Below are 227,234 nucleotides of genomic sequence, written 5' to 3'. Positions count from 1 at the left end.
ACGGCCACCCAGCCATGACTCCAGACCAGCCTGCCCTGCACGAAATAGGCGGCCATGCCGAGATAATGCGTCGCCGCAATCCCCATGCCCAGCACCGTGCCACCTGCTTCCACCAGAAGGCCTCGCCCGCCATAGGTGGCAATGGCAAAGCCCGCAAGCGAGGAACAAACCGCCACCACGAAGGCGAAAGCCGTCAGATAGGGATCGAACCCCACGACGCCCTCGACATAATATCCCAGCATGAAAAAGAAATGGGTGGACCACATGGTAGCGCCGCTGATGACAGCGGCGAGAAACAGCCAGTGCAGCCTCTGCAACAGCCCGGCCTGGCGCGCGCGGGCAAAAAGGTGGATGGTCAGAAAACATCCCATGGCGCATAGAACCAAGGCTGCAAGAACATAACGAATGTCATGTTGCACAACCAGACAGTTCCAGAATGTCGCCATTGCACTACCCTGCTTGATAATGATTTTCGACTATAACCAAGCTCTCTTTTCATCGGGTTTATCGAAATGGATAAAAATAGCTTAAGCCAGACATAACAAGACGATGAATAAGGTCGATGAACTTGAAATCATCATATTTATGCTGACCTATACGTGAGGTATGGAAGTATATCTCTGAGAAGAGCGACACACTCACCTTAAGCACCGCGACCAGTCAGAGAAATTGCGAAACGGGCGGTAAAAACGCCGCTGCCCTTGCGTTTGCGCCCTGTTTGCCTTATAGCGCGCGCATCCGTGTAGACACCCTTGGAGGCAACGCGGTCGAGTAGGCTTTTTTCAAGCCGCTCCAGTTCCTGTCCGGCAAGCCGGTTTGAACTCTCCATATAACCTCGAAAAGGAAATGCCATGAGCAAAGAAACTTATGAGCTCAAGGCCGAGGCGCGCGAACGAGTTGGTAAGGGGTCCTCTCGTGAACTTCGCCGCAACGGTTTGATTCCCGCTGTCATCTATGGTGACAAGCAGGCCCCGATTTCTATCGCGATTTCGACCAACGAAATCACCAAGCGCATCCACGGCGGCGGCTTCATGACGACGATCGCAACGATCGACGTCGACGGCAAGAAGTACAAGGTTCTGCCGAAGGACTACCAGCTGGACCCGGTTCGTGACTTCACGATGCACGTGGACTTCCTGCGCGTTTCCGGCAACTCCACGGTTACCGTTGAAATCCCGGTTCACTTCATCAACGACGACAAGTCCGAGATCAAGAAGGGCGGCGTTCTGAACATCGTTCGTCACACGATCGAAGCTCACGTTCCTGCAAACGAAATTCCCGACGCGATCACCGTTGATCTCGACGGCCTGAAGGTTGGCGACAGCATTCACATTTCGCAGATCAAGCTGCCGAAGAACGTTGTTCCGACCATCACCGACCGCGACTTCACCGTTGCAACCATCGTTCCGCCGGTTGTTGCAGTTGTTGAAGACGAAGCTCCTGCCGCTGAAGAAGCACCGGAAGCCGACAAGTCGGAGTAATTTCTCCCACTGTTTGAAAAAGCCTCGCATCGCAAGAAGCGGGGCTTTTTTTGTGCCTTGAGCCGGCTACCTTAGATGCAACTTAAGCGACAGTTTTTAAAGCTGATTAAGCATTCTCCGAAACGATACTTCAAACCTTTGGCTCTAAAACCAATTGCTGAATAGGGGGAAGTCTCTCAAGCTCCTTCCAGTTTTTTAGAAACAGAAGCAGTTCATTCGGGCATTACCCGCATGGATCGGGGAACTTGAGCGACAGGGGCGGTAGCAGAGGCATATGACTCATTCCGTAGAAAGGCGTTTCATAGCGATCGTTTCCGGCGTCCTCCTGGCCGTTGTCGCTCCGCTTTTCACCATCCTGCTGACGCTTTCCTATAACGAATCCATCTCAAGCCAGCGCGACAGACTGGAAATCCTCATCATCGCCAACGCGCAAGCTCTGGGCCGTCCTTTGTGGGACCTCGATGACGAGACAATCAACCAGATCACCGGCACGCTGGTTGCCGATCCAGCCATCTACATGGTCAAGGTGAAGGACAGTTTTGGCCAGCTGGACGTGACGCAGACCACCGGCACCGGCCAGCCGGACGATACGTCCTTCCTGACCCGCGATATTCTCTACAAGAATCTGGACGGCGAGACCAAGGTCGGCACGATCACCATCTTCTTCCGGAATGTCGGGCTGTTCTCCTCTCTCAGCCGCATCGAACTGTCGTTCCTCTCCATTTTCGTCCTGTCGATCCTGACGATCTTCCTCTCGGCCATCATCGGCAACCGCCTGATGATCATGAAGCCGCTTCTCCGCCTCACTGCCGCCATCGAGGCAACTCGGCGGCTCGGCTCACGCCACCATGTAGACTGGCGTTCCAGCGACGAAATGGGCCGTCTCGCGCGAAGCTTCAACGAAATGCAGATCCAGCTGGAGCGTGAGGAGCACGAGATCAAGCGCGCGCATCGCCGCACCACCGAGATTTACAATCGCACCCCGGCCATGCTGTTCTCGCTCGATGTGCGGGATCGCATCGCCGCGGTCAGCGATTACTGGGTCGAGGCCACGGGCTATAGCCGCCGGGATGCGCTGGCCCGCAACTTCGAAGATCTGCTGCACGCGAAGGACCGCGAAAGCTTCCGTCAGCGCCGCAAGCATCACGCAGCAATGGATGGCAAATCCACAGACGCCGATCTGACAGTCCGCTTCATCTGCGCCGATGGACGGTTGATGGATGTGCTGATTTCCGAAAAGGCGCTGAACTCCGCAGACGAAAAAGACGGCTCCGAAGTCCTCAGCATCATGACGGACGTGACCGAGCTTCGCCGCTCCGAAAAGCGTAACCGCCTTCAGGCCATTTCCGATCATCTGACCGGGCTCCTCAACCGTCAGGGCTTTGAATCCATGCTCGATCAGCAGATCATGGAAGCGGATGCGAGCCAGACCGAGCTTGCCTGCCTTTTCATCGATCTCGACCGCTTCAAGGGCATCAACGATAATCTCGGCCACGCCGCAGGCGATGCCGTTCTCAAGGAATTCGTCGTTCGCCTCAACCGCATGCTGACCCCCATGGATAGCGCCTCGCGCCTCGGCGGCGATGAGTTTGCGCTTCTGCTGGCCGGGCCCGACGTGCAGGAGCGCGCGCTTGCGCTCTGCGATCAGATCAGCGCCATGTTCGAAGAGCCCTTCCTCGTCGCCTCGCAAAGCGTGCGCCTCAGCGCCAGTATCGGCCTCGCCATCTATCCCGAACATGCAGGCAGCGCTTCCGAATTGCTGCAGAATTCCGATCTGGCCATGTACACCAGAAAGCGCGCGGGCAAGAACGGCGCGCAGGTCTTCGATCCCGCCATCATGAACGAGGCGCGGGAGCGTGCCGAGATCGAGCAGGATATCGAACAGGCCATCGAAGGCGACTGGTTCGAGGCGCATTTCCAGCCAATTCAGGAACTGGACAGCGGCGTGACCCGTGGTTTCGAAGCGCTGATGCGGCTCAACCATCCCCGTAAAGGCATCCTGCCACCCGGCCCCATCATCGGCGTTGCCGAAGAAAATGGCAGCATCGCGCGCATCGGCAATGTCATTCTCGAGCATTCGCTGCACAACCTTGCCGAAGTCTCGAAATTGCCCGGACTGGAAAAGGCCTATGTCGCGGTCAATTTCTCGGCGCAGCAATTCGAACCGGGCCTGCCGACCCGCATCGCCGGGCTGCTTTACCGCCATGGCATCATCCCGCATCGCCTGATCGTAGAGATTACCGAAGCCGTTCTGATGCATGACGACCCGCAAATCCGGGCCGTGCTGAACGCCATACGCCAGCTGGGCTGCCGCATAGCGCTGGATGATTTCGGCACCGGCTATTCGTCGCTGAGCTATCTCAACCGCTTCCCGGTGGATATCGTCAAGATCGACCAGTCCTTTACCCGCTCCATCAGCGATGACGTATCGGATGTCAGCACCCGCAGCCGCATGCTCGTGGAAGGCATCAGCGCGATTTCACACAAGATGAACTGCATCGTCATTGCAGAAGGCATCGAAACGGAACAGCAGAAGGCCATGTTGCGAGACATCGGCGTGGATTGCGGCCAAGGATATCTTTTCGCCAGACCGCAGCCGATCCGCACTCTGATGGCAAATTACATCATGCCGGTCGAAGACGAGAGAATGGAAAAAGTCGGAACATAAGCTTGGGGGAGCGGAATGTGGCGATGGTTTTTTTGTGCAGCACTGCTTTTCGCGTCGGCACCCGCCAGCGCGGAAAAGCTTATTCTTTCAACGGAATATTACCCGCCCTATAATCTGCGCGATGCCGATGGCAATCCAACCGGCGTCTATATGGACCAGTTGAAGATCGTCTTCGAGCGCACAAATATTTCCTATGAAGCGACCGTCATGCCATGGGCACGCGCCATAGCGCTTGCCGAAAACGAGCCGATGCATTGCGTCTTTGCCGCCGCGCGCACGCCGGAGCGCGAAAACCGCTTCAAATGGGTGTCGCCTATCCACACCGACCGCAACGTGCTGGTCGCTCGCAAGGATTCCCATTTCGGCATCACGTCGCTGGATGACGCCAAGGCATACACGGTCGGCACGCAGCGGAACGACTATACGGAGGCCCTGCTCCATGCCCTGAATTTCCCGCGCATCGATATCAGCGCGGATTTCAACAACACGCTTTCCAAGCTTGCTGCCGGTCGCATCGACCTGATGCCCATGTCCGAGAGTGCCCTTAAAAATCTGCCGAATGGCATATTCGCGGAAGTGATCACCTTCAGCCACCAAAGTCTTGGCATGGCCTGCCACAAAAGCGTGCCTGACGAGCTGATCGAGAAAATGCAGAAAGCGCTGGATGGGCTGATTGCCGATGGCACGCAAAAGCGCATCTACCAGAAATACGGCCTCATCATCCACGAGTGAGTGTCCGTTCTGCTACAAAAAAGTTGACACCCGCCCCGTTTCGCGTTGGTGAAGAGCAACGAGAATTTGCGGAAAGCGGAATACGTCCATGATCATCATTGCAGGCCTTGGCAATCCCGGCAGTCAATATGCCGGAAACAGGCACAATATCGGCTTCATGGTGGTCGATGCCCTGCAACGCCTGCCCTCGTTTGCGCCGTGGTCCAAAAAATTCAAGGCAGAGATTTCCGAGGGCGAGATTGCCGGCGAGAAAGTTCTGCTGATGAAGCCTTTGACCTTCATGAACCTCTCCGGCGAATCCGTCGGCGAAGCCATGCGTTTCTACAAGCTGAAGCCCGGCGACATCATCGCCATTCACGACGAACTGGACCTGCCCGCAGGCCGCGCCCGTATCAAGATCGGCGGCGGCCATGGCGGCCATAACGGCCTGAAATCACTCGACGCCCACTGCGGCAAGGAATACCGCCGCCTGCGCCTCGGCATCGGCCACCCGGGAGACAAGGAGCGCGTGCACGGACATGTCCTTGGTGATTTCGCCAAGTCCGACAAGGTCTGGCTGGAACCTCTTATCGACGCCATCGCCGACAATGCCTCTATGCTGGTGAAGGGTGAAGATTCCCAACTGATGAACAAGCTGGCGCTCCCGACCGGTGCCAAGCCCGAAGCGGAGAAACCCGCGAAAACTGCCAAACCCGCCGCCCAATCCCACATCCATCAGGCCCGCAACAGCGCACAACCGAAGAAGCTGCCGGAGACCGGGCCCATGGCCGAAATGCTGAAGAAGATGTTTGGGAAGACGGACTAAGGCACGCTTTGTGTTTAGATTGTTATAAAGTTCATTCAGGAGTTTGGCATGACCGAAACAGACGCGTTGTTAGAAATCCCTGTTGAGCAGATCAAATATCAGCTGACCGAAGAAGAATTTGCCCGCGGATACGAACATTATTTGAGGCAAAACAAGAAGGCTTACATCGGCGTCGCTGTCCTGGCGCTCATGATCCTTCTATTCGTCAACCTGAAGGTTTTCACACCAGATTCACCTCATGTGGCTGATTATATCCAGTTCAATAGCGCTGTTATTCTAGCTATCGGATTGGTTCTTTTTTCCTTAGAAAGCTGGCAATCTACAACACCAAGAAGAATTTGAGAATTTCACCTTTCCACAATGCCAATCTCGCAGTTACCTGGAACGAAGACACCTTGTCTATACTCAATGACACAGGCTTTCAGCGTTACGAATGGCCAAAATTTAGAATGTGGACGCAGGACGACCTAATTTTTACGCTCTTCTTCGGTCCTCATCTGTTTTTACCATTGCCGAAACGCGCCTTCACCGAACGCCAGCAGGAAAACCTGACGGCCCAACTCAATAGGGCAAATATCCCTCTCGCGACGCTAATGCCGTTCTAAGTAGGGCATTTCCCCCGCTGCAGACCGATCTTGAAACAAAGCTGGCGGTCACCACTTCTTCGCCATGAACACTTCGATCTCCCTTAATTCTGCACACTTTGGGGTAATGCAATATGATGGATGACAAGACGCGACATCATAGCATGGCTGTGGCCTTGAAGAATCTTCCTCTTGGCCTTCCCGAACGCGTCTCGCTAGACAATCTGCTAGATCAACTCGGTGACAAGGCCATCGCCTTCGTCCTGCTGGTCTTCGCCATCCCCGCCATCATCCCCACACCCGGTATCCCGGCAGGCATGATCTTCGGAACGGCGCTGGCGATCCTCTCGCTTCAGATCATTTTCCGCGCAAGAAAGCTGGTGCTCCCCGGTTTCATTGGTCGCCTTTCGGTCTCCCGTTCGATTATCGAACTGACTGCAAACAAGGCCGCGCCGCGTCTGGAGAAGCTGGAAAAACTGCTGAAACCGCGTGGCCATGTGCTCGCTCGCTTTGCCGGGCCTGCCTTCATCGGCATCGTTATCTTTCTGATGGCAGTTCTCATTGCCCTGCCCATTCCCTTCGGCAACACGCTGCCGGGCATCACAATTCTGATCATTGCCCTGGCGCTTGCACAGCGAGATGATCTCGCCCTTCTCGGCGGCCTGGTGCTGGCAATTCTTTCGGTGCTTTTCAGCATCGGCATCGTCTATGGCGGCTGGGCGCTGATTTCCGCCTGGTTCGGCTTTGGCCAAACACCTGTTTGACGTTAGTTTCGGGCGGAATCGGCGTGGTTTGCGCCGACAAGACTTGACCTTGCCCGGTGCATTCCGCAAAAGGCTGGCAACAGAATTCCAAGAGATAGAGACAGGTTCAAGCCATGGGCTTCAAATGCGGTATCGTTGGCCTGCCGAATGTCGGCAAGTCCACCCTTTTCAACGCGCTGACGAAAACGGCGGCGGCTCAGGCAGCAAACTATCCCTTCTGCACCATTGAGCCGAACACCGGCGAAGTGGCCGTGCCGGACCCGCGCATGAAGGTGCTGGCCGATATTGCCGGTTCCAAGGAAATCATCCCGACACGCATTTCCTTCGTGGATATTGCCGGTCTCGTGCGCGGCGCATCGAAGGGTGAAGGTCTGGGCAACAAGTTCCTCGCCAACATCCGCGAAGTCGATGCCGTGGTGCACGTCCTGCGCTGTTTCGAAGATGACGACATCACCCACGTCGAAGGCCGCATCAACCCGGTTGGCGATGCAGATACCATCGAGACCGAGCTGATGCTTGCCGACCTCGAGAGCCTCGAGCGCCGCGTCGAGCAGACCCGCAAGCGCGCCACCTCCAAGGACAAGGAATCGCTGGCCCAGCTTCCCGTCATGGAAGCGGTCATCAAGCTGCTGAACGAAGGCAAGCCTGCCCGCCTGCTCCTGAAGACGCTTGCGGCAGACGAGATCGGAGTCCTCAAGGGCCTCAACCTCCTGACCTCGCATCCTGTACTTTACGTGTGCAACGTGGCCGAAGCCGATGCTGTCGATGGCAACGAGCACACCAAGGCCGTGGCCGAAATGGCGAAGGCGCAGGGCGCGGAATGCGTCATCATCTCCGCCGCCATCGAATCCGAAGTCGCGCAGCTTCCTGAAGAAGAATCGAAGGAATTCCTCTCGGCCCTCGGTCTGGAAGAAGCCGGTCTCGACCGCCTCATCCGCGCCGGTTACCACCTGCTCGACCTGATCACCTATTTCACCGTCGGCCCAAAGGAAACCCGCGCCTGGACCATCGTGCGCGGCACCAAGGCCCCGCAGGCCGCTGGCGTCATCCACACGGATTTCGAACGCGGCTTCATCCGCGCCTTCACCATCGGCTATGACGACTACGTCGCCTTCAAGGGCGAAGTCGGCGCCAAGGAAGCCGGCAAGGGCCGCGACGAAGGCAAGGAATATGTTGTGAACGACGGCGACGTCATTCATTTCCGTTTCAATACGTAATTCAGGCTGGGCAGTCCAGTGTTGGATAGCTAGAGCATCGTATCTTCCAACACCGCCCTGCCCGGCGCATTTCTCTTTCCTGTCTGGCGTCCCATTGGGTGAAGTGGATTTTGCCCAGAGCGCTCTTAGGCTCTGGGCTGGTGCAGTATCACCCTTGCGTCAGCTCGAAAGTCCGCCCGCCATGTCGATCATACTGCCGGTAATGTACCCCGCACGCGGACCGGCAAGAAAGCAAACCATCTCGGACACTTCCTCCAGCGTCGCAATTCGCCGGATCGCATGCATATCAAGGAAGGCGTCGGGTGCAGTCGTGCTTCCTAGCGCTTCAACCATCATATCGGTCGGCATCGCGCCGGGTTGGATGACATTCACAGTAATGTTGCGCGAACCGAGGTCACGAGCGACGCCTCTGGCATAGCCATTGATCGCCGACTTGGTTCCCGAATAGTCGGCCACACCGGGAATGAGCGCCACATCGCCATTGATCGAGCCGATGAAGATGATCCGCCCGCCATCAGAAATCTGTCGCGCTGCGGCTCGGGTGGTCGCGACAGCGCCCATGACGTTGATCTGCCACTGTCGATCCAGCGCGACCGTGTCCAGCTGCGGATCGTCAACCTTCTGCCCCTTGGCAACCACCGCCGCGTTGTTGACGAGAATATCCAGCTTTCCGAAATGTCCGATGACCTCATCGATCATCGGCTGTGCCGCGGTCATATCGGCCTGATCGCACCTGATCGCGATTGCCTTCACACCCTTGGCGTGAAGTCGATCAACGACTGCTTTCGCCTTATCCGAAGATGCGACATAGCTGATGGCGACATCTGCGCCATGGTCTGCCAACGCCTCGGCAGTCGCCGCCCCCAATCCGCGTGATCCTCCTGTAACAAGCGCCACTTTTCCCGTCAGCAATTTTGCCATGAAAAACCCCTCATCTGGGCGACCTCACCAACGAGGATCAGACCCAATTAATAATGATCATTACGATAACAACCGTTATTAATTGTAGCCCGGTCCTGTCAAGTGATTTAATAAGGCTCGTTACAATTCGAAAAGGAGGCAGTTCGTGGGTCGTCATCGGCAATTCGATATCGACAAAGCGCTGGACGAGGTGCTCTGCGTTTTCTGGCGCAAGGGTTATGAGGGCGCGTCGTATTCGGACCTCGTCGACGCTGCGGGCGTGGAGCGTCCAGCGCTCTATTCAGCCTTCGGCAACAAGGAAAGCATGTTCCGAAAGGCTCTGACGCGGTATTCGGAACGATATATGGATTTCATCCCGGTCGCGCTTGGCCTGCCCACTGCCCGCGAAGCGGTAGCTCATTTCCTGTATGAAACGGTCAATCTCAACACCCGCTACGCCGGGCACACTGGCTGCCTTGGCGTCAATGGCGTCCTGGCCGGATCGGACGATGCAGAACCCGTCCGGCAAGCGTTGATCGATTTTCGTGCTGCAGGACAGAGGCATTTTCGCGAGCGCTTCGAACGCGCAAAATCCGAAGGCGACCTGCCAGTAACAGTCGACCCTGATGGCCTCGCCACATTTGTCCTAACCATTGCGCACGGCATTGCCGTGCAGGCAAAGGCAGGGGCGGATAGCGATGCACTTCGCGCGGTCGTGCAGCAGGCACTCGCTGGATGGCCGCGTTGAACGATGCAACGCATCGACACCTCGGAAAATTCTTTTTCGCAATACCGCCATTCCAATGAACTAATACCTACTTCGGACAACAATCACCCAATCCCAATCAGAGCTATCCAGCTCCAGTTTCAAAAGAGTTCAATTAGGGCAATAGCGGAGAGGTAGAGTTGCAGCAGGACGCAAAGGTAACGCCGGATCGACCCATCCGAGTTTTCAAAAGGCTCTTAAAGTGTCATTCCGCCCCATACCGCAACCGACACCTCTCAGAGCAATCCCCTCCTCCGTGGCACCCATAACCTCCCATCACCCAATTTCATCCACCGATCAAGAATTTGACCTTTACGTAAAGGAAATATTCGCGTTAGCTTGAAAGCTGGATCACGGGACGGAGGAGTAAGCTCGTGAAATACAGTTTCGAAGATTTTACGCCGGGGCGCAGCTTTGCGCTGGGGCCGAAGGTGGTGACGGCGGATGAGATCATCGAGTTCGCATCCGAGTTCGATCCGCAGCCCATGCATCTCTCGGAAGAAGCAGGCAAGGCCAGTATTCTCGGTGGGTTGGCCGCATCCGGCTGGCACACATGCGGCATACTGATGCGTATGACGGTGGACAGCTATATCAGTAAATCCCCCTCGCAAGCCGGCCTCGGCGTCGATTTCGTGGAGTGGAAAAAACCCGTTCTGGCAGGCGACACCCTCAGCGGCACATCCACCGTCATCGAGCAGCGCGTTTCGAAATCACGACCGGGCATGGGCGTCATCAAGCTTCGCCATGAGTTGCAAAACCAGCGCGGCGAGACCGTATGTGTTGCCGAACTGAATGCCATGCTGTCCACTTCGGCGGAGAAAGCCGCATGAAGTTCACAGAACTCTACCCGCTCGGCCAGCGTCTGGAACTCGGCACCGTTCATTTCTCAGCCGAATCCATCACCCGCTATGCAGAGAAATTCGATCCCCAGCCGTTTCATCTCAGTGAAGAGGAGGCCAGAAGCTCGGTTTTCGAAGGCCTGTGCGCCTCCGGTTGGCAGACCAGTGCGACATGGATGAGATGCTTCCTCGATTACTGGGTCAAAGAGGTGAAACGCTTGCAGGCGGAAGGAATCGCGCCCCCCAAGCTCGGCCCTTCCCCCGGCTTCAGCAATCTGAAATGGCTCCGCCCGGTCTATGCGGGAGATGATGTGATATATTACGCCACGCTTCTCGCGTCACGCCCGCTCGCATCACGCCCCGGACTGCTGCTGAACACGACGCTGAACGAAGGCATCAATCAACACGGCCAACCGGTCGTGAGCTTCGAAAGCAAGGTTCTGGAGTTCGAGTAAAAATCGCCTCTCAAGCCTCGCCCGTCCAGAGCGGCAACCCTGTCGCTTTGGCAACCTCTGGATCCGCAGTGTAGACCGGTAAGCCAAGTTTCTGCATATGGCGCAAAGCATCCATATCGGGTCCGCTATGCTTTCGATGCAGGTTTTCGGCGTTATAGATATGACCAGTCGATGCGGGATTGATGCCGGAGATCACAACCCGCTGCGCGCCACTGTGAAGCGCCAGCATTACGCCGATAATACCGTTAGAATACTTCGATTCAGGGCCAATCTCGAAATTCAGCTTACCCGTCATGGCGCGCACAAGTGCGACTCGGCTGTAGCGGTCGACAATCGACAACTGATCATAGCCGTAGTTGATCCGCTTCAGGCCTTCTTTCAGCCGCTTGAGATCGTGCCGCCATAAAAGCAGATAGAGATGCCCGGTTCTTTCGCCGTTCAAAACCCGGCGAACTTCCTGTGCGTTCTTGTACTTGCCCTCGATCTGGTGGAACATCATCAACGTCATATCAGGCTTTTCGACGCCCCATTCCCTCGCAACGATCTGCGAAGCATTGATCGAAATGACCAGATAGGAAGGACCGAAGTCAGCTGGCTTTGTAGACTTGGGCGCCGAACCGACGACCATAACGCTGCGCCCATTGAGAGCAGGATCGCTCCAAGGTTTGGGCTGTGTGACGGTGTATCGAACAAGGCGAAACAGCCAGGTCTTGAAATCTTTCAGCTTTTGCACAGGCAATCTCTCTTCCGCTCTTCAGCAAAGCCAGAGCAAGGACTTCAGTCTCAATATTGGCTATTAGTGCCCCGAAAATTCAACCAGCGTGCGCACTTCCACGCCCAGATCTTCCAGCTTCTTGCGCCCGCCCAAATCCGGCAGGTCGATGACGAAGCAGGCGGAGACGATTTCGGCACCCATCTGGCGCAGCAGCTTGACGGCGCCTTCCGCCGTTCCACCCGTTGCGATCAGATCGTCCACCAGAATGACCTTTTCACCGGGCTGCACGGCGTCGACGTGCATTTCCATTTCATCCACGCCGTATTCGAGGCTGTAGGCGACGCGAACCGTGGTGTGCGGCAGCTTGCCCTTCTTGCGGATCGGCACGAAACCAGCCGAAAGCTGGTGAGCGACGGCACCGCCCAGAATGAAGCCACGCGCTTCCATACCCGCAATCTTGTCGATCTTGGTGCCCGCATAGGGCTGTACCAGCTCATCGACAGCGCGGCGGAAGGCGCGCGGATTACCGAGAAGGGTTGTGATATCGCGGAAGATGATTCCCGGCTTCGGATAGTCGGAAATGGAACGAATGGCAGCAGCAAGCTCCGAAGCAATAACGGTCATAAGAGGTCCAGATGTGATGGAGTGGATTGAATGTCAGCCGACCTTATCAACTCGGTCACTTCATACCAAGCAAAAACACCGTCATCAGCAACTGGTTGACGCGAGCGCAAATCTTAAAACAACAAAATGCTGTTGAATAAGCAAAAAGGCCCCCGCGCGGAAACGCGGGAGCCCATCATTCAGTCCAAAAGCTTTCGCTCAATGTTCCTTGCGAGCGTAAACCGACTTTTTCGTCAGGTAGAGTAGCCCGGTGAAGATAAGCAGGAAAACGATGACCATGAAGCCGGTGCGTTTGCGTTCTTCCAGATGCGGCTCGGCGGCCCACATCAGGAAGGCGGCGACGTCGTGCGAGTACTGCTCGACCGTCTGCGGTGCACCATCGTCATAGGTCACCTGATCGGCGCTGATCGGCGGGGCCATCTTCAGGGCGGATGCGCTGACGAAATAAGGGTTGAAGTGCGTGCCTTCAGCCACTTCGACACCGGCTGGCGGGTCCTGATATCCGGTCAGCAGCGCGTGGATGTAATCCGGGCCGCCTTCCTGATAACCGCCGACAATGGGGATCATGTCGAAAACGAATTGCGGGAAGCCGCGTTCGACGCCACGTGCCTTGGCAAGCAGCGACATGTCCGGAGGAGCCGCGCCGCCGTTTGATGCTGCCGCCGCTTCCTTATTGGGGAACGGCGACGGGAAGTGGTCGGACGGAACCGCCTTGCGGGTGAACATTTCACCATCGGCGTTAGGGCCATCCTGCACTTCATATTCCGCAGCGAAAGCCTTCACCTGATCTTCCGAGTAGCCGAGATCTTCCAGCGTGCGGAAGGAAACGAGGCTCATGGAGTGGCAGGCGGAACAGACTTCCTTGTACACCTTGAGGCCGCGCTGAAGCTGGGCCTTGTCATACTTGCCGAATGGACCGGCAAAGGACCACTTTTCCTCATGCGGCTTCAGAATGGGAAAGTGCCCACCCGCAATCGCATGTTCCGTCTGGGCTGCAAGATCGCCATGACCTTCCTGCGCCGACGCCGCAGTAAACCCGCCGAGAGCGGCAATGAGCGCGATGCCCGTTACAAGCTTCTTCATTGTCATTATCCTCTCTCGCACTCAGATCTTGACGGCCGCAGGCGCGGCAGTCCCGGCCTTGGCCTTGTTCTTTTCAAGAACGGCCTCGGTGATCGAATTCGGAATGCGCCTTGGCGTCTCGAACAGGCCGAGAAGAGGCATGATGATGAGGAAGAAACCGAAGTAATAGAGCGTACCCAGCTGCGACATCGTGACGAACAGATCGGAAGGCTGACGCGAACCGAGCCAGCCAAGCATGATGGCATTGGCCACGAAAATCCAGAAGAACAGCTTGTACCATGGGCGATAAACCGCGGAACGAACCTTGGACGTATCGAGCCAGGGCAGGAAGAACAGCACCACGATGGCACCGAACATCACCAGAACGCCGCCGAGCTTGGAATCGATGGGGCCGACATTGAAGGTAATGGCGCGCAGCATGGCGTAGAACGGCAGGAAGTACCACTCAGGCACGATGTGCGCCGGGGTCTTCAGCGGGTCCGCCATGATGTAGTTGTCCGGGTGGCCAAGGAAGTTCGGCATGTAAAACACGAACCACGCATAGGCGAGCAGGAACACGGCAACGCCGAGCGCATCCTTGAGCGTAGCATAAGGCGTGAACGGAACCGTGTCCGTCTTGCTCTTCACTTCGACGCCCGTCGGGTTCGTCTGGCCCGTGACGTGCAGCGCCCAGATGTGCAGGATGACGACACCGGCAATCATGAACGGCAGCAGGTAATGCAGCGCGAAGAAGCGGTTCAGCGTCGGCTGGTCGACGGCAAAGCCACCGAGCAGGAACTGCTGGATCCACTCACCCACAGCAGGAAAGGCCGTAAAGAAGCCGGTGATAACCGTCGCACCCCAGAAGGACATCTGGCCCCAGGGCAGAACGTAACCCATGAAGCCCGCCGCCATCATCAGAAGGAAGATGACGCAGCCGAGAATCCAGAGGATTTCCCGCGGAGCCTTATAGGAGCCGTAATAGAGACCGCGGGCGATGTGCAGATAAACCGCGATAAAGAAGAAGGACGCACCGTTGGCATGCATGTAGCGCAGAAGCCAGCCGTGGTTCACGTCACGCATGATCTTTTCGACGGAGACGAAGGCGACGGTGGTTTCGGCGGCATAATGCATGGCCAGCACGACGCCGGTCAGGATCTGCACGATCAGCATGACGGCAAGCATCGCGCCGAAGGTGTAGGCGTAGTTCAGATTGCGCGGAACCGGGTAAGCTATGAAGCTGTCATAGATCATGCGCGGCAGCGGAAGCCTGGAATCGACCCATCTTTCGATACCGGTCGAGGGCTGGTAACTGGAATGACCACTCATTTCATATGTCCCCTTATCCGATTCTGATCACGGTATCGGATGTGAATGCGAAGGTCGGAATATGCAGGTTTTCCGGCGCCGGACCTTTGCGAATGCGGCCCGCCGTATCGTAGTGCGAGCCATGGCAGGGACAGAACCATCCGCCGAAATCGCCGGACTGGCCGAGCGGAACGCAGCCGAGATGGGTGCAGGAGCCGATCATGACGATCCAGTTTTCCTTGCCCTGTCCGGCAGAACGGTCGATATCGGTCGCCTTCGCGTCATCCGCCAGGTTGGCATTGCGGGCAACGGGGTCCTTCAGATCGGTCAACTGAACGGCGTTGGCCTCCTGAATTTCCTTTTCGGTGCGGTTGCGAATGAAAATCGGCTTACCGCGCCACTTCACGGTCAGGGACATGCCAGGTTCGACACTGGCAACGTTGACCTCGATGGAGGCAAGCGCAAGCGTGGAAGCATCGGGACGCATTTGGTCAATGAAGGGCCAGGCCACGGCAGCAGCGCCGACAGCACCCGCCATACCCGTTACAAGATAAAGAAAATCGCGACGAGTGGGTTCACCCGAAGCGTCATGGTCATTTACGTGCTCGCTCACCGCTACACCATCCTCTGCGCTAATTTTGTTGAAAATCGCATGAGTCCTCCCGCTATGATTTGATCCAAGACAAACTCCATCCCCAAGGTCTCGGTCATACTGCGCGAAGACGAAATCGCGCTTGATATGTGTGATCGCAAAATATGCCCGACCTTGGCAAGAGGAAAGCTCACAAAGCTGCCGTAATTTCGCCTTGCTCGGCAATTTTTTCGTCCCTTTTCCCGCCCGGCTGGCCATCGTGCAACATTGTGCGGCACGCAGCCGCGTGCTAATCGACACGCGGGAGAGCGAAGAGACGGGAATTTAAGCGTGAAAGCACGGCTCACCTGCATCGCCTCAGCTGCGCTCATCGCAGCACTTTTTTCCATAAGCGTCCGATATTTAAAAGATTTCTGGCTGCTCGCCTTCGTCAACAGCTTCCAGCTTCACATCGCGCTTGCCGCAGGCACGCTCTCTCTTATTTGCCTGCTGGCGCTGCGTGCGCGCATTTTCGCAGTGCTGTTCGTCTGGTCGTTTCTGCTCGGCGCACATGCCATTTACATGCACCACGAATTTTCGACGGACGGTCAGTTTTCAGAAAGCGCCAAATCCTTCCGGCTTCTGTCCTTCAACGTGCTGATGGAAAATCGCGCCAATGCCGAATCAATCGCGGATACGATTCTCGCATCGAATGCGGACGTGGTTTACGTGATGGAGGCTGCGGCATTGATCGATGTTCTGCCCCGGCTGCAACAAACCTACCCTTATCGCCTCGGCTGCGGCACCGGTACGCCATCCTGCGATCTCCTGATGCTTTCAAAGCGCCCGCTGAACGATGCAAAGATCGGCAGCCTCAGCTATGTCAGCCGCGACCGCATCGGCGTTGCGACAATCGATTTCGATGGCGTGCCGATGACGCTCGCCCAAGCGCATCTGGCAAAGCCCTATTTCGATGAATACCACAACAACGAATTGCGCCGTCTTGCCCGAACCCTGAACGGCACGACCGGCCCCCTCATCCTCGGCGGCGACTTCAATTCCGCAAGTATCGTGCCGGACATGCGCAATTTTCTCCAGACCACAGGCCTGATGAAAGCGCAATGGGAGCCGGCGACATGGCCGGTAGAGGCCGGAAAATTCGGCATCGCCATAGACCATGTTTTTGCGCGAAAGCCTGCGACACTGGTTAAGCTTGAGCGATTGCCGGAGGCTCTGGGGTCGAACCATTATGGGCTGGTTGCGGATTTTATGATTTCGGCGCGGTGATGTTGTTGCGAGGGAGACCGCACCACTTGCGTCTTTGCGCAATACCGTGCGGTTTAAATCGACAGGCATTCCTGTACAATTTCCACGTCGGGTAGTTCAGCGGTTCCACCCTCCTCGGGCGTGTCCCGCTGCTGTTTAGTTTAAATGTGCGGATGCGGGGCAAGGCTTTGAATGCATTGAAGTTCCATCCTTGAAATCCGCTTGGCACGCCCTTTGACCGCGTTTGGAGCAGGGTGGCGACGGCGCAACCCCACTTCCGTCATACCGGGCTTGACCCGGTATCCAGTCAGACCAAGTCCTTGGTCTGAAAGAACTTTCTTCGACGCGCAGACGCGCGTCTGCTGGACCCCGCATCAAGTGCGGGGTGACGGGTGGGGGAGCTGTTCTCGCCCCAAACTAACCTATAAGTTTAAACCAGACAGCAGTGGCACAAGCCCAGGATGGCGGAGTAAGAAGCAACACCCCCTACTGCGCCGCCTCATCTGCATCCAGAAACCCGCCGGACTGGCGTGCCCAAAGCTCCGCGTAAAGCCCGCCGCGCGAGACAAGCTCGCCATGCGTGCCCTGCTCCACGATGCGGCCCGCATCCATCACCACCAGCCGGTCGAGTGCGGCGATGGTGGAGAGCCGGTGTGCGATGGCGAGCACGGTCTTGCCGTGCATCAATTCATCAAGATTGCTCTGGATCGCGGCCTCGACTTCGGAATCCAGCGCAGATGTCGCCTCGTCGAGAATGAGGATCGGCGCGTCCTTCAGCATCACGCGGGCAATCGCGATGCGCTGGCACTGGCCGCCGGAGAGTTTCACGCCGCGCTCGCCCACATGCGCGTCGAAACCTTTGCGTCCCCGCTGGTCTTCCAGCCGGGCAATGAAGTCATCCGCCTTGGCGCGGCGCGTTGCCTCCCGCAGCTGCTCTTCGGTGGCATCCATCCGCCCGAACATGATGTTATCGCGAATGGAGCGGTGCAGCAGAGAGGTATCCTGCGTCACCATGCCGATATGCGCGCGCAGCGTCTCCTGCGTCACATGCGCGATATCCTGCCCATCGATGAGAATACGCCCCTGCTCGACATCGTAGAAACGTAAGAGAAGATTGACCAGCGTCGACTTGCCCGCGCCGGACCGCCCGACGATGCCGACCTTTTCGCCCGGTGCAATCGCAAGATCGAGATGATCGATGACACCCTTGCCGCGTCCGTAATGGAAGCTGATATTCTGGAAATGAACGCTCGGCGTCTTTACCGTCAAGGGTCGCGCGTCGGCAGCATCCACAAGACCGATCGGCTGGGAAATAAGCTCGGCGGCATTCTGCACCGTGCCGAAATTGCGCATGATGCCGTTGAACTGCGTCATCAACCGGCCAAGCAGAAAGTTGAGGCGCAGCACCAGCGCCAGCGTGAAGGCAACCGCCCCCGAGCTGATCTTGCCCGCCAGCCAAAGATCGATACACAGCGCCGCCATGGACGTGATCATGACGCCTGAAAGCAGCGCCATGGATGCCCGGACCCCGGTAATGAAGCGGGTAAAGGTCATCGTCGCATGCTGGAAAATGTCGAAGCCCTGCCGCATGTAGCGGTCATTGGCATCGTCGCGGCCGAAAAGCCTCAGCGTCTGAATGTTGCTATAAGCATCCACCATGCGCCCGGAAAGCATGGAGGCGGCTTCCGCGGTTTCCTTGGAATGGAAGCGGATGCGCGGCACGAAGTAGCGCGCCAGCATCGCGAATATCCCGACCCAGACAACCACCAGAACCGCAAGCCGCCAGTCCAGACCACCGATCAGGAAAAGCATGGAAACGGAGTAGATGCCGACAAACCAGACGCTTTCCATCAGCGAGGTCACAAGGTCGCCCGCCGCCTGCCCGCCCGACCATACCTTGGTGACGATGCGCCCCGAAAAATCGTTCTGAAAGAAGGTCAGCGATTGCCGCGCCACATGCATGTAGGACTGCCAGCGCACAAGATTGTAGAAGCCGGGCGTGATGATCTGCTGATCCACCAGCGCCGTTATCATGGTCACGATGAAGCGGACGACAGCAATCAGGAACAGCATCCCGATCAGCTCATAGCCATGGCTCGCCAGAAGCCCGGACCAGCCGTCACCCGGTTTGACGGTCGAGAGAATATCCACCAGCCGCCCGACGAACCAGAACAGCGCAGCTTCGATGGCAGCAGTCAGGCCACCCAGAACCAGCATGGCGAAGAACGGCGCTTTGGCCTGTTTCAGATAGAACCAGATGAATGCAAACGTATCTTCCGGCGGCCTCAAATCGTCCTTGCGGGCGAAGGGCTCGATCCAGTTTTCAAAATAGCGGAAAACACGGGTGATTATCATATTGAGGGTATAGGCGGATTCTCGAAGGTCGCAAAGAACGCGGCGGATTATATTTTGGTAATGGGCTTCAAATGAAAAAAGGCGGGAGATGTTCCCGCCTTTCCACACGGTACTCCTTTGAACCGATCAGAATTCCGTCCAGCTATCCTGCGAAACGGCAACCGCAGCCGATCCCTTCGAGGTGAAGGCAGAAGCCAGCCGCTGACCGAGCGCGCGTGCAGGCGATGGCTTTGCGGTTTCCGAAGTGCGGTGGCCTTGCGATGACACCGCGCGGATCTGTGCGCCACCCTCCAGCTTGAACTGTCCCAGCAGCGCCATGAGAGAGGCTGCCTGTGCAGCGAGGCTGTGGGTTGCAGCACTTGTCTCTTCCACCATGGAAGCGTTCTGCTGTGTGCCCTGATCCATCTGGTTGACGGCGGAATTGATCTCCGAAAGACCCGTCGACTGCTCCTTTGCCGAACCTACGATGGCGGTCACATTGCGGTTGATTTCCTGAACCTCGGATACGATGGATTGAAGCGCACGTCCGGTCTCGCCAACCAGTTCCACGCCATCGCGAACCTGCTCGCCCGATTTGGTGATCAGGGTCTTGATTTCGCGCGCAGCACTTGCCGAACGCTGGGCCAGTTCACGCACTTCCTGCGCAACCACGGCAAAGCCCTTGCCCGCCTCACCCGCACGCGCCGCTTCGACACCGGCGTTCAGCGCAAGAAGGTTGGTCTGGAAGGCAATATCGTCGATCACACCGATGATGCTGCTGATCTCGGTCGAAGACTTCTCGATCTCTTCCATCGCAACCACGGCCTTGCGCACCACCTCGCCAGAACGCTCGGCACCGGCACGGGTCTGCGTCACCAGTTCACCGGCCTCGCCAGCTTTCACTGCGGAATCCTTTACCGCAGTCGTCACCTGTTCCAGTGCTGCCGCCGTTTCCTCGACGGATGCCGCCTGCTGCTCGGTGCGCTTGGAGAGGTCCTCCGTTGCCGAACGGATTTCATTCGCACCAGCATCGATCATCCGGGCATTCTCGCCAACCGAGCGCAGAACCGTCTGAAGCTTCTCGACCGATTCATTATAGTTCAACCGAACGCCATCCAGCTGACCAACGAAAGGCGTATTCAGGCGGAAGGTCATGTCGCCATCGGCAAGATGGCGCAGGCCATCGGCCAAACCATCCACCGCAAACTGAACATCGGCTGCTTCCTGTGCCTTCTGCTCTTCGCGCGCGATGCGGCGCTGTTCGCTCGCATCGCGGCTTTCTTCCGCTTCCTGCTCCAGACGCTCACGCTCCAGCGCATTTTGACGGAACACCGCGACGGCAGCGGCCATATCGCCGATCTCGTCCTTGCGTGCGCCGTGCGGAATTTCACTGGCCGTATCGCCCGAAGCCAGCGCGTTCATGGAACGCGTAATGTCCTCGATTGGGCGCGCTATGCGGAAGAAGGACAGGAGCGTGGCAATGATGGCAATGGCTGCAACCAGCACCAGTGCGATGGAGGTGGAGATGAATGCAGACTTGGCGGATCCCTTGGCTGCCGCCTCCGCAGCGTTGCCCAGTTCTACGTTCATGGCAATCATCTGCGCCATCAAAGACGCTGCCTTGGCACCTGTCGGCGTCATTTCTTCGGTGGTGACACGCTTGGCTTCGGCATTATCACCTGCCAGCTTGAGATCGATGACCTTGTTTCCGGCACTCTCATACTCGGCAATGGCAGTCTTCACCTGATCGAAAAGGGCACGCGTCTTGGGAAGCGTAATCGTGCGATCATAGGCATCGAACTGAGCCTGCTTGCGCTGGGCAGCATCCTTCGCCGCCTGAACCAAAGGCCTTGCCTCCTCTGGCGTCTGCGCGGCAAGTATCAATGTAAACTGGCGCCGTACATCCGAGAAACTTCCTTCCATCTCGCCAATCTGAACCGTGCGATCCAGACGTTTGGAAATATTGCCGACCTGCGTGTCGATAGTATTGATCGCAAACAGAGCCAGAACACCCTGCCCGACACCAAAGACGACGAGCAGGCTGAACAGGAGTGGCAGAAGCACCCGGATTTTCATATTCATATCGGCAACCTCAAAACAAAACGAGAATAGATTATGTGATTGAACAATCTAATCATCCGGATTCGCTAAATATTTAATTAAAATCCCAAGAGTAACACACAAAATAGCATAGTATTGAATGAACATATTCGTGATTAGTAACGGTATACATGAGATAAAATGCGAGATATCGACGAGATATTGCGTGCAAAATATTGAGTGGGTTCTTCACATCTGCTTAACCACGCAGCCCTCGCGAAACGAGGCAGAAAGCCCGCTTCGATACAGCAACACCAGTGAAATCATCCAAACAAAAAGCCCGCACTCCGACGAGCACGGGCTTTGATCTGTTTAAGGATGGTGCCGCTGCCTTTTACTCGCCAGCGGCCTTCATTTCCTGTTCCTCATCGGCAATGAAGCCGCCGGACTGGCGGTGCCAGAGATCGGCATAGATACCACCCTCCGCCACAAGCTCCGAATGGGTGCCCGCCTCCACGATCCGGCCCTTGTCGAGAATGATCAGGAGATCCATCTCGGTCAGCGTCGAAAGGCGGTGCGCAATCGCAATCACGGTCTTGCCTTCCATCAGCGCGAACAGGTTTTCCTGAATGGCCTGCTCCACCTCGCTGTCTAGCGCAGATGTCGCTTCGTCCAGAACGAGGATCGGAGCGTTCTTCAGGAACACGCGGGCAATGGCGATACGCTGGCGCTGACCGCCGGAAAGCTTCACGCCACGCTCGCCCACCTGCGCATCCAGCGCTTCGCGGCCATGCATATCCACCAGCGATTCGATGAAGTCCCACGCATTGGCACGCTTGGCCGCCGCAATGATTTCCTCATCCGTCGCCCCGGGATGACCATAGGCGATGTTATCGCGGATCGAGCGGTGCAGCAGCGATGTATCCTGCGTCACCACGCCGATCAGGCTGCGAAGACTGTCCTGCGACACCTTCGAAATATCCTGACCGTCAATAGTGATCCTGCCGCCCTCCAGATCGTAGAAGCGCAGCAACAGGTTCATCAGCGTCGTCTTGCCAGCGCCGGAGCGCCCGACCAGACCGACTTTTTCACCCGGCTTGATATCCAGCGTCAGGCCATCGATGACACCCTTGTTCTTGCCATAGTGGAACCGCACGTCGTCGTAGCGGATAGAGCCTTTGGGAGCCGCCAGCACTGGCGCATTGGCAACATCCACGATGTCATGCGCCTTCGTCATCATCGACATGCCGTCATAGACCGTGCCGATATTTTCGAACAGCGCCGTCACTTCCCACATGATCCACTGCGACATACCGTTGACGCGCATGGAAAGGCTGATGGCAATGGCAACGGAACCCGCGCTGACCGAACCCTGCATCCAGAAATACAGGCCGAGACCGGCAGTCGAAAACATCACAATCGCATTGTTGATGTCGATCATCATGTTGAAGCCGGAAATCTTGCGCATCTGGCGATGAACCGTTCCAAGGAACACATTCATCCCGTCACGCGCATAGACCTCCTCGCGACCGGCATGCGAAAACAGCTTGATCGTGGAGATGTTGGTGTAGCTGTCCACGATACGGCCCGTCATCATGGAGCGCGCATCCGCCTGCTCTTGCGCCAGACGGCCAAGTTTCGGCACGAAATAGGTCAGAATGCAGATGTAGATGCCGAGCCAGACGAGCAGCGGTATCACCAGCCGCCAATCCGCAGCCGCCACCATGAACAGCATCGAAATGACGAAGCTGATGGCATAGACGAAAACATCGATGATCTTCAGCGCCACTTCGCGGATTGCGAGCGCCGTCTGCATCACCTTTGTCGAAACACGTCCGGCAAACTCGTTGGCAAAGAAGGTCATGGAATGGCGCAGCAGGTAACGGTGCATCCGCCAGCGCGCAATCATGCCAAAGTTGCCGGCCAGCGTCTGGTGCATGGTCATGGTGTGGATCGCGCCCATCAAAGGCAGCGCAATCAGCACCAGCGCACCCATGCCGATCAGGTGCATGCCCTCATCCGCAAAGAATGTCTCGCGGTTGGCGGTAGACAGCCAGTCCACGATATTGCCCAGGAATTTATAGAGCATCGCTTCCGCAACCGCGATGCCCATGGACATCAGGCCAAGTAGCAGCAGCCACGGCCATGCGGGCTTCACATAGTGCCACATGAAGGCAATCAGCGTCTTCGGCGGCGTGGACGGCGCAGAAGAGGGAAATGGATCGAGTCTTTTTTCAAACCAGCCGAACATTTGGCCAAGCTCCGGATAGAATACCCCGAAAGAACGATGCGGCAGGAGGAAGGCTCCCACAGCCAGAACGGGAAAACACATGGAACGTGGCCGTAACAGCCACATGACGATTCTTTAAATAGGAAGATTGCGGAAGCTCCGCAGAGATACACCTAGGCCTGATTGGGCACTACAAAGGCTGGGAGGCGATATCGAACGTGAATATTCATCTGAACCTCCTGAGGCTGGTGTTGAAGATGCGCTCTTGTAGCTTAAAATATGAGCATTGACCAGCCGGAAACGGCTGCAAATCAAAGATTGCGCCGCGCAGCCAGAACTTGTGGCCTTTAAGTGACAGGCGGGAAACCGCAGCGTCTATTCATACGGCGTCTCCCATGCTAACCGCCTCGGCCTCACCAATAAAAGGAAGCCCTAATGCCGGATATCAGGATCGCCCTTTATCAGCCCGATATTCCTGGCAATACCGGCACCATTCTGAGACTGGCCGCCTGCCTCGGCATCGGCGTGGATATTATCGAGCCCGCTGGCTTCGATATTTCCGACCGCAACCTGAAGCGCGCAGGCATGGATTATCTCGCCATGGCCTCCCTCACCCGGCATATGAACTGGGAACGTTTCGAAGAATGGCGCGCCTCCACCGGGCGACGTCTGGTGCTGGCTTCCACCAAGGCGGCCCTGCCCTATACCAAAATCGATTACCGCGCCGACGACATTCTTCTCTTCGGGCGGGAAAGCGCTGGCGTGCCCGATAACGTCCATGAAAAATCGGACGAACGCGTCATCATTCCCATGGTCGAAGGCCAGCGCTCCATCAACGTCGCCATGTCTGCCGCAATGATTGCCGGGGAAGCCCTGCGGCAGACTGCCTGGGAGTGAAATCACTTCCGCTTTGGAAGGAAAAATGTCGCAAACGGCCCTGTACGCCGCAACCAGCGGCGCCTATATTTGTTTAGCCAACTAAGATGTTTCCTGCCCGTAAACTTTTCGCATTGTAGAATGCCCTGAAGCATTTCCAGCAAAAGTTTGAAGCAGGAACTCTACTTGAAACGGCTTCGGGTAAGGCTCTTCTGATAAAAAACAGAAAAGACGGAAAGGAGTGGCCGCAAAATGGAATCCACGATCGTTATCGTCAATCTGCTGGGAGCGGTTGCCCTGCTTCTGTTCGGCCTTGCGCAAGTCAAGGACGGCGTGACGCGCGCCTTCGGCGTCAAGCTTAGAACCGCCCTTGCCACCGGCACCAAGAACGGCCCGCGCTCCTTCCTTTCCGGCTTTTTCGCAACGATTGCGCTTCAGAGTTCCACCGCAACGGCCCTCACCGTGGCATCATTCGCGGAACGAGAACTGATCCGCCCGCGCATGGCGCAGATCGTTCTTCTCGGTGCCAATGTCGGCACCGCCGTCACAGCATGGATTTTCGCGACAGGCGTCGCTTGGCTCTCCCCGCTCCTCATCCTTTCCGGCATCGTGCTGCGCAAAGGCACATCGAATGCCCGCCAAGGTGGCGGCACGGCGCTGGTCGGCGTCGGCCTCATGCTGCTTTCGCTGCATCTGCTCAGCAACGCCACCGAACCGATGCGCGCCTCTCCCGCACTCGGAGCCTTCATCGGCCTTCTCGATGATGCATGGCCGGTAGCACTGCTGCTTTCCGCCGCCATGGCCTTTTTCTCATCCTCCAGCCTTGCGATGGTGGTGCTGATCCTCTCGCTCGCCTCGGCGGATATTCTTTCCACCGGCCTCATCATAGTGCTGATCCTCGGTGCTAATCTCGGCGGCGCAATCCCGCCGGTCATCGCAACGCTCAGCGCCCCGGCCTCGGCACGGCGCATCACGCTCGGCAACCTCATCATCCGCGCGGTCGGCTGCGCCATCGCACTTCCGCTTGCCTCCTATGGCGCAGAAGCCCTGCAAAAACTGCCGCTTGCGGAAAGCATGCTGCCGGTGGATGCGCATCTCATCTTCAATATTCTGCTCACCATCGTTGCATGGCCGCTGTCCGGTTTTGTCTCGGATATGATGGCGAAAATCGTGCCAGCCGATGTTCAGGCCGATGACGGCCCGAAATTTCTCGATGCGGATGCTCTGGATACGCCGGTCGTGGCACTCGCCAACGCCACCCGCGAAGTTCTGGTCGTCGGCGACGCCATCGAGCGCATGCTGATCCGCACCGAGAACGCCTTCAAACACAATGATCTCGCCCCGCTCGCCGAAATCACCACGCTGGAAAAGAAGGTGGACCGGCTGCAGCAGGAGGTGAAAATCTATCTCTCCCAGCTGGGCCGCAAAGGTCTGGACGAACACGACGCCCGCCGCTCGATCACCATCATCGATTACGCCATCAATCTCGAACATATCGGCGATATCATCGAGAAAGGCTTGTGCGAGCAGATCCGCAAGAAGGTTCTGAACGGCTTCAAATTTTCCGATGAGGGCTATGACGAGCTGAAGACCCTGTTCGACATGACGATAGAAAACCTGCGCTCCGCGCAGAGCATTCTCGTCACCGGCGATTTCGCGCTCGCCCGCCGCCTCATGGAAATCAAGATCGACATCCGCCGCCTCGAAAAACGCTCCTCCGGCCGCCATCTGGAGCGCCTGCGCGACGGCCTGATGGAAAGCCTCCAGACCAGCTCCCTCCACCTCGACATGCTGCGAGACCTCAAGCGCATCAACGCCCACATCGTGTCGGTAGCGCATCCCATTCTGGATGAAAGCGGCGTGCTGGGTGAAAGCCGGTTGCGGGCGGCGGAAAGTAGAAGCTGAGGCTCTTCACGAGAAGTACGCGCGATCAGGTGTAACCAGCTTCATTTTGATGACGCACGGCCAAAACCACGGCCAGATCACCATCCAAACGGTAAAGCGCGACATAGCCGCTCTCACCAAACGGAATAAGCAATTCCCGAAATTCCGGGGCCATCTTGTCGACGGGGCGGCCAATGGCCGGATGCGTCACGATCATCCGCATCTTTTCGCGAATGGACTTTATCGCCCGAGATGCAGCATCTGGATTTTTCGGGGCAAGAAAACGATAACAGCGCTGAACGTCCCTGAGTGCTTCTGGCGTCCAGATCAGTTGTGGCATTCAGGCGGTTCCACGTCCTGCCCGGCCTCAAGCTTGGCCAACCACTCATCGGCTTCTGTCTGATTGAGATGCGATCCACTCGCCTGATAAGCAGACCACGCCTCCAAAGCATCCTGCCGAAACGCCGCACGCTTTTCCTCACGCTCAACATATTGCGCGATAGCCTCGCGCATCAGGTAGTGCGTGGAACGGTGCTGCGCCTGCGCAAGCTTCCGCATCCGGGCGTGGACCTCCGGATCGAGCTTCACCGCAACTGGATGTGGTCCCGGCATTGATTTTCCTTGAGGGTATACAAAGGTAATACCATTATTGGTTCAGGCCAATCCGCTGTCAACTCGGTGTCGCCTTATCAGTCCGCCGAGGGCAACCGCCGCATGGTAAACTCGATCCGGTCACCTTCCAGCTGCCGCCAGCTCTCGACCTCGGTCCAGTAGGCGGCCTTGGGGTATTCGTCGAACCATTCTTTCGCCTTGGCGCGCGCTTCCGTCCGCGTCATGCAGAATGTCTGGCGCACGAACATGCCGTTCTTGTCGTTCTTGGGAATCGCGCCATCGCGGTCGCGGCGATGGGCGGCGATCCTGCGTTTCAGGCCTTCAAGCGGTGGCGGTCCGGTAAATTTCGTCATGCCAATCCCTCGTGATATTCAAAAGATAGTGTCTCCACATCTGCTTGGCGAGTCGAAATTGTAACCGCGCCGCACGGCTGCTACACCCGAATTGCACGGAACGAATCGCATCAAGGAGACCGGATATGGAACGCCCCGTTTTGCCAAAGGGCCTGCCGGACGACATTGAGGACAAGAAGGCGCTTGCCAAGGCCTGGTTCGAGAGCCTGCGCGACACCATCGTCGCCTCCTTCGAAACCATAGAGGATGAGCTGCAAGGCCCGCTGTCGGATCAGGAGCCTGGTCGCTTCACCCAGAAGGAATGGCTGCGCGACGGTGGCGAAGGCGGTGGCGGCAAGATGTCGATGATGGAAGGCCGCGTGTTCGAAAAGGTCGGCGTTCACACCTCCACCGTCCATGGCGAGTTTTCCGAGGAGTTCCGCCACCAGATCCCCGGCGCGGATGAAGATCCGCGCTTCTGGGCCTCCGGCATTTCTCTCATTGCCCACCCGGTCAATCCCAATGTTCCCGCCGTGCACATGAATACGCGCATGGTCGTCACCTCCAGCCACTGGTTTGGCGGCGGCGCGGACCTGACGCCGGTGCTCAACCGTCGCCGCACCCAGGAAGATCAGGACAGCCAGATTTTCCATCGCGTCTTCGAAATTACCTGCAATCGCCATACGGTGGCGGATTATCCGCGCTACAAGCAATGGTGCGACGAATATTTCTTCCTCAAGCACCGAAACGAGCCCCGCGGCATCGGCGGCATCTTTTTCGACTGGCTGCACCCGGATGAGGAGAAAGGCGACTGGAACGCCAACTTCGCCTTCGTGCAGGATGTCGGTCGCGCCTTCAATCTGGCCTATCCCAAGATCGTGCGCGGCAACTTCAACCAGCCCTGGACGGAAGAGGATCGCGATGAGCAGCTGGTCCGCCGTGGACGCTACGTGGAGTTCAACCTGCTCTACGACCGCGGCACTATTTTCGGCCTGAAAACCGGTGGCAACGTGGACTCGATTCTCTCCTCGCTTCCGCCAGTGGTCCGCTGGCCGTAATACCAAGGCTCAATGATAGGAGCCTTGGTATAAAACATTCTCCAGAAATCACGAAAAGTTTGACTTTCGTCAGCGAGATTCACGATTTTTTGGAAAATTAGCTCTTATGAAATTACAAAGGCAGTGATAGTCTCCAGCCCGTAGATGGACTGGAGGAGCTATCGTCATGATTACTTCGAACAGCATGCCCATTTCTGCGGCTGGCAACACGCAGCCGCACACCTTGCCCACCAATGAACTGATCGACCGACTGGCCACTGAAATGCGGGCCACCGGAGACCGCGAACTGCCATTGTCATTTTATGTCGAACAGGTAAAGCGCAAGCTCGCAACCGAAGCGGCAGCGAATGACGACAAGGCAGATACCGGCTCGCACCCCGCCGCCGCCACGTCTTCCGTTTTCCATTGCTGGGCAATGCCTGAACACAGCTAATAGCTCTGTTGATACGATTTCCAAACGCGCCCCTCCTTATCAGGTCGGGCGCGTTTTTCGTGAGGAACCTATCCCCTCCCCACCCGTTTGAACGACAAGACCGGTCTGCTGCCTGCGGGCCAGCGTCTGCTATTCATACAGGGAGGCTGTTATGAGATTGTTTGAATGTGGAACCCTCGTGCCCGGCTGCGCCTGGCACACCCGCGCAGATGAAGACGCAGAGGTTGTACGCCGCGCAGTAGAGCATATGCGTCAGGCCCATGGAGAAACGCTTATCCGCGAGAATATGGTCGATAATATCAAGGACCGTATTCGGGATGAGAGCCAGGTTCAGGCCTGAGATCGGGCTGAGGTTAGAACCCCTCACTTGCAATTTCTAACACTTAGCTAAAGCTAAGATGTTGAAATTGCTTTGTCTCCCACAGGGGAGAGATACCCACACGCGCCCTCGCGATTAGCCGGACGAAAGCGGTGCGGCACTTCCTCTCCCCTTGTGGGAGAGGATAGAAAACCTCGATCTTCGCAAAGCGAAGTCCTAGGTTTTCTTGGTGAGGGGTCTCAACCCAGACTTAAATCATCCCCTTCAATCGCCCCAAAAGCCCCTCCCGCTCCAGCGCGAAATTCCCCTCCACCCACTTATCCTCAAGCTGCCCGAGTATCTCCCCAACCCTCGGCCCCGGCGTCACACCTGCTGCCAGAACATCCGCCCCGCTCAACGGAAACACCGGTTTGTGAAACCTCTCCGCCCGCGCAAGCAGCGTAGAAAGCCGCGCAATCTTCTGCATCGAAGCCTCACCGCCTGAAACATCCGCCCGCGCGGAACTCAGCGCCAGCCGCAGCCGCATCTTCACGCCCTCCGGGCTCTGCCGATACAGCAGCCGGTCCAGCGCGGTTTCCGCCATGGCAGGGTCGATAGCGGGTGCCTTGGCCCACTGTTCCAGCCGCGACGCCTCGTTCTTCGACATGCGAAGCCGGGTGGCAACCGCCGCAAGGCGCTCCACATCCGGCGGAATGATTGAGGCCAGCCGCAGCATCGCATCGGGCTTCCAGCCCAGCGCCTGCTCCGCCGCCACCAGACCGTGAATTGCGTCGATGCCCCATTTTTCCGTCTCGGGCAGAATTTGCGTCAGCACACCGGCCTGCCGCATCCAGAGAAGCGCGCGCGATGGGTCATCGGCGGAAAGAAGCTTCTTCATCTCGCTCCACACCCGCTCGGCGGAAAGCGTGGAAAGCTTGTCCTTGGCGCGCGCGCTTGCCCGCAAACCATCGGCATCGGGACGGCCAGAGCCATAATAGGCGAAGAAACGGAAGAAGCGTAAGATCCGCAGATAATCTTCGGCAACCCGCGTCGCCGCATCGCCAATGAACCGCACGGTGCGCGTTTCGATATCCGCCAGCCCGCCGATCAGGTCGATGACTTCGCCGGAGGCATCCGCATAAAGCGCATTGATCGTCAGGTCGCGGCGCTCGGCATCTTCTTTCCAGTCGGTGCCGAAAGCCACCTGTGCATGGCGGCCATCGGTCTCCACGTCGCGGCGCAGCGTGGTTACCTCGTAGCCCTCGCCATCGACAACAAGCGTTACCGTGCCATGTTCGATACCGGTCGGCACTGCCTTGATGCCAGCTTCCCTGGCGCGCTCAACCACATCCTGCGGCGGCAGCGTCGTGGCCAGATCGATGTCACCCACGGGCAGGCCCATCAGCGCGTTGCGCACCGCACCGCCCACCACCCGCACTTCACCGCCATCTGCATTCAGAAGCTCGAAAATACGCGTGAGACCGGGTTTGGAAAACCAGCTCTGCCCGGCAATGTTCATGAATAAAACCTCTCGTAAATGCTGCGCACGATGCCCGCCGTAATGCCCCAAATGTAGCGCTCGCCATAGGGCATTTCGTAGAAAAACCGTTCCTTCCCCTGAAACATGCGGCTGCCGCGCCTGTGATTGGCCGGGTCCATCAGGAACGACAGCGGCACTTCGAAAACCTCATCCACTTCGGTTGGGTTCGGCACCAGCGTAAAGCCACGCTTCACCACAGAAAGCACCGGCTTGATGCGAAAGCCCGTGCCGGAAATATAATCCGGCATCCGCCCCACGGTCTCGATGAAGTCCCGCGAAATGCCGATTTCCTCCTCCGTCTCGCGCAGCGCCGCCTCTTCCGGCGAGCGATCTTCCGCGTCGATCCCGCCACCGGGAAAGGAGATTTGGCCGGAATGCTTGCGCAGCGTCGATGTCCGCTGAGTAAAAATCACCCGCGCATCCCGTCCATCCTCGATAACCGGCACCAGCACCGCCGCATCTTTAAGGCGGATACCCTCGCCCGACAGACGAACACCGGGGTTCAGCACATGATCTCCATGGTCCGCATCTTCCCGCTCCGCCACACCTTCGCCGTGCTGGAGGACACGCCGCCGGAAGTCGGCGGCTGAGAAATTCTGGAGGTCATTCGTCGCAGAAAGCATCACCGCAAACCTCCCTCATTCCTGTTCCCCGGATCAAGTCCGAGGGCGTCACAGGAATCCAGCCGGCCCAGTCTTGGGCTGAAAGACTCTTCCCGCCGCGCGGACGCGCGTCGACTAGATTCCTGTGACAAGCACAGGAATGAGGGGCGCTCTATAACTTCTAAAGCAGTTCTCATCTCGACAATTCACTTAATTCATCCGCAGGCATTACCGGAAACACCTCCCCGCCTGATCGAACGGAAAACATCTCCCGGCCATCGATCTCGATAACCTCACCCAATTCCACCAGATCATACATAACAGCACGCGAAACCAACGCCTCCAGCCGCCCGCGCACAAGCAGATAGGGCTTCAGCTCGTCATTGCCATCACCCGTCACAAAACGAAGCGGATGATCGACACCGGCCTCCACCACATCACCAACATTTGTGCGGAAGGTCAAAAGCGGCTCGCCATCCTTCTCGCTCACATTCATCTCCACAGCGATGAAGGGCGCGTCCACAACGCGGATGCCAACCTTTTCCACAGGCGTCACGAGATAGGTCTTGCCGTCCTCATCCTTGCGCAAAACCGTGGAAAACAGGCGCACCAGCGGGGCGCGGCCAATCGGCGTGCCCATGTAGAACCACGTGCCATCCGCCCGGATTTCCATGTCCAGATCACCGCAGAAGGGCGGGTTCCATTTCTCGACAGGGGCAGGTCCCCGGCGTTTTTCACTCGCCTGTTCCCCGGCCTGCTCGCTGGCACGGGAGATGAGCGCGGCAAGCCCCGCCGCGTCTCCCGCTGAATTTATCCTGTCATCTGCCATATTCGAGCCCTGCTTTGCCAATTATTGAATAACTAAGCATGGGTAACGAGATAGTCATTCAAAGGATGCTTGTCAGCCGCCCCAATGGCAATAAGCTATATGCAGCGCGAAATCCGTCCTGTATTCGGTAAGTATCGATAGCGACGGAAACTTCGGCAAGGTCTTGAGGAGAGCGATATGGGCATTATGAATACCAGCGAAACCCTCGACGAAAAGGCGATCATCGCCGCTGCCGAAAAAGCGCTGTCGGATATCGCAGCCATTCGCGGCGAAGTCTCCAAGGTCATCTTCGGTCAGGAAAAAGTGGTGCAGAATACGCTTCTCGCCATCCTGTCCGGCGGCCACGCGCTTCTCGTCGGTGTTCCCGGCCTTGCGAAAACCAAGCTCGTCACCACGCTCGGCACGGTTCTTGGCCTCGATGCCAACCGCATCCAGTTCACCCCGGACCTTATGCCATCGGATATTCTCGGCTCGGAAGTCATGGATCAGGATGAGAGCGGTCGCCGCTCCTTCCGCTTCATCAAGGGCCCGATTTTCGGCCAGCTTCTGATGGCGGATGAAATCAACCGCGCCAGCCCGCGCACGCAGTCTGCACTTTTGCAGGCCATGCAGGAATATCACATCACCGTTGCCGGTCAGCGTTTCGATCTGCCGAAGCCTTTCCATGTTCTGGCAACCCAGAACCCGCTGGAGCAGGAAGGCACCTATCCGCTTCCCGAAGCCCAGCTCGACCGCTTCCTGCTTCAGGTGGATGTCGATTATCCCGATCTTGCCGCCGAACGCCAGATCCTGCTCGACACGACAGGCACCGCATCCGGCGAAGCCCGCAAGATGATCGATGCGGATCGCCTGATGGAAGTCCAGACCCTCATTCGCCAGATGCCTGTCAGCGACAAGGTGGTAGATGCGATCCTGTCTCTCGTCCGCTCCGCACGCCCCGGACAGGGCAACAAACTGACCGATAAGAACGTTGCTTGGGGGCCGGGTCCACGCGCTGGCCAGTCCCTGATGCTGACGGCTCGCGCCCGTGCGCTGTATGAAGGCCGCCTCGCACCGTCACTGGATGATGTCTATGCGCTGGCCGAACCCGTGCTGGAACACCGCATGGCGCTCACCTTCGCGGCCCGTGCGGAAGGCATGTCGGTCCGCGATGTCATCGCCGGTCTCGTGGAACAGGCAAAGCACTAACGCCTTATAGGTCTCGTCAAGCAGACAGGAGCGCATGTGGCATCCATCGGCCAGATCGTAGAGCAGACATCGGGCAGCGAAGTGCTCGCCCGCGCGCGCCAGCGCGCCGCTCTGGTGCCGGATTGCATGGTGGAAGCCAAGCGCATCGCCAACACCGTCACGGCTGGCTGGCATGGCCGCCGCAAGCGCGGCATCGGTGAAAATTTCTGGCAGTTCCGGCCCTATGCGGACGGCGAGAGCCTGTCGCGCATCGATTGGCGGCGCTCCGCCCGCGACGATCATACCTATGTGCGAGACCGTGAGTGGGAAGCCGCGCACACCATCTGGCTCTGGGCTGACCTGTCCCCTTCCATGATGTTCAAATCCACGCTCGGCACCGTCTCGAAGGAAAGCCGCGCGCTTGTCCTCATGCTGGCCCTGGCGGAAATACTCGCCCGCTCCGGCGAGCGCATCGGCTGCCCCGGCATCATGGAGCCGGTTTCCGCCCGCAATGCGGCGGAGCGTCTGGCAACCGCTATCATGCACGCCCCGGCAACCACCGGCCTTCCCGATACGCGCATGATCCGTGGCTCCAGCGATATCGTGCTGATCGGAGATTTTCTCGATGATGCTGCAAGCGTCATGGAGCGATTGACCCCACTCGCCCGCCGTGGCCTTCGCGGCCATGTGGTGGAGATTGCCGACCCGGCGGAAGAAGTCTTCCCCTATAGCGGTCGCACCGAATTCTCGGACCCGGAAACCGGTGAAAAGCTGACCTCGGGCCGCGCCGAAACCATCCGCGATGACTATACGCGCGCCTATTTCGCACGGCGCGAAGCCCTCTCTTCATCACTGCGCCGTCTCGGCTGGAACTTCGTCTTCCACAGAACGGATCATCTGGCCTCCGAAGCGCTGGTCGCAATGCACATGTATCTCTCCGGCGCGCCTGCCGGTGGACGAAACGGAGGCCGCACATGAGCGCGCTGCCTTTCGTCTTCACCAGCCCCTATATTCTGCTTGGCCTGCTTGCACTGCCCGCCATCTGGTGGCTGCTGCGCCTCACGCCGCCGCGCCCGAAGACGGAAGTCTTCCCGCCGCTGCGCATTCTGGCAACGGTTCTGAAGCGTGAGGAAACGCCGTCCAAAAGCCCTTGGTGGCTCACACTTCTGCGTATGTTGCTCGCCGCGGCCGTCATTCTTGCGCTGGCCGATCCCGTCATCAACCCGCGCAACAACACGTTGGCTGGCAACGGCCCGCTGGTGCTGATCGTGGATAATAGCTGGGCTTCCGCGCCGGATTGGGAGCGCCGCGTTCACACCGCAGAAGCCCTGATTGGCGATGCGGAACGCGCCGAGCGCCCCGTGTCCATCGCCTTCACCGCAGATCGTGATCACGATGCCGAGCCCGGCACGACGGCGGCAGCGCTGGAAAAACTCGCCGCCGCCAAGCCGCAGCCGCTGATGCCGGATCGCGTTCGCGCCGCAGAAGCCGTCCATGAAGCCCTGAACGGCACCACCCCCGGCACGCTCGCCTATATCACCGATGGCGTCGCCACGCCGGAAGACCGCGCCGCACTCAGCAATCTTGCCAGCATGCAGGCATCCGAATTCCGCGTCATCGAAGGCGATGGTCAGGCCGTTGCCGCCATTACCGGCGCTGAAAACGGCGCCGAAACCATGACCGTTTCCCTCTCGCGCCTCAAAACCAGCGGCGCTGCGAATTACACCATCAACGCACAGGATAGTCAGGGCCGCATTCTCGCCAGCGATGGCGCCACCTTTGCGCCCGGCGCTGCGGAAACCACCGCTACACTCAGCGCGCCCTTCGAACTGCGCAACGATTTCGCTCGCCTGTCCATCGACCGGCTCGCTACCGCAGGCTCCACCCATCTGCTGGATGATGGCTTCCGCCGCCGTCGCGTCGCACTTCTGGCCGGCGAAACCGGCAATGATTTCCAGCCGCTACTCCAGCCGCTCTATTATATCAGCCGCGCACTTCAGCCCTATGTCGATCTCGTGCCGCAGCGGCAGGCCGATCTCGCCGTCGCCATCCCCGAGCTGCTTCAGTCCAACCCCTCCGTCATCGTCATGGCCGATATCGGTCGTCTGCCGCAGGAAACTTATGCGCCGCTGGAACGCTGGCTATCGCGCGGCGGCACCCTTATCCGCTTCGCAGGCCCACGCCTTGCCGCCGCACCGGCTGAAGACCCGCTTGTGCCCGTCACACTGCGCCAGGGCGAGCGCGCCCTTGGCGGCGCGCTGTCATGGGCAGAACCGCAGCCGCTGGCCGACTTCCCCAAATTCGGCCCGTTCGCAGGCATGCCAACAGCCGAAGGCGTGCACATCAAGCGGCAGGTTCTGGCCGAACCGACGCCGGACCTTGCCGAACGCACATGGGCAAGCCTTGCCGATGGTACGCCGCTCGTCACCACCCGCAATGTCGATGCGGGCCGCATCGTGTTGTTCCATGTCAGCGCCGAAGCCAGCTGGTCCGATTTGCCGATTTCCGGCCATTTCGTGGAAATGCTGCGCCGTATCGTGCAGCTGTCGCAGGTCGGCGGCTCTTCTGCCTCGGCCAACGCTCCTGCCGCGGCACTCCCGCCTTACCGCGTTCTGACCGCCACCGGCTCGCTTTCGCCAGAAATCGGCACCGCCCGCCCGCTGGAAGCACGCCCGGGCCAGAACCCGCTCGCCAGCTTCGATAACCCGCCCGGCCTTTACGGCACGGAATCCGGTTTCGTCGCGCTCAACCTGCTGCCGCCCGGCGCTACGCTACGCCCCATGGATACCGCGCTGGCAGGCACAGCGGTCGCCACGGAAGGCCTCGTCGGCGAAGCGGCAAAGTCGCTGCGCCCTGCCCTCTTCATCGCAGCTTTGCTCATGCTCTTTGCCGATAGCCTCATCATGCTCTTCATGAACGGCGTCTTCTCACGTCTGCCCCGCGCCCGCTCGTCTGCCGCCGCCATCCTCATCGCAGTCGCCAGCGCCTTTGCACTGATGACGCCCAATCCAGTGCAGGCCGATGATACCAGGCCCGGCGATGAAGCCATTCTCAACAGCCTCGACACAACCCACCTCGCCTATGTCCGCACTGGCGAGGACGATGTCGACCGCATTTCCCAGCAGGGCCTGCAGGGCCTGACCGAGTTCCTCACATGGCGCACCACGCTGGAACCCGGCGCGCCGGTTGGGCTCGATATTTCCAAGGACGAGCTGTCCTTCTATCCCATTATCTACTGGCCGATTTCCGCCACGGCCCCCATGCCCTCGACAGCGGCCATCTCCCGCATCGATGCCTATATGCGCGCAGGCGGAACCGTGCTTTTCGATACGCGCGACCAATTCTCCTCGCTCGAAAGCGGCAGCACCAGCGCAAACGGCCAGCGCCTTCAGGAAATTCTCGCCAATGTCGATATTCCGCCGCTGGAACCCGTCCCGCAGGATCACGTCGTCACGCGCTCCTTCTATCTGCTGAACAACTTCCCCGGTCGCTATAATGGCAGCCCGCTCTGGGTCGAATCGCGTCAGGATGCCGCCCGCTCAACCTCCGGCGTGTCGTCGCAGGGCGATGGCGTCTCGCCCATCATCATTACCGGCAATGATTTCGCCGGTGCATGGGCCATTGATGACAATGGCGCACCCGTGCTGCCCACCGTACCGCCGGATGAGGTGCAGCGCGAACACGCCTTCCGTTCCGGCGTCAACATCATGATGTATATGCTGACCGGAAATTATAAGGCCGATCAGGTGCATGTGCCCGATATCCTCCAGAGATTGGGGCAGTAACGCATGAACCTCTCCTTCGCGCCATTCCTTCCTTGGACCGTCCTTGCCGTTCTCGCCGCTGCTGCCCTCATCCTCGCCATCATCGGCCTGCTGCGCGGCGTTCGCGGTGCGTGGTTGCGCGGGCTGGCGCTGGCCGCCTTACTGCTCGCCATCGCAAACCCGCTGCTGACGAATGAAGAGCGCGAGCCACTCTCGACCATCGTCCCCGTCATCGTGGATCGTTCGCAAAGTCAGGACGTACAGCAACGTCATGAGCAGACCGATCAGGCACTGGCAACGCTGCGCGAACGCCTCGCTCGTTTCCCGCGCATCGAGCCGCGCGTCGTGGAAGTGGAGAACGATCCCAACAGCGATTCCCCTGCTACCAACCTCTTCTCCAGCCTTGCCGCAGCCGTCTCGGATGTCTCACCCTCACGCGTCGGCGGCGCGATTTTCCTCAGCGACGGCCAGATCCACGATATTCCCAACGCCACGCCAAATATCGAACAGACCCTCGGCTTCAAAGCCCCCGTGCACGGCCTCATAACAGGCCGCGCCGATGAGTTCGATCGTCGCATCGAGGTCGTCCGTGCCCCCCGCTTCGGCATCGTCAATGAAGAACAGCAGCTGACGCTGCGCGTCTTCGATGAGGGCCGCACGCAGAGCGGATCGGCCAACGTCACCGTCAAGATGAACGGTCAGGAAATTGCCAATCTGCAAGCCGTTCCGGGTCGCCCCATCCCGTTCAGTTTCAAGGTGCCACGTGGCGGCAACAACGTCATGGAATTTTCCGTGGCGGAGCTTCCGGGCGAAGTCACCACAGCCAACAACCGCGCCGTCCACGTCATCGAAGGCATCCGCCAGAACCTGCGCGTGCTGCTGGTTTCCGGAGAGCCCCATGCCGGTGAACGCGCATGGCGCAACCTGCTGAAATCCGACACCTCGGTCGATCTGGTGCACTTCACCATTCTGCGCCCGCCGGAAAAGCAGGATGGCACGCCGATCAACGAGTTGTCGCTGATCGCCTTCCCGACGCGCGAACTCTTCGTTGAAAAAATCAATGATTTCGACTTGATCATCTTCGACCGCTACCAGCATCGCGGCGTGCTGCCGATCCTCTATTACGATTACATCGCCCAATATGTCGAAAAAGGCGGCGCGCTTTTGATTGCCGCTGGCCCCGAACATGCGGGCCAAGACTCCATTGCCATGACGCCGCTCGCCTCTGTCCTGCCAGCGCAGCCGACCGGCCAGATGAACCAGGCGCCCTTCTACCCGCGCCTTTCGGATGCCGGAAAGAAGCATCCCGTCACGCGCGGGCTGGAAGGTTCCGGCGATGAGCCGCCCCATTGGGGCCGCTGGTTCCGCACCGTCGGCGTCGAGCAGCCGCAGGGGCAGACGGTCATGCTCGGTGCAGGTCAGGACCCGTTGCTGGTGCTGAACCGACAGGGCGAAGGCCGCGTTGCCATGCTGCTTTCCGATCAGGGCTGGCTCTGGGCCCGCGGCTTCGAAGGCGGCGGCCCGCATGTGGCACTCTATCGCCGCATTGCCCACTGGCTGATGAAGGAACCGGAACTAGAAGAAGAAGCACTCACAGCGCGCGCCAATGGCCGCATGCTGGAAGTGACCCGCCAGACCATCGGCGACAACCCCGGCAACGCCACGGTGAAATTCCCCTCCGGCAAAACGGAGACCATGAATTTCACGCAGACCGAACCCGGCCTCTACAAGATCGAGCGCCGCATGGACGAAACCGGGCTCTACGAAATCGCCAATGGCGAATTCACCACGCTGGTCCATGTCGGCGCGGTCGATGCGCCGGAATTCAAGGCGATGATCTCCACGACGGATACGCTCAAACCCGTGACCGACGCGACGCGCGGCAGCATCCACCGCGTGGTCAACGACAATGGCAGCGTCGTGCTACCGGATATTCTGCCCGTTCGCGGCGATGTCCGCGTGGCAGACAATGACCGCATGCTGATCCGCCTCACCGATGAAACCGTCCTGAAAGGCGTCAACACCCTGCCACTCTTCGCCGGTTTCGCAGGCCTCGCCGCCCTGCTGCTCGCCTTCTCCGCGCTCTGGTGGCGTGAGGGCCGTTGAGCATGAACTATGAGATCGAACTCAGCGATGGCACGGATGAGGATGCGAAAGCCGCGATCTTCAACGGACTCAAGAGCTATAATACCAACCGCTTCGGCCCCGCCGAATGGAAGGACCTCGTTATCGCGCTGAGAAATGATGACGGCCAGGTCATCGGCGGCCTTTCAGGCCACACAGCGCGCGGCTGGCTCTACACCGCCCTCCTCTTCATCCCCGAGGAACTTCGCGGCCAAGGGCTCGGCCCAAAGCTGCTCGGCATGGCGGAAGATGAAGCCCGCAAACGCGGCTGCAAGGGCGCCTATATCGACACCATGAACCCGGAAGCGCTCGCCCTTTATCAAAAATGCGGGTATACGACATTTGGCCAGATTGAAGATATCAACGATGGTTTCGCTCTGACCTATTTGAAGAAATCACTTATTTGAGATTGTTTTTCAGCGAGGCTCCAAAATGACCCAAGCCGAGATTGCCGCGGCAGACAAGGTGAAAGCCGATATAGCGGCTGGCCGTGATGAACTTGTTCCGTCTGAAATCGTGGAACGTCTCATCTCCGGCGAAAACCCGGTGAAGGTTTGGCGCTCTCATCGTGGTCTATCGGCAACAGCCCTCGCCGCCAAAGCCGGGATCAGCGCGCCTTACCTCTCGGAAATCGAGGGTGGCAAGAAGGAAGGCAGTCTTTCCGTCATGAAGAAGATCGCCGAAGTCTTGAATGTCGACCTCGACGATCTCGTGTAAAGCAATTTAGGACAACGCCACCTGCCGCGTCTCGGCATTGATCATGCTCGCAGCAATCGCCGCGATCACCAGCAGACCGGCAAAAATTCCCACCGCGAAACCAAAGCCCTGCGCGATGGCATAACCCAGCAGCGACGGCGCCAGCAGGCCGCCGAGGCGGGCCATGGCACCCGCTGCACCCATGCCGGTCGCGCGAGATTCGGTGGGGTAAAGCTCTGGTGTATAGGCATAAAGCGCGCCCCATGTGCCGAGCAATGCAAAGCTCATGAGCAGCAGCGAGGTTGCAATAAGCGCACCGCTACCAGCCAGCGTGAAGAGCAGGCATCCCAGAGCGGAAAGCAGGCAGAAGCCGACGAGCGTCGGTTTACGCCCCCATTTTTCCACGCCGTAAGCGGCAAGTGCATAGCCCGGAATCTGCGCAAGGGCCACGAGGACGAGGAAACCATAACCGCGCACGAAGCCGAAGCCATCCCCCGCGAGCTTTGCTGGCATCCATGTGAAGACGCCGTAATAAGAGACGGAAACGAGGAACCAGATTGCCAGAACCATGATGCTGCGCTGGCGTAGCGCCGGTGAGAATATGCCCTGCCCCTTGGCTCCATTGGCATTGGCAAGCCCGGTTTTCGCGTCCAGCGTTGCCCGGCCATTTACGCGCAGCATGGTGTTCACCACCACCTTGGCCTCATCCGAGCGTCCATTCTTCAAAAGATAAAGTGGCGATTCCGGCACCATGAAACGCAGGCCGATACCGATCAGCGCCGGAAAAGCGGTGACGGCGAAAATGTAGCGCCACGCATCCTGCACGCCGGAAAGGCTTGCACCCCAGGCCGCAAGTGCCACCACCAGTGTTCCCACGGCCCAGAAGCCTTCGAGAATGACGAGCCAGCGACCGCGGTTCTTTGCAGGCAGAAACTCCGCCATCATCGCATAATCCACCGGCAGCGTGCCGCCCACGGCAGCGCCGGTCAAAAAGCGAAGTACCAGCAGAATGCCGAAGCTGGGCGCGAAGATAGACAGCACGCCGAACACGGCATCGCAGGCAACGGTCACGATCAACACGCGCCGACGCCCGTAGCGGTCCGCAAGACGCCCGAATCCAGCGGCACCTAAAAGCATGCCGAAGAAAAAGGCCGTGCCCGTCTGCAAGGCCTGCGGCACCGTCAACCCAAAGGTGGCGGCAATTGAGGCGGCGGTGAAGCCGACAGCCAGAACCTGCATGGCATCTGCCGCCCAGACAAGACCGAAAATTCCCATCAACCGTCGCTGATAGGCACCCGCACCTGCGCGATCCAGCGCATCATTCATTGTGATTGCAGTCATTCTCGCTCCCCTTGAGAAATCAACCTGTGCCACTGCTGCGGCACAAGTGCTAGGAGCCTTGAGAGGATGCTGTCAAGCCTTGTTTACAAGGCTTTTGTCAGCTGGCCGCCAGTAAAATCGGTTCAAAAGCGATTTCCTGCGTGTCGCCAACAGATAAAGCGATGTCGCACTGGCGCCATCCGATAACGCCCCTCAACCGGGCATGCACATCCTCACCCAAGGGAACAACGAGAACGCGATTCATATCGACCGGGCCGGGAAAATCCAGCGCGCCATAAGCAACCTTCTCGAAGCCGAGCGGGATGTAATAAGGCGGATCGCCGATCAGGATCACCGCTTCCGAGCCCTTGCGCTTCGCAGCCGCAATCGCAATCCGCACCAGTTCCCGCCCAATGCCCATATTCTTGTGTGAAGGCCGCACGGCCAGCGGCCCAAGCATATGGCCCTTCACGCCACCCGCCAGAACCGGCGTCATGCGCACGGATGCAATCGTCTCGCCATCATCCGCGCAGATGTAGGAGAGCGAACGATCATGCGGCCCCTGCTCGCGAATGCGCGCTGCGGCACGCGTATGCCGACCGGGACCGAAGGCTTCTTCATTGATGAGTTCGATAACGGCGTCATGCGACGCGTCTTCGGTAAGGTAGACAAGTTCGTGCTTGGACATGAGGAGACCGGAACGTTGGATACGGACATGACGATATGCGACGGTGCACCTGACATTGCCTGACAGGGCTTATAAGAGCGTCAGCGTCGTCGGAGCGTCCGTGGTGCGGTCATAGATCAGAATTTCCTCAGAATTGTGAAAATCGCAGATATCAGGAAAATCCTGAACCGTAAAGAACAAAACGTCCCTCCGCAGCATTCACGGACGAAGAACGCATTGTTCATCAATGGCAGGGTTCGCTTTAGCAAAGCCCTGCCCTAGATTGAGCAAGGTACATTAAGGAGATGGCAGATGGGTATGCTGGTTGAAGGCGTTTGGAAGGATGTTTGGTACGATACCAAGGAGACCAAAGGTCACTTCAAGCGCAGCGCCTCCCAGTTTCGCAACTGGGTGACCGCGGATGGCGAGCCCGGCCCCTCCGGCAATGGCGGCTTCAAAGCGGAGAAAGACCGCTATCATCTCTATGTTTCACTCGCCTGCCCATGGGCGCACCGCACGCTGATCTTCCGCAAGCTGAAGAAGCTGGATGACCTCATCTCGGTCTCGGTGGTCGATCCGCTGATGCTGGAAAACGGCTGGGAATTCAGACCGGATGAGGAACGCACACCGGGCGCGACGGAAGACCACCTCTTCGGCTCCTCCGCTCTCTGGCAGGTCTATACCAAGGCAGATCCGAAATACTCAGGCCGCGTGACCGTGCCCGTGTTGTGGGACAAGCAGCAGAACACCATCGTCTCCAATGAATCGGCGGAAATCATCCGCATGTTCAACAGCGCCTTCAACGGCCTGACGGGATCGGAAACGGATTACTACCCGGAGCCACGCCGCACCGAAATCGACAAGCTGAATGACCTGATCTACGACACGGTCAATAACGGCGTCTACAAGGCGGGCTTTGCCACGACGCAGGAAGCCTATCAGGAAAACGCGATCAAGGTCTTCGAAACGCTGGATATTCTGGAAGAGCGACTCGAAAAACAGCGCTTCCTTCTGGGTGCTGAACAGACGGAAGCCGACTGGCGGCTATTCACCACGCTCGTTCGTTTCGATCCGGTCTATGTCGGCCACTTCAAATGCAACATCCGTCGCATTCACGATTACCCCAACCTGACCGGCTATCTGCGAGATCTCTTCCAGACGCCCGGCGTGCCGGAGACGGTGGATATGCGCCACATCAAGGAGCATTATTACCGCAGCCACAAGACCATCAATCCCACCGGCATTGTTCCGGTCGGGCCGGAGCTTGAGCTGGAAAAGGCGCATGACCGCGCGCGACTTGGTTGATATCAGACTTACCAGTAATCGTCGGGCGAAACCTCGCCCGCCAGTTCCGCAAGCCGCCTGCGCGTGGCTGCCGTCGTGCCTTCCGGCAGGGCATCGAGGGCAAAGAACCCGCTTTCGCTGATCTCACGGTCGGGCGCTTTGATTGCCATCTGCCGCACATCAAGGCGATAGAACAGCACGTGGTCACGGTCGCTGGTGCGATTGTTGAAGTAAACGTGGAAGAGTTGCGGCGTAGAGGTCGCAACGAGATTGCCCTCCTCCCGAATTTCCTTGTGCAGCGCCTGAAGCCCGGTTTCCTGCCGCTCCACCCCGCCGCCCGGCATATGCCAGCCAGGAACGTAGGTGTGGCGCACCAGAAAAACCCTGCCCGCCTCATCGAAACAGGCCGCCCGCACCCCAAGCGTCATGCCCCTTCGCATGAAGAAGAACAGGTGCAGAATGCGTTTTGCGACTTTCGCAAATATCCGCCGGAACCCTTGGCCCCATTCACTGTTTTCACCCAATGCTCAACTCTCCTTTATCCCATTGAAAAATCGGGGTTTCGCATTGGACGCTCACTGCATGATACGTTATGGCTGGATGCATGTTTAAGCTCGCACATATATCCGATATCCACCTTGGCCCGCTACCGAAGCTCACCTTCCGCGAGCTTGCATCGAAACGCATCACCGGCTTTGTGAACTGGCGGCTCAATCGCCGCAAGCACCTTTTCACCGATACACTCGAAAAGCTGCTGGACGATATGGAAAGCAAGGTGCCTGACCACACCGCGATCACCGGCGATCTGGTCAATCTGGCCACCGGCATCGAAATCCGCGCCGCCGCCGACTGGCTGGAAGAGGTTGGCGATCCGCTGAAGGTCTCAGTCGTGCCCGGCAATCACGATGCCTATGTTCCCGGCGCACACGATAAGGCTATGGCCGCCTGGTACCCTTACGTGCGCGGCGATGGTGACGAAGATCATTGGGACGAAGACCGCAAGATTTTCCCTTATATGCGCGTCCGTGGCCCCGTAGCGCTGATCGGCTGCTCCACATCCATCGCGACCCCGCCCTTTTCCGCCACCGGCTATTTCGGTCGCCGTCAGGCCCGCGCCACCGCAGACCTGCTGAAGAAGGCGGGCGAACAAGGCCTGTTCCGCGTGGTCATGATCCACCACCCCCCGATCCGCGGTGCCGCCGCCACCCACAAACGCATGATCGGCATCCGCCGCTTCGCCGCAGCCATGGGCACGGGCGGCGCGGAACTCGTGCTGCACGGCCACACGCATCTCAACACGGTCTATTGGCTAAACACCCATCGCGGCCAGGACCACATCCCCGTCGTCGGCATAGCCTCTGCCAGCCAGGGCCCCGGCGGCGCAAAGCCCCGCGCCGGCTACAACCTCTTCCACATCTCCGGCAGCCCCGGCAGCTGGAACGTTACCTGCGAACGCTTCAGCCTAAACGAAAAGGCCACCGGCATGGAGTTGGAAGACGTCCGCGTTTTCTATGACAATGGTAGGCCGCTTGGTTTCGGTAATCCTGTGGAGCAGGCGCCGGAGGAGTGACTGGAGGCCCAACAACCGGGTCCTGACAGTATCACTCCGTCATCCTCGGCCCTGTTGTAAAGACCGGACACATCCCTGACAGATGTTCGGAGACATCCCTGACAGTGCGGCCTAGCTTTCAAGGTTGATTTTTGCGACCTGGGTTGCGCCGAAGAAGACGCCGTAGAGGCCTGTGCGGTTGAGGGATCGGATGGCCAGGCGTTCGTTTCTGAAGGCGTTCGGCACCCGCCAGGTCTTGCCCTTGAAGCTGACATAGCCCTTGGTCGAACTGACGCAGCGAACGATCTCGCTTCTGTCGTAGATGGGCTCTGGAAGCTGGTTGGGAAATGCACGTGAGGAAGGCCGATAGCGGCTTGCGGGCACGGCCATGCCGAGCGCTTCGTGCGGGCGATGGTGATTGTAGATACGGCGCCAGCGGTCGAACGCTTTTTGGGCGTGGGCCTGATCCAAGAGCGTTGTGAAGTCCGTCACTTCCGCCTTGAGACTACGATGAAACCGTTCGTTCTTGCCACGACCCTGCGGATGATAAGGCCGGGAATGGATCAATTCGATGCCAAGCTTCAACAGCCAGACCCGCAGCCGCGTCCATTGATTGGGCACGCCCGCACCCCATGGATTGCCATTGTCGCAGTAAATGGCCATCGGCATGCCATAGCGACGAAAGATCGCCTCCAGCCTGGCCCGAACGGTCTCCAGCTGCTCGTTGGGGCAGGCTTCGATGGCAATGGCGAAGCGGGAGTGGTCATCGATGATGGTTAGGGGATAGCACCAGTTGCCACAGGCCATCTGGATGCGCCCTTTGAAGTCCATTTGCCAGAGGAGGTTGGGCGCCTCGCGCTCGAAGCGACCGTTTGCCATGCGCTCACTCGGTCGCGCCCCGATCCTGCCATGGCGGGAAAGAACGGCATGCACGGTGGAGACGCAAGGCGGCTCCATACCAAGGTCGCGCATTCGCCTTGCGATCTTGCGGGCACCCCAGGCCGGGTGCTCGTCACGAATATCGACGACACTGCGCTCCAGATCATCGGGGGTTCGAAAAGGGCTTGAATGCGGACGACGGGAGCGATCCTGCACGGTCTCTCCCGCCTTTGCCCGCCGCAGCCAAAGATACCCCGTCTGCCGACTGATGCCGAAACGCTTGGACAAAGCCGAAACATTGGCCCCCTCCAACGACGCAAGCATCACAAATTCGCTTCGCTGATCCACGACAGACACCTCCCGCCAAGCCATCCCGACCTCCTTTGCCACAGAGCAAAACTGTCAGGGATGTCTCCGAACATCTGTCAACTATGTCTCAAGGCTGTACACCTGTGCCGAGGATCTGCTGACGCTGCACAAAATTCCAAGTAGCAGATGCTCGGGACAGGCCCGAGCATGACGATCAGAGGGCGACTGATTACTTCGCCCGCTCTTCCAACACCCTGTTCGCCGCCGACACAATCGCCTCCAGCGAAGCCGCGACGATATTGGTGTTGACGCCTGCGCCGAACAGCTTGCCACCCGGATGCTCCATCTCGACATAGGCGATGGCCGAGGCGTTGGAGCCGTGTTGGAGGGAGTGTTCGGAGTAGTCGTTCACCGACAGGTCGATGCCGAGATAGGTGGACAGGGCGTTGATGAAGCCATCGATCGGGCCGGTGCCCTTGCCTTCGATGCGCTTGATCTCGCCATTGTCGGTAATCTCGGCGGCAACCACGCGCACGCCCTTGAAATCCCCCGCCGGATAGGTGTGGTGATCCACGAACTTGATGCGCGCATTCGGCTGCGTCACGTAACGCTCGATGAAGCGTTCGTGGATGCGCTTGGCGGGCAGTTCCACGCCTTCCTCATCGGTGATGCGCTGGATGTCTTCGCGGAATTCCACCTGCAGGTTGCGCGGCAGGTTGATGCCGTAATCCTGCTGCAGAATGTAAGCGATGCCGCCCTTGCCCGACTGCGAGTTGATGCGGATGATCGCCTCGTAGGAGCGGCCGACATCCTTCGGGTCGATGGGCAGATACGGCACTTCCCAGACCGGGTGGTTGGCGACCTTGATGGCCTTCATGCCCTTGTTGATCGCATCCTGATGCGAGCCGGAAAACGCGGTGTAGACCAGTTCGCCCACGTAAGGATGACGCTCGGGAATGGTCATTTCGTTGGAATATTCATAGACCGATTTGATGCGCTCGATATCGGTGCAATCCAGTTCCGGGTCGATGCCCTGCGTGTACATGTTGAGCGCCAGCGTCACCACGTCCACATTGCCGGTGCGCTCACCATTGCCAAACAGCGTGCCTTCCACGCGGTCGGCACCCGCCATCAGGCCCAGTTCCGTGGCGGCAATGCCGGTGCCACGGTCGTTGTGCGGGTGCAGCGAGATGATGACGTTTTCGCGGTTGTCGATGTTGCGGCACATCCACTCGATCTGGTCCGCATAGATGTTCGGCGTCGCCATTTCAACGGTCGAAGGCAGGTTCAGGATCAGCTTGTTATCCGCCGTCGGCTTCACGACCTCGACGACTGCATTACAAATCTCAAGCGCCACTTCCAGCTCCGTGCCGGTGAAGCTTTCCGGCGAATATTCGAAGCGATAACCGCCGCCAGCCTTGGCCGCCATATCGGTAATCATCTTGGCGGCATCGACGGCGATCTGCTTGATGCCTGGCACGTCCTTCGCAAACACCACGCGGCGCTGCAATTCGGAGGTGGAATTGTAGAAGTGGATAATCGGGTTCTTGGCGCCTTCCAGCGACTCGAACGTGCGGGTGATCAGTTCCGGACGGCACTGAACCAGCACCTGCAAGGACACATCTTCCGGCACTCCGCCCTGCTCCACGCACCAGCGGGCGAAATCGAAATCCGTCTGCGAGGCGGATGGGAAACCGATCTCGATTTCCTTGAAACCCATGTCCAGCAGCAGCTTGAACATGCGCGCCTTGCGATCATGCCCCATGGGGTTGACCAGCGACTGGTTGCCATCACGCAAGTCGACCGAACACCAGATCGGTGCCTTGTCGATTGTCTTGCCCGGCCATGTGCGGTCAGGAATGTTGATGGTTGGGTACGGGCGGTACTTTACGCCCGCTTCCGGCATGCCCTTGGAAAAATTGGTCTTGGCGTCCATAGTCTTGCTCCTTGCGGCATCTGCGGGCTGAAAAGCCTCTGGCAGATGCTTGGCCTATTTGGGCCTAAAATCCAGTATAAGGTGAGATTTCGAGTTGAGGAGCATTCGCGCCAGCGGGCTTTCGGCCGCCGGGCGCTCCTCACTGGACCCGGCAACCGCGTGTAAGGTCGAGGCTAAGAAGCGAGAGTGCACCGCACGGCGAAGCGTTCGCAGAAATCTGCGCGCTCATGCCGGAAAAGGTTTCGGTGCAAGTGGTCATGCCAAAGCTTATAAGCGGCGAAATATTCTGTTGCAAGTCATCCCCTCAATCGTTCCCAAATTTCTTTCCGTTGGCATTTTTCAGCGTCGACACCAAAATGCTCCAAAACCTGCTCAGAACATCCACCCACTCAGCCCCTCTTATCAGTTGTGGCGTTTCGCGGTCGTTCTTGCCATTTTCGCGCGACTTTTCAGACAAATTACTTTTCCTTTCTAGCACTGACCACCCGCTGAAGACCCATCATCACCCCGCCGCCGATCAGTCCCCAGAATGCGCCGGAAATGCCCGCAAATGACAGGCCTGACGCCGTGATGAGGAAGGTTATGGCGGCGGCTTCGCGTGTTTCCGGTTCTTTGAACGCTGCCACGGCTGAGCCGGAAAAGGCGCCCACCAGTGCAAGTCCGGCTACGGCCTGAATAAGGATCGGCGGGGCGAGTGCCACGAAGGCGGTGACGACGCCAGCGAGCAGGCCGAAAATGATGTAGCCCACGCCGCCGATGATGGCGGCCCAATAGCGGCGCTTCGGATCGGCATGGGCATCCTCGCCCGCGCACATGGCAGCGGTGATGGCGGCAAGGTTGACCGCGTGCCCGCCAAAAGGCGCGGAAAGCAGGGAGAAAAAGCCGGTTGTCGCAAAAAGCGAGCCGGGCTGCGGATCGTAATTATGAACTTTCAGCACGGCGATGCCGGGAATATTCTGCGAGGCCATGGTGACGATGAAAAGCGGCAGCGCAATCGAGACGACGGCATGAAGGCTGAATATCGGCGTTACCCACTCCATCGGCGGCGCGAGCGATTGAGATAACGAATCGAGTGCGCCTGCGGGAATATCGACGCCGAAAATCATGACCAGCACGAAAGCAGCCAAGGCAGCGGGCACGGCAAACAGGCGCTTGAAGGCACCGACAATGATCCAGGCAAGAATGATCGGCAGGCCGAAGGCCGGGTTGAAGCCGATGGCCTTGATCGGCGCAAAGCACAGGCCGATGATGACGCCGGATAGCATGGCATTGGCCAGTGGTGCCGGAATGGAGGCCACGGCGCGGCCCAGCGGCTTGAACAAACCCGCAATGATGATGAAGACCGCGCAGATAATGAACGCGCCGACTGCTGCCGGAAAACCGCCGTCGATGACGCCAGTCGTTGCCAGCAACGCGGCGCCGGGCGTGGACCAGGCGATGCTGACCGGCAAGCGCGTTGCCGCCGACAGCACGATGGCGCAAACGCCCATGGCAACAGACAGCGCCATGATCCCCGAAGCCGCCTCAAAATCCGTCGCACCAACCGCCTTCAACCCTTGCAGAACGACGGCAAAGGAACTGGCAAAACCGACGAAAGCGGTTAGGCAGCCCATGAAAAGGGATTGAACGGAAAAATCTTTCAGCATGGCGAGACTCGGATGATGTGAAGCCGGAAAGGCAATGAAGGCAGATCAAAAAAGCTGCACGCCCGCAAGTAGCAGCCAGCAACTGATAGTACGCGCGAACGATCAGTCATCGAAATTCTCGCCCGCTGGCAGGCTGTACGCGTCCCACTTGGCTTCCGGTATCTCATCGCCCAGCGCGAATTCAAACGCATCGACCGCCTCCATGCTTGCGGCGACCTGACAGGAATATTTGAGATTGTACCAGTGGCCTTTGCTCCTGACGGCGGCTCCATCTGCGGTGATTTTCTGCCCGTTACGGCGCGTATCTGCCATGGCATAGGACACGAGGAAGTCTGCCTTGATGCGGGTTTTCCAGCGGCTGACCTGCTCCATTGCTTCCAGATTGCACAACTGGATCATCCGCTCCTCTGGGCTGAGTTTTCGCAAATCGCTGGCGGTGCCTTTGCTTTTCGAATTCTTCAAAACCTCCGATGCATAGAAATGACTGGCGCGAACAAAGGTGCTGGATTTGGTTTCGGTCTTCGGGGCGCTTGAAGTTGGAGACCCTTCCTCGGTCTGGTCCTTCGTCGCAGGACTTTCTGGGGAAAGCGGCTTCGCCACATCGGCTTCCCGCGTAACGTTTTCGGCTCTGGCATCGACCTTCGGCTCTTCGGAAGGCTCAGCCGTATTTTTGTCGTCAAAACTATCCGCAGGCAGCAACTCGACGGAAACCGTGCTTTCAGGCGCGGCAGGCTTCAGCGGGGTGAAATGCAGGAAGATGAGAGCGAATATCGCCGCGAGATGGAAAATAGCGGATGTGCCCAAAGGCCCCAGTCCATTCCAGCTCTGTGGTGCGGTTGCCTGCATGGTGAGACTTCACGGTTCGAGCATCGGAGGGCAAGCGGATTTCGCGCGATGATTGTGCAAAGTTTCGATGCAAACTCTCTTTGTCTTTCTCATGGCATCAACACCGAAATCTTTCCCAAGCTTCGCCGTTCACGCGGCAGCACCTGCCCGTGGCTTGAACTTCTCATTCTCTCCATCGCTTCACCTTTGAGGACGAGGCCATGGCATTTCGGACGGGGCGCAGAAAGCTGCCTCGTTAAGTAGTTTAGTATGTGGCACCTCTCAGCGCCCCGTTCGGCTCTTTAGGCAGAGCCGCAATCCTCTTGCCATGGCTGGCAGAACCCGGATGGCAAGGGTTAAAAACCTTGCCGGAGAACCGGTCGGACTTGATCAAGGTCCAACCCTTTCCATCCGGGTGCGATGATGGTTGCCCGCCATCGCCCTGCCAGTTCGGCCACACCTGCCTTCGAAGGATACGACGCCCGATCTGGCGAGCGCCGCCTTGCCTTCGATCCGTTGCTCGCCAAGCCCCACCTGCCCGTCACGGCGAGGCAGCGCCTTGCGATCCGTCCGCTCCCCTTTTCGGGGTGAACGGGGCAGATGCAGCGTCTTCCTGTGTACCGCCTGACTTTCGCCTCTCATCCTTTTGGCCGCGTTCGGCCAGAAGGATGATCAACTGTCGGTACACCCGGCGACAGTTGATTCTGTCGGGCATCGGGAGGGTCATGCCAGCCGGTCCGCAACCGGCATTTCCCTCCTCCCGTTGCCGCCGGGGGGATTGCTGCTCGACCCTGGGAATGGAGAGGCCGCGTAACCTCTTCACCCCCAGCACCGACCCCGCCTCGCCGCAACGCCTTGCGGTGTATCCGAGGGCGGGATGAGGGGAGTGTACGGGCGGTTTTGGGGGTGGGGAAAAATGTTGGGGATTTTTTTTAAAAAAATTCGCCGTGCTCGGGCTTGTCTCACTGCTGTCCGGTTTGAACTGAGTGGGTAGTTTGGGGCGAGAACAGCTCCACCACCCGTCACCCCGGCCCTGAGCCGGGGTCCAGCAGACGCGCGTCTGCGCGTCAAAAGAGTCTTCCAGACCGCGGACTTGGTCTGGCTGGATCCCGGATCAAGTCCGGGATGACGGAGGTGGGGAGTGCCGTTGCCGCATTCACAGCCAGCGTTGCACTGGCGAGTCCGAGTTCGTGCAGAGTGCAAAAACGAAATGCGAGGTTGCGGGTGTTTCGACGTGCGTGGATCCTCGGGTCAGGCCCACTGCTGTCCGGTTTAAATTTTCGGAGTAGCCTTAAGCTATTGATCCCGTTCTATTTTGGATGTTTTTCTGCGATTTTGACGTCGCTACGAGAGAACGATATGTGCCGGGGGGGACGAAGAGCGTCGCAAAGCCCACCTCCGTCATCCTCGGGCTTGTCCCGAGGATCTGCAACCGATTGATTTTGTTGACGTTGGTAGATCCTCGGCACAAGGCCGAGGATGACGGTTGCGGGCGGATTTACCGTCTCTCCTCAAGCCTCTGGCCTTGCATAAAGCGCTAAGGAATCTAAACCGGACAGTAGTGGGTCAAGCCCGAGGATGACGGAGGGTGGGGTGTGCGTTGGTGGGGTAAAGGGACACCCCTCACCAAGAAAACCTAGGACTTCGCTTTGCGAAGTCGAGGTTTTCTATCCTCTCCCACAGGGGGAGAGGAAAATGTGCCGCACCGTTTCGCTCTTTCTCAAGCCTTCTTGAGAATAGGAACGGTGCCTCGGGTTACCTCTCCCCCTGAGCTTGTCGAAGGGGTGGGAGAGGACGAAAATCATGATCTTAGCGCAAGCTAAGTCATAGATTTTTCAGGTGAGGGGTCAGCTTTTCCTCGCAGTTTTTCAAAACAAAAACGCCCGGACTTTCATCCGGGCGTTCTGATATTCTATCGATCTCTATCAGCCGCGCTTGCGACCGCGACCGGCGTTGCCGGCGGGGCGACCTTGACCGGCTGGTGCGAAAGAGCCGGACTTGCGGGCTGGGCGACCCTGGCCGCCGCGATGATTGCGGTTGCCGGCGGGCTTTCCGGCTGGCGCGCCGTCGACCTTGGTGCGCTTGAAGTCCGACGTGACTTCGAGATCGTTGTCACGTTCTACAGGAGCGAATTCACCGGCGCGCTGGCCACGGAAATCTCCGTTGCGACGTCCGCCCTCACGATGGCCGCCTTCACGGTGACCGCCCTCGCGACCACCTTCTCTGTGGCCACGAGCCGGACGATCGCCATGGGAGCGCTCACCGCGCTCGCCACCCTGACGACGACCGCCATTGCCATTGCCATTGCCGTTTCCACGACCGCCGCGATTGCCGCTGCCGCGGGTCGGGCTTGCGAGGCCTTCCGGGCGCTCGCCGGAGAGGACAGGAATTTCGATCTTCATCAGCTTTTCGATATCGTGCAGCAGGCGGGTTTCGTCCGGGGCGCAGAATGCGATGGCGATGCCATCACGGCCTGCGCGGGCTGTACGGCCGATACGGTGAACATAAGCATCCGCCACTTCCGGCAGATCGTAGTTGAAGACGTGCGTCACGGCGGGAATATCGATACCGCGCGCGGCAACGTCCGTTGCCACCAGCACCTTGATCTCACCATCCTTGAAGCCCTTCAAGGCGCGTTCGCGCTGGCCCTGGCTCTTGTTGCCATGGATAGAGGAAACCTTGAAGCCGACATGCTCGAGATGCTTGTAGAGCTTCTCGGCACCATGCTTGGTGCGCAGGAAGACGATGGCGCGACCATCGGGATTTTCCGTCAGGGACTTCTTCAGGAGATCCGTCTTGTCGTTCTTGCCGCCAACGAAGTGAACATACTGCTCCACCTTATCGGCAGCCTTGCCCGGAGGCGTGACTTCGACCTTGGCAGGCTCGGTCAGGTAGCTGTGCGCGAGCTCGGAAATCGCCTTCGGCATGGTGGCCGAGAAAAGCAGCGTCTGGCGCTTTGCAGGCACCATCTTGGAAATCTTGCGCAGATCGTGAATGAAGCCGAGATCCAGCATCTGGTCGGCTTCATCAAGCACGAGATGCGTGACCTTGGAGAGCGAAATCGCGTTACGGGCAATCAGGTCCAGCAGACGACCGGGGGTGGCCACCAGAATATCCGGGCCCTTTTCCAGCTGAAGCTGCTGCTTGTTGATGGATGCGCCACCAACGACCTGGTTGATGCGCAGAGGCGTCTTGCGAACGAAGGCGCGCAGGCTCTCGCCGATCTGGTTTACCAGCTCGCGCGTGGGCGCAAGGATGAGGCAGCGCGTCGTGCGGTTTGCCGGACGCTCGCCGTGCTTCATCAGCATTTCGATGATCGGCAGGCCGAAAGCGGCAGTCTTGCCGGTGCCTGTCTGTGCAAGGCCGATGACATCGCGGCCTTCCAGCAGAAATGGAATGGCTTTTTGTTGAATGGGAGTAGGAGTTGTATATCCAAGAGCCGTAACAGCAGCCACGAGCTTTTCGGAGAGGCCGAGTTCGTTAAAACTGGTCAATTATATCGCCTTTCGGGGCGCCAAAACGCTTCTACCCGGTTCAGCCATGCTGCCCGGTTGTTCTGGCGTCAAGAACCCCGCGTGAATTGGGAACTTGTAGGTTGAAATGACTTTCTGCGCTCAAGAGCTGGCGACCCGCGCCAAGCTCCGTATCAAATGCGCTTTTCCTTCATGCGTGCGTATATTTTCAGTGGACGCTACAGCTCACGCGGCTGTCGAAGGTGAAAGCTTGGAGTGGCATGTGGTCGCTTTATGACGGAAAGTCAAGCAAATCTTTGGATTTGGCACCTTAGCCCGTGCATTTTCATAGTTAAAAAAGCGTGAAAAGCCACCCCGACCCATGGTTTTTCATCATCTTCTCTCTTAGCCTAGCAACAATATAAAGGCATTGATTCCACGTATATTACCTTGAAGCTTTGGAGCGCGGTTTGAGTAACGAAGGCGGTTTGCTGGAAAAAGCTTGCGAGGGTGTGCTCTCGCTGGATTTGCCCGCCTGCGTCAAAGACAGCCAGTTGCGTTACGTCTGCGTCAATGATGCCTATGCGCGCTTCGCAGGCAAAAGCGCAAAGGACATGCCTGGGCGCACCAGCCGCGTGATCTTCAACAAGGCCGAGGATGTGGACCGGGAAGACAAGGAACGCCGCTGTCTCGTTTTCGCCACCGATGAAATTGCCACTTGCAAAAGCAGTCTTCTGGCCGAGAGCCACGCCATTCGTTGCGAACGCTTCATCGACGAAGAAGGGCAGATCTACCTCTACGAAGTCTTCGAAACGATGCCGCGCTTCGAGCCAAGTGGCGAAGCATCCTCGATTGCCGAGCCATCCGGGCCACAGGCTATGGCGGGCGAAGGCGCGAGTCTGCCGGATGGCACGCTCCATGTTCTTCAATCCCTGCCCGTTGGCGTCATGCTGCTGAGCCCGGACCTGACGATTGAATATGCCAATCAATGCTTTTACGACCTCTGGGAGCTTCCGGAACAGCCGGATCTGGCGGGCAAGCCCTATCGCGATTATCTCCAGCTTGGATATGAAAGCGGTCTCTACGATCTCGGCTCCATCACCTTCGAGGAGATGTATCAGGATCGTCTCGCCAAGCTAAAGTCGATAGAGGGCCGCACCTCGCGGGAGGTGGAAAGCAAGAGCGGCAAATGCACCCTGCTGTCGAAAACGCGGATCGCGGGCGGGCGCATTCTGATCACCTTTTCCGACAGAACCGCAGTCCGCGCCCGCGAGCGCGAAATTGCCGAGGCGCAAGAGGAAGTTCAGCGCCTTGGCGAATATATGCGCGATGCGACGACAGCCATGGCGCAGGGGTTGGCGCTTGTAAAAGACGGAAAGATCATTCTTTCCAATGAAGCGATCACCCGCATGTTCGATGTTCCCGCCGCCTCGCTGGCACCTGGGGAAAGCTGGCTTCCTTTCTTCGACATCTGCGCGGCGCGCGGCGATTTCGGTAGCGAGGCCGAGACAGCGGACACTCTTGCCTACTGGCAGGAAAGCGTCGCCAATGGCGAACCTTTTTCATCGCTGATCCATGTCGATGGTCGCAGGTGGCTCAATCTGGAAACCACGATCAGCGCCGGTAAATATTGGCTCGTTATCGTCACCGACGTAACGGACATGAAGATGCGTGAGGCGGAGCTGGAAGGTTTGCTTGCAAGGGCCGAGGCCGCAGATCGCGCGAAATCCGAATTTCTCGCCAATATGAGCCATGAAATCCGCACGCCGATGAACGGCATTCTCGGCATGGCGGAACTGCTGTCCAAATCTCGGCTGGATACGCGGCAGAAGACGTTTACCGACGTCATCGTTAAATCCGGCAATGCACTGCTGACCATCATCAACGACATTCTGGACTTCTCCAAGATGGATGCAGGCCAGATGTCGCTGCGCAGCGCGCCGTTCGATCCTGTCGAAGCCATCGAGGATGTGGCTTCGCTTCTCGCGGCTCAGGCGCAGGAAAAGAACATCGAACTGCTGGTCAATATCGATGCATCGGTACAGCACACCGTCGATGGAGATGCGGCGCGTTTTCGCCAGATCGTGACCAATCTCGTCGGAAACGCCATCAAGTTCACCGAGACGGGCCATGTGCTGATCAGGCTTGGCGCGGAAGCGACCGATCAATCGGAATTGCTGCTGAAACTCGTCGTGGAAGATACCGGCGTCGGTATTGCCAAAGACAAGCTGGACACGATTTTCGAGAAGTTCAGTCAGGTGGATAGCTCATCCACGCGGCGTCATGAGGGAACGGGGCTTGGCCTTGCCATTACCGTCGGGCTGGTCGGTCTCTTCGGTGGCAAGATCGATATTCAGAGCGAAGTTTCAAAAGGCTCGACCTTTTCGATCACCCTGCCGCTTCCCATCGTGGCAAAGCGCGCCGAGGCAGTGTATCTGCCGATGGATACGCACAGGCCGAGCGTGCTGATCATAGACGACAATGCGGTCAATCGCGACATTCTGACCGAACAACTGGGCAGCTGGAACATCGACTGCTGCGCCGCCGAAAGCGGCGCCATCGGCCTTGCAATTCTGGAAGAGGCGGCGGCACTCGGAATGCAAACGGATGCGGTGATCCTCGATTATCACATGCCGGGAATGCACGGCTTCGAAGTGGCGCGCAAGATGCGCGGCAACCCGAGGCTCTCCGACATACCCATCATCATGCTGACCTCTCTCGATGCCGGAGATGAGGATGCTGCCGATACGAAGATCGAGGCGCATTTGATGAAACCGGTGCGGGCACGGCTGCTGCGCAAGACGCTCAATGATGTGGTTCGCAGCGCACGGATTCGCCGGTCGGGGGACATGATGGGCACGGTGAGTGCGCCCAAATCAGCAACGCCTGCGTCACCTACTCCCTACCGTGAAACTGCCCCACCGCAGAAATCCATTCCCGGAACAGCATCGCAACTGGATGTTCTGGTGGCAGAAGACAATGACGTGAACCAGATCGTTTTCACCCAGATCCTCCAGCAATCCGGCCTGCGTTTTCGTATCGTCGAAAACGGCAAGAAGGCGGTCGAAGCCTGGCGGAACGAACAGCCTTCGCTCATTCTGATGGATGTGTCCATGCCGGTGATGAATGGCCATCAGGCAACGCGAGCCATTCGCGAGATCGAGGAAAGTGCCGGGGATGATGGCGCTCGGGTGCCGATCATCGGTGTTACGGCGCATGCGCTGGAGATGGATCGGGATCTATGTCTTGCGGCAGGAATGGATGATTACATATCCAAGCCGATAAGCCCTGAATTGCTGCAGGCCAAGATTGCGGGCTGGCTTTCGAAGCGGCAGTTGGAAGCTCTTCCCAATTGAAAAAAGCCGGAACGCCATGCGCTCCGGCTTGTCTCTTATACGTCGATCAGCGCTTATCGACCGAGAATGCGCCTGGGCCGGATGTGACCAGGAACAGGAAGACGAAGCAAAACAGGATTGCCGCATCGCCACCGTTCAAAACGGGGAAAACGCTCTTCGGGGCATGCGCCATGAAATAGGCAACCGCCATCTGACCGGACAGGAGGAAAGCCGCAGGGCGGGTGAAGAGGCCGACGAGAACGAGAATGCCGCCGACGAGCTCGAGAAGAGCTGCAACGAGAAGCAGCGTCGGAAGAGAACCTTCCATCTGCGAAGCAGGAAAGCCGAACAGCTTCTGCGTGCCATGCTCGATGAAAAGAAGAGCGGCAATGATGCGGAGTGCTGCAAGAGCATAAGGCTGGTAGCGAGACAGTTTATCAAATAGCGACATGAGTCGTTGGCCCTGGTTGAAGTTTGCTTGAGCGTCGATAATCAGCAAATTGGCGGATCGAAAATCACATTCCCGGCAACGAAACGCAGAAACCTAATAAAGAAATCATCAATTCTCTACAGGGTTGAAAAAGCAATGGATTATGCGGCGAAACTGCATCAACGCAACCGGAAGAATACTCTTCTTCAGGCACTTGGGCGAGAATTATTTTCACGCCGACAACCAGCCGAAGTGCTTTTCAGGCCGTCATCAGAACTTCGCCCTGATAGGCGGGCGCAAAAGGCTTGAAGCTGATGGAGCCATCGACGATTGTTGCAACCGTGTTGGCGGGAACGATATCCCATTTCTCACCGCCTGTGCCGAAAGGCTCGGAGGCAATGGCAATCCCCTCCCCCATATTGCGCCAATAGAGCGTGGGCGGGCGCGCGTCGCTGGACCAGCGGAAAGCATGCAGCGTGTTGCCATCAGCATGGATGGCGCTGAAGCGGATCGGCTGATCCAGACCGGCGCGAAGCACTACATCCATGCAAATCTCAAGCGTGCGCGCCAGGGCACTCACCGGATCCTTGTCGAGACCGAGACCGGCGGCAATCAGGAAGATCGCTTCGCTGTCACCGTTTCCGGCGCGCGAGCAATAGACATCGTCGGAAATATGCGCCTCGATGGCGCGCTTGACCTTCTCGTAACCGCCGATCTGGCCGTTATGCATGAAGAGATGCCGCCCGAAACCGAATGGATGGCAATTGGCCATGGAAACGCCGCCGGTGGTGGCGGAACGAACATGGGCCAGAAACATGCCTGCCCGGATCTGGTGGCAGAGCGATGTGAGGTTCTTGTCCGACCAGGCGGGCAGAATGCCGCGATAAATGCCCGGTTCGCCGCGCTCGCCATACCAGCCAATGCCGCAACCATCACCATTGACCACCGTCTTTGCCTCACGGGCGGCGAGCGATTGGCTGATCAGCGAGCTTTCCGGCTCGATCAACAGCGAATCGAGCCAGACAGGAGAGCCGGAATAGGCCAGAAAACGGCACATGCGAATACCTTCGATTGAGGTTTCAAGCGCGTGTATTAGAGCGCCTTCTTATTAAGAGCCTGTTTAAAAACTCGGACGGGTCGATCCGGTGATGCTTTTCGCGCCCTGCTGCGTCAAAAATCTTGCCGATATCAAAGGATATCGCTTACGATCTTCTCCTTGCAGGACACAAAAATCATTCTCCGGCTCTCCGCCGCCGAGTTTCCAAACAAACTCTAAGAAGACGCTCTTGACGCCCGATCAAGGCGTTTATTTGATCGATCAGGACTGCAGAACGATGACCCGCGCGCCGACGGGAACGCGCTGATAGAGATCGATGATGTCATGGTTGAGCATGCGGATGCAGCCGCTGGACATGGCGTGTCCGATGGACTGCGGCTGGTTGGTGCCGTGCAGACGGAACATCGTGTCGTTGCCATTGCGGTAAAGATAAAGCGCGCGGGCACCCAGCGGATTGTTGAGACCGCCTGGCATGCCGCCCGCGTATTTCAGGTTCCGTTCCGGCTCGCGGCGGATCATGTTCGGGGTCGGCGTCCAGCTTGGCCACTCGGCCTTGCGACCGATATAGGCATTGCCCTTCAAAGCCAGACCCTGACGACCGACGCCGACGCCATAGCGAACGGCGCGTCCATTGCCCAGAACGTAATAGAGGCGGCGCGCGGGCGTATCCACGACAACCGTGCCTGCGGGATGGGTCGTCTCATAGGCGACTTCCTGACGGCGCAGCTCCGGCTTGATCTTCTCAAGCGACATGGCCGGCATCGGAAATCTTTCATCCGGCAAAGCCGCATAATTCTGTGGCCGACCGGCAAAGTTCGTGCTCGCGCACCCAGCCAGTAACAGCGGCAATCCGAACAGGACACCACGACGCGAAATCGACATATTACCCCCTGCCTCACGAATCTTTCGATTTAACAAGGGGTATAATTTTATGGTTAACAAACCTCTAATTGCAGAGGCCAAAGGTTAAGACGAGAGCGGCCTTAAAGTTGAGTGACCCGCCATTTCCCCGCGGACCGGATTTGAACGTTTCACGCCCGGCCAACGGAAGATTGAGAATTTCTGATTTTAGCAGACCGTGAAATTCAGGCCCCGTCGCTGAAACTTTAAGCAGAAGAGCAGGTAACGCGCAAAAAAATCCTTCATCATCCATGACTTGCAGGTGAAACCTTTGCCCTCCTGCCGCATTTTAGAGCGGAGGGGAAAAGACTGCTTTAATTTCAGTCGGTTTGCGGGAAACCGAACCAATCAAAAAATCTGGATCGTGAACCACGCATGCGGCTTGCATTGGCACTGGCGTTGTATTCAAATGTGAAAAAAGGGGAACCCAAAGTTGGCATTTGACGAAATGATAAATGCGGACTCGACGCCGCGAAGCCCATACGAAAACTACAACGATTGGTACAGCCGACAGGACAGGGCGCACCTGATCCAGAAGTCCAAGGACGCGGAAAACATCTTCCGAAAAACCGGCATCACCTTTGCCGTGTACGGCCACGCAGACAGCGCCGAAAAACTCATCCCATTCGACATCATTCCCCGCATCATTTCCGGCAGAGAATGGCGCAAGCTTGCGCAAGGCATCGAGCAGCGCGTCATTGCCCTCAACGCCTTTCTGGATGACATCTACCACAAGCAGGAAATCATCCGCGCTGGCCGCATTCCGCGTGAGTTGATCGAGAAGAACGAGGCCTTCCTGCCGCAGATGATCGGTTTCCGGCCACCCGGCGGCGTGTACACGCACATTGTCGGAACGGATATCGTTCGCACCGGCGAGGACCAGTTCTACGTTCTGGAAGACAATGCCCGCACGCCTTCCGGTGTCAGCTACATGCTGGAAAACCGCGAAACCATGATGCAGATGTTCCCGGAGCTTTTCCACGAGAACAAGGTGCAGCGCGTCGAGGATTATCCTTATCTGCTGCGCCAGTCGCTGGCTTCGCTGGCACCTCCCGGCTGCAAGGGCAAGCCGCGCGTGGCTGTCCTCACCCCCGGCATCTATAATTCCGCCTATTACGAACACTCCTTCCTTGCCGATATGATGGGCGTGGAACTGGTGGAAGGCTCCGACCTGCGCGTGATGGACGGCAAGGTGAAGATGCGCACGACGCAGGGTTACGAGGCCATCGACGTGCTTTACCGCCGTGTCGATGACGACTTCCTCGACCCCCTCACCTTCCGCCCGGATTCCGCACTCGGCGTGCCCGGCATCATGGATGTCTATCGCGCAGGCAACATCACCATTGCCAATGCACCGGGCACCGGCATTTCCGATGACAAGGCCATCTATTCCTATATGCCGGAAATCGTTGAGTTCTACACGGGCCGCAAGCCGCTTCTGGAAAACGTGCCGACATGGCGCTGTTCCGAACCGGACAGCCTGAAATATGTGCTCGATAACCTGGCCGATCTGGTGGTGAAGGAAGTTCACGGCTCCGGCGGCTATGGCATGCTGGTTGGCCCCACGGCAACCAAGAAGGAGCGCACGCTTTTTGCCGAAAAGCTGCGGGCGCGCCCCGGCAATTACATTGCCCAGCCAACGCTTTCGCTTTCGACAGTGCCGATCATGGTGAAAAAGGGCATTGCTCCGCGCCACGTGGATCTTCGCCCCTATGTTCTCGTCTCCGACAAGGTGAAGATCATTCCCGGCGGCTTGACCCGAGTTGCCCTCAAGCAGGGCTCGCTCGTGGTCAATTCCAGCCAGGGCGGCGGCACCAAGGATACGTGGGTACTGGAGGACTGAGCCATGCTGGGAAGAACTGCAAACGGGCTCTACTGGATGTTCCGGTACATCGAGCGCGCTGAAAACATCGCTCGCCTGATCGATGCCGGACTTCGCGTTTCGCTGACGCGCAGCGGCAGCACGGATGAGGATTGGGACGGCGTTCTGCAAAGTGCGGGCGTTCGCGAGGCGTTTCTGCAAGGCAATGAGAAGGTGACATCCGCCGATGCCATCGATTACCTGCTGCGGGACAAGACAAACCCGTCAAGCGTCATGTCCTGCATCGACGCGGGCCGCAACAATGCCCGCATGGTGCGAACCGCGCTGACGCGCGAAACATGGGAAGCCACGAACGAATTCTGGATCGAGCTGAAAGGTCTACTCGGGCGCCGGCTGAAGCCAGCGGAACTGCCGCAGGTCATCGATGTCATCAAGCATCGGGCGGGGCTGGTGCGCGGTGCGTTTCACGGCTCCATGCTGCGCAACGATCTCTATAATTTCTCCCGCATCGGCACCTTCATCGAGCGGGCGGACAACACGGCGCGCATTCTGGACGTAAAATATTACGTGCTGCTGCCAGCGGCGGCAAAGGTCGGCTCTTCGCTGGATAATGCGCAGTGGGAATCCATTCTGCGTTCCGTTTCGGCCCACCGCTCCTATGGCTGGGTTTACGATGCGGAATACAAGCCCGCCAATATTGCCGACTTCCTCATTCTCAATGGGCGCATGCCGCGTTCGCTTGCCTATTGCTACGAAAAGATCGTCAGCAATCTCGGCTATCTGGCCAAGGATTACGGCGAGCGCCATCAGGCGCATGAGACATCCGAAGCCATTTTGTCCACGTTGAACAAAACCACCATAAACCGCGTGATGGATCAGGGCCTGCACGAGTTTCTGGAGGTCTTCGTTCACAAGAATGGCCAGTTGGGGCAGGAAATCACGGAAGGCTACCGCTTTTACCAGTAAGCGGGAAGACACGGGGATACAGGGCTTATGCGTCTGAAGATCAATCACACAACCGAATATCTCTATGAAGAACCGGTGCCATATTCGCTTCAGCGCCTGCGGCTGACACCTGCCAGCGGCCCGACGCAACGGGTGCTGAACTGGGACGTGGCCGTGGAAGGCGCGACGGTGGAGGTGCGTTACGACGATCATTTCGGCAACCGTGTCGAGCTTGTCGAAACCGAAGGTCCACGCCATGCCGTGAAAGTGGTGGCGGGTGGCGAGGTGGAAACGGAAGACAAGGCGGGCGTGTTCGGCCCGCATCTGGGCAACGCACCGCTCTGGCTCTACCTGCGCGACACGCCGCTGACGAAACCGGGAAAGCTGGTTCGCGAACTGGCACGCCAGAGTTCAGGCAGCACCGAGCTCGAGCGCCTGCATGAGTTGATGGCGCTGATACATCTGGAAGTGGAATATCAACCCGGAACCACGGACACCGAAACGACGGCGGAACAGGCGCTGGAAGCTGGAAGAGGCGTGTGCCAGGACCACGCCCACATCTTCCTTTCCGCCGCGCGTCTGCTCGGCTTTCCTGCACGCTACGTCTCCGGCTATCTGATGATGGAGGATGTGGCCGAACAGGTGGCGACCCACGCCTGGGGCGAAGCGCATATTCCGGGTCTCGGCTGGGTTGGCTTCGATGCGGCAAACAAGATCTGCCCGGATGAACGCTATGTGCGTATCGCAAACGGCCTGTGCTACCGCGATTGCGCCCCCGTCTCCGGCATGCGCGTCGGTCTTTCCGGCGAAAGCCTGACCGTTTCCGTGACGGTGCAGCAGACGCAGAGCCAAAGCCAGTCGCAAAGTTGAGTTGTGTTGATGACCCAAGCCCGAGACGACGACACGATCGAATTTTATGCCAGAGAAACTGTCGCCTATACCGCCAGAGGCAAGGGAGCCTCCTCCCGGCTGCAGACTTTCCTCGCCGCGTTACCTGCGGGTGGCATCATCCTCGAACTGGGCTGCGGTGCCGGGCAGGATAGCGAAGCCATGCTTGCGCTGGGCTTCGACGCTCGCCCGACGGATGGCACGCCGGAAATGGCCCGCTCCGCATCGGCCCGTCTTGGCATTCCGGTGAAAACGCTGCTGTTCGAAGATATTGATGAGCGGAATATCTATGATGGCGTCTGGGCCAATGCATGCCTGCTGCATGTGCCGAGATCCAGCCTTCCCTCCATCATCGAGCGCATTTACAACGCGCTGAAAAGCAATGGCGTCTTCTATGCCAGCTACAAGGCAGGCGAAGCCGAAGGTCGCGATGATTTCGACCGCTTCTACAACTATCCCTCAAAAGGCTGGCTTTCCGACGTCTATCAGCAGCTTCCATGGGCATCGCTGACGATAGACACTTCGAACAAGGGCAGCGGCTATGACAACAAGCCGACGGATTGGCTGCATGTCACTGCGGTAAAACTCTAAAGCGTGTCGCGGTGAATAGGATTTACCGCGACACGCTTTAGATTCTTATTTTCTCGCATGTACGTTATCGTTTAATTGAAGACAATTAAACGCGACATGCTGTAACACAAACGTCGCGCCCCTCCTGTTCATCGGCTACTCTTCACATCGCAATGCTGTTTCGGTGAAGGAGATTTTGATGAAAACGCCACAGGGCATATTGGAAACAGTGATTTACGCGCGCGATCTGGAGGCTGCGGAGCGTTTCTACGCGGAGATTTTCGGCCTCGAAGTGGTGAGCGTCTTGCTCGAGAAATTCGTTTTCTTCCGTTGCGGCCAACAGATGCTACTCATCTTCAACCCCGAAACATCCCGCATACCGGACCCCGACAACCCTATCCCTCGCCATGGCACGACAGGGGCCGGGCATTTCTGCTTCCGCGCCGAAAGCAGGGAGGAAGTGGATGCCTGGCGCGACCGCTTCATCGCCCAGGGCATCGAGATCGAGCATTACCAGCGCTGGGGGAACGACAGCTCCTCTGTGTATGTGAGGGACCCGGCGGGGAATTCGGTAGAGGTTGGTGAGACGAAGCTTTGGAGTAGGGATTAGAGGGTTTCTCGTTCACATAGTATACGACACGATGCTTTTTAAATGCTGCCGCTTCCCTCTCCTCATTTCTGTCCTCGTGACAGGAATCCAGCCGACGCGCGTCTGCGCGGCGGGATGAGTCTTTTCAGCCCAACGACTTGGGCTGGCTGGATTCTTGTGACAAGCACAGGAATGAGGGAAGAGGAAAAGCCTGAAACTCAAGTAAACCTTGAGGTCGCCGTGACGCAAAAGCCCCGCCGTTGCCAGCGGGGCTTTCAAAAATACGCGCTAAATGGCAATCAAATCTGACGAACCGAAATCGTCTCTTCTTCGGCAACCTTCAGCGGGTTCTTCAGCGGCAGGCCGAAACCGGCGGCTTCGATTTCGAAGACGTCGCCTGCTTCCGGCTTGATGCCATCGGCAAAGGAGAGCGTTGCCGTGCCGAACATGTGCACATGCACTTCGCCCGGCACGCGGAACAGGCCGTATTTGAAGTGGTGGTATTCGAGGTTCGCGAAGGTGTGGGACATGTTGTCTTCACCCGACAGGAACGGCTTTTCGAAAATCACCTTTCCATCACGCAGGATGCGCGACGTGCCGCGGATATCGGATGGTGGTGCGCCGACGCGGATTTCCGGGCCGAAGCTTGCAGGGCGCAGCTTGGAATGGGCGAGGTAGAGATAGTTGATCCGCTCGGTAACGTGGTCGGAGAACTCGTTGGACACCGCAAAACCGACGCGAACGGCTTCGCCCTTGTCGGAGATCACGTAGATGCCCGCCATTTCCGGCTCTTCGCCGCCATCCAGCGCGAAGGACGGTGAGATGAGCGGCGCCCCGGGTGCTGCGGCGACATGGCCGTTGCCCTTGTAGAACCACTCAGGCTGCACGCCCTTTTCGCCAGCCTGCGGCTTACCGTTCTCCAGACCCATCTTGAACATCTTCATCGAGTCCGTCAGGCTCTCTTCCGATGTTTCGGAGGTCTTCTTGTGCATGCTGTCGCGCGTGGCCGCAGAACCGAGATGCGTCAGGCCCGTTCCGGTCAGGTGCAGATGCGCAGGGTCCGGATGCGTAATCGGGGGCAGGAAGCGACCTTCCGAGTACGCCTTTTCCAGATCGACCGCATCGCCATAGCCGTGAGCGACGACGACATCCGCCAGAGACTTGCCGCCATTGGCAGCTTCCATGGCCAGCGCATAGACGGATTCAGCATTGTTGACCGCGCGCGCTTCGCCGCCGTCTTCGCGAACAGCAACGATGATCTTGCCACTCGCATCCTTGATTTGAGAAATCAGCACGATTGTTCCTTCCTGGACGCTCGAAACGTCCCCATCTCATGGAAGTGGCCGGAAACCGGCCACTTATTATCGTTTCAAAACTGTCGGCAACCCCGGAAGGATCAGCCCTTGTTCTTGTTGTAGACGTCGAAGAACACGGCAGCGAGCAGCACGAGGCCCTTGACCATCTGCTGGAAGTCGATGCCGAGGCCGACGATCGACATGCCGTTGTTCATGACGCCCATGATGAACGCGCCGATGACCGCACCGGTGATCTTGCCCACGCCGCCGGAAGCGGAAGCACCGCCGATGAAGCAGGCCGCGATCACGTCCAGCTCGAAGCCGACACCGGCCTTCGGCGTTGCCGAGTTCAGACGCGTCGCAATGATCATGCCGGCAAGACCTGCAAGCACGCCCATGTTGACGAAGGTCAGGAAGCTGAGGCGTTCGGTATTGATGCCCGAAAGCTTGGTAGCCTTCTCGTTACCGCCCATCGCGTAAACGCGGCGACCAATGGTCGTGCGGCGCGTGACGAAGCTGTAAAGCGCAATCAGCACCAGCATGACGATGAGAACGTTCGGCAGGCCGCGATAGGTCGACAGCTGATAGCCGAGGAACAGGATTGCTGCGGAAATCAGCAAATTCTGGACGATGAAGAAACCTGTGGGCTCGACATCGATACCGTGGCTGACATTCACCTGGCGACGACGCCATGCGAGGAAGAACAGGACGACCGTGATCGCGATGGTCAGGATCAGAGACGTCGTGTTCAGGCCTTCGATGCCACCGATATCCGGCAGGAAGCCGGTGCTGATGACCTGAAAGTCCGTCGGGAACGGGCCGATGTTCTTGCCACCAAGGACGAAGAGCGTCAGGCCGCGGAAAACGAGCATGCCAGCCAGCGTCACGATGAAGGACGGGATGCGGTGATAGGCGATCCAGTAACCCTGTGCAGCACCGATAATGCCGCCGACGACGAGGCAGATGATCGCGGCCAGCAGCGGGTTCATGCCCCATTGCACGGTCAAAATGGCCGCTATAGCGCCGACGAAGGCGACGATGGAGCCAACGGAAAGGTCGATATGCCCCGCCACGATGACGAGCAGCATGCCCAGCGCCATGATGACGATGAACGAGTTCTGCAGCACGAGGTTGGTCAGGTTGACCGGACGGAAGAGAATACCGCCCGTATAGAACTGGAAGAAGAGCATGATGGCGACGAGCGCGATCAGCATGCCGTATTCACGGATGTTGGACCGGATATACGAGCTGACCGAGACGACGTTGCTCTCTTCGGTGGTTGTGTTGGTCGAACTCATCAGTTCTTCTCCCCTGAGCGCATGATAGCGCGCATGATACTTTCCTGGCTCGCCTCTCCCTTCGGCAATTCGGCGACAATGCGTCCTTCGTTCATCACGTAGATGCGGTCGCAATTGCCGAGCAGTTCAGGCATCTCCGAAGAGATCATCAGAACGCCCTTACCATCGGCGGCAAGCTGGTTGATAATAGTGTAGATTTCGTACTTGGCACCGACGTCGATACCGCGCGTCGGCTCATCCAGAATGAGGACGTCAGGATTGGAGAACAGCCACTTCGACAGCACGACCTTCTGCTGGTTGCCGCCCGAAAGGTTGACCGTTTCCTGGAAGATGCCGGAAGAGCGAATGCGCAGGCGCTTTCGATAATCCGTGGCGACCTTCATTTCCTTGATGTCGTCGATGACGCTGGCAGACGAGACGCCCGCGAGATTGGCAAGCGTGGTGTTGTGCAGAATGTTGTCGTTCAGCACGAGACCGAGATGCTTGCGGTCTTCCGTCACATAGGCCAGACCCGCATCGATTGCCTTGCGCACTGTGCTGACGTCGACAGGCTTGCCGTGAATAAGGACATCGCCGGTGATCTTGTGACCGTAGGACTTTCCGAACACGCTCATGGCGAATTCGGTGCGGCCTGCGCCCATCAGCCCGGCAATACCGACAACCTCGCCCTTGCGGACATTGACGTTGATGTCATGCAGCATCTGGCGGTCGCGGTGATGCTGGTGATAGGCGTTCCAGTTCTTCACTTCGAAGATGGTTTCGCCAATCGGCACATCGCGCGGCGGATAGCGATCCTCGAGATCGCGACCGACCATGTTGCGAATGATGACGTCTTCGCTGATCTCTTCCTTGTGACAGTCGAGCGTCTTGACCGTCATGCCGTCACGCAGAACCGTGATCTGGTCGGCAACCTTGCGGACTTCGTTCAGCTTGTGGGTGATGATGATCGATGTCAGTCCCTGATTGCGGAACTCCATGAGGAGGTTCAGCAACGCCTCGGAATCGCTTTCGTTCAGCGATGCCGTCGGCTCATCGAGGATCAGCAGCTTCACGCTCTTGGACAGAGCCTTGGCGATTTCCACCAGCTGCTGCTTGCCGACACCGATATCGGTGATGAGGGTTTCCGGCGATTCCTTCAGACCGACCTTCTTCAGCAGCTCACGCGTGCGATTGAAGGTCTGCTGCCAGCTGATGACACCGTTCTGGGCGACTTCGTTTCCGAGGAAAATGTTTTCGGCAATCGACAGAAGCGGAACGAGAGCCAGCTCCTGGTGAATGATGATGATGCCGATGTCTTCACTGTCGTTGATGGCGCGGAAGTTGCGCTGCGCACCTTCGTAGTGAATTTCTCCGTCAAATGTGCCAGCGGGATAAACGCCGGAAAGGACCTTCATGAGGGTCGACTTTCCCGCGCCATTCTCGCCGACGAGCGCGTGTATTTCACCCTGACGAACCTTGAGGTTCACGTTTTCCAGCGCTTTCACGCCCGGAAACGTCTTGGTGATGTTCCGCATTTCGAGAATGGTATTGTCCATATCACAATCCAGCGCCGTAACATCCGGCGTTCTTATTTGGGTAAACGGGGAGGCACGAAACGTCCCTCCCCGCCACGATCATGGAATATTACTTCAGCTGGTCTTCTTTGTAGTAACCGCTGTCAACCAGAACCTGCTTGACGTTTTCCTTGGTTACGGCAACCGGCTTCAGGAGGTAGGACGGAACAACCTTGACGCCGTTTTCGTAGGTCTTGGTGTCGTTGACTTCAGGCTCTTTGCCCTGCATCACGGCGTTGACCATGTTGACGGTAACCTTGGCGAGTTCGCGGGTGTCCTTGAAGATGGTGGAGTACTGTTCGCCAGCCAGAATGGACTTGACGGAAGGCACTTCAGCGTCCTGACCGGAAACGACCGGCAGCGGCTGGTCCTTGGAACCATAACCTACGCCCTTGAGCGAGGAGATGATGCCGATGGAGATGCCATCGTAAGGAGACAGAACAGCGTCAACCTTTGCATCGGTGTAGTAAGCGGAGAGAAGGTTATCCATACGAGCCTGGGCCGTTGCAGGATCCCAACGCAGCGTACCGACCTTGTCCATGCCCTGCTGGCCGGACTTGATCACCAACTTGCCGCTGTCGATGTAAGGCTTCAGAACGGACATTGCGCCATCGTAGAAGAAGAAGGCGTTGTTGTCGTCTGGCGAACCGCCGAACAGTTCGATGTTGAACGGACCCTTGCCATCCTTCAGGCCGAGCTTGTCGACGATGGAAGTTGCCTGCAGAACGCCGACCTGGAAGTTGTCGAAGGTTGCGTAGTAGGAAACGTCGCCGCTGTTGCGGATCAGACGGTCATAAGCGATGACCTTGATGCCCTGCGAGCCAGCCTGCTTGAGAACGTCCGACAGCGTCGTGCCGTCGATCGAAGCGATAACCAGGACCTTGACGCCCTTGGTGACCATGTTTTCGATCTGGGAAAGCTGGTTCGGAATATCGTCGTCTGCGTACTGCAGATCGGTTTCGTAACCTGCGTCCTTCAGCTGCTTGACGATGTTGTTGCCGTCGTCGATCCAGCGAGCGGAAGACTTCGTTGGCATTGCGATGCCGACGGTGCCCTTGTCCTGCGCGAAGACTGGGGCTGCAAAAGCTGCAGCGCCGATTGCACAGGCAGCAACCAGCGAAATGATGGATTTCATGAACTCTCTCCCTTGGAACCCTTTTACGGCGTTTGTATCCTTACAAGCCGCCTTCAAATCCATGTCCGGATATTGAGAAGTTGAGCTTACTCGAACGGACCATAAAAACACAATCCGTCTTTCACCGCTCCTCCCCGGCACAAGGCGCAAACTGTTCTGAATCTATATAACTGTCAAATAGAATATATCACTTTTCCTATATCATTTTTGATATATTAAATCGATACAAATTTCTTTCACGTTTTCGCAAGCATGCAGGAGGGGTTTCGAATGGAACGCGATGGAACGGATTTGGGCGACTTCCTTGCGCTGACGGAAGACAACCCATTGTTGCGCGCAGGCCTGAAAATGACGCATTTACGCATGCTTGTGATGATAGAAGAACACGGCCAGGTAAGCGCTGCCGCCGCTGCGCTAAATATGACGCAACCTGCCGCTTCCCGCATGTTGGCCGAAATGGAAGCCATTGTGAAGAGCCCTCTGTGCCAGCGGGCGTCTCGCGGCGTGGTGTTAACCAAATTCGGAGAAGCCCTGGCAAAGCGGGCGAAAAAGATCCTTCTGGAGCTTCGCGAGGCGAGTCGCGAGCTTGCGCAGATGAAATCCGGCAGCGGTGGCTCCGTTTTCATCGGCTCCGTTACGGCGCCTGCGATCAGCATGGTGGTTCCGGCGCTTCGAAAAGCGATGGACACCTATCCCGGCATCGAAATCAGCGTTCAGGTGGAAACCAGCAATATTCTGGCGCGCGAACTCTTGGCCGCGCGGCACGATTTCGTCATCGGTCGCATCCCGGACGATCTCGATCCTTCCCTGTTCAACGCGCATGAGATCGGCATCGAACGGGCCTGTCTTCTTGTGGGCAAAGGGCATCCGCTTCTCGCCAATCCGCCAGCGCGGCTTGAGGATCTGTCGGGCTATGACTGGGTATTCCAGCCGCCGGGCACGCTTTTGCGGCGAACCATGGAAGACGTGTTTCTATCGCAGGGCGTCGCCCTTCCCCGCAACATCATCAACACGCCATCGATCGTGCTGACCCTCGCCATCGTCAGCAAGACCCACGCGATTGCGCCGCTTGCCTATGAAATGGCGGAGTTTTTGTCCGGCCAGCACGCGCCCATGGGCGATATCCGTATTCTGCCGACGGATTTCGAGCTCAGCGTAAAACCCTACAGCCTGTTGACGGCCAAGGACCGTGTGCTGCCGCCAAGCGCGCAGCTTCTCTATGACCTTGTGCTGGAAGAAAGCCGCAAAGTCTCTTGAGGCTCCAGCCCGAGGCAATTTTACCGTGATGCAATTCGAGCAAGCCTCGGCTTGATTCGAACCTAATACAGCGGAGCGATATGCTTTTTGGCCAATCCGTCTTTCAATCCGTCGTCGCACGCCTGGAGCGTGAGGCCGAAGACGTGGCCGTTGAAGAACCGGCCCCGGCCTTTACGGCAAGGCCATTCAGCCCCGGCACGCTGTTCGAAACCGCAAAGCAGGACGTGGAGCCCGCAAACCGCCCGTTGGAATTCTATCTCGACCTTCTGGACGATGTGCCGAAACCCCTCGAGGCAGAGCCTGAGCCGGAGACGATGCCGGAATATCTTGGCCGCACATCGCTTTCGGACGTCTCCGATGAGCTTGCGATCAGCGAGAAGGACACGCTGGAAAGCCTGAGCGAGAAAAGGCGGGCCTTTGCCCGCCTCAATCATCCCGATACGATCAGCCCCGCGTTCAGGCACAATGCCAATCTGCGCATGACGGCGGCCAATCTGCTGATCGATCAAGCCATCAGGCTTCTGGGAAAATGATCAGTCCTCTTCGGATGGCGGTGGGGTTGCCTCTTCGGGCTTCGGTGCCGCTGGCTTGAAGGCGATCAGCAGAACATAGGCGGAATAAACCGCCACGCCGCCGACCACCGTTGCCCAGAATATCTGGTTATTGACGAATTCCACCACGGCCCAGGCCGAGCAGAAACCGACGATCAGCAGACGCGCCCAGAGCGGGCGATAGATCGGGTGGCTCGTATCGATGAAAAGCATGTTGTCTCCCTTTGCCACCCTGCCCACCGCTAACCGATGGCGGAAGAAGCAGTCGCTGTAATGCCAGCGGTGACGATATCTTCATCCAGCCGCGACAATGCAAGCCCCATATGGCCATCAAAGACCAGCGAAGGCTCATCCAACTCGATTGTGATCTCCGGCAAGCCGCCCAAACGCACCGCGCTGGTCTGAGCCATCCCCTCATGAATGCCCGCCTTCAACAAATCGTAGAACCGCGTTCCGGGACCGGTGATGAAAACCGGCATATTGCCATGAAGGCTGAAAAGACGCGAAAGACCGTTGCCCAGCGCAAGACCGGCCTGACGGAAAGCGAAGGCCGCCATGCGGTTGCCGGACCGTGCCGAAGCCGCGATCTTCTCCACCTCCGCAACAGGCACGAATTTCGCCGGGATGGTGTTGATCGGCACTTCGAAGGCCGTGCGCAACAGGCCGTAAAAGCCGCAATAGGCCTCGATACAGCCCCTTGCTCCACAGCGGCACAATGCGCCCTCTGGAATATGCAGCATATGCCCGAAATTCGGCGCCGTCACATCCACTCCGCCACCGGAACCTTGCCGTGCAATGCCCAAACCAATGCTGTGACCGAGTGAAAGTGCGGCAAGCGCCCTTCCCTGCCCGCCGGTCTGTGCGGCGCGGATCCAGAGCGCTTCCGCCACCAGCAGCGTTTCGTTATAGAGCGCCACGGGTGCGTGAAACTGCTCGGCCAGCACTTTGCCGAACCGGACCTGCCGTTCGCCCAGCACGGGAGACCAGAGAAGTGTTGCGCTCTGCGGATCGACCAAACCCTTGCTGCTGATCGATATGTGCAGAATGGCGTCGTTCGCGATCTTCGACCGGGCAGCGAGGCGCAAAACGCCTTCGCTGACCGTCTGTCCGAAATCCTTCAGGCTGTCATTCGTTCGCGTTTCGATGAAACGATCCAGCAGATTACCGGTGAAATCCACCAGCGAATACTGCGCCGCATCCGACGAGATGACGACGACGGCAATATAGCCGAAACTTCGGTTTGGCTGGAACAGAACACGCGGACGCCCCCTGCCCGATGCCGCCTGCTGCTCGGTGCGCTCGATGATCTGGGCACGCTCAAGCTCCGCCGTAATCGCGGAAACGGTGGCGGAAGCAAGCCCCGTCAGAGACGACATATCGGTATGCGACAGATTGCCATGGCGACGCAGCGCGTTCAGAACGCGCAGGCTGTTCTGTTGCCGGACGAGCTCCGTGCTCGCTATGGCCGACATGGCTTGTTCATTCCTTCACGTTTCCTCATCCGAAACATCTAAAGCGCCCTTAGGGTGCGCTTATCGAAACCGGACGAAATGCTCCATCCACCTGCGGTTGACAGCCCCGAAAATCTCTGCCATTTAATTTCTCGACTGTCGAGAAAAAATGTCTGGGGCATTGGATCGGCAGGTTTTCTGGCATTTGCGGCTGCATGGAGGTGCAACGCATCTGCCGTCACCCGGGAGGACATCATGAATTCTTTTGCCAAGCTTCTGGCAGGAACGGCTTTGCTCGTTTCGCTGCACACCGCTGCCCATGCCGCCGATAAGGTGGTTGGCGTTTCCTGGTCCAATTTTCAGGAAGAACGCTGGAAAACCGACGAAGCCGCCATCAAGGCAGCCCTTGAAAAGGCAGGCGCCAAATACATTTCCGCCGATGCGCAGTCTTCTGCCGCAAAGCAGCTGACCGATGTCGAGTCGCTGATTGCGCAGGGCGCAAACGCCCTGATCATTCTGGCGCAGGATAGCGATGCCATCGGCCCTGCCGTTGAAAAGGCCGTGGCCGAAGGTATTCCGGTCGTGGGCTATGACCGCCTGATCGAAAACAAGGATGCCTTCTACATCACCTTCGACAATAAGGAAGTCGGTCGCCTTCAGGCGCAGGAAGTGTTCAAGGTAAAGCCGGAAGGCAACTACGTCTTCATCAAGGGCTCGTCTTCCGATCCGAATGCGGACTTCCTGTTTGCAGGCCAGAAGGAAGTACTCAAGGCAGCGATGGATTCGGGCAAGATCAAGAATGTCGGCGAAGCCTATACCGATGGCTGGAAGCCGGAAAATGCCCAGAAGAACATGGAGCAGTTTCTGACCAAGAACAACAACAAGGTGGACGCCGTCGTCGCTTCGAATGACGGTACCGCCGGTGGCGCAATCGCAGCGCTTGCTGCACAAGGCCTTGCCGGTTCCGTTCCGGTCTCCGGTCAGGATGCGGACTTTGCCGCGCTGAACCGCGTTGCTCTTGGCACGCAGACGGTGTCCGTCTGGAAGGACAGCCGTGAACTCGGCAAGGAAGCCGCAACAATCGCGCTCGAGCTTGCCGGCGGCAAGAAGATGACCGAGATCAAGGGTGTGACGACCTTCGACGGTGGCCCGAAAAAGGTTAAGATGGAATCCGTTTTCCTCAAGCCCATCGCCATCGCCAAGGATAATCTCAACGTCGTGATCGATGCAGGCTGGATCAAGAAGGAAACGGCTTGCCAGGGCGTGAAGGCAGGGTCCGTCAAGGCCTGCAACTGATAGTCATCCAAGATGATGCAAGGCGCTGCGGTGCATAAACACCGCGGCGCTATTTAGACGTGGGAGGGACGGCGGATCATGGCCGAAATCACGCATAGCAATTCTTCATCCAGGCCAAAAGAAAGCCGAACAAGCTCCATTTCCCGCTTCATCAATGCAACGGAGCTGGATACGCGCCTGCTCGGCATGGTCGGCGCACTCCTTCTTATATGGATCGGTTTCGATATTCTGTCCGGCGGCCTGTTTCTGACGCCGCGAAACCTGTGGAATCTTTCCGTCCAGACCTCCTCCGTGGCCGTCATGGCAACGGGCATGGTTCTGGTCATCGTCACCCGCAATATCGATCTTTCCGTCGGCTCCATTCTCGGCTTTTCCGGCATGATCATGGGCGTGATGCAGGCAGAAATCCTGCCTCAGTTGCTTGGCTTCGAACATTGGGCAACGTGGATCGTGACGCTGGCTGTCGGCATATGCGTCGGCGGCGCCATCGGCATGCTGCAGGGCTCGATCATCGCCTTCCTCAATGTCCCCTCCTTCATCGTCACGCTGGGCGGGTTGCTGGTGTGGCGCGGCGGCACATGGTTCATCACCAGCGGTCGCACCGTCGCCCCGATGGATTCCACTTTCCGGCTGATGGGCGGCGGCACCGCGGGCTCCATCGGCGCGACATGGAGCTGGATCGTCGGCGCCATCGCCTGCGTGCTGATCGTGCTCGTCATTCTCAATTCCCGCAGGCAGCGCCGCCGCTTCGGCTTTCCGCTGAGGCCCATGTGGGCGGAATATGTGCTGACGGCGCTGGGCTGCGCCATCGTCATCGGCGCGGTGGCCGTGGTCAACAGCTACCCATGGCCAATCAACATTGCCCGCAATTATGCGGATGCCAACGGCATTGCATGGCCGGATGGCGGCCTGTTCATTGCGCATGGTATCGCCATACCCGTTCTGATGGCGCTTGCCGTTGGCGCAGTGATGACCTTCATCGCCACGCGCCTGCGCTTCGGTCGCTATGTGTTTGCCATCGGCGGCAACCCGGAAGCGGCTGAACTTGCGGGCATCAAGACCCGTTGGGTCACGGTCAAGATTTTCACCCTGATGGGCGTTCTCTGCGCCATTGCCGCCGCCATCTCAACGGCACGCCTGAATGCGGCAACCAATGCGCAGGGCGAACTGGATGAACTCTATACCATCGCAGCGGCAGTCATCGGCGGCACCTCGCTGGCAGGCGGAGTCGGCACCATTGCAGGCGCCATGCTCGGCGCCCTCGTCATGCAGTCGCTTCAATCCGGCATGGTTCTGATGGGCATCGACACACCGTTCCAGCGCATCGTCGTTGGCATCGTGCTCGTCGTCGCCGTCTGGCTCGACACCATCTATCGCGCACGCGCAAAGTAAGAACAAGGAGTTTGCGATATGACGGACCAATCCACTCCGCTCGTGGAAATGCGCAATATTTCCATCTCCTTTGGCGGCATTCACGCGGTCGAAAACGCCTCGGTCGATCTCCATCGCGGCGAAGTCGTGGCTCTGCTCGGCCATAATGGCGCGGGCAAATCCACGCTGATCAAAATCCTCTCCGGCGCTTACAGGCGCGATGAAGGCGATATTCTGATCAATGGCGAGGATGCGGATATCCGCAATCCGCGTGACGCCAAGAAATACGGCATAGAGACCATCTACCAGACGCTTGCAGTTGCCGATAATGTCGACGCCGCAGCCAATCTCTATCTCGGGCGCGAGTTGCGCACACCATGGGGCACGCTGGACGATGTGGCCATGGAAGCCTCCGCCCGCGAGGTGATGGGCCGCCTGAACCCCAACTTCAAGCGTTTCAAGGAACCGGTAAAAGCACTCTCTGGCGGCCAGCGCCAATCCGTCGCCATTGCCCGCGCCATTCTTTTCGACGCACGAATCCTCATCATGGATGAACCGACCGCAGCGCTCGGACCGCAGGAAACGGCGCAGGTCGGCGATCTGGTAAAGGAGCTGAAACGCGAAGGCCTCGGCATTTTCCTGATCAGCCACGATATCCACGACGTCTTCGATCTCGCGGACCGCGTCTTCGTCATGAAAAACGGCAAGGTCGTTGGCCATGCCAGAACTGAGGATGTGACCAAGGACGAAGTGCTGGGCATGATCATTCTGGGCAAAGTTCCCTCGGGAGCGACACCGGGGCCCGGAGCCATGAAAGTTTAGCAAAGACCGAGCGAACAAACAAAAAGCGGTGCCGTTTCCAGCACCGCTTTTTCATTTGTGAACATTGATCAGAACTCAGTCCTGAATTCTGCGCAGCAGCCCGACGAGCTGATCGCGGGCCTTCTCGCCTCCCAGACGTCCGACAAGCTTCTCCTCATGGGTGCGCCAGATCAGAAGAATCTCGTCGAGGGTCACATTCCCCTCTTCCGTCATGTCCAGATAATGAACGCGACGGTCGGTTTCCGACCTGCGGCGGGAGAGAAGCCCCTTCTCCTCAAGGCCATCGATGATCGCCACGAAATTGGCACGCTGAATGCCAAGTGCCTCCGCAACATCGCTCTGCTTCAGGCCTGTATTGTTCGCAACCACAATCAGCACGGAAAAATCTGCCGGCCGAAGGCCAAACTTCAGAAGGCTCTCGTTAAAATCATTCACTACCGAAAGTTGTGCCCGCCGAAGCCTATAAAGCACCGCTTCAGAAAGGATCGAGTAGTCGATATCAGCCTTCGACCCCAACAGCGAATCTTCGGCTTCCACGTATTTACCCTTAGCCCTGCCATGCTCAAACGCGAGACTTACTGCCATCCCAGTCTCCTATGATTCGTCCCCACAAGAACAGTTATTTACCGAATTATGTTTATTAGAACAAGATTTAATAACAATTAAACCAAGGACGTAAAGTTTTGCATGGGCAATTTGTTTTAGACATAGCCAGCCCAAAAAAGGGCCACACTTCAGCAATGGCAAGATTATCCTTGATAACCAATGCCTTATTTAACAATCTCAGAGTTGAAGACCAAAAACCACGCAAATTCAATCATGCGTCGCACCGCCAATCGCCCTACCATCATGCAACAATCAACCACCAAAACGCCGCCCTTCCCAGCACTCAAAACGCCTTCACAATCATTGAGTGTGAAATATTACAGACGATTTCTTGGGTTCAGATAATAGGCAGACGAGTTTTCCCGTTACGGCAATTTACACATTGAAGAGATGCGAAAGCTGGGTTAAGAACCAGACATAACCAGCGCGATTCACATCGCAAACGGTCAGCACCCGTAGCTCAGCTGGATAGAGTGTTGGATTCCGATTCCAAAGGTCACAGGTTCGAATCCTGTCGGGTGCGCCACTAGCCTTAAGAAATGCCAGATCGGCTCAGGCTATTTCGCTTTAACAACGCTATCCCCGGCAATCTTCATCTCCAGCGTCTTCGCAAGCGCCTTCAGGTTTCGCTTCTTGCCCGCAATTTTCTCAACCGCGGCGACCACCAGATCGCGCGCAACGAAATCGGATTTGTGGCCGAGGTTGTGGGCGATGATGAGTTCGGCGCCTGGTATATCGCGGGCGAGATGTTTGGAGTGGATTTCGGTGGAGACGACGTTGTCTTTGTCTCCGGCGATGATGATGGTTGGGGCTTTGATGTCCTTGTAGCGGGCGGATGCGATTTTGGCCCAGGCGTTCAGGCCGCCCACCTCCTGTGCGTTATGGCGAAAGGCAGCCGGGCGTAGCGCGCGGTAGGCTTTGGTCTTGGAGACGTAATCCGAAGGCATAGGGTTGGGCGCGAAGACGCCTTTGACTGCGGTGTTCAATGCGAAGAGCCCGGCGGGCGGTGCGATGAGGGTGCTGAAGAAGATACCCGCAACAGGCGCGCGGGCTGCATCGTAATACCAGCTGATGCCACCCGGCCACGGGTAGAGCGCAGGCGAAAGAAAGATCAAGCCTTCCACCATATCGCTGTGGCGAAGCGCGAATGCGGCGGTGATTGCACCGCCGAAGGAGTGGCCAACGATGATGGCTTTGGGAATGCCGCGCTTTTCCATGAGTCGCGCAATCGCATCGGCCTGCGCATCCGGCAGCACATTTTCCTTCGGTCCGATATCGGAGAGCCCGTGTCCCGGCCTGTCGACAAAAAGAAGGGTGGCCCGGCCCTCCAGCGGTTCGCGGAAGGCATAGAGGGGATCGTAAAGGCTCGTACTTGCGCCATGGATGAAGACGATGGGCGGTAAATCCGCATTCTTCTTGGGCGGCAGAAGCAGGCTGTTGAGTTTGAAGCCACCGACATCGATCTTGACTTCACCCTTCGGCGGCTCCTTGTCAGCCGCAAGCGCGGCAGCGCTCATTCCCACAGCAAGTATGGTTCCGAGAATGGGAAGGAGGCTGTTTGGCATGATTGTCCTGCGGCAGGTGGATTTCATGTGATGTTTTGAACCCGGCCACCTGGAGACGCAAGACGCGGATGGCCGGGTTCATCAATGGTCGCTACGCCCATGCAATCTTCCCGTCAGCCAGCAGGCACAAAGGGCCGTGGCGGCGGAAAGAACCGAACCCCAGATGAGATCGGCAATCGTCAATGTCGTGGGCCATGTGACCAGCGTTGCCTGATTGGTGAGATCGTAGGTTCCGTAAGCGGCGAAACCGAAGAAAGCACCGTTGCGCAATGCAAGTGACAAACGCCGATGGTCCAGCCCCGGCAGCACGGCGAAATAGGTCAGTGCGGCACAGTAAATAAGGTAGAAGAGAACTGCCGGTGCAAGCCGGAATTGAGGCGCGAGCAGATCGCCCAGGAGCGGGCGATAAAGCAGGTCCGCCATCGTGCTCAGCCATATGGCATCGATTGCCAGGAAGAAAACCATGGTGGCGAGATAGGCGATGACGAAGCGTTTCATATGATCTCTCAGTCCTAATTTGTGCGCGTCCAGCTGACGCCCTTGCAGACGATGCCAGCGAGAACGCATCCCTTCGTGGTCATGCTATCGCCTTTTACGGATACGGTCAGCTTATAGGTGAGATCACGCTGGGGATCGAAAGCCGTGCCGGAATATTCACCATCGGATGTGGGCTTGATGCTCATGACCAGCTTGTCGCCCGTCTTTTCCTTCGGCGTGCCGGGCTTGATCCATGTGTTGATGGCGCAAGTATCAGAGCCGCAGGGCGCGATCTGGACTTTGGCATTGCCATCGCCGCGTGCCCATTGCCCGTTGATATCCTGCGCCAAGGCTGAGCCTCCGCTGAAAGCAAGGGCAGCGAGCGCCAGTTTCAGAACCGTTTTCATCCGCATTTCCTCCAAGAACACGCATCCTCCGCATCTGCTGGAAACAACAACGCAGAGACGGCTTATTCGGATCACCCAAGAAACGGAGACAAGTTTTTTTCTTGTCTCATCAAACCGCTTGCTGAAATGCTCCGTAGACTGGACAGAAACCGGTTTTGATCATGGGAAGCGACAGTCTATGGATGTGCTCTTCTTGTTTCTGATTGCCATTGGCCTTTCCTTGGCCATGACGGCTGCCTGGGCCGTGCAGCGCCGCACGGGTGCCAGCGGCTGGATCGATACGATATGGTCTTTCGCTGTCGGCCTTGGTGGCGTGGCAGCCATTGTCATTTCCGCAGGCACGCCGGAGCGGCGGCTGGCCGCATTCCTCCTCATCGCCATCTGGTCGATCCGGCTTGGCAGCCATATCGGTTCGAGAACGAGAGGCGGCGGCGAGGATCCGCGCTATGCGAAGCTGGTCGAGGAATGGGGCAAGAATGCCGCAAAGCGCCTGTTCATGTTCCTTCAGATTCAGGCGCTTGCAGGGCTTATTCTCGTTGTCGCCATCTATCTGGCCGCTTCCAACACGGCCACCTTCCCCAGAATATTCGATATCGTTGCGATTGGTCTTGCGCTGGCGGCGCTGGCTGGTGAGGCGATCTCGGACCGGCAGTTGGCCCGCTTCCGCAGGAAGCCGGAAGCGAAGACCGAGATTTGCGAGGAAGGTTTCTGGCGCTATTCCCGCCATCCCAATTACTTTTTCGAGTGGCTTTACTGGTGCGCATGGCCGCTTCTGGCGCTGACCGGCCCCTCGCCTTTCGCCTGGGCCGCACTTCTTGCACCCGTGCTGATGTACTGGCTGCTCGTCCATGCATCCGGCATCCCACCGCTGGAAGACCATATGCTGCGATCTCGCGGCGAGAAGTTCCGCGCATTGCAGCGACGCGTCAACGCATTTTTCCCCGGACCACGAAAAGAGGAGGCATGACATGAATATGTTGGCATTCGCCATCAACACGGCGGAGAAGGCACCGCTTTCCGACAGTCTGACATTGACCGGCATCGATTTCCTCTGCAACCGCACCAAGCGGCGGCTTGAGAAAGTGCCGCACGAGGAAGAACTGGCATTCGCCCGCGATATGGCGGATTTTCCGGTGGCAACCCATACGGACGAAGCCAATCGCCAACATTATGAAGTGCCTGCCGAGTTCTTTTCGCTGGTGCTTGGGCCGCAGCGGAAATATTCCTGCTGCTATTATCCCAGCGACACGACGACGCTTGCCGATGCCGAAACGGCTGCTTTGGCGGAAACGGTGAAGCACGCGGATATTTATGACGGCATGGACATTCTGGAGCTTGGCTGTGGCTGGGGCTCGCTGTCGCTCTATCTCGCCCGTCAGTTCCCGAATGCCCGTATCACCTCCGTCTCCAATTCATCCTCGCAGCGCGCCTATATCGTTGGCGAAGCCGAGCGGCAGGGGGTTACCAACCTGACGGTCATTACGGCAGACATGAATGATTTCTCCCCGGCAAGCAGTTATGACCGGATAGTCTCGGTGGAAATGTTCGAGCACATGTCCAACTGGCGCGCGCTTTTTGAGCGCACCAAAAGCTGGCTGAAGGCGGATGGGCGGCTGTTCATCCACGTCTTCACCCACAAGAACCGTTCTTATCGGTTCGACCAGAACAACCCGGCAGACTGGATCGCCCACCACTTCTTCACCGGCGGCATCATGCCAGCGCATGATCTGGCGCACCGCTTTGAAGACATCTATCAGGTGGAGGCTGAATGGCGCTGGTCCGGCACGCATTATCGCCGCACGGCCATGGATTGGCTGGCGAATTTCGACCGTGAATCCGGGCGGATCATGCCCATTCTAAACGAGGTCTATGGCAAGGATGCCATGCTCTGGCACCGTCGCTGGAGACTGTTTTTCCTCGCAACCGCCGGGCTCTTCGGCCATGACAAGGGTCAGGTCTGGGGCGTTGGGCATTATCTGCTGAAGCCTTCAGACAGATGAGCGACCCGACTCAAAGGGGAGAGCTCGATGCATTGACGGCGGCAAGCGTGACGGTGGCCTGGGTCATCGTCGCCAACAAGCCGTTCTATCCGCCGACGATCTGGTGGATCGTCGGCAATGGCGTGGAAGCGGCGTGGTGGAGCGTGCTCTCCATGCCGTTCTTTCTCGCCATCCCCTTCATTGCCAAAAAATCACCGCTTGCTGCGCGGATTGCCCTGCCGGTTATCGGAACGGTGGATACGGTGTTCGAAACCAGGCTGTTCGGCACGGCCTCCGGCACTGAGCTTTTCTTCGCCGCCTGCATCATGCTGGTGGCCTTGTCCTTTCGGGCAACCGAGAAATTATGGCAGATCGGCCTGACGGGCTTTGTCTTTGCCGGTTTTCTCACCACACGCTATTTGGCTGGTGATGCGCTCCATGTTTGGAGCGCGCAAGACCTTGCGAAGCTCTTCAATCTCAACGCTTTTGCGGTCGCCTGCCTAACTGCATTCATCGCGCTCCGCTATTCCGGCATTCGCGGTGCGGATCACTCTTCCGGCACGAGACCGTCGTAGACTTCGAGAAGCGCTGCCGAAATTTCTGCGCCGAGTGCATTGGCAGCCTCGCGAATGTCTTCTTCCTTGCCTTCGCGCGCGGCAATTGCCAGCGCTGATGCCTCTACGGCAATGATGACCTTGGCGCGTTCGATGGCCCAGAGGCCGAAGTCGCCGCGATTGTCGATCGATACAGTTTCCATTTCATATCCCTTCATCATTTACGGCAGGGAATACAGCGGGCACCTTGCAGAGTCGACCCATGGCGCACAGGCGCAACCGTGCTTGAGACTGAGACGGCAATGGAATACCACCTTGAACCAGCTTTTCGGGGATCAATGGCGCTTTTTCTGCGTTATGGTGTCGGTTGGGCTTTTTCAAAGCCGTCGATAATATTCAGCATAAGGAGCTTTTCATATGAGTCTGAAGTTTGGAACGAGCGGTCTGCGCGGGCTTTCGGAGGATTTGAAGGGAAAGGCTTCCGCCGTTTATGCAACAGCATTTGCACGCCATCTTCTCAACGCTGGCCTTGCGAAAGAAGGCGACCCTATCTTGATCGGACGGGACTTTCGCGATTCCAGCCCTGCCATTGCCGAAAGCTGCATCGGCGCGCTGAAGGCCGCAGGGTTGAAGCCGCTGGATTGTGGCGCGCTGCCGACGCCGGCACTCGCGCTCTACGGCCTTTCCCTCGATGCCGCGGCGCTGATGGTCACCGGCTCCCACATTCCTGCAGATCGCAACGGCATCAAGTTTTATCGTCCCGATGGCGAGATCGACAAGCAGGATGAGCTTGCAATCGCCGATCTGGCGCGGGCAATCGAAAAGGAAGATTTTCAGGAAACGGACGGCGAGGCCGAGAGCCGTGCCGCCGAGGCGCTCGAGCTGTTTTACGAACGCAATATCGGGCTTCTGCCTGCCAACGCCCTCAACGGGTTGAAGATCGGCGTCTACCAGCACAGCACCGTTGCGCGTGATCTGTTCGCGGATGTGCTGGCGCATTATGGCGCAGAGGTCGTGGCACTTGGCCGCTCCGACACTTTCATCCCTGTCGATACGGAAGCAGTTTCCCCGGAAACGCTGGAAAAGCTTAAAGGATGGGCGCCGGAACACGGGCTGGATGCAATCGTATCCGCCGATGGCGACGGAGACCGCCCGCTGCTGGCCGATGAAACCGGCACGCCTTTGCGCGGCGATCTGCTGGGCCTGATCACGGCCAACTTCCTCAAGGCTGGCGTGGTCGTAACGCCCGTTACCTCCAACTCCGGCATCGAAGCGGCGGGCGAATTCAGTGTAACCCGCACGAAAGTCGGCTCGCCTTTCGTCATCGCGGGCATGGCGGAAGCGCTGTCGGAGGGAAAAAACGGCATCATCGGCTTCGAGGCCAATGGTGGCTTCCTGACCGCGACGCCCTTCACGCTGCACGGCAAGACCATCGCACCGCTGCCCACGCGCGATTGCTTCCTACCCATTCTCGCGGTCATGCAATTGAAGGCAACGCAGCGCAAGAAGCTGTCCGAGATCGCCGCCGCCTATCATCTTCCTGTCGCGGCGGCTGATCGCCTGCAGAACTTCGCGCAGGAGAAAAGTGCGGCCCTGATGGACCACCTGCGGTCTTCCCGCACCAATCTGGAACAGTTTCTCCAGCCTGTCGGCGCGGTCAAGAATACCAGCGACATCGATGGTCTGCGCGTAACGCTTGCCAATGGCAACACCATCCACTTCCGCCCTTCCGGCAACGCCCCGGAGATGCGCTGCTATGTGGAGGCCGCGAATGAAGACGAGGCGGATGCGCTGCTTCATCAGGGACTGGAGCTGATCCGCAATTTCGGCTGATCGCGATTGAGCGACATCAAGGTGCGGCGATGCAAATTGCCGCACTTTTCGTTTGTTATTGCGCTTTGATGAGCAAAGCGCCAGAACGTCCCAAACGGAGATGTCGCACCTTGGCAGAAGAAACCATCACGCTTTACGACGCCATTGGCGGTGATGAGACCGTGCGGGCGCTGACAAAGCGCTTTTACGAGTTGATGGATACGCTGCCGGAAGCCTCGAATTGCCGCGCCATTCACCCGCCGGATCTTTCAGGCAGCGAGAGCAAATTCTACGATTACCTGACGGGCTATCTCGGCGGACCGCCGGTCTATGTCGAAAAATACGGCCACCCGATGCTGAGGCGGCGCCACTTCGTGGCACCCATCGGCACAGTCGAGCGCGATGAGTGGCTGCTCTGCTTCCGCCGCGCGATGGACGAGACGATCGAAAACCCCAAGCTGCGCGATATCATCTGGGCACCCATAGAGCGGCTGGCGTTTCATATGCAAAATCAAGGGGAGGTCAGCGCATGAACCGAGGTATCTTCAAGGCAGCCACCCTGTTGCTGAGCGGCCTTCTGGGCGCAGCGGGCGTCGGCCTTGCCGCAGCGGCAACGCACACGGGCGCAACCTTCATGCTGGGCAACGCTTCCGCCATGTGTCTGGCCCACGCGCCCATCCTGCTCGGCCTTCATCTCGGCTGGGACCGCATAAGGACCGCGCTGCCCACGGCAATTCTGCTGGGCTTGGGCACGGCACTTTTTGCCGGAGACCTTGTTTCAAAGCAGTTTACCGGAAACAGCCTGTTCCCGATGGCAGCACCGGCTGGCGGGTTGGGAATGATTTTCGGCTGGCTGGTTCTGGCCGCAGCCGCCTTTTTCAAGACGGCGCGGCAGTAATATCCAGTATCAGTTCGCGGCGCGCTCGTTCATCGTCTGCAACGCCCGCTCAAGGCTGGACTTGCTGCCATTGCGCAGCGGAATGAAGGTCTTGCCGAACTTCTTGCAGCCGGATTTGACGCGAAGACACGCGTCATGGCTGATACAGTCGATGGGGCAGAACACGCAATCCACCGAGGGCAAAAGCGTGTCGATACGCGAAACCGCTTCGCGAAGGCCGCCATCGTGATGGATCAGTTCCGCATCGAAATTGCTGGCAATCTGGCGAAGATGCGCGACCTGGCAATCGCGACCGCCGACATAGAGAAAGCTTTTGGGCCCGGAAGCTGCCTGCTGCTGAACGGACTGCTCCGCCACCGATGGGCGACTATCCTGCCTGCCGTTCCGCACTGCCTTCTTTTTCTCTTTCCGCGCCATGCCTCACCTTGTCGTTGCAAACCGCTTTATCCGGTTCTTTCGCGAGCACGATAATAAAGATGAGTTTTAGAGTAAAGAATAAAGTTGATGATCACCCTCATGTTTTATGTGGATGATATCTTTTAATGCTAAAGCGAGGATGGCGAGATCTTCAAACCGCCCATGAACAGCTGCTCGAGAAAACGCGCCGCATCATCGAAGCGGCCCTCTCCCGCATTATCAAGCCCCAGTACCGCCTTTACCTGAACATCGAAGTCGGCATAGTGCTGCGTGGTGGCCCAGATGGAGAAGATCAGGTGATAGGGATCGCATTTGGCAATCATCCCGGCCTTGGCCCAGGCACGGATAACCTCCGCCTTCTCATCGACCAGCTGCTTCAGCGGCCCCTTCAACTCATCTTCGATATGCGGCGCACCCTGCAATATCTCATTGGCGAACAGACGGCTCTCACGCGGAAAATCGCGCGCCATTTCCAGCTTGCGGCGAATATAGGAGCGGATTTCCGCTTCCGGATTTCCATGCGCATCGAAAGCGCGCAGCGGGTCCAGCCACGTATCCAGCACCCGCTCGATCAGGGCGCGATGCATCGCCTCCTTGGTGCGGAAATAATACAGCACATTCGGCTTAGACATGCCCGCCACCTCGGCGATCTGATCGATTGTCGTTCCGCGAAAGCCGTTGGCGGAAAACATGTCGAGCGCGGCCTCCAGAATATCCTCTTCCTTTTTTTCCTGAATGCGCGTCCGCTTCCGGGTCTTTGCTGCTCTGGGTGTCGGCATGAGGCGTCTCTCTGCGAGTAATGCTTTTAGAAATCAGGTATTGCATCGTGCTGCACCGGCGGAATTCCTTCAACCACATTCGGGAATTTGGTCTTGTTTACCGGTTGATAAAATCCTTCGTCACCCACGCTTCCAACAACAGCGTCGAGATTTATCGGTTACGCGACTTGGCGCATGGCGAAAACATCATTCCACTATACAAAAATGTATATCCGCAGCGTTGGTTACACGTATTGAAATATGCAGGAGCCGGATTTACATTTCGCGTCAGCAGAACTCTTACAGATTTGCGATTGGGAGAAAGCAATCCGCTGGAGCATTCGTCACGTTATAGGCGACGTGACGTAGATCAACGCGAAGTCATTAAGAGTGTCTAACCGTTACCGCATTTAATATCGCCAGCATCTGCTGCGCCGGGGGCGCATGAAGATCGCGCGAATGACCTTGGACGGACACGTATATGCAGCGCATTTCATCGCTACTCGGTTTTACCGCCCTTCTTCTTTCGGCAGCCTTCATGCCGGGCATGTCCCATGCGGAGGGAGAGCCCGCACAGGCCACCCGGCATAACCTGCCCGCAATCGTCGTGACGGAAGCAAAAACGCGTGATCTGGTCGACCGTGTTGTCGCCACGGGCACGATCCGGCCCGTCGATGAAATTTACGTCCAGCCGCAGGTGGATGGCCTTGCGGTCGACAGGCTGAACGTCGATATCGGCGATAAGGTCGAAGCTGGCGAGGTTCTGGCGGAGCTCTCGAAGGACAGCCTTCTGCTTCAGAAAAGCCAGCTGGAAGCCAATCGCGCCAAGGCGGAAGCGGGCGTTGCGCAGAACAAGGCGCAGGTCATCGAGGCGCAGGCCAATCTGGATGATGCCATTCGTCAGAGAGATCGCGCCGCGCGTCTCGGCAAATCCGGCTCCGGCTCCGTTTCCCAGGTGGAGCAGACGGCAGCGGCGGCAGATGTGGCGCAGGCCCGGCTTCAGGCATCGAAACAGGCCGTGACGGTGGGCGAAGCCGATATCAAGGTGGTCGATGCGCAGATCGAGGATATCGATCTGAAACTGGCGCGCACCGGGGTCAAGACGCCGGTCGCCGGCATCATTTCCGCCAAGAACGCCCGCGTCGGCGCCATTGCCAGCGGTTCCGGCAACCCTCTCTTTACCGTCATCAAGGACGGCGCAATCGAACTCGTCGCCGATCTTTCCGAGACAGATATCCAGAAGATAAAGGTTGGCCAGAAAGCCAGCCTGACGGTTGCCGGAGGACGCCAGAAGATCGAGGGCACCGTGCGCATCGTCTCGCCTACCGTCGATCCGACGACGCGTCTCGGCTCAGTCCACATCGTTCTTCCTGTCGATAGCCCTGCCCGTGCGGGCATGTATGCCAGCGCCGATGTCATCGTCGCGTCCACCAATGCGCTTGCCCTGCCGCTTTCAGCCGTTACCTCCGGTCGCGATGGCTCCACCACGCGAAAGGTGGAAAACGGCGTCGTCAAGCAGGTGAAGATCGAAACCGGCACTCAGGATGGCGGCTTCGTGGAAATTACGAGCGGTCTTGCAGCAGGCGAGATGGTCGTTGAAAAAGCGGGCGCCTTCGTGCGCGATGGTGATAAGATCAACCCGGTCCCGGCTGTTGCCGCAGCCTCGAACTGACTGAGGAATAGTCATGAACTTCTCCGCATGGTCTATTCGCAACCCCATCGCGCCGCTGCTCGGCTTTGCGCTGTTGCTCTTCCTCGGCATCAAGGCGTTCTACGACCTGCCGATCACGCGCTTTCCCAATATCGACGTTCCGGTCGTGGCGATCACCGTCACTCAGAGCGGCGCTTCCCCATCCGAACTCGAAGCGCAGGTGACGAAGGAGGTCGAGGACGCTGTCGCCTCCATCAGCGGCATCGATGAAATCCAGTCCACCGTCACCGACGGTCAGTCGCTGACCACCGTTCTTTTCCGCATTGAAAAGCCGACGGAAGAGGCGGTTCAGGACACCAAGGACGCTATCGACAAGATCCGCTCCGAGCTGCCTGCCGATATTGAAGAACCGGTCGTCAGCAAGATCGATGTCGAAGGCCAGGCCATTCAGACCTTCGCCGTCTCCTCCCCCAACATGACGCTTGAAGAGCTGTCATGGTTCGTGGACGATACGATCAAGCGTGCTTTGCAAGGCCAACCCGGCGTCGGCAAGATCGATCGCTATGGCGGCGCAGACCGCGAAGTGCGCGTCGCGCTGAACCCTGCCAAGCTCGATGCCTACGGCATTACGGCGGCGGATGTGAACAACCAGCTGCGCGGCACCAACATCGACCTCGGCTCTGGCCGTGGACAGGTGGGAGGCAACGAGCAGACGATCCGAACGCTGGGCGATGCCCGCGACGTGGCGACGCTATCCAACACCACGATTGCGCTTTCCAACGGCAATTTCGTCAAGCTTTCCGAGCTTGGCACGATCAACGATACCTATGAAGAGCCGAAGTCCTTCTCCCGCTTCAATGGCAACCCGGCTGTCACTTTTGCAGTGTTCCGTGCCAAGGGAGCAAGCGAAGTCTCTGTTGCCGAGACAGTCGCGCAAAATCTGGACAAGGTGCGCAAGGATCACCCGGATGTCGCCATCCAGATGGTGGATGACTCCGTTTACTTCACCTACGGCAACTACGAGGCAGCCCTTCACACGCTGATGGAAGGATCGATCCTCGCCGTCATCGTGGTGCTTCTGTTCCTGCGCAACTGGCGCGCAACGCTGATAGCAGCCGTTGCGCTGCCACTATCCGCGATACCGACATTCTGGATCATGGACGTTTTGGGCTTCTCGCTCAATCTCGTCAGCTTCCTCGCCTTGACGCTGGCCACAGGTATTCTGGTGGATGACGCCATCGTGGAGGTGGAGAACATCTCCCGCCACATCAAGATGGGCAAGAGCCCCTACCGCGCGTCGCTGGAAGCAGCAGATGAAATCGGTCTGGCGGTGATTGCGACCAGTTTCACCATCATAGCCGTCTTCGTTCCCGTCTCCTTCATGCCGGGCATTCCGGGGCAATACTTCATCCAGTTCGGCCTGACCGTTGCCTTCTCCGTTTTCTTCTCGCTGATGGTCGCCCGCCTCATCACGCCGTTGATGGCCGCTTACTTGATGCGCGCGGATGATGCCGTGGACGATCATCACGACAATGACGGTCGTTTGATGAAGGCCTATACGCGCATGGTGACGGCCACCACGAGCAAATGGTGGTCGCGTTACCTTACGCTTGCTGGCGCCATCGCCTTTCTCGTCGGCTCCATGATGCTGCTTGCGCAGGTGCCCGGCAGCTTCCTGCCGCCGGATGATTCCTCGCGCGTGGTACTTTCCATCGAGCTTCCGCCGAATGCGACACTTGAGGAGACGGATGCCACGACCTCTAAAATCTATCAGGCGGTGCGCGGCATCGATGGCGTGGAACACGTCTTCATTCTGGGCGGCGCATCGCCAAAGGGCGATCTGGAATTGCGCCGCGCCACCGTGCGCGTCATCCTCAAGACCATCGACCATTCGCTCGTCAAAACGCTGGTCAATGACGGTCTCGGCTCCATTCCGCTGATCGGCCACTATCTGCCGAAGGTGGAAGACAATGGCAGACATCGCCCGCAATGGGATGTTGAGCGCGATATTTTCGCAAGCGTTCAGGGCATCCCTGATGTCCGCATCATCAAGCTCAACGACCGCGCCGAGCGCGAACTGACCTTCAATTTCCTCTCCTCCAGCGAAGAGGATTTGCAGAAGGCGGTCGGCGTGCTGGAATCGCGGCTGCGGGCCTCGCCGATCCTCGTCAATGTCAGCTCGGAAGGTGCACTTCCGCGCCCGGAACTGCAAATCCGTCCGCGCAAGGACGAAATTGCGCGTCTCGGCATCACGCCGCAGCAAATCTCTCAAACGGTTCGCGTCGCCACTATCGGCGATATCGATGCGCAGTTGACGAAGATTTCGCTGGATGACCGGCAGATCCCGATCCGTGTTCAAGCCTCGCTAGATGTGCGGCGCGATCTTGCCGCCATCCGCGCGCTGAAGATCAAGACCGCCTCCGGTGCGACCGTGCCGCTCTATAGCGTGGCCGATATCGATTATTCGGAAGGTCCAAGCTCGATCAAGCGCAACGACCGCAGCCGCGTCGTCGCCATCGGTTCCGATGTTCCGTTCGGCACGGCACTCGATACGTCGACTGCCGAATTCAAGCGGATCGTGCAGGAAACACAGTTGCCGCCAACGGTGCGCCTTGCCGAAAGCGGAGACGCCAAGGTGCAGGGTGAAATGCAGCAGGGCTTCGTCAACGCCATGTTGCTTGGCCTGCTGCTGGTGCTTGTGGTTCTGATCCTGCTGTTCAAGGATGTGATCCAGCCCTTCACCATTCTGTTCTCGCTGCCGCTCGCCATCGGCGGCGTGGCGGTGGCGCTCATCGTTACACAGAATGCGCTCTCCATGCCGGTTCTGATCGGCATTCTGATGCTGATGGGTATCGTGACCAAGAACGCCATCCTGCTGGTGGATTTCGCAATCGAAATGCGCCGCCACGGCATGGAACGTGTGCATGCCATGGTGGAGGCAGGCCGCAAGCGCGCCCGCCCGATTATCATGACCTCCATCGCCATGTCTGCGGGCATGCTGCCGTCTGCGCTCGGTGTCGGCGAAGGCGGCTCCTTCCGCGCGCCAATGGCGATTGCGGTGATTGGCGGCATCATCGTCTCGACGGTGCTGTCTCTGGTCGTCGTGCCCGCCTTCTTCCTCATCATGGACGATCTGTCGTTGCTTCTCGCACGCATCTTCGGTCGCTTCGTCGGCAAGAAAGAAGAAGAACATCCGATCCTATCCTCGGAAGAACTCTCCATTCTCGCGCGCGAGAACAAGGAAACTCTGTCCTCCGTGGAAGAGCGTCTGGCCGCGGTGGAGAAAAGCACGGAACGTGATAAACGCGGCAGCAACTCCAACAATGTGCTGCGCCTGCCGCCTCTTGCCGCCGAATAAGTCCGTTGAAACGCCGGGTGTGAGCCCGGCGTTTTCTTTTGTACCGGCAATCGAGATTTTCATTCAGAGTTGATCGAAATCAAATCCCCAGATCCGTGAGTTGCTATTCTTGTCACATGGGATTTTCGGGGAGCCTGTTGTGAACAGAATCGTGAAACTGAGCAGCAAGGATAAGAACAGCCTGTTACGCCTGCCCTTTCTCGGCGCGGTGGATGAGGAGTCCGCTTTATCGCTGATGGAAGCCGCTTCGCTTCAGACACTTTCGCCGAGACACGTTTTGTTTCGCGAAGGCGAGCCCGCCGAACATCTCTACTGCGTATTGAACGGCTATGTGCGCCTGTTCCGCACCTCAAGGGATGGCCGCGAGGCGGATGTGCGCATCTGCGGGCCGGGCGAGACCTTCAATGACTGCCTGATTTTCGGTGCGGATCAAAATCGCTACAGCGCCCAGATCGCCGAAAGCTGCACGCTTGCGCGGCTGGAGCTGAGCAGGATAAAGGCTATGATCGAGGCCGACACAAAACTTGCCAAGGCCGTTATCGAAAACCTGTCGAAAAGCGCGCTGACCAGCATGGAATGCGTCGCCAATGACCGCCTCCAGACAGCCCCCCAACGTGTCGCCCATTATCTAATTACGCAGGCACCGGGCGAAAAGGGTTCTTACTCCCTTCGCCTGCCATTCCAGAAAAGCGTCCTGGCCGGAAAGCTGGGCTTGGCACCAGAAGCGCTTTCCCGCGCCTTTTCAAGCCTTCGCAATTGCGGTGTGATCGTGCGTGGCCGCGTCATCCAGATCAATGACACGGCGGCTTTGCGGCAGGTTTGAAGGCTGGCGTTTAACTTGTGGGAATGCTGGTGCGCCCCCGCTTTTTTACTATAGCCCACCCTGCTGCTTCAGAAAACCGACAATGCGGTCGATCCCCTCACCGCGCTTCATATCGGTAAAGAAGAAGGGCATGTCCTTGCGCATGCGCGTTGCGTCGCTGTCCATCACATCGAGATCGGCACCGACATAGGGTGCGAGATCCTTCTTGTTGATGACGAGAAGATCGGAGCGCGTGATGCCCGGCCCACCCTTGCGCGGAATCTCTTCGCCCTGACAGACCGAGATCACATAGATGGTGATGTCCGCCAGATCCGGCGAGAAGGTGGCAGCGAGATTATCACCGCCGGATTCGATGAAAACGACATCGAGATCGGGAAACCGTTCATTCAACCCGGCAATCGCCTGAAGATTGATCGTCGCATCTTCGCGAATGGCCGTGTGCGGGCAACCGCCGGTCTCTACACCCACAATCCGCTCGGATGGCAGCGCCTGCATGCGCACCAGAGCTTCGGCATCTTCCTTGGTGTAGATATCATTTGTCACGACGGCGACGGAGAATTCGCTGCTCATCGCCTTGCACAATTTTTCCGTCAGCGCCGTTTTGCCAGAGCCGACTGGCCCGCCAATACCAACTCTGAGCGGCCCGTTTCCCGATTTCATTTCGCTTCCCTCTCGGATGTGTTTTCTAAACAATAGCGATTTTTCGCGCGCTTCAGCAACAGCAATGGTGCAGTGCGGTCAGGAACGGAACAGTCTCGTGCCCTGCACCTCGTGCCGCATCGGCGCGGTGTCCGCGATGATGGTGGAAGACCCAAGATCGTCAAGCGTAGAGTATGCTGCGCGCTGCGTAACATCCGCAATCTCTTCCTCCAGCGCCGCGAGGATTGCCACGCCTTCCTTCTGCCCGGCGACGCTCAGGCGAATGCCTGCCGAAACGAGCTGCGATACGCCGGAATGGAGATACGCCGCCAGCGCATCTTCAAGCGAAATGCCATGCGCCGCCGCCACGGCACTAACCGCAACCGGATAGGTCGGCGATTTCGGCAAAATGTCGAACACTGCGGAAGGCCATGCGCGCGCGGCTTCAATAAAGGCATCACCCAGCAGAACCGTTTCCCGATGGCGTTCAGCCGAACCGGCCAGTGCCTGCGCCAGCTCGGCAAGCTCTTGCAGCGCTACGGCATCTTGATCGGCACTCCAGCCTTGAGCGAACAGAACGGCGTCATTCCACAACGTACCGCGCGTCAGCGAGAGCGTGATCCAGCCGCGCAACTCCGCCGCATTCGAAATTCGCCTGTCGTGGACAGCACTTTCAAGCCCACCGGAATAGGAAAAACCGCCCACTGGAAAGGCAGGAGACATCCATGCCATCAGCCTCAGCAGACTATCGACGCCGCGTTTCGTCATCTCTCAGTCGTGGCTGTGATGATCATGGTCATGACCGTGCCCATGGTCATGGTGATGATCTTGCCCATGGTCATGGTGATGACCGTGCGAATGGCCACCATGCGCATGATAGGCGCCGCGTGCGGGCTGGAACGGTTCTTCCACATCACGCACCGTTGCGCCAAGGCCTTCCAACATGGCGCGGATGACGTGGTCGCGCAGGATCAGAATACGGCCTTCCTCGATCTGTGCCGCAAGATGGCGATTGCCGAGATGCCAGGCCAGTTCGATGAGATGGAGCGTGTTCTTCGCCGTGATCTCGAACAGCTTCTCATCCGCCGCACGCACTTCCACCAAGTCCCCGTTTTCCACGACAAGCAGGTCGCCATGGGCAAAAAGCACGGCTTCCTTCAGGTCCAGCATCACCATCTCGTCATTCTGCAAATGCAGCAATTTGCGGCGAAGATGTCTCTGATCATGCGCCAGTGTGACGTAGCCACTCGGCTCGTCGCCCGGCGTTCCAGCGGGAAGATAGGATTGTACGCGCAGCATGATGTTTTCCGATCAAATGAATCTCAGCTCCGATTCCTGAAGGATGCGGAGCGCGATTGCAAGCCGGAGATGATGGTGCGCGGCAAGAATAAACGCGGCGTCAGGATGCGACGAGAAGTGCGGCCTTCAGCTCCTCGAAGGCTTGGGAAAGAGGCAGGTCTTCCTCATGGCAGACGCGGTTGCGACCGGACGCCTTCGCCATGTAAAGCGCCTTGTCGGCGGCGGCAAATGTATCGTGCTTGGACCTGTCCGGAGCAATATCGGCCACGCCGACGGAGACGGTGGTCTGCACCTGCCTGCCCTCGAAAGCCACGGTGAGGCAGGCCACGCGAATACGCGCCATCTCGATCAGCGCGACGCGATCCCGGCGGCGGCCACCACGCACGATGACGGCAAATTCCTCACCGCCCAGCCGCGCCACGCAGTGAAACTCTCCAAACACATCGGCAATTGCGGTAGCCGCGCGCTTGATGACGAGATCCCCCGCCGGATGCCCGAAATTATCGTTGATGGACTTGAAGCGGTCGAGATCGAAAATCGCCAGAGATGCATCATCCTGCACCTCATCGAAGGACTGATTGAAGGCGCGCCGGTTGGCAAGGCCCGACAGTGTGTCGGTTCTGCTGAGCCGCTCGAACTCGGCATGCGATTCACGCAATTGACGAATGGCGTTGCCCAGCACCATGCAAAGCACGCCTGCAACGGAGCCGCCCACGATCCAGGCCATCAGCACGCTATAGGAAATCGCCTCCCACAGGGGAACGGGAAGCACCCTGACGAAATCTCCGACTGAGATCACGGCGAAGCTGACCAGAATGGAGAGCGATATGGAGATGAAGACCATTTTCGCTGCAAAGGTGCGCAGCGTCTGACCTTTGCTGGGATCGCTCAAACTCATTTCGAGTGAGATAAACTTCCTGAAACGATCGGCCATCACATCTCCCATCCTCAACAGTAACAATCGATAATTATCAGAGGTTGGATAGAGGTAAATGCAACAATTAAAAATTTAATTACTTTCTGCGAAATTACCTTGCATCGTAGGAAATCAACAATTCTTCTACTGTAGATAATACGAAAATATACTTTGGTTGAATACCGCAGTGCACCCTAAACCATTTAAGCAGGCAATAAAAAACGGGGCGCAGCGGCCCCGTTTTCGAAATGCATTGTCAGGAAAATCAGGCGGCCTGTTTTTCTTTCAGCTGCTCGAGAATGTACTGCGGAGCGGAGACGCCATAAGGGTCGCTCTCGCAATTGTCGGAATAACCTTCTTCCTCGAACCACTGCTCCACAACGCCATCATTGATGACGGCGGCATAACGCCAGGAACGCATGCCGAAGCCGAGATTGTCCTTGGCAACCAGCATGCCCATCTTGCGGGTGAACTCGCCCGAACCATCGGGAATAACCTTCACGTTTTCAAGGTTCTGGCCCTTGGCCCAGGCATTCATTACGAAGGCATCGTTGACCGAGAGGCAGTAGATTTCATCGACACCGAGGGCGCGGAATTCCGGCGCTAGCTTTTCGAAATCGGGAAGCTGGAAGGTGGAGCAGGTTGGCGTGAAAGCGCCCGGCAGCGAAAACAGCACGACCTTCTTGCCCTTGAAATAATCGTCCGAGGTCATGTCCTGCCAGCGATAGGGGTTCGGGCCACCGACGGCCTCGTCGCGAACGCGCGTGCGGAAAGTAACGGCGGGTACCTTTTTGCCGAGCATGATTTTCTCCTGTGTTGGCGGCGCGAAAGCTTGGGATCGATGCGCCCTGAAACTGCATCGGGGATAGCCCAAAACAGTTTGCAGTGCAGCAAAAAATGACCCCTGCGACATTTTCATGCACAGCTGAAATGAGGAGATAACGCGCTCTTAAAAAAGAAAATAACGCTGCGCCATCGGCAGCACCGTCGCGGGCTCGCAGGTCAGCAACTCGCCATCGGCGCGAACCTCGTAAGTCTCGGGGTCCACTTCGATATGCGGTGTCAGCGTGTTGTGGATCATCGACGCCTTGGAGATGCCGCCGCGGACGTTCTTGACCGCAACCAGCTTCTTCGCCACGCCGAGGCGCTGCGCCAGCCCGCCATCCAGCGATGCCTGCGAAACGAAGGTCACCGACGAGTTGGTGCCCAGCTTGCCATAGGCGGCGAACATCGGGCGATAATGCATCGGCTGCGGCGTGGGAATAGACGCATTCGGATCACCCATCGGGGCCGCTGCAATCGAGCCACCCAGCAGCACCATTTCCGGCTTCACGCCGAAGAAGGCAGGGTTCCACAATACGAGGTCCGCACGCTTGCCGACTTCGACGGAGCCGATCTCGTGGCTGACGCCATGGGCGATGGCAGGGTTGATCGTATATTTCGCGATGTAGCGGCGAACGCGAAAATTGTCGTTCTCACCTTTCTCATTCTTCAGGCGACCGCGCTGGCGCTTCATCTTGTCTGCCGTCTGCCAGGTGCGGATAGCGACTTCACCGACACGGCCCATGGCCTGACTGTCCGAAGAGATGATCGAGAAGGCACCGATATCGTGGAGAATATCTTCCGCCGCGATGGTTTCTTTGCGAATGCGGCTTTCGGCAAAGGCGATATCTTCAGGGATCGATGGCGACAGGTGATGGCAGACCATCAGCATGTCCAGATGCTCCGCCAGCGTATTGACGGTGTAAGGCCGCGTCGGGTTGGTGGAGGACGGAATGACATTGGGGTTGCCGCAGACCTTGATGATATCCGGCGCGTGGCCGCCGCCCGCGCCCTCCGTATGGAAGGCGTGGATCGTGCGGCCATTGATGGCCGCAACCGTATCTTCCACGAAGCCGCTTTCGTTCAGCGTATCCGTGTGGATCATCACCTGCACATCGAACTGGTCGGCAACCGTCAGGCAATTGTCGATGGCGGCAGGCGTGGTGCCCCAGTCTTCATGCAGCTTCAGCGATGAAGCGCCTGCAAGGATCATTTCTTCCAGCGGCTTTGGCAGGGAGGCGTTGCCTTTGCCTGCCAGCGCAAGGTTCATCGGGAACGCATCGAAGCTTTCGATCATGCGCTCGATATGCCATGCACCGGTGCAGGTCGTTGCCAGCGTGCCATGCGCAGGGCCGGAACCGCCGCCCAGCATGCAGGTGACGCCGCTCATCAGCGCTTCCTCGATCTGCTGGGGGCAGATGAAGTGGATATGCGCGTCCATGCCGCCAGCGGTGAGAATCTTGCCCTCACCGGCAATCGCTTCCGTGGAAGGACCGACGATGATGGTGACGCCCGGCTGCGTATCCGGGTTGCCAGCCTTGCCGATGGCGTGGATGCGCCCATCCTTCAAGCCGACATCCGCCTTGTATATGCCCGAGTGATCGACAATCACGACATTGGTGATGACGGTATCGACCGCACCTTCAGCCCGTGTCGCCTGGCTCTGCCCCATGCCATCGCGAATGACCTTGCCGCCGCCGAACTTTACCTCTTCGCCATAAGTGGTGAAATCCTTCTCGATTTCGATGAACAGTTCCGTATCCGCAAGGCGCACCTTGTCGCCAACTGTCGGGCCGAACATGCTGGCATAGGCAGCGCGGGAAATCTTGTAAGGCATGGGCTATCAGGCTCCCTGAAAAGCGGAGAAGGCTATGTGGGTGTAAGCGAGGCGAGCGCGCGCCTCAGCATCTTGTTTCATGTCGCAGCCCAAGAAGCCGCTGGAATAACGGTCAGAACCGCTCCGAGAGTGACTTCAACTCTTCCGTTTGCTCACGAGTCATGTCCGCGAGGCACGAAGCGACGATCATCGGCTCCATCGACCCGCCACGCGCCTGAAAACCTGACAGTTTGCAATTTGCATCACGAAAGGCGACCCAAGCACGCTGCGCGGCAACCAACGCTTCGACAGCACCCTTGGTGTTCTCGTCCGCGTCCTTGTCCCGGTCAGCCAACAGTTTGCGCAGCTTCTGGTACTCTGCATTCAACTCCTTGTCAGCCTTGTCATAATCGACACCCGCGCACTGGTTCAGATCGAATTGCGTCTGCGGGTTGGAGCAGTCAGGCGCATCCTCGGCACGAACATTCGCCATCGCGAAAAAGCCAGTTAGCAATAGCAAGGCGGAAGCCAATCGAACCATGCGGCTCATGCTGCCGCACCATCATGATGATGTGGCTTCAACGCACGCGGATCGACACCATCGAGGCAATTGGCGTTTACCGCCACCATCTTCTTGCCATCGGGCGCTTCGCCATAGGCAAAGCTCTCGATGCCGCAATCGCTACAGAAGAGATGATGAATCTGCTTTTTGTTGAAGAGATATTCCTTCAGATGCTCTTCGCCGGAAAGCAGCTTGAACTGATCGCGCGGCGTAAAGCTCAGGACCGAGCCCAGCCTTTTGCAGCGAGAGCAATTGCAGGTTACCGTGTGTTCAAGATCGACATCCACCTCGAAGCTTACGGCGCCGCACTGGCAGCCGCCATGATAATGTTCCACAGCCATTTCAAAGCCTCCCCATGACCATCTGACGAAAACCATAGACTTCACGCTTGCCGGAAAGTGGCACCAGCGTTACCTCGCGCTTTTGCCCCGGCTCGAAACGCACCGCGGTCCCAGCCGGAATATCCAGCCGCATGCCGCGCGCCTTTTCCCGCTCGAAAAGCAGGCCCGCATTGGTCTCATAAAAGTGGTAATGGCTACCGACCTGCACGGGCCGGTCACCGGAATTGGCAACCTCGATCGTCACGGTTGGCTGTCCTGCATTGAGCTCCAGCGTGCCCTCTGCGGCAATGATCTCACCTGGTATCATGAGCGTTCCCCTTTATCTTTATCAAGCGGCGTTACTGACGCAGCCTTCCGCCTTCAGCACACGCCGGGTGGAGGCAGGGTTGTTGAGCAGAGCCGCCGCCGGGCGCACGGGCCGCCGCACCAGCTCACCCTTACAGTTCGGGCATGCGCCGCCAAGTGTCGTTGTGGCGCAGTCCACGCAGAATGTGCATTCGAAGGAACACATCATAGCATCAGGGCTTTCCGGTGGCAGATCTTGGTCGCAGCATTCGCAATTGGGGCGAAGTTCGAGCGCCATGGCAATGCTCCTTAACGGATTGGCTCGTGAACGGTCACAAGCTTCGTACCATCCGGAAACGTCGCTTCGACCTGAACGTCATGGATCATCTCGGCTATACCTTCCATGACCTGATCGCGGGTGATGACATGCGCTCCGGCCTCCATCAGCTCGGCCACCGCGCGACCGTCGCGCGCGCCTTCCACCACGAAATCGGTGATGAGGGCGATAGCTTCGGGATAGTTGAGCTTCACGCCGCGTTCCAGCCGCCTGCGGGCCACCATGGCGGCCATGGAGATCAGCAGCTTGTCTTTTTCCCTGGGGGTGAGGTTCATCGTCGTCCCATTTCCAGAGCCAATACACACCCGTCAGCACGGCTACGCATCACGCTCTAAACTGTTGAATCGACGCGCGCGCCAGATGGCTTGCCACCCCAGCGCCCGCGTTACAGATTCCAGACTTTCGGCACAGACGCACCGTTTCGCAAGAGCGAAATGATCGGAAAAAGCATTTTTCTAAGAGAGAATCCGTCTGCGGCGGAAAGGCGGATGACGAGCTTTCCCTGCCACTCGCTGGCCCCGCCGCTTTCTCCGGCAATAGCCCTAATTTTAGGCAGCAGAGCCTCGGCCAGCGGGCCGATATAGAGAAGCGTGGCGAAGGCGACCCGCCCATTCAGAACGGAGGAGTGTCGCGTAAGATCGGCAATCCGCCCATCGAGAAAAAGCTCTTCCGCATGGATGAGCTTGCCGCCGTGGCGAATGCGCCAGCGGTCGCGAAACAGTCCCTCCTCCATCGCTTCGCCCATGGCCTGACGACCGAGCAGAACGGCTTCGACGGCAAGAAATTCGGATGTTGCGTGGAGATCTGCTTCCAGCCTGCGGGTCAGCGAGGCGCGGTCGAAAAGAATGGTTTCCTGCGGCAGCCAGTGGAGCCGGGCATTTTCCTGGGCGGTAACGCGAACGGTGACGGCAGCCGTGCCTGCGGACGCCTTATAGACCTTTTCACAGGCCTGCGTGGTCACAACGAGGCTGGTATTGGCCGCGGCAACGGCTTGCCATTCCACCTCATCCCCGCCGGTCAGGCCGCCGGAGGAATTGATGAGAATGGCTTCCATTTCATTGGAAAAGGTTTCAGGAAGCCTGATCTTGGCGCAGCCCTCCTGAAACAATTCGTCCAGACGGCTGCGCCCGTTCAGCTCTTTGGTTACAATGCGTCCTCTGCCACGGGCGCGCTGCGGGCGGGGTTGGCTGAGGCTTTCAAGGTCTGGCTGCACGTCGTCTCCGAAGCTTTCGCGGATGCGGAAGCGGAAACCGCTTTCACAGAGCAATCCGTCTTCGCCGTTGCGTCGACAACCATCTGCCCTTCCGTATTCTGGAAGAAATCCCACATTCTTTCAGCCGCATCAACCTGTTGCACGGTATCGGAAGACGAAGTTTTACGATCCACCGCAGGCTGCGCCTTCGGCGTTGCATCGCTGCCGGGCTTGCGCGTCAAAACGGCGGAAGCGGCAATCACTTCGGACTTCATGGTCGCGCGCGGCCAGGCATGGTCCCAGGCATCGATGACATAGGAATGGATGCGCGCGCCGCTCTTGCACACGTCATAGGAATTGAAGGTGAAGTTTCCGGCAGACTTGCTCTTGACCGAACCTTTGCAGCCATCCATCTCCGCCCAGCGCTTCAGCGCCGTCTCGCCGCCATATTGCCAATAGGCCTTGCCGCCGCCCTGATAGGGGTTGGCCGGATCCTTGGTGCCCGCAAAAGCAACGATTGACATCGGCTTTGCCGGTGCGCAGGATTTGGCGTCCGGTCCCCACTTGCCTTCGGTTTCGACAGGATATCCCGCGCGAAGGGAGGCTACGAAGCCCGCCGCCGCAAAGTCGTTGCTGCCGCTGCAAAGATACTGCGAAAGCATGCGCCCGCCGCCGGAATAACCGGAGCCATAGAAACGCTCTTCATCGACGCAGAATTTGGACTTCACCATGCTGACGGCATCGCGAATGAAGGAAAGCTCGTCCAGCCCGCCTTTGCGGGTGGTGACGCCCGGAACGTTCCAGGCATGAGTACCCGGCAGCTCACCATCGAGGCTGCCCTGAAGCGCCACGACGACCACGCCCGCGCGCTCGGCAACCTTGTCCCAGCCGCTACGGTCCAGCTGGCCGTTAGGGTTGCTGTTGCTGCCATGAAAATCAAAAATGACCGGAAGCGGCTTTTTTCCATCATAAGAAGATGGAACGAAATAGACGCCTTCGCGTTCAGACCCTTGAGACATGAGCGAAAACTCATGCCGACCCGGCTGGATTGTCTGACCGCACATCGATGCAGATGCGGCGGCACTCATGCTCGTGAGAATGGCAAAGCTCGCAAACACTGTTTTTGCGGAGCGAATAAACCGGAACGTCCGGCCAGCAACAGTCAGATTCATCGGCACGCCTTTATTGGCACAGTTCTCCAGCAATATGCCGGAAAATTCGTGGAATGTAAGGGATCGACGGATGCGGCGTGCAGATGACCTCATGGGTGTGTCTCGCAAGCAGCATTTTCGCTGCCAATAACACACCCTCCTCGTCAATGAAATGCTAAAATTACGCATGAAAGCCATGCGAGAGCGCATGACTATTCACTTTGTTACAGTGATTTTATCGGGCCGTGAACGAAAGGCCCAAATTTATACTGTCAGATGACGCCGCGCTTCCTGCGTATCCAGCGTCTGCGCCTCACCTTCATGCACCACTTCGCCACGGTCCATGATGTAGACGTAGTCCGCAAGCTCCCGGCAGAAATCGAGATACTGCTCGACCAGCAGGATCGCCATACCGGTGGAATCCCGCAGATATTTGATCGCGCGCCCGATATCCTTGATGATCGAGGGCTGAATGCCTTCGGTCGGCTCATCCAGCACCAGAATTTTAGGGCGCGTTACCAGTGCCCGACCAATGGCCAGCTGCTGCTGCTGCCCACCCGAGAGATCGCCGCCGCGCCGCGACAGCATTGTCTGCAACACAGGAAACAGGCTGAAAATATCATCCGGAATAAACCGCTCCCGGCGCGGCAGCGGCGCATAACCACTCTCCAGATTTTCCTGCACCGTCAAGAGTGGAAATATCTCCCGCCCCTGCGGCACATACCCCACGCCACGCTTGACCCGCTGATAGGGCGCCAGCCCATTCAGGCTCTCGCCGCCGAAACTGATTGCTCCACCGCTAATGGCATGCTGGCCGGTGACGGCGCGCAACAGCGAGCTTTTACCCACCCCGTTGCGCCCCAGCACGCAGGTAATCTTGCCCATTTCAGCATTCAGCGAAATGCCCCGCAACGCCTGCGCTGCGCCATAGTGGAGGTTGATGTTTTCGACGCTTAGCATGGTGTTACCTTGTGGCAAGACGTGTGGTACGAGAGTGTGGCGTGGATCCTCGGGTCAAGCCCGAGGATGACGTTGGAGAACGGGGCACGAGATTGAATTCACCCACTGCCGTCATCCTCGGGCTTGACCCGAGGATCCATATCCGGGACCAATTTTTATGAGCGGATACGTCTACATCGTAGCCAGCCAAAAGCGCGGAACGCTCTACATTGGCGTGACGTCCAATCTTGAGCAGCGCATTTACGAACATCGTGAAGGTCTGACGAAGGGCTTCACGAGCCGATACGGCTGCACGCGGCTCGTCTGGTACGAAGAGCACATGAGCATCGGAACGGCCATTCCGCGCGAGAAGTCGCTGAAACGATGGTATCGCGATTGGAAGATCAAGCTGATTGAGGATTTTAATCCGGAATGGCGTGATCTTTATGAAGAATTCGGTTGATGGTCCAGCGCGGGGCGTGGATCCTCGGGTCGGGCCCGAGGATGACGGCAGTGGGTGTGGTTGATGGCGTCCCAAGCTCGTTAGCGTCATCTTGGGGTTAGAAGCGAAAACCGAGGATGACGATAGAGGGGTTGCCAAATGGGTCATTCCAATCTCAGACGTCATCCTCGGGCCTGACCCGAGGATCCACAGCGGCAATCGCCCAACGTCTCTATTGAACCCTAGCACCATCACCGCCCCAGATAATTCTCAATGACTTTCGGATCGTTCGACACAAAATCAATCGACCCCTCCGCCAGCACCGAGCCTTCCGCGAGGCACGTAACCTTGACCCCAAGCTCGCGGATGAAGCCCATGTCGTGTTCCACCACCACTACGGAGCGGGTCTTGGCGATTTCTTTCAGCAGGACGGCGGTTTCCGCCGTCTCCGCATCAGTCATCCCCGCGACGGGCTCGTCTACCAGAAGGAGCTTCGGTTCCTGTGCCAAGAGCATGCCAATTTCCAGCCATTGTTTCTGGCCGTGCGAAAGGTTGGCGGCGAGGTCGTCGCCGCGGTGGCTGAGGCGGACTGTTGAGAGGATTTCTTCGATACGAGCCCTGTCTTCCGCCGTCAGCCGATAGAACAGCGTGGCGAAGACGCCGCGTTTGCGGTTGAGCGCCAGTTCGAGATTGTCCCAGACGGTGTGGCTCTCGAACACGGTCGGCTTCTGGAATTTTCGGCCTATGCCGAGCTGGGCGATATCCGCTTCGTCCTTCTTCGTCAGGTCGATACTGTCTTCGAACAGCACTTTTCCCGTATCGGGTCGCGTCTTGCCGGTGATGATGTCCATCATCGTCGTCTTGCCGGCACCATTCGGGCCAATGATGGCGCGGAGTTCACCCGGCTCCACCACGAAGGACAGTGAGTTCAGCGCCTTGAAGCCATCGAAGGAAACGGACACGCCGTCGAGATAAAGCAGGCTTTTCGTTCTGTTTTCGGAAATCGTGTTCATAAGCTTCACTCCGCTGCCTGGCTTGCGACTGCATCGTCATTGCCGGGTGTCGCCGCCGCCTTGGGCTTCGACACCCGGCCGCGACGGTTCGCTATGAACTGCTGGATGGTGCCGACGATGCCCTTGGGGAAAAACAGCGTAACGGCAATGAAAAGGCCACCCAGCGCAAACAGCCAGAATTCTGGAAACGCGCCGGTGAAATAGCTCTTGCCGCCATTGACCATGATAGCACCGATGATCGGCCCGATCAGCGTTCCGCGTCCACCAACCGCCGTCCAGACGACGACTTCGATGGAGTTGGCGGGCGCGAATTCGCCGGGGTTGATGATGCCGACCTGCGGCACGAACAACGCGCCCGCGATACCCGCCATCATGGCCGAAACGACGAAGGTAAACAGCTTGATGTTCTCGACGCGATAGCCAAGGAAGCGAACGCGGCTTTCCGCATCGCGAACACCGACCAGCACCTTGCCGAATTTCGAGTTGACGATGCCGGATGCAATCAGCAGCGAAAGCGCCAGCATCACCGCCGTCATGGCAAAAAGAACAGCGCGGGTGCCGGGGGCCTGGACAGAGAAGCCGAGAATATCCTTGAAATCCGTCAGGCCGTTATTGCCGCCGAAACCCATATCATTGCGGAAGAAGGCGAGCAGCAGCGCATAGGTCATCGCCTGCGTGATGATGGAGAGATAAACGCCGTTGACGCGGGAGCGAAAGGCGAACCAGCCGAAGACGAAGGCGAGCAGGCCCGGCACGACCAGCACCATCAGCATCGCAAACCAGAACATGTCGAAGCCATGCCAGAACCACGGCAGTGCCTTCCAGTTGAGGAACACCATGAAATCCGGCAACACCGGATCACCATAGGTGCCACGCGAGCCGATCTGGCGCATCAGATACATGCCCATGGCATAGCCGCCGAGCGCGAAGAATGCGCCGTGGCCGAGCGAAAGAATGCCGCAGTAACCCCAGACCAGATCAAGCGCCAGCGCCAGCAGCGCATAGGCGAGATACTTGCCGAGCATCGACATCATATAGGTCGGCACATGCAACGGGCTCGTGGGTGGCAGCAGAAGATTCAGCGCCGGAATGATGAGCGAGACGGCGAGAATGATGCCGACGGCAATCGAGATGCGGCGGTCTAGCGCGCGGAGGAGAAAACCGGTGATCATGCCTCGATCGCCCTTCCCTTGAGTGCGAAGAGGCCGCGCGGCCGCTTCTGGATGAACAGGATGACGAGAACGAGAACAAGGATTTTGCCCAGCACCGCGCCGACTGTCGGCTCAAGGAACTTGTTGAGCACACCGAGCGATAGCGCACCGACCAGCGTTCCCCAGAGATTACCGACACCGCCGAAAACCACGACCATGAAGCTATCGATGATGTAGCTTTGGCCAAGATTGGGAGACACGTTGTCGATCTGGCTAAGCGCCACGCCTGCAAGCCCTGCGACACCGGAGCCAAGCGCGAAGGTGAAAGCATCGACCCACGGCGTCCTGATGCCCATGGAGGAAGCCATGCGCCGGTTCTGCGTGACGGCGCGCATCTGCAAACCGAAGGCGGAGCGCTTGAGGAGAAGCAGCAGGGCGAAGAAAACGGAGAGCGAGAAGCAGACGATCCAGACGCGATTCCAGGTGAAGTTCAGATAGCCAACGCTGAAGGAGCCGGACATCCAGCTTGGGCTGCCAACCTCACGGTTCGTCGGCCCGAAGATGGAGCGCACGCCCTGTTGCAGCATCAGCGAGATGCCCCATGTCGCCAGCAGCGTTTCCAGCGGACGGCCATAGAGAAAGCGGATCACGCCGCGCTCCATGATGAGGCCGATTGCGCCGGTGACGATGAAGGCGACGGGCAGCGCAATGGCTAGAGACCAATCGAAGAGGCCGGGAGCATGGCTGCGAATGACATCTTGCACGATGAAGGTGGAGTAAGCGCCGATCATCACCATCTCGCCATGCGCCATATTGATGATGCCCATCACACCGAAGGTGATGGCAAGGCCGATGGCCGCCAGCAGCAGGACGGAGCCGAGCGACAGGCCATACCAGATATTCTGCGCGCCATCCCACAATGCAAGCGAGCCTTCGATACGCGAAATGGCAGCATCGATATCGGGCTTCAGGCTGGCATCGACGGAAGGGGACGCGGCCATCAGAATGCCGATGGCATCACGCCCGCCGATATTCTTGATGGTCTCGATGGCAGCGCGCTTGTCGTCAATGGAACGGTTGGACGCCAAAAGCGAAACCGCCCTCGCCTCTTCCATGCGGGCGCGGACCTGGGTGTCGGCTTCCTTCGCAAGTGCGGCTTCCAGCAATTCAAGATTTTCAGCGCTCGGCGCTTTCAACACGGCATCGGCAGCGGAAAGACGGACCGAGCGTTCCGGGCTCAGCAGCGTCAACCCGCCAAGCGCTGCGCGGATGACACGGCGGAGGTTGTTGTTGACCTTGATTTTCGCAACTGCCGCTTTCGGTGCTTCGCCTGCGGCTTCGCCGGTCAGCGGATCGATGAGGGTAAGATCGGAGCCTGCTGGCTTGGTCAGGAAAACGAGACTATCGGCCTTGCGAACGTAAAGCTCGCCAGCCGCAAATGCTTCCAGCGCAGGCACGACCCGCGCATCACCCGTTGCCGCAATCTGCCCGATCAGCGTTTCCGCCTGCTTGAAATCAGCTTTGCCCAGCGCATCGATCAACGGCTTTGGATCGCCCTGTTGGGAGAAGGCCGAAGCGGTGAGGCTGAACAGTAAGCCGATGACGGCGAACATACGAAGAAACATTGTCCCAAGTCCCCCTTGGAGCCTGCTTGGTTGAGTGGCAGCAGGCGGAATTCGATAGTGACGGGGCTTTCGCCGCCGAAGCCCCCCACCCTCTCCACCGCCATTCTCGGGCTTGACCCGAGGATCCACGACGCCAACCAGAACCTCTCGCTGGCGAAGAGAACGAAGGGGAGGCAGTGGATCCTCGGGTCAAGCCCGAGGATGACGTTGGTGGGGTGGGAAGGCGCTTTCCCCCTGCCCGTCACCCCGGACTTGATCCGGGGTCCAGCGCGATCAAGTCCTTGATCGCAGAAGAGTCCTCGCGCCGCAGACGCGGCGCTACTGGATTCCGGCTCAAGGCCGGAATGACGGAAGTGAAGGGAGCTCAGCCGCCTCACACTTTCGAAGAGCGATCAGCTACCCTTGCCGCCGCACTTGCCTGTCGCAACGTTAAAGTTGCCGCAGGACATCGGCTTGCGCCAATCCGAGATCAGGTCCTTCGAGTCCGGCAGATAATCGGACCACTCGTCACCAACCACCTGCGGGGTCTGCTGCACGATCTGGAACTGGCCATCGGCCTGAATTTCGCCGATCAGCACCGGCTTGGTGATATGGTGGTTAGGCATGACGGTGGAGTAGCCGCCGGAGAGGTTGGGAACCGAAACACCGACGATGCTGTCGAGAACCTTGTCCGTATCCGTCGTGCCTGCGGCTTCCACTGCCTTTACCCAGGCGTTGAAGCCGATATAGGCGGCTTCCATCGGGTCGTTGGTCACGCGCTTGTCGTTCTTGGTGAAGGCGTGCCATTCCTTGATGAATTCGGCATTGGCAGGGCTATCGACCGACTGGAAGTAGTTCCACGCCGCAAGGTGGCCGACCAGCGGAGCCGTATCCAGACCGGCCAGCTCTTCCTCGCCCACGGAGAAGGCAACGACCGGAATGTCTTCGGCCTTCACGCCCTGGTTTGCCAGTTCCTTATAGAAGGGAACGTTGGCATCGCCATTGATGGTGGAAACGACGGCAGTCTTCTTGCCAGCAGAGCCGAACTTCTTGATATCGGACACGATCGTCTGCCAGTCGGAATGGCCGAATGGCGTGTAGTTGATCATGATGTCCTCTTCCTTGACGCCCTTGGACATCAGGTAGGCCTTCAGGATCTTGTTTGTGGTCTGCGGATAGACATAGTCTGTACCAGCCAGAACCCAGCGCTCGACGCCCTCGGTGTTGGCAAGATAATCGACAGCCGGAATGGCCTGCTGGTTCGGCGCGGCACCGGTGTAGAAGATGTTGCGGGAAGACTCTTCGCCTTCATACTGGACAGGGTAGAAGAGAATGGAATTCAGCTCTTCGAAGACCGGCAGAACGGATTTGCGCGAAGAAGAGGTCCAGCAGCCGAACACGGCAGCGACCTTATCCTGAGAGATCAGCTGGCGCGCCTTTTCGGCAAAGAGCGGCCAATCGGAAGCCGGGTCGACCACCACAGGCTCGAGCTTCTTGCCCAGCACGCCGCCCTTCTTGTTCTGCTCGTCGATGAGCATCAACATGGCGTCCTTCAGCGTCGTCTCGGAAATCGCCATGGTGCCGGAAAGCGAATGCAGAACGCCGACCTTGATCGTATCATCAGCGGCAAATGCACCATGGAATGCGGTGGTGGACAAAATGGCGCCAAGCAGCGCGCCAGTGAGCGTCTTTCTCAATGTCATCGGAAGAACCCCTCTCCTTGTTTAAGCCTCGAACGGGCCCAGCGGCATTTTGAAACCGCTGCTGGAGGGGACTATCGGTCTCGCAGTCGCGAAACCGTATACGTCGTTTGACGTAGGTGGGGTGGCGAAATCAGAACATGAGGGTGCATCCGCCGCGCGCGCCTGAGAGAAGTGTGGCTCAGGCCTCAGTTATGGGGCTTGTCGCTTTCGATGGCTTCCTGATGGTACCAGCTGTCGAAATCCACGCGAGGAGCCTGGGGCTGAACCGATTGCACCTCGGCGTCTTTGCGGAAACGATTGGCGCTCGCGCGGCCACCGACAGGGAATTGATAAATCTTGGCACTTTCCATATGCGGTTCGGTTCTCATGACGGCCTCTTTTCTTCCAGTCAAAACACCTCAGCACCACGCTTCGTCAGGGATTATAACGGATTGAGAGCGCAAAAGCACCCTATTCGCTTAAAAAAATATCATTCAGCATAAAATTTAGGCACATAAGTTGATGCTGAGATAATCGAATAGTCTTTATGCAGCTAACGACCCATTTTTCGCGCTTTGAGACCAAAAAACACTCAAAACCAGCTTTTGCCTCTGCCCTTTTTGCGGAATTTGGCCGGATCCGCTTCATAAAGCCTTCATAAATCTGAAAATTTGCGAATTGCTGTCGGAATCGTTGAAGGCACGATTCGCATTTCCAATGCTCCTCACCGGAGCGCTCGAACAGAAATTTTCACGCCCGTTTTCGTCACCTCTCAAAACTGGCACGGCTTATGCATCTGTATAGGCAGCCCTTGAAAGCGAGAGTGTTTTCGCCGGTCACCGGACGTCAACAATCAAGGCTTCGCATCTTAACCTATGAGAGGTTCGTAATGACTAAGTTCAAACTCGAGTACATCTGGCTCGATGGTTACAAGCCGGTAGCAAACCTGCGTGGCAAGACGCAGGTCAAGGAATTCGATGAATTCCCGACACTCGAGCAGCTTCCGCTCTGGGGCTTCGATGGCTCCTCCACCATGCAGGCAGAAGGCCACAGCTCCGACTGCGTGCTGAAGCCGGTCGCTCTTTACCCCGATCCTGCCCGCACCAACGGCGCGCTGGTCATGTGCGAAGTCATGATGCCGGATGGCGTCACGCCGCATCCGTCCAACAGCCGCGCAACGATCCTTGACGACGAAGACGCATGGTTCGGCTTCGAGCAGGAATACTTCTTCTACGAAAACGGCCGTCCGCTCGGCTTCCCAGAGCAGGGCTATCCCGCTCCACAGGGCCCATACTATTGTGGCGTTGGCGCCAGCAATGTCGGCCCGGTTGCTCGCGAAATCGTTGAAGAGCATCTGGACCAGTGCCTTGCAGCCGGCATCAACCATGAAGGCATCAATGCCGAAGTGGCAAAGGGCCAGTGGGAATTCCAGATTTTCGGCAAGGGCTCCAAGCGCGCCGCCGACCAGATCTGGATCGCTCGCTACCTCCTGCAGCGCCTGACTGAACAGTACGGCATCGACATCGAATACCACTGCAAGCCGCTCGGCGACACCGACTGGAACGGCTCCGGCATGCACTGCAACTTCTCGACAAAGTACATGCGCGAAGTTGGCGGCAAGGAATATTTCGAAGCCCTTATGGCGCAGTTCGGCAAGAACCTCGAAGCCCACATCGCCGTTTACGGTCCAGACAACGACAAGCGTCTGACCGGCAAGCACGAAACCGCTCCGTGGAACAAGTTCTCCTACGGCATTGCTGACCGTGGCGCATCGATCCGCGTTCCGCATTCCTTCGTCAACAACGGTTACCGTGGTTACCTCGAAGACCGTCGTCCGAACTCCCAGGGCTGCCCATACCAGATCGCTTCCGTCGTTCTGAAGACGATTTCGGAAGTCCCGACAGCACAGTCCGCTGCTGCCTAACGCTTAAAGATGGCGTCGCTCGGTCCGGGCGACGCCATTTTTCTGTTTCGCGACGAGGGAAACCCGGCATGGCCGCACGGCAACGCATCATCCCCGTCAGACGCGAATATAACCGCTGGGTCGCGAACCAGACGCTGGAAGATTACGCGCTGCGCTTCACCGCCAAAAGCGCCCGTCAGTTCTCCTCCAACCGCATTTCCCACACTGCCATCGGTGCGATTTCGTTTCTTGCGCTGGAAGCCATCGGCGGCGCGATCACCCTTTCCTACGGCACGACCAATGCCTTCTTCGCCATCGCAGCTGCCGCGGTCGCCATGCTGCTCGTCGGCCTGCCCATCAGCCGTTACGCCATCCGCCACGGCGTCGATATCGATCTTTTGACGCGCGGCGCAAGCTTCGGTTATATCGGCTCCACCATCACCTCGCTGATCTATGCCGCCTTCACCTTCATGCTGTTCGCCATCGAGGCATCCATCATGTCCGGCGCGCTGGAACTTGCGCTCGGGATACCGCTCTGGATCGGCTACATCATCTCGGCGGTGATGGTCATTCCGCTCGTCACCCACGGCGTGCGACTGATCAGCAAATTCCAGATCCTGACCCAGCCGTTCTGGATCGTCCTCAACATTCTGCCCTTCATCTTCATCGCGCTGCTGGACTGGCAGAAATTCGATCTCTGGCTTGCCTTCTCCGGTATCCACCACGCCTCGGCTCCGACAGGCGAAATCGCGCCGTTCAACCTCATCGAATTCGGCGCTGCCTCCGCCGTCATTCTGGCGCTGATGTCGCAGATCGGTGAACAGGTGGATTTCCTGCGCTTCCTGCCCGCCGAAGGGCAAAGCAAGCTGCGCCACAAGCTGGCGGTCTTCCTCGCCGGTGCGGGCTGGGTCGTCGTTGGCGTTCCAAAGCTTCTGGCGGGCTCCTTCCTCGTGGTGCTGACGCTCAGTTCCGGCGTGCCGGTGGATCGCGCCGCCGATCCCTCGCAAATGTACCTCACCGCCTTCGGCTACATGATTCCGAACGAGAATGCCGCCCTCCTTCTGATGGTGGCATTCGTGGTTGTGTCGCAGCTGAAGATCAATGTGATGAACGCCTATGCGGGCTCGCTCGCATGGTCCAACTTCTTCTCGCGCCTCACCCACAGCCATCCGGGCCGCGTCGTCTGGCTCATCTTCAATGTCGGCATCGCACTACTGTTGATGGAACTCGGCATCTACCGGCTGCTGGAAGAAACACTCGGCATCTTCTCCATCGTCGCCATGGCGTGGCTCTGCACAATCTCTGCCGATCTCTTCATCAACAAACCGCTCGGCCTTGCTCCACCCGGTATAGAGTTCAAACGCGCCCACCTCTATGACATCAACCCCGTTGGCGTCGGCGCGATGACGCTTTCGGCCACCATAGCGCTCACCGCCCATTTCGGTCTGTTCGGAACGCTTGCCGCATCGCTCGCGCCCTACATTACCCTCATCATCGCCTTCATCGCCTCCCCGCTGATAGCTTGGACGACGAAGGGAAAATTCTATCTGGCCCGCAAACCGCGACAGAAATGGAAAGAACTTTCCAGCATTACCTGCTCCATCTGCGAACATCCGTTCGAGCCGGAGGATATGGCCTGGTGTCCCGCCTATGCCGGGCCGATCTGCTCGCTATGCTGTTCGCTGGACAGCCGCTGTCACGATATGTGCAAGCCCAAGGCACGGCTGAATTACCAGACCGCACAGGTGGCCAAGACGTTTCTGCCGGAGCAACTCGTCGCCAAACTCGCCACCCGCCTTGGCCGCTACGCCATATTCTCGGCCATGGCCGTTGCGGCACTTGGCAGCATTCTGGCGCTGATCGCCCATCAGGTCGGCACCGGCACACCCACCACGGCGGATGTGGTCAACCGCACCATTCTCATCGTTTTCTTCGTCTTCGCCGTCATTGCGGGCATCGTCTGCTGGTTCCTCGTGCTGGCGCATGACAGCCGCGTGGTGGCGGAAGAGGAATCCTCGCGCCAGAACACGCTTCTGCTGAAGGAAATCGCTGCGCACCAGAAAACCGACGCCGCCCTGCAATATGCCAAGGAAACGGCGGAAGCCGCCAACCGCGCGAAAAGCCGCTACGTCGTCGGTCTCAGCCACGAATTGCGCACGCCGCTCAACGCCGTGCTGGGCTATGCGCAAATCCTCGAGCGGGACGAAACGATCCCCGCCCCGCGCCAGTCCGCCATCAAAGTCATCAAACGCTCAGCCGATCACCTCTCCGGCCTCATCGATGGTCTCTTGGATATTTCCAAGATCGAGGCGGGCCGCCTGCAGGTTTATTCCAACGAAATCAACATTCAGGATTTCCTCGACCAGATCGTCGATATGTTCCGCCCGCAGGCGCAGGCGAAGGGGCTGATCTTTCGCCACGAGCGGGCACGCGCCCTGCCGCAATATGTGCGCAGCGATGAAAAGCGCCTCCGGCAAATCCTCGTCAACCTGCTGTCCAACGCCATCAAATTCACCGATGAAGGCAGCGTCAGCTTCGACGTGACCTATCGAAGCCAAGTGGCGACCTTCACCGTGACCGATACGGGGCGCGGCATCGCGGAGAAGGACTTGGGCCGCATCTACGAGCCATTCCAGCGGGGCGAGGCGGACAGCATCAAGCCTATGCCGGGCCTCGGCCTCGGTCTCACCATCACCCAGCTTCTGACCAATACGCTGGGCGGAGAAATTTCCGTTTCCAGCGAAAAGGACAAGGGCTCCACCTTTCGCGTGCGGCTGATGCTTTCCACTGTTGATCGCCCCAGCACGGCGCTTGCGCCGGAAAAGAAGATCGTCTCCTATGCCGGGCCGCGCCGGACCATCGTCGTGGTGGACGACAATGAGGATCATCGCGACCTGATGCTCGAGGTGCTGAGCCCCCTCGATTTCGTCGTGCTGACCGCCCAAAGCGGGCCGGACTGCCTGACCCTGATCGAAGCCATGAAACCGGATGCCTTCCTGATCGATATTTCCATGCCGGGCATGAGCGGCTGGCAACTGGTGGACAGGCTGCGCGATGCGGGCCAGACAGCGCCCATCATCATGCTTTCCGCCAATATCGGCGACACGGCCATTATTGGCGCGGGGACGGATGGCCATAATGATGCGCTGGCAAAGCCGGTGGATATCCGCAAGCTCTGCGACCGCTTGGCCGTGCATCTCGGGCTGCAATGGGTTTACGAAAGCGATCTGCCGCCGGTAACCTTGCCCGTTCAAGACCTGAAACCATCCGCGCCAGCGCCCGCACATCTTCAGGATTTGATCGCGCTTGGCGAAATCGGCTATATCAGGGGTATCGAGGCCAAACTCGATGCGCTGGCTACTCAGCCGGAAAATCTGCCCTTCACCGAGGAGGCCAGACGCTTCGTGCGCGCCTTCGATCTTGCGGGCTATACCGATTATCTGCAAAGTTTTGAAACAAGGACCGGCACGGATGACTAAGTCGTTGCAGCCCCGCGACATCGTTCTGCTGGTGGATGACAGCCCTGAGGCACTCGGCTTTCTGACGGAAGCGCTGGAGCAATCCGGCTTTTCCGTGCTGATTGCGACCTCGGGACAAGCAGCCCTCAACATCGTGGAGCGTGTGACGCCGGACCTCATTCTTCTGGATGCAGTTATGCCGGGTCTGGATGGTTTCGAGACCTGCAAACGGCTGAAATCCAACGCGGCTGTTGCGCAAGTACCTGTCATCTTCATGACCGGACTGACCGAAACGGAACATGTGGTGCGCGCGCTGGAATGCGGCGGGGTGGATTACCTCAGCAAGCCCATCAACATAGATGAGTTGCGCGCCCGCCTGCGTGTGCATCTTTCCAACGCCCGCTCCGCGCAAAGCGCCCGTGTGGCGCTGGATGCCGCCGGTCGGCATCTTCTCGCGGTTCGAAAGGATGGGTCGATCCAGTGGTCGACGCCGCAGGCAACGCGCCTCATCAACGCCGCAACCGGCAGCAATGATGGGCTGGATATCGTTTCGCGCACGATTGGCGGGTGGATGGAAACGGAGCCTTCCCGCGAGACGCCGCTTACCGTTACACACGCCGAACGGCCTTCCCTGCAATTTACGTTTCTGGGGGCCGTTGGTGGCGACGAATATCTGTTTCGCCTGACCACGGTGAATGAGAAATCCGGCGAAGCGTTGCTACGGGAGCGGTTTGCGCTGACGACGCGCGAGTCGGAAGTGCTGATCTGGATTGCCAAGGGCAAATCGAACCGCGATATCGGGGAAATTCTTGGACTTTCAGCCCGAACGGTGAACAAGCACCTTGAGCAGATTTACGTGAAGCTCGGTGTTGAAAACCGCGCCTCTGCGGCAGTGAAAGCCGCCCATGTTCTGCACGAACAATAATTGGTTCTGATAAATCTTCCTCTATCCCGGCATCGCGCCGGGATAGAGGAAAAAGTCGAGAAGGATTAGCGGCAGACGCGCGTTTCCTTGACGACGACACGACCATGGTGATGCGTGCGAACCTTCTTGACGAAGCAATCGCGTGCAACGCGGTGATGACGAGGACGATACTCATCGCGCATCGGACGGTCTACGCTACGCTGCGTCGTCGTTACGGTAACGGTATCCGCATAGGACGGAGCAGCGACCGCGAAGAGAGACGAAACAGCGAGGACGGAAGAAAGAATAAGGTTTTTCATGATGAACTCCTTGTGATGGGCCGCAGAAAACGCCGCTCAACCTTTGCGGTTCCTTGCTCAACCCCACCTTTCGCAAATTTAATCTTTCCCGCGGCTTTCTTTTCCAAAAGTAAAGTCTAACCACTCGAAAGACGAAAAGAATGGACAATTTCGTCATCCTCTCCGGCTGCTCCGGCGGTGGAAAATCCACTCTCCTCGCGGCGCTCCGCGACCGGGGCTTTCCAACTCTGGAGGAGCCCGGACGGCGGGTCGTGCAACATCAGTTGAAGATGAACGGGCATGCATTGCCATGGCTGGATCTGGAAGCATTTCTGCATGAAGCCATAAAGCTGGCGAAAGATGATCATGAAAGCGCCGCCTCCCGCTCCGGCCCCCTATTCTTCGATCGCGGCCTCATAGATGCCGCGTCGGCGCTCCGCCATCTTAGTCAGGACAAATGGTTCGAGATCGTGAGAAACGATTTTCGCTATTTCCGGAAAGTCTTCCTCACGCCGCCATGGCCGGAAATTTACGTTACCGATGCCGAACGGCAGCATGAACTGAATGCCGCTATCGAAGAATATGACCGTCTCCTTCGCGACTTTGGCGAACTCGGCTACGAGGTCGTTATCCTGCCGAAAGTGAGCGTCGAGGAGCGCACGGCATTCATCCTCGATGAACTCGAAATTCGATGATGCCAAAATCAAAAAAAGCCCGGCATCACTGCCGGGCTTCGTTATCTTCACAGAGTTAAGAGCTTAGCTGCCCTGCTGGAAGTAGCTGTACTTGCCGTCCGGGCCCTTTTTCCATTCATACATGACGTAGCCAGGAAGCTTCGGGTCGCCCTTCTCGTCGAAGGAGATGTCGCCGAGCACGGTCTTGTAGGAGCCCTTCTTCAGCGCTTCTGCAACTTTTTCAGCTTCCAGCGAGCCAGCAGCCTTTGCGCCTTCGGCAATCGACTGGACGGCTGCGTAGGAGTAGAGGGTGTAAGCTTCAGGGTTGAAGCCAGCCTTCTTGAACTTCTCGACCAGTTCCTTGTTTTCAGGGCGCAGGGTTGGATCAGGACCGAAGGTGTTCAGCGTGCCTTCAACGGCGTCGCCAGCGATGGAAGCCAGTTCGTTGGAGACGATGCCGTCACCGGAAACGAGCTTCGCCTTCAGGCCCTGGTCCTTTGCCTGACGGATGATCAGACCGGCTTCGGTGTGGAGACCACCCCAGTAGATAACGGAAACGCCAGCTTCCTTCATCTTGGCGATGAGGGCGGAGAAGTCCTTGTCGCCGACGTTCACGCCTTCATAGATGGCTTCCTTCAGGCCAGCAGCATTTGCAGCCTTCTTGGTTTCATCGGCAAGGCCCTGACCATAAGGGGTCTTGTCGTGGATGATAGCGATCTTTGCGTCCTTGAAGTGGTCTGCAAGATACTTGCCGGCAATGCCGCCCTGCTGGTCGTCACGGCCGCAGGTGCGGAACGTGTTCCAAAGGCCGCGCTCGGTGAAGACCGGGTTGGTCGCAGCAGGCGTGATTTCGAGAATGCCGTTTTCGGCATAGACTTCAGACGCTGGAATGGAAACGCCCGAGTTGAAGTGGCCGACAACGAACTTCACGCCGTCAGCAACGAATTTGTTGGCAACCGAGATGCCCTGCTTCGGGTCGGACACGTCGTCGCCGAGAACGATCTTGATCTGCTCGCCATTGATGCCACCGGCGGCGTTGATGTCTGCTGCGGCCTGTTCAGCGCCCTTCTGGAGCTGCGCGCCGAAAGCGGCGTTCGGACCGGTCAACGGACCGCCAACACCGATGAGGATGTCAGCGTAAGCCGAACCGCTGAACGCGACCATTGCGGTCAGCGCAACTGCGGAAAGAAGAGACTTCTTCATTATATTACTCCCAGTTCCTTTGGTTGGGTAAATTACAATTGCCTGTTCAGCACCCACCTTAACTGCCCAGGTTGTTCCACTCTGGCGGGTATTCTGAATTCAGAAAAACCCCGCTGTCAATCTTTCTTCTTATATGAAAACGCCGAGGTTCGGTCGTAGAGCCAGTAGTAGTTATCCACCATCTGGTTGGTGCGCCGCATGCGAAAGCCTGCGGTCGCGAAAGCAAGCAGGACCACCACGTCTATGACGTAGTAAAAGCCATTCAGCAAAGGGCCTGCGAAGAGTGCATAATGCAGGAAGCGCATGACGCAACCAAGCAGCAATGCATAGATGACGACGCGCGGATATTCACCCCAGCCATCGGCCACGGACTTGCCCGTGCGCCATGCCGTCCAGAAGCCAAGGAGGACAACCAGCGCGCGAAGCACGTAACGGACGCCGTTATCGGTTTCGAAAAAAAGGCCCTGCATCTTTTCCCCATTCAGTGCCTGACGTGATGTTACACGCGGCCCTGTTTCAAGTCTTGCGCCCGCCGTTTGCCGGTGGGCTTTATTGTTCGTTGCGATCTGCCAAACCAGATAGGCAGTCTGACAGACCTTGATCAGATTTGCGCCCGGCGATTACGAACGCAAGCGATTTCTTAACTTCACCGGCAGAAAAATCGAAAAACCTTTTCGACCGGTGAATGGCGCTGGCATCGCGAGATTCCAGCGCCTCGTTTCACTTAATGGCGACCGCCTTCGAGATAGGCCGCGCGCACTTCCGGGTTTGCCAGAAGCTCCTTGCCGGAGCCGCTCATCGTCACCTTGCCGTTGACCATGACATAGGCCCGGTCGGACAGCTTCAGTGCCGCGAACGCATTCTGTTCAACGAGGAAGACGGTCAGCCCCTCTTCCTGGTTGAGCTTCTTGATCGCCGCGAAGATGCCCTTGACGATCAGCGGTGCGAGACCGAGCGACGGCTCATCCAGAAGCAGAAGCTTCGGACGCGCCATCAGTGCGCGACCGATGGACAGCATCTGCTGCTCGCCGCCCGAAAGCGTGCCGCCACGCTGGCTCTGACGCTCCTTCAGACGCGGGAACATGACGAAAACCTTCTCGACGTCTTCCTTGAAATATTTCAGGTTATCGAGATTGGCGCCCATCTGGAGATTTTCCAGAACCGTCATGCGCGGAAAAATCCGTCGGCCTTCGGGAGACTGGGCAATGCGCTTGCGCGCAATCAGATGCGTCGGAACGCGGGTGATATCCTCGCCATCGAAAATGACCTGGCCGGTCCGCGCCTGCGGAGAACCGCAGATCGTCATCATCAAGGTGGACTTACCGGCGCCGTTGGCACCGATGAGGCTGACGATCTCACCCTTGTTGACCTCGATATCGACGCCAGAGAGCGCGCGGATGTTGCCGTAATAGGTTTCGACGCCCTGTACTTTGAGAAGGGATTCAGACATCAGACTGCTCCCCCGTCGAGTTCTTCTGCAATCACTTCTTCCACTTCATCATCCTCGACACCCAGATAGGCGGCGATGACCTTGGGATCGTTCTTCACATGGTCCGGCGTGCCGTCGGAAATCTTCTGGCCATATTCCAGAACCACCACGTGGTCGGAAATCTCCATGACGACGGACATGTCGTGCTCGATGAGAAGCAGCGACGTGCCCTCATCGCGAATGCCGCGCAGAAGCGTGTTGAGCGCAAGCGATTCCTTCGGATTAAGACCCGCAGCAGGCTCGTCCAGGCACAGGAGTTCCGGGCCGGTGCACATGGCACGAGCAATTTCCAGACGACGCTGCGCGCCGTAGGAAAGATCGCCAGCCGGATCGTCCGCACGGTCTGTGAGGTCCGCTTTCTCCAGCCAGTACTTGGCCTTCTCGATAGCCGCCGCAGCCGCCTTGCTATAGGTCGGCAGGCCCAGAAGCCCGAGGATCGTGTAGCCGGACGCCTTCATCAGCGTGTTGTGCTGCGCGACCAGCAGGTTTTCAAGAACCGTCAGACCTGAGAACAGGCGGATGTTCTGGAAGGTGCGGGCAACCTTGGCCTTCTTGGTGATCTCGAAATCCGGCAGGCGCTCGAGAAGATGCTCCTCCCCGCCCTGCTGGCGCATGGTGATCATGCCCATCGTCGGCTTGTAAAAGCCGGTGATGCAGTTGAAGACGGTCGTCTTACCTGCACCGTTCGGACCGATCAGCGCGGTGATTTCCCCGCGCCTCGCCTCGAAGGAGAAGTCGTTGATGGCCATCAGGCCGCCGAACCGCATGGAGAGATGTTCGACTCTCAGGATCGTATCATTCGTCATTGCACTGTTTCCGAAAGCCATCAGCCGTGACCTTCCTTGGTAAAGCTGCCGGAGACAGCCTTGCGTTCCTTGAGGAAGGCCGTGGGTTCACGCGAGCCGACAAAGCCGCGTGGCTTGAACAGCATGACGATGACCATGGCGAGACCGAACAGCAGCATGCGGTAGAGTTCCGGCGTGAAATCATTGCCGAAGATGTGCTTGAGGAATTCCATCTCGCGCAGCAATTCGGTGCCACCCACCATCACCACGGCGGCAACGGCGATACCGGTCAGCGAGCCCATGCCGCCAAGAACGACGATGGCGAGAATGACGGCGGATTCCAGGAAGACGAAGCTTTCCGGAGATACGAAGCCCTGGCGAGCCGCGAAGAAGGAACCGGCAAAGCCACCGAACATCGCACCTGTTGCAAAGGCCGTGAGCTTGGTCTTGACCGTATCGATACCGAGCGAACGGCAGGCGATTTCGTCTTCACGCAGCGCTTCCCACGCACGACCGATCGGCATGCGGCGCAGCTTGATAGTGACATAGGCCGTCAGCATGCAGAGCAGCAGGATCACGTAGAACAGGAAGATCTTGTAATAGGCCGACGACATGGAGAGGCCGAACGCCTTGGCGAAGTTATTAGGTGCACCGACATCGAAGGACCAGATGCCGAAGACCGACGCCTTGGCGATGCCGGAGATACCGAAGGTTCCCTTGGTCACTTCGGTCCAGTTCAACAGCACAAGGCGGATGATTTCACCGAAGGCGAGCGTCACGATGGCGAGGTAATCCCCGCGCAGACGCAGGACCGGGAAGCCGAGGATGATGCCCCAGAACGCGGCCAGAATACCGGCCATGGGCAGAAGCACCCAGAAGGACAGGCCGAAATAGCTGGACAAAAGCGCATAGGAGTACGCGCCGACAGCGTAGAAGGCCACATAGCCAAGATCGAGCAGACCGGCGAGACCGACGACGATGTTCAGACCCCAGGCCAGCATCACATAGATGAGGATCTGGATGCCGAAATTGTCGACGAATTTCAGAGAGCCCTGAAAGCCGAAGAGACCGACTGTAATGGCCGGATAGGCCAGCAGGAAAACCAGTGCGATCTTGAGGAAGTGCTTGTGAAAGAAGCTCTTATTCTCGGAAATTTCCAGAACGCCGCTCTTGGCCTTTGCCAGCTTGCGACGGTCGAGATGCGGGCGGATGAAGCCGACGACGAGGAAACGGCCAACCGCCGCCACGCCGACGAATACCGCCAGCAGACCCCAGCGCGTGCCCCAGATCAACTGGTTGTTGATGTCCTGATAGGTGACGACGCCCACATAGAGAATGAACATTCCAAGCGAGACGAGGCCCGCGAAGATGCCTTCCTTCACAGCCGTCGCCATCAGGCTCGGGCTGGAAGTTCCGTTTTCGGAAGCAATATTTGCCATGATCTTAAACCTTCTCGACTTCCGGACGGCCCAGAATACCGGTCGGCTTGAAAATCAGCACGAAGGCGAGAATGCCGAAGGCAGCCACATCCTTGTAGGCGATGGAGAAGTAGGCGGACCAAAGCGATTCGATGAGGCCGATCAGAAGACCGCCGAGAACAGCGCCCGGAAGCGAACCGATGCCGCCGAGAACCGCAGCGGTGAAGGCCTTGACGCCCGGAATGAAGCCGTCATTGAACGAGGCGACACCGTAATACATGAGGTACATGGTACCGGCGACAGCCGCGAGCGCTGCACCCATGATGAAGGTGATCGAGATGGTACGGTCAACGTCGACACCCAGAAGAGCCGCCATCTTGCGGTCCTGTTCCGTTGCGCGCTGGGCGCGGCCAAGCGGTGTCTTGTTGACGATGTACCAGAAGGCAAACAGCAGAACCGACGTCACGACGACGATGATGAGCTGCTTCAGCGAAATGGTGATGGCGCCGAAGTGGAACGTATCCGTCACCAGCGAGGGAATCGGCTTGTTGCGCGGACCCTGCGTGACCTGAATGAAGTTCGAAAGCGCAATCGACATACCGATTGCCGTGATCAGCGGCGCGAGGCGGAAGGAGCCGCGCAGCGGGCGATAGGCGACGCGTTCGATTGCCCAGTTCCACAGGCCGGTCATCAGCATGGCGACGACCATCATCACCAGCAGCAGAATGACGACCGGAATACCGGCGAAGAAGGACGTCAAAATCAGAAAAACGATCAGCGCCGCGAAGCCACCGAGCATGAAAATATCGCCGTGGGCGAAGTTGATCATGCCGATAATGCCGTAGACCATCGTATAGCCAATAGCGATAAGGCCGTAGATCGATCCAAGAGTCAGCCCATTGATGAGCTGCTGGATAAAATACTCCATATTTTTCCCCCGGGCGCGACCTCTGATGGACCGCACCTCGTTATGTTGCTTCTGGGGGCTGCATTACGTTTTTGTCCCCCTTGAGCCAAACCCTTATCGCGTTCGGCAAAAATGTGAAGCCAAAAAGGTAGAAATGTGCACAAAATTTGGTGTTTCCACATCGATTGCCCCATCCCTCGCCACAAAGCGTAGAAAAGCGGCAGCGACTGCCGGGAATTTCGACGCAAAGATGTTATTATCATTATGGATGAATAGATATATTTGACCTCCGTTCGCTTAACGCGTAACGAACGCATCGACCCGCTTTTCCACTATAGAACGTACCAATGGCCGTACCATGTGAGCGCCTGTAAAAGGCGGATCGGCTGAAGGATCTGGAATGCTCGAAAGTCTGATGGCCGCAGCTTTGAAAGCCGGCAAGGAAATCATGACGGTTCACGCCGCCGGTCCGCACGTTACCTATAAAAACGACTGCTCTCCGGTGACAGAGGCGGATCAGCGCGCGGAAGATGCAATCCTGACATTTCTGGCGCGGGATTTCCCCGATATCCCGGTCGTTGCCGAAGAATCTGCGGCGGCAGGCCGCGTACCGGATGTGAAAGGCGATTTCTTTCTGGTCGATCCGCTGGACGGAACGAAGGAATTCATCTCCGGCAAACAGGATTTCACCGTCAACATTGCCCTGATCCACGGCGGAACACCCGTCATGGGCGTGGTCTATGCACCGGCACTGGGCGTTGCCTGGACCGGCCACGAGAATGCCGCCCGCAAAATCCATGTGTCAGGCGACTTCGAGGCTTCCAACACGCACCATATCCGCTGCCGCGCCAAGCCGCCTTTGCCGGTTGCCGTCATCAGCCGTTCGCACTGCACGCCGAAAACGGAAGCCTTCGTCGCGGAAAACGGCCTGATCGACAGCATTTCCATCGGCTCTTCCCTGAAATTCTGCATGCTGGCGGAAGGCGCGGCCGACGTTTACCCGCGCTTCAGCCGCACCATGATGTGGGATACGGCGGCGGGAGACGCCGTTCTGCGCGCAGCCGGTGGCATAACCCTCGATATGGCAGGCCTGCCGCTTCGCTACGAAATCGACCCCTCCGTGGAAGACATGCTGGCAAACCCGGATTTCATCGCCTGGGGTGCACCACCGCGATAATTTTTTTCGCGTTATTTTTCCCCACTGCATGAACTGGTCGCACAATCTCCGATGCAACGGAGATTGGATGCATGACGGACAACACGACGAGACTTCAACTACCCTATATCCTGCCCTCGCAGGCACAGAAACACGTCACCCATAATGAGGCGCTGCAGCGGCTCGATGCAACGATCCAGCTCGTGGTGACGGCTGAGAAGGATCAGCCGCCCGAAAGCGTTCAGGAGGGTCAATGCTACCTCATCGCAACCAGCGCTGCGGGGGATTGGGCGGGTAAAGCCCGACAGCTGGCTTTCAGGCAGGATGAGGCATGGCTCTTCATCATGCCCGCAAATGGCTGGCGCGCATGGTTTGCCGAAAGCAGCCGTTTGAAGGTGCTGATCGACGGAACATGGAAGGATGTTCCCCTGCCCGATACCGCGTCTTTCACCACGCTAGGCGTTGGAACCTCGGGCGATGCTTACAACCGTCTGGCGGTGGCCTCCAGCGCAACACTTCTGACCAATGCGCCATCCGGCGGCGGGCACCAGTTGAAGATCAACAAGGCGGCTACTTCGGATACTGCGTCCCTCCTCTTCCAGTCCAACTGGGGCGGACGGGCGGAAATGGGGTTGGCTGGCACCGATGCCTTCTCCATCAAGACAAGCGCCGATGGCTCCAACTGGCAGGTTGCGCTCAGCGCATCCGGCAGCGGCGTCGTATCCATGCCCAACCGGCCAGTGGCGCGCGCAGGCAGGGCAGCGGGAACATTCACACCAGCAACCGGCACCTTCTCGGGCTTTACCGATCTCAACGCACAACAAGGGGGCTTCGCTTTGGGGGCCGTCGTCTCCGGTTCGACGAAAGATCTGCGCGTACCAGTCACTGGTTTCTACCAGATCTCGCTTGCCCTCTCCGTCGTCTCCTCGTCAGGCCATAGTGTGGAAATCTGCGTGAATGGCACCAAGAGCGGACTTGCCATTTCCGGCACGAGCACTGCCGCAAACAGCACGCAATTCGCCAGCTTTATCATGAGCTTGAATGAGAACGACCGGCTGTCGCTGAGCCATATCGGAACATGCGTGCTGACAACGGGCGCGGGCAAAACGGAGCTTTCGGCAATCATGCTCTGAACTATTTGAAGATGCGACTTGCGTTTTTTCTGCACAGAAATGCGCGAGTCGCGTTTTTCCCGAATCTTTTTCAGCCGCCTTGCAAAATAAGGCAAAGCCGCAGATTCTTGAGGCTCAAGTGGCGCAAAGCTCGAACAAAACGAGCGAAATCATTCAAATTATTAACAAATTGTCTCTGGGTGCTTAGGTAATTTTTAAAGGTACCGCCCTAAAGTGCCTCAGCATATGGTCTTGAGTTTGTGTAGAGTGTCCAATGACCGAAATGATACGTCCACGAGTTAAATATGTCATCGGCCCCGATGGCAGTCCTCTTACGATTGCCGATTTGCCCCCTGCGGATACCCGCCGGTGGGTTATTCGCCGAAAGGCAGAGGTTGTTGCCGCCGTGCGCGGTGGCCTGTTGAGCCTCGAAGAAGCCTGTGAGCGTTACACGCTTACGGTTGAAGAGTTTCTGTCCTGGCAGTCTTCCATTTCCGATCACGGTCTTGCAGGCCTGCGCACCACGCGCATTCAGCAGTACCGTCACTAAGTTATCCGCCTTCGGGCAACACGGCAAAATTCAGCGTCGCACTTTCTCTGCAAAGCGGGGAAAGCGTGGCGCTGATCTGTTTTTTGCGTCTCCACAGAGTGGCCACACCGTTCACTCCCTGCCCTATTCTCTTTTCCGACAATGCTAATAGATTGGCGGCAGGACGAAAGCGAAAGGGATCGGAAGATGGACATTACCAGCAAAGAGACGGGTTCCAAGGGCGAGTACACGGCCTCCCTCGAAGGGCATAAAGCGGAGATGACCTATTCCCGCGCATCTGCCAAACTGATCATCATCGATCATACGGGCGTACCCGATGCACTGCGCGGCAAGGGCGTCGGCCAGGCGCTGGCAGCTTATGCCATAGAAGATGCGCGCAAAGGCGGCTGGAAGATCATGCCGCTCTGCCCGTTCTTCAAGGCACAGACGCAGAAGCATCCCGAATGGGCGGATGTTATCTCCGGCTGATCAAAACCAGATATGCCCGACAGTCCGGCCATCCACCGGCAAATCCTCGTAACTGTCGAGACCATCGAACCGCAACACCTTGATGCTGGCCACCGCCTCCGGCTCAGCAAGGCGAAGATTGACGGCAATCCGGACCTTGCCGTCAGGCCCCGTCGTGTTCGACCTCCATGAGACGACGTTTCCGCAGACCTTGCAGAAAGTAAACGAGAGGACCTTGGAGCCGCGCTGATATGGCACAAGGTGACCGTTCGGATCGTCTACCGTGATGGCGTAGCCATCATAATCATAGGCCCAAAGCACACCATAACGGCGGCACGCCGTGCAGTTGCAGATGGTGGCGTCGGGAATTTCTCCGCGAAACTCCCAATGCACCGCCGCACACAAGCAAGACCCGCGGGTGATCTTCGGCGCGGTAAAAGAACTCTGCTCATTCTCCATGGTCACGGCCTTCGTTTTCGTCACCCATTATAAATCCGTGACCGACCAGCGCAACGCGGCGCGCGCCCAGCAAAAAAGCCGCCCGGTACACCGGACGGCTTTCAAAATGGCATGACATAGCGTCATTGAAAGCAGCCTCCTGATCAACTGGCCGCCGTCAATAACGTCAATTCGTTTAACACGATGCCTCAGGCGCGAGCGCGGACCTGAACATCTCTGTTTTCGAGCGCGGCTGCCTTGTCATATTCAGCCTGGACTTCTTCCAGCGCTGCTTCCGCCGCTTCCTGCTGTGTTTTCAACTCGCGAATGGAAACCTGAAGGTTATCCGCGCGCTGGCGAGCCGCCTTGGCAAAGGTCGGATAGGCAAAATGGCTTGGATCGGTAATCCCAGACTTGCTCTCCTCGAGCGAGATCTGATGAACCAACTCCTTGGCCATACGCTCGAATTCGGACATCATCGACTGCAACTGCTGCAGCTGACGACGTTTTTCGTTGACCTGAAATTCCTTCAGGCGAACTAGGCTGTCACGCGACTTCATACGCAATACTCCGTGGATAGCGAGACCCCGGTCAAACAGGAACAAAACCCGTCAGCCCGGCTTGTGCCGGAATGATTCTCAAAGGTTACCCGACGTTAATAAAAAATCGCCGTCGTTAACCTTTCATTTACGGGCATCGTTAATGATAAGGCGGATCATTTAAGGGTCGGTAAATGCCAAGCCCAAAAAACCACGGGCACGACGATGTAGGAGTCGATTGAATCACTTAGCGTGAAATCTTCACGCTTTGGTTCATGTTTGGCGATGAGGGATTCACGTTCAAAAACAGCAGAGTGCCGCAATTATTTAATAAATTCTGCACACCTTGCCAAAGGCAATTAGAATTTGTTAACCATTTGGTGGCAGCCTGCAAATCAGGCAACGTCTGGATCCGCATCGCGAAAAAGGCATTGGTTTACTGATCGCGTGCGGCAAAGGGGATAATTATGCGGGTTCTACTTATTGAAGACGACAGCGCAACAGCTCAGAGCATCGAGCTGATGTTGAAGTCGGAAAGTTTCAACGTCTACACGACCGACCTCGGCGAGGAAGGCGTAGATCTTGGAAAACTCTACGATTACGACATCATTCTGCTCGACCTCAACCTGCCGGATATGTCCGGTTACGAGGTTCTGAGAACGCTTCGCCTGTCCAAGGTCAAGACGCCAATCCTTATCCTCTCCGGTATGGCAGGCATTGAAGACAAGGTTCGTGGCCTCGGCTTCGGCGCAGACGATTACATGACCAAGCCTTTCCACAAGGATGAGCTTGTTGCCCGCATTCACGCAATCGTCCGTCGCTCCAAGGGCCATGCACAGTCGGTTATCGCAACCGGCGAGCTGATCGTGAACCTGGATGCCAAGACTGTCGAAGTCGGCGGCCAGCGCGTTCACCTGACGGGCAAGGAATACCAGATGCTGGAGCTTCTTTCGCTCCGCAAGGGCACCACGCTCACCAAGGAAATGTTCCTCAACCACCTCTATGGCGGTATGGATGAGCCTGAACTGAAGATCATCGACGTTTTCATCTGCAAGCTGCGCAAGAAGCTGGCAAATGCTGCAGGCGGCGCAAACTACATCGAGACCGTTTGGGGCCGCGGCTACGTTCTGCGCGAGCCGGATGGCGCAACAGAATATCTCGAAACCGCCTGATTATTCCCAATCGAAAATACTCGCATGACAAACCCGCCGCGCAATCGGCGGGTTTTGCTTTTCATGGCTCATGCTTGTTCGCCGAAAAGCGTGGCTTCAGTGTTACCCGCGTTGTTCCGCGGCACGCTGAACCGTCTGGAAGACGCTTGCTACATTATCGATGGCGATGAATTGCGGCACCGGATCAAGCGACGGTATCCAGATGGCGAAGCCTGAGTGGCCGAAGAAGGGCGCCTGCGCGCCGAACCTGATCGTTCCCCTGCCATCCCCCCGCTCCGTCAATTGCAAATCCGGCATCCGTTCCAGTACGACAGTTGAAAACTTCCCTACCGGGCGCGTCTGGAGAATGATGATTCGCCGGTCCGTTACGGCATATTCCATGCCCTTGCGCACCCAGGCGTCGAAAAGCAGGCGCCCGAACACCATAAAAATGCCAACGCAAACAAAAATCCCGCCGACGAAGGGAAAGAAGAAAGGAGCATTTGCACTGGACGCCATCACCGTCCAGAAGATTGCGAAAGCGCACCAGAGCACGCTGAATGGGACAACCAGAATATCCCGAGGGTGAAACAGGATGCCTTGCTTTGGCCTCCCGGACCACAAAATCCGCTCATGGGGTAAAAGACGAGACTTCAAGGATTGGTCCAGCATCGATCCTCCTACGCGCATCCCGCGCCGAAACTATCGAAACATCTCTTAATTGCAAATACGCAACCGCCACCGTAAAGAGCGATTTTCAGCCGTTTAGTTCTGAGGTGTTTTATGGATATCCGCAAGGCCTGCATCGCCGACGCCTCCTGCCTCGCCGCCCTCTCGATCGAGGTGTGGGTCGGAACCTATCTCAGAAACGGCGTCTCGAAGTTCTTTGCAGACTACGCCCTGTCGGAATTCACCACCAACCGCTTCGAAGCACTGATCGAACAGGAGCGTGACGTTACTCTGGTTTCGGAAAACACGGGCGGTATCGACGGTTATATCCGGATTGCCTTCGATAGCGAAGCTGCCGTTCCCACCAATTCGACGACAGAAATCAAGACATTCTATGTCCAGCCCCGCCATCAGGGAAAGGGCATCGGAAAGCGGCTGCTGGAAGAAGCCTACAGGCTCTGTGCCGCGAAAGGCAGTGGATCGGCGTGGCTGACGGTCAATAGCGAGAACCGCACGGCAATCGATTTCTATATCGCGCAGGGGTTCAGCAAGATCGGCGAGACCGTGTTCACCATCGATGGCGAGTCCTACCCGAACGAGGTGATGCTGAAAGAGTTTTGAGCTTGCCAAGTGATTCGGGCCGCCTTGTGAGGCGGCCCGATTTCAAGCAATCACGCAGCGGTTTCAACCACATGCGCGGTAAAGACCACGCGGTCTTCATGTATTTTGTATTCGATCTTCATGCCCGCCTCTTCGGCCAGCAACAGCGTGTAGTAAGGCTGAACGGAATGGGCGTCGATTGCCTCTTCTTCCGTGCCTTCGGCAAGCGCTGCGAACTTGGCGGGCACGCGCATCATGCGGCCCTTGACGGTGATTTCGAACCTGGCGTCACCTTCGGGATTTTCCAGCGTGACATCCGCATTGCCGCCGCGCGGAATGGCGCTGTAGGCAACGAGGAAGAGATTGAGCAGCAGCTTTACCCGGTTCTTCGGCACGATGGCGCGCGGTCCGGTCCAGGTGACTTCCACCTTTTTTTCTGCACTGGCGAAGTCCTTTGCGGCCTTTTCAGCCTCGCCCGTATCGATGGACGCCCCGGCGGAACCGGAAGCACCGAAAGCCAGGCGGGCAAACTTCAGTCTGACGGAAGCGTTGAGAGCAGAGGTGCGGATCAGATCCAGCGCATCTGCATCCGCACCGCCCTCGTCCAGAAGCTCGAGACCATTGTTGATGGCACCGACCGGCGAGATGACGTCATGGCAGACGCGGCTGCAAAGAAGAGCCGCCAGATCTGGGCCGGACAGAGAAAGAGCAAGTTTGGTCGTCATAATTTTTTCTCCTGCGCAAGTGCTGCGCGGACCTCATCGAAATTGTTAGAGCGTTTCCTGGTTAAATGGCAACGGTTCTGTTGGTTCAAACGGGCCACCTGCTTGTGCGGGCGGCGCGTGCCGTAGCCTCAGCATACGGCCAAGCCGTCCGTGCAAGCAGGTGGCCCGTTTCAACCAACCCGTAGGGCTTGGCAGAACGTTGCCATTTAACCAGGAAGCGCTCTAAGCCATAATGACACCATATTTGGTAAACCGATTGTTAATATCATGGTCTCAAAATGCCAAATGTCTTAACAGAATAACGGTAACAAACAGACGAACGGAACTGACGATGCGACTTAACGAACTCCGCACCATCGCACGCCTCGGACTGGTCAAGATTTTCGTGATCCTCGCGAGCCTGTCCCTGTCGGCAGCGCAGGCATCGGCGCAAAGCAGCGATCAATATACCATTCAGGAAATTGTCGATGCCGGTCACGGCTTCTTCGGCGAGACGACGGGTGGGTTGGCGAAGGTCGTGGAACGCGCATTCCAGCAATATGGTCTGCCAAACGGCTATATTCTCGGACAAGAAGGCTCAGGCGCATTCGTTGCTGGCCTGACCTATGGCGAAGGCACGCTGTACACGAAGAATGCGGGCCAGCATCCGGTTTTCTGGCAGGGCCCGTCGCTCGGCCTCGATTATGGCGGTCAGGGAACCCGTGCCATGATGCTCGTTTATAACCTGCCGGCGGTCAATTCGCTGTACCGTCGCTATGGCGGCGTCAGCGGCTCGGCCTTCATCGTCGCGGGCGTTGGCATGACGGTTCTCAAGAACAGCGATGTCACCATTGCGCCGATCAGAACCGGCGTCGGCGCGCGCCTCGGCATCAATGTGGGCTATCTGAAGCTGACACCCCAGCCGACATGGAACCCCTTCTGATTCGCTTTCATCGTAATTTTCGATAAAATGCCCTGGTGCGACCCCGATCTGCCCGTTACGACTGGCGCAAGATTGGCGTGAAATTCTTCGCACCGATTTAAAATGAGTCGTGCTGCGGGCCATTTGCCCGCCTCGCACGGCCAGTGGAGAGTGCTGCGCGTGATTGAGTACGCCCTTATTTTCGGCCTTGGTTTTCTCTGCGCAATCCTGCTGGTCTCGCTTCTGGCGCCCGCAATCCACCGGCGCATCGTGGCCTATACGGAGCGGAAACTGCGCGCCACCATGCCGATGAGCCCGCAGGAAGTGCGCGCGCAAAAGGATATGGCGCGCGCGCTTTACGCCGCTGAAAATGCCCGCGCCCGGCAGGAACTGGATACCGAGCGCGAAAAGGCGCTTTCGCTGAAATTTCGAAATGATGCCGCCGTGGGCGATGCCAGCAGGCTTCTGGCCGAAACACGCGAATTGAAGCTTCAGCTCGAAAACATGACTTTGGAAGCTGGCGACCTGCGCGCCAAGGCCCGCCGCCATGAAGACGCAGCGGCGCGGCTGACGACGAAGCTGAACGATGCGGAAGAATCGGCGATCGCCCGCACGCAGGAAATCTCCAACCTCACCAAGCGAATCGGCGCCATTTCCCGCGAGTTGGACGATCTCAAGATCACCCTGTCCGCCCGTGATATCGAGGTGGAGCAGTCCAAGCATAAAACGGCCACCTGGCGCAAGGAGCGCGAGGCCATCACCAAGGAACTCGAAGAGGCGTCAACGAAGAACCGCGAGGCCGCCAACCACATGAGCCGCGAGAGCCGCAAGATTGCGCGTCTCGAGGATCAACTCGCCAAGGAAGCTGCCCGCAACGCCGATAACGACACCCTGCTCGAACGCCGGGCGCAGGAAATCGCGCGCCTGAAAGAGCGCCTCTCCGGCGATGCAACGTCCCCCGCCGCAGTCGCAGCAGTAGCTGCGCAGCCTGAAGCCACGAGCGAAACACCGGATCGGCTGGCGCGCGAAATCGAGGACATCCGCAATCAGGGCACGGCGTTGACCGAGCGTCTGCTGAACGTCAAGGGTGACAAGAACGACGAGGCCATCCGCAAGGAAATCGCCCAGATCGCCGCCCGCATGATTGCGCTAACCGCAGCCCAGGAAGGCGATGCATCGCCCATCCCAGCGCTCATCGCCAATGCTGCAAATGACAGCGGACGACAAAATCTCGCGGGCCGCGCAAGTGATTTGATCACAAGGCAGAAGAGCTGACCTGCTTCGAAGCGGCACCGGAATCAAAAAAATCGCGATAGATCGCATTAAAAATAAAGACCGATAAAATTGTAGCTATCGGTTTAAAGCCGCCGCAAAGCTTGGGGACTAGATTGGTCTTCACAGGCGCCGGAGAGACAAGAACAAAATCCCGGCGCAATAACCAAGCGCAGAGCCAAGCGGGCAAGCTGGCCATTAAAAACGGGGTTTGACATGTTGAAGAAGCTTTTTGCTGCCGCACTGTGCGGCATCGTCATCGCATCCATCGCCAGCCATGCGGATGCCGCAGGCCCCGGCAGCTTTGCCAGAAGCTTCGCCTCCATCGAGCGCAGCGTGGTCGCCTCTGCACTGACCGAAAGCGAAAAAGCGGATTTTGAGCGCGACAGAACGTTGATGATGCTCGACCACTATTTCGAGCGTTTCGATCAGACACCGATTTCCATCTGATCCATCCTTCAAACCATCATGACTGACTGCCGCCTTTTTCGTCAGGCCCCGCGCCTCACGAAACGGGCGGCTTTTTTCGTTCCGCCACGGCAATGCCGCCCAGCGCCAGCAGAAGCGCCACGATCTGGTAGGAATGCAGCGTCTCGCCAATAATCAGCACCGAGAGAAATGTGCCGAATACCGGAATGAGGTTGATGAACAGCCCCGCACGGTTGGGGCCGATGGTTTCGACGCCCTTGATGAAGAATATCTGCGCCACCAGCGACGGAAACAGTGCCGTATAGACCGTAATTACCCAGCCCTTGGCATCGGGCCAGATGGCGATCTCTCTGGACACCTCCCACAGCATCAGCGGTACCGATGTGATAAGCGCAGCGGCGGCAGGTATCGCCATCAGGGTGCGCCAGTCTACAGCCGGCTTCCAGCGCAGGATAACGGTGTAGATGGCATAGGCGAGCACCGCGAGCAGCATGATTGCGTCGCCGGGATTGAACTGCAACCGGACCAGCGACATCAGGTCTCCACGCGATGCCAAGAGCGCAACACCGAAAATCGTCAGCACGAAGCCGATCACCTGCCCTGCAAACACCTTCGTCCGAAACAGGGCGAAATTGAAAATGAAGATCACCATCGGAATGACGGCCTGTATGACGGCGGCATTGATTGCGGAGGTATAATTGAGCGCCGTATAGAGTGACGCGTTGAAGCAGGTATAGCCAACGGCACCGAGCACGAAGAAATAGGGCAGCCGCGTTTTGACCACCGGCCAGTCCCGTTTCAGCTGCGGCAGGGAAATGGCAACGATGATCGAAACCGCCAGAACCCAGCGCAAAAACGTCAGCACCATGGGGCTGACATGGCCCACCGCCAGCTTGCCCGCCACGGCATTTCCGCCCCAACACAATGCTGCAACGATAAGAACGAGATAGGCTCTGGAGGGCACGGCGCAATTGCTTTCAGGTGATGAACTACCGAACTTCTGCACGCCTGTATTGAGCTTCGCAAGCGCGATTGCACGCTTTCTCATCACCGCAAGAGCAAAATTATCACACAAAAGCAAAATTCCGCCGCATAAACAGGGTCGCTTTCCGCAAAACAACACAGTATAGATTTGCGGGTTTGAGTTAAGGGCGTCCCGGGGCGCCATGAGCAGGAAAGCAAGAAATGACGAATGTAGTCGTGGTCGGCTCGCAGTGGGGCGATGAAGGCAAGGGTAAGATTGTTGACTGGTTGTCCGAGCGTGCCGACGTCGTCGTGCGCTATCAGGGCGGTCATAATGCCGGTCATACGCTTGTCATTGATGGCGTCAGCTACAAGCTGTCGCTGCTCCCTTCCGGCGTTGTCCGCCCCGGCAAGCTGGCCGTCATCGGCAATGGCGTCGTCGTCGATCCGCACGCGCTGATCGCGGAAATGGGCCGTCTGGAAGCCCAGGGCGTGAAGGTTACCGCTGAGAACCTGCGCATTGCCGACAACGCGACCCTCATTCTCTCCCTGCACCGCGAGCTGGATGGCATGCGCGAAGATGCCGCTTCCAACAGCGGCACCAAGATCGGCACGACGCGCCGCGGCATCGGCCCGGCCTATGAAGACAAGGTCGGCCGCCGCGCAATCCGCGTGATGGATCTGGAAGACCGCGAGGCGCTGTCCGCCAAGGTGGACCGTATCCTCACGCACCACAACGCGCTTCGCCGCGGTTTCGGCGCTGCCGAAGTCAGCCACGACACGATCATGGAAGAGCTGACCTCGATCGCAGACAAGATCCTGCCCTTCAGCGAAACCGTGTGGCTGCTGCTGGACAAGAAGCGCCGCGCTGGCGCGCGCATCCTGTTCGAAGGCGCTCAGGGCTCGCTGCTCGATATCGACCACGGCACATATCCCTATGTCACCTCGTCCAACACGGTTGCAGGTCAGGCAGCTGCCGGTTCCGGCATGGGTCCGGGTTCGCTGGGTTACATTCTCGGCATCACCAAGGCTTACACGACGCGCGTTGGCGAAGGCCCCTTCCCGACCGAATTGAACGATGAAATCGGTCAGTTCCTCGGTGAAAAGGGTCATGAATTCGGCACCGTCACAGGCCGCAAGCGCCGTTGCGGCTGGTTCGATGCGGCACTGGTTCGCCAGTCGGTTGCCACCAACGGCATCACCGGCATTGCGCTGACCAAGCTCGACGTTCTGGACGGGCTGGATGAGCTGAAGATTTGCGTCGGCTACAAGCTGGACGGTCAGGAAATCGAACACCTGCCAGCAAGCCAGGGTGCACAGGCACGCGTGGAGCCGATCTACATCACGCTGGAAGGCTGGAAAGAATCGACGGTCGGTGCCCGCAAATGGGCGGATTTGCCTGCTCAAGCAATCAAGTATGTTCGTCAGGTCGAGGAATTGATCGGCGCACCGGTGGCCCTGCTCTCCACCAGCCCAGAGCGCGACGACACCATACTTGTGACTGATCCATTTGAGGATTAATCTCCTCCGCGGTCAGGATTCATAAACCATTTCGGGTCAGCATATGCTGGCCTCGACGAGAAAGTGCTTATGGCGGATTTTGTAGCAGTCATTCGCAAAGCCGTGGATGGCTTGGCGAACAATACTCCCGAAAACCGGGCGAAGGTATACGACAAGGCGCGTAGCGCTGTCGTGCGCCAGCTTGAGAACATGAAGCCGCGCCCGCCGGAAGAACTGCTTCGCCGGCAGATCCTGAAGCTGGACACGGCTATTGCCGAGGTCGAGGGTGAATACGCAGAAGCACTTCCCGCAACCGAGGAAGAGCAGGACGATATCGCGCCTGCCGCAGCAGACGTCTCTTTTCCCTATTATGAAGAAAGCGTAGCGCAGGAACAGCGCTACGCCGAAGAGCCCGATACGGTCGAACCCGTCCGTCTCGAGCCGGAACATCACGCCGAGCCGGAAACGGCGCATCATGCCTACGAGGAAGAACCTCGCGAAGAAGAACGCTATGCGGAGACGGAACCTGTCGAGGAACCGGCTTACCGCGCAGCCGAGGTAGCCCCGGAGCCCGAAGCTTACCGGGAGCCGGAAGCCTACCACGCGGAAGAAATCGAGCCCGAGCCCTATAAGCCAGCCGAGGCTTATCGTGACGAAGCGCCAAGCTATTTCACCACCAACACGGAAGAGGTCCATTACGCGCCCGTTCAGCATGAACCGGTAGCGGAAGAGGACCACGCGCATCGCGATTGGGTCGGTCAGGATAACCAGGGCGAAGAGCCATGGCAGAAGGCGGACGATGCTGCCGTAGAACATTACGAAGAAGCGCCGCGCCACGAAGAACAGCCTGCTGCGCATGAGCGGGACGACGAGGTTCTGCACGAAAATGAGCCCCTGCCCTATGCTGCGGGCTATAACGGGCAAGCCAATTATTACGGCGAAGTGCATGTCGAACCCGAGCATCGCCAAGCGCCTGAAGAGCATCGCTATGCCGCGGAGCCAGTCGCTTTCGAAGACGAGCGCCAGCAGCATGAAGAACCGGTAGCGCAGGACAAGCCGAAACAGGCAGTGGTTGAGGACTTCTCGTCCTATTTCCAGGACACCGCGCTCGATCTGCCATCAAAGAACTCGCCCGCCCTTCCGCGCGCGGATGAGGATCCTTTCGCCGTCGACTCCGCCAAGAAAGACGACAAGGAACGCACCCCTTGGGACGATCTGGAAGACCTGATCGGCTATGATGGCGGCGTCAATGATCGTGGCGACAAGGCAAGCAATTCCAATTTCGATTCCGGCTTCGTCAGCGAGGGTATTCCCGCCGCTGCCTATGCCACGAAGAAGAAAAAGAAGCGCAATTACGCCGGTATCGTCCTCGGCCTCGGCATTCTGGTCGTTCTGGCAGGCGGCGGTTACGCGCTTTGGGCCAACCGCGATGCGCTGAACGACATGGTCGGTGGTCTCGTCAATTCGGCGCAGACCGGCAATGGCTCAAGCGGTTCAACGCAGACGGCATCCGCACCGGCGAACGGCACCACGACGCCCGCACCGACCCAGCCCGCGACCAACGGACAGCAAAGCCAGACGACGCCACCGGCTGCGACACCAGCGGATGACGGCTCCGTTACCGGCACCAAGTTCACCCAGCGGCTCCTGGCCGATGGCACGGAACGTGACGAAGGTGCAGGCCCGGGCGCCAATGGCCAGCCTGCAACGGCGGAGGGCCAGTCGGTCTATCAGCAGAACGAGGCTCCGGCCCAGACCAACGCCACCACACCTGCCCCGGCAGGTCAGGCACCGGCGCAGCAGACACCCGCAGCGACTGCCGCAGCCAAGGGCGACCGCATGTTCCTCTATGAAGAGGTGCTTGGACAAACGGTCCCGACGGCCATCGAAGGTACGGTTTCCTGGTCGTTGCAGAGTGAACAGGATGATGCTGGCAAGCCATCTTCCACGGTGCAGGGCCAGATCAACATTCCGGGCCGCGGCTTGAGCGCCTTGATCACCTTCAAGCGCAATACCGATCCGTCCCTCCCAGCCAGCCATCTGGTCGAGATCGTCTTCTCGGTTTCGCCCGGCTTCGAAGGCGGCGCCATCGACAGCGTCCAGCGCATTGCCATGAAGTCCACCGAGCAGGACAGGGGCAACGCCCTGATCGCCGTTCCGGCAAAGATCACCGACGATTTCCACATGATCGCGCTAAACGACTTCCCGGATGCTCGCAAGACCAATCTGGAACTGATGAGAACGCGTGACTGGATCGATATTCCGGTTGCTTACCGCAACGGCCGCCGCGCACTTCTGACCCTTCAGAAGGGTGCAGATGGCAAGGCTGCGTTCGACACCGCACTGCGCGAATGGACGGCAGCGTCTCCAGCCGACGGCCAGTAAAATCAGACCTCAAAGAAAAGCCCCGGTGAACATCTTCACCGGGGCTTTTGCTTGGGAGGTATTCGCTGAAACAGGGACGCGAGGTTACGCGTCGACTACGCGCAGTGCCTTCGCCGCTTCCTCAGCTTCCTTCTGTACCGCGTCCTGCACCTTTTCGAAGGCGCGAACCTCGATCTGGCGCACGCGCTCGCGGCTGATGTCGAACTCGCTGGACAGCTCTTCCAGCGTCACCGGATCTTCCGACAGACGGCGCGCCTCGAAAATGCGACGCTCACGATCATTCAGCACGCCAAGCGCCTTGGAAAGCATACGGCGACGGGTATCGAGCTCGTCCTGCTCGATCAGAACCGTTTCCTGGCTCTCATGGTCGTCCACCAGCCAATCCTGCCACTGGCCGGATTCACCTTCGGAAGCCTTGATCGGCGCATTTAGAGACGCGTCGCCGCTGAGGCGGCGGTTCATCGAAATAACTTCTTCCTCGGAGACCTGAAGCTTCGTCGCGATTTCCTTGACGTGTTCGTGCTTCAGATCGCCATCATCAATGGCCTGAAGGCGGCCCTTCAAACGGCGCAGGTTGAAGAACAGGCGCTTCTGGTTTGCGGTCGTGCCCATCTTCACCAGTGACCATGAACGCAGGATATATTCCTGAATAGAGGCCTTGATCCACCACATGGCGTAGGTCGCCAGACGGAAGCCGCGATCCGGGTCGAACTTCTTCACCGCCTGCATCAGGCCCACATTGCCCTCGGACACAACTTCGCCAATCGGCAGGCCATAACCGCGATAGCCCATGGCAATCTTCGCCACGAGACGGAGGTGGCTGGTTACCAGCTTATGCGCAGCATCGCGGTCGCCATGTTCGGCATAACGCTTGCCAAGCATGTACTCTTCCTGCGGCTCCAGCATAGGGAACTTGCGAATTTCATCGAGATAACGATTGAGACCGGCTTCACCGGCTGTAATGGATGGCAAACTATTGCGGGCCATAAAGCACCCCCTTTATATCTTTGTTCTAGGCAGGCTCCCTTCGATAAGGCGAACCAATGTCGCGGGTCATTATCGACCCCGCATCAACCCACGTAACAAATATGTATCGGCACAGCGCGTTTCAAGCGAACGCACTGTTCACACATCCGTTAATAATCTCCGCCGCAAAGGGACATCGGAAAAACCGCCTAGCGATAAATTCGTTCCGAAAAATTCGTCAGTCCAGAGCGGATCATCAACTCGTAAATCATCCTGCGGCCCATGGGATTGTGCAGCCGCGTCACCCTGGAACCCAGAAATTCCGTTTCCACATGGTCGAAGGCACCAAGTTCCTGCGACTGGGTTACGGCGTTCTCATAAAAGTCATGATATTCCCTGCGGCAGACATAGGTCTTGTATTTCGTCATGCAGAAAGCGGTGAAACAATCTCCCTGCGTGCGCAGAAAATCCGCAACGCCAACAGTCACTTCCGGCCACTGCGGATTGAAGGTGTCATCAAAGACGATGATGCCGTGGTCGTCCAGCACATCCATTGCCAATGCGCTGTCTGCCAGCACATGGTTCAGCATGTGCCCGCCATCGATGCTGAAAAAGCGCACCTTGCCGACCTTCTCAATCACCTCTTCCGGGGTCAGCAATGTGCTGTCTCCCTGAATGACGAGGTCCTGATCGATCTTGAGGTTAAGCTTTTTGCCGTTCTCAAGAAAACGCTCATATTGCGAGAGCCCCTCCCCCTCGTCATCCAGATCGAAGAGATCGACCGCAAGAACCGGAGCATCGTCGCCCGCCACCCTGCGCAGAAGGAAATAGGAGCGGCCATAAAACACACCGATCTCCGCAATGCCACCGCCCAGCGAGCGCCGCTTCTGTGCATGGAGCAGGGAGGAAAAGACCAGAGCATCCGGCGGATCGATATAGCCTTCGATCTTCTGGAGATCGTGAAAGATAAACTTTCGGTCGTTTACATTCATCTTGTCTTTTCCCTGTTGCTTTGTGGCTTACCAAGGTGAGGGGATGAAATGTCTCGATGAAAATACGTTCAAGTCTTCTGGAAAATCAAACCGATATTTGCTGCAACGCAAAAACTATAGGAAATTGAAGCGAAATTGAGACAAGAATAAATTCATAAAACTTTAGCTTAACATGATAAACTAAATAGCAAACAAGCTCTGTTACTTGGAGCCATATTTGAACAAAAGAAAACCGGACAGAGATTTCCCTGCCCGGCGCGAATGCAAATGAATTTTGTTGTGGGTTTATGCTCTCAATGCGTCGGCAAGCGCCGCCATATCATCCGGCATATCCGTTTCGAATTCCATCACCTCGCCGGTGCGCGGATGTTCGAAAACGAGAAGATAGGCATGCAGTGCCTGGCGCGGAAAACGGTTGACCACGGTCTTCGCAGGCTCCGGCAGCAGATTGGCCTTTGTGCGAAACGCCGCCCCATATTCGGGATCGCCGATCAGCGGATGGCCGATATGGGCCATATGCACGCGGATCTGGTGCGTGCGCCCGGTTTCCAGCTGGCATTCAACCAATGATGCCAGGCAGGTGGCATCCGGTTTCTCATGATAGCGCTCCACCACGTCATAATGGGTAATGGCTTCACGCGCATCGATGGCGTCTTCATGCCTTACCGCGCGCTTGGTGCGGTCCGCGCCGCGCCCCAGCGGCGCATCGATGGTGCCGCGCAGGGATTTCGGACGCCCCCAGACGATGGCCTTGTAGGCGCGCTCCAGCGGGCCGGTTCGGCCATGGTCGGCAAATTGCGCGGCCAGATGCCGGTGCGCATTATCATTCTTGGCAACGACCATCACGCCGCTGGTTTCCTTGTCCAGACGGTGCACGATGCCCGGTCGGCGCACGCCGCCAATGCCGGAGAGGCTATCGCCACAATGATGGATCAGCGCGTTGACCAGCGTTCCGGTCCAGTTTCCCGCGCCCGGATGCACCACGAGACCCGGCGGCTTCAACAGCACGATCAGGTCTTCATCCTCATATTCCACCTCAAGCGGAATATCCTCACCCTTGGGTTCCGGGTCTTCCGGCTCCGGCATGGTAATCTCGATGCGGTCGCCGACGCGGATCTTCTTTTTGGGCTCGGTGACCGCAGTACCGTTCAGGAAGACGGCCCCCTGCTCCATCAGCGCCTTGATGCGGCTGCGCGAAAGATCGCCCCCAACTTCTGCGGCAAGCCACGCGTCCAGACGCCCTTCCGCATCTTCGCCAGCAATCAGGACTTTCCTTGCGTCTCCGCCTTGTTTAAAGGGGTCGTTCATTCTTATTTTCCGATCAATCGATAATTCCAAGGACCCCGATGACGCAGATCGAGCAAGACGAACAGGAAGACAAGCCGCTAGACCCGGCCATGGAAAAAGTTCGCCGCAAGATGATCCGTTTGCAGATCGTGTCGGGCTCCGTGATGTTTATCAGCCTTATGGCTGTCTTCGGCGCCGTTGTCTATAAGGCGGTAGGTCCATCCAAAACCGCAACACTTGCGACGAACCAGTCGATGCAGGTGCCTTCGGATGCGCCGATTGCCGCCACCGCCAGCCTGCCGCCGGGCTTTACCATCGAAAACGTATCCTTCGCCAATGGCGACATGCTGTTTTACGGTCGCCTCGCCAATGGTACACGCAAGGCGCTGGTCTTCAACGTCCAGAACGGCCGCTTCGTCGCAGACGTCACCATCGATGCTCAATGAGCTTGCAGCCCTGCCGAACGGCGCTGTCCCGGTTGCGATGACGCAGGCGGATGACGCACGGATCGCCCCGTTTCGCGATATTCGCGAGCGGGACCTGATCGGCAGGCACGGCAAGTTCATCGTGGAAGGCACCGTCGTACTGCGCATGCTGGCAGCAGCGCATAAGGCAGGCGGCGATTTCCGTGCAGACTGCATCCTCATCCTGAAGAACCGCCTCGCCGGTGTTCTGGATATTCTCAGCGAGTTTCCACCAGATGTGCCGGTGTATGTGGCGGAAGCGGAGGTGCTGGATAGCATCGTCGGCTTCCACCTCCACCGCGGCATTCTGGCGCTCGGCTCCCGCACCGGCACGCGCAATATGCTGGATACGATCCGAAGCTTGCCCGAGACATCGCTGGTCGTTGCGGGCTGCGGTATCTCGAACCATGACAATATGGGCGCAATGTTCCGCAACGCCGCCGCCTTTCTGGCCGATGCGGTATTTCTGGATGCCACCTCCTGCGACCCGCTTTATCGTAAGGCGCTGCGCGTCTCTGTCGGCTCCGTCCTGTCGGTGCCTTATCATCGCGGCGGCAACGCGCTTTCCATGCTAGAGATGCTGGCGGCGGAAGGCTTTGAAATCTGGAGCCTGTCCCCATCCGGCAGCACCGAAATTCGCGAGATACCACGCTCACCGCGCATGGCCTTGGTCATCGGAACGGAAGGTGACGGCCTGCCGCCTGAACTTCTGTCGCGCTTCCATTCGGCCCGAATTGCGCAGTCCCCTCACCTCGATAGCCTCAATGCAGGCACGGCCTCTGGCCTTGCACTCTATCAGATGGCAACGACCATGGGACGACTCTAAACAAAAGGTTAATAGCTCGCTTTTGAGTTAACCTTGTCTCAAAACCCGGCATTAAGATTTACGATTTACTAATTCGCAGAACGAAAGGTTTCTGCGATGCGTAGCGTTTTTGTCGCCGTTTTTCTTCTCATCGTTCTGGCAGGCTGTGCGACCGCCCCGTCGCAGATCACCAATGCCTGCGCGATTTTCGAACAGCGCAACGGCATGTTCAACAACTGGCGCAAGGATGCGCAGGCAGCCCAACGCGAATTCGGCGTGCCCGTGCCGGTGATGATGGCAACCATCTACACGGAATCCAGCTTCCAGCCCTATGCCCGCCCGCCACGCACCAAGCTCTTCGGCTTCATTCCATGGACCCGCCAGTCCAGCGCCTATGGCTACGCACAGGCACTGGACGGCACCTGGGATCGCTATCGCCGAGAAACCGGCCGCTGGAACGCCAGCCGCACCGATTTCACCGACGCCATCCATTTCGTCGGCTGGTACCACTCCACCAGCAACCGCCAGAACGGCATCGCCCTCAACGACCCCTACAATCTCTACCTCGCCTACTATTCCGGCCATGGCGGCTACGCGAAGGGCGTCTGGCGCAACAATGTTGCCATCCAAAAAGCTGCGCGGCGTTCCGCCAATATGGCGATCCGCTACGAGGCGCAGCTTCGGGATTGTGGGTATTGAAAAACAGGTCTGAGGGGCTGAAGGCAGAGCAGTAAATCATGACGATAGCGGGAGTTAAGTCATGGATTTTTAGGTGGCAGGTGCAGCCCGAGGCGGATGAAACATTGTTCTCCCAACACTCCGCATGCTAAACGCGCGCCATCAACTCACAGCGAGAAAACAAATGCTGCCCTGGATAGAACTGGACCGTGCCCCCATTCCCGGTGATGGCACCGAGTTGCGGCTGAAGCAGCGGGGGCAAGAGTTTTCGATCATGCTCGGTTCGAACGAGCTGATGAACAGCCGGTTGAGTGGGTCCGAAGAGGCGCTGGCGACCTTGTCTTGCGGGCGGATTGCTGGTCGCGCAAAGCAGAGTGTTTTGATCGGCGGGCTGGGCATGGGGTTTACGCTTCGGGCAGCGCTAGGCGTGTTGCCTGATGATGCGAAAGTGACGGTGGCAGAACTGGTGCCAGCCGTTGTGGAGTGGGCGCGTGGGCCAATGGCGGCGCTTCATGAAGGCACGCTAGATGATGGGCGCGTCGATATTCATATTGGTGATGTGGGTGCGCTGATCCGCTCGAAAAAAGCGGCTTACGATGCGATTTTGCTGGATGTGGACAATGGGCCGGATGGGCTTTCGCGGCCATCCAACGACAGCCTTTATGATCGCCATGGGTTGTTGGCGGCGCAGACGGCCTTGCGGTCGGGCGGGGTTCTGGCCGTCTGGTCTTCCGCGCCGGATGCCGCTTTCACGCGACGGCTGAAACAGGTCGGGTTTGCAACGGATGAGGTGCCGGTTCGCGCCAATGGCAAACGCGGCGGTGCGCGGCATATGTTGTGGCTGGCGACGAAGGTGTAGTTTGGAGTGTCGATTTCAGGGTGATTGTGGCGGGCGTTTGCGGTGGAGTGACGGCGGCGCCTCGCTCTCTGCCGTCATCCTCGGGCTTGACCCACTGCTGTCCGGTTTAAATTTCTGGACAAGGCGCATGACATTGATTCTACTCGGTTTCAGACGTTTCGCGGCGATCTGGACACGAACAGGAGATCAACGTCATGCGCCACCAGAATAGCGTTTTTCATCAAATACAGAAGCATGTTCCCTGGCAGGTCTTCGAAGGGCTTGTGGATAAGTACAAGGGCGATCACAGGGTTCGGCGGTTTTCGATGAAGGACCAGTTGCTGGCGCTTCTGTTTGCCCAGCTTTCCGGCGCGCAAAGCCTGCGCGAGATCGAGGCAGGGCTGTCGAGCCACCGCAACCAGCTTTATCATCTGGGTGCCCACGGCGTGGCGCGCTCCACCCTTGCCGATGCCAATGCCACAAGGCCTGCGGGCGTCTTTGCCGATCTGTTCTCCCATATGGCGGCTGCCGCCAGCCGAAGAACCCGTCGCCATATCCGCGATGCGGTGCGCCTGCTCGACGCCACCCGCGTCGCCCTCTCCTCCATGAGCGATGGCTGGGCCGATATGGTCAGCGGGCGCAGAGCCGCCAAGCTGCATGTCGCCTACGATCCGAATGGCGACATCCCCATGGCGATGACCATGACAGGCCAGAGAACCAACGACATCGTGCCCGCAAAGGCCATGCCGATCGAACCCGGCATGACCTATGTCTTTGATCTGGCTTACTATGATTTCGCGTGGTGGGCAGCGCTGGACCGGGCAGGCTGCCGCTTCGTCACACGGCTGAAGACCAACACGCATCTTCAGGCCGCCACCGAACAGCCTCCAAGCGAGAGCGATCACATCCTGTGCGACAGGATCGGGCTGTTGGCACAACGCATGGCGCGCTCGAGACGCAATCCCTTTTCCGAACCGTTGCGCGAGATCGCGGTGCGGATCGACACGGGCAGGACCATCCGGCTCGTCACCAACGATCTGGATGCGCCAGCCGAAGAGATTGCCGAGCTTTACAAACAGCGCTGGCAGATCGAACTGTTCTTTAAATGGGTCAAGCAGAACCTCAGGATACGCCATTTCTTCGGAGCATCCGAAAACGCCGTGCGCATCCAGACCTATGTCGCCCTCATCGCCTATCTTGTGCTGCGCATGGCGCAGGCCTGCCAGAGCGCCATCACGCAACCGCTCACCTTCACCCGCCTCGTACGCCTCAACCTCATGCACAAAAGGCGATCCGACCAACTCCTTAAACCACCCACACAACCGTCCAAATCCCCAAACCAGATGGTGCTGATGTGGGACTGAAATTTAAACCGGACAGTAGTGGGCTTGACCCGAGGATCTGACCACGTTGGACGTAGGGGTTCGTTGGATCCTCGGGTCAAGCCCGAGGATGACGGCGGAGGGTGGCGCGAACCTTTTCTTTCGCCCAAAAACACAAAAACCGCGCCAGCTTTCACCGGCGCGGTTTTAAACCTTGAACCTGAAGTCTCAGACTTCCGACTGGTTCTCGACGATCTTGCCGACGAGGCCGTAATTGACGGCTTCTTCTGCGCCGAGCCAGTAGTCGCGGTCGATGTCCTTGGCGATCTTTTCTTCCGACTGGCCGGTGGCCTTTGAGAAAATCTTGATCAGGCGCTGGTTCATCTTGATGATTTCGCGGGCCTGGATTTCGATGTCCGACGCCATGCCGCGTGTGCCACCGGAGGGTTGGTGAAGCAGGAAGCGGGTGTTGGGCAGGCAAAGACGACGTTCCTTCGGCACCGATACGTAGATCAGCGCGCCAGCGGAAGCGACCCAGCCCGTGCCGATGATATAGACCTTCGGCTTGATGAACTTGATCATGTCGTGGATGCTATCGCCGGATTCGACGTGGCCGCCGGGCGAATTCACGTAGACGCGGATATCGTCATCGCTGGCAGCAGCAAGAGCCACGAGCTGGGTGCAGACCTTCTGCGCCAGTTCCTGTGTGATACCGCCATAGATGAAGATCGAACGCGACTTGAAAAGATTCGCTTCCGTTTCCTTACCGATCGGCAGTTCCTTGCTCTTGTCGTCTTCTTCTTCGTTCATCATGCGACGGTCTCCAACGTAATTCATTACCTATCGGACATAGTGTGATTTGTGTCGTAAAACAATGAGCGAAAAAGACAAGGCGCGGAACTGCTTAATAAACAGGGCATGAGCCCGACCACCGGCAAATGCCGCATAGACAGCAAGTTCATGGCTAGGATATCGTTAATAACAATCGGTTGACCGGCATTCCCAAGAGCCGCGCCAGCCGGTGCAAAACAATATGAGAGGGATCGATGTTCAAGAGACTTTCAATCGCCGCAGCAGGTCTTGCCGCCACCACCCTGCCCGCCTTCGCCCACCTGAACCCGGAAGAGCACGGCTCCTTCATGGCGGGTGTCTCGCACCCGATTTTCGGTGCAGACCATATTCTGGCGATGGTGGCCGTCGGCCTCTGGGCCTCGCAGATTGCCAGCACCGAAGGCCGTAAAAACGCGCTTTGGGCAGTTCCGGCGGCGTTCGTCGGCACCATGGCGGTTGGCTTTTTCATGGCGGTCTATGGTGTCGGTCTGCCTTTCGTGGAGCCTGCAATTCTGGCATCTGTCATCGGGCTTGGCCTGTTGGTGGCGGTGGCGGCGAAGCTGCCGACATCTGCGGCAGCAGCCGTTGTGGGCGTGTTTGCGCTGTTTCACGGCCATGCGCATGGTGGCGAGCTGGGCTCTGCTGGCGCGCTGCAATTCGGCATCGGCTTCATGATTTCCACCGCGCTGCTGCATCTGGCAGGCGTGGCGCTTGGCCTTGGCGTCTCGCGTTTCGGCACCATTGCAGCGCGCGTGGCTGGCGGTTTGACGGCGATTGCGGGTCTTTCGCTCGCTTTCGGTGGATGAGGTATCACCTTACTGAAATGTAAGGTTTCCGGGGCTTTTAAAAGCCGGAATTGAACTCTAACTCCTTGGTATGCGTTTCCAGAGCGCCGTGCGTCCTTCAGGGCGCACAAGTACGCTCTACAGTGCGGGATTTGCGTGCCAAGGAGGCAAGACATGTCACCAGAAGAAACCCAACTTCTCAAATCCCTGTTCGACAGGGTGAAAACCGCATCCACCACCCAGAGAGACCCGGAAGCCGAAACGCTGATCAGTCAGGCGGTTCGCGACCAGCCGTCTTCGCCATATTATCTGGCGCAGGCGGTTATCGTACAGGAAAAGGGCCTCGAGGCCGCAGCGGCGCATATTCGCCAGCTGGAAGAGCGCATTCACCAGCTTGAGACCGGCACCGCAGACCAGCAGCGCGGCACGCAGGGCGGCTTCCTGAGCTCGATTTTTGGAAGCAACCAATCGCAGACGCCCGCTCCGGCACCGACTGCGCAACCGAGCTATCGAAACGATACGGCAGGCCAGACGGCTGGACCTTGGGGTCGCGGCCCCGAGCCTCAGCAGCAGCCAAGCGGCCCGTGGACGCAGCAGCCACAGACTTCCGCATTTGGGCGAATGGGCGGCGGCGGTGGCGGCTTTTTGCAGGGTGCGCTGGGTACGGCGGCGGGTGTGGCGGGCGGCATGCTGCTGGCCAACTCGCTGAGCGGCATTTTCTCCAACCACGTCGCGTCTTCCGGCTGGGGTGGCCTTGGCGGCGCGGGAACTGGCAATGCGCCGGTCGAGGAGACAGTCATCAACAACTACTACAATGATGACGACCGCTCGCAGCAGGATGCCACCGACAACAACGATAATCTGCAGCAGGCGGATTATGACGAAAGCAACGACGATACGGATTTCGATTCAGGCGATGGAGATTCCTTCGTCTGAATCGAATGCTGTCCGGCTTGACTGGGGAGATGGGTTTTCCGCAAGACGCCTCCTCCTTCCGTCATCCCGGCCTTGCGCCGGGATGACGGCGGTGAGGTTGCTCTGTCGATCCCCAAAGGAGGCTGCGGCACATCTCATCGTGCCCAAATCGCAAGCGGCCTGAACCCGATATTGAAAAGGGCCTAGCCCCGACCGCGATAGGTCGCCACGCCTTGATCCGGCAGCCAGACGCCTTCGGGCGCTGGCCCGGTTTGCCAGAACACATCGATGGGAATGCCGCCGCGCGGATACCAGTAAGCGCCGATGCGCAGCCATTTGGGTGCAAGCAGTTCTACGAGGCGCTTGGCGATATAAACCGAGCAATCCTCGTGGAAAGCGCCGTGGTTGCGGAAGGAATGCAGGAACAGCTTCAGCGACTTGGATTCCACGAGAAAATCGCCGGGGATATAATCGATCACGATATGAGCGAAATCCGGCTGGCCCGTCATGGGGCAGAGCGAGGTGAATTCCGGCGCGGTGAAGCGCACGACATAATCCGTTCCGGCATTGCCGTTCGGTACTTTTTCCAGAACAGCACTTTCCGGGTTTTCAGGCGACGCAACCTGCGCGCCCAGCTGCGACAGGCCGGAAACATCCGTCACTGACATGGTTCAAACTCCTGCTTCGATAACATCAACCTTGACGCCGTGCGCCACTTCACTCTCAGGCTCCACATGGATGCCAATCGTGGCGCCCGGTATGGCCTCCCTTATGGCATCTTCAAGGCGGTCGCAAATCTCATGCGCTTTTCCAACCGACATCGAGGCCGGAACCACGACGTGAAAATCGATGAAGGCGGCGGCACCGGCGCGGCGGGTCTTCAGATCATGCACGTTGAGAACGCCAGCCGAATTCTCGGAGATCGCCTGCCTGATCGCCTCATCCTCCTCGGGCTCCACGGCCTTGTCCATCAAACCGCCGAGGGAATGCAGAATGACTTTCGAGCCCTGGACGAGAATGTTGATGGCAACGAGGATGGCGAGAACGGGATCGAGAATGGCATAGCCGGTAGCGATTGCCAGCGCGAGGCCGATGAGAACGCCGCCCGAGGTGACGACATCCGACATGATGTGCTGACCATCGGCGGTGAGCGCAGGCGAAGCATGCTTCTTGCCGACACGAATGAGGATCGTTGCCCAGATGGCGTTGAGCGCACCCGCAAAGCCGTTGATCGCCAGACCCAGAACCGGCGCTTCCGGCAGGCGCGGCGCAAACAGCCCCGCATAGGCTTCCTTGACGATCAACAGCGCCGCAACGACGATCAGCACGCCTTCGATAACGGCAGAAATATATTCCGCCTTGTGGTGGCCGAACTGGTGATCGTCATCGGCAGGCTTCTGCGCATAACGAATGACGAAATAGGCGATGAAGGCCGCAACGACGTTGACGGTCGATTCCAGACCATCGGACAACAGCGCGACAGACCCCGTGACCCACCATGCCAGAAGCTTCAGGCCGAGGATCGCAAGTGAAAACGGAATGCCCCAGAAAGCCAGCTTTCTGACGAGAGCGTTACCTTCAGCGTTCATGACTAGACCCCGTGCGGATGCGAATGAATTGCAGAAATGGACCCCAAAACGCACGAACCGCCCACACGAAGGTTCGTGCAGGCGGTTCGCTGTTTGAGCGTTCTATGATTTAAAGTGGGCGCGGGGTCAAGCGCTTTCGGCTTCTTCCTGCTCGCAGAAACGGATGCGGTTTGCGAAGGGATCGGTCACTTCCATCTGAAGCCCCCAGGGCAGCTTTTCCACACCCGGCTTCATGAAGGTATAGTCCTTGGCGGCGAGTTCGCGCTGATAGGCTTCGATGTTAACGGTATTGACGAAAACATTCGAACCGGGCGTCGCATCGCCATGATGCCCGCTGAGATGCAGCACAAGTCCCGCGCGCGACACCTGCATATAAAGCGGAAAATTCTCCCCAAAGCGATGCTCCCAATCCACGGAAAAGCCGAGGAAATCCACGTAGAATTCCCGCGCCTTGGTCTCATCGAAAATGCGGAGAATGGGGCAGGTTCGGGTGAAATGTGGTTGGTTCGACATGTATCGCTCCCTCGGAATGCGGTGCTAAACCCTGCTCAACAGCAGCTTGATGCCCGCAAAGCCGAAGAACAAGGCAAGCGTTACCTCGATAGAGCGCTTGGCCTTCTGATAGATGCGGATGGCGGGTGCGGTGGAAAATAGCAGGGCGTAGCCGCAGAAGATGGTGAGGCCGAGGATGGCGCAGCCGCCGATGATGGCGGCGAGAGTGGCTGGGCCAGCGCCGGGCTTGAGGCCGAGCGACATGATGGCGAGCCAGCCGAGGACGGCTTTGGGGTTGGTGAGGTGAAGCAGCAGGCCGCGACGGTAGAGCTTGATGTAATCTGCGCGGCTGGTGGCGAGTGTGCCGGGCTCTGCCTGCGGTGCCCTCGCGAAGGCGGAGCGGGCGGATTTATAGGCCAGATAAAGAAGATAGAAGCCGCCTGCAATCTTGATGACGAAAAGCGCGTTGGCAAAGGTGGCGAGCACGGCGGACAATCCCGTTGCGGCGACCGTTGCCCAGCACAGCGAGCCGGTCATGACGCCGAGCGCGAGCACAATCGCGGGCGCCCTACCCTGGCTCATGGCAACGCCCATGATGGTCATGTTGCTAGGACCGGGGCTCGCAACCGCGATGATATAGGCGATGTAGACGATGAGAAGCTGGTGGAGGTCTAGCATCCGGCTGGCTTTCTTCGAGATGACGTTTCGGGGCCTATGTCATCCGAGCGGTGGGGTGGTGTCAATTCGGGGTAGGCCGAAGTTTTCGAGGGGAGTGGTCATTGGCGACCAGAACCGGGGCCAGCACAGGAAGGGTAGTACCGATACCCTCCGTCTACGGATTTGTAATCGACACACCGAACCGCCCATATGCGAAATATAGCCATTTCCTCGGTGTTCGGCTTTCGCTATGGTTGCACCGAGATCGGGAGTAACGAACCGGTCTTGGGGCCTTAGAAATCCCTTCACACAACGGTCGGTGTCGACCGTTAATGACACCCCTCAGCCATAGATTTGTGGCTGAGGCGGTCCATTGCGACTATATAGCTTTTCTGCCTTCATGGCTGGGGAGGTTCTGACGTAGGTCCAAGGCGCAAGCCTAAAGGTCAGTGCGGTCGTTTGTGTGCGGCTTTCTAACTCCCCGGCCACCAGAGGTACGTTTCCTCCGGTGGTCGCTTCCGTTCAATCCATGAGCGCCGGGAGATAGGCATGACCGAATACAGCGTCATCGCAGATTTGCTGCACACATTTAGAACCATGTCGGATGGGGTAAAGATCCTTGCCATCTACATGCCCTGCATCTTCGGTCTGGGCGCAATGGCGCTCTATCTCCACCATTTGCGGCACAAAAGCAGGCCGCGGGATGTGCAGGACGAAGGGCAGACCCTGCAAGGCACAATCTTGCCGCCGGACGAGGAGAGGCCATGGCTGAAAAAGACATGGACTGTCCCAGCAGAACACCCAACAGAACACCCAACTCTTGAAAAGCTGCGGCGTCTGAATGATTACGTGGCGCGGGAGGTGCTGCATGATAAGGACAAGCGTTGAGGGTGTGGCCCGACTACGGTCGTCCTCGGGGTAGTGTTTCGAGCAAGCCGAAACTGAGGTTGTACGGCCCATAACTTCGTCATCCTCGGGCTTGTTGTACAGCCTTGAGACATAGTTGACAGATGTTCGGAGACATCCCTGACAGTTTTGCTCTGTGGCAAAGGAGGTCGGGATGGCTTGGCGGGAGGTGTCTGTCGTGGATCAGCGAAGCGAATTTGTGATGCTTGCGTCGTTGGAGGGGGCCAATGTTTCGGCTTTGTCCAAGCGTTTCGGCATCAGTCGGCAGACGGGGTATCTTTGGCTGCGGCGGGCAAAGGCGGGAGAGACCGTGCAGGATCGCTCCCGTCGTCCGCATTCAAGCCCTTTTCGAACCCCCGATGATCTGGAGCGCAGTGTCGTCGATATTCGTGACGAGCACCCGGCCTGGGGTGCCCGCAAGATCGCAAGGCGAATGCGCGACCTTGGTATGGAGCCGCCTTGCGTCTCCACCGTGCATGCCGTTCTTTCCCGCCATGGCAGGATCGGGGCGCGACCGAGTGAGCGCATGGCAAACGGTCGCTTCGAGCGCGAGGCGCCCAACCTCCTCTGGCAAATGGACTTCAAAGGGCGCATCCAGATGGCCTGTGGCAACTGGTGCTATCCCCTAACCATCATCGATGACCACTCCCGCTTCGCCATTGCCATCGAAGCCTGCCCCAACGAGCAGCTGGAGACCGTTCGGGCCAGGCTGGAGGCGATCTTTCGTCGCTATGGCATGCCGATGGCCATTTACTGCGACAATGGCAATCCATGGGGTGCGGGCGTGCCCAATCAATGGACGCGGCTGCGGGTCTGGCTGTTGAAGCTTGGCATCGAATTGATCCATTCCCGGCCTTATCATCCGCAGGGTCGTGGCAAGAACGAACGGTTTCATCGTAGTCTCAAGGCGGAAGTGACGGACTTCACAACGCTCTTGGATCAGGCCCACGCCCAAAAAGCGTTCGACCGCTGGCGCCGTATCTACAATCACCATCGCCCGCACGAAGCGCTCGGCATGGCCGTGCCCGCAAGCCGCTATCGGCCTTCCTCACGTGCATTTCCCAACCAGCTTCCAGAGCCCATCTACGACAGAAGCGAGATCGTTCGCTGCGTCAGTTCGACCAAGGGCTATGTCAGCTTCAAGGGCAAGACCTGGCGGGTGCCGAACGCCTTCAGAAACGAACGCCTGGCCATCCGATCCCTCAACCGCACAGGCCTCTACGGCGTCTTCTTCGGCGCAACCCAGGTCGCAAAAATCAACCTTGAAAGCTAGGCCGCACTGTCAGGGATGTCTCCGAACATCTGTCAGGGATGTGTCCGGTCTTTACACTTGTCCCGAGGATCTGCCACGTTGCATCCGCTGAAGCGTGATTAGATCCTAGGGACAAGCCCTAGGATGACGGTAGAGGGGTTGGCCATGGTGTCTAAACATATCCCACGCTATTCTGCCGCCTCCGTCACCATCGAGCTTGCCCCACTGTTGTCCAGTCAAGTTGGCAGCGTTCCTGCACAGTTGCCCAAGTCAGTTAGCTCGACGGCTCCACCCCCTCGGCGTCATCCTCGGGCTTGACCCGAGGATCCATAACCGCTTGATTTCGTTGACGGCAATGGATCCTCGGCTTAAGGCCGAGGATGACGGTCGTGGGTTTGGCTATGTTCGTGAACGACCACCGTCGTACCGGATTTGATCCGGCATGCAGTCAGACCAAGTCTCTAGCCTGAAAGACTCTTCCGACGCGCAGACGCGCATCTGCTGGACCCCGCATCAAGTGCGGGGTGACGGGTGGGGGAGCTGTTCTCGCCTCAAACTATCCCCTCAGTCTACACCGGGCAGTGTTGGGCGAACTCGAAGACATGTAACAGCCAATCAAGCCGCCTTCGTCTTCGCCTTCTTCACCAAATGCGTCACCACGTTCTCGATCATCCGCATACCGGCATCGCCGCCCAGCGTCATGATGGATTCAGGGTGGAACTGGACGGCAGCCACCGGTTCCTTGGCGTGTTCGATGCCCATGATGGTGCCGTCTTCGCTTTCAGCCGTGATGATGAAATCGCGGTGGAGCGTGGCCGGATCGGCGAAGATGGAGTGGTAGCGGCCGACGGTGACTTCTTTGCCGAGGCCGGAGAAGACGAGGCCGGGTTCCAGCACGCGGATGCGCGAGGGTTTGCCGTGCATGGGGATGGCGAGCTGGCGCAGTTCGCCGCCGTAAGCTTCCGCAAGGGCCTGAAGGCCGAGGCAGACGCCGAAGATGGGGAGATCGCGCGAGCGGGCGGCCTTGATGGTGGCCTTGCAATCGAAATCGCCGGGGTTGCCAGGGCCGGGCGAGAGCACGACGAGATCGGGCTGGAAGCGGTCGAAGATTTCTGCCGCGACGGGTGAGCGCACGGTGGAGACGGTTGCGCCCGTCTGGCGGAAGTAGTTTGCCAGCGTGTGGACGAAGCTGTCCTCATGATCCACCAGCAGGATTTTGACGCCGGTTCCGACCTTTGCCGCATCCCGCTTGGTTGCGGTGGAGTTCTGGGCTTTCGCATCGCGAATGGCTGAAATCATGGCCGATGCCTTCAGTTCGGTTTCCGCTTCTTCTTCCTGCGGGTTGGAATCGTTGAGCAGCGTGGCCCCCGCCCGCACTTCCGCAATACCATCCTTGATGCGGATGGTGCGCAGCGTCAGGCCCGTGTTCATATCGCCGTTGAAGCCAACCATACCGATGGCGCCACCATACCATGCGCGCGGGCTCTTTTCATGGCTTTCGATGAAGCGCATGGCCCACAGCTTCGGCGCACCGGTAACTGTGACGGCCCATGCATGGCTGAGGAAGCCGTCAAAGGCATCCATATCATCGCGCAGGCGGCCTTCGATGTGGTCCACCGTGTGGATGAGGCGCGAATACATCTCGATCTGGCGGCGACCGATGACCTTGACCGAACCGGGCTCGCACACCCGGCTCTTGTCGTTACGGTCCACATCCGAACACATGGTGAGTTCGGATTCATCCTTCTTGGAATTCAACAGCTTGAGGATCTGTTCGCTATCGGCAATCGGGTCATCGCCGCGCTTGATGGTGCCGGAAATCGGGCAGGTTTCGATACGGCGACCGGAGACGCGCACGAACATTTCCGGCGAGGCACCGACCAGATATTCCTGATGGCCAAGATTGATGAAGAAGGAATAGGGCGACGGGTTGATGGCCTTCAGGCGGCGTGAGATGGCCGATGGATTGCTGTCGCAACGCTCCATGAATTTCTGGCCGGGCACGACTTCGAACAGATCGCCACAACGGAAGCTTTCCTTCGCCTTGGTGACCAGTTCAGCATATTCGCCGGGGTGATGATCGCCGCGCGGAGGAATAGTGTCTGTCTTCACGAACGGTTCCGGCGCGATGTCTTCTGCCTTGCCATGCGTTGTGACGCCAGCCTTTTCGAAATCATAGCGATCCACCCAGGCTTTGGCGGAATAATGGTCCACCACCAGAATTTCATCTGGCAGGAAGAGAACCATATCGCGCTGGCCTTCCGGGCGCTGAAGGGAGAGCTTGATGGCATCGAACTGGAATGCCAGATCGTAACCGAAGGCACCGAAGAGGCCGATGGCGGAATCCGCACTGGAATAGAAGAGGTCGACCACGGCGCGAAGGGCTGTGAACACAGTCGGGATCTTGGAGCGTTCTTCCTCGGTGAAAACGCGGTCCGGCTCGTTGACGGTGAGGTCGAGACGGCGGGTGGTCAGTTCGCCAAGCGTCAGGTCCGGCGTCTGCTTCAGCTTTTCTGCGATGAAGGAGAGCAGCACTTCGCCACGGCCATTATAGGCCTCGATCCACATGTTGCGGCCAAACGAGGAAATGCCGAGCGGCGGATCGATGATGGCGGTATCCCAGCGCGTATAGCGGCCCGGATATTCGTAATTGGACGAGAAGACGGCGCCGCGACGGGAATCGAGGCCTTCGACGTAAGAGTCGATGGCGCCTGCGTAGTCCGCCGCGCGGCGCTGGCGGGTGACTTTGATGCCGCCTTTGGTCTCGTAGGTCTCGGACCCGTCATCATGAATAATCGTTACCATTCTCGCAGTTCCCGTTTCCAGAGCCTTCCCGCATTTCTTCGAAACGCGAAAACGCTCTTAGTTTTTGTTTGACGCATTATCCGCACGCAAAACCGCTACGCACTTTTGCTGGAAATGCTCTGAACCCGATGACAGGCGGCATAACAACAAAAAAGCCGCCTGAGATTTCGGGCGGCTTGGACTTGTCTTGTAAACATGACTGGTCAAGGCCGCGTTAGCTGACCCACCACCAGTTAGCAATGTTCTTCGACACTGTGTTCATGGGCAGAATTGTTAGCGGCAAGCGGGCGGCTTGGCAAGCGGGATTTATGGCGGGATTTGAACCCGATGGCGCATTGGCGCGTTGTGGCTGCGGCGCAAACAGGGAGCGACCGATCTCGATGTTTCACAGATTTCTCATGCTGGCAGCATCCACGCTGCTGATCGCCGCTGCCGAACCGCCGAAGGATGTGCCGGTTCCACAGGAAAAACCGCAGCAGGAAGCGCCATCCGCCAAGCCGGAGAGCGATAAGCAAAAAGAGGAAACGCCCCCTCCTCCGCCTGCGGAAAATACGGTTCCGAAGCCGGAGGAAAAGCCGGAAGTGCCAGTGAAGCCAGATGCAGCACCGGCAGGGGAAGCAAAGCCGGATGAGAAAAAGCCTACCGCTGATAAACCTGCCGAAGAGAAGAAGGCCGAGGAGCCCACGCCTGAGCCGGTGAAGGAAGAGAACCCGGAAGAACTGAAGGCGTGTCTCACCGAGTTGAAGGAGCTTGGTGCGGAGTTTCGTGAGATCGACGCCATCAAGGGCGAGGAAGAGGGATGCGGCATCGCCTCCCCGCTCGAACTCTCCGTCGTCATCCCCGGCATCAAGCTGGAGCCGAAGGGTACGATGCGCTGCGAGGCGGCGCTGGCGCTTTCCCGCTGGGCGAAGAATGTGGTGGTGCCAACCGCGAAGATCGCCGTGCCTGACAGGCAGGTGACAGCCTTCGGCCAAGCCTCCACCTATATCTGCCGCAACCGGAACAGCGCCGAAACCGGCAAGATTTCCGAACACGCGAAAGGCAACGCAGTGGATATCGCCACCATGACATTCGACAAGGGCGAACCGCTGGTGATGAAACCGCGCCACGAAGACGGCACCATGGAAGGCGCCTTCCAACGCACCATCACCACCGCCGCCTGCCTCTTCTTCCGCACCGTCCTCTCGCCGGGAAGCGATGCGACGCATCAGGACCATCTGCATCTGGATGTACTGGAGCGAAAGGGCGGGTATTTGTATTGCCGGTAGAATGGTGAAAGGCGGGGTTTGTGGCCCCGCCTTTGCTTTGATGATCAGAACCTCTGTGTCAGAGAAATTTTGAAAGAACGACCTGCCTCTGTGTAATATGCAACAGGCTGGTTGATATTGGACTGGGTACCTGGATTGACGTCACGCACTCCCACAGCATTCCAATAGGTCTTGTCGAATATGTTGTAGACGCCTGCCTGAATGCGAAGGCCGTTCAACTTTTCCGGTTCCCACCATCCGGTCAGGTTTGCAATGCCGTAGCCGGGCGCGTCGAACGTGGTTGACTTATGATCGTCACGCATGCCGGCAGCGAAAATGCCAGTCAGGTCTGCTCCCCAATTCTCTTGCTGATATCCAACGCCGATAATGGATTTGAACGGAGCGACGGTTCGAATGAATTCGCCGGTTTCCTGATCCTTGCCATAGGCATAAGCGAGGGAGCCATGGACGAAAATTCCGTTGGCGAAGTCCTGGCGGCCTGAAAGCTCGGCACCGGTTATCTGAACCCGGTCGCGATTCGCCCAGCTATTGTAGCCAGTCGGGAAGTCGGTTGTGACCGCATAAGTCGTATCGATGAAGTTGCGGTAACGATTATGGAAGACGGTGATTTTACCTGTCAGATCGCCATCATCGTAATTGGCGCCCAGTTCGAAGCCATTTCCGGTCTCATCTTTGAGAGACGAGTTTCCGATGACCGTATAGGCGTAACCCGTGCCGATATTCGTAAAGTTACTGTAAAGCTCCGTCACCGTTGGAGCACGGAAAGACATGGACCATTGTGCAAAAAGTTGGAGTTCCGATGTCACATCATAGGTTGCCAGAAGCTTTGGCGAGAATTGCGAACCGCTTTTATCGTCAGGCAGGCCGAAATAGCTGAAACCGCTGTTGCGTGAAAAACCGGATGAATCCTTTGGGGTATAGTCGTACCAGTCAAAACGGAGACCGGGTGTCACCTTGAAAGCGCTATCGCCGATGGCAATTTCGTCGTCCAGATAGACACCGAGTCTCGTACCATCGACCTTTGGGACATCCGCCTGAGACGCAGTGCTGGATGTGCCAGTGATCGAGTTGATGTACTGCTCATACTGGAAATACTGGAAGTTTCCGCCAAAGCGAACCTTGTGGTCGAGATTGCCCGTCGTGAAAGTGGAAATCGTGCCGCCGGTCAGGCCGAACGAGCTCTCTTCCGTAGCATTGTGCCGTTCGTAATTGGTATTATTGTTGCGCGAACCGTAAGAGCCAGCCTCCTTGGTCAGGCGCTGCCAATAAGGCGTTAGACTTGCAGCGTCGATGAGACCGCCGGTCTCCGGTGCCTCATATCGATAGTCGATTGAAACACGATCTCGTGTCGTATCGTCATAGCCCCAGTAATTGCCCACCTTATAGGTTGTCGTGCCCGTGGCAGATTGCAGCGTCTTGAGATCGGTGTCGACGTTGCGGTCAAAGCGTTCGACAGTGAAGCCGATCTTATGGCCCTCACCCAACTCCTGACGAAGCTTGAACATAACGCTCCGTTGATATGTGTCGGCAGGATTTTTTTCCGTTCTGGAAATTCCGATTACATCGTCATCACCACGATTTTCCGTTTCATGGCCGCGTTTGTAGCTGCCCTGAAGAAGAATGGACGTACCTTCGATTTTCTTTGCAGCGGCTATCGAACCGTTTACGCTCGTGTCCTCGCCGTCATAGCCCGTTTTTGCAATGACACCCCAGTCTTTGCCCTCTGTGATGACGTCTTCCGGTTCCAGCGTGTTCAAAACGATAGCACCTGCGACAGCACCCGAGCCGATGCGGCTGGAGTCCGCTCCACGAACGATATCGATGGCGGAAAGAGACGAAAAGTCGAAACTGTCTGAGCTGTCGCTGATACCGGTCGTTGGCGAAGAGGCCCCGGTGCGGGTCAGCGTTTCAAGATAGGGGATGGGGATACCGTCAATAAGGGTCGCGACACGCGCGCCGCCTAAGCCGCGAATGAATACGCCGCCGGGACGGCCCGTATTCGTCTGCGAGTATTCCACCCCCGGCTCCGTCGTATTACCAAGATCCCGGATGTTATTGATTTCTTTTTTGCGGATGTCTTCCGCCGTCGTGGTGCTTGCCAAAGGCGTATCAGCCGCAGCCTCTCCAGCAACACCCCCTGCCTTCACCCTCTTCCCCTTCACCGTAATCCTCTCCAGCACCGTCGTCTGGCCGTTGGATGGTGTGGTTTCCTGTGAATGGGCCGTGGAATTTGCGTAAACGAGTGCGATCGCCGTGCAGACGAGCAAGGCGGACTGGGAACCCCGGATTGTCATAACTACCCCCTGAGACCGCGCAGGCGAAAGCGCACGGCGGTTTACGCGCCGCGGCTTGGTGCCGGCTCGGTCGATCTGTGCTGAAATGTGACGGCATGCGCCGTGACAGGAGGCTTAAAAAACATGATTTAAAGAGTCAACATAATAAACATGAATAAATTACTCATCATTTAGCGAGGCGTGAATTGTTGCAAAAAAGTGACAAGGCGGGATGCTGTTGATTGCATCCCACACCCAGGCACGCGCGAAAATATAGGACCGGTTGAAGACATGGGAAGCGCATCGGAGTACGACCTTGAAGATGATCGGGCTTCGCCCTAGATCACCCGTGTTTTGAGCAATGATTCCACACGAACAACACCAGGGCCTCCGCGACAATGAAATCGCTTGAACTTCTGATCGAACGCATCATCCTGTCCAGCCGCTGGCTGCTGGTCGTCTTTTATTTCGGGCTGGTTGCGGCTCTTGGTGTCTACGCTTTCTCCTTCGCCTTGAAGTTCCTGAAGATTGCGCAGAATGTGTTCGTCTATAGCGACGCCGATATGATCCTTGCCATGCTGGCGCTGATCGATGCGGCACTGGTTGCGAGCCTGATCGTGATGGTGATGCTGTCCGGTTACGAAAACTTCGTCAGCCGGTTCGATGAGGGTGGAGATCAGGTGTCGTTTCTGGGCAAGCTGGATTCGGGCAGCCTCAAGATCAAGGTGGCCTCCTCCATCGTCGCCATCTCGTCCATCCATCTTTTGCAGATATTCCTCAATGCCAATCAGTATAGCGACAGCAAACTGATGTGGTTCACCATCATCCATCTGGCATTCGTGGTTTCCGCGGTGATGCTCGGCTTTCTGGAGAAGTTGATGGCCAAGCCGAAAGCCGACAAGGAAAAGCCGGAACTTTGATCGGCCGATAAATTTTGCTTCCCAAGCTTCCGAATGGCGGGTAAACCGACCTTTCGAAAGCTTTTTTATTTTCGCCACATTTTCAAGCCGCACCGAATACTTCGATGTAAGCATTAAGCAAATGAAATAATTCACTTATTTCGCCGGTAACCAAATATCTGGAATATCGAAATAAAGGGTGGAATTTCGGGGCCGTTGCTATATTCCTTACTGTTAACATATAACCTTCGTTGATTGTAAACATGATGACGACATTGGAACGGCAGTCATTACTGAGCGGGGAAATAGCGGCTTCGCAGAACCGCCCTCATTGGCTGCAAAGCGTTACCAACGTCGCCAGGGAATTCGGCTTTGCTCACGCCACGCTGATGCGCGCGCCGCAGCCGACGGACGACTTGCTGGCCTCGGTCATTCTCGAAACGACGGTGCCCATCCGCTTCATCCGCGAGTTCGACCAGCGGCGTTTTCTGCCGCATTGTCCATTGCTTCTGCGCGTGGCGGGTTCGGTCATGCCGCAATGCTGGTCTCTGGACGACGACAACAGCGCAGCCCCCTACCCTGAAGCCATGGAAAAGATGATGCGCCAATATGGCGTCATCAACGGCGTGATGATCCCGATCAATTCGCTGAGTTGCGACCGCTACCTGCTGCGCTTCGATGGCAAATGCCCGCACCCGAACCAGATCGCGCTCAACGAAATCGGCATGATCGCGCTGCACGCCTTCGACGTTTATGACCGTATGCGCCGCACTGAAATGGTGGTGCCGAAATCACTGACCAAGCGTGAGCTGGAAGTCATTCGCTGGACCTCGCAGGGCAAGACATCTGCCGAAATCGGACAGATCCTGTCGCTCTCCGATCACACGATCAATGCCTATCTGAACAATGCGATCAAGAAGCTGGATTGCGTCAACAGAACCCAGCTAGTGGCCAAGGCCATCCGCCTGAAACTCATAAGTTAAGCCGCCCTCCATTAAGAAGAGCGGCCTATATAGACCTATCGATCCAGCACTGAACGCAGCTCGACGAGGTTCGAGCGCACTCTCAGCACATAGAAGCCCATGGTTGCCAGATGCGATGGCATGATCCAGCCGCTTTCATCGCCATTGGAAATGACGAAGGGCTGGATGCGAAGCGCTGCGCGTGTCTGGGACAGCGTGTCGTTCCACAGGCTCGTCACGTTACGCTCGCGAATGACCTGCTGGAAATCCGCGCCAGCGGCAGAGAGGATGCCGTAATAGCCGTAAAGCTGGCCATAGGCGAACCAGAAGCGGTCATCCGCCCGCGTATCGAACCAGCCACCATTATAGTTTTCCGACCGTTCGCGCAGGATGGCGGAGGTGCCGCCGATATCGTTGGCGATGCGGTCTATGAACTGGATGAGGTTGTCCGCACGCGTATCGAAGACCGAGGCGCACTGGGTCATGCTGGTGTTGAACTTGCGCAGGCTTTCCGCAGCAGAGCGGTAATAGCTGGGCGTCGGCGTCTTTGGGCCGAACGGGCTGAGGCCGAAATACCAGGAATACTCGTCATATTGCAGATTGCCGCGCGCATTTTGCAGGTTGTTATCGACACCGGAGGTGCCGCGAACGCGACCGAGCGAATCGACCAGCTCAACCGCCGTGCGGCGGATGGCCTGATTCACGCCGCGCTGGAATGAGGCCTTGTTATCGAGAAACGGCGTGCTGTCCCAGTCCATGCCGAACAGACCGAGCTTGTAGAGCAGCATGGAGGAAATCCAGGCATTCTGATCGACGTTGAAATCGATGAGACCGGCAGCGACATCGACAATGGCCGATTTTTCGCAGACGCGTGCGGCGGTCGTTGCGGGCGCAGGCGATGTTGCCAGTGCTGCCGTTTCGCCGGTTGCCTGTGGTGCGGCGGCCTGCGGCTGCGGTGCAGAGGCAAGCTCCTGCCCTGCGCCGACCTTGCGCTCGGACAGCCGGTACTCACTGACGTAATCCGGGTTGAAATTGGTCCAGACCTGCGTCTGCCAGATGAAATAGCCGTAGAGACCGACGAGGAAAAAGATGAAAGCCGCAATCGGCGCCTTGATCATCCAGCCTCGTTCACCGGCGCTGCCCTGTCCTGCGCGAAACGGCCAGACGAGACCGGCAATCAGGATCGAGAAGCCTCTTCCCAACGCGCTGAAGACACGTCTGAAAAAAGCCAAAACGGGGTCAAGCATACTTACCTCTCTCGATCTTCAACGAACCGCTTTCAGATAGGTGCGCTGAACGGGGTTACAACGCGCGCAACGATGTTTTTGCCTATGGGGTGTTGGCTATAGCCGCTACCCGGCCCTTTTCCACAATGTAACGGCGCATGAAAGCCTCATCGATCTGCTGCTTGCGGCGCTCGATATCATCCATGGAAATCGTGTTATGCGCATGAATGGTCAGAAGCTCTGCCAGATGCGGATGGCTGGCCTTGCGGGAGATCTCGGAAAGCAGTGTTTCCAGCGAAAGCGAAACGGCGGCATAAAGCTGGATGCCGCGTTCCATCTCCGCAGCCAGCTTGTTGTACAGCAGCGAATGCGCGGAAAGCTGATGCGTTGCCCCTTGCGCAAAGGCCTCGTGCAGCAGCACGTAACGATCCAGGCTTTCATGGCCGGAGCGCAGGGTCTGGTAGGCGCTCTCGTGCTTTTCCAGATCGAGCGACAGCGCTTCGCGCTCCGCTTCCATGGTGGTGCGGCGCGTTTCGTCGGTAACGCTGCCAAGCTTCCATTGCACGGTTGCCAGAGTGGCGTTGATTTCCTTCAGACGATGCCGCCCCTCTTCGATTGAAGCGGCAAGCTCCCGGCGGCGCTGCATGAGGGCGATGAGCGGTGGCTCGCAGAGCTTCTGCAAAGCGAGCGATGCCGCTTTTTCCTGAGCCAGAATTTCAGCCACCGCGTCGCTATTGATGAGGAGTTGCTTCAAGGTCTGCGCCGTAGCGGCCTTGCGCAGACGCGCATTCTGAAGCCTCGACGCTTTGCTTTTGGAGATGAAAGCCACGACATTTTCGTAGGCGGTCCGTTCGCTGGCAGCCTCGAAACCGTGATAAGCCGCATCGATTTCGCTCGACAGGCGAAGCACGAGATTTGCCAGTGCCTTTTCCGCGCTGTCCTTGCGGGCCTTCAGTGCATCGAAAGCCTGACCGTCCGCCTCATGCCTGTCGGCGGCGCGCATATCCTGCGCCTTGTGAAAGGCGGAAAGCTGTTCCAGCAGCCCGGTCTCGGCCACGCGCAATTCGGCTGCTACCGCACGCGCGGTCTCGATCTCACTTTCCACGGATGGCGTCTTCGCCATAAAGTTTCATCTCCCGAATCGATTGGGCTTGAGGTCGCCCGCTTCTTATCTTTACGGGCGACCTTATCTCAATGCGAGAGAATGAGAACAGCGCTTTGAAGCGTGCTTAGAGATTGAGCTTTGCCAGTTCCGCATCCAGACGCTCGCGGGCCTTCTTCGGCATCTTCCCGGCCTTGACGGCATCGAGATTGGTAGGCGCATCGCCAACCACCACGAGGGCGACCATGCCCATGCCGAAATGCGGCGTGCATTTGAAGACATAAGCGCCTTCCTTATCGACGGTGACCTTAAGCGCCTCGTTCATCTTGCCCTTGGCCTCGGGCGCACCCTCCGGCAGGAGTTCCTTGATCGAGGCTGCATCGTGGCCCTTGTCCACGGGAACGAAGGTGATGACATCGCCCACATTCGCCTTGACCGCTGCTGGCTCGAACACCATGGCCTGACCATCGGCACCCTTGTTCAGCATCCTGATCTCGATTTCCGCAGCCACTGCCGGAAAGGCGAAGAAGCCTGCGACGGCGGCTCCGGTAAGAAGGCGAAGAATGGTGTTCTGCATTGCGCTTGCTCCTGAAGTGGGCCGCCGGATAGCGGTCTTTCCGCCACAGGTCCTACTCTCGGGTGCAAGTGCTTTCCTTGACCAAAATCAAACGCGGGGCGGCATCCAGTGAGACGCGTTGCCGCAGCGACTATTCACACTGGACAGCCTCGACCCAATGGCGGCGGCAGAAGGACACGTATTTCTCGTTTCCGCCGACATCGATCTGCGCGCCCTCCTTCACCACGTTTCCGCTTTCATCGAAACGGGCAACCATGGTGGCCTTGCGCCCGCAATGGCAGATGGTGCGGATTTCGCGAAGCTCGTCGGCGATTGCCAGCAATTCCTTGGAGGCGGGAAACAGCTTGCCCTGAAAATCGGTGCGCAGGCCATAGGTCATCACCGGAATGTTCAGCCTGTCGGCAATGCGCGCCAACTGCCAGACATGGTGTTCAGACAGGAAATTGGCTTCATCGATGAAGACGCAGGCGACGGGCTCGTCCGCATGGAAGCGCTCCACCTCATTGAAAATGTCCGTGCCGTCATCGAAGGTCAGCGCATCGGAAGACAGGCCGATGCGGGACGCGACCTTGCCCGTTCCAGCCCTGTTATCGAAGGCGGCGGTAAAGATCAGCGTGCGCATGCCGCGCTCCTGATAATTATAGGAAGCCTGCAGCAGCATGGTGGATTTTCCGGCATTCATTGCCGAATAATTGAAATAGAGCTTGGCCATCATGCCCTCCATAAAGTCTTGGGCGTCTTTTGCCTTGCAGTCCGGGCTGAGGAAAGTGGGCAACGGGAAAACACACAGCTTTCGCTATTTTAGCTACAACTAAAGGTTACGCATGTCGCAAACGTTGTTGCAATGCACGCAAATGCGCATGAGTTGATTGTGGGCGGCGGATATTGATAATGGTTAGGGAACATAAAAAAGGGAGTAAGCAATGCTTGCACATAACCGTCGCTGTCTGGCGCTCGCCGCAGCAGTCTCTGCAATGGCACTCTTCTCAACCAATGCGATGGCCGCCGAGGCCGCAAGCTGCGGTACGGTCCGGTTCTCAGATGTCGGCTGGACCGATATCACCGCCACAACCGCGACTGCATCGGTCATTCTAAAAAGCCTCGGCTACCAGACGGACGTCAAAATCCTCTCCGTACCGGTGACCTACACCTCCCTGAAAAACAAGGATATCGACGTCTTCCTCGGCAACTGGATGCCGACCATGGAAGGCGATATCAAGCCCTACCGCGACGACAAGTCGGTCGAGACCGTGCGCGAGAACCTGACGGGCGCAAAATATACGCTGGCGACCAATGCCAAGGGTGCCGAACTCGGCATCAAGGACTTCAAGGATATTGCAGCGCACAGCGACGAGCTTGGCGGCAAGATTTACGGCATCGAGCCCGGCAATGACGGCAACCGACTGATTCTCGGCATGGTCGAGAAGGATACATTCGGCCTCAAAGACTTCCAGGTGGTCGAATCCTCCGAACAGGGCATGCTGGCGCAGGTGGCCCGCGCCGACAAATCCGGCGAGCCAATCGTGTTCCTCGGCTGGGAACCACACCCGATGAACACCAATTTCAAGCTGACCTACCTGAACGGCGGCGATGATGTGTTCGGCCCCAACCTCGGCGGCGCCACGATCTACACCAATGTCCGCGCTGGTTATCTGAACGAATGCGCCAATGTCGGCACCTTCCTTAAGAACCTGCAATTCTCGCTCAAGATGGAAAACGAAATCATGGGCAAGATCTTGAATGACGGCATGGAAGGCGAAGCGGCAGCGACCGACTGGCTGAAGGCCAACCCCGCCGCCATCGAGCCATGGCTTGCAGGCGTCAAGACCAAGGACGGCAGCGAGGATGCGCTGGCCGCTGCGAAGAAGAATATCGGCCTCTAAACGCCGGTCTGCTTCGCATTACGCCCGGCTTCCGGCCGCTCCCGCGTCGGAAGCCGAACACATGAACCCGTTCACGAAAGGCAAAATCTTACCGTGGAATGGCTCAGCGCATCTCAAAATCGTCTGCCGATCGGCCGATACGCCAAAGAGGCGATCGACTGGTTGACCACAAATCTTTCATTCTTTTTCGATTGGTTGGCCTATATTTTCGGAAGCGTCATCGACGCGATCCTCTATCTGCTTCAGGCACCGCATCCACTCGTCATCGTGGGGCTTCTGACGGCTCTTTCCGCCTGGATGCGGCGCTCTATCGGAATGCCGCTCTTCACCGCTCTCGGCCTGCTTCTCATCATCAATCTCGGCTACTGGAAAGCCACGACCGAGACGCTGGCGCTGGTGATTGCGGCAAGTGCGGTCTGTATGCTGATCGGCGTGCCGCTCGGCATTCTCGCTGCCCGGCGCAAATGGGTCTACAGCATCATGCGGCCAGCGCTCGACCTGATGCAAACGATCCCGACCTTCGTCTATCTCATTCCGGCGCTGGTTCTCTTCGGTCTCGGCATGGTGCCCGGCCTGATCGCGACCGTGATCTTTGCCATACCCGCACCGATCCGCCTGACGCGGCTCGGCATCATCTCCACCCCACCTGCGCTGGTGGAGGCGGCAGTCGCCTTCGGTGCAACGCCGGGCCAAGTGTTGCGCAAAGTGGAACTGCCTTTCGCCACGCCGCAGATCATGGCGGGGCTGACGCAGACCATCATGCTGTCATTGTCCATGGTGGTGATTTCGGCGCTGGTTGGCGCAAACGGCCTCGGCGTTCCCGTGGTTCGCGCACTGAACACGGTCAATATCGCCATGGGCTTCGAAGCCGGTCTCTGCATCGTCATCGTGGCGATCATTCTCGACCGACTGTTCCGTCTGCCAGGCTCGGAGGATGAGGCATGAGTGACGCAATCATCTTCGACAATGTCGATATCGTCTTCGGCGATCACCCCGCCAAGGCGTTACCACTGATCGATGCGGGCAAGACGCGCAGCGAAATCAATGCCGAGACGGGGCTGGTGCTCGGTGTCGCCAATGCCACGCTGACGGTGAAAGAAGGCGAAATCCTCGTTCTCATGGGGCTTTCCGGCTCGGGAAAATCCACGCTGCTGCGTGCGGTCAACCGGCTTGCGCCGGTCGTTCGCGGCAATGTCGGCGTCAAGACGTCTTCCGGCTATGTCGATCCCTACAAGGCCTCTTCCAAGGTTTTGCGGGATCTTCGCACCCACACCGTTTCCATGGTGTTTCAGCAGTTCGGGCTGCTGCCCTGGCGAAACGTGGCTGATAATGTCGGTTTCGGTCTGGAGCTTTCCGGCATGAAGGAAGCCGAGCGCAAGAAGCGCGTGGCCGAGCAGCTGGAACTGGTGAACCTTTCCGACTGGGCAACTCGCAAGGTGGGCGAACTTTCCGGCGGCATGCAGCAGCGCGTGGGCCTTGCCCGCGCCTTTGCCACCGGCGCGCCCATCCTTCTGATGGACGAGCCCTTCTCGGCGCTCGACCCCCTGATCCGCAGCCGCCTTCAGGACGAGTTGCTGGAGTTCCAGAGCCGGTTGAAAAAGACGATCCTCTTCGTCAGCCACGATCTGGACGAGGCCTTCCGCATCGGCAATCGCATTGCCATGATGGAGGGCGGGCGCATCATCCAGTGCGGCACGCCGCAGGATATCGTCAAAAATCCGTCGAACCAGTATGTGGCGGATTTCGTGCAGAACATGAACCCGATTTCGATGCTGACCGCCAGCGACGTGATGCGGCGGGGCGTGGGCGTGACGAACGGCCAGCAGCCCGTTGTGGCAACCGCACGCCCTACCTCTCCCCTCATCGACATTCTAGACGCGATGGCGCGACAACCGGGTGTCATCGGTATCGTGGATCAGGGCGCAGTCGTGGGCACGATCACCGCCGACGACATCGTGCGCGGGCTGACGCAGCACCGCAATCTCTGAGCATCACCCCTGGGTAGCAAAGCCTGCCCAGGGGATTCGCTTAACGCGGGAACGGGGATAATCCTTACAGGTGACTTTCCGAAAACAAACGTATGCGAAAGTGCGAAATTTAAGGTGTCCTTACTAATTTTCGCAGATAGCCTCACGGCGCAAAACGACTCACGCTTCCAAATAAAATTTGTCTGACAGCCAGTCTGGAAGAAAACTTTTCTTCCACTTGGTAGGTTTAAACCGTTTTGGCGGGAAAATCATGCCAATTTTTAATTATATTCAAAGGGATGAACTTAATTTTTGAAAACGCTAATTAAGCGTAGTCTTTACCTTAGATTTAGGTATATACAATCATATTACCGAATTGATACACTTCGCTCATAAAACAATTCGTTGCCAAGTGAGATAGCCAAGGGGCGGCTTCGCTCAGGAGACCTGAAATATGACCACACCAACTTTATCCGAACAGTCCAACGCCGCTGCAGGCCTTCTGTCTGCCATGGCGAACCCAAAGCGGCTCATGATCCTTTGCAGCCTTGTCGAGGGTGAGGTTCCTGTTGGTGTTCTGGCAACGCAGGTCGGCCTCAGCCAATCGGCTCTGTCGCAGCACCTTTCCAAGCTTCGTGCACAGCGTCTGGTCAAGACCCGTCGCGACGCGCAGACGATCTACTATTCCAGCACATCCGAATCCGTGAAAAAGATTCTGGCAACGCTGGAAAGCATCTACTGCACCAAGGAAAGCAGCAAGACCGCTGCATAATTCTTCCAACGGAATCGAGCTCAAGGCACCTCCCACCAGCCAGCTCTTCCTCAGGAGAATTGCATGAATGAGGACAACCGGCCCAAGGCCGGTTGTTTCTTTTGCGCAGGCTAAAGGAACTTCGCTTCAGGCGCTTCCGACCTGCCCCTTGAGCATGGCGGCTGCGCGCGCATAACCGCCCGCCGCGCCATCGACAAAATGCATGTGGTCGCGAGACATGGGTGACGGCACGATGCAGGTCATCAGGGCCGCGTCCTGCTCATGCAGGCCGTAATAACAGACGCCATCGCGTGCGGCGCCCTCCAGCCGAGCCCTGATCCGTGCCAGCCGGTCCGCATCCACATCCACCGTCATCTTGAGACCATCATCGAATTTGCGAAAATCCGTGTTACTGGCGACGGAACGCTTGTACTGGATCGGATCGAACCGCCCCACCGTCTTGCGAAGCCGGTAGAGAACGGTGATCAGCACGGTCTGCATCAGCACCCAACCCGCCTTGCGAAATTGGGACAGGCGATCCCGGTAACCGGAAAGCGCCCTCGCCTCCAGCACCAGACCTTCCTTGATGAAACCGAGCGGCGGGCCATCCACCGGCACCGGATGTCCGTTGCGCCCATCCTCATTGGCAAGCGTCACGATATCGGCAACGAGCAGCCGGAAGGCCGCCATGTCTCCGCCGGGCCTTGGCGTGGCGATGATCGACACGACGCTGCCATATCGCGTCTCGATTGGGTTCCACCGGCAGGATAGCCCAGTCAGATCGGGCCGCGCACCCGGCCCTGCCTCATCGATCAGATAATGCCCGCTTTTCATCTGCATATCGGCCCAGTTGTTTCCGCCGCCAGAAAACATGGCATAGGACACGTCTTCACTGGCCTGAAAGCGGGCCACGCGCACATCGAAGCCGTTCTGCCTGATCTCCGACACGGGCACGATGGCGGCGCGAAGCGTCAAATCCAGATCGTCGCGCACCCAGCGGCGAATTTTGGTCAACTCCTCACGCGCCGCCTCCACCAATAACGGCGGCACGGCAATCGCCGCGCCATCTCCACCGAAAACGAAAGGCAGATCATGACGCTGGAGCGCGTTCAGAACCCCGGAGATGACACCCGCGCCCGCCATGTTCACCGACTTGTAGTGACCGCTTTCGATGGCCTTGGTCGAATCGACGATATCGGCAAGCGCAAGCGCCCAGCCTTCCGGCAGGGCGCGGTAGAGCATGGGCTCGGCCACGTCTTCGAAATGTGCGAAAACGGGAAGGCCTGAGAGGAATTCTTCATCGGTCGATTGCATGACCGCACTATCCTCCCTGATCAGCTAAAAAGCTAGAGATCGTAATGAAATGGACGCTATGCACGGTTGCATGGGCAACTCGCTGCACCATCACACAGGTTTTACGCGGCTAAAGACAATTCGGATCAAACTCGGCTTGCGAAATCGGCTCTGGCTTGTAAGAACTAGGATCGGGGTACGGAATTCAAACGTGAAACGAACTCCTTTGCCTGACGGAACGGCACCTTGCCTTCGCAACCGCGCAAAAATCGAAACCGGTTTTGTTGCACGATGCATAAGGTCAAGGGGTTGGAGCGTCCCTATTGCGTTCTGCGGAACGTATGGCGCTCTGGCGAACGGGATTGCCGAACCGGGTCAAATCGGGCTCAACGCCCAACCCAAGGAGAGATTGAAGATGAAAACCAAGATTCTATCCGGCCTGGCGCTTGCCGCTTCCGTGGCCTTTGCAACGTCTGCGCATGCCGATATCACCATCGGCCTCATCGCGCCGCTGACCGGCCCGGTTGCCGCTTATGGCGATCAGGTGAAGAACGGCGCCCAGACGGCTGTCGACGTGATCAACAAGAATGGCGGCATCCTCGGCGAGAAGGTCGTTCTGAAGCTGGCCGATGATGGCGGCGAGCCGAAGCAGGGCGTTTCCGCCGCCAACCAGCTGGTTGCAGACGGCATCAAATTCGTCGTTGGCCCGGTTACCTCCGGTGTTGCCATTCCGGCATCCGACGTGTTTGCCGAAAACGGCATCCTGATGGTGACGCCGACGGCAACCGCGCCGGACCTGACCAATCGCGGCCTGAACAACGTGCTGCGCACCTGCGGTCGCGATGACCAGCAGGCGGAAGTCGCTGCCAAGTTCGTTCTGGCCCAGCTGAAGGATCGCAAGATCGCGATCATTCACGACAAGGGTGCCTACGGCAAGGGTCTCGCAGATTCCTTCAAGAAGACCCTCAATGAGGGTGGCGTGACCGAAGTGTTCTACGATGCACTGACGCCCGGCGAAAAGGATCTCAGCGCGCTGACGACCCGCCTCAAGGCACAGGGCGCGGATGTCGTGTATTTCGGCGGTTACCACCCTGAAGCCGGTCTTCTCGTTCGCCAGCTTGCCGATATCGGCGCAAAGGCAACCGTGATCGGCGGCGATGGCCTGTCCAACTCCGAATTCACCAATATCGGCGGCAACGCGGCAACCGGCACGATCTTCACTAACGCGGCTGACGCGACGAAGAGCGCAGATTCCAAAGGTGCGGCAGAAGCTCTGAAGGCGGCCAACATTCCGGCTGAAGCGTTTACGCTGAACGCTTATGCGGCTGTTGAAGTGCTGAAGGCTGGCATCGAAAAGGCAGGCTCTGCGGACGATTCCGAGGCAGTTGCCAAGGCTCTGAAGGCTGGCGAACCCATCAAGACCGCCATCGGCTCTCTCACCTACGGCGAAGCCGGCGATCTGACCTCGCAGGCTTTCGAGCTTTACAAGTGGGAAAACGGCAAGATCGTTGCTGAGTAACAGGTATAGCGGTTTGTTGCTTTGGGTTTGAGTGGGGGCGCCACTCCCGCCGCCGTCATCCCGCACTTGATGCGGGATCCAGTCAGACCAAGTCCCTGGTCTGAAAGACTCTTTTGACGCGCAGACGCGCGTCTGCTGGACCCCGGCTCAAGGCCGGGGTGACGGGTGGGGGGCCGCTCTCGCCCCACAAATTTTACGTCTCACTCGAACGTAACACTGCAAATACCGACAAAATAAAACCGGGTGCGCGCTGCGCATCCGGTTTTCTTTTTGCATCAGGGCAGCGTTCCGGCTTAATCCTGTCAAACGAGCAGAATCGAATTGAGGTGACGCGTGACATCAGAACTCGAACGCAGGATCGACCAGGGAACGGGCCGCGAGAAGGCGGATATCGTTTTGAAAGGCGGGCGCTTTTTCGATCTGGTGACGGGTGAACTGGTCGCCTCGGACATTGCGATCTGCGGCGATACGATTGTCGGAACGGGCGAGAGGTATCATGGCGTCGAGGAAATCGACATTACCGGCAGGATTGTCGTGCCGGGCTTCATCGATACGCATCTGCACATCGAATCCTCGCTGGTAACGCCGCATGAATTCGACCGCTGCGTTCTGCCCTATGGCGTGACGACAGTGATCTGCGATCCGCACGAAATCGCCAATGTGCTGGGAGCGGAAGGCATAGAGTTCTTCCTCGATTCCGCGCTCGAAACCATCATGGATATTCGCGTGCAGCTTTCCTCCTGCGTTCCGGCCACACATCTGGAGACGGCGGGGGCCGATCTGCCGATTGAAAAGCTTCTGCCGTTTCGCGACCACCCCAAGGTCATCGGCCTTGCGGAATTCATGAATTTTCCGGGCGTGATCCATAAAGACCCGATCTGCATGGCAAAGCTCGAAGCATTTCAGGGCCAGCATATAGATGGCCACGCGCCGCTGCTTTCCGGCACCGGATTGAACGGCTATCTTTCGGCTGGCATCCGCACCGAGCATGAATGCACCACGGCGAAGGAAGCGCTCGAGAAGATTCGCAAGGGCATGCATATTCTGGTGCGTGAGGGCTCCGTTTCCAAGGATCTTCATGCCTTGATGCCGATCATCACCGAGCGGCTTTCGCCCTATCTCGCGCTCTGCACCGATGACCGGAACCCGCTGGATATCGCCGAGCAGGGCCATCTGGACTACATGATCCGCACGGCAATCGCGAGCGGCGTCGAGCCTCTGGCGATCTACCGCGCGGCTTCCATTTCAGCAGCCAAAGCCTTCGGCCTGAGAGACCGCGGACTGGTCGCGCCCGGCTGGCGTGCCGATCTGGTGGTGATCGATACGTTGCAGAGCTGTAAGGCAAGCATGGTGTTTTCGGCAGGCAGGCGCGTGACGAAGGACCTGTTCGAGACCCGTAAACCGGTTTCGCCGGTGGGCCTCGATAGCGTGAAGGCGAGACCCGTTCTCGCCTCCCATTTCGGCGTGCCTGTGAGCGAGGGCGAGACGCCGGTCATGGGTGTTCTGCCGGGCAAGATCATCACCGAACATCGCCGCTTCAAGCTGCCGAGCGACGGCAACCAGACGACCGTGGACCTTGCCAATGACATCATCAAGGTGGCCGTGATCGAACGCCACGGCAAGAACGGCAACCATGCCAATGGTTTCGTTCAGGGTTTTGGCCTGAAGAAAGGCGCCATCGCTTCGACCGTGGGCCACGACAGCCACAATATCTGCGTGGTGGGCGTGAACGAGGATGACATGGCGCTGGCGGCTAACCGCCTTGGCGAAATCAAGGGCGGCTTCGTCGTGGTGGAAGACGGTAAGGTGACCGGCGAGATTGCGCTGCCTGTGGCAGGGCTGATGAGCCTTGAGCCTTACGAGACGGTGCGCGACACGCTCCACACGCTGCGCCAGGCGGCTTATGCGCTGGGCACGACGCTGGAAGAGCCGTTCCTGCAGGTGGCATTCCTGCCCCTCCCCGTCATTCCGCATCTGAAGATTTCCGACAGGGGCATGGTCGATGTTGATTTGTTCAAGCTGATCACAGTCTGAAATTGAATTTCAGCGCCAGCAAGACGTATTACTAGAATACCACCGCCAAAAACTGATTATGAAAGTCTATTTGAATATAAAAACAAGCTTACATTAAATTAAGATAGTTCGACTATAAAACTAATAGTTCGCCGTGACCAGTTTGAGCGGAGCAATTAGTGGTCGTAACTCGCATCGATAAGCATCAACTCAAGATCGGCATGTTTGTCGAGGCGATGGAAGGGGCATGGCAGGATAATCCAACTTTAGGCCGCCGCTTTACGATCAAGGACGGGCAGCAGCTTGCTATTATTCAAGGCAGCAAGGTGAGCGGCGTCTTCATCAATACCGCGCTTGGAAACTGCAACATCGGAACTGGCGCGCCCATCCCATGCAAGAGCATCAAGACCGCCACCCGGCAGGACAAGATGCAGATGGCCGGGAAGATCAGCGGTCAGGCGGATGAAGCGAAGACCCTGATACAGAGTGTTTTCGAAGGCCGCGATCTAACCGTGGAGGCGTTTACGCCGCTTGCGGCAGATATTGGCCGCACTATGGAGGAAAACCCGTCCCTCTTCATCGGCATGTCACGCCTGCGCTCCTGCGATACCGCGACATTCGTGCATTCGCTGGCAGTCGCCGCGCTGCTGATGCATTTCGCCCGTTCGATGGAGATGGATGATGCCACGCTTCAATTGCTCTGCATGGCCGCACTGCTGCATGATCTGGGCAAGCTGGCCATCCCGAAGCAAATCCTGCACAAGCAGGGACCGCTGACACCCGAAGAACGGGCACTGGTCGAGCAGCATCCCGAAATCGGCTATCGTCAATTGCAGGAACACCCCGCAACGCCGCAACTGGTTCTGGATATCTGCCGCTCCCACCACGAGCGGCTGGACGGCAAGGGATACCCCGAAAGGCTCTCGGCCGCCGATATCGGCACCGAAGTTCGCATGTGCACCATCTGCGATGTCTTCGACGCACTGACCTCCGCCCGCTCCTACAAGAAAGGCTGGTCCTCCCAGCAGGCTCTCAGCTGGATGATGGCGCGCGAAGACCAGTTCGACAAAGCCCTCCTCTGGCGCTTCGTCCTCAGCCTCGATCCCGAGATGACCAAGGGCATTATCTGAGGATCTATCTTTCGACCCTCGCGCAGAACGCATCGAGCGCATCGAGCTTGACCGTATCGATATTGAACGTCGGCTCGAAGCCGGGCAGCGGCAAAATCTCGGTGACGTTCAGTTCCGGCGGCAGGCGGAAGTCGAGGGGTTGGCGGGTGAGGTTGAAGACGAAGAGCAGGGTTTCCTTACCCTTGCTGCGCGTGAAGACCAGCAGATCCTGATTGGTTTCGAGGAAATCCATCTCGCCATCCCGCAGGGCCGCGTGGCTTTTGCGGAAGGACAGCATGCCCTTGTAATGGTTCAGAACCGAATCCGGCTTTCGCTCCTGCCCGTCGGCTGCGAGCATGGCATGGGCGTAAGGCACAGGCAGCCAGGGCTTTTCGGCGGTGGTGAAGCCCGCATGCGGATTGCCGGTTTCCCAGACCATCGGTGTGCGGCATCCATCACGGCCCTTGAAGGCGGGCCAGAAACGGATGCCGTAAGGATCGCGCAGATCCTCGAAGGCAAGCTCGGCTTCCGTCAGCGCCAGTTCCTCTCCCTGATAAAGGCAGATCGAGCCGCGCAGGGTTGCCAGTACGCAAGCGGCAAGCTTCGCCACACGGGTCTGCTCCTCCACGCTCTCAGTAAAGCGCGTGAGGTGACGGATGACATCGTGGTTGGAAAAGGCCCAGCACACCCAGCCATCGGTCACGGACGTCTGGAAACCCTGCACCGCGCTGCGAATATGGCTTGCGGTAAAATCCGGTCCCAGGAGATCGAAAGTGTAGCACATGTTGAGCTTGTCATTATCCGCGGTGTAGGCAGCGACGGTTTTCAGCGAGCGCGCGCCATCGCCCACTTCGCCCACCGTCATCCGGCCCTCATACTGATCGAGCAGGGCGCGGAAGCGCTTGAGGAAGGCGAGGTTTTCGATCTGCGTCTTGTCGTAGAGATGGCTCTGCATGCCGTAAGGGTTCACGTCCGGGGCATCCAGACCGGCGCTATCGCTATCGGGCTCATGCGGCGGGTTATCGCGCAGTAGCTTGTCGTGGAAGTAATAGTTCACCGTATCCAGACGGAAGCCATCCACGCCGCGATCCAGCCAGAATTTTACCGTGTCCAGCAACGCGTCCTGTACCTCCGGGTTATGGAAATTCAGGTCCGGCTGGGAGGTAAGGAAGTTGTGCATGTAATATTGCTTGCGCACGCCATCCCACTCCCAGGCGGGACCGCCGAAAACGGAGAGCCAGTTGGTGGGTGCTGTGCCATCCGGTTTGGGATTGGCCCAGACATACCAGTCCGCCTTGGGATTGGAGCGGCTGGCGCGGCTATCCTTGAACCATGGATGCTGATCGGACGTGTGCGAAATCACCTGGTCGATGATGACCTTCAGGCCCAGCCGATGCGCTTCCGCAATCAGCCTATCGAAATCCTCGAGCGTGCCGAACATCGGATCGACATTGCAGTAATCGGAAACATCGTAACCCATATCCGCCATGGGCGAGGTGAAGAAGGGCGAAAGCCAGATGCCATCGACACCGAGCGCGGCAATATAGGGCAAGTGCTGGGTTACGCCCGCAAGATCGCCGAAACCATCTCCCGTCGTATCCTGAAACGAGCGCGGATAGACCTGGTACAGAACCGCTCCCCTCCACCAGTCTGCATGTTGCGCGGCTTTGTTGGCGGGGGCAGTGGTGTGTGGCATGGGCAATCTCCGATGATCGTCAGCCAGACCATATAAAGCCATATCCGCTTCGTAAACGATAAACATCCAGCCAAGTCATATGATGACTGCCCTTGCAAGCCGGGTCCGGGCGTCGTATTGGCGGAGCGTTGGTTCATGGGAGGAGAAGGCAGTGGGCGGACGGTTTCTTTCAATCGGCGAATGCATGGTGGAGCTTTCGCAGGCCGGTGATGGCTTGCTGCGCAAGGGCTTTGCCGGAGATACGCTGAACACCGCATGGTATGCTCGCGCCTGTTTGCCGCAGGAATGGTCTGTCGACTACTTTACCGCGCTGGGGGACGATCCACTTTCCGGGGAAATGCTGGCTTTCATCCAGAATGCAGGCATCGGCACGCATAATGTCTCTTGCATTACAGGCGGCACGCCGGGCCTTTACCTCATCAATCTGAAGGATGGCGAGCGAACCTTCAGCTACTGGCGCAGCACATCGGCCGCCCGCCAGCTGGCGGCGGATGCGGATCATCTCCGTGCCACCATCGAAGCCGCTGATATCGTTTATTTCTCGGGCATCACGCTGGCGATACTGGCAACGCCGATTGCGGTCGATACCTTCCTTGCGGAGCTGCGCCGCGCCAAGGCCGCCGGAAAGCAGGTAGTATTCGACCCCAATATTCGCCCGCGCCTCTGGGCCAACCGGGAAACAATGCTGGAAACCATAACCAACGGCGCACGCGCGGCAACGCTGGTAATGCCGAGTTTCGATGACGAGGCGGGCAATTTCGGTGACGCGGATGTGGAGGCGACGATTGCGCGCTACCGCGCACTGGGCGTTGCCAATGTGGTGGTAAAGGACGGCGCAAAGGGCGCGACGCTGGATTTCGAAGGCAAGCGCAGCCACGCGCCTGCCGTGGAAGCCGTGAAAGTGGTGGATACGACCAGCGCTGGCGACAGCTTCAACGGCGCATTTCTTTCCCGGCTCATTACCGGAAGCACGCCGGAAGAGGCAGCGACCTATGCCGCGAAAGCCGCAGCCGCGGTCATCGGCCACCATGGCGCGCTGATCAGCCCCGATCTGCTTCCCAAGCCTTGAACCCCGCCTGACATGATGCTGTAACACGCCTGTCGCATACAGCGGAAAGCCGGTGGAATACCGGGATTCGCAAAGCGCCAGCGCTTAAAAGATTTAGAGCGTGCTTGGTGCGTCCGAAAGGATGCACGGCGCTCTAGGAGGTCGGCACAGCATGACCAGAATTACCATCGTTACGGATGCCTGGCATCCTCAGGTCAACGGCGTCGTGCGCTCCATAGAAAACACCAATGCAGAGCTGGAGCGCATGGGCGTCGAGGTCTGCATGGTCACGCCGCAGAGCTTTCATTCCATCCCCTGCCCGACCTATCCGGAGATACGCCTGTCCGTTGCCGGTTACCGGAGGGTTTCGAAGGAAATCGAGAAAAGCCAGCCTTCCTATGTTCACATCGCAACCGAAGGGCCGCTGGGCTTCATGGCGCGGCGGTGGTGCATCAAGCACGGCATGCGCTTTTCCACCAGCTACCACACGCGCTTTCCCGAATATGTGGCGGCCCGGTTCCCAATCCCCGAAAGCTGGCTTTACGCCTTTGTGCGCTGGTTTCACAATGGCGGCAGCGCCTGCATGGTGGCGACGCCAAGCCTCGAGACCGAGCTGGAATCCAGGGGCGTGAAGAACCTGAAACGCTGGAGCCGCGGCATCGACGCCAAGCTTTTTCGCCCACGCGTGAAGGAGGACAATCCCTTTGGATTGCCACGCCCGATTTTCATGACCATCGGCCGGGTCTCTATCGAGAAGAACCTGCCGGAATTTCTCGATCTCGACCTGCCCGGTTCCAAGGTGGTCGTCGGCGACGGCCCTGCCCGCGCCGAGCTTCAGGAAAAATACCCGAACGTGATGTTTACCGGGGTCAAGACAGGCGAGGATCTGGCGGACGCTTACGCGCAGGCGGACGTCTTCGTCTTTCCCTCAAAGACGGATACTTTCGGCAACACCATTCTGGAAGCATTGGCAAGCGGCGTGCCGGTAGCGGCCTTCCCCGTAACCGGCCCGGTCGATATTCTCGGCGCCCACCCAAGGGCCGGATCGCTGAGCCACGACCTGCGCACCGCCTGCCTCAACGCGCTGGACTGCTCGCCGGAAGCCGCCCTCTCCGTTTCGCGAAGCTACACCTGGGAAAAGGCCTCCCGCCAGTTCCTGGAAAACGTGACATCCGCCGCAACCAGCGGCCTGCCCGGCTTCTGCGCGGCCTCAGCAATTTAGCGGATTGCCGAAACCATTTCAGGCGGACTGAACTTATTCTTTCGGAAGCGCTGGACGTGAAGACACAATACTGTCAAAAGCCGCAGCGGGACGCGACTGCCGTTATCTTTAGAACGGGGTCGGGCTGCTGATTGACGTCAGGCGGCTGCCGCGAGGTTACGCTGGCCGTCCTTTTTCTCATTCATCACCAGACGCCGGTCAGCGAATTTCCTGAAAGAGGGATCGTGCGGCTTTTGCCGTTGCTGTCGCTGACGGAGATTTCGGTTTGCATGTGTTTGGGCGATTTGCGGAACCAGCCTGCGGCGATGGAGGCGAGGTCTCCGATCATGCCGTGTTTGCGCCAGTCTGCGAAGCGCTTGGCCATGGCGTCGGGCTCGTGCCTGTAGAAGAAATCGCCCGATTGCGAGAGTTCGTTGATGGACGGAGCCATGGACGAGAGCGGGCGCTGGAACATTTTCGGCGGCACGGATAATTCGCGGGCGGCCTGCGGGAAGGCGGGCACCATGAAATCGATCACCCAGCCATCTGCTTCCACCCAGCAGTGGAAGTTTTCGCCCGCACCTGTGACGTGACCATCCTCTCGATGATCGGCAAACAGCAGCAGCGTGCCGCCCAGATTATAAGCCGCCAGCCCACCCTTTGGCTTTGCCTTGACCTTGTAGTGATGCTCCAGAATGAAGGCGCCGAAGGTGCTGAAATACATCGACGCCGTGGCAGGGTCTGCGTTCTCGTTGGTAAGCAGACTGTTGATGACGCGATAGATGCGGTGATAGTCGCTCTGCTTGATCAGCATGGTGGGTACCTGTCGATTGATGCGCCGGACGGAGGCGTTTTAGGATTCAAGAGAACGTAGACCATCGCTATGACGGATTTCTACTCCGGCTCCGCCCCCTCGGCGTCATCCTCGGGCTTGACCCGAGGATCCACGACCGCTTGATCCCGTCTACGTAGGTGGATCCTCGGGTCAAGCCCACTGCTGTCCGGTTTAAATTTCTGGACAAGGCGCATGACATTGATTCTACTCGGTTTCAGACGTTTCGCGGCGATCTGGACACGAACAGGAGATCAACGTCATGCGCCACCAGAATAGCGTTTTTCATCAAATACAGAAGCATGTTCCCTGGCAGGTCTTCGAAGGGCTTGTGGATAAGTACAAGGGCGATCACAGGGTTCGGCGGTTTTCGATGAAGGACCAGTTGCTGGCGCTTCTGTTTGCCCAGCTTTCCGGCGCGCAAAGCCTGCGCGAGATCGAGGCAGGGCTGTCGAGCCACCGCAACCAGCTTTATCATCTGGGTGCCCACGGCGTGGCGCGCTCCACCCTTGCCGATGCCAATGCCACAAGGCCTGCGGGCGTCTTTGCCGATCTGTTCTCCCATATGGCGGCTGCCGCCAGCCGAAGAACCCGTCGCCATATCCGCGATGCGGTGCGCCTGCTCGACGCCACCCGCGTCGCCCTCTCCTCCATGAGCGATGGCTGGGCCGATATGGTCAGCGGGCGCAGAGCCGCCAAGCTGCATGTCGCCTACGATCCGAATGGCGACATCCCCATGGCGATGACCATGACAGGCCAGAGAACCAACGACATCGTGCCCGCAAAGGCCATGCCGATCGAACCCGGCATGACCTATGTCTTTGATCTGGCTTACTATGATTTCGCGTGGTGGGCAGCGCTGGACCGGGCAGGCTGCCGCTTCGTCACACGGCTGAAGACCAACACGCATCTTCAGGCCGCCACCGAACAGCCTCCAAGCGAGAGCGATCACATCCTGTGCGACAGGATCGGGCTGTTGGCACAACGCATGGCGCGCTCGAGACGCAATCCCTTTTCCGAACCGTTGCGCGAGATCGCGGTGCGGATCGACACGGGCAGGACCATCCGGCTCGTCACCAACGATCTGGATGCGCCAGCCGAAGAGATTGCCGAGCTTTACAAACAGCGCTGGCAGATCGAACTGTTCTTTAAATGGGTCAAGCAGAACCTCAGGATACGCCATTTCTTCGGAGCATCCGAAAACGCCGTGCGCATCCAGACCTATGTCGCCCTCATCGCCTATCTTGTGCTGCGCATGGCGCAGGCCTGCCAGAGCGCCATCACGCAACCGCTCACCTTCACCCCCCTCGTACGCCTCAACCTCATGCACAAAAGGCGATCCGACCAACTCCTTAAACCACCCACACAACCGTCCAAATCCCCAAACCAGATGGTGCTGATGTGGGACTGAAATTTAAACCGGACAGTAGTGGGTCAAGCCCGAGGATGACGGCAGTGGGTGGGCGCGCTGTTCAGTCCAGTTTCTCGCCGGAGCGGAGCATAATAGTAACCAGACGTCACGGTTGAGGCCCGAGGATGACGTCGAGTGTAAGGGCAATTTCCTGCCCCACCCGATGAGCCGCATTCACTACCGCTTCTTCGCCTTATGCTCGAACGGGTTATCCGAACCACGATAATGCACGCGGATCGGCACACCAGGCATGTCGAAATCCTTGCGCAGACCGTTGACGAGGTAGCGCGTGTAGGATTCCGGGATCGCTTCGGGGCGCGTGCAGGAAATCATGAAGGCAGGCGGGCGGGCCTTGACCTGCGTCATGTATTTCAGGCGCAGGCGGCGACCGGAGACTGCCGGTGGCGGGTGCTGGGTGACCTGCATATCCAGCCATTTGTTGAGCTTGGCGGTGGAGATGCGGCGGTTCCAGACCTTGTCCGTGTCGATGATATTCTGCATCAGCCGGTCGAGGCCGTAGCCGGTCTGGCCGGAAATCGGCACGGCGCGGATGCCGCGTGCCTGCGGAAGCAGACGCTCCGTCTTCTCGCGCAGATCGGCGAGAAACGCCTGCGGGTCTTCCACTAGGTCCCATTTGTTGAAGGCAAGCACGGCGGCGCGGCCTTCGCGGATGACCAGATCCACGAGCTGCAGATCCTGCTTCTCGAAGGGAATGGTCGAGTCGAAAACGATGACCACGGTTTCGGCAAAACGGATGGAGCGCAGCGAATCTGCGACGGACAGCTTTTCCAGCTTCTCCGTGACCTTCGCCTTGCGGCGCATACCTGCCGTATCGAACATCTTGATGGTACGACCGCGCCAGTCCCATTCCACCGAAATACTGTCGCGCGTGATGCCCGCTTCCGGGCCGGTCAACAAACGGTCTTCGCCGAGGAAGCGGTTGATCAGCGTGGATTTGCCCGCATTCGGGCGACCGATGATGGCGACGCGAAGCGGCTTGGTATCGTCATAGACCGGCTCTTCGTCCTCGTCATCGACGTCGTCACGCACGGAGATGTCGGTTTCAGCCTCATCGAAATCGTCTTCCGGCGGAAAGGCGACGTCTTCGCCGATGGCGGCGACGATGGCATCGCGCAGATCGAGCATGCCCTGGCCGTGTTCGGCGGAAATCGGGCAAGGCTCTCCGAGGCCCAGCGTATAGGCATCGTAAAAGCCGCCATCGGAGCCACGGGCTTCCGACTTGTTGGCAACGAGCACGACTGGTTTGCCGCGACGGCGCAGCATCTCGCCCAGCGTTTCATCGGCAGGGGTGAGGCCATATTTCGCATCCACGACGAACAGCGTCAGATCGGCCTCTTCGATGGCCTCTTCCGTCTGCGCCCACATGCGGCCCTGAAGCGTTTCCGGCCCGGATTGCTCCAGACCGGCGGTATCGATGATGGTGAAACGCAGGTCGATGAGTTTCGCATCGCCCGGACGGCGGTCTCGGGTCACGCCCGGCGTGTCATCCACAAGCGCCAGCTTCTTGCCAACCAGACGGTTGAACAGCGTGGACTTGCCGACATTGGGACGCCCGACGATGGCGACGGTGAAACTCATAATAGTGCCCTAACTCTATAGCGAAGGACCGGAAACCCGATGGGTTCCGGCCCGATGCCTTCAACAGAATGCTTCACGCACCGGCGCTCCAACAGTGCGCCGTCGCAGCAAGAAGCGTGAATTTACGATGCCTTGCCGGATGCAGCAATATTATCCAGCATGATCTGTGCGCGGTTGGCAACATTGCGTGGCGCCTGAACATCACCCGTGATCTGCTCGAACCACTGCTTGGCCTGCGGGAAATTGCCAGCCTTGTAAGCGGAAAGGCCGAGCGCTTCACGCGCGGAGTTGCGCATGGCCTGCCCATCGCTGCTGAGCGCTTCGGCCTGCGCGGAAACCTGCTCATAGGTGCCGTTATCCACCAAAAGCCATGCGGCGCGCACCTTTGCCGTATCACGAAAGACTTGCGGGGCGCTGGTGTCGTTACCGATATCAGTGAACGCAGCGACGGCGCCAGCGGCATCACCCTTCTGTGCCAGAAGCGTGGCGGAGCGGAACTTGGCGAGAACCGGGTAGGAGCCATGGCCGCTCGTTTCCAGATCGGAAAGTGCCTTCAGCGCCTCATCCTGCTTGCCTTCGGAGGCGAGTTTCAGCGCGCTGGCGAACTGATCGCCCGAATTGGAAGCACGGCTGTTGCTCCAGTATTCGTAAATGCCAGCACCGGCAGACGCCAGAACGATCAGCACCGCTGCGCCGATGACCAGGGCGCCGTAACGTCCCCAGAAATTGCTCAGCCGTTCCGAGCGGATCTGCTCGTTCACTTCGCGGATGAAGCTGTCATTCTCGTTCGCCATCGAATTCTCCGTTACCCGCCACCGAAGCTCGAAGCGGACATGCCAAGGCAATGATCGGGCTAAACCAAAAAGGCCAACCACATTTATTGGTCGGCCTTCTATCGTATTTTCCCTGATATGTAAGGGGGAAACGTTACTTTCCTACATCGCAATCGGCTGAACGCCGATCAACCATTCGTGCAGCTTCCAGATGAAGGCGGCCCACAGCACAATGCCGATGACGATGGCGATCACGTCATAGCGACCCGAAACGAAGGGACGAACCACATTCTCGCCTACGCGCTGGCGGCGCTTGAGGAAAATGCGCATCACTACGCCCCACGCCAGAAAGGAGGCGAAGAGAATGACGGACGAGGTTTCGCCATTGGCAAGAAGATGCGAAAAAGCCCAGATTTTCAGGGAAAGCACCAGCGGATGCTTGGTCTTGGTCGCGATATGGCCAGCGGGAAGCACGCTGGCGGCAAGACAGATCATCGCCAGCAGCATCAGCGTGATGGCGATGTGGCTCATCCAGACGGGCGGATAATAAAGCATGCCGGTGACCTGTCGCGCCTGACCGAAGGCATAGGCGACAAACGCGATGGTGACGATGCTGACGAGCGAATAGACGCCCTTGAAAGGCCCCTCCCCCATGCCCGCAATCATGCGCGCGCGAAAGCCGGGCGCGATGAGACGCAGCGAATGGGTGGCGAAAAACAGGATCAGACTGATAACGAGCAGAAACATGGCGGCTCCCGGGTCGGGTGGCGAAAACGGATCACCTAAAGGAATTATGGCGAAAACGCGGAAAATGCCAGTCAAATCAAAGCTTCGCCTTAATCGAGGGGCAAAAGGCCGCATCCAAACTCCATGCGTGGTTCCCAATGTTGCGTTCGCTTGCCCTTCTGTCCCTCTCTCTTGCCACCGCCACGGCGGCGTTTGGGCAAACGGCTGAGGTTGCGGAAAAGCCGAAGCAACTGGTGCTGGTTTCCTTCGATGGCGCGGGCGACAACGCCCTTTGGGCGCGCAGCCGCGCAACTGCGAAGGAAGTGGGCGCGCATTTCACCTATTTTCTGGCCTGTACTCTTGTGATGGACCGCAAGACCAGCTCCAAGAGCTATCAGGGGCCGGGACAGAAGGCAGGCCGTTCCAATGTCGGCTTCGGGCAATCCATCGACGAGGTGGAAACGCGCCTGCGCAACATCTGGGATGCGAGCCAGGAAGGTCACGAAATTGCCAACCACACCTGCGGCCATTTCGATGGTGGCAACTGGACGGCGGACCAGTGGGACGCAGAGTTCACCACCTTCACCAGCACGATGGAAAACGCCTGGGCCGCCATCGGCAAGAAGGATGAGGAGCCGCAGGGCTGGCGGGATTTCGTTCATGGCATCAACGGCTTCCGCGCGCCCTATCTGTCTCAGGGCGAAGCGCTGACCAAGGCGCAGAAAAAACACGGCTTCATCTTCGATGCGACCAGCATCACCAAGGGCCCGGCATGGCCGGTGCGGAAAGACGGCATCGAATATTTCGGCCTGCCGCTCATCCCTGAAGGCCCGAACAACCGCCCCATCATCGCGATGGACTATAACCTCTTCGTGCGCCATTCCATGGCAATCGAAACGCCCGCGAAATCCGCCGAATTCGAAGACCGCGCCTACACCGCCTTCCGCGCCGCCTTCGACAAGCAATATAACGGCGACCGCATCCCCCTTCAGCTCGGCTTCCACTTCGTGAAGATGAATGGCGGCGCTTACTGGAACGCCTATGAGCGCCTTTTGCGCGAGGTTTGCAGGAAGGACGACGTTGCCTGCGTGAGTTATGAAGAGGCGATGCCGATGATCGACGCGCGGCGGAAGGAAAAGTCTGAGGGGTGATCCCGTCGGTTTTGCAGGAGCGTCATTGCACACTTCCCCGCGTCGAAGACTTAATGGTTCCACACCCTCGGCGTCATCAACTCTGTTGGATTTGATCGTCTCTGAGCCTTGCATTGACGGTTATGACGATCTTTCTCATTGTTGCGGCGATAGCGACAATGGGTGGCTTTCTGTTTTCGATCAGGCGTCTGTAGAAGGATGCGAATTGGCCTTTTCCCTGTGCTGCGCACATTGCGGGCATGAAAAGGGTCTTCTTGACCTGGGGCCGTCCGCCGCGTTGTCGTCGTCGGCCTCTCGTGCTTCCGCTCTCGCTTGGATGGGGTGCCGTTCCCGCCAGGGCAGCCGCCTGACGGCGATCCAGAGTGCCGAGCTCTGGAATAAGAGCAAGGAGGCTTGCGGCGCTGAGGAGCCCGACGCCGCTGACGGTCGTGCAGATTTGGATGCGCCGACGAAGTCTCGCGCTCTTGGCGATGAGGGCGGAGATTTGCCTTTCGATCCCGTCGATCTGGCGCTGTATGGCGCTCAGCATAGCCTTGTACGACAGGGCGACTGCCTTGGCGCCGACTGCTTTCGAACGGTTATGCTCGGTAACCCTGAGTGCCACGAGATCGGCGCGGCGGCGCACCAGCGCCTGTAATTGCGCCTCATCGGGGTCTGGCGCCTGCCATAGCGGCAGGCTTTGCCACCGTTCTTGGCCATAGGCTGCCATGTGCCTGGCATCGATGGCATCGCTCTTGCCCAGCGTACCCATGGATCGGATATAGGCCTTCAGCTTCATGATGTCGGCGCGGTGACAGGCAAGACCTGCCTTGAGGCACTCTTCCAGGAGGAGGAGTTCATAGCCGCCGGTTGCCTCGCAGATGACGAAATCGGGCTGCTTCTGTTTCAGAAACATTCGAATGCTGCGGCGATCGTTGGTGACGGCAAAGGAAAGTCCGCCGTCACTGACGACAAGATTATCTTTGGCGACATCGATGCCGAAGCATCGACGGGGTGCGGTGTGCAAAACGTCCATGATCCTGCTATCCTTTGCAGGCTTCGGATTGTTTGCGGGCGTTCAAATGCCCAATCAACTCTCCAAGCGGTGAAGCAAAAGGCGGCAGGGAGCCTTGATGACGTGGGGTGTGGTCCCAATCCTCGGACGGTCGCCTGTCGCCGGGACTGCGGGGTTTGAGCCCGCAGTCCCGCATCAACAATAGACCGATTTCAACAAACAATCCTCGGGCTTGACCCACTATTGTCCGGTTAGATTCCTGAGCCTTTTATGCAAAGCCAGAGGCTTGAGGAGAGACGGTAAATCCACCCGCAACCGTCATCCTCGGCCTTGTGCCGAGGATCTGCCAACGTCAACAAAATCAATCGGTTGCAGATCCTCGGGACAAGCCCGAGGATGACGGAGGTGGGTTTTGCGACGCTCAACGCCCCCCGGCAAATATCGTTCTCTAATAACGATGTTCAAATCGCATAAAAACATCCAAAATGAAGCCGGATCAATAGCTTAAGGCTATTCCGAAAATCTTAACCGGACAGCAGTGGGCTTGACCCGAGGATCCACAACCGTTTGATTTCGTTGACGTGGATGGATCCTCGGGTCAGCCCCCTGCTGTCCGGTTTAAATGTGCGGATGCGAGGCAAGGCTTTGAATGCATTGCAAATTCCATCCTTCAAATCCGATTGAGACACGCTTCAACCGCGTTCGCTGTATGGTGGCGACGGTGGCAACCCCACTTCCGTCATACCGGGCTTGACCCGGTATCCAGTCAGACCAAGTCCTTGGTCTGAAAGACTTTTTCGACGCGCAGACGCGCGTCGGCTGGACCCCGCATCAAGTGCGGGGTGACGGGTGGGGGAACTGTTCTCGCCCCAAACTACCCACGTAGTTTACACCGGAAAGCAGTGGCTCAAGGCCGGGGTGACGGTAGGTATGGAACGCGTTCTAACCAGACTTACGTCGGTTTGTTCGCCGCCAGCTCACCATCTTCCGCCTCACGCTTTAGATAGCGCTGATCGATTTCCGGTAGCGGCTTGTCGTCAATAGCCGCTTCGAAGGCTTTGAGGCGTTTATGGATGGAAAGGAGCTCGATAATGGTGGTCCACGAGTTCACCAAGTACTGGAACGAGTTGCTGACCTGACCGAAAGCTGTCGCGATCTGCTGGTAGATACCGTAGGTAATCTTACCTGCAACGATGGTGGGAACCAGCATGAGAAGCAGGAACACGGCATCGGCCTGAATGTAGAAATATCTGGCGACGTTGAAGTACAGGTAATGCCAATACATCCGGAAATAGTTCTTCCGCACGTTCGAAAACAGCTGCTTGACCGTAATCGGATCGGCTCTGTCCGCGTGATCTTCACCGTAGACAAGTTCTTTTCGGTAGGCAGCCTCGACGCGCTGGTTGCGGAAGTTAAGTCCCGGCAGTTTGATGCCCACCGTGGCCAGCAAAACAGTACCGAAAGCGGACCAGAGAATAGCAAGCCAGAAGAGTGCGTGCGGCACTTCACCGATGATTGGTAGCTCGCTGACATAGCTGGAAAGGCCAAAGAGGATCGGCAGGAACACCACCAGCGTCATGACCGAATTGATGAGCGTGATGCCGAGGCCTTCGAGCGTGGCGGAGAAGCGCATCGTGTCTTCTTGGACACGCTGCGAAGCGCCTTCGATGTGGCGCAGCTTCTCCCACTTCGACATGTAGAAATCGTTCATCGCCGTGCGCCAGCGGAAAATATAGTGGCTGGTGAAGAAGTCGGTCAGGATCGACACGGCCATGCTGAAGAAAACGAGCTTCGCGAAGACGATCTGAAGGCTGTAAAAATCCCAAGTCGTGATGCCCGGCTGTTTGCTCAAGGCATTTTGCAAAAGATCACCAAACGGGCGGCGGAAATTGTTGATGACGACCGTGACCTGAACACCGAAATAGGTGACGGCAATGATCAGCAGCGAACCCCATACAGACCAGTATTTCCACGGATGTTCGCGCGCTACAATCGTCCAGAACAGACCAAAAGCACCAAGGCAAAGGGCAAGATAGGCGTAGAAAAAGACGTTTGCCGGAACGAGGAAGTAGGTGAGATCGTAAGGCTCCTGCTCGGGCATGACATACCCCAGCGACTGCCCCCAGGGATCAACGATGAAGTACCAGCCGAGGATCGCAACGAACGCCCAAACGATTGCAGACGTGAAAAACAGTTTGGGTTTTGGGAAGAAGGAATGAAACACGTTTCGAACTCTCGCGAGTTTGGGGATCAGCCATTATTGGCGAAGCACTTTGGGGGGAAATTAGGCCAGAAATTTGTGCACGGCAACGCGGCAAACGCCAAGTTACGAAGATGTAAGGCAGATTAGCCGCTTTGAGGCGCTACATTACCAAATCTTTACTTACGCGCAGCCTGCAAGCGGCAGAAATTTACTCGGCAAGCGTGAGTATCAATGGCCCGTTCTTCGTGGCCACGACCGTATGTTCGAACTGCACGGTCGGCGCGCTCGGGTCGCTGAAAAGGGTCCAGGGATCGTCATCGCCGTCTTCGGCCCAGTATGCACCCATGGAGAGAAACGGCTCGACGGTGAAGACCATGCCGTCGGTCATGATGCGGGTTTCGTCCTTGTCCGGCCAGGTGGCCAGCTCCTTCGGCTCTTCATGGAGCGAGCGCCCGATGCCGTGGCTGGCGAGATTGGTGATGAGCGTGTAGCGGTTCTTCTTGGCAAATGCGCCGATGGAATTGCCGATATCGGCAAGGGGTCGCCCCGCTTTCACCTGCTGAAGACCCGTCCACATGGCGCGCTTGCCATCGCGGCAAAGACGCTCGATTTCCTTTTTCACCGGCGGCACGGCGAAGGAGGAGCCGGTATCGCCGAAGAAACCGTCTTTTACGGCGGAGACATCGATATTGACGAGATCGCCCGCCTTGATGATACGTGGGCCGGGAATGCCGTGCGCCACTTCCTCATTGACGCTGATGCAGGTGGCACCCGGAAACTGGTAACAGAATTCAGGCGCAGACTGCGCGCCATTGCCTTCCAGCACCTTGCGACCGATATCGTCCAGCTCGGCAGTCGTGATCCCCGGCTCCAGAGCATCGGCCATGGTCTGCATGGCAACAGCGCAGATCCGGCCGATATCCTTGAGCTTGTTGAGTTCTTCTTCCGTCGAGATAACCATTTTATGTCCATGTCTTCGGCAACGGGCGAAAATAAAGCCCGGCAATCAAGCCGTCGCTTTCACCCTATCGGCACTGCCAGTCAATTCTTTTCTGACAATCGGGGCGACTTTAGTGCCGTAAAGTTCGATCCCGCGCATGATCTGGTCGTGCGGCATAAGCCCGATGGCCATTTGCAGCAGGAAGCGATCATTTTTAAAAACGCCATGCGCCTTGATGATCTTTTCCGCCACCAGTTCCGGTTCGCCAAGGAAGAGATTGCCCTCCGGCCCGCGTGCCGCATCGAAATGCGCGCGGTTCGTCGGCCCCCAGCCACGTTCGCGACCGATGCGGTTCATCACCTCCGCCTGCGGACCATAGAACTGATCGGCGGCCTTGTCGGTCGTATCGGCGATGAAACCATGGACGTTGATGCTGGTCTTCTGCTTTTCCGGCGGCTGACCGGCGCGGCGGGCTGCCTCGCGGTAAAGATCGAAAAGCGGAGCGAAGCGGCGATACTCGCCGCCGATGATGGCAAGCGCCACCGGCAGGCCCATTGCACCGGCTCGCGCCACCGACTGCGGCGTGCCGCCAACGGCAATCCAGACCGGCAGCTCGTTCTGAAGCGGACGCGGATAAACACCCCGGCCATTGATGGGCGGATGCTTGGTGCCGGACCATGTGACGATCTCGCTTTCACGAAGCGCCAGAAGAAGATCGAGCTTTTCGGCGAAGAGTTCGTCGTAATCTTCGAGATTATAGCCGAACAGCGGATAGGATTCGATGAAGGAGCCGCGCCCGGCCATGATTTCCGCACGCCCGTTGGACAGAAGGTCCACCGTTGAGAATTGCTGGAACACGCGGATCGGGTCATCCGAACTCAGGACCGAAACAGCGCTGGACAGGCGTATATTCCTGGTCTTTAAAGCCGCGGCGGCAAGAACGGTGGAGGGCGAGGAGACCACGTAATCAGGCCGGTGATGTTCGCCAAGGCCGAACACATCAAGCCCCACCTGATCGGCAAGCTCGATTTCCTCCAGCAGATTTTTCAGACGGCGCGCACCTTCCGGCCCACGGCCATCAGCCGGATTGGGATCGACATCTGCGAATGTGTAAAGACCAAGTTCCATGCCCGCTCCTCGATTTCATGTCGTTTTGAGATAGGCATGCGGCCAGGCGGAAGCAAACCGAAAATCTGAAACGGACGGTTCGAATTTATCGATGGGCGGCGGCGTAAAACCATTGCGCATACCGGCGTCGACGCCATCGCCAAACCCACTGCTGTCCGGTTTAAACTGAGTAGGTGTTGGGGGCGAGAACAGCTCCCCCACCCGTCACCCCGCACTTGATGCGGGGTCCAGCAGACGCGCGTCTGCGCGTCAAAAAGTATTTCAGACCAAAGACTTGGTCTGGCTGGATCCCGGATCAAGTCCGGGATGACGGAAGTGGATGTATCCAATCTCTTGCCCCAAATACCAGCGGCGAGAGCACAGCACATCATTAACCGAGCAGCAGTGGGGCAGTCCGAGGATGACATCGAGATGGTGCTGCCGTTGAGGTACCCGACGTGGGAATTTTGCAGGAACGCTGGTTAACATCAACGGGACAGGGATGAACGCCGGATTTAGGAGCAACATCACATCCGCTGAAGAAGCGCCTCAAGCTGCTCCGCAGCAGCGTTCCAGCCTTCTTCAAAGCCCATATCCTCGTGAATTTTCTTGTCGTCGGCGTTCCAGTGCAGGGCGCGGGCGGTGTATTTCGTTGCGCCGTTTCCGGCGTCCTCGAAGGTAATGTAGCCGGTCATGAAAGGGCGCTCCGCCGGTGCCCAGCCTTCGGTAAAGGCATCCGTAAAAACGATGCGCTGGTTGGGGACGACATCCAGAAACACGCCGAGGTTTTCGTAGATTTCGCCGGTCGGCGCATGCATGATGGTGTTGAAAGCGCCACCCGGTCGCAAGTCTATGACGGCATCCGACGTTGTATAGGGCAGCGGCGCCCACCAGCTGACAAGTAAATCCGGGTCCGTCCAGGCGCGAAACATCTTTTCGGGTGAAGCCTGAACGATGCGGCTCAGCGATAATTCATGCTCTGCTATTGTTGGCATCCGCTGTTCCTCCCCTTGAACAGCGGACACTATACATTTTTTCAGCGTTTACGGTACTGTAGCATTTCAGGCATTGCTAAGAGTGCGCCGAACGGCGTTTTTCCAGCCCTTCAGCTTGCGCTCACGCACCTCTTCTTCCATCTGCGGCTCGAAGCGACGGTCGCGAGACCAGGCCTCGGAAAACTCCTTCATGCCAGGCCACACCCCTGCCCTGCTGCCCGCAAGCCATGCGGCGCCCAGCGCGGTCGTTTCAAGGATAACCGGGCGGTCGACCGGCGCATCGATGAGGTCGGAGAGACGTTGCATCGTCCAGTCGGAAGCCACCATGCCGCCATCCACGCGCAGAACGGTATCGCCATTGGCGTTCTTCCAGTCCTTGTGCATGGCGTCCAGCAGGTCGCCGGTCTGGTAGCAAACGGCCTCGAGTGCGGCGCGGGCAAATTCCGCCGGGCCCGTTCCACGGGTGAGCCCGAACATCGCGCCACGCGCTTCCGCATCCCACCATGGCGCGCCGAGGCCGACGAAGGCGGGCACGAGATAGACTTCCTGCGCTGGATCGGCCTTATCCGCCAGCGCACCCGTTTCCGGCGCGGAACCGATGATCTTCAGCCCATCCCGCAGCCACTGCACGGCGGCACCGGCCACGAAGATGGAGCCTTCCAGCGCGTAATAGGACTTGCCATTGAGACGATAGGCAATCGTCGTCAGCAGCCGGTTCTTGGAGCGAACAATGTCTTCACCCGTGTTGAGCAGGGCAAAGCAGCCCGTGCCATAGGTGGATTTCAACATGCCGGGCTGGAAGCAGGCCTGACCGATGACGGCAGCGTGCTGATCTCCCGCCACGCCGAGGATCGGGATTTCCGCGCCGAACAGCTCGGCATCGGCCACGCCGAAATCGGCGGCGCAATCCAGCACTTCGGGCAGCACCGATTTCGGCACGTCGAGGATATCCAACAGCTCCTTGTCCCAGACGTTCTTTTCGATGTTGAACATCAAGGTGCGCGCCGCATTCGTCGCATCCGTCACGAAGGATTTGCCGCCCGTCAGACGCCAGATGAGGAAGGTATCGACCGTGCCGAAGCAAAGCTCGCCCTTCTCCGCCCGCTTGCGCGCGCCCTTCACGTTGGACAGAAGCCAGGACAGCTTGGTGCCGGAAAAATAAGGGTCCAGCAGCAGGCCGGTGCGCTTGGTGAAAAGCTTCTCGTGACCGGCCTTCTTCAGCTTGTCGCAATATTTTGCCGTGCGGCGGTCCTGCCAGACGATGGCATTGTGCAGCGGCTTGCCGGTTTCACGCTCCCACAAAAGCGTGGTTTCGCGCTGGTTGGTGATGCCGATGGCGGAAATATCGGACGCCTTGAGGTTAGCCTTTTCCAGCGCCTGTTTGATGGACCAGACGACGGTTTCCCAGATTTCCTCCGGGTCATGCTCCACCCAGCCGGAATTGGGGAAAATCTGCCGGAACTCTTTCTGCCCGGTCCCTGCCACCTTCATCGAGCCGTCAAATACGATAGCGCGCGTCGATGTTGTACCCTGGTCGATGGCGAGAACGTAGCCGCCCATGTATTCCTCCCGAAAATCAGTTTGGCGCAACACAATATGAGGCGTGAACAAAGTCAACCCACTCTGGGCTGTCCTTCAATTTAATAGGGCGTGAAATCCAATTGCCAGTTCACCCGGTTTAAGCATAACTTGAAATACGAGCCGTAGTGACGTTGGATAAAAGGGGAACGCATGCAACGGACAGTGATCGTAACAGGATCGACCAGTGGTATAGGTTTAGGGATTGCGCAGGCCTTCGCCAATGATGGCTGCAACGTGATGCTGAACGGCTTTGGGGACGAAGATCACATCGAAAGCACGCGGCTGCTGATGGAGGCTGAAAGCGGAACGCGCGTGCTGTACCACCCCGCCGACATGACGAAGCCGGAGGAAATTTTCGATCTGGTGAAAACCACGCATGAGAAGCTCGGCTCGGTCGATGTGCTGGTCAACAATGCAGGCGTTCAGCATGTCGCGCCGGTGGAAGAGTTTCCGCCGGAAAAATGGGACCAGATCATCGCCATCAACCTGACGAGTTCGTTCCACACCATGCGCGCCGTGATACCGCTGATGAAGGCTGCCGGGAAAGGCCGCATCATCAATATCGCGTCCGCACACGGCCTTGTCGCCTCACCGTACAAATCCGCTTATGTTGCGGCAAAACATGGTATCATGGGGCTGACGAAATCCGCAGCACTTGAGCTTGCCGAAACCGGCATCACCGTCAACGCCATTTGCCCCGGCTATGTGCTGACATCGCTGGTGGAAAAGCAGATACCGGATACGGCAAAGTCACGCGGCATCAGCGAGGACGAGGTTAAGAGCGACGTGCTGCTGCGCCTGCAGGCAACGAAGGAATTCGTCAGCGTGGAAGACGTGGCGGCAACCGCCGTGTTCCTTGCAAGCGACGCGGCCAGGCAGATTACCGGAACGCATATATCCATAGATGGCGGCTGGACCGCCCAATAACCACAAAGAATGTAGGCAGTGCATGAAAGACGCAATCAGCTTCATCCTCAATGACGAGACCGTCATTCTGAAGGACTTCGGCCCAACGGAGACGCTGCTCGATTATCTGAGGCTGCGAAAGAGACTGACAGGAACCAAGGAAGGCTGCGCCGAGGGCGATTGCGGCGCATGCACGGTGCTTGTCGGGCGTCTCTTCGAGGGCTCGCTGCGGTATGAAACTGTCAATGCCTGCATTCGTTTTCTCGGTTCGCTGCACGGCACGCATATTGTGACGGTGGAGCATCTGGCGGGCAAGGATGGCGCGCTTCACCCGGTGCAGCAGGCCATGGTGGATTTTCACGGCTCGCAATGCGGCTTCTGTACGCCGGGCTTCGTCATGTCGCTTTATGGCCTGTGGCTTTCCACTGAAAAGCCATCCCGCGCGGCAATCGAGAAGGCGCTGCAAGGCAATCTCTGTCGCTGCACGGGCTACGAGCCGATCATCAAGGCAGCGGAAAGCGTGACTGCGGCCCGGCCCAGCACGCTGTTCGACCCAATAGAGCGCGACCGCGCCAGCATCATGTCCCGCCTCTGGGCCATTCCGCTGAACGAGACGATTACTGTTATCAAAGATGACTGTCGGACCATCATTCCGGCGGGTCTTTCGGAATTCGCAGCCGCCTATGCCGCTGAGCCGAAGGCGACCATCGTTGCCGGTTCGACCGATGTCGGCCTGTGGGTGACGAAGCAGATGCGGGCGCTGAACACGGTCATCTTCATCAATCACCTCAGCGAGTTGCAATCGATCTCGGTGACGGATGAAGCGATTTCCATCGGTGCTGGCGTGACTTACAGCCAGGCCTTCGGGACGCTCGCAAAGCATATTCCGGCCTTCGGGCGGCTGATCGACCGCCTCGGCGGCCAGCAGGTGCGCAACATGGGCACCATCGGCGGCAACATCGCCAATGGCTCCCCCATTGGCGATACTCCACCGCCGCTAATCGCGCTTGGCGCGACGCTGACGCTACGTTCCGCCTCCGGCAGCCGCTCTCTGCCGCTTGAAAAATTCTTCATCGAATATGGCAAGCAGGACCGCTTTTCCGGCGAGTTCGTTGAGAAGATCGAGGTGCCGCTGCCAAAGCCGGACACCCACTTCGCCATCTACAAGATTTCCAAGCGCCGGGATGAGGATATTTCCGCTCTCTGCGCGGCCTATCATCTAACCCTCGCAGCTGACGGCACCGTAGAGGACATCCGCATCGCCTTTGGCGGCATGGCGGGAACGCCGAAGCGGGCGACGGCTCTGGAGGATGCACTGCGGGGCGAGGCTTGGACTCAAGAGACAATCGATGCTGCGCGTGACACCATCGACACGGATTTCCAGCCGCTGACCGACTGGCGCGCGACTGCCGAATACCGAATGCTGACGGCGAAGAACCTGTTGACGCGGTTCTTTCTGGAGACTTCGGGGAAGCCGCAGGAAATCAAGCGTTTCGAGGAGGTGGCATGATGGCTGGCGCACATTCCCACTCCTCCCTCATTCCTGTGCTTGTCACAGGAATCCAGCCACGGCGCGTCTGCGCCGTGAATAACTCTTCTGCGTCCAAAGACTTGGCCGTACTGGATTCCTGTGACAGGCACAGGAATGAGGGCGTAGAAACTATATCCACCCTCCGAAACGGAGGAGAGAACTGAAATGGACACCACCACATTCGACCGTCAGAAAACCGAAGTCGATGGCAAGATGCATGACTCGCTTCGCCATGATTCAGCGCATAAGCACGTCACCGGAAGCGCCGAATATATCGATGACATTCCCGAGCCTGCAGGCCTGATCCACGGCGCTCTCGGCCTTTCCGACCGCGCCCATGCCGAAATCCTCTCTATGGATTTGGCTGATGTGGAAGCAACGCCCGGCGTGCTATGGGTGATGACCGGCAAAGACGTTCCCGGCGAAAACGACGTATCCTCGGGCGGTCGCCATGACGAGCCGTTGCTGGCGGAAAAGCTGGTGGAGTTTCACGGCCAGCCAATCTTCGCCGTCTTTGCCGAGACCCGCGATATTGCGCGGCATGCTGCGCGCAGGGCAAAGATCACTTACAAGGATTTGCCCCACTTCACCGATATCGACACCTCGCTGGAAAACGGCGAGCCGCTGGTGACACCCGGCATGGTGCTGCAACGTGGGGACGCCGAAGTCGAAATGGACGTCGCCCCGCGCCGCCTGACCGGCTCGATGCGCATTGGCGGACAGGAGCATTTCTACCTCGAAGGCCATATCGCCATGGCAGTGCCGGGCGAAGACGACGAGGTGACGGTGTGGAGCTCCACCCAGCACCCAAGCGAAATCCAGCACATCGTTAGCCATATTCTTGAAATTCCTTCCAACGCCGTCACCGTCATGGTGCGCCGCATGGGCGGCGGCTTTGGTGGCAAGGAAACGCAGGGCAACCAGTTTGCAGCGCTCTGCGCCATCGCCGCAAAGAGGCTGAAGCGCGCCGTCAAAATCCGTCCCGACCGCGATGAGGACATGGTAGCCACCGGCAAGCGGCACGATTTCAAGGTCGATTACGAAGTCGGCTTCGATGAGGAAGGCCGCATCCATGCGGTGGACGCGACTTACGCGGCGCGCTGCGGCTTCTCTTCTGACCTTTCTGGCCCGGTGACGGATCGTGCGTTGTTCCATGCCGATTCCAGCTATTTCTATCCGCATGTAAAGCTGGCCTCTAAGCCACTGAAAACGCATACCGTTTCCAACACGGCTTTCCGTGGTTTCGGTGGCCCGCAGGGCATGCTGGGTGCGGAACGCTTCATCGAGGAAATCGCCTATGCCGTGGGCAAGGACCCGCTAGACGTCCGCAAGCTGAATTTCTACGGAGAGACCGGCTCGGGCCGCACCACCACGCCTTATCATCAGGAAGTGGAAGACAACATCATCGCCCGCGTGGTGGAGGAACTGGAAGCCTCCAGCGATTATCAGGCGCGGCGGCAAGCCATCATCGAATTCAACCGCACAAGCCCGATTTTGCGCAAAGGCATTGCGCTGACGCCGGTGAAATTCGGCATCTCCTTCACCATGACCGCGTTCAATCAGGCAGGTGCGCTGGTGCATGTCTATAATGACGGCTCCATTCACCTGAACCATGGTGGCACGGAAATGGGTCAGGGCCTTTACACCAAGGTCGCGCAGGTCATTGCCGATACGTTTCAGGTCGATATCAGCCGGGTGAAAATCACCGCCACGACCACGGGCAAGGTACCGAACACCTCTGCCACCGCTGCCTCTTCCGGAACCGATCTCAACGGCATGGCGGCACTTGATGCGGCCCGCCAGATCAAGGAACGGCTGATCAAATTTGTCGCTGAAAAATGGAATGTGACCGAAGACGACATCGTTTTCCTGCCCAACCGCATTCGCATCGGCGGTGAGGAAATCAGCTTCAACGACCTGATCCGTCAGGCCTATTTCGCCCGCGTCCAGCTTTCCGCCGCAGGCTTTTACAAAACCCCGAAAATCCATTGGGATCGCGCCGCCGGGCGCGGCACGCCGTTTTATTACTTCGCCTATGGCGCGTCCTGCTCCGAAGTCACCATCGATACGCTGACCGGCGAATATATGATGGAGCGCACCGATATTCTCCACGATGTCGGCAAATCGCTGAACCCGGCCATCGATATCGGCCAGATCGAAGGCGGATTCGTGCAGGGCATGGGCTGGCTGACGACGGAAGAACTGTGGTGGGACGCCAAGGGGCGGCTGCGAACCCACGCGCCCTCCACCTACAAAATTCCACTGGCCTCCGACCGCCCGAAAATCTTCAATGTGAAGCTGGCGGAATGGGCCGAAAACGCCGAACCGACGATTGGCCGCTCCAAAGCCGTCGGCGAACCCCCCTTCATGCTCGCCATCTCGGTTCTGGAAGCCCTGTCCATGGCCATCGCCTCCGTCGCCGACTACAAGGTCTGCCCCCGTCTGGATGCACCAGCCACGCCGGAACGCGTGCTGATGGCTGTAGAGCGGTTGAAGAAGGTGTGAGGCAAGCCGATGCCGAAGACGCTGGCTTCCTTCCTCGCCGATAGTGGCCCTGCGGTGCTCGTCGAGATCGAGGCGGTAAAAGGCTCGTCGCCGAGAGAGGCCGGGACCTTCATGCTGGTGTCCGGCACTGGCCTTTGGGAAACCATCGGCGGTGGGCAGTTCGAGTACATGGCAATCGATCATGCCCGCGCCATGCTGGAAGGCAAGACGAGCATCGAGACGCTAGACATTCCGCTCGGCCCTGAGATCGGCCAGTGCTGCGGCGGGCGGACCTTGTTGCGCTTTACCAAGGTGACGCGGGCTATGGCGGATGCTCTTTCGGCGCGGCTGAAGCAGGCTGAGGAACATCGCCCGTCAATCTTCATTTTCGGTGCCGGGCATGTCGGCAAGGCCTTGGCGCAGGCCCTCTCGCTCTTGCCGCTCTCCATCTCGGTCATTGAAACGCGCCGTGCGGAACTGAACGGATTGCCCGAAGGCGTTGCGGCGCACCTCACGGCCATGCCGGAAGCGATGGTGAAAGACATTCCCCCCGGCGGTGCCGCCATCATCGTCACCCACGACCACGCGCTGGATTTCCTGATCGCAAAGGAAGCGCTGGCGAGAGACGACCTGTCTTACGTCGGCATGATCGGCTCCAAAACCAAGCGTGCGACTTTCGCCAACTGGCTTTCCCGCGAAGGCGGAACGACCACTCTCGAACACCTGACCCTGCCCATCGGCGGCAACCTCGTCAAAGACAAACGCCCCGCCGTCATAGCGGCCTTGGTGGCAGCCGAGGTACTGTGTGCGATCCACAAATATGCTACTGAGAATACTTTATCAGAACAAAATCTGTAATCTAAACATTACAAATATTGACATCCATTGAAACGACTGCGCATATTATGATCAGAATTCGGAAAACGAATATCTTCTCGGACTGGTTTACGTCCCTGCGAGATAAAAGAGCGCAAGCAAGGATTCAGGTTCGTATTGACCGTCTTTCGCTGGGACTTCTCGGCGACGTGAAATTTTTCGATGGCATTGGCGAAATGCGGATCGATTACGGGCCGGGCTACCGGGTTTATTTCACGCGAAGGCAAAACGAGATAGTTATTCTGCTGTGCGGTGGAGACAAGGGATCTCAGACGAGAGACATCGAACGCGCCATCAAGATTGCAGCCGAGGTTTGAGATGAAAGTAGAAGTGACCGATTGGGATACGAGCGATTACCTCAATGGCAATGAAGCCGTGATCGCCTATCTGGAAGCCTCGTTCGAGGATGGCGATCCGAAGGTCATTGCCATGGCCCTCGGCAACATCGCGAAAGCCAAAGGCATGAGCCAGGTCGCCAAGCAAGCGGGCATTACCCGGGAAGCGCTTTATAAGTCGCTCAGTGAAAAGGGCGACCCCAAGCTTTCGACCCTCATCGGAGTGATGAAGGCGTTAGGCTTACGTCTTTCGGTCGCCCCTGAAGAAAGAGCCGCGTAACACTCACACTGCCGTCATAGCGGCCTTGGTTGCCGCAGAAGTGCTTCTCTCAGTTCATCGGTTTGGCGCACGTTTTCCGGCCCGATCCGGTCTCGGCCATCCATGATGCCGAGGTCGCGTTTGACGTGATCGTTCAGGTCATCCTCCAGAATCTCATCCGCCTGGCTTCCAGCCTTCGAAAACCAGTCCACGTCCCATAGCCACGCGAAAAGGCGTAGCCAGGCGCTCAAGGCGACTGCACCCATCTTCGTTTCTCCTAAGCTCTTTTAATGCTATGAAGGAAGAATGCCTTATTTTATCTGGCATAACCAATGAAACGTCTGCCGACATAAATGAAGAGAACTTATCCATGAAAATGTCGCGGAATTTTCCGCTCAATGCCATGCGGGTGTTCGAAAGCGCTGCACGTCACCTCAGCTTCACCAAGGCTGGCGATGAATTGGGTATGACGCAGACGGCGGTCAGCTACCAGATCAAGCTGCTGGAGGAGTTCGTTGGCACGTCCCTGTTCACACGCAAACCCCGGCAGGTTTCACTCACCTCTACGGGGGAGCGCTTGGCGCAGCAGGCCAATGCGGCGTTTTCAATTCTGGAAACTGCCGTTGCGGAGGCACGCACGCAGACGTCGGAGGTCCTCATCGTGTCCCCCACACCCACATTTGCGCAACAGTGGCTGGCGCGAAGGCTTGGGGTGTTTCAGGCCAGACATCCGAAGATTGCGGTGCATCTGGCGCTGTCGAACGACATCGTGGATTTCAATCGTGACAATGTCGATATCGGCATCCGCTGGGGCACGGGAGAGTGGCCGGGGCTGATCGGTCACCGCATCATGAGGCTGGATTTTGCGCCCGTCATGAGCCCTCTTTTGCTCGAAAAGGTGGGCGAACTAAAAACCCCCGCCGATCTTCTGAAACTGACCATTATCAGCCCGAACGATGCTTGGTGGAGCCACTGGTTCACGGAAGCGGGCGTGGATGCTTCGGAGTTGAAAGAGCGCACCGGCAGCAGCTTCGGCTTCCAGAATCTTGAAGCGCAGGCGGCGATGGCGGGGCACGGCGTCGCCATCATCAACCCCGCGCATTTTGCCGAAGATTTCGCAGCTGGCCGGCTCGTGCAGCCCTTCGATCTGGTTTGCAATGATGGCCGGGATTACTGGCTCGTCTATCAAGAAAGCCGCCGCAATATTCCGAAGATCAAGGCATTTCGAGAGTGGATGCTTGAGGAGTTTCCCGCCGAGCCCTGATGACAAGCGCCACTTCGCCTGAATGGCTTGTGACAATCCTGCGCACAGCCAAGGTTTCCTCTTTTCTAACGTAACAAATTTGCGCAATGTGCGGTGCAACGTCAGGGGAACAGAATGTACGAATATGCCATTGCGTGGGAATGGATGGCTTTTGCCGTTCGCTGGCTGCACGTAATCACCGCCATTGCCTGGATCGGCTCATCCTTCTACTTCATCGCGCTGGATCTGGGTCTCGTCAAACGCGATCATCTGCCGGTGGGTGCCTATGGCGAAGAGTGGCAGGTTCACGGCGGCGGGTTTTATCACATCCAGAAATATCTGGTTGCGCCTGCGCAGATGCCGGAACATCTGACATGGTTCAAATGGGAAAGCTACGCCACATGGCTCTCCGGCTTCGCCATGCTCTGCATCGTCTATTATGGCGGCGCGGACCTGTTTCTGATCGACCATTCCGTGCTGGAACTGACGCAGTTTCAGGCCATCTGTCTTTCGCTCGGTTCGCTTGCCATCGGCTGGGTATTTTACGATCTGTTGTGCAAATCCCCTATCGGCAACAATACCTGGGGCCTGATGGCCGTGCTTTATATCGCGCTGGTGGCGATGGCGTGGGGTTATACGCAGGTGTTTACGGGACGTGCCGCCTTCCTGCATCTGGGCGCATTTACCGCGACGATCATGTCGGCCAACGTTTTCATGATCATCATTCCCAACCAGAAGATCGTCGTCGCGGACCTGATTGCGGGGCGCACGCCGGACCCGAAATATGGGCGCATCGCCAAGCAGCGCTCGCTGCACAATAACTACCTGACGCTGCCGGTCATCTTCTTCATGCTGTCGAACCATTATCCTCTGGCCTTCGGCACGCAGTTCAACTGGATCATCGCCGCCCTCGTGTTCCTCATGGGCGTCACGATCCGCCACTGGTTCAACACCACCCATGCCCGTAAGGGCAAGCCAACATGGACCTGGCTGCTGACGGCGATCATCTTCATCGTCATCATGTGGCTTTCCACCGTGCCGAAGGTGCTGACGGGTGAAGAGCAGGCGCAGGCTGCCAAGCTTTCGCCATCGCAGCAGATGTTTGCGGGCGATGCGCACTTCGCCAGCGCCCGCGATGTGGTACAGAGCCGCTGTTCCATGTGCCATGCGGCAGAGCCGGTCTGGGAGGGCGTTCCCTTCACGCCGAAATCTGTGAAGCTGGAGACGGATGCGGAAATTGCCGCCCATGCGCGGGAAATCTATTTACAGGCGGGACGTTCCCATGCCATGCCCCCCGGCAACATCACGGCGATAACGCCGCAGGAACGCAAGGTGCTGACCGCATGGTATGAGAGCGCCGTTTCCCAAGGAAAGACAGAATGAGCATGCTGCTGCTGCGCGGACGCCTTTTGAGTTTCAACCGCGCACCCCTCTCCATCGATGACACGGCAAGCTATCTTTTTATCGAAGATGGCGGCCTACTGATCTCCGAGGGCAAGATCGCAGCAATCGGTGACTATGCCGACATCAAGGCGCAGGCGCCCGAAGGCACCGAGGAAAAGGACCATCGCCCTCACCTCATCGTGCCCGGCCTTATCGATATGCACCTGCATTTCCCGCAGATGCAGGTCATCGGTTCATACGCCGCCAATCTTCTGGAATGGCTGAATACCTACACGTTCCCCGAGGAATGCCGCTTCGTTGAAAGCGCCCATGCACAGCGTATCGCCACGCATTTCTATGACGAATTGATCCGCCACGGCACCACCACGGCTGTCGCCTATTGCTCGGTGCACAAGACCTCCGCCGACGCTTTCTTTGCAGAAGCCATGAAGCGGAACATGCTGATGGTGGGCGGCAAGGTGATGATGGACCGCAACGCCCCGCAAGGCCTGCTGGACACACCGGAACTGGGCTACGACGAAACGCGTCAGGTGATTGCCGACTGGCACGGCAAAGGCCGCAACCACGTGGCCATCACGCCGCGCTTCGCGATTACTTCGACGCCGAAGCAGATGGAAGCGGCGCAGGCGCTCGCGCAGGAATTCCCCGATCTCTTCATCCAGACGCATCTGTCGGAAAACCTGGATGAGATCAAATACACTTGCGAACTTTATCCCGAAGCCATCGATTACACCGATATTTATGTGCGCTACGGCCTGATGGGTAAAAAGACGCTGCTGGGGCACGCCATCCACCTGTCGGATCGTGAAGCGGACGTGCTGTCCGAAACCGGTGCGGTTGCCGTGCATTGCCCCACCTCCAACCTCTTCATCGGCTCCGGCCTTTTCCCTATGAAGAAGCTCCAGAGACGCGAAAAGCCCGTGCGCATTGCAGTTGCGACAGATATTGGCGGCGGCTCCAGCTATTCCATGCTGCGGACGATGGACGAGGCCTACAAGATTCAGCAGCTTCTTGGCGAACGTCTGAACCCGCTGGAAAGCTGGTATCTGATGACACGGGGCAATGCAGAAGCGCTGTCCATGGTGGACCGTATCGGCACGCTGGATGCCGGCACCGACGCGGATATCACCGTTCTCAACGCATCTTCCACGCCCGCCATGGCGCTTAAAATGGAAGTGGTGAACAGCCTGACGGAAGAACTTTTCCTGATGTTGACCATGGGTGATGACCGCACGGTTGTTGAGACCTATATCTCCGGCAAACCTGCAAAGAGCATAATTTAGCCGGTTTGCACCTTCTCTTGGCCTTCAGAAACATGTCGACGCGCAATTATAAGTAAATGCGCAATCGCACACCTGTTGGCCTCAAGTAACGAAATACTCACTGCAGGTTGAGAGCAATACCGATATCACATAAAGATCGCCTAAAAGATCATTTTAATTATATTTAAACTATAACTATCTATCCGTGAAAACCGACAGGAATTAATAAGCGCCATGACGGCGCGGTATATCTGTTAATTTATTTCAGCTCCGCCGAATCCAATGCAGCAACATCCTTGCTTGCGATAGCTTTGCTGCTTCGAGTTCGCAATTTCGAACCGTGAGGAAAAATGTCGTTTCTTTCAAATGCGAGCATTCGCACAAAGATACTTTCTCTGATACTACCGCTCTGCATTGCCGGCCTCGGCGCAACTGGGTTCATTGCAAACCGTTATAGCCAGACCGACACAAGTTATTCCGATTTCATCTCACATGAAAACGTCGCGACTGTCGAAATGGCGCGCGCAAACCGCAATCTTACCGCCAGTGCTTATGGGGCATACCAGGTATTGACCTATCCAGCGCAAGGCACGGCGATAAAGACCGCGCTCGATTTCTATAATGACAGCAAGGCCTCGCTTCTGCGCCGTTTCGACCGGGTAAAAGCACTGATGCCGCAAGAGGCCGCAGCCATCGACGCTCTGTTGGTCAAGTCCAAGGATGTCATTTCACTGCTGGATCAAGGCGTTCAATACGGCCAGGCCGATCAGGACGAGCAAGCCAGAGCAGCGTTGGCGAAGGCCGATGCCCTCATACTTCCGCTGACAACTGAAACTGCCAACTTCTTGAACAAGATCAGCGATGATGTATCCAAGAAAAGAGATGAACTGACATATCAAACCAGCAGCACGATCAAGTGGTCGCTGTCGATCATATGCCTGATTTTCGCTGTCGGCATCATCACCTCTCTCGTCGTCGCAGCCAAGGGTATCACCACCCCAATCGCCAGGCTTCGTGAGCGGATGATTTCGCTTGCCAACGGCGAGACCAATGCTGCTGTCGACGGGCAGGATCGTGGAGATGAGGTCGGCGGCATGGCAAAGGCTGTCGCCGTATTCCGCACCAACGCGCTCGAAACAATTCGCCTGGAAAAGGAAGCCGAAGCAAACCGCAGCCTCTCCGAAAAGGAGCGCGCAGAGCGGGAAGTGCAGAAAGCCAGGGACGCGGAAAACACCCAGTTTGCTGTCGATAATCTGGCAAAGGGCCTCGACCGTCTGGCGGAAGGCGATGTCGCCTACCGCATCGACACGCCATTCGTTGCGCATCTCGATACGCTGCGCGCCAACTTCAACAGCTCCGTTTCCAACCTGAATGACGCGCTTCGTGCCGTGGGTCAGAATGCCCGTGGTATCGATGCCGGTGCCAATGAAATTCGCTCTGCCGCAGATGATCTTTCCAAGCGCACCGAACAGCAGGCAGCTTCGGTTGAAGAAACGGCTGCGGCGCTGGAAGAAATCACGACGACCGTGAAAGATAGCAGCGCGCGTGCGGAAGAAGTCGGCCATCTGGTTGCCAAGGCGCGTCAGGGCGCGGAAAAGTCGGGCGATGTCGTGCGTCAGGCCGTGACCGCAATGCATGAAATCGAGCGTTCTTCTGGCGAAATCAACAACATCATCAGCGTTATCGATGAGATTGCGTTCCAGACCAACCTGCTGGCGCTGAATGCCGGTGTCGAAGCGGCACGTGCCGGTGAGGCGGGCAAGGGCTTTGCAGTTGTCGCGCAGGAAGTGCGCGAACTGGCGCAGCGTTCCGCCAAGGCCGCCAAGGAAATCAAGGAACTGATCACCACCTCCGGCGAGCATGTTCGTTCCGGCGTCAATCTCGTTGGTGAAACCGGCAAAGCGCTGGAAGTCATCGTCGGCGAAGTTCAGGAAATCAACCGCCACGTCAACGCGATTGTCGAATCCTCGCGCGAACAGTCGGTCGGCCTTCAGGAAATCAACACCGCCGTCAACACGATGGACCAGGGCACGCAGCAGAACGCAGCGATGGTGGAGCAATCCACCGCCGCCAGCCACAGCCTTGCCAAGGAAGCGGCATCGCTCAACCAGCTGCTTTCCCGCTTCAACCTCGGCGATGGCACGCACCGTGCCATGCCCGCAGCCTCTGCACCCAAGGCAGCTTCCAGCGCCTCAAGGCCTGCGGCATCGCCCGCACGCGCCCTGGGCCGCAAAATCGCCAGCGCCTTCGGCGGCGGCTCCGCAGCAGCGGCTGTTGCGCAGGACACTTGGGAAGAGTTTTGAGCCTGAAAAGCTCTAGCACTTACAGAAAAGGGCGGCCTCTGGTCGCCCTTGTTGCGTTTCATCAAAACGCCAGCCGGATGGCTCAAAATATCTCCCTTCTCCATCCGTATATGACGAATTTCCGATACCACTCGAAACCGGATACATGCTATTGCCAATCATCATTCAGATTTGAAGGCTTTATCCATGAGCAAAATCCTCACCATCGCGGACTTGAAGAAGCAAGCGCAGCGTCGTGTGCCGAAGATGTTCTTCGACTATGCCGATAGCGGTGCGTGGACCGAGGGCACCTACCGCGCCAATGAGGATGATTTTCAGAAGATAAAGCTGCGCCAGCGTGTGCTGGTGGATATGACCAACCGTTCGCTTGAAACCGAGATGATCGGCGAGAAGGTTTCGATGCCGGTTGCGCTTTCCCCCACTGGCCTCACTGGCATGCAGCATGCCGATGGTGAAATGCTGGCGGCGAAGGCGGCGGAAGAATTCGGCGTGCCTTTCACGCTTTCCACCATGAGCATCTGCTCCATCGAAGATGTCGCATCCGTCACCTCGCGTCCCTTCTGGTTCCAGCTTTATGTGATGAAGGACCGCGACTTCATCAACAATCTGATCGACCGCGCCAGGGCGGCGAAATGCTCCGCACTGGTGTTGACGCTCGATCTGCAAATTCTCGGCCAGCGCCACAAGGATCTTCGCAACGGCCTCTCGGCGCCGCCGAAATTCACGCCGAAGCACATCTGGCAGATGGCGACGCGCCCCAAATGGTGCCTCGATATGCTGCAAACCAAGCGCCGCAGCTTTGGCAATATCGTCGGTCACGCCAAGAATGTGTCCGATCTTTCCTCCCTTTCCTCATGGACGGCGGAACAGTTCGATCCACGTCTTTCCTGGAAAGACGTTGAATGGATCAAGGAACGCTGGGGCGGCAAGCTTATCCTGAAGGGTATTCTGGATGAGGAAGATGCCAGAGCGGCAGCCGATACGGGCGCTGACGCCATCATCGTTTCCAACCACGGCGGGCGTCAGCTGGATGGCGCGCTGTCTTCCATTTCCATGCTGCCGAAAATCGTCGATGCCGTGGGTGACAGGATCGAAATCCACATGGATGGCGGCATTCGTTCCGGTCAGGATGTTCTCAAGGCAGTCGCGCTGGGCGCCAAGGGCACCTATATCGGTCGGCCCTTCCTTTACGGTCTTGGCGCAAACGGCAAGCTGGGTGTGACGACGGCGCTTGAGATCATCCGCAAGGAAATGGACATCACCATGGCACTTTGCGGCAAGCGCCTTATTACCGATATCGACCGAAGCATTCTGGTGCCGAACAGCTGATCTGAGCGGATAATCGCGCCATTATGGCTGAACTTCGTCCTCACAATGGCGTGAGTTCAGACGATAAATTTTGGCGCGTTAACCTTTTGCGGAATGCATTATTTCAGCGCTCACAAGCGGCCCGAACGCTGACACGAATAGCTGTTGAAACGCCCAGATTTCGAAGCGAGAACCGCGCAAACGCGGCACTTCAGCTTCAATCAGCCAAGATGTACGGCGAGCCGATGCGGCGCTTTCCAGCCTTCCAAGGCGAGCCGCTCTACTGACCCAAATCCCCGCCAAGCCCCAAATCTGACCCGCCACCAGTGGGGGTCGATTTTCATACTTAATTAAGCATGAAGGCAGTCTTTAAAGTTTTAGCGGTTTTGTTGCCTGAAAGTATCATTAGGTTGCAAGGCCTCGGGCGGCTCATACACACAAGGGGAAATTCATGTCGGTCAAGATCAGACGGGGAGCGGCTGGAGCGTGGGTTTTCGCTTTGGCGTTTTTCTGCGCGATCGTCTCATTGGGGGCAGCGCCAGCGCAGGCGCGCTATGCGCATATCGTCATCGATGCGAATACGGGCAAGGTGCTGGACTCCCAAAATGCGGATGACATCAAATATCCCGCATCACTGACCAAGATGATGACCCTCTACCTGACCTTCGAGGCGCTGCACAAAGGCCGCATCAGCTGGGATCAGCGTATCACCATGTCCAAGAACGGTGCAGCGACTATCCCTTCCAAGCTCTTTGTGAAGGCCGGAACGACGTTTACCGTGCGCGAAGCCGTCTATGGCATGATCGTCAAATCCGCCAACGATCTCGCAGAAGGCATGGGCGACCATCTGGGCGGCTCCGAGGCCAAGTTTGCGGAGATGATGACCCGCAAGGCGCGCCAGTTGGGCATGAGCAAAACAGTGTTCCGCAACGCCTCCGGCCTGCCCAACAAATCGCAGGTGACCACGGCGCGTGACATGGCAAAGCTCGGCCTTGCGCTTCAACGGGATTTTCCGCGCGAATACAAGATGTTCAACACCACCTCGTTCAAATTTCGCGGCAAGACGATCCGTGGCCATAACCGGCTGCTGACGCGCTATCAGGGCGTGGATGGCATCAAGACGGGCTATACAAATGCTTCCGGCTTCAACATCGTCAGCGCCGTCAACCACAGTGGCCGCAGCGTCGTGGCTGTCGTTCTGGGTGGCAGAAGCGCTGCCCGCCGCGACAATCAGGTGGTTACGCTTCTGGACCGTACGCTGCCAAAGGCATCGAGAACCCGCAACAGCGAACAGTTGATCGCAAGCGCCAACACCAGCCGTACCTTCGATGTTTCACCTTCCACCGTGCCGCTTCCCATGTTCGCAGAACGCCGTGACCCGGTGGCCAAGCAGATCGCGGCGGCAAATGGTGTGATGGCGGATATGATGCAGACATCCGCCGTGCGGCCAGTGGCGACAGGCACCCGCAGCGCCTGGGAAGTACAGATCGCAGCAGCCGATTCCGAAGCCGCCGCCCTCTCTCTCCTCAAATCAGCAAAATCATCCCTGTCATCCGGCTATTCGGGCCTTGCGCCCTACACAGAAGCCGTGCGCACCGGCAACGCCACGCTCTACCGCGCCCGCTTCACCGGCTTCGACACCCAGGCAGATGCCCTCTCCGCCTGCAAGGATTTGAAGGCGCAGTCCTATTCCTGCGTGGTGATGTCCAGCAACGGGTAGTAAGATAAGCGTCAATAGTGATAGCGACATTGGAGCACAACGAGCGTTCTGCCATCGCCCTCATCCCGAATTGCATAAATAAGTCGGTGCTCTTGCGTGATACGACGGGACCAGAGTCCTTTGAGGTTGAAACGTAAGGGCTCTGGCTTTCCTATACCCTCGAACGGGTGCCGTAAGGCATCCCGGATCAGCTCATTAATTCGGACGAGAACTTTTTTGTCCGCCTGCTGCCAATATAGGTAATCTTCCCAGCCCTTGGACGTCCAGCTGAGCAATATCTCGGAGCTTTTTTCACCATGCGGCATGAGCGCATTCCCCGAAGTGGAATCCGCACTCATGCGCGGCAGGTTGAAGGATCAATCGATGAGATCCGACTGTTGATAGTCGCCTTTATCCATCTCATCCATCGCTTCCATCAAACGACCGATGTTGGCGGGGGAAGAATATAGATGAAGCGTCTCCATCAATCCCTCATATTCGTTCTTATCGATGAGGATGGCTGAGGGCTTGTCTCTGCGAACGATTTCCACTGCAACGCGGTCGTGCGAGACCTGATCGAGCAGCGTGGAAAGCTCACTTCTTGCAGTCGAGAACATTACAGTACGCATTGGCATACTCCTAGATTTGTACAATATATAGTACAACTCTAAATCCGAGACAAGCCGTCAATCCAGCCAGCCGCTTGCGATGGCGTTGGCCACACGGGCCATGCCGTTGCGGCGGGCAAGTTCGGCCATAGGTGCGGCATCGTAAGGGATTTGGCGATGTGTCACCTGCCAGCCATACGCGGTTTCTTCGAGAACCGCATAAGAAGCAAGCGAGTGACCAGCTTCTACCTGATGATAGAATGGTTCCTCATCCTTCCAGCCGGGGCAGCCGACGCTGCCGGGATTGACGATAAGCCGACCGTCCGGCAGTTGAACCGTTCGGGCAATATGCGTGTGGCCGCACAGCATCAAGGGCTGTTTGATCTCGCTCGCTAGCGCCTCGATTTCACTCCGCGCACGAAGATGCAGCACGCCTTCCGGCAGCAGACGCTCCAGCCAGTAATCGAGATCGCCAGCCGGTGAGCCGTGACAGCAATAGGCCACATCCTTGAAAACCATGTCGAATGGCAGGGCCTTCAGCCACTCCAAATCGGATGGAGAAAGCTGCGGATAGACGATCTTTTCCCAAGGCCCCATCTCATCGAAAGACTGCTCGACCAATGCCCGGTCGTGGTTTCCGCGAATGCCGGGAATGCCCGCATCAATCAACAGCCGCACCGTGCGCCCGGCATCGAGCGGGCCACTGAAACAATCTCCGAGATTGACGATATCTTCGATGCCAAGCTTTTTGATATCGGCAAGAACCGCCTCAAGCGCGGCGTAGTTTCCGTGAATGTCGGATATTGCAGCGAAGATCATGCGCGTTAGCTTCCGCGATAGGTGGAGTAGCTAAAAGGCGAAAGCAGCAGCGGCACATGGTAATGCCCTGCCTCATCGGCGATGCCGAAGCGAATGGGGATGATGTCGAGGAAGGCAGGCTCTGGCAGCACCAGCCCTTTCTGCCGCAGGTAATCCCCCGCGTGAAAGAGCAGCTCATACTGGCCTTTGCGGAATTCATCGCCGACGAGCAGCGGCCCGCCATCGACGCGGCCATCGCTGTTGGTTTCCACCGTCTTCAGCTTCTCGCGACCCTCGCCATTCAGGCGGTAAAGATCGATCTTCAGCCCTTCAGCAGGCGTACCGTGTGCGGCATCGAGAACATGTGTCGTAAGGCCGGTCATAGGGTTGGCTCCGCAATGAGAAAGGGTTGATCGTAGAAATACTCTTCGAGATTGACGCCCGGCCCATCCCGGTCCACCACGAGAAAATCGCTCGTCTCGCCGATGGTCATGAGCGGGTGGTGCCAGACATTGCGATGGTAATTCACGCCCTGTCCATCACGCGCAAGAAACACGTTCGGCCTGCCCGGCTTGCCGCCCTCATCCGGTGAAACCACCACGAGAAACGGTCGCGGTGAGAGCGGCGAGAAACTCTGACTGCCCAACGGGTGCCGCTCCATCATATCGACGGCGTAAGGGAACTGCCGGGGCTTTCCACGAAATATATTGAGCACGACACGCGACCCCTCCCCCACCACATCCGCCTCACCCAGAGCATGATACCGCTCGGTATTGCCGCCATTGATGAGGCGTATGGATGAGGGCTCAGGCTCGATGACATCGCCAAACGGGGCGAAAGCCTCCCGCGTGAGGGGACGGATTTCAAGAAATTCACTCAATGCAATGACCTTGGGTTTACTCACCTTGAGCACGCCAGTTGCCAAGGAGCGTCAGTTTTTCCAACAACTCTGGGATGGCGTGTTGCGTTGTGTCCCACACAGTGTCCAGATTGATGGTCATGTAACCGTGGGCAATTCTGTTTCTCATGCCCCGAATTTGCTTCCACGGAATGTCGGAGAAATCTGCGGCAAACTCTGGATATTCATCGAGAAGGTGCACCACCGTCTCACCAATCATGAGCAGGTTCATGCCGACTGCGCGCTGTCGCACGATGTCCTTGAGGAAATCATCCTTTGTCATGCCATGAACAAATTGCACGGTTTCGGCGGCGACCTGCGTCATCTCATCGATGTAGACGCGTAGCCTTTCAGTACTCATATGGGCCTGGCTTCCTGAAGGACGCGGACACGAACGCGCTCAGGAAAATCTCCGGGCGTAAGCAGATGGATATCTGTCCCTTTCATGATGTCGGAAAGTTCTTCGAGCAATCCGCCAAGATCCAAAAGCGTAGTGCCCGGTAAAGCATCCACCAGAATATCCAGGTCGCTGTCTGGCCGATCCTCGCCCCGCGCAACGGAACCGAAGACGCGCGGGTTCGCCGCTTTGAAGCGTTTGGTCGCTTCACGGATCGCCTCACGGTTCTTTTCTAAAACTTCCGATGGTCTCATCTTTCTCACCTTTTAAGAATGAGACTATAAATCGTCAGCGCCATCGTGCAAAGCCACTGCATCACACGCCACCTTCCGGCAACAACGCCATCAACCGCAGCAACGCGATCTTCTCCACCTGTTCCGTGGCAGTCGCGAATTCCTGTTCGGCATCATTATGAATTCGCTGCTCGAATGCCTGCAGGATATCGTCTTTGTTCAGCCCCTTCACGGCGATGATGAAGGGGAAGCCGTTTTTTTCGACGTAAGCCGTGTTCAGCTCCGTGAAGCGCGCATGTTCTTCCGGCGAAAGCCGGTCCAAGCCAGCACCGGCCTGCTCCTTGCGGCTATCATCCGTCAGTTCGCCTGCAATAGCGAGTTTTCCGGCAAGATCGGGATGGGCGCGCAAAACGCCTAGCCGCTCGTCATATGTTGCCTGACGAAACATCAAGGTCAGCGCCGTATGCAGGCTCTTCGCGGTCATCGGTACGAACACCATGCCAGCGTCGTAAGCTCTCTCAGCGATAAACGGCGAGTGTTCGAATACGCCACCGAATTTCTCTATGAAATCTGCGCGCGCGCTCATACTGCCTCCGGCTTGTGATGTTCATGCCAGTGGCGGGCGATTTCGATGCGCTGAGGTATCCAGACCTTTTCGTGGCCGAGCACATATTCGATGAAACGGCGCAGTGCCGCAGCGCGGCCCGGGCGCCCCACGAGGCGGCAGTGGAGGCCGATGCTCATCATCTTCGGCGCGCCTCCAGCTCCCTCCTGATAGAGCACGTCGAAGGCGTCCTTCAGATAGGTGAAGAACTGGTCGCCGGAATTGAAACCCTGCGGCGTCGCAAAGCGCATGTCGTTGGTTTCGAGTGTGTAGGGGATGATGAGGAACGGTTCATCCTTCACGCCCTTTACCCAGTAAGGCAGATCATCCGCATAGGAATCGGAGGAATAGAGGAAGCCGCCTTCCTCCATCACCAGTTTCAGCGTGTGATCGGAGGGCTTGCCCTGATACATGCCGTAGGGGCGCTCGCCTGTCAGTTCCGTGTGAAGACGGACGGCTTCAAGAATGTGGTTACGCTCTTCCTCTTCGGAGAAATCCTTATATTCCAGCCAGCGATAGCCGTGGCTGGCGATTTCCCATCCGGCTTCCTTCATCGCCGCAACGGCTTCCGGATTGCGCGCCATGGCCGAGGTCACGCCATAAACGGTCGTCGTCACGCCAAGCGACGTGAACATGCGCCACAGACGCCAGAAACCGGCGCGGGAGCCATATTCATAGATGGATTCCATATTGAGGTTGCGCTGGCCCGGCCAAGGCTGGGCGCCGACGATCTCGGACAGGAGCGACTCGGATGCCTTGTCCATATCCAGAATGCAGCTTTCCCCGCCCTCTTCGTAATTGATGACGAATTGCACGGCGATGCGCGCGCCGCCAGGCCATTTCGGGTCCGGCGCGTTGCGGCCATAGCCAATGAGATTGCGGGGATAGTCAGCGGAAATCATCAAATCACCTTCACGAATTTTCGTGAACGGTAGCATCGCGGAACGGAAAGTCGAGGTCAATTTCTAGGCGATTTCCAGTCAGGCGATTTTTCGTGCAGAAACTCGACCCATCGGGTGCAGAGAATGCACGCGGAACGGCGCGCCGGGCTCCTCTTCCACGAAGAGAGCGAGGTTGGAAAACTCCAACTGACGCTCCAGCACAGGCTGAAAAACACTGCGCACCGCGCGTTCCACGCGAGGGCATTCCACCGGCACGACACCGCCGGTCAGTACCATCTGGAACCGGAATTCATCCATGACATAAGGATGGCCCCAGCGATGCAGGTTGGTGAGTTGCGTTGCTGAAAGACGATCCGGGTCCGCACGTTCGATATCCGCATCCGAAAGCGGGGCGCGGTAGCGATCGAATTCCTGCACGATGCTGGCGGCGAGGAAATTCAGCACCTCGGACGGCCAGGAGGGTACGAGACCGTAAATATTGCCGAGCTTGGCGATTTCCAGCGGCGGCAGCGTGAAAGGCTGATGCGTACCGGCAAAGCGCATCAGGTCTCGCAGCAGAGAAGATTCCGTTGCACCTTCAGCCAGACGGAAAGGCGCTTTGATCGGTCCATGGAAACCATAACGGCGGGGCAATGCGGTGTGATAGGAAATCTCCTGCATGCCGAGCCCAACCAGCGCGGGCGGCTCTACGCTTTGCCCGGAATAGACATCCCGTCCAAGCCAGGCGGACGCGGCATGCGTCATCGGGTCGTTGGGGGAAGGCGTATAATGAATGGCGTACCGCATGCGTCGTCACCTCGCCCCTACTAATGGGATTTAAGCTATCCATAAAACATACGGACAGCGAATAGGTGATTTGCGTGACAGATTAACGACGGGAAATACTTGCGAATCAATTATTTCGGTCAAGAACGCGAATGTGATCTTCCACAGTAAAGCTCGCAGGCACATCCATCTCCCTGCCCTGCACAGCGCATAAAGCCGCATCCGCAAGACGATGCGCGAGACCGAAACTGACCTTGAAACCACCGGTGAGCACCACGATCCGCGGATGCTGTGCAAGCGCGCCGACCATGGGATCGCGCCCGATCGCCTTCGGCCTCAAACCGGCCCAGAGTTCCACCACCTCGGCCTGGGCAAGTGCTGGTACGATGGCCCTCGCCTGCTCGATCAACGCCTCCAGTTTAGCGTCGGTTGTGAATGGCTCAGCAAACTCTTCCTCGCTGGTGCTGCCAATGGCAACCGTGCCATCCTCATGCGGCACGACGTAGAGACCATTGAGGAAGACGACCGGCATGGCCGGATCGATCTCGGCCCTCAGCAAGGCCGCCTGGCCTTTTACACCCAGCCCAAGCGGGCGTTCAGCAGAAACGCGCAGCGCGTTTGCCAGCAGCGGGAACGAGCCATGGCCAGCGGAGACGATGGCATGACCGAAAGAAACACTGTTACCATTTGCGAGATGCGCGACGCCGTGAGCATCCAGCGAGGCCACGCCGCAACCTTCAAGAACACGAACGTGCTTCGCTGACTTCAGCGTGTGAGACAATGCAGCCACCAGTGCGCGAGGCGAAACCTTGGCGGCGAAAGTATCGTGCACGAAACCGGCCTCTCCGGCTACGTCACTCACCCAGTTCGTCACCGGAGGCGCATCCAGAACATGCCAATGGAAGCGGCGTCCCTGCTGCTCCCAGTTCACTGCGGCCTCCTGATTATGCCGCTCGGCAATGGGGCGTAGATGCGGCTTCGGCAGCGGAATGATACGACCGCAGCGGCGGTATCCGGCAGATAGTCCGGTTTCTGCCTCCAGCCGGGTAATCTCGTCTTCGAGGCTCAACAGCGCGTCGAACTGAAACTGCTTCTTGTCCGACCACCGATCCGGCATATGCGGCATCAGCGCGCCGAGCAGCCCGCCGCTTGCGCCGCTGCCGACATGATCGGCGTCAACCAGAAGCGTATCGATCCCCAGCCGCTCTGCCTTCACGGCAGCCCAAAGCCCCATGATACCGCCGCCGATGATGAGCAGCGATACGGACGATGGCAAAGGTGATTGACCTTGCTCAGCGGGAAGACTATCGGCATTGACCATGACACATCCCGATGACGCAAAACCGGCACGCGCCGGCTCAAATATGCTGGATTGGCGAGAGGGCGATATGCCCTATTCGTTAGCCTTTGGCGACCATTTTTATTGTCAGAAGGATGGGCGGCAGGAATGCGAACATGTTTCGCTGTCCGGCAACGGCCTGCCGGAGCGCTGGAAAGCGGCGAAGGAAACCTTCCGCATCGGAGAGCTTGGCTTCGGCACGGCGCTCAATCTGTGCGAGACATGGCGGCAATGGAAGCTGTCGAGACCCACAGGTGGGCAACTGCATTTCGTGTCCTTCGAACTTTACCCGATGAGCGCGAGCGAGTTGGACCGCGCGCTTTCACACTGGCCGGAACTGGACGCCGAGCGCAAGGCCTTCGTCGCAGAATGGCCTTCGGACCCAGAAGGCTGGATCGACATCACTCTGGATGAGCAAACCCGCCTGACTGTCTTTTGCGGAGATGCCATCAAGGGGATCGTCGAGAGCACGGATACCTTCGATGCCTGGTATCTCGATGGCTTCGCGCCCTCCAAGAACCCTGACATGTGGTCGCTCGATATCATGTCCGCAGTTTTCGAGAAAACCGCTCCCGGCGGCACCTTCGCGACATTTGCAGCGGCCGGTTTCGTGCGGCGCAACTTGGGTGCGGCTGGTTTTACTGTTGAGAGAAGGCCTGGGTTTGCGGGGAAACGGGAAATGCTTTGTGGGGTGAAGCAAAGCGCGTGATGACTATGGTCACGCTTTGGCGAAACCATCACCTAAGAAATCTACGACTTGGCTTGCGCTAATATCGCGATTTTCTTGTTGCTGGGGGCCTCGAAACCGCGTGCATATAAGAGCCGTCACTTCGCGAACGACGAGCTCTTATAGCCTGACTTGAGTCCACATGACGCCCGTGCAGCGACCAGCCATACGAGATGCGGCATCTCACCTGACCGGTCGCCACCAAACCTGTAATTCCAAAGCTTGCATCGACCTCACATATACGGCGTCAAAAACGTCCGAACCGCCTCGATCTCGTTCGACCGTATCTCATGCCCACCGGAATGCCACTCCACCTTCACCTCCCCACCCTGCGCCTTGAGATATTCCGCAAGCGAATTCGTCAGCGGCACCGGGCAGATCGGATCGTGCTCGCCCGCCGTCACGAGCACGCGGCGTGATGCAGGAGCCGGTGCGGGCTTGGGTTCGAAGGGGATGAGCGGGTGCATCAGGACCGAGGCATCGAAAAGTTCGGGAGACTCAACCAGCACATTGGCCAGAATATTGGCGCCATTGGAGAAGCCGAGGCCGATGACCAGGCCCGCCTCGTAGAAGTCGCGGTTGGCGGTAACGAAGGCTGCCATCTTGTCAGTGGCGCGGGCCAGATCGTCCATATCGTACAGGCCTTCAGCCTTGCGGCGGAAGAAGCGAGCAGCGCCGAATTCCGATACATCGCCACGCGGCGAGATGACTGTGGAGTTCGGCAGAAGCCGGGAAGCGAAATCGAAGAACTGGTTCTCGTCGCCACCCGTCCCGTGGAAGACGAAGAATATCGGCTGGCCCGGCGCACCCTCGCGCAGCTTGTGAACGTAATTATCCTTACTCATGAAATGCTCCTGAAAGCGCACGGATCATTAGAGCGCCGTGCGTCCTTCAAGGACACACAAAGGACGCTCCAGCTCTTTGAATCTAGACATCGTGCTTTAGCCCTAAAGCTGGCAGCAGATCGCTGCCAGCGCGCGGGTTTCGTGGTTAAGCCTTGGTCGTGCCGTCGAGCGGCTCAAGATGCTGCTCGAGGAAAGGCCGCAGATGCGCGTGCTGCTCCGGCAATTGCAGCGTTTCGCCCAGATGCGCCGTATCCTCATCGCGGTCGAAGCCCGGCTCGTTGGTGGCGATTTCGAACAGCACGCCACCCGGTGTGCGGAAATAGATCGCCCAGAAGTAATCGCGGTCGATGACCGGCGTGACCTGATAGCCGGTATCCATCAGCGCCTTGCGCACTTCCAGTTGCTTCTCGCGATTGTCGACCGCGAACGCAATGTGGTGGACCGAACCGGCACCCAAGCGCGCACCCGAAATATTCGGCATGGTCTCGATATCGATCACATCCGCGCCATTACCGCCCGGAATGCCGAAGCGGAGAACGTCGTCCTGACGGTCGATTTCCTGATAGCCCATGAACTTCAAAAGCTCGGCAGTCGCGCCCTCATCGCGCAGTCTCAGCGAAGCGCCCTGAAAGCCGTGGATCGCCCGATCCTGGCCCACGCCATTGCCGGTCCATTGTGCACGCGCATCGTCCTTCACTTCCACCAGCGCAAAGCCGTCCCCATCGGGACCGGCGAAATGCAGGCGCTTGTTGCCGAAGGCTTCATCGGCCTTCAGGCCATCGACATTGGCCTTGGCCAGACGGTCCTGCCAGTAACCCAGCGAACCTTCGGGAACGGAAAACAGCGTCGTCCCCACTTCGCCCGTACCGGGCCGACCGCGCGCGATATGCGGAAACGGGAAGTAGGTCATGACAGAGCCGGGCGTGCCGACCTCATCACCATAATAGAGGTGATAGACATCCGGCGCATCGAAATTGACGGTCTGCTTGACACGGCGCAGGCCGAGCGTATCGGTGAAAAATCGGTTATTGCCACTGGCGCTGCCCGCCATGGATGTAACGTGGTGCAGGCCCTTGATCTGGTTCAGCATGATAAACCCCTTTTGCTCTACGGCCTTCCTGAAGCGGAGCGCCGTTTCGTTCGTGGGCTCAAAATGGGGTAGATCGGGCCGGATGCATAGACTGAACAATCAGCACGCATCGTTCTCAATTATGAAACGGAGCGGATTCGATAATTAAGAATATCAATGGTCGTCGCAGGCACCCTTGACCCAGTAACCAGCAGAGACGACACTCGCCTTAGGCAGCTTCGCCTCATCGTTCAGCATCTTCTTGATCGAGCGGGCTTCGCTCTTCTCGCAGCCGATGAAGACGTGCAGCCCTTCCGGCTTCCAGACATGCTGGCGCAGAGCGTCTTCGATCAAGCCGGACGTTCCAGCCGACTTGCCCCGACGATAGAGCCAATTCCATTCGATATCCGCCTTGGATTCTATCTCTTGCCGTTCTGCCTCGTTGTCGATCTCGGCATAAACGGTGAGCGGCTTGCCCGCAGGCATTTCCTTTGCCATGCGCAGCATGACCGGAAGCGCCGTCTCATCTCCGGCAAAGACGTAGTGTTCCGCTTCTGCCATGACGCCACCCGGCCCGACGATGCCGACAATATCGCCCGCTTTCGCCGTGGCACCGAAATGCGCACCCGGCATATTGTCGCCCTCATGCATAACAAAATCGATGTCGATTTCGCTGCGGTGAATATTGCCGGAGCGAATGGTATAAACTCGCCGTGTCAGAGCATCTTCACCCTCGCCCCAAACAATGGCGCCCGTCTTGGAAAGATGCGGCCACATGGGCTCACGCGCCTGATCAGGAAGAATGAGAATGCGCACATGCAGCCCGCCCGTCATCAACCGCTCGATGCCATCGTCAATCGAGATCACCACCCGGCGCATTTTCGGCGTCAGGTTGTAGGAGCGCACCACTTTGCCTGTAAAGAGATTTGGCAGCTCACGCAGATCCGAACCGTCGCCTTCCCAGCGGAAATCGAGCTCTGTCTGACCGGAAAATTCCATGATGTGTTCCGCCACCATGGCCTTGAGCGACATCAGGATGTTGACGGACTTGCAATTGACGCAGGCGGCAAAGCGTCCTTCATCGACGCTGAGCGTGCCATTGCCGTAATCAGCCTCGAAATGAACCGCAGCCCCCTCCCGCTTCATCGTCATGTATTCTGCAAAATGCTCATGAAAAGCATCGAGAATCGCATGCGGATTGGGCAAGGCAACGGAGGTCTGAGCAGACAGAAGCGACACCGGCATAAATCCTTCATATTTTAGTCCGGTTATCTTGTAGATCAGGGATTGCAAAAAGGCAAAAACATTTCTTCGAAAAATATTTGCTGCCAGCTACACATGAGATATAATCAGGCTACACAGTGTGGGTAACGTAAATGGTGTTGAATATACGAAGCGCTGAGGCGGACAATTTGGCCAGAGAACTGGCGCAGATCGATCAGACCACCATTACCAACGCTGTTGTCTCAGCCTTGAGGGAAACTTTGAGTGCCAGACGGAAGGCGGAAACGCCGAGCGAAACGGCCAGAAAAATTCTGGAGAAGCATGGTCTTTCATTCAAGGCCGGACGAAAAGCGCCCTCCTCCTCCGCTTATCACGAACTCGATCATGACTTGGACGACGATACATAATGTTCGTAGATGCCTGCGCAATCATTTCCATCATTTCTGGTGAGGACAATGCGGGGGACTACGAAGCTGCGCTTCTAAACGCTGAGGCACCTTTCACCTCAGCACTAGCAGCTTGGGAAGCGATCATCGTCCTCTCTCGTCCAGACCAGCTGGATTGCCGTTACACGCAGTCGGAAGCTGTCGTGACCGAGTGGCTTCAGGCTCGCCATATCGAGTTGAGAAGCTCTTCAAATCCGAGAGAGGCGTTGGCCCATGCGGTTGCCGTTGCGGAAAATCATGGCATCGGCAAGAAGCATCTCAGTAACTTCGACTGTTTTCATTACGCCTATGCCAAAGCGTCCGGCGCCAGCCTTTTGACGACAGATAAGCTCCTGCGCCAGACAGATGTGGAAACTCTTCCCTAGCGATCAAACCTGATCCGGCAACTGCCAGTTAATCGGGTCCTTACCGTGCGAAACCAGAAACGCATTCGCCTGTGAAAAATGATGATTGCCGAAGAAGCCGTTATGGGCGGAAAGCGGGGATGGGTGGGCGGATTTCAGCACGAGATGCTTTCTCTGGTCCACGAAGGATGCTTTCTTCTGAGCGTATGAGCCCCAGAGCAGAAAGACCACATGGTCGCATTCGTCGTTCACCACACGAATGACGGCATCGGTGAATTTCTCCCAGCCCTGCCCCTGATGCGATGCGGCGCGGGCCTGCTCCACGGTCAGAACGCTGTTCAGCAGCAGCACACCCTGTCGTGCCCAGCTTTCCAGAAAGCCGTGCCTTACCGGCTGGACGCCGAGGTCGCTTTGCAGTTCCTTGTAGATATTGACGAGAGAGGGCGGAATGCGAATGCCGGGCTGGACGGAGAAGCAAAGGCCATGCGCCTGGCCTGGGCCGTGATAGGGATCCTGCCCGAGGATGACCACCTTCACCTCGTCCAGCGGCGTCAGGTCCAGCGCGCGAAAATATTCAGCACCCTTCGGAAAGATTTGCTTGCCCGCATTCTTCTCGGCAAGCAGAAAGTCCTTTAGCTTCCGCATGTAGGGGCTGTCGAACTCGGGGGAAAGCGCGTGCTTCCAGCTGTCTTCGAGTTTGACGCCTGCCTCTGCCATGGGAAAGCCTTTCCTGTACAAGCTTATTTAAAGCGGTTGCCCCGCTGAAGCACCTCGATCTTGTATCCATCCGGATCGCAGATGAAGAAGTATTTCGCAAACGGCATGTTCTTGTAATCCGCCTCGATGATCTTGCCAACCGAAAGCCCGAGTTCGGAAAGACGCGCATGCTCGGCATCCACATCCTCGACGCTGACTGCGATGTGGCCATAGCCATCGCCCAGTGCGTAAGGCACTTCGCGGCCCTTGTTCACGGTCAATTCCAGCTCGAAGTCGCCTTGTTCATTGCTCAGATAAATCAGGGTGAAATTTTCGAACTCGAAGCGTTCCGCAATCTCCAGCCCGAAAGCCTGTTTGTAAAAATCCACCGAACGCTTTTCGTCCAGCACCCGGACCATCGAGTGAATCAATTTGGCCATGGTGTCTTCCTTCTTACCTCGTGGCGGCCCGGTTATCCTCCGGGCATCGGGGCAGGCAGATAAAGGCAGAAGGCTACAGTTTCAACCCCTTACCCCTGAAACGAGCCTTGGAAGCGCTCTTGCCCATGCACCCACCACCCTGTCGCAGCCGCGTCTTTTCCCCTATCCTGACTGCGGAAGTCATGATACCGGCAGACATGCGCGTCTTTTATCTCTGTCTTGGCTGGCTGATGGTCGCCACCGGCATAGTCGGTGCGTTTCTGCCTGTTTTGCCCACGACACCGTTTCTTTTGATTGCGCTCTGGTGCTTTTCGAAATCTTCGCCGAAGCTTGAGGCGTGGCTGCTGTCCCATCCGAAATTCGGCGAGCCGCTGCGCAACTGGCGGGAAAACGGCGCCATTCCGAGACGCGCGAAAATCGCAGCAGTGTCTTTGATGACAATGAGTTACGCGATTTTCTGGTTCGGTACAGAGCCGCCACCACTTCGCGCCGCAATCGTCGCTGCCGTCATGATAGGTGCCGCCCTCTTCGTCACCACCCGCCCGGAGCCCCGCGCTTGAAGCGTCGCGTCACCCGCGATGCCGTGATTGGGGCAGCACATAGGCAATATGGTTTGCAGGCAAACGCCCCACCGCGCCACCAATGCCATAGACCCGCGCAATCGTTCCGTCATTGATCGTTTCCAGAGCAGGGCCGCATGCTGTCACCGCACCGCGATGCATGACGATAAGTTGATCGGCAAACTCGGCTGCGAGATTGAGATCGTGGAGGATCGCCAGCACCGTGCCACCGGCAAGCGCGAAGTCCCGTGCCGTCTCCAGCACCGATATCTGATGACCGAGATCGAGGCTCGATGTCGGTTCGTCCAGAAGCAGAACGCGGCTTTCCCCCTGCTCGACAGGATTGGGAACCTGCGCCAGCGCACGGGCAAACTGCACCCGCTGCTGCTCTCCGCCAGACAGCATATTGTAGGCCCGCCCCTCAAAGCCGTTGAGGCCGACTTTCGAAAGCGCCCGCCGCGCCTGCTCCTCCGGCGCACGAGACCCTTGCGCAACTGCCCCCATGCGCACGATTTCCAGCGCGGTAAAGGGAAAGGTCAGAACCGTGCTCTGGGGCAAAACCGCGCGAAGCCGTGCAAGCTGGATGGGCGAAAACAGCGAAAGATCGGTCCTGCCATAGGATACGCTGCCCGCATCCGGCTTCATCTCGCCGCACAGCACCTTCATCAAGGTGGATTTGCCTGCACCATTCGGGCCGATGATGATGCTGAACGTGCCGGGCTTGAGTTCGATGGAAACATCATCGAGCAAATACCGGTTCGAGCGCGTGACGGTGATATTGCGGGCGGAAATCATGATGTACTCCGCAGGCCAAGCCCATTTTTGCCGAGCAACAGAAACAGGAACACCGGTGCACCGATCAAGGCCGTCACGACGCCAATCGGCAATTCTGCCGGGGCGGCAACGGTGCGCGCAAAACTATCGGCCAGAAGCAGAAGCGCGGCGCCTCCAATCGCCGAGGACGGCAGCAGGAAGCGGTGCGAGGAGCCGATGACGAGGCGCAAAAGATGCGGCACGACAATGCCGACGAAGCCGATGGAACCCGCGGCCGCAACGCTTGCGCCGCAAGCCGCAGCAACCACCAGAATAACGATCCGCTTCAGCCGCTGCACCGGAATACCCATGTGAAAGGCCGCGGCATCTCCAAGGATCAGCGCGTCGAGCCCCTTGGAGACGAAGGGAATACTGGCAAGGAGGATCAGGATAAAAGGTAATGTGGTCAGCACTTTCGCGGGCGTTGCCCCACCCAGCGAACCGAGGCTCCAGAAGGTAATGTCGCGCAGTGCCCGGTCATCCGCCAGAAAGATCATCAACCCGGTCAGCGCCCCGCTGAGCGCGCCGACGGCAATACCCGCGAGGATCAGAACAGTCGTGGAAGTCGCGCCATTTTTCGTGGCGATGAGATACAGAAGAAACGTATTGATCAGCCCGCCCACGAAAGCCATCAGCGGCAGGAAGTTGGCGCCGAAAACAAGGGCCAGCGGCGCAAGCAGCCCGTTGCCGAGCGCAAGCGCTGCCACGGCGAAAAGTGCCGCACCGGATGTAACGCCGACAAGGCCGGGATCGGCCAGCGGGTTGCGAAACAGCCCCTGCATCATCGCACCGGAAACGGCAAGCCCGGCACCGATCATCAGGCCGAGCCCTGTGCGCGGCAAACGAACGGCCTCCAGAATGACGCGGTCTCGCGGTTCCATCGTCGCCGATCCACCCGTGGCATAAAGCCAGAGTTCGGAAAGCCCGACGCCAGTCGGGCCGCTTGCCAGCGAAACGAGGCAGGCAAGAAGCAGCACGAGGCAAAGAACGCCAAGCGTGATGGCGCCTTTACGGGAACGGTCGCCCGGCACTTGCCCCATGCCAGCATCCATCACTATGGCTTTCACGGCTTGATCACCTCTGGATAAAGCTTCGATGCCAGCTCACGCCCGGCAGCAGGCGTGCGCGGGCCAAAGCCGATGAGATAGAGGCCATCCATGCTGATCAGCGCCTTGGAGGCGGCAGCGGGCGTGGATTGGAAAGCAGGAAGCGCAAAAACCTCTTCTGACTTGGCCGCATGGTCGCCGCGCTGCATGGTGAGAATGACGTCAGGCGCAGCCGCTATCACCGCCTCATCGGTCAGCGGCTTGTAGCCGGTGATTTCCGGTGCGGCATTGATCCCACCGGCAAGCTCGATAATGGCCGCAGCCTCCGTCTCCTTGCCCGCCGCCATGATGCGACCGCCCGCCATGGAAAGTACGAAGAGCACGCGCTTCTTCTTCTCTCCAACCGCGGCAACGTCTTTTTCCAGCTTGGCCAGTTCGGCATTGACATTTGCGGCCAGGGCCCTGGACTTTTCCTCAAGCCCGACTGCCGCGCCAACATCTTCGATCTTCTTCGCAATCGCACTTGCCTGCGGCGGCGTGTCCACCGTCACCATCGGCACTTCGCTGGCCTTCAGGATAGAGATAACGTCTGCGGGACCGGCGCCGTCTTCGGAAAGAATAAGGTCCGGCTTCTGCGACAATATCCCTTCAGAGGATAGGGCCCGCATATAGCCGACATCCGGCTTTTCCAGCGCTTGCGCGGGATAGCTGCTGGTGGAATCCCGCGCCACGATACGGTCGCCTGCGCCCAGTGCATAGAGAATTTCCGTCACCGTTCCGCCCACCGCGACAATGCGCTTTGCGTCCGGGTTGCCCTTGTCGGACGCATTGGCAGCAAGTGGCGAGACCGCAACGAGAACCGGGAGAAGGGCACCGAGCGTAAGAGAGCGGAGAAAAAACGGCATTGTCAAAACCCTGATGTGGACCGCGGGCGACACGCCCCCGCACATAAGTTGAGTTATTTGCACATCTTTTATGGCCGGACAATCTATAAGTGGAGTATTTTTGTTATCTTTGCTCTTTCCATTTCAGAAAACGCTGAATATCCTGCGCAGCACCAAAGTTTATGGAGACTGTAGATGTTTATTGCGATGAACCGTTTTCGTGTCGTTCCAGGTTTCGAAGAGGCATTCGAAACAATCTGGCGCGAGCGCAAACGCCACCTCAGCGAAATGCCGGGCTATCTGGAATTTCACATGCTGAAAGGTGCCAAGGCCGAAGATCACACGCTTTACGCCTCACACACTGTCTGGGCCACCAAGGATGATTTTACCGCCTGGACCAGGTCCGAACAGTTCCGCGCAGCCCATGCCAATGCTGGCAACAATCGCGGCAAGGTCGAATATCTCTCCGGCCCGCATTTCGAAGGCTTCGATGTCATCATCCACGAAGACAAGAACGGTGAAGACCGTCCGGTGGCAGCTTAAATATGAATGCGATTGTTGACGTGAACGAAGATCGCCGCGCCCGCGCCGAAGCTGCTCTCGCCGAAAAGCCCGATGGCGTGGTCGAAGCCATCGCCGCCAAGGCCGAGGTGACGCCAGCGGAAATTCTTGCGCTGCTGCCACCGGGAGCAGCCGTCTCTGCGCCAGCCGAAAAGTTCAATGACATCTGGAACGAGCTCCGCAGCTGGGGCGAGGTCCTGATGATCGTCCAGACGCCGGACATCGTCTTCGAGGTTCCCGGCCATCTGCCCGAGGGAACGGAAGGCCATGGCTGGTTCAACATCCATGGGGATAGCCCCATTGGCGGCCACATCAAGAAAGACAATTGCGCGTCGATCACCTTTGTCGATCGCGGCTTCCACGGTCGCCGCTCGCTTTCGGTCTGGTTCATGAATGCGGCGGGCAGCGCCATGTTCAAGCTTTTCGTTCGCCGCGATGAGAACAAGGAACTTCTGGCCGATCAGGTCACCAAGTTCGAAGCCTTGCGCGATAGCTTCACCGCCTGAAGCGTCGCGAGAGAGAAGCCGTTGCGCCACAATCACGCAACGGCTTCGAATGACGCATAGCCGAACCTGCTTTTGAACAGCCGATGTCGCTTCCGGCATGTCGCAGTCGTATTTCGTATTTTATGAATTCAACACATTGATCTGGAAGGCGTTTGGGCGCAGCGAAGGCTTTGCGCGGGCTACCCTCTTGCGCTATAGGCTTTCGCAGAGACTGCAAGGGAGCAGACAAGATGACGACCTATGTATTGACCGTAGCCTGCCAATCCGCACGCGGCATCGTTGCCGCCATTTCGGGCTATCTTGCGGGCAAGGGTTGCAACATTGTCGATAGCTCGCAGTTCGATGACCTCGAGACCGGTAAATTCTTCATGCGCGTGTCCTTCATCTCGGAAGAAGGCGTGTCCATGAAAGACATCACCGACGGCTTCCAGCCGGTTGCGGAACGCTTCGGCATGCAGTCGGATATCTTCAGCGATGGCGAGCGCACCAAGACCCTTCTCATGGTTTCCCGTTTCGGCCACTGCCTCAACGATCTGCTCTACCGCTGGAAAATCGGCGCGCTGCCCATCGATATCGTCGGCGTCGTTTCCAACCATTTCGATTACCAGAAGGTCGTCGTCAATCACGATATCCCCTTCCACCACATCAAGGTGACGAAGGACAACAAGCCGCAGGCCGAAGCGCAACTGCTGGACCTGATCGATAATACCGGCACGGAACTGGTGGTGCTGGCGCGTTACATGCAGGTTCTTTCGGACGAGATGTGCCGCAAGATGTCGGGCAAGATCATCAACATCCACCACTCCTTCCTGCCAAGCTTCAAGGGCGCCAACCCCTACAAGCAAGCCTATGAGCGCGGCGTAAAGCTGATCGGTGCCACCGCCCACTATGTCACCGCCGACCTCGACGAAGGCCCGATCATCGAACAGGACACGGTGCGCATCACCCACGCCCAGTCGGCGGACGATTACGTCTCGCTGGGCCGCGATGTGGAAAGCCAGGTACTGGCCCGCGCCATCCACGCCCACATCCACCACCGCACGTTCATAAACGGCAACCGCACCGTCGTCTTCCCGCCGAGCCCTGGCTCTTACGCATCTGAGCGGATGGGGTGAGCCATCTGGCTCATCGTGGTTCCCAAAAAATGAATAATTATTTTTGATAGTCAGCAACTGACCGCTCATGAGCCCGTTTCCTCTGCGTTGTCCAACTCAAGAGGCTTTCCTCATGAAAAAGCTCATCATTTCCGGTGCCGTGATCATGATTGCGGCAGGTACTGCCTTTGCTCAACAGCCACCACCTCCGCCGCCTCCACCTCCGGCACCGGCTGATGGTGCGGCAATGCCTGATGCTCCGCCGCCCCCGCCACCGCCAGGTCCCGGCGGCCCAAGAGACGCTGGTCCGCGTGAGGGTGGCCCGAGAGATGGCGGCCCGCGCGGTCACATGCCTCCACCCCCGCCCCCATCCAAGGGCGCGCATTTCCGCATCGAGCAGGGTGAAACCAAGATCGATATCAAATGCGCTGACGATGAGCCGATGAAGGCTTGCGCAGACATCATGATGCAGTTGATCGACAAGATGAACGAATAGCGCCTAAGTGTGAGGCGGCGCTAGAGTCTGTTTGGAAACTCGGCGGTGGAGAGCCGGGGAATGATTTTTGTGGCCTGCTAGAAGAAGATCGTAGTCGATATCCTTCGATATCGACAAGATTTTCGCCGCAGCAGGGCGCGAAAAGCATCGCCCGATCGACCCGTCCGAGTTTTCAAGCAGGCTCTTGTGGCGCCGTCTCACGAAAACAGGATAGAGGCTTTCAGCCCACGCTCGCCTGCCCCGTCGTCCAGAACCAGCCGCGCCTTGAACAGAGCGGCGATTTCTTCGACGATTGCTAAGCCCAGCCCAGCCCCCGGCGCCACATTGCCCTCCCCCCGCGCGAAGCGCTGGCGCACCATGGAGCGTTTTTCGGCGGGAATGCCGGGTCCGTTATCCTCCACCTCAAGACACGCCTTGCCCTCTATTTGCCGCACGCGCACGGTGATTTCAGAGCCGCGACCGGCATAGGCAATTGCATTATTGATGAGGTTCCCCAGCAATTCCCGCAGCAGCAGAGGCTGCGCAGGAACGGTTGCGGCATCCACCTCCTCGAAGCCCAGATCGATATCGGCTTCCGCCGCACTCGGCACATAATCCGCCGTCACCGATTGCGCGATTGCGACCAGATCGACCGTGATGAGGCTCTGCTTTTCGCCGGAGCCAGCCGCGTCGATATTCGCCATGCGCAGAAGCTGCGCGAGAATATGCTCCGCATGAGCAACGGATGCATCCCCCTTCTTCGCGGCGGCCTGCGCTTCTTCCAGCGTCGGCGCACGGGCGGCAAGGGCAAGCTGAGTGCGGATGATGGCAAGAGGAGTACGTAGCTGATGGCTGGCATTGCCGGTAAAATGCCTCAGCGCATCCAGCGCCGATTGAAGACGGACCATGAAGGAATTCACGGTTTCGACCAGGTTTTCCACCTCCACCGGCACGGATTGCTGGATGGGGTGAAGATCGTTGGGGCTACGCTCACCAATCGCCTCGCTCAACCTGTAGAGCGGGCGCAGCGAAATCGTCACCGCCACCCAGACGATGACGGCGGCACCGACGATCATCAGTAAAAGGCGAAGTGCCGAGCGCAGAATAATGGCACGCGCCAGCCGGCTGCGGGCAATTGTGGTTTCAGCCACCGTCACCGTAAAGGGTATGGAGTTGATGCCGGTCGATGCGAAACGCTGGATGCCTGCCACGCGGATCGGCTCTCCGCGAAACACCGCATCCACATATCGCGGACTATCCCCACGCAGATCGCTGACTTGCGGCAGGTTCTGATAGCCGGTCAGGAACTGACCATTCGGTCCATCGACCCGGTAGAAAACCCTGTCTTGCGCCGCAGATGTCAGCATTTCCAGCGCCACATAGGGAATATCGACTTCCAGCGTGTCGTCTTCCGAAACCACCACGCGCTCCGCAATTGCCAGCGCAGAGCCGGAAAGAACGCGGTCGGAGACGATATTGGCCGTGTTGATCGCCTCGCGATAGGTATCTGCCAGCGCCACGCAGCCGATGATCGCGGTGGAGACCAGAAGCCATCCCAGCAGGCGCCGCCGCAGCGAATAAGCGGCCTGCTTCATTCCGCGGCCTCTGCCAGTTTCTCCAGATAATAGCCGATGCCGCGCGCGGTCTTCACCGTCAGCCCATGCGGGGCAAGCCGCTTGCGCAACCGGCTGACATATTGCTCGATGGCGTTGCCGGAAAGCTCATCATCGAAGCCAGTCAAAGACTGGACGATTGCCTCCTTGGCCACCACCTTGCCTGCGCGCATGAACAGCACTTCCAGCAGCGCAACCTCGCGCGCCGGAATATCCAGCGGGTGGCCATCGGCGGAAAATGTGCGTGATGTCAGGTCGAAAGACACCTTGCCGAAGCTGACCAGCGAGGAGCGCAAGCCCGCATTGCGCCGAAGCAGCACGCGCACACGCGCTTCGAATTCGGCAATATCGAAGGGCTTGATCATGTAATCGTCGGCCCCGAGATCAAGGCCCCTCACCCGCTCCTCCGGAGTGCCGCGCGCCGTCAGGATCAACACGGCTGCCTTTTCCTGCCGCGCGCGCATGGAACGCAGCACTTCGATACCGTCTTTTTCCGGCAGATTGAGATCGAGAATGACGAGATCGAAATTTTCCGCAGCGATTGCCGCATCGGCAGAATGGCCGTCCGAAACCACGTCCACGGCATAGCCGCTGCCCCGCAAAAGCGCAGAAAGCCCTTCCGACAGAACCTGATTATCCTCCACCAGCAGAATGCGCACCCACCGTCTCCCCGTTGCCCGTGGAATTTATCGAAGCATCTTGCGCTTGTGAATGGCCCGCTTGTGAATTGTGGGGAGCTACGGCATGATCTTTTCATGCGTGTTATTCTCTGTCTCTGTCTCATCCTGCTCGGTGTTGCCCCTTCCCATGCCGAGCCCATGTTCTTTCCGGCCATTTCCGGCAAGACGGATGCGCAGACGCTGATCGTCTATTCATCGCTGGACGAACCCTTAGCTACCCCGATGATCGTCGGTTTCCAGAAGGCCAATCCAGACGTGGCCGTGTCCTATGAAGATATGCTGACCGGCGAAATCTACGACCGCATCGTGCGCGAAACGGATGCCGGAAAGCCGACGGCGGATTTCGCCTTTTCCTCGGCCATGGATTTGCAGGTCAAGCTCAGCAATGATGGCTATGCCCAGCGCTCCGATCTTCCCATGAGCGCGCGCTGGCCAGCATGGGCAAACTGGCGCAACACCGCCTATGCACTCACCTTCGAACCCGCTGTCTTCGTTTATCACAAGCCAAGCTTCGTCAACGAAAAGCCTCCCGCAAGCCGGGCGGAATTCGTGGATTATCTGGAGCGCCACGCCGCCGAAGTGCATGGCCGCATCGCCACTTACGATATCGAACGCTCCGGCGTCGGCTTTCTCTTCATGTCGCGGGATCAGGAACAGTTCGGCGATATATGGAGCGTCATCAAGAGCATGGGTGCGGCAGGCGTGAAGGTTTATTCCACCAGCTCCGCCATTCTGGAGCGCATTTCCGATGGCCGTTTCGTGCTGGGCTACAATATTTTAGGCTCCTACGCCGCAGACTGGGCCTCCCGCCATCCCGATGTCGGCATCATGCTGCCCAGCGATTACACCGTCGTCATGTCGCGCATCGGCCTCGTACCCCAGGCTGCGGCAAACCCGGACCTTGGACGGCGCTACCTCGAATTCTTCATGTCCACGGAAGGACAGACCATTATGGCGCGGCAGCTGCAAATTCCCGCCGTCAGCCCGGATGTG

At 58.0% G+C, this 227,234-nt stretch carries 224 protein-coding genes, 1 tRNA gene and 3 pseudogenes (2 of these 228 cut by a window edge); 106 read left to right on the top strand and 122 right to left on the bottom strand.

All coding sequences use genetic code 11. The features are described from left to right. On the bottom strand, positions 1-446 hold the 5' end (the start) of the coding sequence (locus CFBP5473_RS04830; protein WP_027674253.1) for a putative bifunctional diguanylate cyclase/phosphodiesterase. The gene continues 1,603 nt to the left of window position 1, outside the view; the window shows 446 of its 2,049 coding nt (coding positions 1-446); its start codon is at positions 444-446; its stop codon lies off the left edge, out of view. Positions 447-643: 197 nt separating this feature from the next. Further along, entirely contained in the window at positions 644-829 is a 186-nt protein-coding gene (locus tag CFBP5473_RS04825) for a hypothetical protein (protein ID WP_136954318.1), read from the bottom strand. A 22-nt stretch (positions 830-851) separates the two neighbouring features. Between CFBP5473_RS04825 and CFBP5473_RS04820 the strand changes: the two genes are divergently transcribed. The 8 genes from CFBP5473_RS04820 (at position 852) to ychF (ending at position 8,251) form a co-directional block, all read left to right on the top strand. Continuing rightward, the gene (locus tag CFBP5473_RS04820) at positions 852-1,481 is read left to right on the top strand and encodes a 50S ribosomal protein L25/general stress protein Ctc (RefSeq protein WP_027674251.1); all 630 of its coding nucleotides are present in this window, start codon (positions 852-854) and stop codon (positions 1,479-1,481) included. 274 nt (positions 1,482-1,755) lie between these two features. Beyond that, the gene (locus CFBP5473_RS04815; protein WP_051441190.1) at positions 1,756-4,149 is read left to right on the top strand and encodes an EAL domain-containing protein; all 2,394 of its coding nucleotides are present in this window, start codon (positions 1,756-1,758) and stop codon (positions 4,147-4,149) included. Between the two features lie 15 nt (positions 4,150-4,164). Further along, positions 4,165-4,881, top strand: coding sequence for a substrate-binding periplasmic protein (locus CFBP5473_RS04810; RefSeq protein WP_037170768.1), 717 nt, complete (start codon positions 4,165-4,167; stop codon positions 4,879-4,881). A gap of 88 nt (positions 4,882-4,969) precedes the next feature. Continuing rightward, a complete protein-coding gene (gene pth / locus CFBP5473_RS04805; RefSeq protein ID WP_027674249.1) occupies positions 4,970-5,686 on the top strand; it encodes an aminoacyl-tRNA hydrolase in 717 nt (238 codons plus the stop codon). A 48-nt stretch (positions 5,687-5,734) separates the two neighbouring features. Continuing rightward, positions 5,735-6,028, top strand: coding sequence for a hypothetical protein (locus CFBP5473_RS04800; RefSeq protein WP_027674248.1), 294 nt, complete (start codon positions 5,735-5,737; stop codon positions 6,026-6,028). After that, positions 6,025-6,291, top strand: coding sequence for a YcxB family protein (locus tag CFBP5473_RS25690; protein ID WP_413228957.1), 267 nt, complete (start codon positions 6,025-6,027; stop codon positions 6,289-6,291). The genes CFBP5473_RS04800 and CFBP5473_RS25690 overlap by 4 nt, the downstream gene beginning before the upstream one ends. A gap of 155 nt (positions 6,292-6,446) precedes the next feature. Next, positions 6,447-7,034 carry an exopolysaccharide biosynthesis protein gene (locus CFBP5473_RS04790; protein WP_157835790.1) on the top strand — a complete coding sequence of 196 codons (588 nt, stop codon included), beginning with the start codon at positions 6,447-6,449 and terminating at the stop codon, positions 7,032-7,034. Between the two features lie 113 nt (positions 7,035-7,147). Further along, a complete protein-coding gene (gene ychF, locus CFBP5473_RS04785) occupies positions 7,148-8,251 on the top strand; it encodes a redox-regulated ATPase YchF (RefSeq protein WP_027674247.1) in 1,104 nt (367 codons plus the stop codon). A gap of 159 nt (positions 8,252-8,410) precedes the next feature. On the opposite strand, the gene CFBP5473_RS04780 is transcribed toward ychF, so the two are convergent. Further along, on the bottom strand, positions 8,411-9,172 hold the full coding sequence (locus CFBP5473_RS04780; RefSeq protein WP_027674246.1) for an SDR family NAD(P)-dependent oxidoreductase: 762 nt from the start codon (positions 9,170-9,172) through the stop codon (positions 8,411-8,413). 145 nt (positions 9,173-9,317) lie between these two features. Between CFBP5473_RS04780 and CFBP5473_RS04775 the strand changes: the two genes are divergently transcribed. From CFBP5473_RS04775 to CFBP5473_RS04765, 3 genes are all read left to right on the top strand, one after another. Next, complete coding sequence (locus CFBP5473_RS04775; protein WP_027674245.1) at positions 9,318-9,899, top strand: TetR/AcrR family transcriptional regulator; 582 nt, start codon at positions 9,318-9,320, stop codon at positions 9,897-9,899. A gap of 392 nt (positions 9,900-10,291) precedes the next feature. Continuing rightward, on the top strand, positions 10,292-10,747 hold the full coding sequence (locus CFBP5473_RS04770; RefSeq protein ID WP_051441188.1) for a MaoC family dehydratase: 456 nt from the start codon (positions 10,292-10,294) through the stop codon (positions 10,745-10,747). Continuing rightward, positions 10,744-11,211 carry a MaoC family dehydratase gene (locus CFBP5473_RS04765; RefSeq protein WP_027674243.1) on the top strand — a complete coding sequence of 156 codons (468 nt, stop codon included), beginning with the start codon at positions 10,744-10,746 and terminating at the stop codon, positions 11,209-11,211. Before CFBP5473_RS04770 ends, CFBP5473_RS04765 begins: the two co-directional genes overlap by 4 nt. A 10-nt stretch (positions 11,212-11,221) precedes the next feature. Here CFBP5473_RS04765 and CFBP5473_RS04760 read toward each other — a convergent pair whose 3' ends face one another. The 5 genes from CFBP5473_RS04760 to petA all read right to left on the bottom strand — a co-directional run bounded on the left by CFBP5473_RS04760 (position 11,222) and on the right by petA (position 15,458). Then, on the bottom strand, positions 11,222-11,944 hold the full coding sequence (locus CFBP5473_RS04760) for a hypothetical protein (protein ID WP_037170781.1): 723 nt from the start codon (positions 11,942-11,944) through the stop codon (positions 11,222-11,224). A gap of 63 nt (positions 11,945-12,007) precedes the next feature. Next, complete coding sequence (locus tag CFBP5473_RS04755; RefSeq protein ID WP_027674241.1) at positions 12,008-12,550, bottom strand: adenine phosphoribosyltransferase; 543 nt, start codon at positions 12,548-12,550, stop codon at positions 12,008-12,010. Positions 12,551-12,748: 198 nt separating this feature from the next. Next, entirely contained in the window at positions 12,749-13,633 is an 885-nt protein-coding gene (locus CFBP5473_RS04750; RefSeq protein ID WP_027674240.1) for a cytochrome c1, read from the bottom strand. Between the two features lie 21 nt (positions 13,634-13,654). Further along, positions 13,655-14,941, bottom strand: a complete 1,287-nt coding sequence (locus CFBP5473_RS04745; protein WP_027674239.1) for a cytochrome b — start codon at positions 14,939-14,941, stop codon at positions 13,655-13,657. A gap of 13 nt (positions 14,942-14,954) precedes the next feature. Beyond that, positions 14,955-15,458 (bottom strand): ubiquinol-cytochrome c reductase iron-sulfur subunit, encoded by a 504-nt coding sequence (gene petA, locus CFBP5473_RS04740; RefSeq protein ID WP_420359738.1) that lies wholly within the window; start codon positions 15,456-15,458, stop codon positions 14,955-14,957. Between the two features lie 384 nt (positions 15,459-15,842). Here petA and CFBP5473_RS04735 point away from each other — a divergent pair, with 384 nt between their 5' ends. After that, entirely contained in the window at positions 15,843-16,778 is a 936-nt protein-coding gene (locus CFBP5473_RS04735) for an endonuclease/exonuclease/phosphatase family protein (protein WP_027674237.1), read from the top strand. 465 nt (positions 16,779-17,243) lie between these two features. On the opposite strand, the gene CFBP5473_RS04730 is transcribed toward CFBP5473_RS04735, so the two are convergent. The 3 genes from CFBP5473_RS04730 to CFBP5473_RS04720 all read right to left on the bottom strand — a co-directional run bounded on the left by CFBP5473_RS04730 (position 17,244) and on the right by CFBP5473_RS04720 (position 23,382). Further along, a complete protein-coding gene (locus tag CFBP5473_RS04730) occupies positions 17,244-19,112 on the bottom strand; it encodes an ABC transporter ATP-binding protein (protein WP_027674236.1) in 1,869 nt (622 codons plus the stop codon). 126 nt (positions 19,113-19,238) lie between these two features. Continuing rightward, positions 19,239-21,173, bottom strand: a complete 1,935-nt coding sequence (locus CFBP5473_RS04725) for a methyl-accepting chemotaxis protein (RefSeq protein ID WP_027674235.1) — start codon at positions 21,171-21,173, stop codon at positions 19,239-19,241. Positions 21,174-21,525: 352 nt separating this feature from the next. Beyond that, complete coding sequence (locus tag CFBP5473_RS04720) at positions 21,526-23,382, bottom strand: ABC transporter ATP-binding protein (RefSeq protein WP_027674234.1); 1,857 nt, start codon at positions 23,380-23,382, stop codon at positions 21,526-21,528. A gap of 414 nt (positions 23,383-23,796) precedes the next feature. Between CFBP5473_RS04720 and CFBP5473_RS04715 the strand changes: the two genes are divergently transcribed. Continuing rightward, positions 23,797-24,258, top strand: coding sequence for a tRNA (cytidine(34)-2'-O)-methyltransferase (locus CFBP5473_RS04715; protein WP_027674233.1), 462 nt, complete (start codon positions 23,797-23,799; stop codon positions 24,256-24,258). A gap of 231 nt (positions 24,259-24,489) precedes the next feature. Then, on the top strand, positions 24,490-26,142 hold the full coding sequence (locus CFBP5473_RS04710) for a Na/Pi cotransporter family protein (RefSeq protein ID WP_027674232.1): 1,653 nt from the start codon (positions 24,490-24,492) through the stop codon (positions 26,140-26,142). A 25-nt stretch (positions 26,143-26,167) separates the two neighbouring features. Here the strand turns inward: CFBP5473_RS04710 and CFBP5473_RS04705 are convergent, their stop codons facing one another. The 3 genes from CFBP5473_RS04705 to CFBP5473_RS04695 form a co-directional block, all read right to left on the bottom strand. Continuing rightward, complete coding sequence (locus tag CFBP5473_RS04705) at positions 26,168-26,461, bottom strand: type II toxin-antitoxin system RelE/ParE family toxin (protein ID WP_027674231.1); 294 nt, start codon at positions 26,459-26,461, stop codon at positions 26,168-26,170. After that, positions 26,449-26,733 (bottom strand): CopG family ribbon-helix-helix protein, encoded by a 285-nt coding sequence (locus CFBP5473_RS04700; protein ID WP_027674230.1) that lies wholly within the window; start codon positions 26,731-26,733, stop codon positions 26,449-26,451. Before CFBP5473_RS04700 ends, CFBP5473_RS04705 begins: the two co-directional genes overlap by 13 nt. A gap of 77 nt (positions 26,734-26,810) precedes the next feature. Further along, positions 26,811-27,086, bottom strand: a complete 276-nt coding sequence (locus tag CFBP5473_RS04695) for a hypothetical protein (RefSeq protein WP_027674229.1) — start codon at positions 27,084-27,086, stop codon at positions 26,811-26,813. Between the two features lie 125 nt (positions 27,087-27,211). Here CFBP5473_RS04695 and hemF point away from each other — a divergent pair, with 125 nt between their 5' ends. The 3 genes from hemF (at position 27,212) to CFBP5473_RS04680 (ending at position 28,896) form a co-directional block, all read left to right on the top strand. Further along, positions 27,212-28,123, top strand: coding sequence for an oxygen-dependent coproporphyrinogen oxidase (gene hemF / locus CFBP5473_RS04690; protein WP_027674228.1), 912 nt, complete (start codon positions 27,212-27,214; stop codon positions 28,121-28,123). Positions 28,124-28,289: 166 nt separating this feature from the next. Further along, complete coding sequence (locus CFBP5473_RS04685; RefSeq protein ID WP_027674227.1) at positions 28,290-28,556, top strand: hypothetical protein; 267 nt, start codon at positions 28,290-28,292, stop codon at positions 28,554-28,556. Positions 28,557-28,707: 151 nt separating this feature from the next. Beyond that, the gene (locus tag CFBP5473_RS04680) at positions 28,708-28,896 is read left to right on the top strand and encodes a DUF1059 domain-containing protein (protein ID WP_027674226.1); all 189 of its coding nucleotides are present in this window, start codon (positions 28,708-28,710) and stop codon (positions 28,894-28,896) included. A 229-nt stretch (positions 28,897-29,125) separates the two neighbouring features. Here the strand turns inward: CFBP5473_RS04680 and CFBP5473_RS04675 are convergent, their stop codons facing one another. From CFBP5473_RS04675 to CFBP5473_RS04665, 3 genes are all read right to left on the bottom strand, one after another. Beyond that, positions 29,126-30,373, bottom strand: coding sequence for a CCA tRNA nucleotidyltransferase (locus CFBP5473_RS04675; protein ID WP_027674225.1), 1,248 nt, complete (start codon positions 30,371-30,373; stop codon positions 29,126-29,128). Then, positions 30,370-31,017, bottom strand: a complete 648-nt coding sequence (locus tag CFBP5473_RS04670; RefSeq protein ID WP_027674224.1) for an NUDIX hydrolase — start codon at positions 31,015-31,017, stop codon at positions 30,370-30,372. Before CFBP5473_RS04670 ends, CFBP5473_RS04675 begins: the two co-directional genes overlap by 4 nt. Before the next feature lie 172 nt (positions 31,018-31,189). Beyond that, positions 31,190-31,825, bottom strand: coding sequence for a DUF1285 domain-containing protein (locus tag CFBP5473_RS04665; protein WP_027674223.1), 636 nt, complete (start codon positions 31,823-31,825; stop codon positions 31,190-31,192). A gap of 177 nt (positions 31,826-32,002) precedes the next feature. Here CFBP5473_RS04665 and CFBP5473_RS04660 point away from each other — a divergent pair, with 177 nt between their 5' ends. Genes CFBP5473_RS04660 through CFBP5473_RS04635 form a run of 6 tightly spaced genes read left to right on the top strand, consistent with a single transcriptional unit; the run spans position 32,003 to position 39,597 of the window. Then, positions 32,003-33,013, top strand: coding sequence for an AAA family ATPase (locus CFBP5473_RS04660; protein ID WP_027674222.1), 1,011 nt, complete (start codon positions 32,003-32,005; stop codon positions 33,011-33,013). Positions 33,014-33,049: 36 nt separating this feature from the next. Beyond that, a complete protein-coding gene (locus tag CFBP5473_RS04655) occupies positions 33,050-33,970 on the top strand; it encodes a DUF58 domain-containing protein (RefSeq protein WP_027674221.1) in 921 nt (306 codons plus the stop codon). Beyond that, positions 33,967-36,777 (top strand): DUF4159 domain-containing protein, encoded by a 2,811-nt coding sequence (locus CFBP5473_RS04650; protein WP_027674220.1) that lies wholly within the window; start codon positions 33,967-33,969, stop codon positions 36,775-36,777. Before CFBP5473_RS04655 ends, CFBP5473_RS04650 begins: the two co-directional genes overlap by 4 nt. A gap of 3 nt (positions 36,778-36,780) precedes the next feature. Then, positions 36,781-38,862 (top strand): membrane protein, encoded by a 2,082-nt coding sequence (locus CFBP5473_RS04645; protein ID WP_027674219.1) that lies wholly within the window; start codon positions 36,781-36,783, stop codon positions 38,860-38,862. A gap of 2 nt (positions 38,863-38,864) precedes the next feature. After that, on the top strand, positions 38,865-39,287 hold the full coding sequence (locus CFBP5473_RS04640; RefSeq protein WP_027674218.1) for a GNAT family N-acetyltransferase: 423 nt from the start codon (positions 38,865-38,867) through the stop codon (positions 39,285-39,287). 25 nt (positions 39,288-39,312) lie between these two features. Continuing rightward, on the top strand, positions 39,313-39,597 hold the full coding sequence (locus tag CFBP5473_RS04635) for a helix-turn-helix domain-containing protein (RefSeq protein WP_037170767.1): 285 nt from the start codon (positions 39,313-39,315) through the stop codon (positions 39,595-39,597). A gap of 6 nt (positions 39,598-39,603) precedes the next feature. On the opposite strand, the gene CFBP5473_RS04630 is transcribed toward CFBP5473_RS04635, so the two are convergent. Both CFBP5473_RS04630 and CFBP5473_RS04625 read right to left on the bottom strand, forming a co-directional pair. After that, positions 39,604-40,917 (bottom strand): MFS transporter, encoded by a 1,314-nt coding sequence (locus tag CFBP5473_RS04630; RefSeq protein WP_027674217.1) that lies wholly within the window; start codon positions 40,915-40,917, stop codon positions 39,604-39,606. Positions 40,918-41,014: 97 nt separating this feature from the next. Next, positions 41,015-41,584 carry a GNAT family N-acetyltransferase gene (locus CFBP5473_RS04625; protein WP_037170766.1) on the bottom strand — a complete coding sequence of 190 codons (570 nt, stop codon included), beginning with the start codon at positions 41,582-41,584 and terminating at the stop codon, positions 41,015-41,017. 291 nt (positions 41,585-41,875) lie between these two features. On the opposite strand from CFBP5473_RS04625, the gene CFBP5473_RS04620 reads away from it, so the two are divergent. Continuing rightward, entirely contained in the window at positions 41,876-42,868 is a 993-nt protein-coding gene (locus tag CFBP5473_RS04620; protein WP_027674216.1) for a glutathione S-transferase family protein, read from the top strand. 8 nt (positions 42,869-42,876) lie between these two features. Here the strand turns inward: CFBP5473_RS04620 and CFBP5473_RS04615 are convergent, their stop codons facing one another. After that, positions 42,877-43,287, bottom strand: a complete 411-nt coding sequence (locus tag CFBP5473_RS04615) for an NUDIX domain-containing protein (RefSeq protein ID WP_084631527.1) — start codon at positions 43,285-43,287, stop codon at positions 42,877-42,879. Between the two features lie 164 nt (positions 43,288-43,451). On the opposite strand from CFBP5473_RS04615, the gene CFBP5473_RS04610 reads away from it, so the two are divergent. Further along, complete coding sequence (locus CFBP5473_RS04610; protein ID WP_027674214.1) at positions 43,452-44,417, top strand: metallophosphoesterase family protein; 966 nt, start codon at positions 43,452-43,454, stop codon at positions 44,415-44,417. A gap of 31 nt (positions 44,418-44,448) precedes the next feature. Here CFBP5473_RS04610 and CFBP5473_RS04605 read toward each other — a convergent pair. From CFBP5473_RS04605 to CFBP5473_RS04575, 7 genes and pseudogenes are all read right to left on the bottom strand, one after another. Further along, positions 44,449-45,647, bottom strand: a pseudogene (locus tag CFBP5473_RS04605) (IS481 family transposase). 166 nt (positions 45,648-45,813) lie between these two features. After that, positions 45,814-47,520 (bottom strand): 2-isopropylmalate synthase, encoded by a 1,707-nt coding sequence (leuA, locus tag CFBP5473_RS04600; protein ID WP_027675705.1) that lies wholly within the window; start codon positions 47,518-47,520, stop codon positions 45,814-45,816. Between the two features lie 304 nt (positions 47,521-47,824). Then, complete coding sequence (locus CFBP5473_RS24995; protein WP_157835802.1) at positions 47,825-47,977, bottom strand: hypothetical protein; 153 nt, start codon at positions 47,975-47,977, stop codon at positions 47,825-47,827. Position 47,978: 1 nt separating this feature from the next. Beyond that, positions 47,979-49,166 (bottom strand): benzoate/H(+) symporter BenE family transporter, encoded by a 1,188-nt coding sequence (locus tag CFBP5473_RS04595; protein ID WP_027675706.1) that lies wholly within the window; start codon positions 49,164-49,166, stop codon positions 47,979-47,981. 102 nt (positions 49,167-49,268) lie between these two features. Beyond that, complete coding sequence (locus CFBP5473_RS04590; RefSeq protein WP_051441297.1) at positions 49,269-50,012, bottom strand: DUF930 domain-containing protein; 744 nt, start codon at positions 50,010-50,012, stop codon at positions 49,269-49,271. Positions 50,013-50,381: 369 nt separating this feature from the next. Beyond that, positions 50,382-50,633, bottom strand: a complete 252-nt coding sequence (locus CFBP5473_RS04585) for a hypothetical protein (protein ID WP_136954317.1) — start codon at positions 50,631-50,633, stop codon at positions 50,382-50,384. 1,283 nt (positions 50,634-51,916) lie between these two features. Then, entirely contained in the window at positions 51,917-53,485 is a 1,569-nt protein-coding gene (locus CFBP5473_RS04575) for a DEAD/DEAH box helicase (protein ID WP_027675707.1), read from the bottom strand. A 428-nt stretch (positions 53,486-53,913) separates the two neighbouring features. Between CFBP5473_RS04575 and CFBP5473_RS04570 the strand changes: the two genes are divergently transcribed. After that, a complete protein-coding gene (locus CFBP5473_RS04570; protein WP_027675708.1) occupies positions 53,914-56,799 on the top strand; it encodes a response regulator in 2,886 nt (961 codons plus the stop codon). A 46-nt stretch (positions 56,800-56,845) separates the two neighbouring features. Here the strand turns inward: CFBP5473_RS04570 and CFBP5473_RS04565 are convergent, their stop codons facing one another. The 3 genes from CFBP5473_RS04565 to CFBP5473_RS04555 form a co-directional block, all read right to left on the bottom strand. Beyond that, positions 56,846-57,229 (bottom strand): DoxX family protein, encoded by a 384-nt coding sequence (locus CFBP5473_RS04565; protein ID WP_027675709.1) that lies wholly within the window; start codon positions 57,227-57,229, stop codon positions 56,846-56,848. A gap of 238 nt (positions 57,230-57,467) precedes the next feature. Then, positions 57,468-58,265: a class II glutamine amidotransferase gene (locus CFBP5473_RS04560; RefSeq protein ID WP_027675710.1), complete on the bottom strand. Its 798-nt coding sequence runs from the start codon at positions 58,263-58,265 to the stop codon at positions 57,468-57,470. Positions 58,266-58,526: 261 nt separating this feature from the next. Beyond that, positions 58,527-59,147 (bottom strand): L,D-transpeptidase, encoded by a 621-nt coding sequence (locus CFBP5473_RS04555; RefSeq protein ID WP_027675711.1) that lies wholly within the window; start codon positions 59,145-59,147, stop codon positions 58,527-58,529. A gap of 466 nt (positions 59,148-59,613) precedes the next feature. On the opposite strand from CFBP5473_RS04555, the gene CFBP5473_RS04550 reads away from it, so the two are divergent. From CFBP5473_RS04550 to CFBP5473_RS04530, 5 genes are all read left to right on the top strand, one after another. Continuing rightward, entirely contained in the window at positions 59,614-61,008 is a 1,395-nt protein-coding gene (locus CFBP5473_RS04550; protein ID WP_027675712.1) for a circularly permuted type 2 ATP-grasp protein, read from the top strand. A gap of 3 nt (positions 61,009-61,011) precedes the next feature. Further along, on the top strand, positions 61,012-61,953 hold the full coding sequence (locus tag CFBP5473_RS04545) for an alpha-E domain-containing protein (RefSeq protein WP_027675713.1): 942 nt from the start codon (positions 61,012-61,014) through the stop codon (positions 61,951-61,953). Positions 61,954-61,980: 27 nt separating this feature from the next. Continuing rightward, complete coding sequence (locus CFBP5473_RS04540; protein ID WP_027675714.1) at positions 61,981-62,802, top strand: transglutaminase family protein; 822 nt, start codon at positions 61,981-61,983, stop codon at positions 62,800-62,802. 9 nt (positions 62,803-62,811) lie between these two features. Further along, entirely contained in the window at positions 62,812-63,411 is a 600-nt protein-coding gene (locus CFBP5473_RS04535) for a class I SAM-dependent methyltransferase (RefSeq protein WP_027675715.1), read from the top strand. A gap of 178 nt (positions 63,412-63,589) precedes the next feature. Beyond that, positions 63,590-64,000: a VOC family protein gene (locus CFBP5473_RS04530; RefSeq protein WP_027675716.1), complete on the top strand. Its 411-nt coding sequence runs from the start codon at positions 63,590-63,592 to the stop codon at positions 63,998-64,000. A 278-nt stretch (positions 64,001-64,278) separates the two neighbouring features. On the opposite strand, the gene araD1 is transcribed toward CFBP5473_RS04530, so the two are convergent. The 4 genes from araD1 to chvE form a co-directional block, all read right to left on the bottom strand. Then, entirely contained in the window at positions 64,279-65,274 is a 996-nt protein-coding gene (gene araD1 / locus CFBP5473_RS04525; RefSeq protein ID WP_027675717.1) for an AraD1 family protein, read from the bottom strand. A 101-nt stretch (positions 65,275-65,375) separates the two neighbouring features. Next, the gene (gguB, locus tag CFBP5473_RS04520; RefSeq protein WP_027675718.1) at positions 65,376-66,572 is read right to left on the bottom strand and encodes a sugar ABC transporter permease GguB; all 1,197 of its coding nucleotides are present in this window, start codon (positions 66,570-66,572) and stop codon (positions 65,376-65,378) included. Then, positions 66,572-68,107 (bottom strand): sugar ABC transporter ATP-binding protein GguA, encoded by a 1,536-nt coding sequence (gguA, locus tag CFBP5473_RS04515; RefSeq protein WP_027675719.1) that lies wholly within the window; start codon positions 68,105-68,107, stop codon positions 66,572-66,574. Before gguA ends, gguB begins: the two co-directional genes overlap by 1 nt. Positions 68,108-68,195: 88 nt before the next feature. Further along, entirely contained in the window at positions 68,196-69,260 is a 1,065-nt protein-coding gene (gene chvE, locus CFBP5473_RS04510; protein ID WP_027675720.1) for a sugar ABC transporter substrate-binding protein ChvE, read from the bottom strand. A 270-nt stretch (positions 69,261-69,530) separates the two neighbouring features. Between chvE and CFBP5473_RS04505 the strand changes: the two genes are divergently transcribed. Continuing rightward, positions 69,531-70,517, top strand: coding sequence for a LysR family transcriptional regulator (locus CFBP5473_RS04505; protein WP_027675721.1), 987 nt, complete (start codon positions 69,531-69,533; stop codon positions 70,515-70,517). An 80-nt stretch (positions 70,518-70,597) separates the two neighbouring features. Next, positions 70,598-71,050 carry a hypothetical protein gene (locus tag CFBP5473_RS04500; protein ID WP_027675722.1) on the top strand — a complete coding sequence of 151 codons (453 nt, stop codon included), beginning with the start codon at positions 70,598-70,600 and terminating at the stop codon, positions 71,048-71,050. Here CFBP5473_RS04500 and CFBP5473_RS04495 read toward each other — a convergent pair whose 3' ends face one another. Both CFBP5473_RS04495 and CFBP5473_RS04490 read right to left on the bottom strand, forming a co-directional pair. Continuing rightward, positions 71,051-71,281, bottom strand: coding sequence for a hypothetical protein (locus tag CFBP5473_RS04495; protein WP_027675723.1), 231 nt, complete (start codon positions 71,279-71,281; stop codon positions 71,051-71,053). It abuts the gene before it with no gap. A gap of 29 nt (positions 71,282-71,310) precedes the next feature. Beyond that, positions 71,311-72,540, bottom strand: a complete 1,230-nt coding sequence (locus CFBP5473_RS04490) for an ROK family transcriptional regulator (protein ID WP_027675724.1) — start codon at positions 72,538-72,540, stop codon at positions 71,311-71,313. A gap of 234 nt (positions 72,541-72,774) precedes the next feature. Between CFBP5473_RS04490 and xylF the strand changes: the two genes are divergently transcribed. From xylF to CFBP5473_RS04475, 3 genes are all read left to right on the top strand, one after another. Next, entirely contained in the window at positions 72,775-73,815 is a 1,041-nt protein-coding gene (gene xylF, locus CFBP5473_RS04485) for a D-xylose ABC transporter substrate-binding protein (protein WP_027675726.1), read from the top strand. A 78-nt stretch (positions 73,816-73,893) separates the two neighbouring features. Further along, complete coding sequence (locus CFBP5473_RS04480; protein ID WP_027675727.1) at positions 73,894-75,207, top strand: sugar ABC transporter permease; 1,314 nt, start codon at positions 73,894-73,896, stop codon at positions 75,205-75,207. An 18-nt stretch (positions 75,208-75,225) separates the two neighbouring features. Further along, positions 75,226-76,008 (top strand): ATP-binding cassette domain-containing protein, encoded by a 783-nt coding sequence (locus CFBP5473_RS04475; protein WP_027675728.1) that lies wholly within the window; start codon positions 75,226-75,228, stop codon positions 76,006-76,008. A 75-nt stretch (positions 76,009-76,083) separates the two neighbouring features. On the opposite strand, the gene CFBP5473_RS04470 is transcribed toward CFBP5473_RS04475, so the two are convergent. Further along, a complete protein-coding gene (locus CFBP5473_RS04470; RefSeq protein WP_027675729.1) occupies positions 76,084-76,593 on the bottom strand; it encodes a MarR family winged helix-turn-helix transcriptional regulator in 510 nt (169 codons plus the stop codon). Positions 76,594-77,063: 470 nt separating this feature from the next. Here CFBP5473_RS04470 and CFBP5473_RS04465 point away from each other — a divergent pair. Beyond that, positions 77,064-77,140: transfer RNA gene (locus CFBP5473_RS04465), tRNA-Arg, on the top strand. Between the two features lie 31 nt (positions 77,141-77,171). Here the strand turns inward: CFBP5473_RS04465 and CFBP5473_RS04460 are convergent. From CFBP5473_RS04460 to CFBP5473_RS04450, 3 genes are all read right to left on the bottom strand, one after another. Next, the gene (locus CFBP5473_RS04460) at positions 77,172-78,179 is read right to left on the bottom strand and encodes an alpha/beta fold hydrolase (protein ID WP_027675730.1); all 1,008 of its coding nucleotides are present in this window, start codon (positions 78,177-78,179) and stop codon (positions 77,172-77,174) included. A gap of 81 nt (positions 78,180-78,260) precedes the next feature. Beyond that, positions 78,261-78,677 (bottom strand): DUF2177 family protein, encoded by a 417-nt coding sequence (locus CFBP5473_RS04455; protein WP_027675731.1) that lies wholly within the window; start codon positions 78,675-78,677, stop codon positions 78,261-78,263. A gap of 14 nt (positions 78,678-78,691) precedes the next feature. Continuing rightward, complete coding sequence (locus CFBP5473_RS04450) at positions 78,692-79,063, bottom strand: DUF2147 domain-containing protein (RefSeq protein WP_106389408.1); 372 nt, start codon at positions 79,061-79,063, stop codon at positions 78,692-78,694. A gap of 178 nt (positions 79,064-79,241) precedes the next feature. Here CFBP5473_RS04450 and CFBP5473_RS04445 point away from each other — a divergent pair, with 178 nt between their 5' ends. From CFBP5473_RS04445 to CFBP5473_RS04435, 3 genes are read left to right on the top strand one after another with little or no spacing between them, the layout of a single operon-like run. Continuing rightward, entirely contained in the window at positions 79,242-80,030 is a 789-nt protein-coding gene (locus tag CFBP5473_RS04445) for a DUF1295 domain-containing protein (protein ID WP_106389409.1), read from the top strand. 1 nt (position 80,031) lies between these two features. Further along, positions 80,032-81,063, top strand: a complete 1,032-nt coding sequence (locus CFBP5473_RS04440; protein WP_027675734.1) for an SAM-dependent methyltransferase — start codon at positions 80,032-80,034, stop codon at positions 81,061-81,063. Next, positions 81,060-81,617: a hypothetical protein gene (locus tag CFBP5473_RS04435; RefSeq protein ID WP_037171044.1), complete on the top strand. Its 558-nt coding sequence runs from the start codon at positions 81,060-81,062 to the stop codon at positions 81,615-81,617. Before CFBP5473_RS04440 ends, CFBP5473_RS04435 begins: the two co-directional genes overlap by 4 nt. On the opposite strand, the gene CFBP5473_RS04430 is transcribed toward CFBP5473_RS04435, so the two are convergent. Continuing rightward, positions 81,590-81,799 (bottom strand): hypothetical protein, encoded by a 210-nt coding sequence (locus tag CFBP5473_RS04430; protein WP_027675735.1) that lies wholly within the window; start codon positions 81,797-81,799, stop codon positions 81,590-81,592. The two genes, CFBP5473_RS04435 and CFBP5473_RS04430, sit on opposite strands and share 28 nt — an antisense overlap. A 214-nt stretch (positions 81,800-82,013) precedes the next feature. On the opposite strand from CFBP5473_RS04430, the gene CFBP5473_RS04425 reads away from it, so the two are divergent. The 3 genes from CFBP5473_RS04425 (at position 82,014) to CFBP5473_RS04415 (ending at position 84,306) form a co-directional block, all read left to right on the top strand. Continuing rightward, entirely contained in the window at positions 82,014-83,429 is a 1,416-nt protein-coding gene (locus CFBP5473_RS04425; RefSeq protein ID WP_027675736.1) for a phosphomannomutase, read from the top strand. Between the two features lie 110 nt (positions 83,430-83,539). After that, positions 83,540-83,941: a group II truncated hemoglobin gene (locus CFBP5473_RS04420; protein WP_027675737.1), complete on the top strand. Its 402-nt coding sequence runs from the start codon at positions 83,540-83,542 to the stop codon at positions 83,939-83,941. Beyond that, positions 83,938-84,306: a DUF423 domain-containing protein gene (locus tag CFBP5473_RS04415; protein ID WP_027675738.1), complete on the top strand. Its 369-nt coding sequence runs from the start codon at positions 83,938-83,940 to the stop codon at positions 84,304-84,306. The genes CFBP5473_RS04420 and CFBP5473_RS04415 overlap by 4 nt, the downstream gene beginning before the upstream one ends. Before the next feature lie 9 nt (positions 84,307-84,315). Here the strand turns inward: CFBP5473_RS04415 and CFBP5473_RS04410 are convergent. Both CFBP5473_RS04410 and CFBP5473_RS04405 read right to left on the bottom strand, forming a co-directional pair. Then, positions 84,316-84,621: pseudogene (locus CFBP5473_RS04410) on the bottom strand (DUF2325 domain-containing protein); the annotation flags it as partial. Between the two features lie 230 nt (positions 84,622-84,851). Continuing rightward, positions 84,852-85,502, bottom strand: coding sequence for a TetR family transcriptional regulator C-terminal domain-containing protein (locus CFBP5473_RS04405; RefSeq protein WP_027675740.1), 651 nt, complete (start codon positions 85,500-85,502; stop codon positions 84,852-84,854). Positions 85,503-85,962: 460 nt separating this feature from the next. On the opposite strand from CFBP5473_RS04405, the gene CFBP5473_RS04400 reads away from it, so the two are divergent. The 3 genes from CFBP5473_RS04400 (at position 85,963) to CFBP5473_RS04390 (ending at position 91,313) form a co-directional block, all read left to right on the top strand. After that, complete coding sequence (locus CFBP5473_RS04400; RefSeq protein WP_027675741.1) at positions 85,963-87,153, top strand: efflux RND transporter periplasmic adaptor subunit; 1,191 nt, start codon at positions 85,963-85,965, stop codon at positions 87,151-87,153. Between the two features lie 13 nt (positions 87,154-87,166). Then, a complete protein-coding gene (locus tag CFBP5473_RS04395; protein ID WP_027675742.1) occupies positions 87,167-90,490 on the top strand; it encodes an efflux RND transporter permease subunit in 3,324 nt (1,107 codons plus the stop codon). Between the two features lie 139 nt (positions 90,491-90,629). Beyond that, positions 90,630-91,313 (top strand): Crp/Fnr family transcriptional regulator, encoded by a 684-nt coding sequence (locus CFBP5473_RS04390; protein WP_027675743.1) that lies wholly within the window; start codon positions 90,630-90,632, stop codon positions 91,311-91,313. A 48-nt stretch (positions 91,314-91,361) separates the two neighbouring features. Here the strand turns inward: CFBP5473_RS04390 and ureG are convergent, their stop codons facing one another. The 14 genes from ureG to urtE form a co-directional block, all read right to left on the bottom strand. Continuing rightward, complete coding sequence (gene ureG / locus CFBP5473_RS04385; RefSeq protein ID WP_027675744.1) at positions 91,362-91,973, bottom strand: urease accessory protein UreG; 612 nt, start codon at positions 91,971-91,973, stop codon at positions 91,362-91,364. Between the two features lie 78 nt (positions 91,974-92,051). Beyond that, complete coding sequence (locus CFBP5473_RS04380; RefSeq protein ID WP_027675745.1) at positions 92,052-92,720, bottom strand: urease accessory protein UreF; 669 nt, start codon at positions 92,718-92,720, stop codon at positions 92,052-92,054. A gap of 3 nt (positions 92,721-92,723) precedes the next feature. After that, positions 92,724-93,251, bottom strand: a complete 528-nt coding sequence (ureE, locus tag CFBP5473_RS04375) for an urease accessory protein UreE (protein WP_027675746.1) — start codon at positions 93,249-93,251, stop codon at positions 92,724-92,726. 100 nt (positions 93,252-93,351) lie between these two features. Further along, positions 93,352-94,185, bottom strand: coding sequence for a GGDEF domain-containing protein (locus CFBP5473_RS04370; protein WP_037171046.1), 834 nt, complete (start codon positions 94,183-94,185; stop codon positions 93,352-93,354). A gap of 247 nt (positions 94,186-94,432) precedes the next feature. Next, the gene (locus tag CFBP5473_RS04365) at positions 94,433-94,969 is read right to left on the bottom strand and encodes a peroxiredoxin (protein WP_027675748.1); all 537 of its coding nucleotides are present in this window, start codon (positions 94,967-94,969) and stop codon (positions 94,433-94,435) included. Between the two features lie 147 nt (positions 94,970-95,116). Further along, positions 95,117-96,826, bottom strand: coding sequence for an urease subunit alpha (gene ureC, locus CFBP5473_RS04360; protein ID WP_027675749.1), 1,710 nt, complete (start codon positions 96,824-96,826; stop codon positions 95,117-95,119). A 112-nt stretch (positions 96,827-96,938) separates the two neighbouring features. Further along, complete coding sequence (locus CFBP5473_RS04355; RefSeq protein WP_027675750.1) at positions 96,939-97,355, bottom strand: lysozyme inhibitor LprI family protein; 417 nt, start codon at positions 97,353-97,355, stop codon at positions 96,939-96,941. After that, entirely contained in the window at positions 97,352-97,708 is a 357-nt protein-coding gene (locus CFBP5473_RS04350) for a GFA family protein (RefSeq protein ID WP_027675751.1), read from the bottom strand. The genes CFBP5473_RS04355 and CFBP5473_RS04350 overlap by 4 nt, the downstream gene beginning before the upstream one ends. Position 97,709: 1 nt before the next feature. Further along, a complete protein-coding gene (locus CFBP5473_RS04345) occupies positions 97,710-98,015 on the bottom strand; it encodes an urease subunit beta (protein WP_027675752.1) in 306 nt (101 codons plus the stop codon). Positions 98,016-98,036: 21 nt separating this feature from the next. Then, positions 98,037-98,291, bottom strand: coding sequence for a DUF1272 domain-containing protein (locus CFBP5473_RS04340; RefSeq protein ID WP_027675753.1), 255 nt, complete (start codon positions 98,289-98,291; stop codon positions 98,037-98,039). 11 nt (positions 98,292-98,302) lie between these two features. Continuing rightward, positions 98,303-98,605, bottom strand: a complete 303-nt coding sequence (locus CFBP5473_RS04335; protein WP_027675754.1) for an urease subunit gamma — start codon at positions 98,603-98,605, stop codon at positions 98,303-98,305. 110 nt (positions 98,606-98,715) lie between these two features. Then, positions 98,716-99,438, bottom strand: a complete 723-nt coding sequence (locus CFBP5473_RS04330) for an urease accessory protein UreD (RefSeq protein WP_234881796.1) — start codon at positions 99,436-99,438, stop codon at positions 98,716-98,718. Positions 99,439-99,473: 35 nt separating this feature from the next. After that, a complete protein-coding gene (locus CFBP5473_RS04325; protein WP_027675756.1) occupies positions 99,474-100,694 on the bottom strand; it encodes a CE1 family esterase in 1,221 nt (406 codons plus the stop codon). Between the two features lie 243 nt (positions 100,695-100,937). Then, entirely contained in the window at positions 100,938-101,633 is a 696-nt protein-coding gene (gene urtE / locus CFBP5473_RS04320) for an urea ABC transporter ATP-binding subunit UrtE (RefSeq protein WP_027675757.1), read from the bottom strand. 157 nt (positions 101,634-101,790) lie between these two features. On the opposite strand from urtE, the gene CFBP5473_RS04315 reads away from it, so the two are divergent. Next, the gene (locus tag CFBP5473_RS04315; protein ID WP_027675758.1) at positions 101,791-102,075 is read left to right on the top strand and encodes a GIY-YIG nuclease family protein; all 285 of its coding nucleotides are present in this window, start codon (positions 101,791-101,793) and stop codon (positions 102,073-102,075) included. Between the two features lie 230 nt (positions 102,076-102,305). On the opposite strand, the gene urtD is transcribed toward CFBP5473_RS04315, so the two are convergent. The 5 genes from urtD to CFBP5473_RS04290 form a co-directional block, all read right to left on the bottom strand. Next, positions 102,306-103,067 carry an urea ABC transporter ATP-binding protein UrtD gene (urtD, locus tag CFBP5473_RS04310; protein ID WP_027675759.1) on the bottom strand — a complete coding sequence of 254 codons (762 nt, stop codon included), beginning with the start codon at positions 103,065-103,067 and terminating at the stop codon, positions 102,306-102,308. Positions 103,068-103,072: 5 nt separating this feature from the next. Next, positions 103,073-104,239: an urea ABC transporter permease subunit UrtC gene (gene urtC / locus CFBP5473_RS04305; protein WP_027675760.1), complete on the bottom strand. Its 1,167-nt coding sequence runs from the start codon at positions 104,237-104,239 to the stop codon at positions 103,073-103,075. Further along, positions 104,236-105,831: an urea ABC transporter permease subunit UrtB gene (gene urtB / locus CFBP5473_RS04300; protein ID WP_413228970.1), complete on the bottom strand. Its 1,596-nt coding sequence runs from the start codon at positions 105,829-105,831 to the stop codon at positions 104,236-104,238. The genes urtC and urtB overlap by 4 nt, the downstream gene beginning before the upstream one ends. 404 nt (positions 105,832-106,235) lie before the next feature. After that, entirely contained in the window at positions 106,236-107,525 is a 1,290-nt protein-coding gene (urtA, locus tag CFBP5473_RS04295) for an urea ABC transporter substrate-binding protein (protein ID WP_027675762.1), read from the bottom strand. A gap of 185 nt (positions 107,526-107,710) precedes the next feature. Beyond that, positions 107,711-107,893 (bottom strand): DUF2735 domain-containing protein, encoded by a 183-nt coding sequence (locus CFBP5473_RS04290; RefSeq protein WP_027675763.1) that lies wholly within the window; start codon positions 107,891-107,893, stop codon positions 107,711-107,713. A gap of 500 nt (positions 107,894-108,393) precedes the next feature. Between CFBP5473_RS04290 and CFBP5473_RS04285 the strand changes: the two genes are divergently transcribed. The 3 genes from CFBP5473_RS04285 (at position 108,394) to CFBP5473_RS04275 (ending at position 113,790) form a co-directional block, all read left to right on the top strand. Next, positions 108,394-109,428 carry a glutamine synthetase beta-grasp domain-containing protein gene (locus CFBP5473_RS04285; protein WP_027675764.1) on the top strand — a complete coding sequence of 345 codons (1,035 nt, stop codon included), beginning with the start codon at positions 108,394-108,396 and terminating at the stop codon, positions 109,426-109,428. Positions 109,429-109,496: 68 nt separating this feature from the next. Further along, a complete protein-coding gene (locus tag CFBP5473_RS04280) occupies positions 109,497-112,886 on the top strand; it encodes a hybrid sensor histidine kinase/response regulator (RefSeq protein WP_027675765.1) in 3,390 nt (1,129 codons plus the stop codon). Beyond that, complete coding sequence (locus CFBP5473_RS04275) at positions 112,879-113,790, top strand: response regulator (RefSeq protein WP_027675766.1); 912 nt, start codon at positions 112,879-112,881, stop codon at positions 113,788-113,790. Before CFBP5473_RS04280 ends, CFBP5473_RS04275 begins: the two co-directional genes overlap by 8 nt. Positions 113,791-113,855: 65 nt before the next feature. On the opposite strand, the gene CFBP5473_RS04270 is transcribed toward CFBP5473_RS04275, so the two are convergent. After that, the gene (locus tag CFBP5473_RS04270; protein WP_027675767.1) at positions 113,856-114,089 is read right to left on the bottom strand and encodes a hypothetical protein; all 234 of its coding nucleotides are present in this window, start codon (positions 114,087-114,089) and stop codon (positions 113,856-113,858) included. Positions 114,090-114,229: 140 nt separating this feature from the next. On the opposite strand from CFBP5473_RS04270, the gene CFBP5473_RS04265 reads away from it, so the two are divergent. Continuing rightward, positions 114,230-114,763: an AAA family ATPase gene (locus CFBP5473_RS04265; protein WP_027675768.1), complete on the top strand. Its 534-nt coding sequence runs from the start codon at positions 114,230-114,232 to the stop codon at positions 114,761-114,763. 63 nt (positions 114,764-114,826) lie between these two features. On the opposite strand, the gene CFBP5473_RS04260 is transcribed toward CFBP5473_RS04265, so the two are convergent. The 6 genes from CFBP5473_RS04260 to CFBP5473_RS04235 form a co-directional block, all read right to left on the bottom strand. Beyond that, positions 114,827-115,945 carry a branched-chain amino acid ABC transporter substrate-binding protein gene (locus CFBP5473_RS04260; protein WP_027675769.1) on the bottom strand — a complete coding sequence of 373 codons (1,119 nt, stop codon included), beginning with the start codon at positions 115,943-115,945 and terminating at the stop codon, positions 114,827-114,829. 116 nt (positions 115,946-116,061) lie between these two features. Beyond that, complete coding sequence (locus CFBP5473_RS04255; RefSeq protein WP_027675770.1) at positions 116,062-116,415, bottom strand: DUF6867 family protein; 354 nt, start codon at positions 116,413-116,415, stop codon at positions 116,062-116,064. Positions 116,416-116,669: 254 nt separating this feature from the next. After that, on the bottom strand, positions 116,670-117,395 hold the full coding sequence (locus tag CFBP5473_RS04250; RefSeq protein ID WP_037171048.1) for an ABC transporter ATP-binding protein: 726 nt from the start codon (positions 117,393-117,395) through the stop codon (positions 116,670-116,672). Then, positions 117,395-118,240 (bottom strand): ABC transporter ATP-binding protein, encoded by an 846-nt coding sequence (locus CFBP5473_RS04245; protein WP_234881779.1) that lies wholly within the window; start codon positions 118,238-118,240, stop codon positions 117,395-117,397. Before CFBP5473_RS04245 ends, CFBP5473_RS04250 begins: the two co-directional genes overlap by 1 nt. 20 nt (positions 118,241-118,260) lie before the next feature. Continuing rightward, positions 118,261-119,658, bottom strand: a complete 1,398-nt coding sequence (livM, locus tag CFBP5473_RS04240) for a high-affinity branched-chain amino acid ABC transporter permease LivM (RefSeq protein WP_027675773.1) — start codon at positions 119,656-119,658, stop codon at positions 118,261-118,263. Between the two features lie 4 nt (positions 119,659-119,662). Further along, positions 119,663-120,565, bottom strand: coding sequence for a branched-chain amino acid ABC transporter permease (locus CFBP5473_RS04235; RefSeq protein WP_027675774.1), 903 nt, complete (start codon positions 120,563-120,565; stop codon positions 119,663-119,665). Positions 120,566-120,944: 379 nt separating this feature from the next. Here CFBP5473_RS04235 and cysQ point away from each other — a divergent pair, with 379 nt between their 5' ends. The 4 genes from cysQ (at position 120,945) to CFBP5473_RS04215 (ending at position 123,830) form a co-directional block, all read left to right on the top strand. After that, the gene (gene cysQ / locus CFBP5473_RS04230; protein WP_027675775.1) at positions 120,945-121,721 is read left to right on the top strand and encodes a 3'(2'),5'-bisphosphate nucleotidase CysQ; all 777 of its coding nucleotides are present in this window, start codon (positions 120,945-120,947) and stop codon (positions 121,719-121,721) included. Positions 121,722-121,792: 71 nt separating this feature from the next. Then, positions 121,793-122,833 carry a DUF2793 domain-containing protein gene (locus tag CFBP5473_RS04225; RefSeq protein WP_027675776.1) on the top strand — a complete coding sequence of 347 codons (1,041 nt, stop codon included), beginning with the start codon at positions 121,793-121,795 and terminating at the stop codon, positions 122,831-122,833. A 253-nt stretch (positions 122,834-123,086) separates the two neighbouring features. Further along, positions 123,087-123,362, top strand: coding sequence for a CtrA inhibitor SciP (gene sciP / locus CFBP5473_RS04220; protein ID WP_027675777.1), 276 nt, complete (start codon positions 123,087-123,089; stop codon positions 123,360-123,362). A gap of 186 nt (positions 123,363-123,548) precedes the next feature. Beyond that, positions 123,549-123,830: a GNAT family N-acetyltransferase gene (locus tag CFBP5473_RS04215; protein ID WP_027675778.1), complete on the top strand. Its 282-nt coding sequence runs from the start codon at positions 123,549-123,551 to the stop codon at positions 123,828-123,830. Here CFBP5473_RS04215 and CFBP5473_RS04210 read toward each other — a convergent pair whose 3' ends face one another. Both CFBP5473_RS04210 and CFBP5473_RS04205 read right to left on the bottom strand, forming a co-directional pair. Beyond that, the gene (locus CFBP5473_RS04210; protein ID WP_328703238.1) at positions 123,831-124,292 is read right to left on the bottom strand and encodes a GFA family protein; all 462 of its coding nucleotides are present in this window, start codon (positions 124,290-124,292) and stop codon (positions 123,831-123,833) included. Between the two features lie 164 nt (positions 124,293-124,456). Next, the gene (locus tag CFBP5473_RS04205) at positions 124,457-124,807 is read right to left on the bottom strand and encodes a flagellar export protein FliJ (protein ID WP_027675780.1); all 351 of its coding nucleotides are present in this window, start codon (positions 124,805-124,807) and stop codon (positions 124,457-124,459) included. Between the two features lie 446 nt (positions 124,808-125,253). Here CFBP5473_RS04205 and ctrA point away from each other — a divergent pair, with 446 nt between their 5' ends. Beyond that, a complete protein-coding gene (gene ctrA, locus CFBP5473_RS04200) occupies positions 125,254-125,958 on the top strand; it encodes a response regulator transcription factor CtrA (RefSeq protein ID WP_027675781.1) in 705 nt (234 codons plus the stop codon). A 102-nt stretch (positions 125,959-126,060) separates the two neighbouring features. Here the strand turns inward: ctrA and CFBP5473_RS04195 are convergent, their stop codons facing one another. Beyond that, complete coding sequence (locus CFBP5473_RS04195) at positions 126,061-126,609, bottom strand: hypothetical protein (RefSeq protein WP_027675782.1); 549 nt, start codon at positions 126,607-126,609, stop codon at positions 126,061-126,063. Between the two features lie 111 nt (positions 126,610-126,720). On the opposite strand from CFBP5473_RS04195, the gene CFBP5473_RS04190 reads away from it, so the two are divergent. Next, complete coding sequence (locus CFBP5473_RS04190; RefSeq protein ID WP_027675783.1) at positions 126,721-127,227, top strand: GNAT family N-acetyltransferase; 507 nt, start codon at positions 126,721-126,723, stop codon at positions 127,225-127,227. A 50-nt stretch (positions 127,228-127,277) separates the two neighbouring features. Here the strand turns inward: CFBP5473_RS04190 and chpT are convergent, their stop codons facing one another. Then, positions 127,278-127,931: a histidine phosphotransferase ChpT gene (gene chpT, locus CFBP5473_RS04185; RefSeq protein ID WP_027675784.1), complete on the bottom strand. Its 654-nt coding sequence runs from the start codon at positions 127,929-127,931 to the stop codon at positions 127,278-127,280. A 325-nt stretch (positions 127,932-128,256) separates the two neighbouring features. Between chpT and CFBP5473_RS04180 the strand changes: the two genes are divergently transcribed. The 3 genes from CFBP5473_RS04180 (at position 128,257) to CFBP5473_RS04170 (ending at position 130,554) form a co-directional block, all read left to right on the top strand. Beyond that, positions 128,257-128,853 carry a DUF1134 domain-containing protein gene (locus tag CFBP5473_RS04180; protein ID WP_027675785.1) on the top strand — a complete coding sequence of 199 codons (597 nt, stop codon included), beginning with the start codon at positions 128,257-128,259 and terminating at the stop codon, positions 128,851-128,853. Between the two features lie 159 nt (positions 128,854-129,012). Further along, a complete protein-coding gene (locus CFBP5473_RS04175; protein ID WP_027675786.1) occupies positions 129,013-130,107 on the top strand; it encodes a coiled-coil domain-containing protein in 1,095 nt (364 codons plus the stop codon). 213 nt (positions 130,108-130,320) lie between these two features. Beyond that, positions 130,321-130,554 carry a hypothetical protein gene (locus CFBP5473_RS04170; RefSeq protein WP_027675787.1) on the top strand — a complete coding sequence of 78 codons (234 nt, stop codon included), beginning with the start codon at positions 130,321-130,323 and terminating at the stop codon, positions 130,552-130,554. 55 nt (positions 130,555-130,609) lie between these two features. Here the strand turns inward: CFBP5473_RS04170 and CFBP5473_RS04165 are convergent, their stop codons facing one another. Continuing rightward, complete coding sequence (locus CFBP5473_RS04165) at positions 130,610-131,497, bottom strand: DMT family transporter (RefSeq protein WP_027675788.1); 888 nt, start codon at positions 131,495-131,497, stop codon at positions 130,610-130,612. 221 nt (positions 131,498-131,718) lie between these two features. Between CFBP5473_RS04165 and CFBP5473_RS04160 the strand changes: the two genes are divergently transcribed. Together CFBP5473_RS04160 and CFBP5473_RS04155 are read left to right on the top strand one after the other, a co-directional pair. Next, the gene (locus tag CFBP5473_RS04160; protein WP_027675789.1) at positions 131,719-133,017 is read left to right on the top strand and encodes an adenylosuccinate synthase; all 1,299 of its coding nucleotides are present in this window, start codon (positions 131,719-131,721) and stop codon (positions 133,015-133,017) included. A gap of 69 nt (positions 133,018-133,086) precedes the next feature. Next, positions 133,087-135,381 carry a hypothetical protein gene (locus tag CFBP5473_RS04155; protein WP_027675790.1) on the top strand — a complete coding sequence of 765 codons (2,295 nt, stop codon included), beginning with the start codon at positions 133,087-133,089 and terminating at the stop codon, positions 135,379-135,381. Positions 135,382-135,465: 84 nt separating this feature from the next. On the opposite strand, the gene rpoH is transcribed toward CFBP5473_RS04155, so the two are convergent. From rpoH to CFBP5473_RS04140, 3 genes are all read right to left on the bottom strand, one after another. After that, positions 135,466-136,368, bottom strand: a complete 903-nt coding sequence (gene rpoH / locus CFBP5473_RS04150) for an RNA polymerase sigma factor RpoH (protein ID WP_027675791.1) — start codon at positions 136,366-136,368, stop codon at positions 135,466-135,468. A 188-nt stretch (positions 136,369-136,556) separates the two neighbouring features. After that, on the bottom strand, positions 136,557-137,339 hold the full coding sequence (locus CFBP5473_RS04145; RefSeq protein ID WP_027675792.1) for a class I SAM-dependent methyltransferase: 783 nt from the start codon (positions 137,337-137,339) through the stop codon (positions 136,557-136,559). A 285-nt stretch (positions 137,340-137,624) separates the two neighbouring features. Then, positions 137,625-138,647, bottom strand: a complete 1,023-nt coding sequence (locus CFBP5473_RS04140; protein WP_027675793.1) for an RluA family pseudouridine synthase — start codon at positions 138,645-138,647, stop codon at positions 137,625-137,627. Between the two features lie 38 nt (positions 138,648-138,685). On the opposite strand from CFBP5473_RS04140, the gene CFBP5473_RS04135 reads away from it, so the two are divergent. The 5 genes from CFBP5473_RS04135 to CFBP5473_RS04115 all read left to right on the top strand — a co-directional run bounded on the left by CFBP5473_RS04135 (position 138,686) and on the right by CFBP5473_RS04115 (position 142,775). Beyond that, positions 138,686-139,072 carry a hypothetical protein gene (locus CFBP5473_RS04135; protein ID WP_027675794.1) on the top strand — a complete coding sequence of 129 codons (387 nt, stop codon included), beginning with the start codon at positions 138,686-138,688 and terminating at the stop codon, positions 139,070-139,072. Between the two features lie 37 nt (positions 139,073-139,109). Then, positions 139,110-139,916, top strand: coding sequence for a TrmH family RNA methyltransferase (locus CFBP5473_RS04130; RefSeq protein WP_413228971.1), 807 nt, complete (start codon positions 139,110-139,112; stop codon positions 139,914-139,916). Positions 139,917-140,012: 96 nt separating this feature from the next. Beyond that, the gene (locus CFBP5473_RS04125; protein WP_027675796.1) at positions 140,013-140,594 is read left to right on the top strand and encodes a transglycosylase SLT domain-containing protein; all 582 of its coding nucleotides are present in this window, start codon (positions 140,013-140,015) and stop codon (positions 140,592-140,594) included. A 163-nt stretch (positions 140,595-140,757) separates the two neighbouring features. Then, complete coding sequence (locus CFBP5473_RS04120; RefSeq protein ID WP_027675797.1) at positions 140,758-141,432, top strand: spermine/spermidine synthase domain-containing protein; 675 nt, start codon at positions 140,758-140,760, stop codon at positions 141,430-141,432. A gap of 194 nt (positions 141,433-141,626) precedes the next feature. Further along, a complete protein-coding gene (locus tag CFBP5473_RS04115; protein ID WP_136954314.1) occupies positions 141,627-142,775 on the top strand; it encodes an IS4 family transposase in 1,149 nt (382 codons plus the stop codon). Between the two features lie 186 nt (positions 142,776-142,961). Here CFBP5473_RS04115 and CFBP5473_RS04110 read toward each other — a convergent pair whose 3' ends face one another. After that, the gene (locus CFBP5473_RS04110) at positions 142,962-143,543 is read right to left on the bottom strand and encodes an ATP-dependent Clp protease proteolytic subunit (protein WP_027677312.1); all 582 of its coding nucleotides are present in this window, start codon (positions 143,541-143,543) and stop codon (positions 142,962-142,964) included. A gap of 236 nt (positions 143,544-143,779) precedes the next feature. Between CFBP5473_RS04110 and CFBP5473_RS04105 the strand changes: the two genes are divergently transcribed. Further along, a complete protein-coding gene (locus CFBP5473_RS04105) occupies positions 143,780-144,370 on the top strand; it encodes a HupE/UreJ family protein (RefSeq protein WP_027677313.1) in 591 nt (196 codons plus the stop codon). A gap of 153 nt (positions 144,371-144,523) precedes the next feature. Further along, a complete protein-coding gene (locus CFBP5473_RS04100; RefSeq protein WP_027677314.1) occupies positions 144,524-145,285 on the top strand; it encodes a DUF2076 domain-containing protein in 762 nt (253 codons plus the stop codon). Between the two features lie 182 nt (positions 145,286-145,467). Here CFBP5473_RS04100 and queF read toward each other — a convergent pair whose 3' ends face one another. From queF to CFBP5473_RS04080, 4 genes are all read right to left on the bottom strand, one after another. Continuing rightward, a complete protein-coding gene (queF, locus tag CFBP5473_RS04095) occupies positions 145,468-145,932 on the bottom strand; it encodes a preQ(1) synthase (protein ID WP_027677315.1) in 465 nt (154 codons plus the stop codon). Positions 145,933-145,935: 3 nt separating this feature from the next. Beyond that, positions 145,936-146,853 (bottom strand): cation diffusion facilitator family transporter, encoded by a 918-nt coding sequence (locus tag CFBP5473_RS04090; RefSeq protein ID WP_027677316.1) that lies wholly within the window; start codon positions 146,851-146,853, stop codon positions 145,936-145,938. Between the two features lie 126 nt (positions 146,854-146,979). Continuing rightward, positions 146,980-147,366, bottom strand: coding sequence for a glyoxalase superfamily protein (locus tag CFBP5473_RS04085; RefSeq protein WP_027677317.1), 387 nt, complete (start codon positions 147,364-147,366; stop codon positions 146,980-146,982). 24 nt (positions 147,367-147,390) lie between these two features. Next, entirely contained in the window at positions 147,391-148,023 is a 633-nt protein-coding gene (locus tag CFBP5473_RS04080) for a LysE family translocator (RefSeq protein WP_027677318.1), read from the bottom strand. A 528-nt stretch (positions 148,024-148,551) separates the two neighbouring features. Between CFBP5473_RS04080 and CFBP5473_RS04075 the strand changes: the two genes are divergently transcribed. After that, a complete protein-coding gene (locus CFBP5473_RS04075; protein ID WP_027677319.1) occupies positions 148,552-148,890 on the top strand; it encodes a hypothetical protein in 339 nt (112 codons plus the stop codon). Positions 148,891-149,062: 172 nt separating this feature from the next. Further along, positions 149,063-150,279, top strand: a pseudogene (locus tag CFBP5473_RS04070) (IS481 family transposase). A 496-nt stretch (positions 150,280-150,775) separates the two neighbouring features. Here the strand turns inward: CFBP5473_RS04070 and CFBP5473_RS04060 are convergent. Then, complete coding sequence (locus CFBP5473_RS04060; RefSeq protein ID WP_027677125.1) at positions 150,776-152,965, bottom strand: anthranilate synthase; 2,190 nt, start codon at positions 152,963-152,965, stop codon at positions 150,776-150,778. Between the two features lie 380 nt (positions 152,966-153,345). On the opposite strand from CFBP5473_RS04060, the gene CFBP5473_RS04055 reads away from it, so the two are divergent. Then, the gene (locus CFBP5473_RS04055; protein ID WP_027677124.1) at positions 153,346-154,233 is read left to right on the top strand and encodes an extensin-like domain-containing protein; all 888 of its coding nucleotides are present in this window, start codon (positions 153,346-153,348) and stop codon (positions 154,231-154,233) included. 44 nt (positions 154,234-154,277) lie between these two features. Here the strand turns inward: CFBP5473_RS04055 and CFBP5473_RS04050 are convergent, their stop codons facing one another. Next, the gene (locus CFBP5473_RS04050; RefSeq protein WP_027677123.1) at positions 154,278-156,527 is read right to left on the bottom strand and encodes a TonB-dependent hemoglobin/transferrin/lactoferrin family receptor; all 2,250 of its coding nucleotides are present in this window, start codon (positions 156,525-156,527) and stop codon (positions 154,278-154,280) included. 377 nt (positions 156,528-156,904) lie between these two features. Here CFBP5473_RS04050 and CFBP5473_RS04045 point away from each other — a divergent pair, with 377 nt between their 5' ends. Together CFBP5473_RS04045 and CFBP5473_RS04040 are read left to right on the top strand one after the other, a co-directional pair. Next, entirely contained in the window at positions 156,905-157,426 is a 522-nt protein-coding gene (locus tag CFBP5473_RS04045) for a TIGR00645 family protein (protein WP_051441430.1), read from the top strand. 242 nt (positions 157,427-157,668) lie between these two features. Beyond that, a complete protein-coding gene (locus CFBP5473_RS04040; RefSeq protein ID WP_051441429.1) occupies positions 157,669-158,388 on the top strand; it encodes a helix-turn-helix transcriptional regulator in 720 nt (239 codons plus the stop codon). A 35-nt stretch (positions 158,389-158,423) separates the two neighbouring features. On the opposite strand, the gene CFBP5473_RS04035 is transcribed toward CFBP5473_RS04040, so the two are convergent. The 4 genes from CFBP5473_RS04035 to CFBP5473_RS04020 form a co-directional block, all read right to left on the bottom strand. Then, positions 158,424-159,614, bottom strand: coding sequence for a DUF2333 family protein (locus CFBP5473_RS04035; RefSeq protein WP_027677121.1), 1,191 nt, complete (start codon positions 159,612-159,614; stop codon positions 158,424-158,426). An 82-nt stretch (positions 159,615-159,696) separates the two neighbouring features. Then, the gene (locus CFBP5473_RS04030; RefSeq protein ID WP_027677120.1) at positions 159,697-160,716 is read right to left on the bottom strand and encodes a hypothetical protein; all 1,020 of its coding nucleotides are present in this window, start codon (positions 160,714-160,716) and stop codon (positions 159,697-159,699) included. Positions 160,717-160,822: 106 nt separating this feature from the next. Further along, the gene (locus CFBP5473_RS04025; protein ID WP_027677119.1) at positions 160,823-161,272 is read right to left on the bottom strand and encodes a pseudoazurin; all 450 of its coding nucleotides are present in this window, start codon (positions 161,270-161,272) and stop codon (positions 160,823-160,825) included. A gap of 130 nt (positions 161,273-161,402) precedes the next feature. After that, positions 161,403-161,984, bottom strand: coding sequence for a thymidine kinase (locus tag CFBP5473_RS04020; RefSeq protein ID WP_027677118.1), 582 nt, complete (start codon positions 161,982-161,984; stop codon positions 161,403-161,405). Positions 161,985-162,195: 211 nt separating this feature from the next. On the opposite strand from CFBP5473_RS04020, the gene CFBP5473_RS04015 reads away from it, so the two are divergent. From CFBP5473_RS04015 to CFBP5473_RS04000, 4 genes are all read left to right on the top strand, one after another. After that, positions 162,196-163,155, top strand: a complete 960-nt coding sequence (locus CFBP5473_RS04015) for a choline ABC transporter substrate-binding protein (protein WP_027677117.1) — start codon at positions 162,196-162,198, stop codon at positions 163,153-163,155. A 93-nt stretch (positions 163,156-163,248) separates the two neighbouring features. Further along, positions 163,249-164,100 (top strand): choline ABC transporter permease subunit, encoded by an 852-nt coding sequence (gene choW / locus CFBP5473_RS04010; RefSeq protein WP_027677116.1) that lies wholly within the window; start codon positions 163,249-163,251, stop codon positions 164,098-164,100. After that, positions 164,097-165,143, top strand: coding sequence for a choline ABC transporter ATP-binding protein (gene choV, locus CFBP5473_RS04005; RefSeq protein WP_027677115.1), 1,047 nt, complete (start codon positions 164,097-164,099; stop codon positions 165,141-165,143). Before choW ends, choV begins: the two co-directional genes overlap by 4 nt. 433 nt (positions 165,144-165,576) lie before the next feature. Further along, positions 165,577-165,894, top strand: coding sequence for an ArsR/SmtB family transcription factor (locus tag CFBP5473_RS04000; protein WP_027677114.1), 318 nt, complete (start codon positions 165,577-165,579; stop codon positions 165,892-165,894). 126 nt (positions 165,895-166,020) lie between these two features. Here the strand turns inward: CFBP5473_RS04000 and CFBP5473_RS03995 are convergent, their stop codons facing one another. After that, complete coding sequence (locus CFBP5473_RS03995; protein WP_027677113.1) at positions 166,021-167,187, bottom strand: DUF3095 domain-containing protein; 1,167 nt, start codon at positions 167,185-167,187, stop codon at positions 166,021-166,023. 394 nt (positions 167,188-167,581) lie between these two features. Here CFBP5473_RS03995 and CFBP5473_RS03990 point away from each other — a divergent pair, with 394 nt between their 5' ends. The 3 genes from CFBP5473_RS03990 (at position 167,582) to CFBP5473_RS03980 (ending at position 171,828) form a co-directional block, all read left to right on the top strand. After that, complete coding sequence (locus CFBP5473_RS03990) at positions 167,582-168,685, top strand: ABC transporter substrate-binding protein (protein ID WP_027677112.1); 1,104 nt, start codon at positions 167,582-167,584, stop codon at positions 168,683-168,685. 333 nt (positions 168,686-169,018) lie between these two features. Beyond that, positions 169,019-170,719, top strand: a complete 1,701-nt coding sequence (gene ade / locus CFBP5473_RS03985) for an adenine deaminase (RefSeq protein ID WP_027677111.1) — start codon at positions 169,019-169,021, stop codon at positions 170,717-170,719. 158 nt (positions 170,720-170,877) lie between these two features. After that, positions 170,878-171,828, top strand: coding sequence for a cyclic di-GMP phosphodiesterase (locus CFBP5473_RS03980; RefSeq protein ID WP_027677110.1), 951 nt, complete (start codon positions 170,878-170,880; stop codon positions 171,826-171,828). A gap of 4 nt (positions 171,829-171,832) precedes the next feature. Here CFBP5473_RS03980 and bglA read toward each other — a convergent pair whose 3' ends face one another. Then, positions 171,833-173,503, bottom strand: a complete 1,671-nt coding sequence (gene bglA, locus CFBP5473_RS03975) for a beta-galactosidase BglA (protein ID WP_027677109.1) — start codon at positions 173,501-173,503, stop codon at positions 171,833-171,835. 151 nt (positions 173,504-173,654) lie between these two features. On the opposite strand from bglA, the gene CFBP5473_RS03970 reads away from it, so the two are divergent. After that, positions 173,655-174,572: a sugar kinase gene (locus CFBP5473_RS03970; protein WP_027677108.1), complete on the top strand. Its 918-nt coding sequence runs from the start codon at positions 173,655-173,657 to the stop codon at positions 174,570-174,572. A 151-nt stretch (positions 174,573-174,723) separates the two neighbouring features. Further along, positions 174,724-175,773 (top strand): bifunctional monoglucosyl/glucuronosyl diacylglycerol synthase, encoded by a 1,050-nt coding sequence (locus CFBP5473_RS03965; protein WP_027677107.1) that lies wholly within the window; start codon positions 174,724-174,726, stop codon positions 175,771-175,773. Positions 175,774-175,957: 184 nt separating this feature from the next. On the opposite strand, the gene CFBP5473_RS03960 is transcribed toward CFBP5473_RS03965, so the two are convergent. Then, positions 175,958-176,566, bottom strand: coding sequence for a DUF2026 family protein (locus CFBP5473_RS03960; protein WP_027677106.1), 609 nt, complete (start codon positions 176,564-176,566; stop codon positions 175,958-175,960). A gap of 280 nt (positions 176,567-176,846) precedes the next feature. Between CFBP5473_RS03960 and CFBP5473_RS03955 the strand changes: the two genes are divergently transcribed. Beyond that, positions 176,847-177,995 carry an IS4 family transposase gene (locus CFBP5473_RS03955; protein WP_136954313.1) on the top strand — a complete coding sequence of 383 codons (1,149 nt, stop codon included), beginning with the start codon at positions 176,847-176,849 and terminating at the stop codon, positions 177,993-177,995. Between the two features lie 177 nt (positions 177,996-178,172). On the opposite strand, the gene der is transcribed toward CFBP5473_RS03955, so the two are convergent. The 3 genes from der to CFBP5473_RS03940 all read right to left on the bottom strand — a co-directional run bounded on the left by der (position 178,173) and on the right by CFBP5473_RS03940 (position 181,114). Continuing rightward, positions 178,173-179,594: a ribosome biogenesis GTPase Der gene (der, locus tag CFBP5473_RS03950; RefSeq protein WP_027677332.1), complete on the bottom strand. Its 1,422-nt coding sequence runs from the start codon at positions 179,592-179,594 to the stop codon at positions 178,173-178,175. 122 nt (positions 179,595-179,716) lie between these two features. Next, entirely contained in the window at positions 179,717-180,388 is a 672-nt protein-coding gene (locus tag CFBP5473_RS03945; protein WP_027677333.1) for a tetratricopeptide repeat protein, read from the bottom strand. A gap of 141 nt (positions 180,389-180,529) precedes the next feature. Further along, on the bottom strand, positions 180,530-181,114 hold the full coding sequence (locus CFBP5473_RS03940; protein ID WP_027677334.1) for an NnrU family protein: 585 nt from the start codon (positions 181,112-181,114) through the stop codon (positions 180,530-180,532). A gap of 137 nt (positions 181,115-181,251) precedes the next feature. Here CFBP5473_RS03940 and CFBP5473_RS03935 point away from each other — a divergent pair, with 137 nt between their 5' ends. Next, a complete protein-coding gene (locus CFBP5473_RS03935) occupies positions 181,252-182,244 on the top strand; it encodes a polysaccharide deacetylase family protein (protein WP_027677335.1) in 993 nt (330 codons plus the stop codon). Positions 182,245-182,320: 76 nt separating this feature from the next. On the opposite strand, the gene CFBP5473_RS03930 is transcribed toward CFBP5473_RS03935, so the two are convergent. The 6 genes from CFBP5473_RS03930 to glpK all read right to left on the bottom strand — a co-directional run bounded on the left by CFBP5473_RS03930 (position 182,321) and on the right by glpK (position 190,043). Beyond that, positions 182,321-183,259, bottom strand: a complete 939-nt coding sequence (locus tag CFBP5473_RS03930) for an IS110 family transposase (protein ID WP_136954312.1) — start codon at positions 183,257-183,259, stop codon at positions 182,321-182,323. A gap of 931 nt (positions 183,260-184,190) precedes the next feature. Continuing rightward, on the bottom strand, positions 184,191-185,462 hold the full coding sequence (gene sbmA, locus CFBP5473_RS03925; RefSeq protein ID WP_027676634.1) for a peptide antibiotic transporter SbmA: 1,272 nt from the start codon (positions 185,460-185,462) through the stop codon (positions 184,191-184,193). A 187-nt stretch (positions 185,463-185,649) separates the two neighbouring features. Next, positions 185,650-186,402, bottom strand: coding sequence for a type I methionyl aminopeptidase (gene map, locus CFBP5473_RS03920; RefSeq protein WP_027676633.1), 753 nt, complete (start codon positions 186,400-186,402; stop codon positions 185,650-185,652). A 45-nt stretch (positions 186,403-186,447) separates the two neighbouring features. Next, positions 186,448-187,509 (bottom strand): LLM class flavin-dependent oxidoreductase, encoded by a 1,062-nt coding sequence (locus CFBP5473_RS03915; protein ID WP_027676632.1) that lies wholly within the window; start codon positions 187,507-187,509, stop codon positions 186,448-186,450. A gap of 506 nt (positions 187,510-188,015) precedes the next feature. Further along, entirely contained in the window at positions 188,016-188,483 is a 468-nt protein-coding gene (locus CFBP5473_RS03910; RefSeq protein ID WP_027676631.1) for an SRPBCC family protein, read from the bottom strand. A 66-nt stretch (positions 188,484-188,549) separates the two neighbouring features. Beyond that, positions 188,550-190,043, bottom strand: coding sequence for a glycerol kinase GlpK (glpK, locus tag CFBP5473_RS03905; RefSeq protein ID WP_027676630.1), 1,494 nt, complete (start codon positions 190,041-190,043; stop codon positions 188,550-188,552). Between the two features lie 171 nt (positions 190,044-190,214). On the opposite strand from glpK, the gene CFBP5473_RS03900 reads away from it, so the two are divergent. The 6 genes from CFBP5473_RS03900 to CFBP5473_RS03870 all read left to right on the top strand — a co-directional run bounded on the left by CFBP5473_RS03900 (position 190,215) and on the right by CFBP5473_RS03870 (position 196,476). Continuing rightward, positions 190,215-190,991, top strand: a complete 777-nt coding sequence (locus CFBP5473_RS03900; RefSeq protein ID WP_027676629.1) for a 3-hydroxybutyrate dehydrogenase — start codon at positions 190,215-190,217, stop codon at positions 190,989-190,991. A 22-nt stretch (positions 190,992-191,013) separates the two neighbouring features. After that, complete coding sequence (xdhA, locus tag CFBP5473_RS03895; protein ID WP_027676628.1) at positions 191,014-192,480, top strand: xanthine dehydrogenase small subunit; 1,467 nt, start codon at positions 191,014-191,016, stop codon at positions 192,478-192,480. A gap of 186 nt (positions 192,481-192,666) precedes the next feature. Further along, positions 192,667-195,006, top strand: coding sequence for a xanthine dehydrogenase molybdopterin binding subunit (gene xdhB, locus CFBP5473_RS03885; RefSeq protein WP_027676627.1), 2,340 nt, complete (start codon positions 192,667-192,669; stop codon positions 195,004-195,006). Between the two features lie 9 nt (positions 195,007-195,015). Then, positions 195,016-195,843, top strand: coding sequence for a xanthine dehydrogenase accessory protein XdhC (gene xdhC, locus CFBP5473_RS03880; protein ID WP_027676626.1), 828 nt, complete (start codon positions 195,016-195,018; stop codon positions 195,841-195,843). A 17-nt stretch (positions 195,844-195,860) separates the two neighbouring features. Then, a complete protein-coding gene (locus CFBP5473_RS03875; protein ID WP_328703239.1) occupies positions 195,861-196,178 on the top strand; it encodes a type II toxin-antitoxin system RelE/ParE family toxin in 318 nt (105 codons plus the stop codon). 1 nt (position 196,179) lies between these two features. After that, positions 196,180-196,476 carry an addiction module antidote protein gene (locus CFBP5473_RS03870; protein ID WP_027676624.1) on the top strand — a complete coding sequence of 99 codons (297 nt, stop codon included), beginning with the start codon at positions 196,180-196,182 and terminating at the stop codon, positions 196,474-196,476. 14 nt (positions 196,477-196,490) lie between these two features. Here CFBP5473_RS03870 and CFBP5473_RS03865 read toward each other — a convergent pair whose 3' ends face one another. After that, positions 196,491-196,721 carry a hypothetical protein gene (locus CFBP5473_RS03865; RefSeq protein WP_027676623.1) on the bottom strand — a complete coding sequence of 77 codons (231 nt, stop codon included), beginning with the start codon at positions 196,719-196,721 and terminating at the stop codon, positions 196,491-196,493. A gap of 104 nt (positions 196,722-196,825) precedes the next feature. On the opposite strand from CFBP5473_RS03865, the gene gcvA reads away from it, so the two are divergent. The 6 genes from gcvA to CFBP5473_RS03835 all read left to right on the top strand — a co-directional run bounded on the left by gcvA (position 196,826) and on the right by CFBP5473_RS03835 (position 205,695). Beyond that, complete coding sequence (gene gcvA, locus CFBP5473_RS03860) at positions 196,826-197,719, top strand: transcriptional regulator GcvA (protein ID WP_027676622.1); 894 nt, start codon at positions 196,826-196,828, stop codon at positions 197,717-197,719. A gap of 114 nt (positions 197,720-197,833) precedes the next feature. Next, positions 197,834-199,081, top strand: a complete 1,248-nt coding sequence (gene puuD / locus CFBP5473_RS03855) for a urate hydroxylase PuuD (RefSeq protein ID WP_027676621.1) — start codon at positions 197,834-197,836, stop codon at positions 199,079-199,081. Next, positions 199,078-200,385, top strand: a complete 1,308-nt coding sequence (gene guaD / locus CFBP5473_RS03850; RefSeq protein WP_027676620.1) for a guanine deaminase — start codon at positions 199,078-199,080, stop codon at positions 200,383-200,385. The genes puuD and guaD overlap by 4 nt, the downstream gene beginning before the upstream one ends. A 329-nt stretch (positions 200,386-200,714) precedes the next feature. Continuing rightward, the gene (locus CFBP5473_RS03845) at positions 200,715-202,667 is read left to right on the top strand and encodes a methyl-accepting chemotaxis protein (RefSeq protein WP_027676619.1); all 1,953 of its coding nucleotides are present in this window, start codon (positions 200,715-200,717) and stop codon (positions 202,665-202,667) included. A 186-nt stretch (positions 202,668-202,853) separates the two neighbouring features. After that, positions 202,854-203,996, top strand: a complete 1,143-nt coding sequence (locus tag CFBP5473_RS03840; RefSeq protein ID WP_027676618.1) for an alpha-hydroxy acid oxidase — start codon at positions 202,854-202,856, stop codon at positions 203,994-203,996. 430 nt (positions 203,997-204,426) lie between these two features. Then, positions 204,427-205,695 carry a D-alanyl-D-alanine carboxypeptidase family protein gene (locus CFBP5473_RS03835; protein WP_027676617.1) on the top strand — a complete coding sequence of 423 codons (1,269 nt, stop codon included), beginning with the start codon at positions 204,427-204,429 and terminating at the stop codon, positions 205,693-205,695. Positions 205,696-205,706: 11 nt separating this feature from the next. On the opposite strand, the gene CFBP5473_RS03830 is transcribed toward CFBP5473_RS03835, so the two are convergent. The 11 genes from CFBP5473_RS03830 to CFBP5473_RS03780 form a co-directional block, all read right to left on the bottom strand. Continuing rightward, positions 205,707-206,000: a Txe/YoeB family addiction module toxin gene (locus CFBP5473_RS03830; RefSeq protein WP_272949271.1), complete on the bottom strand. Its 294-nt coding sequence runs from the start codon at positions 205,998-206,000 to the stop codon at positions 205,707-205,709. A 51-nt stretch (positions 206,001-206,051) separates the two neighbouring features. Beyond that, positions 206,052-206,303 carry a type II toxin-antitoxin system Phd/YefM family antitoxin gene (locus CFBP5473_RS03825; protein ID WP_027676615.1) on the bottom strand — a complete coding sequence of 84 codons (252 nt, stop codon included), beginning with the start codon at positions 206,301-206,303 and terminating at the stop codon, positions 206,052-206,054. A 57-nt stretch (positions 206,304-206,360) separates the two neighbouring features. After that, positions 206,361-207,101, bottom strand: coding sequence for a metallophosphoesterase family protein (locus tag CFBP5473_RS03820; protein ID WP_027676614.1), 741 nt, complete (start codon positions 207,099-207,101; stop codon positions 206,361-206,363). Positions 207,102-207,106: 5 nt separating this feature from the next. Beyond that, on the bottom strand, positions 207,107-207,463 hold the full coding sequence (gene uraH, locus CFBP5473_RS03815) for a hydroxyisourate hydrolase (protein WP_027676613.1): 357 nt from the start codon (positions 207,461-207,463) through the stop codon (positions 207,107-207,109). After that, positions 207,460-207,960 (bottom strand): ureidoglycolate lyase, encoded by a 501-nt coding sequence (locus CFBP5473_RS03810; protein ID WP_027676612.1) that lies wholly within the window; start codon positions 207,958-207,960, stop codon positions 207,460-207,462. The genes uraH and CFBP5473_RS03810 overlap by 4 nt, the downstream gene beginning before the upstream one ends. Positions 207,961-207,976: 16 nt before the next feature. Then, positions 207,977-208,339, bottom strand: coding sequence for a HepT-like ribonuclease domain-containing protein (locus tag CFBP5473_RS03805; protein ID WP_027676611.1), 363 nt, complete (start codon positions 208,337-208,339; stop codon positions 207,977-207,979). Further along, a complete protein-coding gene (locus tag CFBP5473_RS03800; protein WP_027676610.1) occupies positions 208,336-208,629 on the bottom strand; it encodes a nucleotidyltransferase family protein in 294 nt (97 codons plus the stop codon). Before CFBP5473_RS03800 ends, CFBP5473_RS03805 begins: the two co-directional genes overlap by 4 nt. A 61-nt stretch (positions 208,630-208,690) precedes the next feature. Next, entirely contained in the window at positions 208,691-209,194 is a 504-nt protein-coding gene (gene uraD, locus CFBP5473_RS03795) for a 2-oxo-4-hydroxy-4-carboxy-5-ureidoimidazoline decarboxylase (protein WP_027676609.1), read from the bottom strand. Next, positions 209,191-210,114 (bottom strand): allantoinase PuuE, encoded by a 924-nt coding sequence (gene puuE, locus CFBP5473_RS03790; RefSeq protein ID WP_027676608.1) that lies wholly within the window; start codon positions 210,112-210,114, stop codon positions 209,191-209,193. Before puuE ends, uraD begins: the two co-directional genes overlap by 4 nt. Positions 210,115-210,192: 78 nt before the next feature. Then, on the bottom strand, positions 210,193-210,900 hold the full coding sequence (locus CFBP5473_RS03785) for a DUF1045 domain-containing protein (RefSeq protein ID WP_027676607.1): 708 nt from the start codon (positions 210,898-210,900) through the stop codon (positions 210,193-210,195). 106 nt (positions 210,901-211,006) lie between these two features. Continuing rightward, positions 211,007-212,200, bottom strand: a complete 1,194-nt coding sequence (locus CFBP5473_RS03780) for an NAD(P)/FAD-dependent oxidoreductase (RefSeq protein WP_027676606.1) — start codon at positions 212,198-212,200, stop codon at positions 211,007-211,009. On the opposite strand from CFBP5473_RS03780, the gene mnmC2 reads away from it, so the two are divergent. Beyond that, positions 212,199-212,927: a tRNA (5-methylaminomethyl-2-thiouridine)(34)-methyltransferase MnmC2 gene (mnmC2, locus tag CFBP5473_RS03775; RefSeq protein WP_027676605.1), complete on the top strand. Its 729-nt coding sequence runs from the start codon at positions 212,199-212,201 to the stop codon at positions 212,925-212,927. The two genes, CFBP5473_RS03780 and mnmC2, sit on opposite strands and share 2 nt — an antisense overlap. Before the next feature lie 251 nt (positions 212,928-213,178). On the opposite strand, the gene CFBP5473_RS03770 is transcribed toward mnmC2, so the two are convergent. From CFBP5473_RS03770 to CFBP5473_RS03760, 3 genes are all read right to left on the bottom strand, one after another. Next, entirely contained in the window at positions 213,179-213,790 is a 612-nt protein-coding gene (locus CFBP5473_RS03770; RefSeq protein ID WP_027676604.1) for an alpha/beta hydrolase, read from the bottom strand. Between the two features lie 145 nt (positions 213,791-213,935). Further along, entirely contained in the window at positions 213,936-214,880 is a 945-nt protein-coding gene (locus tag CFBP5473_RS03765; RefSeq protein WP_027676603.1) for a VOC family protein, read from the bottom strand. Between the two features lie 153 nt (positions 214,881-215,033). Next, positions 215,034-216,104 carry a DUF2218 domain-containing protein gene (locus CFBP5473_RS03760; protein ID WP_027676602.1) on the bottom strand — a complete coding sequence of 357 codons (1,071 nt, stop codon included), beginning with the start codon at positions 216,102-216,104 and terminating at the stop codon, positions 215,034-215,036. 167 nt (positions 216,105-216,271) lie between these two features. On the opposite strand from CFBP5473_RS03760, the gene CFBP5473_RS03755 reads away from it, so the two are divergent. Beyond that, positions 216,272-216,490, top strand: coding sequence for a type II toxin-antitoxin system VapB family antitoxin (locus CFBP5473_RS03755; RefSeq protein ID WP_169696873.1), 219 nt, complete (start codon positions 216,272-216,274; stop codon positions 216,488-216,490). After that, on the top strand, positions 216,490-216,894 hold the full coding sequence (locus tag CFBP5473_RS03750; protein WP_027676601.1) for a type II toxin-antitoxin system VapC family toxin: 405 nt from the start codon (positions 216,490-216,492) through the stop codon (positions 216,892-216,894). Before CFBP5473_RS03755 ends, CFBP5473_RS03750 begins: the two co-directional genes overlap by 1 nt. A gap of 3 nt (positions 216,895-216,897) precedes the next feature. Here CFBP5473_RS03750 and ung read toward each other — a convergent pair whose 3' ends face one another. Continuing rightward, positions 216,898-217,590: a uracil-DNA glycosylase gene (ung, locus tag CFBP5473_RS03745; RefSeq protein ID WP_027676600.1), complete on the bottom strand. Its 693-nt coding sequence runs from the start codon at positions 217,588-217,590 to the stop codon at positions 216,898-216,900. Between the two features lie 23 nt (positions 217,591-217,613). Further along, positions 217,614-218,009, bottom strand: coding sequence for a VOC family protein (locus CFBP5473_RS03740; protein ID WP_027676599.1), 396 nt, complete (start codon positions 218,007-218,009; stop codon positions 217,614-217,616). 197 nt (positions 218,010-218,206) lie between these two features. On the opposite strand from CFBP5473_RS03740, the gene CFBP5473_RS03735 reads away from it, so the two are divergent. Next, the gene (locus CFBP5473_RS03735) at positions 218,207-218,569 is read left to right on the top strand and encodes a YbaN family protein (RefSeq protein WP_027676598.1); all 363 of its coding nucleotides are present in this window, start codon (positions 218,207-218,209) and stop codon (positions 218,567-218,569) included. 9 nt (positions 218,570-218,578) lie between these two features. Here CFBP5473_RS03735 and CFBP5473_RS03730 read toward each other — a convergent pair whose 3' ends face one another. Genes CFBP5473_RS03730 through CFBP5473_RS03720 form a run of 3 tightly spaced genes read right to left on the bottom strand, consistent with a single transcriptional unit; the run spans position 218,579 to position 221,333 of the window. Continuing rightward, complete coding sequence (locus CFBP5473_RS03730; RefSeq protein WP_027676597.1) at positions 218,579-219,364, bottom strand: heme ABC transporter ATP-binding protein; 786 nt, start codon at positions 219,362-219,364, stop codon at positions 218,579-218,581. Further along, on the bottom strand, positions 219,361-220,434 hold the full coding sequence (locus tag CFBP5473_RS03725; protein ID WP_027676596.1) for a FecCD family ABC transporter permease: 1,074 nt from the start codon (positions 220,432-220,434) through the stop codon (positions 219,361-219,363). Before CFBP5473_RS03725 ends, CFBP5473_RS03730 begins: the two co-directional genes overlap by 4 nt. A gap of 11 nt (positions 220,435-220,445) precedes the next feature. Further along, positions 220,446-221,333, bottom strand: a complete 888-nt coding sequence (locus CFBP5473_RS03720; protein ID WP_037171510.1) for a heme/hemin ABC transporter substrate-binding protein — start codon at positions 221,331-221,333, stop codon at positions 220,446-220,448. 174 nt (positions 221,334-221,507) lie between these two features. Here CFBP5473_RS03720 and hmuQ point away from each other — a divergent pair, with 174 nt between their 5' ends. The 4 genes from hmuQ (at position 221,508) to CFBP5473_RS03700 (ending at position 223,969) form a co-directional block, all read left to right on the top strand. Further along, positions 221,508-221,855: a heme-degrading protein HmuQ gene (gene hmuQ, locus CFBP5473_RS03715; protein ID WP_027676594.1), complete on the top strand. Its 348-nt coding sequence runs from the start codon at positions 221,508-221,510 to the stop codon at positions 221,853-221,855. Positions 221,856-221,857: 2 nt separating this feature from the next. Then, positions 221,858-222,379, top strand: a complete 522-nt coding sequence (hutX, locus tag CFBP5473_RS03710; protein ID WP_027676593.1) for a heme utilization cystosolic carrier protein HutX — start codon at positions 221,858-221,860, stop codon at positions 222,377-222,379. A gap of 230 nt (positions 222,380-222,609) precedes the next feature. Then, a complete protein-coding gene (purU, locus tag CFBP5473_RS03705) occupies positions 222,610-223,494 on the top strand; it encodes a formyltetrahydrofolate deformylase (RefSeq protein WP_027676592.1) in 885 nt (294 codons plus the stop codon). A gap of 112 nt (positions 223,495-223,606) precedes the next feature. After that, complete coding sequence (locus CFBP5473_RS03700) at positions 223,607-223,969, top strand: hypothetical protein (protein ID WP_027676591.1); 363 nt, start codon at positions 223,607-223,609, stop codon at positions 223,967-223,969. A gap of 197 nt (positions 223,970-224,166) precedes the next feature. On the opposite strand, the gene CFBP5473_RS03695 is transcribed toward CFBP5473_RS03700, so the two are convergent. Then, entirely contained in the window at positions 224,167-225,543 is a 1,377-nt protein-coding gene (locus tag CFBP5473_RS03695) for a sensor histidine kinase (RefSeq protein ID WP_027676590.1), read from the bottom strand. Then, a complete protein-coding gene (locus CFBP5473_RS03690; protein ID WP_027676589.1) occupies positions 225,540-226,220 on the bottom strand; it encodes a response regulator in 681 nt (226 codons plus the stop codon). The genes CFBP5473_RS03695 and CFBP5473_RS03690 overlap by 4 nt, the downstream gene beginning before the upstream one ends. A 96-nt stretch (positions 226,221-226,316) precedes the next feature. On the opposite strand from CFBP5473_RS03690, the gene CFBP5473_RS03685 reads away from it, so the two are divergent. Further along, a protein-coding gene (locus CFBP5473_RS03685; protein WP_027676588.1) for an ABC transporter substrate-binding protein crosses the window boundary here: on the top strand, positions 226,317-227,234 show its 5' portion. The gene runs 150 nt beyond the window's last position; only the first 918 of its 1,068 coding nucleotides appear in the window; the start codon lies at positions 226,317-226,319; its stop codon lies beyond the right edge, outside the window.

Source organism: Agrobacterium larrymoorei, from assembly GCF_005145045.1.
GTDB classification, from domain to species: Bacteria; Pseudomonadota; Alphaproteobacteria; order Rhizobiales; family Rhizobiaceae; genus Agrobacterium; species Agrobacterium larrymoorei.
The sequence above is the reverse complement of the archived record's forward strand: the minus strand, read 5'-3'. Positions and strand labels throughout refer to the sequence as shown.

Bases quoted from the DNA above. Each gene is read 5' to 3' on its own strand.
- CFBP5473_RS03700 (WP_027676591.1), top strand. From the start codon at position 223,607: ATGAAAAAGCTCATCATTTCCGGTGCCGTGATCATGATTGCGGCAGGT.
- CFBP5473_RS04560 (WP_027675710.1), bottom strand. From the start codon at position 58,265: ATGTGCCGTTTTCTGGCCTATTCCGGCTCTCCTGTCTGGCTCGATTCG.
- CFBP5473_RS04365 (WP_027675748.1), bottom strand. From the start codon at position 94,969: ATGCTCGGCAAAAAGGTACCCGCCGTTACTTTCCGCACGCGCGTTCGC.
- CFBP5473_RS04535 (WP_027675715.1), top strand. From the start codon at position 62,812: ATGACCCAAGCCCGAGACGACGACACGATCGAATTTTATGCCAGAGAA.
- CFBP5473_RS03910 (WP_027676631.1), bottom strand. From the start codon at position 188,483: ATGCCAACAATAGCAGAGCATGAATTATCGCTGAGCCGCATCGTTCAG.
- CFBP5473_RS03740 (WP_027676599.1), bottom strand. From the start codon at position 218,009: ATGGCCAAATTGATTCACTCGATGGTCCGGGTGCTGGACGAAAAGCGT.
- uraH (WP_027676613.1), bottom strand. From the start codon at position 207,463: ATGACCGGCCTTACGACACATGTTCTCGATGCCGCACACGGTACGCCT.
- CFBP5473_RS04550 (WP_027675712.1), top strand. From the start codon at position 59,614: ATGATAAATGCGGACTCGACGCCGCGAAGCCCATACGAAAACTACAAC.
- leuA (WP_027675705.1), bottom strand. From the start codon at position 47,520: ATGGACGCCAAGACCAATTTTTCCAAGGGCATGCCGGAAGCGGGCGTA.
- CFBP5473_RS04350 (WP_027675751.1), bottom strand. From the start codon at position 97,708: ATGGCTGTGGAACATTATCATGGCGGCTGCCAGTGCGGCGCCGTAAGC.
- CFBP5473_RS03825 (WP_027676615.1), bottom strand. From the start codon at position 206,303: ATGCGTACTGTAATGTTCTCGACTGCAAGAAGTGAGCTTTCCACGCTG.
- CFBP5473_RS04030 (WP_027677120.1), bottom strand. From the start codon at position 160,716: ATGGCGAAGACGCCATCCGTGGAAAGTGAGATCGAGACCGCGCGTGCG.
- mnmC2 (WP_027676605.1), top strand. From the start codon at position 212,199: ATGACACATCCCGATGACGCAAAACCGGCACGCGCCGGCTCAAATATG.
- CFBP5473_RS03845 (WP_027676619.1), top strand. From the start codon at position 200,715: ATGTCGTTTCTTTCAAATGCGAGCATTCGCACAAAGATACTTTCTCTG.
- CFBP5473_RS04630 (WP_027674217.1), bottom strand. From the start codon at position 40,917: ATGACTGCAATCACAATGAATGATGCGCTGGATCGCGCAGGTGCGGGT.
- CFBP5473_RS03955 (WP_136954313.1), top strand. From the start codon at position 176,847: ATGCGCCACCAGAATAGCGTTTTTCATCAAATACAGAAGCATGTTCCC.
- CFBP5473_RS04415 (WP_027675738.1), top strand. From the start codon at position 83,938: ATGAACCGAGGTATCTTCAAGGCAGCCACCCTGTTGCTGAGCGGCCTT.
- xylF (WP_027675726.1), top strand. From the start codon at position 72,775: ATGAATTCTTTTGCCAAGCTTCTGGCAGGAACGGCTTTGCTCGTTTCG.
- CFBP5473_RS03695 (WP_027676590.1), bottom strand. From the start codon at position 225,543: ATGAAGCAGGCCGCTTATTCGCTGCGGCGGCGCCTGCTGGGATGGCTT.
- CFBP5473_RS04545 (WP_027675713.1), top strand. From the start codon at position 61,012: ATGCTGGGAAGAACTGCAAACGGGCTCTACTGGATGTTCCGGTACATC.
- CFBP5473_RS04455 (WP_027675731.1), bottom strand. From the start codon at position 78,677: ATGAAACGCTTCGTCATCGCCTATCTCGCCACCATGGTTTTCTTCCTG.
- CFBP5473_RS04820 (WP_027674251.1), top strand. From the start codon at position 852: ATGAGCAAAGAAACTTATGAGCTCAAGGCCGAGGCGCGCGAACGAGTT.
- livM (WP_027675773.1), bottom strand. From the start codon at position 119,658: ATGGCAAATATTGCTTCCGAAAACGGAACTTCCAGCCCGAGCCTGATG.
- CFBP5473_RS03820 (WP_027676614.1), bottom strand. From the start codon at position 207,101: ATGATCTTCGCTGCAATATCCGACATTCACGGAAACTACGCCGCGCTT.
- CFBP5473_RS04530 (WP_027675716.1), top strand. From the start codon at position 63,590: ATGAAAACGCCACAGGGCATATTGGAAACAGTGATTTACGCGCGCGAT.
- CFBP5473_RS04000 (WP_027677114.1), top strand. From the start codon at position 165,577: ATGACCACACCAACTTTATCCGAACAGTCCAACGCCGCTGCAGGCCTT.
- CFBP5473_RS03930 (WP_136954312.1), bottom strand. From the start codon at position 183,259: ATGGACGTTTTGCACACCGCACCCCGTCGATGCTTCGGCATCGATGTC.
- sciP (WP_027675777.1), top strand. From the start codon at position 123,087: ATGACCGAAATGATACGTCCACGAGTTAAATATGTCATCGGCCCCGAT.
- CFBP5473_RS03835 (WP_027676617.1), top strand. From the start codon at position 204,427: ATGTCGGTCAAGATCAGACGGGGAGCGGCTGGAGCGTGGGTTTTCGCT.
- CFBP5473_RS04155 (WP_027675790.1), top strand. From the start codon at position 133,087: ATGGCGGATTTTGTAGCAGTCATTCGCAAAGCCGTGGATGGCTTGGCG.
- CFBP5473_RS04670 (WP_027674224.1), bottom strand. From the start codon at position 31,017: ATGCTTTCTGCGACGAATGACCTCCAGAATTTCTCAGCCGCCGACTTC.
- CFBP5473_RS04170 (WP_027675787.1), top strand. From the start codon at position 130,321: ATGTTGAAGAAGCTTTTTGCTGCCGCACTGTGCGGCATCGTCATCGCA.
- CFBP5473_RS04705 (WP_027674231.1), bottom strand. From the start codon at position 26,461: ATGCCACAACTGATCTGGACGCCAGAAGCACTCAGGGACGTTCAGCGC.
- CFBP5473_RS04745 (WP_027674239.1), bottom strand. From the start codon at position 14,941: ATGAGTGGTCATTCCAGTTACCAGCCCTCGACCGGTATCGAAAGATGG.
- CFBP5473_RS04565 (WP_027675709.1), bottom strand. From the start codon at position 57,229: ATGTCGCTATTTGATAAACTGTCTCGCTACCAGCCTTATGCTCTTGCA.
- CFBP5473_RS04345 (WP_027675752.1), bottom strand. From the start codon at position 98,015: ATGATACCAGGTGAGATCATTGCCGCAGAGGGCACGCTGGAGCTCAAT.
- CFBP5473_RS04615 (WP_084631527.1), bottom strand. From the start codon at position 43,287: ATGCGAAGGGGCATGACGCTTGGGGTGCGGGCGGCCTGTTTCGATGAG.
- CFBP5473_RS04480 (WP_027675727.1), top strand. From the start codon at position 73,894: ATGGCCGAAATCACGCATAGCAATTCTTCATCCAGGCCAAAAGAAAGC.
- CFBP5473_RS03760 (WP_027676602.1), bottom strand. From the start codon at position 216,104: ATGCCGGTGTCGCTTCTGTCTGCTCAGACCTCCGTTGCCTTGCCCAAT.
- choV (WP_027677115.1), top strand. From the start codon at position 164,097: ATGAGTGACGCAATCATCTTCGACAATGTCGATATCGTCTTCGGCGAT.
- CFBP5473_RS03840 (WP_027676618.1), top strand. From the start codon at position 202,854: ATGAGCAAAATCCTCACCATCGCGGACTTGAAGAAGCAAGCGCAGCGT.
- CFBP5473_RS03935 (WP_027677335.1), top strand. From the start codon at position 181,252: ATGTTGCGTTCGCTTGCCCTTCTGTCCCTCTCTCTTGCCACCGCCACG.
- CFBP5473_RS04025 (WP_027677119.1), bottom strand. From the start codon at position 161,272: ATGCAGAACACCATTCTTCGCCTTCTTACCGGAGCCGCCGTCGCAGGC.
- gguA (WP_027675719.1), bottom strand. From the start codon at position 68,107: ATGGACAATACCATTCTCGAAATGCGGAACATCACCAAGACGTTTCCG.
- CFBP5473_RS04665 (WP_027674223.1), bottom strand. From the start codon at position 31,825: ATGGCAGATGACAGGATAAATTCAGCGGGAGACGCGGCGGGGCTTGCC.
- urtC (WP_027675760.1), bottom strand. From the start codon at position 104,239: ATGATCACCGGTTTTCTCCTCCGCGCGCTAGACCGCCGCATCTCGATT.
- CFBP5473_RS04105 (WP_027677313.1), top strand. From the start codon at position 143,780: ATGTTCAAGAGACTTTCAATCGCCGCAGCAGGTCTTGCCGCCACCACC.
- CFBP5473_RS04635 (WP_037170767.1), top strand. From the start codon at position 39,313: ATGACCCAAGCCGAGATTGCCGCGGCAGACAAGGTGAAAGCCGATATA.
- CFBP5473_RS04620 (WP_027674216.1), top strand. From the start codon at position 41,876: ATGGGTATGCTGGTTGAAGGCGTTTGGAAGGATGTTTGGTACGATACC.
- CFBP5473_RS04120 (WP_027675797.1), top strand. From the start codon at position 140,758: ATGCTGCCCTGGATAGAACTGGACCGTGCCCCCATTCCCGGTGATGGC.
- CFBP5473_RS03965 (WP_027677107.1), top strand. From the start codon at position 174,724: ATGACCAGAATTACCATCGTTACGGATGCCTGGCATCCTCAGGTCAAC.
- hutX (WP_027676593.1), top strand. From the start codon at position 221,858: ATGAATGCGATTGTTGACGTGAACGAAGATCGCCGCGCCCGCGCCGAA.
- CFBP5473_RS04825 (WP_136954318.1), bottom strand. From the start codon at position 829: ATGGAGAGTTCAAACCGGCTTGCCGGACAGGAACTGGAGCGGCTTGAA.
- CFBP5473_RS04450 (WP_106389408.1), bottom strand. From the start codon at position 79,063: ATGAAAACGGTTCTGAAACTGGCGCTCGCTGCCCTTGCTTTCAGCGGA.
- CFBP5473_RS04800 (WP_027674248.1), top strand. From the start codon at position 5,735: ATGACCGAAACAGACGCGTTGTTAGAAATCCCTGTTGAGCAGATCAAA.
- CFBP5473_RS04750 (WP_027674240.1), bottom strand. From the start codon at position 13,633: ATGAAGAAGCTTGTAACGGGCATCGCGCTCATTGCCGCTCTCGGCGGG.
- CFBP5473_RS04695 (WP_027674229.1), bottom strand. From the start codon at position 27,086: ATGACGAAATTTACCGGACCGCCACCGCTTGAAGGCCTGAAACGCAGG.
- der (WP_027677332.1), bottom strand. From the start codon at position 179,594: ATGAGTTTCACCGTCGCCATCGTCGGGCGTCCCAATGTCGGCAAGTCC.
- urtA (WP_027675762.1), bottom strand. From the start codon at position 107,525: ATGACATTGAGAAAGACGCTCACTGGCGCGCTGCTTGGCGCCATTTTG.
- CFBP5473_RS04225 (WP_027675776.1), top strand. From the start codon at position 121,793: ATGACGGACAACACGACGAGACTTCAACTACCCTATATCCTGCCCTCG.
- CFBP5473_RS04685 (WP_027674227.1), top strand. From the start codon at position 28,290: ATGATTACTTCGAACAGCATGCCCATTTCTGCGGCTGGCAACACGCAG.
- chvE (WP_027675720.1), bottom strand. From the start codon at position 69,260: ATGAAATCCATCATTTCGCTGGTTGCTGCCTGTGCAATCGGCGCTGCA.
- CFBP5473_RS04460 (WP_027675730.1), bottom strand. From the start codon at position 78,179: ATGCCAAACAGCCTCCTTCCCATTCTCGGAACCATACTTGCTGTGGGA.
- CFBP5473_RS03990 (WP_027677112.1), top strand. From the start codon at position 167,582: ATGAAAACCAAGATTCTATCCGGCCTGGCGCTTGCCGCTTCCGTGGCC.
- CFBP5473_RS04325 (WP_027675756.1), bottom strand. From the start codon at position 100,694: ATGAATCTGACTGTTGCTGGCCGGACGTTCCGGTTTATTCGCTCCGCA.
- CFBP5473_RS04045 (WP_051441430.1), top strand. From the start codon at position 156,905: ATGAAATCGCTTGAACTTCTGATCGAACGCATCATCCTGTCCAGCCGC.
- CFBP5473_RS03765 (WP_027676603.1), bottom strand. From the start codon at position 214,880: ATGCTGAACCAGATCAAGGGCCTGCACCACGTTACATCCATGGCGGGC.
- CFBP5473_RS04405 (WP_027675740.1), bottom strand. From the start codon at position 85,502: ATGCCGACACCCAGAGCAGCAAAGACCCGGAAGCGGACGCGCATTCAG.
- CFBP5473_RS03785 (WP_027676607.1), bottom strand. From the start codon at position 210,900: ATGCGGTACGCCATTCATTATACGCCTTCCCCCAACGACCCGATGACG.
- CFBP5473_RS03830 (WP_272949271.1), bottom strand. From the start codon at position 206,000: ATGCCGCATGGTGAAAAAAGCTCCGAGATATTGCTCAGCTGGACGTCC.
- CFBP5473_RS04585 (WP_136954317.1), bottom strand. From the start codon at position 50,633: ATGAGAGGCGAAAGTCAGGCGGTACACAGGAAGACGCTGCATCTGCCC.
- CFBP5473_RS04245 (WP_234881779.1), bottom strand. From the start codon at position 118,240: ATGACGAATGATACGATCCTGAGAGTCGAACATCTCTCCATGCGGTTC.
- CFBP5473_RS04100 (WP_027677314.1), top strand. From the start codon at position 144,524: ATGTCACCAGAAGAAACCCAACTTCTCAAATCCCTGTTCGACAGGGTG.
- CFBP5473_RS04205 (WP_027675780.1), bottom strand. From the start codon at position 124,807: ATGAAGTCGCGTGACAGCCTAGTTCGCCTGAAGGAATTTCAGGTCAAC.
- CFBP5473_RS04075 (WP_027677319.1), top strand. From the start codon at position 148,552: ATGACCGAATACAGCGTCATCGCAGATTTGCTGCACACATTTAGAACC.
- CFBP5473_RS04505 (WP_027675721.1), top strand. From the start codon at position 69,531: ATGGAACGCGATGGAACGGATTTGGGCGACTTCCTTGCGCTGACGGAA.
- CFBP5473_RS04810 (WP_037170768.1), top strand. From the start codon at position 4,165: ATGTGGCGATGGTTTTTTTGTGCAGCACTGCTTTTCGCGTCGGCACCC.
- rpoH (WP_027675791.1), bottom strand. From the start codon at position 136,368: ATGGCCCGCAATAGTTTGCCATCCATTACAGCCGGTGAAGCCGGTCTC.
- CFBP5473_RS04035 (WP_027677121.1), bottom strand. From the start codon at position 159,614: ATGCTTGACCCCGTTTTGGCTTTTTTCAGACGTGTCTTCAGCGCGTTG.
- guaD (WP_027676620.1), top strand. From the start codon at position 199,078: ATGAGCATGCTGCTGCTGCGCGGACGCCTTTTGAGTTTCAACCGCGCA.
- CFBP5473_RS04645 (WP_027674219.1), top strand. From the start codon at position 36,781: ATGAACCTCTCCTTCGCGCCATTCCTTCCTTGGACCGTCCTTGCCGTT.
- CFBP5473_RS04135 (WP_027675794.1), top strand. From the start codon at position 138,686: ATGACGCAGATCGAGCAAGACGAACAGGAAGACAAGCCGCTAGACCCG.
- CFBP5473_RS04335 (WP_027675754.1), bottom strand. From the start codon at position 98,605: ATGAACCTCACCCCCAGGGAAAAAGACAAGCTGCTGATCTCCATGGCC.
- CFBP5473_RS04495 (WP_027675723.1), bottom strand. From the start codon at position 71,281: ATGCTTTTCATCGATACGAGCCACCCGATCTATCGCCCGCTCTGGGCG.
- CFBP5473_RS04050 (WP_027677123.1), bottom strand. From the start codon at position 156,527: ATGACAATCCGGGGTTCCCAGTCCGCCTTGCTCGTCTGCACGGCGATC.
- CFBP5473_RS04055 (WP_027677124.1), top strand. From the start codon at position 153,346: ATGTTTCACAGATTTCTCATGCTGGCAGCATCCACGCTGCTGATCGCC.
- CFBP5473_RS04215 (WP_027675778.1), top strand. From the start codon at position 123,549: ATGGACATTACCAGCAAAGAGACGGGTTCCAAGGGCGAGTACACGGCC.
- CFBP5473_RS04355 (WP_027675750.1), bottom strand. From the start codon at position 97,355: ATGAGCCGCATGGTTCGATTGGCTTCCGCCTTGCTATTGCTAACTGGC.
- CFBP5473_RS03870 (WP_027676624.1), top strand. From the start codon at position 196,180: ATGAAAGTAGAAGTGACCGATTGGGATACGAGCGATTACCTCAATGGC.
- CFBP5473_RS04780 (WP_027674246.1), bottom strand. From the start codon at position 9,172: ATGGCAAAATTGCTGACGGGAAAAGTGGCGCTTGTTACAGGAGGATCA.
- CFBP5473_RS03780 (WP_027676606.1), bottom strand. From the start codon at position 212,200: ATGGTCAATGCCGATAGTCTTCCCGCTGAGCAAGGTCAATCACCTTTG.
- chpT (WP_027675784.1), bottom strand. From the start codon at position 127,931: ATGACGACCAAACTTGCTCTTTCTCTGTCCGGCCCAGATCTGGCGGCT.
- gcvA (WP_027676622.1), top strand. From the start codon at position 196,826: ATGAAAATGTCGCGGAATTTTCCGCTCAATGCCATGCGGGTGTTCGAA.
- CFBP5473_RS03770 (WP_027676604.1), bottom strand. From the start codon at position 213,790: ATGAGTAAGGATAATTACGTTCACAAGCTGCGCGAGGGTGCGCCGGGC.
- CFBP5473_RS04610 (WP_027674214.1), top strand. From the start codon at position 43,452: ATGTTTAAGCTCGCACATATATCCGATATCCACCTTGGCCCGCTACCG.
- CFBP5473_RS04380 (WP_027675745.1), bottom strand. From the start codon at position 92,720: ATGACGAAACGCGGCGTCGATAGTCTGCTGAGGCTGATGGCATGGATG.
- CFBP5473_RS04625 (WP_037170766.1), bottom strand. From the start codon at position 41,584: ATGTCCAAGCACGAACTTGTCTACCTTACCGAAGACGCGTCGCATGAC.
- CFBP5473_RS04060 (WP_027677125.1), bottom strand. From the start codon at position 152,965: ATGGTAACGATTATTCATGATGACGGGTCCGAGACCTACGAGACCAAA.
- CFBP5473_RS03865 (WP_027676623.1), bottom strand. From the start codon at position 196,721: ATGGGTGCAGTCGCCTTGAGCGCCTGGCTACGCCTTTTCGCGTGGCTA.
- CFBP5473_RS04395 (WP_027675742.1), top strand. From the start codon at position 87,167: ATGAACTTCTCCGCATGGTCTATTCGCAACCCCATCGCGCCGCTGCTC.
- puuE (WP_027676608.1), bottom strand. From the start codon at position 210,114: ATGATTTCCGCTGACTATCCCCGCAATCTCATTGGCTATGGCCGCAAC.
- CFBP5473_RS04590 (WP_051441297.1), bottom strand. From the start codon at position 50,012: ATGCAGGCAACCGCACCACAGAGCTGGAATGGACTGGGGCCTTTGGGC.
- CFBP5473_RS04115 (WP_136954314.1), top strand. From the start codon at position 141,627: ATGCGCCACCAGAATAGCGTTTTTCATCAAATACAGAAGCATGTTCCC.
- CFBP5473_RS04660 (WP_027674222.1), top strand. From the start codon at position 32,003: ATGGGCATTATGAATACCAGCGAAACCCTCGACGAAAAGGCGATCATC.
- gguB (WP_027675718.1), bottom strand. From the start codon at position 66,572: ATGAGTTCGACCAACACAACCACCGAAGAGAGCAACGTCGTCTCGGTC.
- CFBP5473_RS04490 (WP_027675724.1), bottom strand. From the start codon at position 72,540: ATGTCGGCCATAGCGAGCACGGAGCTCGTCCGGCAACAGAACAGCCTG.
- CFBP5473_RS04265 (WP_027675768.1), top strand. From the start codon at position 114,230: ATGGACAATTTCGTCATCCTCTCCGGCTGCTCCGGCGGTGGAAAATCC.
- CFBP5473_RS04595 (WP_027675706.1), bottom strand. From the start codon at position 49,166: ATGCTGAAAGATTTTTCCGTTCAATCCCTTTTCATGGGCTGCCTAACC.
- CFBP5473_RS04765 (WP_027674243.1), top strand. From the start codon at position 10,744: ATGAAGTTCACAGAACTCTACCCGCTCGGCCAGCGTCTGGAACTCGGC.
- CFBP5473_RS03730 (WP_027676597.1), bottom strand. From the start codon at position 219,364: ATGATTTCCGCCCGCAATATCACCGTCACGCGCTCGAACCGGTATTTG.
- CFBP5473_RS04255 (WP_027675770.1), bottom strand. From the start codon at position 116,415: ATGCAGGGCCTTTTTTTCGAAACCGATAACGGCGTCCGTTACGTGCTT.
- ureE (WP_027675746.1), bottom strand. From the start codon at position 93,251: ATGCTGCGCGTACAATCCTATCTTCCCGCTGGAACGCCGGGCGACGAG.
- CFBP5473_RS03805 (WP_027676611.1), bottom strand. From the start codon at position 208,339: ATGAGTACTGAAAGGCTACGCGTCTACATCGATGAGATGACGCAGGTC.
- CFBP5473_RS04020 (WP_027677118.1), bottom strand. From the start codon at position 161,984: ATGGCCAAGCTCTATTTCAATTATTCGGCAATGAATGCCGGAAAATCC.
- xdhA (WP_027676628.1), top strand. From the start codon at position 191,014: ATGAAAGACGCAATCAGCTTCATCCTCAATGACGAGACCGTCATTCTG.
- CFBP5473_RS04755 (WP_027674241.1), bottom strand. From the start codon at position 12,550: ATGACCGTTATTGCTTCGGAGCTTGCTGCTGCCATTCGTTCCATTTCC.
- CFBP5473_RS04195 (WP_027675782.1), bottom strand. From the start codon at position 126,609: ATGCTGGACCAATCCTTGAAGTCTCGTCTTTTACCCCATGAGCGGATT.
- CFBP5473_RS04290 (WP_027675763.1), bottom strand. From the start codon at position 107,893: ATGAGAACCGAACCGCATATGGAAAGTGCCAAGATTTATCAATTCCCT.
- CFBP5473_RS04125 (WP_027675796.1), top strand. From the start codon at position 140,013: ATGCGTAGCGTTTTTGTCGCCGTTTTTCTTCTCATCGTTCTGGCAGGC.
- CFBP5473_RS04140 (WP_027675793.1), bottom strand. From the start codon at position 138,647: ATGAACGACCCCTTTAAACAAGGCGGAGACGCAAGGAAAGTCCTGATT.
- CFBP5473_RS04110 (WP_027677312.1), bottom strand. From the start codon at position 143,543: ATGAACGAAGAAGAAGACGACAAGAGCAAGGAACTGCCGATCGGTAAG.
- CFBP5473_RS04555 (WP_027675711.1), bottom strand. From the start codon at position 59,147: ATGTCGATTTCGCGTCGTGGTGTCCTGTTCGGATTGCCGCTGTTACTG.
- urtD (WP_027675759.1), bottom strand. From the start codon at position 103,067: ATGAACACGATTTCCGAAAACAGAACGAAAAGCCTGCTTTATCTCGAC.
- queF (WP_027677315.1), bottom strand. From the start codon at position 145,932: ATGTCAGTGACGGATGTTTCCGGCCTGTCGCAGCTGGGCGCGCAGGTT.
- CFBP5473_RS04435 (WP_037171044.1), top strand. From the start codon at position 81,060: ATGAGCGACCCGACTCAAAGGGGAGAGCTCGATGCATTGACGGCGGCA.
- CFBP5473_RS04680 (WP_027674226.1), top strand. From the start codon at position 28,708: ATGAGATTGTTTGAATGTGGAACCCTCGTGCCCGGCTGCGCCTGGCAC.
- CFBP5473_RS04270 (WP_027675767.1), bottom strand. From the start codon at position 114,089: ATGAAAAACCTTATTCTTTCTTCCGTCCTCGCTGTTTCGTCTCTCTTC.
- ung (WP_027676600.1), bottom strand. From the start codon at position 217,590: ATGGCAGAGGCAGGCGTCAAACTCGAAGACAGCTGGAAGCACGCGCTT.
- CFBP5473_RS04720 (WP_027674234.1), bottom strand. From the start codon at position 23,382: ATGTTCGGCTGGTTTGAAAAAAGACTCGATCCATTTCCCTCTTCTGCG.
- CFBP5473_RS03940 (WP_027677334.1), bottom strand. From the start codon at position 181,114: ATGTTTCTGCTCGTTATCAGTCTGATCCTGTTTTTCGCCACCCATTCG.
- CFBP5473_RS04445 (WP_106389409.1), top strand. From the start codon at position 79,242: ATGGATGTGCTCTTCTTGTTTCTGATTGCCATTGGCCTTTCCTTGGCC.
- CFBP5473_RS04710 (WP_027674232.1), top strand. From the start codon at position 24,490: ATGGAATCCACGATCGTTATCGTCAATCTGCTGGGAGCGGTTGCCCTG.
- CFBP5473_RS04400 (WP_027675741.1), top strand. From the start codon at position 85,963: ATGCAGCGCATTTCATCGCTACTCGGTTTTACCGCCCTTCTTCTTTCG.
- urtB (WP_413228970.1), bottom strand. From the start codon at position 105,831: ATGTTCGCCGTCATCGGCTTACTGTTCAGCCTCACCGCTTCGGCCTTC.
- CFBP5473_RS03900 (WP_027676629.1), top strand. From the start codon at position 190,215: ATGCAACGGACAGTGATCGTAACAGGATCGACCAGTGGTATAGGTTTA.
- CFBP5473_RS04315 (WP_027675758.1), top strand. From the start codon at position 101,791: ATGAGCGGATACGTCTACATCGTAGCCAGCCAAAAGCGCGGAACGCTC.
- CFBP5473_RS04130 (WP_413228971.1), top strand. From the start codon at position 139,110: ATGACGCAGGCGGATGACGCACGGATCGCCCCGTTTCGCGATATTCGC.
- pth (WP_027674249.1), top strand. From the start codon at position 4,970: ATGATCATCATTGCAGGCCTTGGCAATCCCGGCAGTCAATATGCCGGA.
- CFBP5473_RS04190 (WP_027675783.1), top strand. From the start codon at position 126,721: ATGGATATCCGCAAGGCCTGCATCGCCGACGCCTCCTGCCTCGCCGCC.
- CFBP5473_RS04285 (WP_027675764.1), top strand. From the start codon at position 108,394: ATGACTAAGTTCAAACTCGAGTACATCTGGCTCGATGGTTACAAGCCG.
- CFBP5473_RS04700 (WP_027674230.1), bottom strand. From the start codon at position 26,733: ATGCCGGGACCACATCCAGTTGCGGTGAAGCTCGATCCGGAGGTCCAC.
- CFBP5473_RS03800 (WP_027676610.1), bottom strand. From the start codon at position 208,629: ATGAGACCATCGGAAGTTTTAGAAAAGAACCGTGAGGCGATCCGTGAA.
- CFBP5473_RS04540 (WP_027675714.1), top strand. From the start codon at position 61,981: ATGCGTCTGAAGATCAATCACACAACCGAATATCTCTATGAAGAACCG.
- CFBP5473_RS04725 (WP_027674235.1), bottom strand. From the start codon at position 21,173: ATGAATATGAAAATCCGGGTGCTTCTGCCACTCCTGTTCAGCCTGCTC.
- hemF (WP_027674228.1), top strand. From the start codon at position 27,212: ATGGAACGCCCCGTTTTGCCAAAGGGCCTGCCGGACGACATTGAGGAC.
- CFBP5473_RS04715 (WP_027674233.1), top strand. From the start codon at position 23,797: ATGCCGGATATCAGGATCGCCCTTTATCAGCCCGATATTCCTGGCAAT.
- CFBP5473_RS04470 (WP_027675729.1), bottom strand. From the start codon at position 76,593: ATGGCAGTAAGTCTCGCGTTTGAGCATGGCAGGGCTAAGGGTAAATAC.
- ureC (WP_027675749.1), bottom strand. From the start codon at position 96,826: ATGCCTTACAAGATTTCCCGCGCTGCCTATGCCAGCATGTTCGGCCCG.
- CFBP5473_RS04425 (WP_027675736.1), top strand. From the start codon at position 82,014: ATGAGTCTGAAGTTTGGAACGAGCGGTCTGCGCGGGCTTTCGGAGGAT.
- CFBP5473_RS04085 (WP_027677317.1), bottom strand. From the start codon at position 147,366: ATGTCGAACCAACCACATTTCACCCGAACCTGCCCCATTCTCCGCATT.
- CFBP5473_RS04090 (WP_027677316.1), bottom strand. From the start codon at position 146,853: ATGAACGCTGAAGGTAACGCTCTCGTCAGAAAGCTGGCTTTCTGGGGC.
- ychF (WP_027674247.1), top strand. From the start codon at position 7,148: ATGGGCTTCAAATGCGGTATCGTTGGCCTGCCGAATGTCGGCAAGTCC.
- CFBP5473_RS04650 (WP_027674220.1), top strand. From the start codon at position 33,967: ATGAGCGCGCTGCCTTTCGTCTTCACCAGCCCCTATATTCTGCTTGGC.
- CFBP5473_RS04160 (WP_027675789.1), top strand. From the start codon at position 131,719: ATGACGAATGTAGTCGTGGTCGGCTCGCAGTGGGGCGATGAAGGCAAG.
- CFBP5473_RS04250 (WP_037171048.1), bottom strand. From the start codon at position 117,395: ATGTCTGAATCCCTTCTCAAAGTACAGGGCGTCGAAACCTATTACGGC.
- puuD (WP_027676621.1), top strand. From the start codon at position 197,834: ATGTACGAATATGCCATTGCGTGGGAATGGATGGCTTTTGCCGTTCGC.
- CFBP5473_RS04280 (WP_027675765.1), top strand. From the start codon at position 109,497: ATGGCCGCACGGCAACGCATCATCCCCGTCAGACGCGAATATAACCGC.
- CFBP5473_RS03960 (WP_027677106.1), bottom strand. From the start codon at position 176,566: ATGCTGATCAAGCAGAGCGACTATCACCGCATCTATCGCGTCATCAAC.
- xdhC (WP_027676626.1), top strand. From the start codon at position 195,016: ATGCCGAAGACGCTGGCTTCCTTCCTCGCCGATAGTGGCCCTGCGGTG.
- CFBP5473_RS04815 (WP_051441190.1), top strand. From the start codon at position 1,756: ATGACTCATTCCGTAGAAAGGCGTTTCATAGCGATCGTTTCCGGCGTC.
- CFBP5473_RS03725 (WP_027676596.1), bottom strand. From the start codon at position 220,434: ATGGATGCTGGCATGGGGCAAGTGCCGGGCGACCGTTCCCGTAAAGGC.
- cysQ (WP_027675775.1), top strand. From the start codon at position 120,945: ATGCTCGAAAGTCTGATGGCCGCAGCTTTGAAAGCCGGCAAGGAAATC.
- CFBP5473_RS03995 (WP_027677113.1), bottom strand. From the start codon at position 167,187: ATGCAATCGACCGATGAAGAATTCCTCTCAGGCCTTCCCGTTTTCGCA.
- petA (WP_420359738.1), bottom strand. From the start codon at position 15,458: ATGGCGGGTGCTGTCGGCGCTGCTGCCGTGGCCTGGCCCTTCATTGAC.
- uraD (WP_027676609.1), bottom strand. From the start codon at position 209,194: ATGAGCGCGCGCGCAGATTTCATAGAGAAATTCGGTGGCGTATTCGAA.
- glpK (WP_027676630.1), bottom strand. From the start codon at position 190,043: ATGGGCGGCTACGTTCTCGCCATCGACCAGGGTACAACATCGACGCGC.
- CFBP5473_RS04500 (WP_027675722.1), top strand. From the start codon at position 70,598: ATGCTTTTTGGCCAATCCGTCTTTCAATCCGTCGTCGCACGCCTGGAG.
- CFBP5473_RS04080 (WP_027677318.1), bottom strand. From the start codon at position 148,023: ATGCTAGACCTCCACCAGCTTCTCATCGTCTACATCGCCTATATCATC.
- CFBP5473_RS04440 (WP_027675734.1), top strand. From the start codon at position 80,032: ATGAATATGTTGGCATTCGCCATCAACACGGCGGAGAAGGCACCGCTT.
- xdhB (WP_027676627.1), top strand. From the start codon at position 192,667: ATGGACACCACCACATTCGACCGTCAGAAAACCGAAGTCGATGGCAAG.
- ureG (WP_027675744.1), bottom strand. From the start codon at position 91,973: ATGAAATCGGGAAACGGGCCGCTCAGAGTTGGTATTGGCGGGCCAGTC.
- CFBP5473_RS04015 (WP_027677117.1), top strand. From the start codon at position 162,196: ATGCTTGCACATAACCGTCGCTGTCTGGCGCTCGCCGCAGCAGTCTCT.
- ctrA (WP_027675781.1), top strand. From the start codon at position 125,254: ATGCGGGTTCTACTTATTGAAGACGACAGCGCAACAGCTCAGAGCATC.
- CFBP5473_RS04340 (WP_027675753.1), bottom strand. From the start codon at position 98,291: ATGGCGCTCGAACTTCGCCCCAATTGCGAATGCTGCGACCAAGATCTG.
- CFBP5473_RS03750 (WP_027676601.1), top strand. From the start codon at position 216,490: ATGTTCGTAGATGCCTGCGCAATCATTTCCATCATTTCTGGTGAGGAC.
- CFBP5473_RS04730 (WP_027674236.1), bottom strand. From the start codon at position 19,112: ATGATAATCACCCGTGTTTTCCGCTATTTTGAAAACTGGATCGAGCCC.
- CFBP5473_RS04675 (WP_027674225.1), bottom strand. From the start codon at position 30,373: ATGAACATTGCCGGGCAGAGCTGGTTTTCCAAACCCGGTCTCACGCGT.
- CFBP5473_RS04370 (WP_037171046.1), bottom strand. From the start codon at position 94,185: ATGGCCGATCGTTTCAGGAAGTTTATCTCACTCGAAATGAGTTTGAGC.
- CFBP5473_RS04260 (WP_027675769.1), bottom strand. From the start codon at position 115,945: ATGAAGAAGTCTCTTCTTTCCGCAGTTGCGCTGACCGCAATGGTCGCG.
- CFBP5473_RS04235 (WP_027675774.1), bottom strand. From the start codon at position 120,565: ATGGAGTATTTTATCCAGCAGCTCATCAATGGGCTGACTCTTGGATCG.
- CFBP5473_RS04040 (WP_051441429.1), top strand. From the start codon at position 157,669: ATGATGACGACATTGGAACGGCAGTCATTACTGAGCGGGGAAATAGCG.
- map (WP_027676633.1), bottom strand. From the start codon at position 186,402: ATGGTTATCTCGACGGAAGAAGAACTCAACAAGCTCAAGGATATCGGC.
- urtE (WP_027675757.1), bottom strand. From the start codon at position 101,633: ATGCTAAGCGTCGAAAACATCAACCTCCACTATGGCGCAGCGCAGGCG.
- hmuQ (WP_027676594.1), top strand. From the start codon at position 221,508: ATGTTTATTGCGATGAACCGTTTTCGTGTCGTTCCAGGTTTCGAAGAG.
- purU (WP_027676592.1), top strand. From the start codon at position 222,610: ATGACGACCTATGTATTGACCGTAGCCTGCCAATCCGCACGCGGCATC.
- CFBP5473_RS04640 (WP_027674218.1), top strand. From the start codon at position 38,865: ATGAACTATGAGATCGAACTCAGCGATGGCACGGATGAGGATGCGAAA.
- CFBP5473_RS03945 (WP_027677333.1), bottom strand. From the start codon at position 180,388: ATGGCGAACGAGAATGACAGCTTCATCCGCGAAGTGAACGAGCAGATC.
- CFBP5473_RS04430 (WP_027675735.1), bottom strand. From the start codon at position 81,799: ATGGAAACTGTATCGATCGACAATCGCGGCGACTTCGGCCTCTGGGCC.
- CFBP5473_RS04275 (WP_027675766.1), top strand. From the start codon at position 112,879: ATGACTAAGTCGTTGCAGCCCCGCGACATCGTTCTGCTGGTGGATGAC.
- CFBP5473_RS04145 (WP_027675792.1), bottom strand. From the start codon at position 137,339: ATGAATGTAAACGACCGAAAGTTTATCTTTCACGATCTCCAGAAGATC.
- CFBP5473_RS03735 (WP_027676598.1), top strand. From the start codon at position 218,207: ATGCGCGTCTTTTATCTCTGTCTTGGCTGGCTGATGGTCGCCACCGGC.
- bglA (WP_027677109.1), bottom strand. From the start codon at position 173,503: ATGCCACACACCACTGCCCCCGCCAACAAAGCCGCGCAACATGCAGAC.
- CFBP5473_RS03720 (WP_037171510.1), bottom strand. From the start codon at position 221,333: ATGCCGTTTTTTCTCCGCTCTCTTACGCTCGGTGCCCTTCTCCCGGTT.
- CFBP5473_RS03915 (WP_027676632.1), bottom strand. From the start codon at position 187,509: ATGGAACTTGGTCTTTACACATTCGCAGATGTCGATCCCAATCCGGCT.
- CFBP5473_RS04475 (WP_027675728.1), top strand. From the start codon at position 75,226: ATGACGGACCAATCCACTCCGCTCGTGGAAATGCGCAATATTTCCATC.